The sequence below is a fragment of the Microlunatus phosphovorus NM-1 genome, assembly GCF_000270245.1.
GTDB classification, from domain to species: Bacteria; Actinomycetota; Actinomycetes; order Propionibacteriales; family Propionibacteriaceae; genus Microlunatus; species Microlunatus phosphovorus.
Genome location: NC_015635.1, coordinates 2130370 through 2361055, shown reverse-complemented (window position 1 = coordinate 2361055; position 230686 = coordinate 2130370). Strand labels below are relative to the sequence as shown.

Below are 230686 nucleotides of genomic sequence, written 5' to 3'. Positions count from 1 at the left end.
CCAGGTCCCCGCCGCTGCGGTGTTGCTCCCTGGGCTGGTGGACACCCATGTGCACGTCAACGAGCCGGGACGGACCACCTGGGAGGGCTTTGCCACCGCGACGGCCGCGGCTGCCGCAGGGGGCACGACGACGGTGGTGGACATGCCGCTGAACAGCATCCCGCCGACCATCTCACCCGCCGCACTTGCCAGAAAGCGCGCCGCCACGTCCGGCAAGCTCGCCGTCGATGTCGGCTTCTGGGACGGCGCTACACAGACTTCCTGGCCACGCGGCCAGCAGCCAGCGAGGCCCGGGCAATTGCTCGGGTGATCGCCGGCGTCGAAGCGACCGGCGCTCGCGCGCACGTCGTTCACCTTGCCGATGCCGGCTCGCTCGAGTTGGTCCGGGCAGCACGGTCAGCTGGTCTGCCGGTGACCGCAGAGACCTGCCCGCACTATCTGACTCTGGCTGCTGACGAGGTCCCCGACGGCGCACCGGAGTTCAAGTGCTGCCCACCGATCCGCGACCGGGCGAATCAGGACGGCCTCTGGGCCGGCGTTCTGGACGGGACCATCGACGCCATCGTGAGCGACCACTCCCCCTCGACGGTGGAGCAGAAGCATCGTGCTGACGGGGACTTCGGACTCTCCTGGGGCGGCATCGCGGGCTTGCAGACCGCTTTGGCCGCCACCTGGACGGAGGCCCAAGCTCGCGGCATCGGTCTGGAGCAGCTTCTGCCGCTGTTTACCACCGGCCCGGCCAGGGTCGCCGGACTGGATCGGCTGGGTCGGATCACTGCAGGAGCTCCGGCCCACCTGGTGGTCTTCCATCCGGGCGAGTCATGGACGGTCGACGCCGCCCGGCTACAGCATCGCAACCCGATCTCACCCTGGCACGGTCGACGTCTGATCGGGGTGGTCGAGACGACCTACTTGCGCGGCGAGCCGGTGTGGTCGGCTACGGCGGGTCTGCTGAGCAGGCAGGGCCGACTGCTCAGCGCTCGCTCCCGATAGTGCTTGCCGGTGAGCTCTAGTCATCTGCGGCCATCGAACGGACCCGGTCGATCACCTCGCGGATCTCGAGCAGATGGCTGGCCATGGCCGCCTGGGCAGCGTCGGCGTCGCCCGACTCCAGCGCAGCCAGGATCCGACTGTGCCCGTCGTGGGAGATCCGCCGCCCTTCGCCCTCGAGGTGCGAATAGACCCGCGCCTCGACCGTCCAGGATGCCGTCAGCTCACCCAGCGAGGTCAACAATGGATTCCGCGAGGCCCGCGCCACCGCCCCATGAAAGGCCACATCGAGCCGTACCGATTCGTCGGCCGGGACCTCCTCGGCCGACCTGGCCAGCAGCGCTCGCAGTTCCTCCAGTTCGCCCTCGGTGATGCGAAGGGCAGCCAGCCGCGCGATCTGGGGCTCCACTGCCTCGCGGAACTCGGCAGCGTGTTCGAAGTCGTCGTCGGCGTGCTCCAATCGGGTCGCCAGCGAGGCGCTCAACGGGACCTCACGGGTGACCCTGGTGCCGCTGCCGTGCCGCCGTACCACCAGACCCGCCGTCTCCAGCCGACCGAGCGCCTCCCGCAAGGCAGCCCGGGAGACCCCGAGATCGTTGGCCAGCGTCCGCTCTGCCGGCAGCCGATCGCCACCACCGAAGTCGCCGGTCACGATCAGCCGCTCGATGTGGTGGACGATGTCGTCGGCGACCGAGGCACTGGACCGGGGAAGCGTTCTGACGTGGCTGTCCAGAGCTGCCATGGGGGCTTTGTCCACCTTCCGATGCACCGATGAGGAGAGCGAACGGAGTCGCTCCCCTCATCTTGTCACCTGGCACCATGGTCCTCAGGCCTTGAGCAGTTCCTCCTCGGGCGCGATCTCGTGGGTCGCCGCGTCCTCCTCGAGCGGCGGCACGTCCGCACCGCTCAGCACCAGTGCGGCCCGCTCCTTGTCGAGCTTGCCTTCCCAGGCTGCCACCACGAAGGTGGCGACACAGTTGCCGAGCAGGTTCACCGACACCCGCATCGAGTCCATGATCCGATCGGCACCGAGCAGCAGCGCGACCGCCGCGACCGGGATGGCGCCGTGACCGATGGCGGCTATGGTCGCCGACAGCGCGAGGAACGACGAGCCGGGCACCCCGGCCATGCCCTTCGAGGTCAGCATCAGCACCAGGCAGGCGACGATCTGCTCGCCGAGACTCAGGTCGACCCCGAGGGCCTGGGAGAGGAACAGCACGCAGATCGACAGGTAGAGGGTGGCACCGTCGAGGTTGAAGGAGTAGCCGGTCGGCACCACCAGACCGGTGACCGCCCGGTTGCAGCCGGCATGGGAGAGCTTGGCCATGATCCGGGGCAGGACCACCTCGGTCGACGCGGTGCCGAGTGCCAGGAACAGCTCGTCCTTGATGTAGACCAGCATCTTCCACAGGTTGATCCCGGTGAACCACTTCAGGATCAGCCCGAGAATGACGATGAAGAGCACCGCCGCGAGGTAGCACGCCGCGATCAGCTTGCCGTAGCTCGCGAGTGAACCGATGCCGTACTGGCCGATGATGTAGGCCATCGCACCGAATGCACCCAACGGTGCCAGCTTCATCACCCAGCCGATGATGGTGAAGAACACGTGGCTGGACTGGTCGACGACCTTGTAGAGGGTTTGCGAGTGGGCCGAGAGCTTGGCCAGCGCCAGCCCGAAGAGCACCGCGAAGAAGAGCACCTGGAGCAGCACATTGTCGACGAAGGCCGACAGCACCGAGTGCGGGATGATGCTCAGCAAGAACTCGACCGTGTGTGGCAGTTCGCCGTTCGACGTCTTCTCGGCGAGAGCCTGCTCGCCACCAGCCAGCGTGGCCGGGTCGACGTTGAAACCGGCGCCGGGCCGCACGATGTTGCCCACGAGGAGGCCGAACACCAGCGCAAAGGTGGTGACGAGCTCGAAGTAGATCAAGGCTTTCACCCCGATCCTGCCGACCGCCTTCAAGTCCCCGACGTGGGCGATGCCGATCACCACGGTGCAGAAGATGATCGGCGCGATCAGCATCTTGATCAGCTTGATGAAGCCGTCGGCCAAGGGCTTCAACGCCGACCCGACATCCGGCCACAGCCAGCCGATCATGATGCCGGCGATGATCGCCACGATCAGCTGGAAGAACAGCGACTTCCAGATCGGCTGCTTGACCCGCAGCTTCTGGTTCGAATCGATCTCGTAGAGGCCCTCGCTCGTCTTCGCGGATGCCATGGGGGTACTCCTTACGTGGGGATGCCAGGTGTCGTCCTCACTCCATCTCCCGCGCATTACGACGGCCGACGCCGTGCGTAACTATCGGATTACGGTCTGACCACTTCGGTCGGACCACTTTCTAGCTGGCATGTCGCCGGGTATGACCGATGGCCGTGGTGCTCAACACGATGGCGCCGGCAACCAGTAAGCCGAACGCGATGTCGATGTGCAGCAGCAACGCACCTACCGCGGCGCCGACCAGCATCAACAGCACGGCGAGCAGCCGTCGACCCCAGTTCTCGCTCGACCCACCGGCGAACCAGGCGTCGGCCGCGAGTCCCGTGATCGTCGAGGTGATCACGACCGTGGTGACGTCCTTGACTCCCAGCTTTCGGGCACAGGCGGCCTGCACCCCCATCGCCAGGCCGAGGGTGCCGGTGACCACATCACCCCAGGGAGTGCCTGGTACGGGATGCCAGGCGAGGCAGGCCACCCCGACGAGCAGCACGGTCCCGCCGGTGAGGGTGAAGGAGGTCGTGGTCAGCCCGCTCCATCCCGGGCGGGCGGCGCGCAGCAGCCGCCCGGCGAGGCCTGCGCCAGCCACGAAGGTCAGCAGCGCGATCAGCGGGCCGATCACCGGCAGACTCGCGGTCCCGGTGAGCGCCATGCCGAGGATCACGATGTTGCCGGTCATGTTGGCGGTGAACACCCGGTCGAGACCGAGATAGCCGACGGCGTCGATCATGCCGGTGGAGAAGGTGAGGACCAGCATCAGGATGAGCGGATGCGACGGTCGATTCGTGGTGGTATCGGTCACGAGTGAAGCCTCTCGGGAGTGCAGGAGCGATTCAGTGCGACACGTTCGTCGTCGCACTGAAATCGCGACGAACGAGCGAGATTCGCGAAACTCGATGACCGCGGAGCGCGCGGCGCGACCATCGAGCACAGTTCATGCGGACAATCTTGGTGGTCCGACCACTTCCCGTGCACAATCGTCCGCAGTGCGTTCACGCCGACCGAGAGGACCCCGATGGCGATGTACTGCCCCGGCTTCCCGATCCTGCAGCCTGGGATCGGTGCGATCCAGGGCGACGTCTACCTGCCTGCCGAGGTCCAGCACGTGCTCTGGGGCCGGCTGCCGTGCGCGGCCGATGCCCCGGTGCTGACGGTGGCGCCAGGCGCCACGGTGACCATCGACACCATCAGTCATGAGGGCGTGCTGGAAGATCAGGGCAAGGACCCGCTGGGCTACTTCGGCGGGCATGGCGTCCCGGCGGAGGCGGTGCTGAGCGATGCGATCGCGGTCGCCCGCGATCTCGCCCGTGACGTGAAGCGGGACGGTCCGCATGTGGTGACCGGACCGATCCTGGTCGAGGGAGCCGAGGTCGGTGACCTGCTGGCGCTGACCGTGCTGGAGACCACACCGCGGGTGCCGTACGGCGTGATCTCCAACCGGCATGGCCGTGGTGCCCTGCCCGGGGAGCTGCCGCGTACCCCGGAGACGGTCAGCGTCTTCGCTTCGATCTACGAACGCGACGGTCACCTGGTGGGCCGGCTGCCGCTGGTGGCGGACGGTGAGCCGGTCGTCGAGTTCCCGCTGTACCCGTTCCTGGGGATCATGGGCGTCGCTGCCGCCGGCGACGACCGGCCGCACTCGGTGCCGCCGGGTCCGCACGGCGGCAATATCGACATCAACCTGCTCGGGCCTGGTTCGACCCTGTATCTGCCCGTGCAGGTGCCCGGCGCGTTGGCGTACGTGGGCGACCCACACTTCGCCCAAGGGGACGGCGAGGTGGCGCTGACCGCACTGGAGGCGTCGCTGCGGGTGACCCTGCGCTTCGACCTGGTGAAACGGGCCGACGCGCTGGCCGAGTTCGGCGAGGTCCTCGGACCCCTGGGCCGAGCCGACGGGTATCTGGTGCCGACCGGGATGGACCCCGACCTGGACGAAGCGGTACGCGCCTGCGTCCGACAGGCGTTGTCGCTGATCCAGGCTCGCTGGGGCATGGCTGAGCACCTTGCCTACGCCTATCTCAGCGCCGCCACCGATTTCCGCATCTCCCAGGTGGTCGACCTGGTCACCGGGGTCCACGCCCGGATCCGCGAGGCCGATTTCGAGAGGATCGAACGATGACCGATGCACCTGCGACGGTGCCGTCGCCCGAACTGCTCGCCGCCTTCGAGGCCTACGAGCGGGCGATCCTGGCCAATGACCTCGAAGCCTTGGACGCCGCCTTCGCCCGCCGCGCGACGACCATGCGCGCCGACGCCGCCGGGCTGCTGGTCGGCCACGAGGCGATCAGCGACTTCCGCGGACTCCGCGGCGGTGTACCGCCGCGCGAGATCGTCCGGCTCGAGACCCGCGTCCTCGGGCCGGACGTCGTCTTGCTGGTGTCGGTGTCCCGCTACCGCGACGGCGGTCAGGGCGTACAGACCCAGATCTGGGAGCAGGTCGACGGCCAGTGGCTGATCACGGCCGCGCACGTCACCGGACGCGCCCAGGCCTTCGACCGCTCGGTCTGGCGGACGGTCGGCGATCCCCTGTCTCAGGGAGCCTGGGAGGGCCCGCTGGCTGGCCTGACCGTGGCGGTCAAGGACCTGTTCGCCATCCGCGGCTACCGGATCGGCGCCGGCAATCCGACCTGGCTACGGGAACGCCGGCGCGAACAGGCCACTGCACCCGCGGTCAGCGATCTGCTGCGCGGCGGCGCCTCGCTGCGCGGAATCGCCCGCACCGACGAGTTCGCGTACAGCATTGCCGGCGCCAACGTCCACTACGGAACCCCACCGAACGGCGCACTGCCGGGCGCCCTGCCGGGGGGTTCGTCCAATGGACCGGCGGCTGCGGTCGCCCTGGGGCAGGCTGATGTCGGGCTGGCCAGCGACACCGCCGGGTCCATCCGCGTGCCTGCCTCCTACCAAGGACTCTGGGGTCTGCGTACCACCCACGGGATCGTGCCACGGCAGGGCATGCTGCCGCTGTCCCAGACCTTCGACACCGTCGGCTGGTTGGCCCGGGATGCGGAGACCCTGGATCGGGTGGCGACCTGGGTGCTGATCACCGACAGCTCCGCCGACGACCCGGAGGCCGATCTCACTCCGGACGCGCAGCTGCCGCGGCGGATCGCGGTGCCCGCCGAGGCACTGGCCTGCACCGAGGCAGACACCCGTGATGCCTTTCAGGCCTGGCTGGACCGGGCCGCGGCGACCGATCAGGTGGACGGTGTCGACATCGTCGAGGTCGGCGATCTCTCGGCCTATCTGGAGGTGTTCCGCACCGTCCAGTCCGCGGAGGCCTGGCGCAACAACGGCGCCTGGGTGGAGGCGCATCCCGGGGCTCTGGGACCGGATATCGCCGCCCGCTTGGAGATGGCCTCGCGGGTCACCACCGAACAGGAACGTGCGGCCCAGAACGAGCTGAGCCGGATGCGTCAGCGGATCCGCGCGTTGACCGACGAGGCGATCCTGGTGCTGCCCACCGCACCTGGCCCGGCTCCAGCCCGGACGGCTGACGGCCCGACCATCGAGACGGTCCGAGCAGCGACACTGAGGATGACCAGCCTCGCCGGCATCGGCGGCCTGCCGGCCTTGTCGGCCCCGCTCCTCACCGTGCCGTCGTTGCTCGGCCCCGCGCCGGTCGGTGTCTGTTTCGTCGGCCCGGCCGAACGAGACCTCGACCTGCTGCGCTGGGTTCGAGCGATCGAGGCCGCGACTCAGGACGCGAGCGGGAACTAGAGCGTCAGTTGGTCGTCGGTGAGGTGCGGCGTCCAGTCGATCCGGTGGGCGATGGTGATGCCGCCGACAGACTCGTCGGCGACCAGCGTCATGGCCGTGTTGTGCTTGACGATCCAACCGCTCATGGTGTCGATGCCGAGCAAGGCTCGGAACAGGTACTGGAAGAAGGCGCCGTGCATCACCAGCGCCACCACGTCATCGTCGTCGTGCCGAGCCCGCAGATCGGCGACCACCCGGCGCGCCCGGTCCATGATCAGCGCATCGCCGTCCTCGTACGGGCCGGGGAACCAGCCGTCGGCACGCGCGCTGTCCGGCAGGATCAGTCGCCGCGACAGCAACTGCAGGTCGGCGGCCGTCGCTCCCCGATGCGGGATCCTTACGCCGGCGACCTCCTCCACGTACAGACCGCCGGTCTCGTACGCCTCCGGATGCCCGATCAGCGGTAGATCGAGTGCGTCGGCCAGTGGTGCTGCGGTCTGCACCGCACGGGTCATCAGACTGGAGTGCAGCTGTGTGATCCGCCATGGCAGCACTCCGTCGGCCAGAACATCACCGAGCAACTGGGCCTGCTGGTGCCCCAACGGCGAGAGCACGGGGTCGTGGTGACGGCCGATCGAGTCGCCGGTCTCGGCCCACAGCAGGTTGTTGATCGACTGTCCGTGCCGGATGAGAACGAAGCGCATCAGGCCATCCTGCCGTGGCGGAGTGTCGGTGAGTTGTCGCGTCCGTTCGCGAAGGTGGCACGCGTTCACCGGCTACGTCGTCGCTCTTCGCGAAGGGGGAAAGCGTGCCTTCGCTCATCGTTCCTCCGCACGCCGGGCGCGCCGTCTTCCCGCTCGCGTCTGATGTAACAGGACTGAAACGAGTGTTTCGTATCATTCAGTCTGAAACATTCGATTCTTGCCGAAGGTGGCCTCGTGTCCAGTCTGCCGATCAACCCTCCTCCGCGGCTCCTGATGGGGCCCGGGCCGATCAACGCGGACCCGCGGGTGTTGCGTGCGATGTCGGCGCAGCTCATCGGCCAGTACGACCCGGCGATGACCGACTACATGACCGAGACCCAGGCTCTGTACCGCCAGGTCTGGGCCACCACGAACGAGGCGACACTGCTGGTGGACGGCACCTCGCGGGCCGGCATCGAGGCGGCGATCGTGTCGCTGGTCAAGCCCGGCGACCGCGTGCTGGTGCCGGTTTTCGGCCGGTTCGGCCATCTGCTCGTCGAGATCGCCGAGCGGGCCGGCGCCGACGTACACACGATCGAGACCGAGTGGGGCCAGGTGTTCCCGGTCTCGGTCATCGCCAACGCAATCGCCAGGGTGAAGCCACGGCTGCTCGCGGTCGTCTACGGCGACACCGCGACCACCATGAACCAGCCGCTGGACGAGTTGGGCGAGATCTGCGCGCGGCACGGAGCTCTCTTCTACACCGACGCGACCGCCTCGCTCGGCGGCAACGACTTCGCGATGGACGCCTGGGGCCTGGACGCAGCCACCGCCGGCCTGCAGAAGTGCCTGTCCGGACCCTCCGGCTCGGCACCGATCAGCCTGTCCGAGCGGGCCGTGGCGGTGATCCGCGGACGGACGAAGGTCGAAGCAGGCATCGCCCTGGAGACCGACGAGGCTTCGCCGGACGTCATCCGGTCGAACTACTTCGATCTGGGGCAGATCCTCGACTATTGGGGTCCGCGGCGGTTGAACCATCACACCGAGGCGACCAGCATGCTCTACGGCGCCCGCGAATGCGCCAGGATCATCCTGGCCGAAGGCCGACAGGCAGTGATCGATCGGCACGCCCTGGCCGGCCTGGCGATGCTGGCCGGCGTCCAGGGCCTCGGCTTGCAGGTGTTCGGCGACGTGACCCACAAGATGAACAACGTGGTCGCGGTCGAGATCCCCGCGGGCATCGATGGCGACCGGGCCCGAGCCGCGCTGCTCGCCGATTTCGGCGTCGAGATCGGCACCTCGTTCGGCCCATTGGCCGGCCGAGTCTGGCGGATCGGCACGATGGGCTACAACGCCCGCAAGGATGCGGTGCTGACGACGCTGGCGGCGTTGGAGAATGTGCTGCGTCGAGGCGGTGTCCGGGCCGGCACCAGCGGTGCCGGGGTGGACGCGGCGCTCGAGGTGTATGAGGGCTGAGGATGACGATCCCGCTCCTCGAGCTCACCGCCGACGGTCTGGCCAATTCGGCCCGCCGGATCATGGCGCGCTGCAACGAGCTCGCCCGGATCTCCTCGCTCCGCGGCGGAGTGGAACGGGTGTATCTCTCGCCCGAGCACGCTCGGGCCAACCGGCTGGCCGCGGAGTGGATGCGTGATGTCGGTCTGACCACCCACCAGGATGCGGCAGGCAATCAGGTGGGGCGGATCTCCGGACGTGATCCGGAGGCGCCAGCGCTGATGCTCGGCTCGCACCTCGACACGGTCCCGGACGCCGGCCGGTTCGACGGGATCCTCGGAGTGCTGATGGCCATCGAGGTGGTCCGGCTGCTGCGGTCGCGGATCCCGACGTTCCCGTTCTGCCTGGAGGTGGTCGCCTTCTCCGACGAGGAGGGCACCCGATTCGGCAAGGCGCTGCTGGGCAGTGCCGCGGTCGCCGGCTCCTGGGACCCGGCCTGGTGGGAGCTCACCGACGCGTACGGGATCACCGTGCGCCAGGCGTTCTTGGAGTTCGGCCTCGACCCCAGCCGAGTCGGCGAGGCGGCCCGGCGGCCCGACGAGCTGGTCGGCTATCTGGAGGCTCATATCGAGCAGGGCCCGCAGTTGGACCGGGCCGGCCAGCCCCTGGCGGTGGTCTCCTCGATCGCCAGTGCCCGAAGATTCCAGATCACCATCCGCGGCGAGGCCCGGCACGCCGGCGGCACGCCCTACGACATGCGGCACGACGCGCTGCTCGGAGCCAGTGAGATCGCCATCGCGGTGGAACGGCTGTGCCTTGCCGAGCATCATCTGATCGGCACTGTCGGCCAGTTGAACGCGTACCCGGGCGCGGTCAATGTCGTCCCGGGTGAGGCGCGACTCAGCCTCGATCTGCGCGGCGAGCTCGAGGGCACTCGGGACCGGGTCTGGGCCGCGCTCACCCGGGAGCTGGACCAGATCGCGGGGCGGCGCGGCCTGCGATGGGAGGCCCGGGAGGTGCACACCGCCAGTGCCATGGTTTGTGAACCGCTGCTGATGGACGTGATGCGTGCCGGGATCGAGGGCAGCGGACAGACCGATCCGATCAGTCTGTTCAGCCCGGCCGGGCACGACGGGATGGCCATCGGTCGGATCGCCGACATCGGCATGCTCTTCCTGCGCAACCCGGACGGGATCAGTCACCACCCCGACGAGTACGTCAGCACCGAGGACATCGCCGTGGGACTGCGTGCCTTCGCCGAGGCGATCGTCCACCTCGCCCGGGAACACGCCCGCTAGCCTCCGCTAGCCTGTGGCGGGAGGCAGGATGAGCGACCTACAGACCCGGATCGACCAGGCCGTCGACCGACTGAGCCCGGCGGAGCGTGTGGTCGCCGAGCATCTGAGACAGCGTCCGGACGATGTCGTGCTGTTCAGCTCGACCGAGCTCGCCCGGCGTACCGGAGTCTCGAAGGCGACCGTCAGCCGACTGTTGCGCAGCCTCGGTTGGAATGGTGCTCAGCACGCCCGGACCGAGGTGCTGGCCGAGCGGGCCCGGGGAGTGCCGGTCGGCTACCCGGCGCCCCTCGCGGCGCCGGACAACCTGCGCGCGGCCGCCGATGCACTGACGGAAGTGGGGCAGGCCCGGATCGTCGCAGCGATCGTGGCCGCGCGGCGGATCGTGGTGGTGGGTTTCCGCAACAGCTTCCCGGTTGCCTTGCATCTCCGCCAGCAGCTGGCGCAGGCTCGGCCGGGGGTGGCGTTGGCACCGCTGCCCGGGCAGACGCTGGCCGAGGAGCTTGTCGATCTCGAGGCCACGGATCTGGTGATCGCGATCGGCTTCCGGCGCCGACCGGCCTTCTTCGGCACGCTGATGGACCAGCTGCGAGCGGCGCCGGTCAAGGTGCTGGCCATCGTCGATCCCTCAGGCGCGGAACACCTGGTCGGACACGCTTTCGGGCTGAGCTGCCCGATCGCTGGGACGGGCGCCTTCGACTCCTACGAGGGTGCGATGGCCCTGGTTGCCCAGGTCGCGTCAGCGGTGCAGGACGCCTTGGGCGAGCGAGGCCGTGCTCGCGCCGTGGCGATCGCCGAGCTGTACCGCGAACTGGGCGAGGTCGAGGACGGCTGACCGGCCGAACGCGTGACATGCCCGTGCCTCAACCGCCGATCCCCGGCGTGTCGCGGCCATATCAGGGATTGAGGACCGCGTTTGTCACCGCTGGAGCATCTCTACAGCTGCGGCGATCCGGCGCGCCCTGGTCTCGGGACGTTTGGCGTCGGTGATCGCTCGCACATGTTCCTTGCGATGGGTGTAGGGCAGCTTGTCGAAGGCCGCGCGCAGCTGTGGATCGGCGTCGAGAGCCGCCGCCAGATCCTCAGGCACCTCGACTGTTCGCTCGGCTGTGTCCAGCGCGATCGAAGCCGTCACCTCGTCCCCGATCGCCACACCGAGGTCGGCTCGGGCCGCCTTCGACAGCCCGATCAGGTTCTTGCCGCCCATCACGGCCAGTCGCAACCGGCCGGTCCGGTCACCGATGGTGACCAGGACCGCGGCCCGTTTGCCGCCGCCGAGCTCGACCACCTGCTCATCAGTCAGCTCGATCGCGGTGGCGGGGCCCATGGGCTCCAGGACGGTGTGGATCTGCAGCGCCATCGGGTGATGGTGCCTCGGCGTCACCCCGGCCCGCAAGCCCACCCGCCGCATCGAGAAGGAGTTTTGGCACCCAATCCGGCGGGAAACCGGTGCCAAATCTCCTTCTCGGCACACCAAACTTGACGCATGCCCGGCCGGCGAGCTCAGGCCGTGAGCGGGATCGGACGTCTCCCAGACATCAAAGCCGGCCTGGGCGCCTCCGACGCCGCTTGGTGAGCGCCAACTCGCTGGGGACCCTGGGCGCGCTGAGCGGGTTTGTCTCGGGGAGATCCCGGCGTACGTGCTGCTGCCCGCGATCGTCGGATCGCTGTCGTCGCATCACGGCGTCGGTCCCACCATCGGAATCACGATCACGTCTGCCGTGCTCGGCTGCGCTGTCTTGGGGCGCGCCATCCAGCCCAGCCGCTGGCTACCTCGCTGACCTCGCGAACACTCCGATCGACCGAGGTCATGGGCTGTCTCGGCGCGGGCTGAGCGTGTCGCAAGGTGGCACGGGGCAGAATCCTCTTCGTGGCCCGCCGTAACCAGCCCCCGGTCGAGGATGACTTCACCGAGCACATCGTCGACATCGACGTGTCCTCAGAGATGCAGACCAGCTATCTCGAGTACGCGTACTCCGTGATCTACTCCCGTGCGCTGCCGGATGCCCGCGACGGGTTGAAACCGGTGCAGCGCCGGATCCTCTACTCGATGCAGGAGATGGGTGTCCGACCAGACCGAGGGCACGTCAAATGCGCCCGGGTGGTCGGCGAGGTGATGGGCAAGTACCACCCGCACGGCGACGGCGCGATCTACGACGCGCTGGTCCGCACCGCGCAGCCGTGGACCATGCGGCTCACCCTGGTCGACGGGCACGGCAACTTCGGCTCTCCCGACGCCGGGCCGGCGGCGATGCGCTACACCGAGTGCCGGATGGCCCCGGCGGCCCTCGCGATGACCGACGGGCTGGACTCCGACACCGTCGACTTCAAGCCCAACTATGACGGCAAGGACACCGAGCCGACGGTGCTGCCGGCCGCGTTTCCCAATCTGCTGGTCAACGGCGCATCCGGGATCGCGGTCGGCATGGCGACCAACTGCGCGCCACACAACCTGATCGAGGTCGTCCAGGCACTACGGCACCTGATCAAGCACCCGGACGCCGACGTCGATGCCCTGATGCGCTTCATCCCGGGGCCGGATCTGCCCGGTGGTGGCAAGATCATCGGCCTGGACGGGATCCGCGACGCGTACACGACCGGCAAGGGGTCGTTCCGGGTCCGGGCGACCACCCGGATCGAGCAGGTGCACCCGCGTCGCAAGGGCATCGTGGTCACCGAGCTACCGCACATGGTCGGACCGGAGAAGGTGATCGAGCAGATCAAGAACCTGGTCACCTCACGCAAGCTGCAGGGCATCGCCGACGTCAAGGACCTCACCGACCTGACCAACGGCACCCGGCTCGTGATCGAGATCAAGAATGGCTATCACCCCGAGGCGATCCTCGAGCAGCTCTACAAGGGCACCAAACTGGAGGACTCGTTCGCGATCAACGCGGTCGCGCTGGTCGACGGCCAGCCGCGTACGTTGACGCTGAAGGAACTGCTCACGGTCTATCTCGAGCATCGCTACGAGGTCACCAGGCGACGCACCGAGTTCGACCGGACCAAGGCCGCCGATCGGCTGCACCTGGTCGAGGGCCTGTTGATCGCGATCCTGGACATCGACGACGTGATCGCCATCATCCGCTCCAGCGACGACACGGCCCACGCCCGGACCAGGTTGATCGAGGCCTTCGAGCTGACCGAGACCCAGGCCAACTACATCCTCGAGATGCCGCTGCGCCGGCTGACCAAGTACTCCACGATCGAGCTGGAGTCCGAGCGCGACGAGCTGCAGGCCAAGATCGCCGAGCTGACCGAGATCCTGGAGAACCCCGAGCAGCTGCGTACGTTGGTCGGGAACGAGCTGGCGGCGATCGCCAAACAGCACGGCACCCCGCGCCGGACCATCCTGCTCGCCTCCAGCGGGGTCACGACGACCGCGGCCAGCACACCGCTGGAGATCGCCGACGACCCTTGCTGGGTACTGCTGTCCTCGGCCGGGTTGCTGGCGCGGACTGCGTCCGGCGACCCGCTGTCATCCGGTGGTGGCCGGGCCAACCACGATGTGATCGTCTCCGCCGTCCGCGGCACCGCCCGCGGAGAGCTGGGCGTGATCACCTCGGCCGGTCGGCTGATCAAGATCAGCGCACTCGACCTGCCGACCGTGCCGGCTACGGCGAACGCCCCCAATCTCCAAGGGGGTACGCACGTCTCGGAGCTAGTCACGCTGGAAAAGGGCGAGCAGGTGCTGTGCCTGACCACGCTGGCCGAGACTTCCCTCGGGCTGGCGCTGGGCACGGCGCGCGGGGTGGTCAAGCGGGTCAATCCCGAGGTGCTGGGACGCGACTCCTGGGACGTGATCCGGTTGGATCCGGGCGACTCCGTGGTCGGGGCCGTCGAGGTGCAGAGCGAGCAGGAGGAGCTGACCTTCATCAGCTCCGATGCCCAGCTGCTGCACTTCCCAGCGTCGGTGGTACGGGCTCAGGGACGCTCCGGCGGCGGGGTAGCCGGCATCAAGCTGACCGCTGGCGCGCAGGTGGTGTTCTTCGGCTCCGTGCCTGCCGAAGACGCTGTGGTGGTCTCGATCAGTGGCTCGTCAACCGCGCTGCCTGGCACCGATGCCGGCTCGGTCAAGGTGAGCCCGTACGACGAATATCCCGGCAAGGGTCGCGCCACCGGTGGGGTCCGCTGTCACCGCTTCCTGAAGGGCGAGGACACCTTGCTGCTCGCCTGGGCCGGGCCCGCCCCGGCCTGGGCCGCCGCAGCCAGCGGCGCTCCAGTCGAGTTGCCGGATGCGGACGGCCGGCGGGATGGCTCCGGGGTGCCCGCGGGGCAACCGATCGCCGCGGTTTCCTCGCCGAGCCGCTGAGTACGTGACCCACCTTGCGAACGTCGTTGATATCATCGGCTTTGGAGGCGATATCGAATGACCGACGTGCTCATTCGCAATGTGGATGACGAGGATCTGGAACGCATTGACGCGCTGGCCGCAGGCCAAGGGCTGTCCCGCAACGAATTGCTGCGCCGCGAAACCCACGAGATCGCGAGACGGCACGCGCTGAGTCAAGTGACCCTCGATGATCTGCAGCAGGTCGCCGAACTCGCCAAGGGCGTCCTCGACGAGGACCTCATGCGACGAGCCTGGGAGTAGTCCGGTGACGGCGACCAGGGCGTGGCTGATCGACAAGTCTGCGCTCGTCCGGCTGCCCGCCTCGCCCGATCAGGCCACCTGGCTGAACAGGATCCAGCGTGGTTTGGTGACGGTGACGCCACTGACTATGGCTGAGCTCGGCTTCTCCACGATGAGCGCCGACGACTGGACGCGGCTGCAGCACGGTCCACCGCTCGCGCTGATGCCGTTGATAGGCATCAGCCCTCGCGCCGAGTCCCGCGCGCTGGAGGTTCAAGGTCTCTTGGCCGGTCGAGGTCGTCACCGTGCGGTCGGTGTCGCAGACCTGTTCATTGCCGCCGTTGCAGAGGATTCAGGGCTGACCCTCCTACACGTCGACAAGGACTTCGATCTCATCTCCGAGGTCACCAACCAGCCCGTCGAGCGCCTGAGCGGAGACTTCTAGACCAACACCGGTCAGCGCAGCTGGCCGAGGATCGGGCAGCGGAAGGTGTCCTTGGCGGCGAGCCCGACCTCGTTGAGGTAGCGGATCACGATCCCCCAGGCCGCAATGAGATTCGTCTCGGCGTACGGCACATCGGCCACCCGGCAGTGCTCGCGGACCAGTCGTCGGGCTGCGGCCAGGTGCGGCCGCGGCATGCTCGGGAACAGGTGGTGTTCGATCTGGTAGTTGAGTCCACCCATCAACACGGTGGCCCACCAGCCGCCTGACACGTTCCGCGAGGTGCGCACCTGCTTGCTGAGGAAGTCGAGCTTCACGTCCCGCGGCACGATCGGCATCCCGATGTGGTTGGGCGCGAACGAGGCGCCCATGTACAGCCCGAAGACGGCGAGCTGGATGCCGAGAAAGGCAAAAGCCATTCCCAGTGGCAGGAACCAGAAGACTGCGGCGAGATAGATCACGAATCGAAGGGTGAGCACGGTCAGTTCGAGCCGCTGGCCTTTGGTCTGGCGGTTCGTCCAGAGGCTACGGACCGACTTCACGTGCAGGTTCACACCCTCCAGCAGCAACAACGGGAAGAAGAACACGCCCTGATGGCGGGTGAACCAGGCCATCAACCCACGTCGACCTGCGGCGTCCTCGGTCACGAACGAGAACGTGTCGACCTCGATGTCGGGATCCTTGCCCAGCTTGTTCGGGTTGCCGTGGTGGCGGGTGTGCTTGTTCATCCACCACGAGTAGCTGATGCCGACGAGGACCGTCGCCAACACCCAGCCGACTCGATCGTTCGCGGGGCCCGACGCCAACACCTGGCGATGCGACGCCTCGTGCCCGACGAACGCGACCTGCGTCAGCAGCACCCCGAGAGCGCCGGCCATCAACAGTTGCAGCCATGTGTGGCCGAGCAGGATGACCCCCGTCGCGATGCCGGCTAGGCCGAGCAGCAACCCGGCACACAGCAACCCGTAGAACCACCGCGTACGACTGTTCAGGCCCGCCGTCCGCACGTGCTGAGCGAGCGCGGTATAAGACTGCGTCACTCGATTTGCTGCCCGCACGGGGAGCACTGAGTCGGGAGTCATCACGAGATCCGATCATTAGGCCCCGCAGGGCCGTCCGCCGACTTCCCAGTCGCTGAACAGGCAGCGGATCGCGGTTCTCAGATGCGGATGCCTATGAAGATGTGTCAAGCCTACCTCCTTGGGCAGCAAGACGCGGGCGCCTGGCCTCAGGCGTCGATGGCGGAGGCGTCCAGCCGGTAGGCACCGTCGACGATGAACTCCTTGCGCGGCGCCACCTCATTGCCCATCAGCATCTCGAAGGTGGTCTCGGCGATCAGCCCGTCGTCCACGGTCATCCGACGCAGCGTCCGATGCCGCGGGCTCATCGTCGTGTCAGCCAACTGGTCGGCATCCATCTCCCCCAGGCCCTTATAGCGCTGCGGCTCCTTGAAGTTCAGGTTCCGCTTGGTCAGCTCGGCGGCCTTGCGCTGATATTCGGCGTCGGAATAGGTGTAGATGAACTTCTCCATGCCCTTGCGCGGGTTGGTCAGCTCGAACCGGTGCAGCGGCGGCACCGCGGTGAACACCCGGCCGGCATCGACCAGTGGCCGCATATAGCGGAAGAACAAGGTGGCCAGCAGGCAGCGGATATGGGCGCCGTCGGAGTCGGCGTCGGCCATGAAGATGATCTTGCCGTAGCGCGCCGCATCCAGGTCGAACGTGCGACCGGAGCCGGCCCCCACCACCTGGATGATCGAAGCGCACTCGGCGTTCTTGAGCATGTCGCCGACCGAGGCGCGCTGCACATTGAGGATCTTCCCCCGGATGGGCAGCAGCGCCTGGAACTCTGAGTTGCGGGCCAGCTTGGCGGTCCCCATCGCCGAGTCGCCCTCCACGATGAACAGCTCGGTCCGGTCGACATCGGTGCTGCGGCAGTCGGCCAGCTTCGTCGGCAGCGAGGACGACTCCAGGGCATTCTTCCGCCGCTGCGCCTCGCGGTGCTGCCGGGCTGCCACCCGGGCCCGAGAGGCGCCGACCACCTTCTCCATCGCCGCCCGGGCCTGCGCCTTGGTCGCCCCCTTGGTCGAGGTCAGGAAGGCGGTCAGCTCCCGGTTGACGGCCTTGGCGACCAACCCGGCCACCGGCGGCGTGCCGAGCACTTCCTTGGTCTGGCCCTCGAACTGCGGCTCGGCGAGCCGTACGGTGACGACCGAGGTCATCCCCTCCAGCACATCGTCCTTGACGATCTCCTCCCCCGACTTCAGCAGCCGGGTGCCCTCCAGGGCGTTGCTGAACGACCTCGTCAGCGCGCGCTCGAAGCCAGCGACATGGGTGCCGCCCTTGGGGGTGGCGATGATGTTCACGTACGAGCGCGTGGTCGTCTCGTAGCCGGTCCCCCAGCGCACCGCGATGTCGATGTCGAGGTCGCGCTCGACATCGGTCGGGGTCATGTGCCCCGCGTCGTCGAGCATCGGCACGGTCTCGGTGAACCGGTCCTGACCCTGTAGCCGAACGACCTCGGTGACGGCCTCGTCAGGAGCCAGGAACTCGCAGAACTCCGCGATCCCGCCCTCGTGCAGGAAGCGTTCGGTGGTCACTTCGGCGCTGCGTTCGTCGTCGACCTGCAAGGCCAGCCCGGGCACCAGGAAGCTGGTCTGGCGGGCCCGGTTGTAGAGGTCGTCCAGGGAGAGCTGAGCGTCCTTGAGGAAGATCTGCCGATCCGGCCAATAGCGGACTCGGGTGCCGGTCACCCCCCTCTTGGTGCGACCGACCTTGCGCAGTCCACTGCCGGGGGTGAACTTCGCCGTCGGGCCATCGCCGTCGAAGATGCCCGGCGTACCGCGCCGAAACGACATCCCCCAGGTCGTGCCGCCCCGGTCCACTTCGACGTCGAGCCGGCTGGACAACGCGTTGACCACCGACGAGCCGACGCCGTGCAGACCGCCGGTCGCGTTGTAGGAGCCACCACCGAACTTCCCGCCGGCGTGCAGCTTGGTGAAGACGACCTCGACGCCGGACAGTCCCGTCCGGGGCTCGACGTCGACCGGGATGCCCCGGGCCTGGTCATGCACCGAGATGCTGCCGTCGCGGGCGAGGGTGATCTTGATCTCACGGCCGAACCCGCCGAGGGCCTCGTCGACGGCATTGTCGATGATCTCCCACAGGCAGTGCATCAGGCCGCGGGTGTCGGTCGAGCCGATGTACATCGCTGGGCGTTTGCGTACGGCCTCCAAGCCCTCGAGGACGAGGAGATGGCGGGCCTCGTAGTCTCGACTCTCCCGGCCCGGTTGGTCCGATGGGGCAGGCTTGGTGTTGGGCACGGTGCGAGGGTACCGTCGAGCCCTCTCGGGACCGAGTCGTTACACAAGAGTCATGGACCTGAGATGAGAAAAAGGAACATCAGAGCCTGGTTGGATGTTCACTGGGTGTACTGGTTCGATCGAGTCAACGGCCTGCCGGACGGCGTCTGATAGACAAGTCGGCAGCACGATGTATCGCCGGGCCAGTACGAGCACTCCGAACATGCAACAGCATGGCTGAGGAAGAGAGGCCACTATGACCACCACCGTCGTCGAAGAGACCGCTTTGAATGCGGCCGACCGCTGCGATCGCTGCGGAGCGCAGGCCTACGTTCGAGTCATCATGGCAAGCGGATTCGAGCTTCTCTTCTGTGCACACCACAGCAAGGAGCACGCGGACAAGCTCAAGCAGGTCGCCCTGCGCATCCATGACGAGACCGAGCGCATCAAGTAGCACTTCTCGAGAACGACTCGGCCCCTCGTACCACTGGTACGAGGGGCCGATCTGTTCTCCGGGCCCGCTGCTCGGGCAAGCCTCGCCGATTCCTGCAACGTTGCCACGGCCCTCGGCAGGCGCGTTTCAGTCCAGGTAGTCCCGCAGAACCTGGGAGCGGGACGGGTGCCGGAGCTTCGACATCGTCTTGGACTCGATCTGGCGGATCCGCTCGCGGGTGACGCCGTAGACCTTGCCGATCTCGTCCAGCGTCTTGGGCTGGCCGTCGGTCAGGCCGAAGCGCATCGACACCACACCTGCTTCGCGCTCGGACAAGGTGTCCAAGACATCGTGCAGCTGCTCCTGCAGCAGCGTGAAGCTGACCGCGTCGGCCGGCACCACAGCCTCGGAGTCCTCGATCAGGTCACCGAACTCGGAGTCGCCGTCCTCGCCCAGCGGGGTGTGCAGCGAGATCGGCTCGCGACCGTACTTCTGGACCTCGACGACCTTCTCCGGGGTCATGTCGAGCTCCTTGGCGAGCTCCTCCGGGGTGGGTTCGCGACCGAGGTCCTGCAGCATCTGCCGCTGCACCCGAGCGAGCTTGTTGATGACCTCGACCATGTGCACCGGGATGCGGATGGTGCGGGCCTGATCGGCCATGGCGCGGGTGATGGCCTGCCGGATCCACCAGGTCGCGTACGTGGAGAACTTGTAGCCCTTGGTGTAGTCGAACTTCTCCACCGCACGGATCAGACCGAGGTTGCCCTCCTGGATGAGGTCCAAGAACAGCATGCCGCGGCCGGTGTAGCGCTTGGCCAGCGACACGACCAGGCGGAGGTTGGCCTCCAGCAGGTGGTTCTTGGCCCGCCGACCGTCCTCGGCGATCCACTCGTAGTCATCGAGGTCGGAACGCTCCACCGTGACGGCGTCGTCGTTCAACATCTCGTCGGCGAACAGGCCGGCCTCGATCCGCTTGGCGAGCTCGACCTCCTGCTCGGCGTTCAGCAGCGCGACCTTGCCGATCTGCTTCAGATAGTCCTTGACCGGATCCGCCGTGGCGCCGGCCGCCATCACCTGCTGCTCGGGCTCGTCGGCATCGTCGGCCTCGGACAGCGTGAAGCCCTGATCCTCGGTGAGCTCGCCCTCCAGCTTGGCCTCCGTGGCCGGCTCGAAGGTGGACTCGTCGACGTCGTCCAAAGTCCGCTTCTTGCCGACCTTCACCACGACCTCGTCGCCGTCCACGGCGACCTCGACACTGGTGGCGCCGTTTCCGTCGTCGTCGGTGTCCAACTCGATGTCCTCGACCACCAGGTCGACGGCATCCGGCTTCAGCTCGGGGACCTCGGCGCCATCGCCCTTGGCGGCCGTCGCCTTCGCCTGTGGCGCCGCGGCCTTCTTGGCCGGCGCCTTCTTGGCGGGCCTCTTCTTCGCGGCAGCCTTCGTGGTCGCCGACGCATCCGCGTCCACAGCCTGCAGCCGAGCGGGCGCCTTCTTGGCGCTCGCCTTCTTCGCCACGGGAGCGCTGACCTGTTGCGCTCTGCCGGTCGCGGCCTCCACGGCCGGAGCTGACAGATGGACTTCGGAGGGGGGTGTCACAAAGAACCTCTCGGACGTACGAGTCGGGCGGTGCAGTCTGCTCGGCAAGCATGCTCACCGGGCTGGTCTGGTTTCAGGGCAGGCAGCGGCCCATTGGATGTCAATAGGTGCTCCAACGGACATTCTGACACGAAGTTCAAAGACTTCACGGATTGACCGGTTTTCGGCCCTTCAGTCGTCGCGGATCACCCCGTGACCGCGCTCACGATCGAGCGCCCTGGGACGGCGCGTCCTCGACGACGCGCCCTTCGACTACTCAGCCTTGACGGCAAGCACCGGGCAGCTGGCATCCAGCAGCACCCGCTGTGCATTGCTCCCCAGCAGCAGCTTGCCCACCGGCGAGCGTCGCCGCAGACCGATGACGATGAACTCGGCGTCGGTGCGGTTGGCTGTGCTGATCAGTTCCTCGGCCGGATCGAGGCCGTCGACGGTCGACGCCACCTCGTACGCCACGCCGGCCGCATCCAGCTCAGCGGTGAGCTCGGCCACCTCCGGCTCCGGCGAGGTGTGGACCACGATCAGCCGCGATCCGCGCAACCGGGCTTCGGACACGGAACGCTCCAGCGCCGCCCGGCCCTCCGGCTTGGGCGAATAGCCGACCACGATGACCGATTCAGCCGCCGCCGACCCACGCTCGGTCTCATCGGTCACGGCTTCTGACGGTGCCTGGGTCAGGGCCTCACTCACGGCGCGATCTCCCACAGGTGAACGGGTACGTTGGTGTGCATCAGCTCCAAGTAGGTCCGGAGCATGCCGCTCAAGGCCTCAGGCCGGGACTCCCCCGCCTGCTCCCGGCGCGACACCACGGCAGTCTGCCACGTGGCCCCGTTTGCTGCACGAAGGCAACGCTGCTCGATCACGTCCAGCAATCGACCGGACTCCGCATCTGAGACGCCCCACTCGGCCAGACCCTCGGCCGCCATCGGCAGCAGCCGGCGGACCACCAGCTCGGCTACCTTGACCTGGCCGATCCGCGGCCAGTAGACGTCGGCGTTGATGCCGTGCCGGATACCGGAGATGAAGTTCTCGTTCGCCGCCTGGAAGGACATCTGGGTCCAGATCGGCCGGTCCTGGGCAGCCAGCGCGCGCACCAGTCCGGCGAAGAAGGCGGCGTTGGCCAGGGTGTCGACCACCGTGGGGCCGGCCGGCAGCACCCGGTTTTCCACCCGCAGATGGGGCGAACCACCGCTGATGTCGTACACGGGTCGGTTCCAGCGATACACGGTGCCGTTGTGCAGCCGCAGCTCGTCCAACGTCGGCACGCCGCCGTCATCCAGCACGGCGATCGGATCCTCGTCGGTGCTGATCGGGAGCAGTGCCGGGAAGTAGTTGGAGTTCTCCTCGAACAGATCGAAGATCGAGGTGATCCACCGTTCCCCGAACCAGACCCGGGGCCGGACACCCTGGATCTTCAGTTCCTCGGCCCGGGTGTCGGTGCTCTGCTCGAACAGCGGGATCCGCGATTCAGCGACCAGCTCGCGCCCGAACAGGAACGGAGAGTTCGCCCCGACGGCCACCTGAACACCGGCCACCGCCTGCGCGGCATTCCAGTAGCCGGCGAACTCGTCCGGGCTGACCTGCAGATGCACCTGGGTGGAGGTGCAGTCCGCCTCCGGCATGATCGTGTCGGAGATCATCCGCAGCCGCTCCACGCCGTCGATGACGATCTCCAGGTCCTCCCCGCGGGCCGCGAAGACCTGCTGGTCGAGCAGCGAGTAACGCGGATTCTCGCTGACGTTCTCCAGCGTCGCGTGCTCCGGCATCAGCGTCGGCAGGATGCCCACCATCGCCAAGTGGATGCCGACCGCCTCGACCTTGTCCTCGGCAGCATTGAGCGCCCGCCGGATGGAGGTCTCGAACGACGCGAAGCCGCCCTCAGCCAACTGTCGGGGCGCGACATTGATCTCGATGTTGAAGCGCCCCAGCTCCGTCTGGAACGCCGGGTCGGCGATGGCTTCCAGCACCTCGGCGTTGCGCATCGCCGGTTGCATGTCGTCATCGACGAGGTTGAGCTCGATCTCCAACCCGGTCATCGGCCGATCGGCGTCGAAGTGTGACGCGGTCAGCATCCGCGCCAGTGCGTCGAGCCCGCGGCGGACCTTTTCTCGATGCCGTGTCCGATCCTCGCGAGAGAACTGCCTGGCTTCGACCTCTGCGCCCATGTGCCCATCCTGGCGCAACAACCTTGCAGAGTGCTACTGCCCTCGGTCGGCAAGATTCCCCTCACCCAACTACGCTCACGGTCGTGTCCGAGTCCCAGCTGATCGACCCTGCCCTCGTTGTCCCCGTCGCCGACCTGCGTCCGGTGCGTCGGGAGCATCACGGTGACCTCTTCGAGGACCCGTACGAGTGGCTGCGGGACAAGAACGACCCGGCGGTGATCGCCTATCTGGAGGCGGAGAATGCCTACACCGAAGCGCGGACCGCCCACCTGAAGGACCTCACCGAGGCCATCTTCACCGAGATCAAGACCCGGACCCAGGAGACCGATCTGTCGGTGCCGACCTACACGGTGCACACCGATCCCTCGACCGGTGCCGCCCTGGCGTACTGGTACTACACCCGCACGGTCGAAGGCCTGGAGTACGCCATCTACTGCCGGACGCCGGCACTGGCCGGCCCCGACTCACCCCCGCAGACCGACGGCCCGATCGGCGGTGAGGAGATCCTGCTGGATGGGAACGTCGAAGCCGACGGCGAGGAGTTCTTCTCCCTCGGTGCCTTCACCGTGTCCGGCTCCGGCCAGTTGCTGGCGTACGCGACCGACACCGCCGGTGATGAGCGCTTCCGACTCCGCGTCAAGGACCTCAGCACGGGCGAGTTGCTGGCAGACGAGATCGACGACATCGCGTACGGGGTCGCCTGGGCAGGCGAGGAGCACCTGTTCTACACCCGAGCTGACGCGGCCTGGCGCCCTCACCTGGTGCTCCGACACCGGCTCGGCACCGACCCCGCCGCCGACGCGGAGGTGCTCAGCGAGCCCGACGAACGATTCTGGGTCGGCGTCAGCGCCAGCCGGGACCGGCAGTGGATCGTGCTCGGCGCGGGAAGCAAGCTGACCAGTGAGTACCGACTACTGTCGGCCAACGATCCCGAGGGCGAGCCACGGCTGGTCGCCCCGCGACGCCAGGGGGTCGAGTACGACGTGGAGCCGGCCGGCGATCGGCTGCTGATCGTGCACAACGACGGTGCCACCGACTTCGAACTCGCGCAGGCCCCGTTGGACGCGACCAGCCACGAACAATGGACGCCGGTGCTGCCCCACACCCTCGGCATACGCATCCTGGACGTCGCTGCCTATTCCGACTATGCGGTGGTGTCGCTGCGGCGCGACGGGCTGACCGCGGTGCACGTACTCCCCCGCGACACCGACGGATCACTGCTCCCCGGCGCCGACATCGCCTTCGACGAGCCGCTGTTCGACGTCTACGCGGTGGGCGGTCCGAACTACGTCACTCAGACCATCCGGATCGGCTTCGACTCGCTGGTCACCCCGCCGACCGTGTACGACTACGATCTCGCCGCCCGCGAGTTGACCTTGCGTAAGCAGACCCCGGTGCTGCCCGGCCCGGACGGACGTGCCTACGACCCGAGCCGGTACGTCCAGGAGCGCGGCTGGGCGACCGCGACCGACGGCACCTCGATTCCCCTCTCGATCGTGCGCCGCGCCGATGTGCCCCTGGACGGGACGGCCCCCGCGCTGCTCTACGGCTACGGCTCGTACGAGATCTCGATCGAGCCCAGCTTCTCGATCCCCCGGCTGTCACTGCTGGATCGCGGCTTCGTGTACGCGATCGCGCACATCCGCGGCGGTGGCGAGCTCGGCCGATCCTGGTACGAACAAGGCAAGACCCTGACCAAGAAGAACACCTTCACCGACTTCATCACCGCCGCGGACTTCCTGGTCGAGCACGGTTACACCAGTCGGGATCGGCTCGCGGCGGCCGGCGGCAGCGCCGGTGGGATGCTGATGGGCGCGGTCGCCAACCTGGCTCCGGAGCGATTCCGGGCGATCCATGCCGCGGTGCCGTTCGTGGACTCGCTGACCACGATCCTCGACCCTGAGCTGCCGCTCACGGTGATCGAGTGGGAAGAGTGGGGCGACCCGCTGCACGACCCCGAGGTCTACGCCTATATGAAGTCCTACACACCGTACGAGAACGTCCGACCGATGGCCTATCCGGCGATCCTGGCGACGACGAGCCTCAACGACACCCGGGTCTACTACGTCGAGCCGGCCAAGTGGGTGGCCGCGTTGCGTCGGCAGGCGACCAACGGCGAGGAACGACCGATCCTGCTCAAAACCGAGATGGTCGCCGGACACGGCGGAGTCAGCGGGCGCTATCAGGCCTGGCGGGAGAAGGCGTTCGAGTACGCCTGGCTGATCGACCAGGTGGACTAACACTCCACGGCGAGAATCCGGCCGGCCGGGCCGGCGCCTGGGGCGCTGCTGTCCTCGCCGTCCCCGAAGTCGTTGACCGCGACATAGAGCGTCGGACCGGTGCCCAGATCGCCTGCCACGCAGTCGAACGCCGGCTGTGGCAACTCGACCCGATCGAGGATCTCACCGCCCTCGGCGATCCGGGTGCAGCTGCAGGTGCCCACGTCGGCCAGCCACACCGTGTGGTCGCCCGGGTCCAGGCTGATGCCGTCGGGATGCAGACCAGGGGTCTCGGCCCAGACCCGTCGATCGCTCAGTTGCCCGTCCACTCCCACCGCGTACGCCGTGATCCGGCTCCCCCAGGACTCCGCGACCAGCAAGGTCCGGTCGTTGTCGTCGAGCGCCATCCCGTTCGGGAAACGGAGGCCGTCGGCTACCCGCTCGGCGCTGCCGTCCGGTCGGACCAGAGCGACGAAACCCACTGGACCAGCCTGGTCGGCATCCACCTCGCCGTAGGCGAATCCGATGTTGTTGACGTACACGGAGCCGTCAGCTGCCAGCAGCACCTCGTTCCAGGGGTACTCGCCGAGCCCGGCAAGGGCCGGATGATCCGCGGCCAGCACTGGACGTGGCCCATCCGGGGTCGCCAGCAGATCGAAGCAGAGCGGGAAGCCACCGCCGCGAGCCACCTCCTTCGGCACCAGGTCAGGGCCGAGCCGATAGATGGCCCCAGCGGCCCAGTCGGCGTACCACAAGGCATCGTCGGACCAGCGAAGAGACTCAGGGAAGCCGATCCCGCCGCAGAGAACCTGGTGTGTTTGGAACGTCGTCATGACGGATATGACCCTCGGTGTGAGTATTTTTCATCGGTCTGGAACCTCAACATTTCCTGCATCGTTAGGGCAGGTCGGCAACGACTTCACTGCTGCACCCCGGTGTAGCGACGAATCGTTCCGGAACGACCCAGGGTGCATCTCAGGGTACTTTCAGGGCTCGAGTGGAATCCTGCACCGCACCCCGGACGTTAGATCTATTGCATAGGCAACGAAAGGGGCCGACGTGGTAGCACCAAGCACACGCAATCGAGTTTCTGACGGTATAGATGGCAAGGACGCGGTGGGCCTCTACCTGGAGGGCATCGCGAAGACTCCGCTGCTGACCGCAGCGGAGGAGGTCGAGCTCGCCAAGACGATCGAGGTCGGCCTGTACGCGGAGAAGATCCGCTCCGGCATGGTGACATCGGCTGAGCGCGGCGACAACCCCAGCCAGCCCACCGAGGAAGAGCTGGATTTCTTGATCGAGGACGGCCGCCGGGCGCTGCAACGGTTCGTGACGGCCAACCTACGGCTGGTCGTCTCGGTGGCCCGCAAGTACGGGCGCTCCCAGATGCCGCTGCTCGACCTGGTCCAGGAGGGCAACACCGGTCTGATCCGGGCGGTGGAGAAGTTCGACTACACCAAGGGTTTCAAGTTCTCCACCTACGGCACCTGGTGGGTCCGGCAGTCGATCAGCCGCGGCATCGCACAGCAGGGCCGGATCGTCCGACTCCCGGTGCATGTCGCCGAACAGGTCAACCAGGTCGGTGCGGTGCGTCGGACCCTCGAGCGTCGACTCGGTCGCGATCCGGAGCTGGAGGAGATCGCCGACGAGATGGGCATCGACACCGAGCGTGTGATGGACCTGATCCGATACGGCCGCGAGCATGTCAGCCTGGATGCCCCGGTCGAAGAGGGTGGCGACACCGCACTCGGTGACCTGATCGCCCGTGAGCCGATGCCCGGCCCGGACGAGGTCTACATGGACGCCGAGGAGCACCAGCGACTGGAGTCGATGCTGGACGAGCTGGATGAGCGGTCCGCCGATGTCGTGCGTCGTCGCTATGGTCTCGTCGACGGCCGGCAGGCCAAGCTCGCCGACATCGGCGCGGTCTGGGGCATCACTGCGGAGCGGGTCCGCCAGATCGAGCGGCATGCCATCGCCAAGCTGCGGAGCAAGACGGTGCTCGCCGCCTGAGATCCGAGCTGACATCTGTTGAAGCCCGTCCCCACCTCGGTGGGGGCGGGCTTCGTCGTGTTCCTGGCTCGAGCACCAGTACGTGTGGCCCCACTCGATCGTTCGTGGCCCGGGGGCGGTGGATGACCGTGTGCCGCTGCTATCTGCGGACGTCTGTGGCCCGTGGGCGCTGAAGGTCTCCGTTTCCGGCAGGGGTTGCGGTCGTTCTTGACCGTGCGGCGCGAAACGCTCCCCGGGCGACAGGTGGCACACCGCGGTCACCGGCGCTGCACCTCACCGCGCCGCCGGCGATCAACCCCGGCGCAGCGGACGGATCAGGCCTTCCTGAGCCACGGTGCAGACCAGTTGGCCGTCCTGGAAGAGCCGTCCGGTCGAGAGTCCCAGCGCTGAGGATGCTGAGGGCGACACCTGGTCATAGAGCAGCCAGCGGTCGGCCCGGAACGGACGGTGGAACCACATCACGTGGTCGAGCGAGGCGCCTTGGACGTTGAAGCCAAGGAACACCTCGTGCGGCGTCGTCGACGCCGACAGCAGGGTCAGGTCGCTCCCGTACGCCAGCGCGCTCTGGTGCAACCGAGGGTCGTCGGGTATGTCGCCGGCGGTTCGGATCCATACCCGGCTGCGTGCCGGATGCTCCGGATCGGTCAAGGTGCCGCCCCGACGTGAGTCACCGATGTAGCGGACCTCCAGCGCACCCCATTCGCTCTCCCAGAGCGATCGCGGGCGCCCGGTGACACTCGACATGACATCGCTGAGGATCGGGCACTCCTCCGGCGCAGGTACGTCGGACGGCATCGCGTCCTGGTGCTCGAACCCGTCCTCGGGACGATGGAACGACGACGCGGCGAAGAAGATCACCGAGCCGCCCTGCCGAGCCACCACGCGTCGGGAGGAGAAGGATCCACCGTCTCGCAGATTCTCCACGCCGAACACGATCGGCACGTCGGTCCGTCCCGGGCGGATGAAATAGGCGTGCATCGAATGCAGCCGACGGTCCGCCGGCACAGTGTCCGACGACGCCATCAGCGCCTGCGCCAATACCTGTCCGCCGAAGACCCGCTGCAGCGCAGTCTTCGGCTGCTTGCCTCGGTAGAGCCCGACCTCGATCTCCTCGAGCTCCAGCAGATCAAGCAGCTCACCTACGGACTGGGGCATGGGCGGAGCCTCTCGGGAGTGCAGGAGTGATGCGGGCGACGCGCTTTTTGTCGTCCGGATCGCGACGAACGAGCGAGACTTGGGCGGAGCTCATGCCCCACGGAGCGCGCAGCGCGACCGAAACACTGGGGCATGGGCGGAGTCTCTCACTCCTCGGTGCGGTCACGCTCGGCCAGGAATCGCTCGAACTCAGCGGCGATCTCGTCGGCGCTGGGCACCTGCTGGCTCTCGTCGGCGGCCATGGTGTCGTACTGCTGCTCCAAGGTCGCGACCAACTCCTGCACCTCGGTCGACTGGGCCATCTCGGCGTTGATGTCGGCCATGTTCGTGGCCGATGCCTCCCCCAGTGATTCCACAGGGACCGCCAGACCGGTCGCGCTGTTGAGCAGCCGAGTCAGTGCCAGCCCGGCCTCGGGGAAGGCGGCCTGGGCCAGATAGTGCGGCACATGTGCGGCGAAGCCCATCGCTTTGCGGTCCAGCTGTCCCAGTCGGTACTCCAGCAGCCCGGTGAAGCTGGCGGGCACCTCAACCCGGTCGATCCAGCTCCGATAGCCCTTGACCAGCTCAGTGTCGGTAGCGTGGGCGGTCGCCATCACCGGGCGGGTATGCGGCACCGCCATCGGGATGCCGTGCAAGGTCACCGTCAGCCGCACGTCCAGCACCTCGATCAACCCGATCACCGCGGCGGCGAGTCGTTCCCACTGCACATCAGGCTCCGGCCCGCTCAGCAGCAGGAACACCTCGCCGTGCTCATCGGTCACCTTGTGCAGCCGCAACTGCAGATCGGCGTACGAGCGCCACTGGTTGGTGTCGTAGATCATCGCGGGCCGCCGGCTGCGGTAGTCGTGCAGCTGGTCATGGTCGAACTCCGCGACCACCTCCGACTCGAGTTGCTCGATCAGGTTGGCGGTCAGGATCCGGCCCGCCTGGCCAGCATCAATGAACCCGTCCAGCTGATGCAGGAGCACCGGACGATGGCCAGCGAGGCCAGCCAGCACATCCTCGTGCACCGTGTAAAGCAGTCGTGGGTCCATCATGAGACCAAACCTACTTGGACGCCGACGTTGCCCCATCCGCACCAGGCGCGTTGTCGCGGTCCGCCGCTGGGCCAGGTGCTAGTGGATCGACGGCTGCCGCTGTCAGGCAGTCGTCGCCGACCTGAATCGTCCGGGCCGGAATCCTGCCGTCAGCGGCGAGACAAAACCGGTGGCGATCTCCTCGGCGAGCAGTTCACCGGTGAGGAGGCCCTGGGTCGCCCCGCTGTGGCTGAAGGCGACGTACAGGCCGGGAATCTCCTCGATCTGGCCGTAGACGGGCTCGCCGTCGGCGGGGACGGGCTTGTAGCCTGATCCGATGTGGTCCAGTTCGAGCCTCGGATGCCCGTCGAGCACCCGGCTGCCCTCTTCCAGCAGTCGCCGGACGACGTCGTCCGGGATCTCGAGAGAGCCGTCGTCGGCGACGATGATCGAGCGCTCGGACCATCCGGAGTCCATGGCGAGGGCACCGTCGACGGTGCGCCTGATGGCGACGTGCGGGGTGTTGAGTGTCGCGGCGAGCGGGGTGTCGAGCGGCTTGGTGAAGGCGACGAACGCGGCCGGGCTGGAGGTGCCGAGGTGAATTCCGAGTTCGTCGAGTTGGCCGGGCACCGACGGTCCGGTGGCCAGCAGCACCGCGTCGGCGCGGAGGTCCGGTCCGGACGCGGTCCGCACGCCTACGGCGCAGCCGCCCTCGACGATCGGGCTGCACCTGCCGGCATCCTCGATCACCACCCCACCTCGCTGGACCACCTCGGCGGCGAGAATCGCGATCACCGACGGCAGGTCCACCCAGCCCTCGCCGGGATTGAAGATCGCCCCCTCGGCGGCGATGGCGGCCGGGTCCACGCCGGGCGCGACCGCGGGGATCTCTTCGGCGCCGACCCAGCGAGTCGGATAGCCGCGCTCGCGCTGCAGGGCGAACAGCTCGCGCAGCGACTCGCCGCCGGCCTCGTCGGCCCACATCAGCCCGCCGGTGAAGCGCAGATAGCGTGCGGATTCGGCATGCTGCGCCGCCCAGGTACGCCAGCGTTCGATGCCGGTGACCCGGATCGAGTAGTACGGCAGCGGCCAGTTCGACGCCGCGTTCAGCCAGGCGAGGGAGCGTCCGGAGGCACCGCTGGCCAGCCGCTGCTCCGTCACCAACGTCACCCGCACACCTCTTCGGGCGAGCTGGGCGGCGGTCGAGGCGCCGAAGATCCCGCCGCCGAGAACCGCGACGTGCCGATACTGCAGAGTGCTCATCCTGGTTTCCTTCGGTTCACGCGATCGAGTGGTCAGCGCCGGGCGGCGCCGGCATGCACACGCTCGATCAGCTCGAGCACGGCAATGGCATCGGCCGGATCGACGGGTACAGGTCCGCCGCGCCGAATCGCGTCAGCGAGCTGGCGGTAGAACGCGCCGTAGTCGCCGCGCTCGGTCGGGACCGCAGTGAGCGTGGGCTCCGCCCCGGCGACACCCCAACGGCTGGGCTCAGCGACCCCGAAGTCAGGGCTGCTCGGCGAGACACCCGCAGCGAGGGCCGCTTCCTGGCCATCGAGACCCCAGACCGTGTAGCCGCCGGCCGCGCCGAGGACCCGGAATCGTGGTCCGAACTGCGGGGTCAGCGAGCTCATCCACAGATGTGAGATCGTCCCCGAGGCATGCTGGAGGGCGAGGAACGCGTCGTCCTCGGCCACTCCGCCCGGACGGCGCACCGCCAGCTCGGCGTACACGTCGGCAACTGGGCCGAACAGACCCAATGCCTGGTCGATCACATGCGTACCGAGGTCATAGAGGATGCCGCCGCCGGTCGCCACGGACGCCTCGATCTTCCACGACTGGCGAGGCGTCGGCTTCCACCACTCGAACCGCGACTCGAACCGGCCGATCGTGCCTAGGACGCCTTCGTCGACGAGTCTGCGCACGGTGAGGTAGTCGCCGTCCCAGCGCCGGTTCTGGAACACGGTCAGCCGGCGCCCCGCCTGGGCGGCGTGCGCGACCAGGGCACGCCCTTCCGCACCGGTCACGGTGAACGGCTTGTCGACCACGACGTCGGTTCCCGCGTCGATCGCGGCCGTGGCCAGTTCCGCATGGGACGCCGGCGGTGAACCGATCACCACCAGATCGAGCTCGCTTGCGCGGGCGAGCAGCTCGTCGATCGTCGAGACGACGGCTGCTCCTGGATGCAGCCGGGCGGCCTCGGCGGCACGGTCGGCATTGCCCGTCACGATCACGTCGAGCGAGTACTCGGGCGACGAGGCGAGGAACGGGCTGTGGAACACCCGCCCCGAGGTGCCGAATCCGACGACAGCGGTGCGGATCACGCCGTCGTGGTGTGGAGTGGGGTCGCTCGTCATCAAATGTCTCCCAGGTCGATGGTTGAGACCGGTGTCACTGCATCCGCACACTATCCCCAAGACCTGGGAGCGTCAACGCGCTCCGCTTGCCGCGACTGTGGACATCGTTGCCGGGATGTGCCACGATGACGGTGGTGATACCGGTATCACCACCCAGCCACCGGATCCATGAAGGGAATCCCAGCCTTGCTCAAGTTCAACGAGGAAGAATTCACAGCTCAGCTCGCGAGCGCCGCAGCGCTCCGGCCCGGGATCGAGGCTTTGGCCGCTCAGCTCGGGGACGGCGTGAAGAACGTCTACTTCCTCGGTGCCGGCGGCTCGTACGCCGAGATGATGCCGTACGCCCTCCTCCTTCAGACGAAGTCGACCCTGCCGGGTGTCGCCGCCGTCGCGCAGGAGTTCATGCTCGTCCCCGACACCGCCTTCGGCGAGGGCTCTGTTGCGGTGTTCGTATCGGCGACCGGCTCCACGCCCGACGTCAACAAGGCCATCGACTGGGCCAAGGCGAAAGGAGCGGTCACCGTCGGCTTCACGGGAGACGCCGACAGCCCGTTCGCCCAGGCACTCGACCACGTCTTCCTCTCCAGCGCCCACTCCTACGACATCCAGCTGCTGCTGCTGGTGACCGGCCTGCTTCAGCGCCGCGGAGAGTTCGCGGACTACGAGAGGTTCGCCGATCAACTCGCGCTGCTGCCGTCGCTGCTGGTCGATGTCGCGAAGCAGGCCGACTCCAAGGCATCGGTCTTCGCCAACAAGCACCGAGACGTCGAGTACCTGTTCGTGGTCGGCTCGGGCAACGTGTGGGGATACGCCTACCTGTACTCGATGTGCGTCCTCGAGGAGTGTCAGTGGCTGCACACCACCCGGGTGCATGCCGCCGAGTTCTTCCACGGCTCACTTGAGCTGATCGAGAAGGACACCACGACGCTGCTCTTCTACGGTGAGGACGAGACCCGCCCGCTGATGGATCGGGTACGCAGCTTCGTCGACCTCTACTGCGACGACGTCACCGTGTTCGACACGGCGGACTACCCACTGGAGGGCATCGACCCGAGCTTCCGCGCGTTGCTCTCGCCGCTGGTGATCGGCACGGCCGCGAGTCGCCTCAGCACCCACCTCGAGCTCGTCCGCAACCACCGGCTGGATGTGCGCCGCTACTACCGCGTCGTCGAATACTGAGATACTGCACGCCGTGAAGGTCCTCGGCTTCGGCGACAACGTCATCGATCGGTTCATCGACCGGAAGATCGACTACCCAGGAGGCAACTGCGTCAACTTCGCCGTGTTCGCCCGAGAACTGGGGGCCGACGCGGCATATATGGGCGTGTTCGGATCGGATGATTCAGGAGCGTTCCTCCGGTCCGAACTCGCCACCCTCGGCCTGGACACCTCGCGTTCGATCGTCCGCGAGGGTGAGACGGGGATCGCGATGGTCGAGGTCGTCGACGGCGAGCGGGAGTTCCGCGGCGGCAACGACGGCGGTGTGACCGTCCGCGAGCCGATCATCCTCGACGAGGCGGACTTGGCGTACGTGGCCGGTTTCGATCTGGTGCACTCCAGCGTCTACTCCACGACCGAGAGTCAGCTGCCGCGGCTGGCCGAGACCGGCGCGCTGGTTGTCTACGACCTGTCCAGTGAGGAGCAGTTCCGCTCGCCTGACTACCTCTCCCCGCTGGCGCCGCACCTCGACCTCGTCCTGCTGTCCTGTTCCGATCTCAGCGAGCAGCAGACGGCGGAGACGCTTCGATCCGTCCTTGCTGCCGGTGCCGGCATGGCGCTCGGCACCCGTGGCGCCGCTGGGGCCCTGCTCCTCCACCGGTCACAGCTCTACCGTGCCGCTGCCGCGCCGCTTGCCGATACCCGGCCCGTCGCCGACACGATGGGCTGTGGCGACGCACTGCTGGCTGCGTTCGTGTGCTCGCTGCTCGAATCCGGCTGGCGCAAGGGCGTGCCGCCGACGCCCAGCGCGATCGAGGCCGCCCTCGCCGCAGGATCGGCTTTCGCGGCCGAGCAGTGCTATGTCTACGGTGCGTTCGGCCACGGGCGCCCGACCCCGCAAACCCGCTAGGATTCGGAGGCATCGCAGCTCGTCACGGTGAAAGGGGAGCGATGTCGTCTCGCCGACCCAGGTCGGTGGCTTCTCCGACCGTGGCCGCGGTGGCCGCGGAGGCGGGGGTTGCCAAGGCGACGGCGGCGCGCACCCTCGGCAACTACGGCGCGGTGAGCCCCGAGGCGCGAGCCCGGGTGCTCGAGGCCGCGGCGCGACTGCGCTACCGGCCGAACAGCCTCGCGCGGAGCATGACGACCGGGGTCACCCACACGATCGGCGTGGTCGTCGCCGATATCGGCAACCCGTTCTTCGCCGGTGTGCTGCGTGGCATCGCCGATGCCTGTGACGCGACGGACTACACCGTGATCGTGATGAGCGCCGACGAGAGCATCGCCAAGGAGAGCTCTGCGATCGGCGTGCTGATGGACAAGCAGGTCGACGGAATAGTCCTCGCCTCTGCCGCGTGGCGGCCGGACCAGACGGCACACATCCAGGAGGCGATGAGCCGCGAGATCCCGATCGTGCTGGTCGACCGCATCGTTCCCGGGCTGGAGCTCGACGCAGTGGTGATCGACAACCGGCAGTCAGCCCGCGATGCCGTCCGGCGCTTCGTCGCGGTCGGTCACCGCAGGATCGCGTTCGTCTGGGGGCCTTCGGCTCCCGAGCGGCCGCTGGAGCGGGAGCGACTGCTGTCGGTGACCGATACGTGGCTGTGGAGTTCAGCTGAGCGGCTGCGCGGATACTTCGACGCGCTCGACGAGGCCGGCATCGTGTTCGATCCGCTGCTGGTGAGCAACTGCCGGCTCAATGAGGCGGCCACGGTCGATTCTGTCCGCGCCATGCTCGCCCTCCCCGACCCTCCGACTGCTGTGCTGACCACCGAGACCACAGCCACGGTCGGCGTGCTGCGCGCGACTCGGGACTCCCGCTTCGCTTATCCCGGCGACATCTCGGTGATCGGATTCGACGACAGTTCCTGGGCCAGTGTGATGGAGCCGCCGCTGACGATGATCGCCCAGCCGATGCGCGAGCTCGGCCGGGTGGCCGCCGAGCTTGCGTTCGCGCGGATCGGCGGCGATCGCGGAGACGCCGCGGTCGAGACGCTGCCGGCGACATTCAACTCCCGTGCCTCGGTCACGGCTCCGAGACCGCAGGTGAGTCTCAGCGACGACGACGGACGTTGAACCCGAGCATTGCGCCGCGGTGGTAGTCCTCGGCGAGCAGCACCCGGCGGCCGGTACGGGTCAGGCAGGTCTCGGTGACCAGCAGCCACGGACCCAGGCCGGTCAGCCGATGCCGGTCGGCGATCTCGGCGGGTAGTTCGACAGCGCTGATCCGTGCCACCGAGGTGGTGACCTCCCGGCCGTGGGCCGCGAGAGCTCCGGTCAGGGATGTCGACCAGTCCCGGTGGCCGAGCGGTCCGGGCAGCGCGTCCCGCAGCAGATGGTCGATGCTGAACACCAGTGGCTGGTCGTCGCCGTAGCGCAGCCGCTCCAGACGGATCAGCGGCGTACCGAGTTCGACCGCCAGGCTCTGCGCCTGCTGCTGGTCGGCAGCCACCTCTGCCACCGAGAACACCGACGTCGTCACCCGGTAGCCGAGTCTGGTCAGCATCTCGGCAACTCCCTCGTAGCGGGTGATCGGCCGTTCCACGATGTCGGCGGCCAGCGCGGAGACGAACCGGCCCTTGCCTTGCACGGCGTCGACCAGGCCCTCCTCCTCCAGCCGCTTGAGTGCCTCCCGGACCGTTGAGCGAGCAACCTCGAACCGCTCGGCCAGCCGGGTCTCGGTGGGCAGGCGGTCGCCCGGGCCCAACCCGTCATCGGCGATCAGTCGGGCGATCGCCTCGCGCAGCGAGAGCGCCGTCATTGCGGGAACCCACCCAGGTGCCCGCAGGTGCTGGCTGCGGCCCGCGTACCAGCTTCCAACGCGTCCGGCACGGGCGCCAGGTCGAGCCGGGCGGCGATGAACCCGGCGATGAAGCTGTCCCCCGCACCAGTGGTATCGACCACCTCGGCCGGCGTCGCCGCGCATCGCCAGCTCTGACCTCCAGTGCAAGCCAGGACTCCTAAGGCGCCCATGGTGACCACGGCCAGCGCGGCACCACCGGTGAGCGCCTCCTCAGCGGCATGCTGCGCACCGGGCTCGTCCTCACCGACCGAACAGAAGGCCACATCCAGGTTCGCGAACCCCGACGACACGGCACAGTCCTGGCTGATCGTGACGCGCGGGTTCAGCGTTCGCAGCCGAGCCACCAGCGCAGCCGCCTGCGGCACCATCCCGAGGTGCACCCAGTCGTGGCCGGCGATCAGGTCGAGGTCTGCAGCCGAGGGACAGTAGCCGGCTGTGACGCCGAAGTCCTCGCGCTCGAACACGCGATCGCCATCGGTGGTCAGCCGGATCTCGGTGAGGGCGGTCGAGCCCTCCGCGACGACGAGTCCCGCGGTCCCCACCCCGTGGCCATCGAGCGCATCGGCGATCAACCGGCCATCCTCATCCGCCCCGACCGCCCCGAAGTAGCTGACCGGCGAGCCGAGCAGCCGAAGCTGCACGGCCACGTTCACGGCGTTGCCCCCGATCAGGAGCGGCCCGCCCAGGTAGCGGTCGATGGTGTTGTCGCCGACCGCGGCGACCCGTCGCACCTCAGTAGTCCAGCCGGCGATAGTAGCGACGCGTGGTGAGCGGATGGTCACGCAGCACCTCCAGGTGAGCGCTGACCCGTTCGAGCACGGTCGCGATCAGCACGTGCGGGATCAGGGCGCGAACCTGCGGGGAGACCCCGGGGAGTGCGAACTCGGCCGTGTCGATGACGGTCATCCGGTCCGTGACCGACGGTAGCCAGCGCTCGACGCGCTCGACCAGCGGGCGCGATGCGTCGTCGCCCTTGAACACCAAGACGCTGACACCTGCCTCCACCAGCTCGAGCGTGCCATGGAAGAAGTCCGACGCGTGTACGGGGCGGGTCCGGATCCACTGCATCTCTTCCAGGATGCAGGTGCCGTAGTACCAGGCCTCGGTCCACGCCGGTCCGGCAGCGGTCAGGATGTGGTAGTCGTCGTGCTGGATCGTCTGGGCGATGGCGGCAGCCCTCGGCTCGAAAGCCTTCTTGATCTCGACCAGCAGACCCGGAAGCCGAGTCAGTTCCGCCAGCGTGGCCTCGAGCTCCTCGTACCGGCCAAGACCGTTCAGCAGCGTCAGCGCGATCACCAGGGACTGCAGATAGAAGGACTCCGAGGAGGTGTCGTCCTCGGCGAACGCGGTGAAGGTGTAGTCCGCCTGGGTGGCGACCGGTGAGTCCTGGTGCGCGGTGAGGCTGATCACCCGGGCACCTCGCTGCTGCGCGTAGTCCAGCACGGCCACGGCTTCCCGGGTCGTGCCCGACAGCGACGGGATGACCACGATGGACCGCGAACCGAGGTTGGCCGACCCCACGGCAACGAGTTCGGCCGCGTTCTCCAGATACACCGGGAAGTCGCAGCGGCGGGCGATCAGCTGCGCCGCGGGCTCCATCAGCTTGCCGGCACCGCCGGCACCGAGGAAGAAGAGATTCTCCGCTCCCTCGGCCCGCAAGGTTTCGACCACCTGCTGCAGCGGACGGCTGAGGGCGAGGGCTCCGTTCTGGATCCGTAGGAATCGGTCGGCGTCGAAGTTGAGCAACTGAGTGGTCCTCCGTGGTGTCTGATAGCGGACCGGGTCCGGGCCGCAGAAGTTGTCCGACAACAAGTATGAATAGTCGGATGATAGAGGTCAACCACGCCATCCACCGATCCCTGGGCATTCAGACTCTTGCCAGGATCAGCTGATGTGGTTAGGCTCACGCCCACACAGATACCGGTCTCAACGCGGGTCCTGAAGCCTGGCGCCGCGGCGAATGGCCACCAGCTACGGAAGGGTTCGGTCTGAACATGAGGACAACACGTTGGAAGGCCGTCGTCGCTGCGGCGGCCAGTGTCGTGCTACTGGCGGCCGGCTGCGGGGCGCCAGCACCGGGAGGCGGATCATCGGATCCGGTGGACCTGAGTCAGGTCGACTACAGCGGCACCATCTCCATGGTCAACAAGTTCTCCGACCCGAATGTCTCGAAGTACTTCCCGGCGATGGCGGAGGAGTTCGAGAAGGCGCATCCTGGGGTCACGGTCGAGGTCCAGCAGGAGTCCGACCAGGGTTACAAGGACAAGATCAAGGTGCTCGCGTCCTCCAACAGCATCCCCGACATCTACTTCGCCTGGCCCGGCTCGTATGCCAAGCAGTTCGTCGACGCAGGGCTGGCGATCGATCTCACCTCCGTGCTGGGCGAAGGCACCGAGTGGAATCAGACCCTGGTGCCGAGCGCGGTCGGCGCCGGTGTGTTCGACGGCAAGAACTACGGCGTGCCGGTCGATCTCGACGCGAAGTTCATGTTCTACAACAAGAAGATCTTCGCCGACAACGGCTTGTCGGTGCCGACCACGTTCGAGGAACTGCTCAGCACCTGCCAGGCCTTGAAGTCGAAGGACATCACACCGGTGAGCTTCGGGAACAAGAACGGGTGGCCGGCTCTGCACTACGTGACGCAGCTGAATGCGTACAACGTGCCACCCGAGACGCTGGCGAACGACTACACCGCGGAGAAGGGGTCCTTCACCGACCCAGGCTACGTCACCGCGCTGGCGCAGTTCAGGCAGCTGGTCGACGAGTGCACGACCGTGAGCAAGACCGGCAACGGCATCGATCACAACGACGCGAATGTCGCGTTCGCCAGCGGCAAGTCGGCGATGATGTACCTGGAGTCCCTGGAGATCGGGGATCTGAAGGACACCAAGCTCGACAAGGACGGCTACGGACTCTTCCAGCTGCCGGCCGCCAGCGACGCCAAGGGCGATCCCACCTCGCTGGTGGGCGCGCCTGACCTCTTCATGGTCAACCCCAGCTCGAAGAACCCCGGCCTTGCGGTCGAGTTCTTGAAGTTCGTCGTGTCGAAGGAAGGTGCGGCGAAGATGCCCGAGCTGATGCACGGGTACCCGAGCCCGGTCAAGGACTCGCTCGACCCCAAGACCACCGATCCACATGTCATCGAAGCAATGGACAAGCTGGGTAAGGCATCGAGTCTCGCGATCTGGCTCGACACCGTGACCTCTCCTCAGGTGGCCCAGACGTATCTCGCCGGCGGTGAAGCACTGGTGGGCGGCAGCGGTACGCCGGAGAGCGTGATGAAGTCGGTGCAGCAGACGGCTGCCGGTTCATAGCATGAGCAGTGTCACCGACACCGAAGCGCCGCTCGCTCCCGAGAGCCGTCGATCGGACAAGTCCGCGAAGCGCCGGAGGATCCTCGGCTGGCGCTCGTTCATCTGGGTCGTCCCTGGCCTGCTGCTGATCGGCGTCTTCGTCTACTACCCGCTGGTGCAGAACATCTACCTGAGCTTCTTCCAGTGGTCGGTGTTCAAGCCGACGCCGGCCTTCGTCGGCGCCGCGAACTACATCAAGGCGGTGGGCGATCCGATCTTCTGGCGGTCGATCTTCAACAACACCGCGTACGCAGTCGTGTCGCTGGTCTTCCAGGTGGTCGGTGCCCTCATCATCGCCGCGCTGGTGGAAGGCTTCGTCCGCAAGCGCGGCGGCCTGCTCCGGGCGATCTACTTCATCCCGTCCGCGATCTCGCTCACCGTGGCCGGCCTGCTGTTCTACTTCATCTACCAGCCGGACAGCGGGCTGCTGAACGAGTTCCTCCGCATCGTCGGGCTCGGAAACTTCGCGCAGGCCTGGCTCGGTCAGGAGTCGACGGCGATCTGGGCGATCATCGTGATGAGCCAGTGGCAGAGCTTCGGCTACACCACGCTGCTCTACTCGGTCGCGATCCAGCGGATTCCGAAGGAGCTCTACGAGGCCGCCGACCTCGACGGAGTCGGCGCGCTCGGCCGGATCTGGCACATCACGACCCCACTGGTCCGGGAGATGAGCACACTGCTGATCATCGTCACCATGACCGGGGCATTCCAGGTGTTCAACGAGGTGATGGTGATGACGGCCGGCGGGCCGAACAACAGCAGCCAGGTGCTGGGCACCCGGCTGTACGACGCGGGCTTCATCAACAACGACTTCGGCTATGCGGCGGCCATCGCCACCGTGCTGTTCCTGATCACGACGATGCTCGCCGTCGTGCAGCTGTGGATCTCTCGGAGGAGGCGAGTGGAATGGTGACCGCGACCATCAATCGAAGGGTGACCAGGCTCGGCTTCGCCGGAATCGTGCTGCGGTTGCTGATCTGGGGCATCCTGGCGATGGCGGTGCTGATCGTGGTCATCCCGTTGCTGTGGATGCTGATGAGCAGCCTGAAGGTCAACCAGGAGTTCCTCGCCGACCCCTTCGGGCTGCCGACCACGATGTTCTGGCAGAACTATGTGGATGCCTGGAATCTCGGCGTCGGCCAGTACATGTGGAACAGCGTGGTCGTCACCATCGTTTCCATCACCGCCACCACGCTGATCAGTGCCTGGGCGGCGTTCGGCCTGACCAAGCTGACGATCCCGTTCTCGCAGCCGGTGCTCTTCCTGATCGTCGGTGGCATGATGCTCTCCCCTACCGTGGCGCTGATCCCGTTGCTGCGCATCCTTCAGTCGCTGGGGATCTACGACTCCCTGCTGGGTCTGACCGTGCTCTACACCGCGTTCCGGATCCCCTTCACCACGTTCCTGATCCGCTCCTACATGGTGGATCTGCCATTCGAGGTCGACGAGGCCGCCCGGCTGGACGGCTGCTCCCGGGCGCAGCAGTTCTGGCGCGTCGTGCTGCCGATGTCGATGCCGATCATCGTGTCCGCGATCATCCTGAACTGCCTGTTCGCCTGGAACGAATACCTGTTCGCCTTCATCTTCGTCAGCAGCACCGACACCATGACCCTGCCGGTCGGGCTGGCGAGCCTGGCCGGAAAACTGTCCACGAACTACCCGATGATCTTCGCCGGCATGACCCTGGCGTCGGCCCCGATGATCGTGGCCTTCTTCGCCGCCCAGCGGTTCTTCGTCCGCGGTCTGGCCGAGGGCATCGGGAAGTAGCACGGGCAGGTTCGGCTCAGTCCCAGAGCCGGCCGCGCGCCGCGGCGATCGCCGTCATGACTCGCTTCTCCGATACCGATACCCTGGTTCGCAGATTCTGCGCGAACAGGCTGACCCGGAGCTCTTCCAGCAGCCAGCCGATCTGGTCCAAGTCATCGGGCAACGGTCCGGCTGGTGCCAGGTCACAGACGGCGGCATACGCGTCCTCGCAGCGTCCGATCACCTCGGCTCCTCGCTGGTCACGCGCCGGGGACGACAACAACGCGGTGATCCGCTGCTCGGCGGCCGTCAGATAGCGCGGCAGGTCGGCCAGGTGCTCGTACGGGGTCGCGGCCACGAATCCGGCGAAGACGAGGTTGCCGACCTGCTCGGAGATGTCCTCGGCCGCCGCCGGGCTGACGGCCGCTGCCCGCGGCAGCGAACGGAGCACCTGCTGGCGAAGCGCGAGGGTTCGGGCGACCACGCTGACGATCGAGCGCATCTGGTCGGCGTTGTCGACCCGGACCGTGTCGCACAGCCGCCGGAAGGCCTGCTCGTCACGGGTCTCCTCACCCTCGGCTCTCCGAATCAGCTCCCCGACCGAGGCGAGCCGGGCGTCGGCCAGCAGCGCCGGCACCGAGTCGTACGGGCCGGTGCCCAGCGACAGCTTGTCGGCGTTGCCGAGATGGGAGATCACCCACTTGGTCGGGTCCGGGGTCTGCAGTTGGACCAGTCGACGCAGGCCGCGCCGGTGGCTGCTGCGCTGTCGATCCGAACTCTCGGCCACCAGCAGCCCGACGGTGGATCCTTCGTCGACCAGCGCTGGGTAACCGATCACCTGGTGCCCGGCTCTTCTCAGCTCGACAGTCGGCGCGATCGTGCCGAACACCCAGTCGGTCGCACCTCGGTGAGTATGCTCGGCGGCCGCCCGGCTCAGTGTCTGCTGCACCTTCGGCGCCAGCTGTTCGGCCAACGCGCCGAGATCCTTGCCGACCGCCACCTCACCCCCCGTGCCAGACGACGAGTCGCTGACGATCACGAAGGTGATCCGCAGGTGCGCCGGCACCCGGTCCAGGTCGATGTCGGCAGGTTCGACCCGCTCGCCGGTCAGACCACGGACGGCCCGGGCCAGGGCCTGCGGGAGCGACTCCCGGACACCACCGGGCGCCGGGTGCTCGGCCAGCCAACGCAACGCGCGGGATGCGTACTCCGGCGCTGGGACGAGGGACTTGCGGATGGTCTTCGGCAGAGCGCGGATCAACTCGGTGACCAGCTCAATCCGCATCCCCGGTACCTGCCAGGAGAACGGCACGTCGTCGACCTGGTTAAGGATCGCCAGCGGAATGGTGACGCTCACCCCGTCGCGAGGATCGCCCGGCGAGAACCGGTAGCCGACCGCCAGCTCGTGCTCGGCGCCCGGACTCGACACCCCAGTCCCGGGAGACCAGGTCCAGTGATCGGGAAACGCCGCCCCGCCACCGGTCGGATCGGCGATCACCAGGTCATCGATGGTCATGGTGAGCAGGTCTGGTTGCTGCTGTCGGACGTCGCGCCACCACCGGTCGAAGTGGGCGCCCGAGGTCACCTCAGCCGGCACGCGAGCGTCGTAGAAGTCGTAGATGACCTGGTCGTCGACCACCAGGTCCCGGCGCCGGGTGCGCTCCTCCAGCTCGGCCGCTTCGCGGCGGAGCCGTTGGTTGGCTTCGAAGAATCGGTGCCGGGTCCGCCACTGGCCCTCGACCAAGGCCGAGCGCAGGAAGATCTCCCGGGCTTCGATCGGGTTCACCTTGGCGTAGGCGACCCGGCGACCGGCGACGATCGGCACCCCGAACAGACTGACCGTCTCGTACGCTAGCACGGCCGCCTGCCTGCTCGACCAGTGCGGCTCGGCGTAGCTGCGCTTGAGCAGGTGCCGACCGACCTCCTCGACCTGGCCGGCGGTGATCGGGGCGACCGTGCGGGCCCACAGCCGGGTGGTCTCGACGATCTCGGCGGCCATCACCAGGGGTGGCTGGGTCTTGGCCAGCGACGAGCCGGGGTTGATCGCGAACCGGGTGCCGCGCGCACCCAGATATTCCCGCAGCGGTGCCCTGCCGCGGCGCCGTTGGCCCTGGGCCGGCTTCTCCTCGCGCAGGTCGGCCAGTCCGATCTGGGACAGCAGCCCGGTCAGGATGGCGGTGTGCACGCGTTCGATCGGAGCCGGTGCGTGGTTGCGCTGCAGCTTCAGGTCCCGGGCGATGTCCCGCAGTTGGCCGTGCAGGTCCTGCCACTCCCGGATCCGGAGGAAGTGCAGGTACTCGTCCCGGCACATCCGCCGGAAGGCGTTGCCGGACAGGGTCTTCTGCTGGCTGCGCAGGTAGTCCCAAAGTCGCAGATAGGCCTGGAAGTCGCTGCCGTCCGGATCGGGAGCTGCCGCTTTCGCATCACCGGTCTTGTTGTCGTCGGCGCCCGCGTCACCCGAAGGCAGCGGCGCCCAGAAGCGCCGGTGCAGTGCTTCGGCCTTGTCCCGGTCCTCTGCCGGCCGTTCTCGCGGATCCTGGATCGACAGGCCGGCCACGATGATCATCACCTCGGCCAGGCATCCCAGTCGTTCGCCGGCCAGCAGCATCCGGCCCATCCGCGGGTCCACCGGGATCTGTGCCAGCCGGCGACCGATCCCGGTCAGTCGGGGCCGCTCCCCCAAGCCGGAGGACAGGGCACCCAGCTCGATCAGCAACCGCAGGCCGTCGTTGATCTGGCTGGCGTCCGGTGCCTCGACGAACGGAAAAGTCGCGATCGCACCCAGATCGGCGGCAGTCATCTGCAAGATCACCGAGGCCAGGTTGGTGCGCAAGATCTCCGGCTCGGTGAACTCCGGCCGGCCCGCGAAGTCCTCCTCGTCGTAGAGCCGGATGCAGACACCCGGCGCCACTCGGCCGCAGCGACCGGCCCTCTGGTTGGCCGAGGCCTGCGAGACCGGCTCGATCGGCAGCCGCTGCACCTTGGTTCGCGCCGAATAGCGGGAGATCCGGGCCATCCCGGGATCGACCACGTACCGGATGCCGGGCACCGTCAAGGAGGTCTCGGCCACATTAGTGGCCAGCACGATCCGGCGGCCGGTGTGGGAGGTGAACACCCGATGCTGCTCGGCGGCGGACAGCCGGGCATACAGCGGCAGTACCTCGGTCCGCGGCAGGCTCATCGCCGTGATCGCCTCCGCAGCGTCGCGGATCTCCCGCTCGCCGGAGCAGAACACCAGGATGTCGCCGTCGCCGAGGGAGCTGAGCTCGGTGATCGCCGCACAGATGCCGCCGACTTGATCGGCCTCACCATCGCTGAGCAGCGGCCGGTAGCGGATCTCGACCGGATAGGTACGGCCGGACACCTCGATGATCGGCGCGCTTGTCCCGTCGGGGCCAGCGAAGTGCGCCGCGAATCGGTCGGTGTCGATGGTCGCCGAAGTGATGATGAGCTTGAGATCCGGCCGTCTGGGCAGCAGGACCTTCAGATAACCCAGCAGGAAGTCGATGTTGAGGCTGCGCTCGTGCGCCTCGTCGATGATGATCGTGTCGTAGCGGCGCAGATCCCGATCGTGGCTGATCTCGGCCAGCAGCACGCCGTCGGTCATGATCTTGAGCCGGGTCTCGGCGGAGGCTTTACGGGTGAACCTGACCTGATAGCCGACGATGTCGCCCAGCGGAGTGTGCAGTTCCTCCGCAACTCGCTCCGCGACACTGCGGGCCGCGATCCGGCGGGGTTGGGTATGGCCGATGGACCTCCGACCCAGCTCCAGGCAGACCTTGGGCAGCTGGGTGGTCTTGCCGGATCCGGTCTCGCCGGCGATCACCACCACCTGGTTCTCGGCGATGGTCCGGGCGATCTCGTCGTGCCACAGACTGATCGGCAACACCGGATCGTACGTGATCGGCTTCGTCAGACCCGGAACGACGACACTGAGCACCTCCGGACCGGACACTTAGCCGATCCTAGACGGGGCCACCGCAGAATCTGCTCGGGTTTATCGGTTCTGCTCGGGCTATAGATCGAGCAAGACCGACAAGACCGAGCAGATCCCCGCTTGGGAGCGCCGAGCGAGCGTTAGCGAGTGACGACGACCAGCGCGTGACGACTAGCGCGGCACCAGTTGGCGGCCGGAGACCTGGTCCATGGGGATGGCGATGAACAGGGTACGGGGGCCCTCGGCCCACGGCTCGGGGGCGTGCTCCCGCAGCTGGTTCAGCTCTTCCTCGGTGAGCAGCTCAGCGGTGCCGTTGACCACCACGCTCCAGCCCGCTTCCAGGAAGTCGTCGATGTCGTCGACCTCGAAGGCGACCGGGTTGTCCACCGCTCTCGCGCCCGATCCGTGCGCCAACGTACGGAACACGATCCGGTCGCCGGCGAGGGTGAAGTTCATCGGCATGACTGTCGGAGCGCCGTCGTGCACAAAAGCCAGTCGCCCAACCTTCTTGGCCGCCAGCAGCCGCAGCGACTCGGCCCGATCCAGCTCCACGATCTTGGCCCCTCGCGACATGGCCAGCCAGTAGTCGTGTGCGGTCATCTGTGGGCTCCTATCCCTGCGCCTGTGAGGTCAGTCTGTCGAACCGGTCCAAACCTTGCCAGGATCCCATGGGCCACCGACAGTGACCTTGGTCCCCTTGCCCCGTGGGCACATCATGCCAACGGCACCTGCCAGACGAACCGGGTGCCCCCCTCGGGACGGCGGGTGGCATCGGCATGACCACCAGCGGACCTGGCCCGGACCGCTGCGTTGCGCAGTCCGTTGCCGTTCCCCCGGTCGTCGCCGATCCCGATCCCGTTGTCGTCGACCTGGACTCGCAGCACCTGGTCCCTGGTATCGGCCGTGACGGTCATCGACACTCGGGAGGCATGCGCGTGCTTGGCCACGTTGGTCAACGACTCCCTGACCACCGCCAGAACATCGGGCCGGAGCCGATCCGACACAGCGCTGTCCAGCGGTCCGACAAACGTCACCCGGGGATCGGAGCCCAGCATCTCGGAGGTGTCGGCCACCACACCGAACAACTCGGTACGCAGACTCCGCTTGTCGCCGCTCTCCTGATGCTGGAGCGAGAAGATGGTGGAACGGATGTCCACGATGGTGGCATCGAGGTCGTTGATGTAGCCGACCATCCGGTCTTCCAGTTCCTTGTCCCCGAGCCGGCGCAAGCTGCTCTGCAGCCCTAGGCCGACGGCGAAGATGCGCTGGATGACGTGGTCATGGAGGTCGCGAGCGATCCGATCCCGGTCGCTGTAGACCGCCAGCCGACGCCTGGTGTGCTCATTGCGGGCGTGGTCGATCGCCAGCGACACATGGCTGGCGAACGCGGTCACCATCTCCGCTTCGTCGGCCCGGAACCCGTGCTCGCGGTGCAAGGCCAAGACGCCGAGTGGCTGGTCGTGGACCTGGAAGGTGACCAGCAGCAGATGCCCCTGGGACAGTCCGTACGGTTCGAGTTCCGCGCCGCTGAGCTGCTGCGGTGCCGGGCCCACCGGCAGCGTGGCGCCGAGCAGCTCGCTGGCTTCCACGGCGCTGACCAGCTCCGTGGCGGCCAGCTCGGGCGAGGCACCCACCACCACGTCGACCTCGAAGCCGGCAGTCGGGTCGATCTGGTCGACGACATCGATGTCCGCGCCACCGCGGGGCAGTGCGACCGCAACCGACCAGCAGCGGCCCGCATCCCGGGCTGCCTCCCCCACCAGTTGAGCTGCACGTCGCAGGTCCGTACTCAGCCTGGGAGCCAGGGCCGCCGCAGCAGCCAGCCACCGCTGCCGAGTGCGAGCCTCATCGAACAGCCGGGCGTTCTCGATCGCCACGCCGGCTGCTGCGGCCAATGCCTGCACCAGCCGTTCGTCCCGATCGGTGAACCCGCCCGGCTTCTCGGTCAGGTAGAGGTTGCCGAAGACCTCGCCACGGACCCGCACCGGCAGCCCGAGCAGGGTGTGCATGACCGGATGGTGCGGCGGGAAGCCGACGGATGCCGGATGAGTGGTGAGGTCGGTGAGTCGCAGGATACTTGGATCCTCCACGAGCAGCCCGATCATGCCGTGGCCCTCGGGCGGCGGTCCGATCAGCGCTGCCTGCTCGGGGCCGACGCCCACCTGATGAAAGCTGCTCAATCGAGGTCCTGGGGTGAAGGCCCATTCCGCCCGCATCACACCGAGTGCCGCATAACCGGCACCGGTCAGATCCCGGGCGGTGCCGACGATCCGTTCCAAGAGGTCCCGCAACTCCAGGTCACCGGCCAAGGCGACCACCGCGTCCAGCAGGGCCTGCGAAACCTGATCCTCGACCGCCTCGGTCGTCGGTCCACGCTCGCTCATTCGACCCCTCAGGTGTGGCGGACAGATCTTGCACTGCCCGATTCCTACCGTGCTTCTTACCGTGCTTCGCGACTTCTCGCCGTGCTTCCTGCCACATTTGATCTCGTGCCGGACTCAATTCCAGCAGATCGGCCCTGAATCGCCCAGACGTCCGGAACGGGTCGCCGCCCGGACTCCGGGCAGCAACCCGCGGGTTCACTCCGATCACTCCGTCTGGACGATCGGACTCGATCAGATCAGCCAGCGGTTGCTCTGCACCACGGGCTGCTTTGCCCACCAGGTCCCGAGACCCCAGGTGGTGCCAGCGGCGGTCAGGGCGAGGACGATCAGCGTCATCGCACCGGTCAGGTGGTCGTCGATGATGGGGTTGGTGGTCATCGGCAGGGCCGCGGTCCACATCAGGACGTAGAGCAGCGCGCCAGTGACAGCGGCAATCCGCATGCCGATGCCGAGGGTCAGCGCCAGCCCGATGCCGAGCAGGCCGACCATGAAGAGGATGTTGACGAAGGCGTTGCCAGCGATCGCGTTGTAGAAGCCGGCGAACGGTCCCTCGACACCGCTCAGGAAGCCCTTGGTCGGGTTGCCCCCGCTGATCCAAGCCCGTTCGGCCGGGGTGGCGAAGCCCAGCCCGAACGTCTTGTCCAAGAACGCCCAGAGGAAGTAGAAGCCGAACATGATCCGTAGGACCGCCAGCGCTCGCCGCGCTGCGGCACTGCGTACAACGGGTCCGTCATTGGCAGCCGGAGCCGTTGTGACGGGCTCCTGAAGAGTCTTGTTCATGGTGCACTCCTGTTGGATGAAGTCGGCGATTTGCCGACGTCTTCATCCAACTCGACCCGCTCGCAACGCAGCAGTGCCGCTGGTCAGGAATAAGTGGGGACGATAGTCCCCGAGTCGCAGGCCCATGAGCGGAAAGATGACGTGCCCGGCGCGCGGAGGAGCGATGAGTGAAGGGGGTGTCTTTCGCCTTCACGAAGAGGGACGACGTAGCCGGTGAACGCGCGTCATCGTCGCGAGCGGGCCCAGAAAGCGCGTTCAACGCAGCAGCTTGGCGGCCAACACCGCAGCCTGGGTACGCCGCTCCAGGCCGAGCTTGGCTAACAGGCTCGACACGTAGTTCTTCACGGTCTTCTCGGCCAGATACAGCCGCTGCCCGATTTGCCGGTTGGTCAGGCCCTCGGCGATCAACTCGAGGATCTCGCGCTCCCGCTCGGTCAGCTGGGCCAGCTCGGTGGGCTCGTCCTCGTCGGCGTGCCGAAGGCGTTCCAGCACCCGTGTCGTGACGGCGGGGTCCAACAGCGATTGGCCGGCCGCGACGCGGCGCACGGCGTCGACCAGGTCGTTACTGCGGATCTGTTTGAGCACATAGCCGGACGCGCCGGCCATGATGGCGGCGAACAGCGCCTCGTCGTCGTCGTACGAGGTCAAGATCACCCCCCGGATGGAGGGATCCCGGGAGCGGATGGAACGACACACGTCGATCCCGCTGCCGTCCGGTAGCCGGGCGTCCAGCACCGCGACATGGGGACGCAGGGCCGGGATGATCCGCTCGGCCTCCTTCGCCGACCCGCTCTCGCCGACCACGACCAGGTCGTCCTCGGACTCGAACAGGTCGCGGAGCCCATGCCGGACGATCTCGTGGTCGTCGAGCAGGAAGATCCTGGTGCGGCCGACCTCACCGGGGGACGCGCTCATCACGGCTGCCTTTCTCCACTCTGTCCGGATATCGGTTCTGGACTGGGAGTGTACGCAGCGCGACGCCCGATGAGGTCGCCTGGTCACCTGACGGCGTCCAGGCGCATCCACCGCAGGGCACTATTCAGCCGACGTGCCCGGCGGCGGCTATCAGCCGACGATCTCTCGACCCGACACCTGCTCCGGACTGATGATGATGAACAGCGGCCGGTTCCCGGCCGCCCACGGCACCGGATCCGGCTCGTTCCACAGGGCTACCAATTCGTCGGGTTTCACCGCCGCCTTGGCCCAGCCGCGGGCCATCACACTCCAGCCGGTGCGGCTCACCACGTCGAAGTCATCGATCTCAAAGGCCACCTGACGGACGTTCCGCAGCTCGGAGAGCACCCCGTACGGTGAGGTCCGGAAGATGATCTGACCGTCCCGGTACACGTAGGTGACCGGCAGGACCAAGGGTCCATCGGTGGTATTCCATCCGACTCGTCCGACCTTGCCTAACTGCAGCCGAGCGGTGCACTCGGTTGCCGGCAAGGCGTTGAACCGACGGGGTCGAGGTGCTGAGGCATCCATGGCTCAGACCGTCCTTTCTGTTCGCTGCCAGGTCCACTCGCGGACCTCGGGCATGTCTTCCAGATGCTCGATGATGTAGCTCTGGTGCTTGTCCAGCTGTGCCTGCGCCCAAGCCTTCACCGCGCTCGCGCCCGGCGGCGTCCGCCTGGCATTGTTGATCGCATCGATCACCAGGTGATAGCGCGACGCCCGGTTGCGCACCACCATGTCGAACGGTGTCGTCGTGGTGCCCTGCTCGATGAACCCGCGGACGTGGAACCGATCGGCGTCGGGACGCCCGTGCACCAGCTGGTGAATGGCCCCGGGGAAGCCGTGGAAGGAGAACACCACGTCCACGCTGTCGGTGAACAGCTCCCGGAAGAAGGTGTTGTCCATGCCGTGCGGATGGTCCTGCGGCCGCGGCAACGTCATTAGATCGACCACGTTGACGACCCGGACCTTCAGATCCGGCAGCTTCTCCTGGAGCAGCTCGGCGGCGGCGACCGTCTCCATCGTGACCACGTCACCGGCACAGGCCAGCACGATGTCCGGATCCCGGCTGCCGTCGTCGTTGCCGGCCCAGGTCCAGATGCCGGCACCCTCAGCGCAGTGTGCGACGGCCTCGTCGATGGTCAGCCACTGCTGCTGCGGCTGCTTGTCGATGACGATCAGGTTGATGTAGCTCTTCGAGCGCAGGCAGTGATCCCAGACCGACAGCAACGAGTTGGCGTCCGGCGGCAGATAGACCCGGGACACGTCACCCCGCTGGGTGATGACGTTCTGGATCAGTCCCGGACCCTGGTGGGAGAAGCCGTTGTGGTCGTTGCGCCAGGTGGTCGAGGTGAGCAGGATGTTGAGACTCGGTACTTTCGCCCGCCACGAGAGGTGATTGGCCTCCTCCAGCCACTTGCCGTGCTGGATGGTCTGGGAGGCGCTCACCATCGCGAATGCCTCATAGGTGGCGAACAGCCCGTGCCGGCCGGTGAGGTTGTAGCCCTCCAGCCAGCCATGGCAGTTGTGCTCGCTGAGCACCTCCATCACCCGGCCGTCGGCGGAGAGCTTGACATCCTCGGGGGTGACGCGCTCCATGAAGGCCCGATCAGAGACTCCGAACACCGCGCCCAGCCGGTTGGAGTTGGTCTCGTCGGGGCAGAACAGCCGGAAGCTGTCCGGATTGCGACGATAGATCTCCGCGGTCATCTCCCCCATCCGGCGGGTCGACTCGACCGCCGTGCCCGGGTTGGTCAGCGTCACCGCGAAGTCCCGGAAGTCCGGGAGGTCGAGATCTCGAGTCAGCAGACCACCGTTGGCATGCGGGCTCGCGCTCATCCGCAACTCACCCTGGGGATTCGCGGCCAGCACCAGCTCGGTCGGGCGGCCGTTGTCGTCGAACAGTTCCTCCGGCCGATAGGACTTCAGCCACTGCTCCAGCAGCTGGAGATGCTCCGGGTTCTCCCGGACTCCGGACAGCGGGACCTGGTGACTGCGCCAGGTGCCGGTCACCTTCACCCCGTCGACCTGCTCGGGACCGGTCCAGCCCTTGGGCGAGCGCAGGATGATCATCGGCCAGTGCGGCCGGTGCTCGATCCGGCCGGTCGCACGCGCCTCAGCCTGAATGGTCCTGATCTTCTCGTACGCGGTCGCCAGGGCCTCGGCGAACCGGTGGTGCATGCCGGGCAGATCGTCGCCGCTGACCTCGAGCACCTCGTAGCCGTGGCCCTCCAGCAGGCTACGGACCTCGGCCGCGGGCTTGCGGCTCAGCACGGTCGGGCCGGCGATCTTGGCGCCGTTGAGGTGCAGGATCGGCAGCACCGCGCCGTCCCGGGTCGGGTTGATGAAGGAGATGCCCTTCCATGAGCCCTCCAACGGCCCGGTCTCGGCCTCGCCGTCGCCGACGATGGTGACTGCCAGCAGGTCGGGGTTGTCCATCACCGCACCGAAGGCGTGCACCAGGGCGTAGCCGAGCTCACCACCTTCGTGGATCGAGCCGGGAGTGGTCACTGAGACGTGGCTCGGGATGCCACCCGGGGCGGAGAACTGACGGAACAGCCTGGTCAGCCCGGCAGAGTCCTGGGAGATCGCCGGGTAGGTCTCGGTATAGCTGCCCTCCAGGTAGCCGGCGGCGACCAGCGCCGGGCCGCCGTGGCCTGGCCCGGTCAAGTAGATGCACTCCTGGCCGGTGTGCCGGATCAGCCGGTTGACGTGGGCGTACACGAAGGACAGGCCAGGGCTGGTGCCCCAGTGGCCCAACAGGCGTGGCTTGATGTCATCGGCACTCAACGGCTCCGCGAGCAGCGGATTCGACTTGAGATAGATCTGGCCGATGGTGAGGTAGTTGTTGGCCCGCCACCAGGCATCGATCGACGCCAATTCGGCCTCGCTCATCGGCTGCAGGACGCCTGCCGAGGTAGGCCCAGAGGTGGTGGGGTCATATGTGGTGGTGCTCATGGGGCAGCTCCTGGTCATCGCGGCAGATCGGTGGGATCTGCTCACTCTCGATACTGGTGCTGCCGACCCGGTGCCGGGAGGGGCCGTTGGTCCTTGGCAGACCAGTCAGTTGTCGCCACCGAACGTAGTCCGCCCGTGCAGCTTGGCGGCAAGCTCCTCGTCCACCCCGTCGGCGACGTCCGACATCACCCGCACCGCCTGATGCAGGTGCGCAGGCACGAATGGGCGGGCCGACACGGAGGCCGTGACAAAGACCCGATCTCGGACGAGCTGGAATTTGACCCAGCGCGCCTCGACATTGAGGTCGTTGATCACCTCGGCAGCCCGGGAACGGCCATCGACATCGTGCACGACGGCGGAGAACAAGACGACATCCTGCGCGTCGTCGGCGGCTCTCAGGAACAGCAACGTCGAGCCCACCCGGATGACGATGTCACCCTCCTCGTCGCGGACGGGCGCATAACCGAGCGTGGCCGCCAACTCCGCCTCCACTAGGGCGTCCAAATGGTCCCGGTCGGCCGGGAGGACGGCGCCGAACGATGTGCCGCGGGGACCGCTCGATGGCTCGAATGCCCCGGCTACCGGGGTGGTGAGGGTGGTCCTCCCGTCGGAACCCTCGATCGCCGCCGGCCCCGGCGTGAGGATCTCCGCCAGCTGATCAGGGTCGAGGAAGACCGGGTGCGGCACTCCGTACACATCGCGGAGCGCGCCGACGACGGCCTGCGCGATGTCGTCAGCGGCATCCTGCGAACCCTCGATGGCAAAGCTGCCGCCGTCTGCCGGCTCCCGCCAGCCGCCGGCCGTCAACGCCGAGAGCTGTTCGGCAGAAAGCTGATAACCAGGACCGAGCACTGCATTGGCAGCCGCCTCGGCCCGCACCCTCAGCCGGGCCGGGCTGGACAGCCGGACGAACGGTGCCCCGTTGTCACTCGCGGAAGCGGACCGAATGGTCAGGTCGGCGGAGTCGTCGATCATCGAGATCACCTCGGCGAGGCGCCCGGTGAACTCCGACCAGGCCTGGGCCATGCTCCGATCGAGATCGAAGTCGTCGATCTCCGCCATTGCTCTACCCTCCGTCGGCTGCTCGCGCCCTTGGCCTCTGCTGCTGAATGGCCTCTGATGGTGAACCTACAGCGCGCCTGGCTCGGTTCGGCACCTGGCAAGGACACCGGCCCGAATCCTCCGGCTCGACCAGGGGCTAACCGCTACGGTTCGTGGCCGCCCGATGGGCGACCCGGGCGATCTGCAACAGCTCCAGGGAGTTGTCCACCGGTGGCCGTTGCGGGCTCCACACCGCCCGCAGTTGGCGATCCAGCCGTACGTCGGCGACGGGCACCGACCGCAGCTCGCCGCTGTCGATCGCCGCCTCCACCGCCAGCACACTGAGCACGGCAGGCGCGATCCCGGCCACGACGCTGATCCGGACCGCCGCGTTGCTGCCGAGCTCCAGGGCGGGCGGGGCCATCTCGTGTCCGGTCAGCAGTCGCTCCAGAGTGGTACGCGTGCCCGAGCCGGGCTCACGCACGATCAGCGGGGTCGCGGCCAGCTCCGCGGCGAGCAACGGGCGGCGCCGGCGCGCCCAGGGATGCCCCGGTGCGACGACCACCACCAGCCGATCACGTCCGACCACGGCCGACCGCAGGCCCCGCGCCACGCTGGGGGACTCGATGAACCCGAGGGCGACTCGATCGTCACGGAGCTGCGCCATCACGTCATAGGAGTTCTGCACCCGGAGATCGACGCGGACCTGGGGTCGGCGCCGCCGGAACTCGGCGAGCCACCGAGGCATCAGATACTCGGCGACGGTCATGCTGGCGCCGACGTCGAGCTCGGATCGCAGTTCCGAACGGAGCGCGTCCACGCCGAATGTCAGATGATCCACCGCGTCGATCACCTCGCGTGCCCACTGGACCACGACCGCGCCTTCGGTGGTCAACTGCGACCCGGCCGGCGAGCGGCGTACCAGGGTGAGCCCGAGGCGCCGCTCCAGATCGGTGAGCGCCCGGCTGGCATTCGGCTGCGCCATCCCGAGCTCCCGTGCCGCCGCGCCGAGACTCAAGTGCTGCGAGACACCGATCAGCAGTCGCAACTGCTGGAGATCCGGTTGCTCGATCATGGGCGGAGCCTCTCGGGAGTGCAGGAGCGATTCTGCGCGACAGCCTGCGAGTCAAGCGAGCAGAGAGGCAGAGTCGTCGCGCAGAATCGTGACGAACGAGCGAGATCTCGCGTAGCCCATGATCGCGGAGCGCGGAGCGCGACAGTTGGCACCGGGCATCATGCAGTCACGATAAGGCTGAGAGTCGATGTGGGCCGGCGAAGAAGCTGCGTCAGCTGACCAGCAGTACGCCGGTGAGACCAGTGGTCACGACGATGACGGTGGATGCCGCGGCCAGCACCATCGGACGGATGCCCATCGAGCGCACCTGCGCCAGACGGACTCCGCAGCCCAGCGCGAACATCGCCATGGCCAGCAAGACGGTCTGCACGACCTTGGCGCCGCCGACGACCTCCGCCGGCACGACCCCGGTGGTACGCACCAGCACCAGCGCGATGAAGCCCAACACGAAGATCGGGACGAGCGGCGGCCGCTTGATGTCGGCGGCGTCACCGAGCATGCGCCGCTTGCGTACCGAGAGCACGGCGAGCACCGGGGCGAGCATCAGCACCCGGCCCAGCTTGACCACGACCGCGGCACCGAGTGCCGTCGCGCCGATGACGCCGCCCGCCGCCACCACCTGCGCGACCTCGTGGATCGAGGCGCCGGCCCACAGCCCGGTCTGCAGCTCGGTGAGGCCCAGCACCCTGCCCAGCAGCGGGATGGTCGGGATCATCAGCGTACCGAAGACCACGACCAGGCCGACCGCGGTGGCTACCTCGGTCTCGTCGGCATCTTCCACACCCTCAACCGCTGCGACAGCCGCCGCGCCGCAGATCGAGAAGCCGCAGGCGATCAGCAGGCGCTGGGTCCGACCGATCTTCAGCAGCTTGCCCAAGGCCATCGTGGCGGTGATCCCGATGGTCACCACCGCCACGATCACCACGAGCATGCCCGGACCCAGGGCCGCGACGTCGGTGAGCGCCAGCTGCAGACCGAGCAACGCGACACCGACCCGCAGCAGCGGTCGGCTGGCGAAGGCCAGCCCCGGCCGCAGGTGGTCACGCAGCAGTCCGAGATGACCGGGGCGGGATGGCGGGAGGAAATGGAGATTGGCGGCCAAGACCCCCAGAATGATCGCCACCAGCAGCGGGCTGGCCGCAGGAACGAGCTTGGTCACCCCGAGCCCGACGACAGCGGCGATCGCGCACAGCACAAGCCCGGGCAACCGAGAAGCGACCGAGGAGGGCGCTGCTGGTTGGGCTACGGGCTTCGGTTCGCTGAGCTGGGCGGTCATAGTGACTACTCTCCGGGTCTTCGGCGCCGCGGACTAGACGGCAACTTCGCATCAACCCATATCGCTTTGATATGAGTAGAGGGGTCAGGCAGGGGCCGCGGCACCGAGCCCGAGCACGACCGCGAGGTCGTCGGAAACACTGATTTGCTCGTCCCCGACCAGCTGCAGGTGCTCAGCCCGACGAGCGCCGGGCAACCGACCGCCGCTGCCTGCGACCCGGCCGGCCAGATCGGCGGCCCGCCGGCCGGCGGCGGCCTCGTCACCGGCGTGATCGAGCGCTTCGGCGTTCAGCGTGACGATCAGATGCGACAGTCCCTGTCGCCGGGTGTCGTCGGCGATGGCGAACATGTCGGCCACATCCCCCGACAGCCGGGGCCCGATCAGCACCCCGGTCAGCGACTCGACGGCCATCGCCAGCGCGAAGCCCTTGGCTCCACCGAGCGGAGCCAACATGCCCATCAGGGCCGCCTGCGCGTCGGTCGTCGGCGCTCCGTCGCAATCCAGCGCCCAGCCGTCGGGAACGGTGGAGCCGGCAGCCGCCGCAGCCGCGATCTTGCCGCGGGCGACAGCCGTGGAGGCCATGTCAACGATCACGGGCGGGTCCCCCGCCAGTCCGAAGGCCAAGGGCGAGGTCGACAGCAGCGGGGTGGCTCCGCCCCAGGCCGGCATGATCGCCGGCCCGTTGGAGACGACCAGGGCGGCCATGCCGGCATCGAGAGCCGGCACGGTGAACAGCCCCAGCGCGCCGCAGTGACCCGAATCGCCGACCGCGACGGCGCTGACACCATGCTGCCGAGCACGGTCGACGCCAAGCTCGGCAGCATGCCTCAGCTGCCAGTGACCCAGGCCACCGTCCCCGTCGAGAACCACCAGCGCACCGAGGTCGCTGACCGTACGCAGCATCGCCGCAGGGTTGTAGCCGCTGGCCGCGAGGCGACGAAGGTAGTGCGGTAGCCGGATCAGACCATGGGAGCCCACGCCCCAGACTTCGGCCAGCACCAGCGCGTCCGCCGTCGTCTTCGCAGCGCCTTTCGGCATCCCGTGATCGGCCAAGGTTGCGGCGACCGCGTCACGGACGTCAGCACCTGGATAGCTCGCCATCAGGCCGCCACCCGATACGCGCCGACCGCGTGATCGGCGGCCGCGCCGGCCAGGACGTTGGCGACATCGGAGGCCATCGCAGCCATGATCCGCTGCTGCGCCTGCTTGGTGATCCCTGCGACGTGCGGGCTGTAGACGACGTCGGGCAACTCGTCGAGCTCGCTGGGTCCGGGCGGTTCGGCCACCCGGACATCCAGCCCGGCACCCAGCACCTGGCCGGACCGCAGCGCCCGCTGCAAGGCCGCCTCGTCGACGACCTCCCCGCGGCCGACGTTCACCAGGATCAACCCGGGCGTGGTCTGCGTGAAGAAGTCGTCGCCGATCAATCCGATGGTGTCCGGTGTCGCCGGCAGATGCACCGAGACCACCGTGCTCGCCGCGGCCAGTTGCTCCAACGTCACCGCGGTCAGCCCGTGAGTCGCGAGCACCTCAGGATCGGCGTACGGGTCGTAGGCGATGGTGGTCATCCCCAGCCCCTGCGCCAGCTTGGCCGTCGCCAATCCGGTCGCGCCGGCACCCACGACTCCCCAGGTGCCGCCGCTCAGCTCGGTGACCGGACGCCGATCCCAGTTGCCGAGCCGCACCGAGGCATCGTTGCCGACCAGTCGCTTGCTGACCGCCAGCGCCAGCGCGACCGCGTGCTCCCCCACCGAGATGGCGTTGGCCCCGCGCGGCGACATCACCACAACCTGGCGCGCATCACACGCGGCCAGGTCGATGTTGTCCAGGCCGACCCCGGCCCGCGCGACGATCTTGAGCGCCGGCAGTTCATCCAGCAGCGCCTGGTCGACCTGGGTCCGGTTCCGAACGACGATCGCCTCGACCGCTGCGGTCGGCACCTCTGGCGGCAGCGCCGTGCCCGCGGTCCGGATCACCGTGTGCTGCTCGGTCAGAGCGGCCAACGGGTCACCCCAGATATCCTCGAACAAGACGATCATGCTCACGCGCTGCGGTAGAGCTTGGTGATGGTGAACTCGCGGTGACCGAGCACCTCGGCGCGGGTGAGCCGGCCGTTGATGGTCCGGGTCAAGACCTCCAACAACTCCTCACCGGCCTCCTCCAGCGGCTGCCCGTCGGTCAGCAGACCCGAGCAGTCGGAGTCGATGTGGTCACGCATCAGATCGACGGTGCGCGGGTTCGCCGACACCTTGATCACCGGGATGATGGGTTGCCGATGACATTGCCCTGGCCCGTGGGGAAGATGTTCACCACCGCACCTCCGGCCGCCATCAAGGTCACGCACTCGGCCGCCGCCGAGGAGGTGTCCATGAAGTACAGCCCGGGGCCGTTCATCGGCGCCTCGGCCGGTCCGCACGCGCCGACGATGGGCGCGGTGCCGGTCTTGACGATGTTGCCGAGCGCCTTCTCCTCGATGGTCGACAGACCGCCGGCGATGTTGCCCTGGGTCGGCTGGCTGCCGAGCAGGTTGGCACCGGTGTCCTCGATCATCTGGATGTAGTCGTCGTAGTACCCCATGAAGGTCTTGCGGACGGTCTCGTCGGCGCACCGATCGGCGATCAGATGCTCGCCACCGGTCAGCTCGGAGGTCTCACCGAACATGAAGGTGCCGGCGTTGGCGACCCAGTGGTCGGAGACGTACGCCGTGGTGCGGCAGGAGCCCAGGCCGGTGGTGGTGTCGGACTCGCCGTCCTTGGTGCAGACGAAGACCTCCGCGATGCTGACCTCGTCGCGCTGCAGCTCGCTGGCCTGCTGCAGATAGTCGGCAGCCACGCGAGAGGCCTGCTCGACGATCCGCAGGTCGCCGTTGCCCTCGATCGAGAAGCTGGACACCGGCTTGCCGGTCTCGGCGATGCCGGAGGCGACCCGGTTGGCCCAGTTCGGCTCGATGCCGATCACGATGACCGAAGCGACGTTGGGGTTGGAGCCGATCCCGATCAGGGTCCGGAAGGTCAGGTCGAGGTCGGCGCCGAACTGCAGCCGGCCGAAGGCGTGCGGCAGCGCGAGCACGCCCTTCACCTGGTTGGCCACGCTCTCCGCGGCCGCGTTGGACAGATCGTCGACCGGCAGCACCACCACATGGTTGCGGACTCCGACCGTGCCGTTCTCCCGCCGGTATCCGGTCAGGCGACGCTGTTCTGCCACTTGATGCTCCTCACGTTGTGGGTGTGGACGTAGTCGCCCGTACGGATGGATTTGCTGGCGCGGCCGATCGGCAGCTGGTACTCGATCACCGCATCGCCGGCGGCGACATCAGTGAGAGCGACCTTGTGGCCGAGCGGCACGGCCTCGAGGACCTCGAGGGTGATCGCATCCGTGCCATCGAGGTAGCCGATCGGGGCACGCCCCGGCTCGACGTCGTGCACGGCAACAGCGACGTGGTCGCCGTCGTCGTGGGCCAGGAAGTCTGGCTTGTCCGACATGGCCATCCTTTCGTTGCTAGAGTAGGTTGGTAAGTGGTCTGACCTCTGAACACCTTAGATTCCTTGGTCTGATTTGTCAAAGCGCAACGGTCCCCGACGCGGTCGTCCGACCGCAGACACCGGATGGACGAGAATGGCGAGTCGTCGAAGTGTTCTGCCGGCGCAGCAGCAGGAAAGAGAGCTACCGATGACAGCAAGCGACACCCCCGCAGGGTCAGCCGCGCCCGACATCCCTGTGCCCGACATCTCCGGGAGCGCGGTATGGCGCAGCGTCGGCGAACGAAGCGTCACTGCGCGGGTCCGGGGGGAGATCCTGCGCGTGATGCAGGAGCGCCGACTGCGTCCCGGTGACCGGCTGCCCGCGGAGCGCGAGCTCGCTTCCCTGCTACAGGTCTCCCGCCCTTCGGTACGTGAGTCGGTCCGGAGTCTGGAGGCCGAGGGTCGCCTCGAGGTACGCCACGGCGCCGGGGTCTTCGTGGCCGAGCCATCCGACCAGCGGCGGCTCCGGGCCGGGATCGAGCCGACAACCAAGATCACTCAGCTCTACGACATGCGCGAGGTGCTCGAGGTGCCGGCCGCCCGCTGGGCGGCCGAGCGCCGTGCTCCCGAGGCCCTGGCGCGGATCAGAGAGGCACTCGAAGCGCTGGACTCCTACGTCCAGGAGTCGGGCGAGGACGCCGATCTCCGGGAGCTCCAGACGCGCGACTTGGAGTTCCATGCCCGGATCACCGAGGCGGCCGGCAACGATCTGCTGATCCAGACTCAGTCGGTGATCTACGACATCGTGCTCGAAGGGATGCGCTCCACGCTGTTGATGCCCGGTCGCCTCGAAGGCGCCCATCGCGAGCATGCAGCGATCCTGGACGCCATCGAGCGGGGCGCCGCCGAGTCCGCCTCCGAGGCCGCCCGCAGTCACATCCAGAGCGCTCGGACGGCGGCGCTGGGCAGACTCGCCGAACAGTTGGGTAGCTGACTGAAGACGCCCGGAGTCCGATCCCCGAGTCTGCCTTGCAGGTGGATTTCGATAATCTGCCAGACAGCCTCAGCCTCACGCGTGACAGGGCGCAGAACAGGCCGTCTTGTGGCAGATTATCGAAAATTCTCGCCTACCAGGACCTACTAGGGTCGCCAGGCCAGGTACGTCGTCTCCTGGTACTCCCGGAGCCCCTCTGCCCCACCCTCACGGCCGAGGCCGGACTGCTTGGTGCCGCCCATCGGGGTGAAGCTGACCGTGGGCAGCGCGTCGTTGATCCCGACGATGCCGGCGTCGAGCCGCTCAGCAAACCGGAAGGCCCGACCGGCGTCCCGGGTGACCACGTACGCGGCCAGCCCCATCTCGGTGTCGTTGGCCAGCCGCACAGCTTCCTCCTCGGTGTCGAAGGCGATGATCGCGGCGGCCGGACCGAACACTTCCTCCCTCGCCAGCCGCGAGGTGAGCGGGACGTCGGCGACGAGTGCGGGCGCCACCCAGAAGCCCTCGGCGGGCAGCTCGCGGCGGGCCGTCAACAGCCGCCCACCGTCCGCCACGGCCTCCTCGACCAGATCGGTGACCGCAGTCACCCGATTCGCGTCGATCACCGGACCGACATCCGGCACCGGATCGGCTGTCCCCGGACCGATGGTCAACGCGTCGAACCGGGCCGCGAGTCGGGCGCCGAACTCCTCGGCCAGGGAGCGGTGCACCAGGAACCGGTTCGCTCCGATGCAGGACTGGCCGGTGTTGCGGAGCTTGCCCAGCTCCGCCTGCGTCAGGGCCACCTCCAGATCTGCGTCCTCGAGCACCACGAACGGCGCGTTGCCACCGAGCTCCAACATCGGCCGGACGATCCGGCGGGCCGCCTGGGCCATGATCTGGGACCCGACCCCGGTGCTGCCGGTGAACGACACGCCGCGCACCGCCGGATGGTCGAGCCAGGTCGAGGTGATGGTGCGCGAGCTGCCGTGCACCACATTGAGCACGCCGGGCGGCAGCCCGGCCTCCTGGAGGGTGCCGAGCCAGCGGGTGACGGCGAGCGGTGCCTTCTCCGACACGCGGGCCAGCACGGTGCAGCCGGCGGCGAGCGCCGGCGCCACTTTGCGGGCCTGGATGGAGATCGGGAAGTTCCACGGGGTGAGGCTGGCCACCACGCCCAGCGGACGATGGATGCTCAGCTGTCGCCGAGCCCGGTCCTCGGAGGTGAAGAACTCACCGTGCGGCCGGCGCAACTCCTCAGCGAACCAACGCAGGTACTCGCTGGAGAAGCGGACCTCGCCCTCTGCCTCCGGCAGCCGTTTCCCTGCCTCGACGGCGAGGATCCGGGCGATCTCGGGGATGCGGTCGGCCAGGAGGTCCACGGCCCGCAGCAGGATGTCGGCGCGCTGGCGCGCCGACAGGTCGGCCCAGCCCGGCAATGCCCGGGCCGCGGCATCCGCGGCGCGACCGGCCCGTTCGGCGGCATCGGCGCCATGACTGACCTCTCCGCACGGGTGGCCGGTGGCCGGATCGAGGACGTCGATCGGATCGGTGAGGTCGGCGCTGACCCCGTCGACCAAGTCGGTCGCGGTCCAGCTGGAGGTAGCACTGGTGGGGGTCATGGATGCCCTGTCTCCTTGGTCAATGTGGCTCTCCTTTGGTGTTGGGCTTCAGCGGCCCGGACCCGGCTGCCAGTCGATCGAGCGTCCGTCGAAGCCGACGAAGGTCCGCGGCTCGGTGACCCCGCCGTAGACGTCGAAGATCCAGGGCTCGTGCAGCAGGTCGTCGGTGTTGCGGTGCTCGGCAGTCACCGCGAGCCGCGGCAGTACGCAGCCGTGGCGGACCAGCACGGGCATGTGCGGCAGGTCGCAGGTCCGGGTGACGAAGCCGGGACCGGCGTAGGTCTCTCGGGTCAGCAGGTCGGTCCAGCCCCCGGCAGGGACCCAGAAGGTGCGCTGCACCGCCTCCGGGCTGTCGCTGAAGATGGGCACCACCAGCAGGTCCGAGCCGAGCAGGAACGCATCATCAACACCCCGCGCCACCCGGTCGCTCGGATCGGTGAAATCCAGCGGCCGCAGCATCGGCCAGCCGTTCGCGGCGCTCTCCACCGCGGTCTGCCACAGATACGGCAGCAGGCTGTAACGCAGCCTGATCCAGTCCCGGGCCAGCTCGAGCGCCTCGTTGCCGAAGGCCCAAGGTTCTCGCGGCCGCAGTCCGTGTGCGCGCATCAGCGGAGACAGGGCACCGAACTGGGTCCAGCGGACGTACAGGGCCGGCGTCAGCTCGGGACCGAAGAAGCCGCCGATGTCGTGACTCCAGAAGCCCGGCGCACTGACCGCGTACGAGAGACCGCCGCGGACCGTGGCCTGCATCCCGGCGACCGTGGACTCCGCGTCGCCGCCCCACTGCCCCGGATAGCGCTGCGAGCCGGCCCAGCCGGAGCGTCCCCAGATCAGTGGCTCCCGGCCCAGATAGGCACCCAGCCCGTCGCTCACCGCGCCGTTGTAGCGCAGTGGGAAGAGGTTGTGCGCGTGATTGGGCGGTGTGCCGTCCGCCAGCGCCGCATCATCCGGCAATCCCTCACCGAAGTCGGTCTTGAACACCGCGACACCGCTGTCCAGGAACTCATGGTGCAACTGCTGCCACCAGGCGCGGGCCGCTGGGTTGGTCAGGTCGATGATCCCCCGGTGCCGACCGTCGGGTGTCGGCGTGCCCCGCAGGTGCGCGATCCTGCCATCCACCGTGCGCACCAGATAGCCGCGCTCGGCAGCCTCGGCATAGCGGGGTGAGGTCGGATCAAGGTACGGCAGCTCCCACACCGACAGCCGCAGCCCCCGGTCGGCGAGATCACTCAGGAACTCGGTCAGGTCGCCGAACCGATCGTTGTTCCAGATGAAGTCGGTGTTCAGCCGGTCGACGATCAGCCAGTCCGGGTCCAGGTGCAGCACATCGCAGGGCACCCGCTCGGCACGCATCCGGTCGGCGACCGCGAGCACCTCGGTCGAGCTGCGGTAGCGGCAACGCCCTTACCACGCACCGAACGACCAGACCGGCGGACAGGGGCCGCGCCCGGTCAACGCCGTGTAGCCGGCCAGCCGCTCGGCGATCGTCGCGCCGAGAACGAGGTACAAGTCGATGGCCGGGTCGTCGTTGGTCAACGACAGCACACTCGGCATCGAGTGCCCGACATCACAGCTGACCCGAGCACCGGTGTTGAGGAAGCCGAGATAGCCCCTGCTGGAGTGCCAGACCGGTACCGGCTTGTAGGTCAGTCCAGTGCCGGTGCCCAGCGCGTCCTCGACCCGCAGATCGAGGAGTTGGCCGTTCTTGATCAACCGGCCGAACTGCTCGCCGAAACCGGTGATGTCCTCGTCCACTTCGAGCTCGAAGCTCATCGTCTGAGTGGACTCGGTGCAGATCAGCGACGGCGCCGTGGGCAGGCCTGCCACCTGCCGCAGTCGCTCCGAGGTCCGCAGCACCACCCGACCGCCGACGGTGACCAGCAGCCGGAACGGATAGCGACCGACCCTGATCCGCAGGTCACCGACGGTGATCTCGATCCGCTCCGGATCCTCGATCACCTGCATCTGGAAAGCTGCAGTAGGTGGCTTCGGGTCGGTCACGATCCCCGTCGGCCGGCGGCGCGCTGCGAATCCGGAGCAACTGCGGACCGAGCACGTCGATCCGGACCCGATGCGGGTGCGGACTCGCCGCCGGTGGATGGAGATCCGGCAGATTCGGCATGGACAGCTCCACTCCGAGCGCCAGCGGATCCTCCCCGGTCAGCCAGCCCGGCGCTCCGTCGAGATGGACACCGGCGAAGCCGTCGACGGCGAGCTCGACGTACTCCGGCCCGACCTCGACATCACTGACGCGGCGTACCAGCACGGGGAGGTCGGACACGATGGTGGGTCAGCCCTTCGTCGCACCGGCGGTGATGCCGGCCACGAAGTAGCGCTGCAGGAACACGTACGCCACCACGATGGGCAGCGAGGACACGATCACACCGGTGAACAGCAACGGATAGTTCGTGAGGAACTCACCCTGGAAGCCGAGCAGAGCCAACGGGAGTGTCTTCTTCTCCGGCGACTGGATGAACAGCAGCGGATAGAGCAGATCGTTCCACTGGATCACGAAGAGGAAGATCGTCGTCGCCGCGATCGACGGAGCCGAGAGCGGCACCGCGATCGAGACGAATGCCCGCATCGGGCCGGCACCGTCGATCTCCCCCGCCTCGAACAACGCCGGCGGCAGCGTCTTCATGAAGCCGCCGAGGATGAAGGTCGCCACCGGCAGGGTGACGGTGATGTTGATGACCACCAGACCGAGCAGGCTGTCGAGCAGCCCCAGACTCTCGAAGAGCACCCGCTGCGGGATCATGTTCGCCTGCGCCGGGATCGCCATCCCCAAGATCAAGAACGCGAAGATCAGGTGGCCTTTCCAGCCGGGGATGCGAGCCACCGCGTACGCCGCCAGACTGGCGATGACCAGGGTCAAGATCACCGAGGTGACCGTCACCAGGATGCTGTTGACGAGCGCCCGGCCGATGCCCTGACTGAAGATCGCCGCCGAGTAGTTGCCCAGCTCCGGCGAGAAGGTCGGCAGGAACGGGTTGGCGAAGAGCTGCTGCTGAGTCTTGAAGCTGCCGAACACGACCACCAGGACGGGTACGGCGATGATCAACGTATAGACGACCACCAGGGCGCGTCGACCGAGATTGAACAGCATGTCAGCTCTCCTCGCTGCGCTGGATGACCTTCAGGCCACGACGTTGGAGCCAGGTCACGACGGCGATCAGCGCCATGAAGATGATCGACTCGGCGGCTGCGTAGCCGTACTGGGAGTTGGCGAAAGTGGTGTAGATACGGGTGGACATGATGTCCATCGAGGCCTTGGGCGGGATGCCCGACAGACCCAGGATCAAGTCGAAGGCCTTGAACGACTGCACGGTCGTGTAGGCGGTGACGATCGCTGTCGCCGGGGCGACCTGTGGCCAGGTGACGTGCACGAAGCGCTGCCAGCGGGTGGCGCCGTCGACCTCGGCGGCCTCGTACAGCTCGCCCGGAATGGACTGCAGACCGGCCACGTAGATCACCATCATCTGACCGATATGCGCCCAGCACTGGGCCAGAGCGACCCAGAAGATGGCGGCCTGGTCATTGCCGAGGAACGCGAGCTGAACCGGTTCGACGGGGATCCCGATCGCCTGCGGAATCTTCGCCAGACCGGCGAGGATGCTGTTGCCGAGACCGAAGGTCGGGTCGTAGATGAACTTCCAGATGAAGGCCACCGAGACCGACGACAGGATCGTCGGGAAGAAGAAGAGCGCCCGCAAACCGATGTTCATGCGTGTGTTCTTCAACACGGCGAGGCCCAGCACCAGGGAGAACAGGGTCTGGACGATCACCACGACGAGCAGGAACTTGAGATTGTTGACGATCGAGTTGGCGAACAGGTCGTCAGCAGTGATCGCCCTGACGAAGTTGTCGACGCCGACCCAGTTGAAGTCTGCGCTGTAGCCGTCCCAGTCGGTCAACGCGAACTGGAACGCCTGCAGTGTCGGGATGGCGAAGAAGATCGTGAAGATCACCAGCGCGGGGAGCGGAAAGAGAAAGAGGGTGGGCCGCGCCTCGGTCGCCGACCGGCGCCTTCGCTTGGACGTCTGCGCGGGGGCGGGCGGGGGTGTCAGTTCTTGCGTGGTCATCGGGCCTCCAGTGAGCGACATCGGTGGCGGTTTGTGGGAGGGGCCGGACCCGGCACCATCCGGCGCCGGGTCGCCTTGGTAGGTCAGATCCGCTGGTCGATGACCTTCTGGGCCTTCGCAGCAGCTTCGGCGGGGTCGGTGCCGCCGACCACCGCGATGCAGCTGCCCTCGACCGCACTGCGGATGTCGAGGTCGTTGAACTGGAATCGCGGTGCCAGCATGAGCGTCTTCTCCAGCCACGGCGCGAGTGCCTTCAGGTCCGGGTTGGTGTACTCGACTCCGGCCACGGACACGTTCTGCACCGTGGCGTTGGCGTACTCGCCCGCGTACTGCTTGTCGGAGAGGAACCGGAGCCACTCGACCGCGGCCGGCTGGACCTTGGAGGCGGCGTTGATGCCGAGGATGAAGGTGGCGTTGTAGCTGCCGAGATACTTGGGATTGCTGTTCACGGTGATCGGCGGCACCAGCTCGAGATCGAACTTGGCACCCAGGGATCGGACCGCCGAGATGTGGTAGCTGCCCGTGCACAGCAGCGCCGCCTTCTCGCTCACGAACAGCTGCTGCAGCGGCTCGACGACCGTCCCCACGGCATTCGGCTGGAAGTAGGGCCGCAACTCCGCGTACTTCTTCAGCATGCCGACGAACCACTCATCGGTGGTCTTCATGGTGCCGGCCTCGATCTGAGCGCACGCATCGTCACTGGGCTGCTCGTTCATCACCATGGTGTTGAACAGCTGGCCGGCATCGCCGGGAGCGTTGCCGGGCCAGGCCAACGGCACCACGCCCTTGGACTTGAGCTTGTCGCACATGTCCAGGAACCCGTCCCAGGTCTCCGGCGGCGCATCGACCCCGGCCGAGGAGAGCAGACTCTTGTTGGCGATCGGCATCGGCAGCACCACCTGGTAGGGCAGGCCGTACTGCTTGCCGTCGGACTTGCCGGCCTCCAACATGGCCGGGTTGTAGTTGGCGACGAAGTCCTCGTTGCTGAGGTCGGTGTAGACCCCGGCCTTGACGAACTGCTGGAACTGTGCGCCGCGGAACGTCGGGAAGACATCTCCCGCAGAGCCGCCCTTGAGCCGGTTGAGCGCCTGGGTCTGGTAGTCGTTCGACGGGCTGATGTCCTGCTCCACCGTGATATCGGGGAACTTGGCTTGGAACTCTTCGATCAGCTTGTCGAATGCGGCCTTGTCCTCGGCGCGCCAGTGGGCGAAGGACACCTCGCCCTTGGCGTCGCCGGTCGCTGGGGCGGCACCCTCGCCGCCCTTGGGAGCGGTCGAACCGGGGCCGGCGCACGCACCGAGCGTGGCAGCGGCGCCGGCCCCGCCCATCAGGGCGAGAAGCGTGCGACGAGAGATGGAGCGGGTCAACCTCCATTGGTGACGGTCTGGTCGAGGTGGCAGGTCACCACTCGACGACGGGGATGCCGAGCAGGTCGGCGGTGGTAGGCAGGTGGGGCGGGACGGCTGTGGTCATGTGCGCGCCGCCATCTGTTCGTCGACGATCGCGGCCAGGTTCTGCAGGCGCTGCACCGCGGCCTCCCGCAGTTGCTGCTCGACGTCGGCCGCCCCGATGCAGCTGGCCCACACGGCGCGACCGGCCAGGAAACCGTTCGCACCTTCACTCATCGCAGTGCGGACTGCTTCGGGGAACAGATCTTGTGGGACACCGGAGCTCAGCACCACCCAGGGGCTGTCGACCGCAGCGGTGATCTCCGCGCAGCGGCGTCGGATCTCCGCCTGGTCGCCCTGGCCTTTCAGCGGCACCTCGGCCTTGTACAGGTCCGCACCGAGTCGACCCAGCTCGCGAGCCGCCGCCAGTACGCCGGCCTCCGTGTCACTCGGGCGGCGGTCGGCCCGGCCACGGGAGACCGGTTCGATGATCGAGATCAGGCCCGTGTTGCGGCAGAGATCGACGAACTGCTCCACCATCGAGACTCGCGGGCCGGCGGGCTCGTCTTCCCGCCACAGCACGAGCAGCTTCAGCGCGACGGCGCCTTGCTCCTTCACCCGCGCCGGAACGACCTGTGGGTCGATGGTGACCCGACCGACCAGTTCACCGTTGGCGGACTCGAAATGATCAGCTGCGGCGATCAGCCCACAGCCGTCCGCGACCGCGTGCTGGTCGACGACGGCGTCGAACGCGAACTGCTTGTCGACCAAGACCGCCGAGGCGTACGGCGTGAGGATCCGGGCGGCAGCGACCTTGAAGTCCTGCAGATCCTGATCGGTGACCGGCTCTGCGGTGTGCTCGGCGAACATGTTCCGCATTGCCTCACGCTGGTCCACGGCCAGCATGGCGAATCCGCCTCCGGATCGCTGTAGCGGAGACAGGTCGGTACCGGCACGGACATGCGCCATTGAGGTCACTCCTAGGTGAGATCGGACGAAGCAGCCGATGGATCCGGCTGGCTGGCCAGGAAGGTGTTGAGCTCGGACAAGGTGGGGATCGCCCCTCGACCGTCGAGCACTCGGCAAGACAGCGCCGCCGTGGCGTTCGCGCGGCATACGGCATCGGGAAGTGGATGATCGTCGGCCAGCGCGGCGACCAGCGCACCGTGGAAGACATCGCCCGCCCCGAGGGTGCTGACGACCTCGACAGAGAAGGTTGGCACCTGGGTCAACGCCCCGGTCCACTCCGAAAGCCTGGGCCATGTCGGTAACGTAACACAGCCTGGTGTTAAGTCAACATCGATTCGTGTCGCATTTCGAACGTGTAATATCCTCCCCATGAGGGGCCAGACTTGGTGACCGAGACGCAAGCCCCACGGATGACGGTCGAGGAGCGCGCAGCGGCGATCCTGGCCGAGTTGCAACGCTCAGGGTTTGCCTCGATCAGCGCGCTCCGCGCTCCACCGCCGCGGCGCTGGAGCTCTCGGTGGATGTGTGTTTTCTCGGTGCCAACAGCATCGACGCCACCGGCACGTACCTGCGTGGTGACCGCGAGTCCCCCATCAAATCCGCACTCATTCAACGGGCGTCGCGCGTCGTGCTGCTTGTCGACGGTGCCAAGCTGACCCACACCGCTCCGGTGAAGCTGGTCGACCTCGACGCGCTGTCGAGCATCGTCACGAACGGCCCCGTTCCCGCAGAGCTGCGGGAACGGGGCGATGCCCTTGATGTCGACCTGGTCCTTGTGTCGAAGATCAAACACTAAGCCGTCGATCGAGTCCACCCCTGCGACCGATTCACCACAATACGTTGTATCTCTAACATTTGATGTTGAGTTATTATCAGATCGAGGCTGGATCTCTAGCGGAACGAGGGTCACATGGCATGGCTGTCATCTCCGGCGCACGCACGCTGGTTGGAGACGGAAGCAGATCGAACATTCGAGTTCGGACGGAACGCCGTGGTGCCCACCGGTTTCGGCTGGCTCAGCAACCAAGGCGTCGTTCGTGGCGACATGCCGACTCAGTTGTGGATCACGGCGAGGATGATCCATGTCTACTCCCTGGCGTCCCTGCTCGGTCGTCCGGGTGCCGGGGTGCTTGCCGATCACGGCATCGAGGCGCTGACCAGGCACTTCTGGGATCAGACCAACGACGGTTGGTATTCCTCAGTCAACGAGGACGGACCGGTGGAGCGAGACAAGCCCGGGTACGCCCACTTCTTCGTGCTTCTCGGCGCGGCCAGCGCGAGTGCTGCCGGGCGGCCTGAGGCGCACAAGCTTCTCGACCGAGCGATCGAGGTGATCGAGCGCTACTACTGGAGTGAGAGCGAGCAGATGTGCCGCGAGCTCTGGAACGAGACCTTCACTGAGACCGAGGCCTACCGCGGCGGCAACGTGAACATGCATGCCGTCGAAGCGTTCCTGGTGGTCGCCGATGTCACTGGCGACCACAAGTGGCTGGATCGGGCACTCACCATCGCGCAGCGGATCATTCACGGTGTGGCGCGGAACAACAGCTATCGCGTGGTCGAGCACTTCGACGAATCGTGGACGCCGCTGTTCGACTACAACTCCGAGAATCGGGCCCACCGATTTCGCGCCTACGGCGGAACTCCGGGGCACTGGACCGAATGGTCTCGGCTGCTGATCTCGCTGAAGGACAGCCTCCGAGCGCGTGGCATGGAGGCGCCGGACTGGCTCGTCGAAGACGCGGCTGGCCTGTTCGACGCGGCGGTCCGGGATGCCTGGGAGCCGGACGGCAAGCGCGGCTTCGTCTACACCGTCGGCTGGGACGGGCAGCCGATTGTCCGAGAGCGCATCCGGTGGGTCGTCGTGGAGGCGATGGGTGGCGCTGCGGCGCTCTACCGCGAGACTGGCGATCAGAAATACGACCAGTGGTACGAGCGCTTCTGGGACTATGCGCGCACGTACCTGATGGACATGGAGGGCGGCTCCTGGCATCAGGAACTCGACCCGGACAATCGACCGACCCAGGAAGTCTGGGATGGCAAGCCGGACATCTATCACCTGATGCACTGCCTGCTCGTGCCCCGGCTCCCCCTGGCCCCGGCGATGGCTCCGGCCCTCGCCGCAGGTCTTCTCGACTCCGTACTCTGACGGAGCCAGCGAGGTGCCGTGTCAGGTCAGGTTCCTGACCTGACACGGCACAGTGACGTCAGACACTGCTCGTCGACTTCAGACGCTGCTCGTGGCCCTCGCTACCCAGCTGTCCAGATCCACCAGGAACACGTCCGCGTGGGCGCCAGCCGTGGGGTCCGCGGCAAGAGCGCCGAACTCCACCGGGTCGTACTCGAGCCGGAAGACGCCCACCCGCCAGCCAGCCGCAGATGCCACGTCTGCACCCACCATCGCCGCCAACGGGATCATGAAGGCTGCCTCCCACCCCTCGACCTTGCCATCCTCGTCGCGATGGATCCACGCGGCGGTCGCGAGACCCTCGCAGGACCAGGAATCGTCGAAGACCTGAGCGGGGGTTCCCGGGTCGTGGACCAGGAGGTCGCGCGTCGTGCCGAGCGGGCTCAGTTGAAACTCGTAGAGGCGCGGATCGCCGGGCGGACGCAGATAGACCTGGACGGCCCCCTCCTGCCAGACCTTGTCCTTGTAGTGCGTCATCGTGGCTCGAATGCTCCGCGCCGCGCAGACGAACCTGGCCACCAGTCTGTCGTCCGCGCGGACGAGCTGGACAGCGGTTGACATCCACAGCGCGGAGCCCGATCGCGCATTGATGAGCTGACGGGTGGGGACACCGACCCACCCGCTGGGAACGATCAGCTCCGACGCAGCGAATGTCACAGGTCAGGCCTCGATCAGCTGCGCGGCCGAGCTGGTCTCCTGGCCGAACTTGACTCGCCAATCGAGGTCGGCAAGAGACTCGCGGGTGACCATCGTGTTGCCCGCCACGGCGACCTGTGCCGCATGGCAGGTGAGCATGTTCTCCAGCCCGGTCCGCCAGTTCGTGTAAGGCTCGATCCCGTCGAGAACAGCTGCCGCGAAGGCATCGGCCATCTCGTAGTAGCCGTTGTGGTACTGCGCGGGCAGCGGACTCGTGGTCGGCACAATCGTCCGGGTGCCGGCGTCGGTCTCGACGGCGAACTGCTCGAACGTGCCGCGGATCGTTCCCTTGTCACCGATCAGCAGGAAGTCCTCGGAACGGGTCAGAGGCTGCCGGAAGTAGCTGAAGGTGTGCGCGGCACGGAAGCCCGGGTAGTCGATGATCAGCACGCCGCTGTCCTCGAACTCGAAGTCGTCCGGGAAGGTCTCCTGGCCGCCGAATCCGGCGATCGCCCGCCAGGGCAGCTCACCGCTCAGCCGGTAGATCATGTCGAGCCAGTGGACGCCCTCCTTGATCATCGAGCCGTCCACCTCGGCGTACTTCTTGCGATGAACCGGGCGCCACGGACCGCGGTCGAAGTCGAAGCGAAGCTGACGCGGAGTGCCGATCTCGCCGGTCGCAATGACCTCACGCACCGCCGTCGCGAAACCGCTGTAGCTCACCTGGAAACCGAGCATGAAGTGGTTCGGATGCTGACGCGCGCTATCGGCGATGGCGAACGCCTCGTCCAGCGTGCGGGCCATCGGCTTGGTCGACAGCACGTCCTTGCCGGCCTCCAGCGCCTTGATCGCATACTCGGCATGCAAGAGGTCTGGCAGCACGAGAATCACGGCGTCGATGTCGTCGCGCGCGAGCACGTCGTCGAAGTCAGGGAGGTACTCGACGTCTGCAAAGCCCGCCGCCTTGCGAGACTCGCGTACCCACTCCTTGTGATGCGGGAACAGCGCCGCGCTCTCGTCGACCTTGTCGACATCCTCCTCGCCAGTCAGCCAACGCCAGCGCTGTGGGTTCTGGTCGCACACGGCAACCAGCGTGTACCGCGGGTGGTGAAGAGTCGTGTAGACGTCTTCGAGTCCCTGCACCAGGCCGACAACGGCGCAGCGGACGGTTTCGCAAGGCATGAGTTTCCTTCGTTGATAGGGGCTTGTGTAGAGGCTCTCGCGCATGGCCGAACGGTGACAGTGGAAAGAGGTCCGACCACTGTCCATTTTATCACTCCTCCTCTGCGCTCGGCCAGGGTCAGGCGAGCAAGGCGGCGATCACGATCAGCGCCGGTACGGCCAGAATCGTGGTGAGAATGATCGCGTCCCTGGCCAGGATGACCGCACGCTGGTATCGAACGGCATGGGTGAACACGTTCTGCGCGGTCGGCAGTCCGGCCACCACGGCCACGGCGAAGACGTCCTGCCCCTCGAGGCCCAGGGCAAACTTGGCGATCAGGATGGCGACCAACGGCTGGACGACGAGTTTCAGAGCGACGATCGTCGCAACTTGGCTGCTCTGCTCCCCCGACCCCGGCCGCGGACCCATCCGCAGGGACACCCCGTACGCGAGCAGCATCCCGGGAATGGCCATTCCGGCAATCAACTCGAGCGGATCGGCGACGAGCCGTGGTAACTCGAAGCCGGTGATCGAGAGGAGCAGACCGGCCAGCGCGCCGACCGTCAGCGGATTGCGAAACGGCCGGGTCAGCATCGAGACGAGCCAGTCTCGCCGGGAGATGTCGCGGCCGGCACCCGAGGCCAGGTCGAGCAACATCAGGCCGATCGGCTGCAGGACCAGCATCTGGGTCAGCAGCATCGGCACGATGTAGCCGACGTTGCCCAGCGCGTACGCGGTGATGGGCAGACCCAGGTTGCCGGCGTTGACGTAGCAGGAGGCGAAGGTGCCGATGACGGTATCGCCCAGATTCCGGCGCCACACCAGGCGCGCCAACCCGATCCAGACAACGGCCGAGACGAGCACGCTGCCGATGGAGGCGACGAGGTTGGCAGAGAACACGTGGCTGACGTCGGTGTCACCGAGGACTGTGACCATCAGACACGGACTGGCCACGAAGAAGGAGAGTTGGATCAGCGTCCGCTGGCCGCCTTCGTCCAGGATCCGCCATTGAGCCAGGGCGGCGCCGACTCCGATGACCGCGGCGATGGTCACGAACCCGGCGAGCACTCCGAGCACGTGCTTGCTCTCCTCCTTCTCGACCAGGTCAGGTGCGACCCATCATCGTCGTGCCCGGCACTTGCCACCGAACCAGTCTCAACAACCTCGGGTCTCTAGAGTTGTCGACGGCAGCAGCGGTGGGTGGTAGCCGCCCACCACGTTTCGGCATCCACCCGACAGGAGGCGTCCGTTGTCCGGTCCGGTCGTTCCCTGGGCGTACGACGCCAATGCCATGGCCGTGCTGCAGTCTCGCGGACCGCGGTCCAAGCTGACCGTACTGTCGATTGCCATCCTCGGGCTGGCACTGGTGCTGGTGGTCATCTTGCTGCTGATGGTCGGCGGGCCCCGTCCGGTGCTGATCTCCGCTCTGGCGGCCGCCGCCTCGTTTCCACTGCTGATCTGGTTCTTCTTCTGGTTGGACCGTTGGGAACCCGAGCCGGCCCGCTATCGCTGGGCGGCGTTGGCCTGGGGCGGCAGCGCCGCGGTGCTGATCGGCGCCGGGGCGCAGTTCCTGCTGTCGGCCTTCAGCCGATCAGAGTTCCTGGGCGCCGTGGTGTTCGCCCCGGTGACCGAGGAGTTCGCCAAGGGTCTGTTCCTGGTGCTGGTGTTCTGGCTACGTCCGGCTCAGCTGCACGGCGTCGTCGACAGCATCGTCTACGCGTGCCTGGCCGGTATCGGCTTCGCCTACACCGAGGACGTCTTGTACTACTCCAGCGCGTTGACCGACGGTGGGCCGAACGAACTGGCGGCAACCGTGGTCATCCGCGGGCTGTTCAGTCCGTTCGCGCATCCGCTGTTCACGTCCGCGATCGGTATCGGCGTCGGCGTTGCGGTGACCGCCAGGACCCTCCAGGTCAAGGTGCTCGCTCCCCTGCTCGGCTATCTGGTCGCCGTGCTGCTGCACGCGACCTGGAACGGCAGCACGATGGTGGCCGAGGGTCGCGGCTTCCTGATCGCGTATGTGCTGATCATGCTGCCGGCGCTGGCCGTCCTCATCGTGCTGGCGGCCCGAGCCCGGCGAAACGAGGGGCGACTCGTCCAGCGAGCGCTCACCGACGCTCAGCAGCGCGGCTGGATCACGCCAGCCGATATCGCCCTCGCAGGCAGCCTGCAGGCACGAAGGGCCGCTTGCCGGTCGGCCAAGCTGCACGGCGGCGCCCCCGCCAAACAGCTGATGGAGACCTACACCAACGACCTGACTCTGTTGGCCTTCCTGCACGACGCGGTGATGACTTCGCCGCTGCCGCCGGATCCCAAGGTTGCCCTGCAGGTCGGTGATCTGCTCGTGCGTACGCAGATCCTGCGTCCGTATGTGTTTCCAGGCCCCTAATAGCAGCACTCCGCGAGGGCTCGAACCCTCGCGGAGTCGTGCTGCTCCCGTCAGAGGCCGATCACACGCACGTCGTGCCCCTCGGTCAGCAGGTGCAGATCGTCGCCAATGCTTCCGAATCCAGGATGACGACGCGGAGTGTCGGGTCAGTCACCGCATCTCGTCCGCGTAACGACGAACAAGGGCATCATCAAGTGGACCGGACTCATCGACGAGTTCGGCCAGTTCGTCGCGTTCGAGTTGACGCCGGAGAGCGTCGGCGACGTACGCCGACACCTTTCCGCGCGGCGCATGCCTACGCACAGCCTCCAGGACGTCCGACGGGATGGTCCAAGAGGCCCTCTCATAGCTGGGCTCGGCCGACATAACGTCGATCCTACTGCCAATCTGATTGGCTACCGGGCAGGGCCTGTGTTTCCGAGCCTTTCCTAGCCTTCCCGTCCTCGGATGGACCCGTTCGTTGCCTAGAGTTCGCGGATGCCCATCCAGTCACGCATATTCGTCAGATCAGCTGTCTCGGTCCTGACCTCGATCGCCGCGATGGCGGCTCTCACCAGTTGCTCGGGCTCGGCCGAGCCCGAGCAGTCCGGCACGCCGGCCCCGACGAGTGCGGCTCCCTCGAGCCCAGGTCCCTCGAGCGCTGCCACCGAGTCGGCACCGGCCTCTCCGACGCCCGGCTCTGGCACCGTCAGCGCCGCGCCGCCCTCCGCCGGCACCACCCCGGTCACCGCGGCGGATGGGGCGATCAGTTGGACCCTGCCCTGTGCCAAGCCGCGAACACAGACGATGGATCTCAACAAGCGGGCTAAGAAGGTCATCAAGAGCATGACCGGCTGGGCCTGTGGTCAAGGCGCCGGCACGACCGCCGGCGTCTTCGTGGTCGAACTGCAGAAGACCCCGGCCACCGACGACGATGCCCACCGCGAACTCCGCGGCCTGGTTGAGCAGGCCTTGTCCGGTGCCGAAAAGCCGAAGCACGGCACCTTCCAGGGCCATCCGGGCATCAGCGGCCAGGTCAAGATCAGATCCGACAGCGCGACCGGCTACCAGGCCGTTGCTGTCGGTCCTTGGCTCGCGGTCTTCGCCATGACTCCCCCGGACGATCTGTCCGAGCTGGTCGACACCGTACGCGTCAACTGACCGACGTGGCCCGCCCCGCCCGACCCGGAGGTCTTTGGTCAGAAGACCCTCTCTCCTGCGGCTTCTGACCAAAGCTCCGGGTGAGAACCTGCTCCGCGTCTCGTCGGCGGAACCCGGGACCGGACGCACGAGGGCCGGGACGTTCCCGCGGGAACGTCCCGGCCCTCTCGCTTACCGTCAGCTCTGCCGAGTCAGCTCTGCCGACCGGCCTTGCCGGTCAGCTGCAGCCGCTGGTGCTGCCGCAGCCCTCGCACACGTAGCAGCTGCCGCTGGGCCGCATCTTCGTACCGCAGGTCAGGCAGAGCGGTGCGTCGACACTGGTGCCGGTGATCGCCTCGAACAGCTCCGAGGTGGTCCGGGCACCGGCCGGAGCGGCGGTCGCGACCGCGTGCCCCGCGTCGGTGTCGACGTCGTCGCCGGCGTCGTTCTTCAGCGACTCCGACTCGATCTCCTCGACGGCTTCCTCCGGCAGGTATGACCCGGTCTCCAGCTGCCGAGCGCGCTCGGCCGCGGTGTAGATGCCGAGCTCGGCCCGCTCGTCGAAGGTCAGGTAGTCCAGCGCCAGTCGGCGGAAGATGTAGTCCATGATCGACTGCGCCATCCGGATGTCCGGGTCGTCGGTCAGGCCGGCCGGCTCGAACTTCAGGTTGCTGAACTTCTGCACATAGGTCTCCAGCGGGACGCCGTACTGCAGACCGATCGAGACCGCGATCGAGAAGGCGTCCATCACACCGGCCAGGGTCGAGCCCTGCTTGCCCAGCTTCAGGAACACCTCGCCCAGACCGTCATCGGGATAGGAGCCGGAGGTCATGTAGCCCTCCGCACCGCCGACAGAGAACGACGTCGTCCGGCTCGGCCGCGACTTCGGCAGCCGCTTGCGCGTCGGCCGGTAGACGACCTTCTCGACCACCTGGGGCTCGGCTACGGCCGCAGGAGCCTCGTCGGACTTCTTGTCCGCCTTGCCGTCGCTGAGCGGCTGACCCACCTTGCAATTGTCCCGGTAGACCGCGAGCGCCTTCAAGCCGAGCTTCCAACCCTGCAGGTAGACCTCGGCGATCTCCTCGACGGTCGCCGACTCCGGCAGGTTGACGGTCTTGGAGATGGCGCCGGACAGGAACGGTTGAGCGGCCGCCATCATCCGCACGTGTCCCATCGGCTTGATCGCCCGCTGACCCATCGCGGTGTCGAAGACCTCGTAGTGCTCCGGCCGCAGCCCGGGCGCGTCGACGACATGGCCGTGCTCGGCGATGTACTCCACGATCGCCTCGGCCGTCTCGGTGGTGTAGCCGAGCTTCTTCAGCGCCCTCGGGATGGTCTGGTTGACGATCTGCATCGAGCCGCCGCCGACCAGCTTCTTGAACTTCACCAGGGAGAAGTCGGGCTCCACACCGGTGGTGTCGCAGTCCATCATGAAACCGATGGTGCCGGTCGGCGCGAGCACGCTGGCCTGCGCGTTGCGGAAGCCGTTGGTCTCACCGAGCTTGATCACGCCGCCCCAGGCCGCCGTCGCCCGCTTGTGGATGTCGGTGTCCATCGAGCCGAGGGTGCGCAGCGAGTCGTTGGCCGCCTGATGCTTGCGCATCACCCGCTTGTGCGCATCGGCGTTGCGGGCATAGCCGGCGTACGGGCCGACGATGCCGGCGAGTTCGGCCGACCGGCGGTAGGAGACACCGGTCATCAGCGACGTAATCGCCCCGGCCACCGCCCGACCGCCGTCGGAGTCGTACCCGTGACCGGTGGCCATCAGCAGGGCACCCAGGTTGGCGTACCCGATGCCGAGCTGACGGTAGTCGCGGGTGGTCTGGCCGATGGATTCGGTCGGGAAGTCGGCGAAGCAGATCGAGATGTCCATCGCGGTGATGATCAGCTCGACGGCCTGCTCGAACCGCTCGGCGTCGAAGGTGTCGTCGTCGGTCAAGAACTTCAACAGGTTGAGGCTGGCCAGGTTGCAGGAGCTGTTGTCCAGACTCATGTACTCCGAGCAGGGATTGGACGCGGTGATCCGGCCGGTCTCGGGGTTGGTGTGCCAGTCGTTGATGGTGTCGTCGTACTGGATGCCGGGATCGGCGCACTCCCAGGCCGCCTTGGCGATCTTGTCGAACAGGGTCTTGGCGTCGACGGTCTCGATCACCCTGTTGTCGGTACGGGCGCGCAGATCGAAGCTCTTGCCCTCCTCGACCGCATGCATGAACGTGTCGGAGACCCGGACCGAGTTGTTGGCGTTCTGGTACTGCACCGAGGTGATGTCGCGGCCGCCCAGGTCCATGTCGAAGCCGGCGTCCCGCAGCGCGCGGATCTTGTTCTCTTCGCGTGCCTTGGTCTCGACGAACTCCTCGATGTCGGGGTGATCGACGTCCAGCACCACCATCTTGGCCGCCCGCCGGGTAGCGCCACCGGACTTGATGGTGCCCGCGCTGGCGTCGGCGCCACGCATGAAGGACACCGGGCCGGAGGCGGTGCCACCGGAGCTGAGCAGTTCCTTGCTGGACCGGATCCGGGACAGGTTCAGACCGGCACCGGAGCCACCCTTGAAGATGAACCCCTCCTCCTTGTACCAGTTCAGGATCGAGTCCATCGAGTCGTCGACGCTGAGAATGAAGCAGGCGCTCACCTGCTGCGGCGACTTGGTCCCGACGTTGAACCAGACGGGTGAGTTGAACGAGAAGTACTGGTGCAGCAGCATCCAGGTCAACTCGTGCTCGAAGACGTCCGCGGACTCGGTGTCGGCGAAGTAGCCGAAGTCCTCGCCGGCCTTGCGGTAGGTCTTCACCACCCGGTCGATCAGCTGCTTGAGGCCGGTCTCCCGAGCATCGGTGCCGAGGGCGCCACGGAAGTACTTCGTGGTGACGATGGTGGAGGCGTTCACGCTCCAGAAGTCCGGAAACTCCGTACCCTTCTGCTCGAAAACGACCTCGCCGGTCTTCCAGTTGGTCTGGACGACGTCGCGCCGCTCCCAAGTGACCTCGTCGTACGGATGCACCCCCGGGGTGCTGAACACCGGGGTGATCCGCAGCGCGCTGTTGCGGCCACGGCCCATCCGCTTGTCGGCGCGCCCGTTGGTGGCTCGGGTGGTCTCGGTCATTGCCTGCCTCTCTGGTCCTGCTGCTGGAGCCGGGACGAGGTTCGCGCGAGCCTTCCCCTGCTGCGCGATCCCCGTCCCGGGGTCTGTGGGGATGTGTTGTTCGTCAAGGCGATGTCGGGGCTGCCCGGCCCGGACTCCGCTTGTGCGGCACGAAGGTGCTGACCTTCGAGTCGGCCACCTTGCTGGGGATCAAGGGTTCGATGCCGAGCGGCTCAGACTCCGCGCGCAGCAGGGCGATCTCAGCCTCGAAATCGTCGACCGACTGGTATTGCCGGTAGACACTGGCAAATCGCAGGTAAGCGACCTGGTCGAGGTCACGCAGCGGGCCGAGGATCGCCACACCGACCTCGTCGGCCGGGATCTCCGGCTGACCTGAGGCGCGGATCGCATCCTCGACGAGTTGACCCAACCGGGCGAGCTGATCCTCGGTCACCGGACGGCCCTTGCATGCCTTCCGGACCCCGGAGACCACCTTGTCCCGGTTGAACGGCTCCACCACGCCGCTGCGCTTCACCACCACCAACTGCATCTGCTCAGTCGTGGTGAATCGCCGCCCGCACGCGGGGCACTGCCGCCGTCGACGGATCGTGGCGCCTTCGTCAGCCACCCGTGAATCCAGGACCTTGGAGTCGGTGTGCCGACAGTAAGGACAGTGCATCTCGACTCCTCTCTGGGGATAGCCCTGGGGACATCTTGGGGATGACCTGTGGGCCGGCCTGTGGATCATTGTGGATCATCAACCACAACTTGTGGATGAAGAACACGCGTGTAACTACTAGATATAGGTACCGTACGTCCTAGGGACATTATGCGCAAGACCACTGACAGTGCTAGTCGCCGACTCACTGCGAGGCTGCGCTCCCAAGACTCCGTCGCCCATCGAAAAGGAGACGCGCTCATCGAGAAGGAGCAGATACATCCCAAACCGCAATCTTGAGGTGTAAGTGCTCCTTCTCGGCGTGGGTCGCTCCTTCTCGATGCGTCCAGTTGCGGCTAGGTCGACTAGGTCAGGTTTCGGAGTACGACGTAGAGGGCGGTGAGTACGCCGGCGAGGGTCCACCAGATGGCCGGGCGGATCCGGTGGGTGGCACGTTGCCAGCGGGCCGGAGGCCGGACTCGGGGACCGCCTAGTGCCTCGACGATCCACAGCGTGCCGACGACGGCACCGAGCACGAGACTGACGAACACCACCGGGTTGTAGGCGAACGCCGACGCAATGTCGCCGTGAAGCAGCGCGGAGCCGAGCCGCGTTCCACCGCAGAAGGGACACTGCCAGCCAGTCAGCATCAGGAACGGGCATGGAAACCCGATTCCCGTCGTCGCATAGAGCGTGGTCACCCCGAGGCCGAACGCGGCGTAGCCGGCGAGCCACTTCAAGCCACCGACGGCCTGGAATGGCCGCCCGACCTGTTGCCGCGCATCGCTCACCCCGCCATTCTGCCTGCGGACCGGTGCAACCTGCCTTAATGCGGTCGCCCCCGCCGTCCCCATGCCAACCTGGGGATCCGCTGGTCAATGCTGCCCGGCTGCGCGATGCCCACACACGCACCTCGCGGCGTTCTCGCCGGGTCGCGATCAGGTCGCGACACGCGCCGTGAACGGTGCTCTCGTGGCACGCACGCACCTCGCGGCGTTCTCGCCGGTCGCGATACAACCCCGGCATCGCTCCCTCCTCGTCCTGGCGATCGGTCCGCTGAATGCCTTCCTGCGGGACCTCCTGCACATCCTGGATGGTGCCGTCTACATCGGCTATCTCTGGCCGCTGTGGCACCCGAGACGACAGACCTTCACGGTGCATGCGGGGCCAACGCGGCCCGTGCCCTGCTCGTCGCAGCTCGCCGACCAGATCGCGAAGACGGTCGCGATCGATCTGCGCGTCGATGACCCCTCGACCCTCACAGCGGCAACGTCTGGGAGACCGTCGCCTGGTAGCCGTCACTGGTGACTCGCAGGGCGGTGAGCCCGACCACCGTCAGCGCGGCAACCATGATCATCAGGCCGGTCACGATGACGACAGCGACACCCCGATCGGTCAGCCGCCAGCCAGCCGGCCTCGCACTCGGCACGGCGACGATCGGCGCTGGCGTCGGCATCACACAAGCACGAGCAGCCGAGTTCACCGGACGGCTCAAGGACTGCGTCGAAACCGGCTGGGCAGGGCGCAGCCGCGGCCCCGCTTCCCTGCCCGAGCCTTGCGCGGGCCGAGTGCGGCGCCGCGGACGGACAACCGAACGGGCGGCGGTCGGACGGTCAACCACGAGCTGAGTCATTGCTTCCTCCTGCGTCGAACGAGCATTCGATAGAATGCCTGTTTGAATTCTTACCGCACACTTAGGTGATTGGCAAGACCTTTCGATAAAGAACTTCGTGCGACCTACTCTGAACCGGACCACTGACAGTCCCTGCCGACAGCCTTCGACAAGCACCTTCACGGTCCGAGGATCAGTGGACCAGCAGCCACTGACACTCGCCCGATCCACAAGCTCCGCGTCAGTTCTGTAGCGGTTCGTCGACCTGGATCAGATGGGCGGCGTCTGACTGGCCGAGGCAGCCTGCATCTCTGTGATCAGCTGCAGCCGGGCGCCGCAAGAGGTACGGACGATCCGTGGCACGAATGGTCGTTCGTGGCCCGCGGGCGCTACACGCACGTGCGTTCCGCGGCACCGACGGTCGGCTGTGGCCCGGCGGCGCGAGAGATCTACTCGTCGACTCCGCGAGGTGACCGCGACCCAATAGAGTGGCGAACCACTCCCGATGCAGACCGGACCCAGCCGCCACCGGGCTCCCGATTCGGCTGGATCCGAGCCAATCGAAGAAGTTCGCGACACGCTCGAACAGATGTTTGATTGGTCGGCGAAGTCATTCTAGAGTGCAGTCATGGCGAAGAAGACGGATCAGCCCGCACCGCAGCCGCAGCGCAAGCGCGGCCGGCCTCGGGCCAGCGAAGTGGCAGCACAACTGGGCGAGACAGGGTCGATCTCGGCCCTTCCCGACGCACCGGCGGGGGTTGACGGTCTGACCCTGCGGCAGCGACGGATCCTCGAGATGATCAAGGACACGGTCGAGACCAGGGGCTACCCGCCGAGCATCCGCGAGATGGGCGACGCCGTCGGGCTGGCCTCCTCTTCGAGCGTCGCCCATCAGCTCAAGGTGTTGGAGGCCAAGGGCTTCCTTCGTCGCGACCCGAACCGGCCACGGGCCCTCGAGGTGTTGCTGCCGGGCGCGCACGAGGCAGCCAAGGTACGCCCGCTGCACCCCGCACCTGCTGAGCTGGAGTTCGATCAGACCGGGGTCAACGACGCCTATCCTAAGCCGGTCCACGTGCCGATGGTCGGCCGGATCGCCGCCGGCGGTCCGATCCTCGCTGAGGAGCGGGTGGAAGACGTCTTCGCGCTCCCCCGTCAGCTGATCGGCGAGGGGACGATGTTCATGCTCGAGGTGAAGGGCGACTCGATGGTCGACGCCGCGATCTGCGACGGCGACTGGGTGGTCGTCCGGCAGCAGCCCACGGCGATCAACGGAGACATCGTCGCGGCGCTGCTGGACAACGAGGCCACGGTCAAGACCTTCAAGAAGGTGGCCAACCAGGTCTGGCTGATGCCTCACAACCCGGCATACGATCCGATCGACGGCAACCACGCCAGCATCCTCGGCAAGGTCGTCGCCGTCCTCCGGAGACTCTAGTCGCGAAGGCGGAGTCTTGGGAGCGCAGCCGAACAGCGAGTGACGACCCCGTCGCGAGCGACCGTGAGGCGTAGCGACGGCTCCGTCTGGAACGACGAGAGAGCAAACACGTTCTTCCGTTTGCGAACGAGGAGCGAAGACGGAGTCTTGGGAGCGCAGCCGAACAGCGAGTGACGACTGACGCAACCCTTACAGCAGGCTGGGCTCGCTGGTCAGCATCTGGTTGGTGATGCGGGCGACGGCGCGCAGCTTGTTCGCCACGTCGAGAGCCGCGACCTTGTAGGCCTCGGACAAGGTCGGATAGTTGAAGACGGTGTTCACCAGGTAGTCGACGGTGCCGCCACAGCCCATCACCGCCTGCCCGATGTGCACCAGCTCAGTGGCGTTGGTGCCGAAGACGTGCACGCCGAGGATCTCGTGGGTGTCGGAGTGCACGATCAGCTTCAACATGCCGTAGGAATCGCCGATGATCTGGCCCCGAGCAAGCTCCCGATAGCGCGAGATGCCGACCTCGAACGGCACCGCATCCTTGGTCAGCTCGACCTCGCTACGACCGCAGTAGGAGATCTCCGGGATGGTGTAGATGCCGATCGGCTGCAGGTGGTGCAGTTCGTTGGCGGTCTCGCCGAAGGCGTACGCCGCAGCCAGCCGCCCCTGGTCCATCGAGGTGGCAGCCAAGGCCGGGAAGCCGATCACGTCTCCGACTGCGTAGATGTTGGGCACCGCGGTGGTGTAGAACTCGTCGACGACCAGCCGGCCACGCTTGTCGGCCTCCAGGCCCGCGAGATCCAGGTTCAGCTGGCCCGTGTTTCCCTGCCGACCGGCCGAATACATGACCACCTCGGCCGCGATCCGCTTCCCCGACGCGAGGGTCGTGATCGTCCCGTGTCCGGAGCTCTCGACCGACTGCACCTCCTCACCGAACCGGAACGACATCGACAGATCGCGCAAATGGAACTTCAGCGACTCCACGATCTCGGGGTCGCAGAAGTCGAGCATCTGAGCCCGCTTCTCCACCAGAGTCACCCGCGTGCCGAGCGCGGCAAAGATCGAGGCGTACTCCACCCCGATCACACCCGCGCCCACAACGACCAACGAATCCGGCACCTTCTCCAAGGTGAGGATCTGGTCGCTGTCGAGCACCCGCACGCCGTCGAACTCGATGCTGGGCGGCCGGGCCGGAGTGGTGCCGGTGGCGACCACGATCTTGTCGGCCGTCAGCGTGCGCATCATGCCGTGACTCTCGTCGTCGATCGACAGCGTGTGCGGGTCGAGGAAGCTCGCCGTGCCGGCCATCAGCTCGATGTGATTACGCAGCAGCTGGTTGCGAATCACCTCGATCTCGCGGCCGATCACGTGCTGCAGCCGGCTCAGCAGATCGGAGATGGTGATCTCGTTCTTGACCCGATAGCTGGCGCCGTACATATCGCGCTGCTGCATTCCCGTCAGATAGAGGACTGCCTCACGAAGCGTCTTCGAGGGGATGGTGCCTGTGTTCACGCAGACACCACCGACCATCTGCTTGCTGTCGATGACACAGACCCGCTTGCCGAGCTTGGCGGCCTGCACGGCTGCCTTCTGACCACCTGGTCCAGATCCGATGACGGCGAGGTCGAAGTCGTACGTGTGCTCCATGCGTGCAGCCTCACACAAGTGCGCAGCGATTCGCCACCATGCGATCGCCGATCTGGACCCTCACGCTAGCGATCTTGGGTCGCTGGGTTCAGTTCGCGCCCACCTGCAGCTTCTCCCGCAACCACGTCGGATCGTACTGATCTCCGGGCGGGCGCTGCGCGCTCCGCCATTCGGGCGGATGGATGAAGAAGTTCGATTGCTTGCCCAGAATCCTCATTCCGAGATTGACGGTGCACTCCCAGCCTCCATTGCGCTCCTGAGCCCCGATGTTGTCCCCGCGCAAGCTGACATCGCTCATGATCCGGGCCACCCTGAGGTTTTTCCCGACCATCTGACCCGGACCGCTGTCAAACCCACCCGACCCACCGTCGATAGGGGTGAGATCGTCGTCGTACACGACTTGGTGCTCGAGATCGGACCACGCTCTGGCCGCTTCCACCACCGTCTCCGGCGGATAGTCCCTGTCCATGTACGTCGTCTGGCCACCGAGCCCTTGACAGTTCGAGACGATGGCTGATCTGAGCACCTCGGTGATGTCGGTGCTGGCGCCCAGGCTCTCGACCCCAGCAAGCAGCCAGGCTCTGTCCAGTTGCAGCTCATCCAGCTTCTGCCCAGCGGCGGCGTCCCGAGCGCGCATGGCGGCCTTCCACTTCGCGGTCCGGGCATCGTCCCCCGGCTGGGGGTCGTAGATGCTCCTTCCGGAACGAGCGCCGGGTCCTCCCTGTCGCACGCGCTGAACCGCGGTCTGGATGGCCTGGTTTCCCGCCGAACGTTGGAGGTCGAGCAAGGCGGGCACGGGCCCGTGTGGCGAGTGGCGCCCGAACTCGGTCTCAGGTTCACGTTGCCGCGGCAGCGTTCTCGTAACACGCTCTCGATCCACTGGATCCCCCGATCACAGGTGCGGCCCGGGACCGCATGCCTCTTTCGGTCATCGTAGTGATGAGCCCAATCGCGATCTCGCCCGGGCCGCCCCGGACACCTGAAGTCAGCCAGTCGCCAACCGGCGCAGGGCTCCGATGGCGGTCTCGCGATCCGAAGTCGTCCACATCGGTGGCATCGACGCTCGCAGATAGGAGCCGTACCGCGCGGTCACCAGGCGCGGGTCAAGGACCGCGACCACGCCACGGTCGCTGATCCGGCGAATCAGCCGGCCAGAGCCCTGGGCCAACAGCAGGGCTGCGTGGTTGGCGGCCACACTCATGAACCCGTTGCCGCCGGCTTCGGTGACCGCTCGCTGGCGTGCCACGGTCAGCGGCTCGTCCGGCCGGGGAAAGGGAATCCGGTCGATGATCACCAGCCGGCAGGTGTCCCCGGGCACGTCGATCCCCTGCCACAGCGACAAGGTGCCGAACAGCGACGTCTCCTCCTCGGCCACGAATCGGCGGGTCAGCTCGGACAGCTGGGCATCGCCCTGGCAGAGGATCTTCTGCTTCGGCAGCTGCTTGCGTACCCACACCGCCGCGGCTTCGGCAGCCCGCCGAGAGGAGAACAACCCGAGCGTACGGCCGCCCGCGGCCCAGACCAGCTCGGCCACCTCCTCCAGCACCGCCTCACTGATCCCGTCCCGTCCCGGCTGCGGCATCCGCCGAGCGAGATAGAGGATGCCCTGCTTCTGGTACGCGAACGGCGAGCCGACATCGACCGCTCGCCATGGTCGGCGCTCATCGGCCTCACTGAGCTCGGGGACCGGATCGTCGTCCCGGAGCCGCTCGTCGTCGCGTAGCCCCACCGAGCCGGCGACTCCGGTGAAGTCGCCGCCGAGCTTCAGCGTCGCCGAGGTGAGGATCGTGGTGTGCTCGCCGAAGACTCGGGATCGCATCAGACCTGCCACCGTGAGCGGCGCGACCCGGGCCTCCCGTCCGCTGCGCTCTCGATCGGCGACCCACACGACGTCTCGCTCGCTCAGCGCGGCCATCCGTTCGGCGATGTCGAAAATCTCCTTCACCGCCGCCGCAGCCTGCCGGCACTCCGGTTCGCTCTTGTCGGTGCCGCTGGTCAGCGCACTGACCACCTGGCGGGTGACCGAGCGCACCGCATCGCAAGCAGCCACGAACGCGCTTCCCGGGTCCTCGACCCGCTCGAGTGGCATCGAGTCCAGCGCATCGCGCAGCCGGTCGGCCGAGCCGAGCAGCTCGACGCCGAGATCGTCGTCGTCCAGCCAGGTCAGCGCCCGGTTGCCGACTCGCTCGACCATGCCTGGGCTGAGCTCCGCCGAATCAGCACTGGTCACCCGGGCGGTCAGCTCATGTGCCTCATCGATCACCACGGCCTGGTGTTCGGGCAGTGCCGTGCCGCCATGCATCGCGTCGATGGCGAGCAGTGCGTGGTTGGTCACCACCAACTCGGCCTCGCGTGCTGTCTCACGCGACTTCTCCACGAAACACAGGCCACCCTGTGGACACCGCTGGGTCCCCAGGCACTCCCGAACCGGGATGGAGACCTGCTGCCAGCCGCGGTCGGTGTGCGACGGTGCATCGTCGCGGTCGGCCAGCCCGCCGTCCTGCAACTGATCCTCGGCCCACTCGCGCAGCGCGAGCACCTCGGCCCCGAGCGCCGATTCCGGCGCTGTCCGCGGCGAATCCTGCACGGTGGCCAGCAGGTCCGCGGCCGAAATGAGGGTGGCCTGCTCATCGGCACCATCGCGCACCTTCAGCAGGCACGCGTAGTTGGTGCGGCCCTTGAGGATGGCGTGCTCGGGCCGGCGGCCGGTCACTTGCTCGACCGCATCCAGTGCGTGCGGGATGTCCTTGCTGGCGAGCTGGCTCTGCAGGGCCAGGGTCGCGGTGGTCACCACGACCCGATCCAGCTCGCCGCGAGCAAGCCGGACCAGGGTCGGCGCCAGGTAGCCCAGCGACTTGCCGGTTCCCGTGCCGGCCTGGGCCAGCAGATGTACGCCCGTGTCCAACGACTCGCCCACGGCCGCGGCCAGTTCCAGCTGGCCGGGCCGCTCGTGGCCTCCGATCTCGGCAACCGCGGCTGCCAGCACGGCCGCCGTCTGCTCCCCGGCGCTCTGCCTACCCGTTTTGGGCTCACGCGAGTGGGATCGGGCCTTCTTTGGATCTGTCACAGCAAGGTACGACGATATGCGGGCTCAGCTCGAGGCCGCGAGCGTGTACGGTCCCAGCTCGCCCGCCAGATCCGGATGCACCCGGGCAGTGACCAGCGATCCGTGCTCGGTGTGCTCGACGCTCAGCAGCTCCCCGCTGGTGTGGATCCGATCCACCAGGTCGCCACGCTCGTACGGCAGCAGCACCCGCAGCTCACGCTCCGGCCGTGGCAGCCCGCTCTCGACCGCTGCCCGCAATTCGTCGATCCCTTCGCCGGTGCGGGCGGAGGTGACCACCGCGCCAGGAGCCGCGGTACGCAGTGTGGTGATGGCTTCCCGGCTGGCCTTGTCGGCCTTGTTCAACACGATCAGCTCCGGCACATCGCCCGCGCCGATGTCGGCCAGCACGCTGCGGACTGCCTTGATCTGGCCCACCGGGTCGGGGTCAGAGGCATCGACCACATGCACCAGCAGGTCGGCCTGAGCGGACTCCTCCAACGTCGAGGCGAACGCCTCGACCAGATCGTGCGGCAGATGCCGGACGAAGCCGACCGTGTCGGTCAGCGTGTAGACGCGTCCGTCGCTGGTCTGGGCGCGCCGGGTCGTCGGATCGAGGGTCGCGAACAGCGCGTCCTCGACCAGCACCCCGGCACCGGTCAGCCGATTCAGCACACTGGACTTCCCGGCGTTGGTGTAACCGACGATGGCAACAGACGGCACCTGATGTCGCTGCCGCTCGGCCCGCTTCAGCTGCCGGTTCGCGTCCAGCTCGCGCAGGGTGGCGCGCAGCTTCGCGATCCGGCTGTGGATCCGCCGGCGATCGGTCTCCAGCTTGGTCTCGCCGGGACCACGGCCGCCGATCCCGGCGCCGCCGCTGGCCCGACCGCCGGCCTGCCGGGACAGATTGCCACCCCAGCCACGCAGCCGCTGCTTCAGGTACTGCAGCTGGGCCAGCTCCACCTGGGCCTGGCCCTCGGCGCTCTTGGCGTGCTGGGCGAAGATGTCGAGGATCAGCGCGGTCCGGTCGATCACTTTGACCTTGACCCGGTCCTCCAGGTTGCGCAGCTGCGCGGGCGCCAGTTCGCCATCACAGATCACCGTGTCGGCGCCGGTGGCAACGACGATCTCACGCAGTTCGGCGACCTTGCCGCGGCCGATGTAGGTCGCGGGATCGGGCCGCAGCCGGCGCTGCACCAGCCCTTCCAGCACTTCCGAGCCGGCAGTCTCGGCCAGCAGCTTCAGCTCCGCCATGGCGTTTTCGGCGTCGACCTCGCTGCCGGTCGTCCAGACGCTGACCAGCACCACCCGCTCCAGCCGAAGCTGGCGATACTCGACCTCGGTGACGTCGGTGAGCTCGGTCGACATGCCCGCGACGCGGCGTAGGGAGTGGCGCTCCTGCAGATCCAGCTGCTCGCCGTCGTAGTCGGGTGCGTACTCAGATTCAGGAACACTCATCGTGGATCAAGAATCGCACGTACCACCAACACTCGGCCAACGACTTGCGTCAGCGGTGCAAATCTCTTGCCGGCCGCGCCGGCAATGACCTGTACGAGGGCACGATTCGGGAGCTACCTTCCTCCTGGTGGGGACACGGACACGCGTCGAGCTCGGTCGACGAGAGGATCTCGGCGCCGACTGCGCGAACTGCTTCGGTCTGTGTTGTGTGGCGTTGGCCTTCACCACATCTGCGGACTTCCCGTTCGACAAGCCTGCCGGCGAGCCCTGCCCGAATCTCGACGACCACGATGGCTGCCGAGTCCATGCGCAGCTCCGGCCCCACGGGTTCAAGGGATGCACCGTGTTCGACTGCTTCGGCGCCGGGCAGAAGACCTCCCGACACACCTTCGCAGGTCGGTCCTGGCGGGACGACAACCAGATCCGTACGGCGATGTTCGCTGCGTTCCCCATCATCCGCCGGTTGCACGAACTGCTCTGGTATCTGGATCAGGCCAGCGCACTCGTCGAAGCTGCGGATCGCGACGCGACGCCCTGGCTGCAGCGGTTCGAACGCGTTCGCGAGCTGAGCGATCTGCCCGGCGAGCGGCTCCTGGATCTCGATGTCGACGCCGAGTACGACGCCGCCCGCCCGTTGCTGATCCAGGCCAGCGAGATCGCCCGACGAGGCGAGATCGCCCGACAGGGGGTCCGGAGCGACCGGTCTCGGCGCCGTACGCGCACGCTCGGACCGCAGTCCGACCTGATGGGCGCTCGTCTCACCCGGGCAGACCTGCAGGGAATCTGCCTGCGGGGTTCGACGCTGATCGCGGCGGACCTGAGTGGTGCCCGGCTGGCGCACTGCGATCTGCTCGGCGTCGACCTTCGCGATGCCGACCTATCCGGTGCCGACCTCGAGGACGCGATCTATCTCACCCAGATGCAGGTCAACAGCGCCCGGGGTGATGCGGCGACCCGGCTCCCGCCCGGTTTCCAGCGGCCGCCGCACTGGGTCTAGGAGGGCGGTGTCGAACGGCGGCCGTAGCGAGCAGGTGCCCGAGTGCGTGCCGTGCAAGGCGGAGGAGGAGTCGGATAGCGGGGTTCTATCCGCGACGACGACAACGCAGCACGGCGCGCGCTCGGGTGCCGCGCAGTAGATCGGCGTTTGACACCGCCCTCCTAGGTAGGCGGCGACAGCTCTCCGCGCGCCACGATCACGGCGGGCCCGGTCAGGTATGCCTGCTCGCCGAGTTCGACCTCGACGGATCCGCCCGGCACGTCGACCTGATAGCGAACCGGCGTCGTGTGTGCGGCCAGGTCCGGCGTCGCGACGACTCCGTGTCTGGCATGCCAGGCGGCGGCCGCGGCGACCGTGCCCGTGCCACAGGACCGGGTCTCCCCCGACCCTCGTTCGAACACCCGCATGGCCAGCCGATGCGGCCCCCGCTCGGCGACGAACTCGGCGTTCACCCCGTGGGGAAAGACCGCGGCCGGCTCCCAGGTCGGCGCGCTCCGGAGATCCAACCCATCAGGATCGGCGCAGAAGCTCACCGCATGCGGATTGCCGACATCGACACCGACCGCGTCGAATGCCTGCTGATCGGCGGTCGACACCCGAACCTGCTCGCTCAGCACCCGAGCCGGACCCATGGCAACCCGGATTCGCCCGTCGGACAACACCTCGGTCTCCCGCAACCCGGCCCGGGTGCCGACCGGCACCAGGGGACCCTCGGTCAGTCCCTCGTCGACCAGATAACGCACGAACACACGAATGCCGTTGCCGCACATCTCGGCGATCGAGCCGTCGGCGTTGCGGTAGTCCATGAACCAGATCTCCGGATCACCGTCCCACTCGGGAATGTGCCGGCCCCGGACCGCCCGCAGGATGCCGTCGCCACCGATCCCGGCCCGACGATTGCAGATCCAGCGGACCTGCTCCGCCGTCACCGGGTTGGCCCCGTCCCGGTCGACGAGGATGACGAAGTCGTTCTCGGTCCCGTGGCCTTTCGCGAACGCCCACCTACCCACGACGTTCAGTCTCCCACGAGGGCGGCGAAGCCAGCCGCGCTCAGGGCAGCGGTGACCAGGTCGTCCCGGTCGTAGGCCAGCCAGGTGATCCGCGGATCCTGCTTGAACCAGGAGAACTGCCGGCGGGCGAACTTGCGAGTCCCGACCACGGTACGGCGGTGTGCCTCGAGTTCGTCGGTCTCACCGGCCAGGAACTCCAACACCTGGCGATAGCCCAGCGCCCGGGAGGCAGTCAGCCCGTCCCGCAGTCCGAGGGCGGTCAGCCGGGTGACCTCGGCGACCAGCTCGGCCGCCCACATGGCATCGACCCGTTGTTCGATCCGAGCGTCAAGGGTCGGACGATCGATGGTCAACCCGACCTGGACGACACCGGGCAGGTGATAGCGCCGTTCCGGCAGCCGAGCGGCAAAAGGCGCGCCGGTGAGCTGGATGACCTCGAGGGCGCGGACGATCCGGCGCCCGTTCTGCGGCAGGATCGCCGCAGCCGCCGCGGGATCCAGCGCCGCCAACCGATGATGCAGGGCAACTGGGCCGATCGCGGCCAACTCCTGCTCGAGCGCGACTCGTACCTGCGGGTCGGTGCCAGGAAAGGAGAACTCGTCGACGATCGCCCTGATGTAGAGGGCGGAGCCACCGACCACGACCGGCACCACGCCACGCGCATGGCAGTCGGCGATCGCCGCCCGAGCTCGAGACTGGAATTCCGCGACGGTTGCGGTCTCGGTGACATCAAGGATGTCGACCAGGTGATGCACGACCCGAGACCGCTCATCCACGGTGGGCTTCGCGGTGCCGATGTCCATGCCGCGGTAGACCAGCATCGAGTCGGCGTTCACGACCTCAGCGGGCTGGCTGCTCGCGATCAGTCGCTCCGCCAGTGCGATCGACAGTCCAGACTTGCCCGATGCCGTCGGACCCACCAGCACGACTGTGCTGGGTCGCTCGGGGGACGCATCGGAAGGCACGGGGTATGAACCTACCTGTCGACGTGGCAGCATCTGAGACCTACGACGGAAGCGAAAGGAACAGCGATGGGCATCTTCGACAAGGCCAAGGACCTGCTCAACGAGCACAACGAGGTGGTGGACCAGGGCATCGACAAGGCTGCCGACATCGTCGACGAGAGGACCGGTCATCAGCACAGCGAGCAGATCGACCAAGGCGCACAGCAGGTCAAGGACACCATCGATGACGTCAGCGGACATCCGCGCGGCTGATTTCTCGGCAGTGTGGTGAGGTAAGCCTCACCACACTGCTATCGTCACCGGGTGGCCGTTCGACCGAAGAAGAAGTGCTGCCAGGACAAGCCCCGGTGCAAGCGCTGCCCCATCCGTCTGCTCGCCGAGGGCAAGCTTTCCCCGCAGGACGCACGTACGTTGTTCGCCAATGCCCGCAACAAGAAGGCGCTCAAGAAGGCCAAGCTGCAGAAGGACGCCGCCAAGCTGGAGTGCGCAGCCTGAATCAGGCGTCGCGTGTCGCGTGCACCTCAGGGCCGCCGCCCGCTGTCTGACCTCGCCAGACGACCTCGACCGTTGTCGCCGCTGCTTCGTCCGCGGGTGTCGCGCTCAGCAGGTCGTCGGTTGCCAGGATCGCCACGCCATGCACGGCCGCGAATGCCGCGGTGGCCGGTCCGGATCGCCCGACACGATGAGGCCGGCCTGCTGAGCGTCCGCGATCATCGCCAGCGAAATATCGCGCCGACGCCCCATGACTGACCCCGACCTGCCGAGCGTAGCCGCTGTCTACATTTGCTTCATGATGCCGTTTGATCTCCACCACACCACCGCCGTGATCACCGGTGCCAGCTCCGGCTTGGGCGCCGAATTCGCGACCCAGCTCGCTCACCGTGGCGCCGACGTCGTGCTGGTCGCGCGGCGCGAGGACCGACTGCGCGAGCTGGCCGACCGCATCCATGCCGAGCACGGTGTCACCGCTACGCCGGTAGCCCTCGACCTGACCGAACCACATGCCGCCACCGAGCTCAGACGCGTCCTCGAGGCCCGTGGAATCTCGATCCAGACCCTGGTCAACAACGCCGGCTTCGGCATGAAAGGCAACTTCGCCGAGGCGGATCCGGCGCGGCTGGCGTCGATGCTGCAGCTGAATGTAGCTGCTGTCGTCGCCCTGACGCGCGAGTTCCTGCCCGATCTTCAGCGAGACGGGCGGGGTGCCCTGATCAACGTGGCCAGCACCGCCGCGTACCAGCCGTGCCCGAACATGGCCCTCTACGGCGCGACGAAGGCCTTCGTGTTGAGCTTCACCGAGGCCATCGCGTACGAAACTCGGCACAGTGACCTGCGGGTGCTGTGCGTCAGCCCGGGAGCCACGCGGACCGAGTTCTTCGATGTCGTGGGAACCGAAGACGCCGCGGTCGGACGCTTCCAGTCCCCGGAGCAGGTCGTCAGTCTCGCTTTCAACGCGCTGGACCGCCGGACCGTGCCGGTCAGTGTGGTGGCCGGTCGGCTCAATGCGTTCACCGCCAAGGTCGCCGGACTCGCCCCACGACGTGCCACCCTGGCGCTCACCGGCCGACTGCTGGCCTGAGGGCGGGTCGTTCGCCGGGTCAGCCGCTCACGGCGCAGGCCGGAGCCGGTGGCAGTGGAGCGGGCACCCCAATGGCGGGCATTCCCAATCCCACCGAACGGGTCGGCTCCGGCGCGGTTCCGTCGCGCCGGGCCTGCCAGGCGTCACCACCCCGGGTACGCCGCAGCGACAGCAGCCCGTTGTCGGCATTCAGGTGGTGCGGTGCGGCGTAGGTGATCTCGACCTCCGCCAGATCACCGGGCCGTGGACGCTCCGCCGGATCCTCCGGTACGGCGACGTGGACCAGCCGGTTGTCTTGAGCCCGACCCGACATCCGCGACGTCGCGGCGTCCTTGCGACCCTCGCCGTCGGCGAACATGACCTCCACGATGCGTCCGACCTGGGTCAGGTTCTCGGCCCAGGAGATCTCTCCCACCACTTCGACCAACCGCTCGTAGCGTTCCTGGACGACGGCCTTGGGCACCTGGTCGGGCATGGTGGCCGCGGGAGTGCCGGGACGAATCGAGTACTGGAAGGTGAACGCGCTCGCGAACCGCGACCGGCGTACCACCTCGAGCGTGTCGGCGAAGTCGGCCTCGGTCTCGCCGGGGAAGCCGACGATGATGTCGGTGGTGATGGCAGCGTGCGGCATGGCCGCCCGCACCTTTTCGATGATCGACAGATAGCGCGTGCTGCGATACGAGCGACGCATCGCTTTGAGCACCCGGTCGGAGCCGGACTGCAGCGGCATGTGCAGCTGCGGCATCACATTCGGCGTCTCGGCCATCGCCGCGATCACATCGTCGGTGAAGTCCTTCGGATGCGGTGAGGTGAAGCGGACCCGCTCCAGCCCCTCGATCTCCCCACAGGAGCGGAGTAGCTTGGCGAATGCCTGCCGGTCGCCGAACTCGACCCCGTACGCGTTCACGTTCTGGCCGAGCAGCGTGATCTCCTGGACCCCCTCCGCGACCAGCGCCTGGATCTCGGCCAGGATGTCGCCCGGCCGGCGGTCGGTCTCCTTGCCACGCAGGCTCGGCACGATGCAGAAGGTGCAGGTGTTGTTGCAGCCGACGCTGATCGACACCCAGGCCGCGTAGGCGGAGTCGCGGCGGGTCGGCAGCGTGGAGGGGAATCGCTCGAGGGACTCCTTGATCTCGACCTGCGCCTCGTCGGCGATCCGGGCCCGTTCCAGCAGGGTCGGCAGCGAGCCGATGTTGTGCGTGCCGAAGACCACGTCGACCCACGGCGCCCGGTCGAGGATGACGCCCTTGTCCTTCTGCGCCATGCAGCCGCCAACCGCGATCTGCATACCAGGTTTGGCCTTCTTCACTGGGTACAACTGCCCGAGATTGCCGTACAGCCGGTTGTCGGCGTTCTCCCGGACCGCGCAGGTGTTGAACACGACCACGTCGGCCTGGTCGCCGTCATCGGCCTTGGCGTAGCCGGCATCCTCCAGCAACCCGGCCAACCGCTCGGAGTCGTGCACGTTCATCTGGCACCCGTGAGTGCGGATCTGGTACGTGCGGTTCGACCCGGTCATGTGCGGAGCCTCTCGGGAGTGCAGGAGCGATCTGGAGCGACACGCTCTTCGTCGTTCCAGATCGCGACGAACGAGCGAGACTCGCGGAGCTTCATGACCGCGGAGCGCGGAGGGCGACAATTCAACACAGTCATGGCGCCGAACAGGATAGTCGGGCCGGCCACTAGAGTTCGACCATGACGAGCGAGGCAGCCGTGAATCCGACCGGAGAGCAGTACGAGATCGCCGCCGGCAACCGCCGGGCGGTGGTCACCGAGGTGGGTGCGACGCTGCGCTCGTACACGGTGGACGGGCGCGATGTGGTTGCCGGTTTCGCCGCCGACCAGGTGATCAGCGGTGGACGCGGGATGCAGCTGCTGCCCTGGCCCAATCGGATCCGCGACGGTCGCTACACCTTCAACGGCAAGACCCAGCAACTGGTGCTGTCGGAGCCGGCTCGGCACAACGCCATCCACGGGCTGGTCCGGCATCAGCCCTGGCGGCTCATCTCGCACACCGCGGACCGGGTCGAGCAACGAATCCGGGTCTACCCGCAACCAGGATGGCCGGGCATCATCGAGGCCACGATTGTCCATACGGTCGGCGACGACGGCGTGGTCACGAATGTGAGCGTGACCAATATCGGCACGGTGGCAGTGCCGTACGGATACGCCGCCCACCCCTATCTGACCGTCGGTGAGGACACCGTCGATGATGTGGTGATCTCGATCCCGGCAGAGCGCTATCTGGCTGTCGACGATCGCCTGCTGCCCGTCGATCTCCTTCTGGTGGAAGGCCGCGACGAGGACATGCGAACGGCCGCGCCGCTGGGTCAGCGCAGCTTCGACACCGCGCTGAGCGGGCTGGCACGTGGTGCCGACGGACGGTGGCGGGCTCGGCTGGAGCGCGGCGACCGGTGGGCGGAGCTCTGGGCCGGCGAGGGGCTCGACTGGGTCCAGGTGTTCACCGGCAACGAGCGTCGTGACCTGTCGATTGCGGTGGAGCCGATGACCTGTGGCCCGAATGCCTTCAATCCCGGGCCGACACACGACGGCGTGATCGTGCTCGAGCCCGGCGAGACCGCGGCACACGAGTGGGGAATCGACGGCGTCTGAACGACCGTTCAGGGAGCCGCGAGAACACCGCGGAAATGATTGAATCGTCACGAGAAAATCGTGCTTCCCTGCGCGGCGTAACGAAATCTCAACATCCAGATCCCCCCACTGCCGAGTGATCTCGTCTAGGGTCCACATATGGTGGAAGCTGCTGAGCCGATAGATTTGAGCGACCCCACCCAAGGGCCGTCGATCGCCCCCGACCAGATCGGGGAGCCACTGGTCGTGCTGACCGGAGTCGACAAGTACTTTGGCGATCTCCATGTCCTGCAGCACATCGACCTGACCGTGCACAAGGGCGAGGTCGTCGTGGTGCTGGGCCCGTCCGGCTCGGGCAAGTCGACACTGTGTCGGGCGATCAATCGGCTCGAGACGATCCAGTCCGGCACGATCACCATCGACGGCAGCGAACTGCCGTCCGAAGGCAAGGCACTGGCCAACCTGCGCGCGGACGTGGGCATGGTGTTCCAGTCGTTCAATCTGTTCGCCCACAAGACGATCCTGGAGAACGTCACGCTCGGACCGATCAAGGTCCGCAAGAAGTCGACAGCCGAGGCCAAGCAGCGCGGCATGGAACTGCTGAAACGCGTCGGGGTGGACAGCCAGGCCTCGAAGTATCCGGCCCAGCTCTCCGGCGGCCAGCAGCAGCGGGTCGCCATCGCCCGAGCACTGGCGATGGACCCCAAGGTGATCCTCTTCGACGAGCCCACCTCCGCCCTGGATCCGGAGATGGTCAACGAGGTGCTCGACGTGATGGTCAGCCTCGCCAAGCAGGGCATGACCATGATCGTCGTCACCCACGAGATGGGGTTCGCCCGCAAGGCCGCCAACCGGGTCGTGTTCATGGCCGACGGTCAAATCGTCGAAGAGGCCGACCCGGAGACCTTCTTCACCGCAGCCAAGAGCCACCGCGCCAAGGACTTCCTGAGCAAGATCCTCACCCACTGACCCATCTCTACTCATGAACCCCACCCACCGACCCCAAAGACCGACGGAAATCAGAGCTCAACGACGAGCCCAAACCAACGGAGGACAAGCATGAAACTGACCAGACGGATCCTTGCTATCGGAGCCGGATTGGCCATGGTGATCCCCCTCGTCGCCTGCGGCGGGACAAGCGACTCCGGCAGCACTGAGTCGGGCGGCGGCAAGGTCGTCATCGGCATCAAGTTCGACCAGCCGGGCCTCGGCCTGAAGGAAGGCGACAACTACACCGGTTTCGATGTCGAGGTCGCGAAGTACGTCGCCAAGGACCTCGGCTACACCGACGTCCAGTTCATGGAGTCGCCGTCGGCCCAGCGCGAGACGCTGCTGCAGAGCGGCCAGGTGAAGATGATCTTCGCGACGTACTCGATCACCGACGACCGGAAGCAGAAGGTCTCCTTCGGCGGTCCGTACTTCATCGCCGGCCAGGATCTCCTGGTTCGCAATGACAACACCGACATCACCGGTCCGGACAGCCTCAACGGCAAGAAGCTGTGCTCGGTCACCGGCTCCACCTCGGCCAAGAAGATCAAGGACAACTACTCGTCCGGGGTCCAGTTGCAGGAGTTCGACACCTATTCCAAGTGCGTCGAGGCACTGAACTCCGGGCAGATCGACGCGGTGACCACCGACAACGTGATCCTGGCCGGTTTCGCTGCGCAGTCGCAGTACCAGGGCAAGCTCAAGGTCGTCGGCAAGCCGTTCTCCGAGGAGCGGTACGGCGTCGGCATCGCCAAGGGCGACACCGAGCTGTGCGGCAAGATCAACACCGCGATCGAGAAGATGGAATCCGACGGCTCCTGGCAGAAGGCGCTGGACGCCACAGTCGGCGCCTCCGGCTTCAAGCCGGATCCTGCCACCAACCCGCCCAAGCCGGACGCCTGCTCCTAGTCCCGAAACGGTGGACCCGTCGGGTCGGGGAGGGCGGATCGTCCTCCCCGACCTGGGGCCATTGACCAGCATCCTGCGTACGAGTCGAAGGAGGTGACGGCTGATGGATGGTCTACAGACCCTGTTCCAGGAATACAGCGTCTTCGCGGCGTTCTGGATGACGATCAAACTCACGGTTCTGGGAGCGATCGGTGCGATGATCATAGGCACCGTCGTGGCGATCATGCGGGTCTCGCCGGTCCGGGTCTTCCAACTCGCCGGCACCGCGTACGTGACGCTGGTCCGCAACACGCCGCTGACGCTGCTCGTCTTCGCGTTCGCGTTCGGGCTGTTCTACACGCTCCAGATCAGCCTGGCTGACCCGAACTCCCCCACCTCGCTGGCCGACAACGCCTTCCGCTGGGGCGTGGTGGCGCTCTCGGTCTACCATGCGGCCTTCATCGCCGAGGCCATCCGCAGCGGCATCAACACCGTGCCGCAAGGCCAGGCGGAGGCGGCGCGGGCGATCGGGTTGTCGTTCGTGCCGACCATCACCACGATCGTGCTCCCGCAGGCGTTCCGTGGCGCGATCGCCCCACTCGGGAACACGTTGATCGCGCTGACCAAGAACACCACGGTGCTGGCCACCATCGGCGTCGCGGAGCCCGCGCTGATGATGCGCAACATGCTGGAGTTCAACAGCTCGCTACTGTTCGCGATCTTCTTCATCATGGCCGCCGGATTCGTGATCCTGACGTTGCCCATGGGGATCTTCTTCACCTGGTGGTCGCGCAAGCTGGCGGTGCAGCGATGAGCGCCGGGGCGAGCGTCCTGTTCGACGCGCCGGGGCCGAAGGCGATCGTCCGGTACCGGATCATCGCGGTCGTCGGCACCCTCCTGCTGCTGGCCGGGCTGGCCTTGGTGCTCAAGGGCCTGGCCAACCCGGACAACAACCAGCTCACTGCCGAAAAGTGGTCACCCTTCCTGGAGTGGTCGTCCTGGAAGAGCTACCTGATCCCGGGGCTGATCGGCACCTTGAAGGCCGCCGTCATCAGTGTCGTCCTCGCCATCATCGCGGGCATCCTGCTGGGGATGGGACGACTGTCCGAGATTCTCGTGCTCCGCGTCGTCTGCGGGGCGTTCGTGGAGTTCTTCCGCGCCATCCCGGTGCTGATGATGATGTTCTTCGCCTACTTCTTCGGCATCTTCGTGCTGCACATCAGCGGCACCGCGCTGCCGCTGTTCGGCGCTGTCGTCGGCCTGACGTTCTACAACTCCTGCGTCATCGCCGAGTTGGTCCGCTCCGGCGTGCACAGCCTGCCTCGTGGCCAGCGCGAAGCGGGCTACGCGATCGGCATGACCGGCAGCCAGACGCTGCGGACGATCCTGCTGCCCCAGGCCGTCACCGCCATGCTGCCGTCCATCGTCAGCCAGCTGGTGGTGATCTTGAAGGACTCCGCGTTGGCCTACAACATCACCTATCTGGAGCTGCTGCGACAGGGGCAGAACCTGGCGACCTACAAGGGCAATCTGATCCCGACGTTGATCGTGCTGGCCGCCATCTACATCATCATCAACTGGGCGCTGACCAGGGTGGCCCAGGCCGTCGAGGCACGGCTGCGCAGCGGCCGCCGGGGAATCCGGCCGGGTCCGCTCAACGTCGGTGCGAATCCGGCGCTGGCGGCCGAGGAGCAGGAGCAGGCTGCCGCCACCGAGACTCTTCGCTGACGGGGTTCGGGTTGCCTGAGTTCGGGTTGCCTGAAGTGAGCACCGGGGTCAGCGGGCGGTCTCCGTGGCGCGGGACTCGCGTACGACCACGACCTTGATCTGACCGGGATAGGTGAGCTCCTCCTCGATCTGCTTAGCCAGATCACGTGCCAGCACCTGAGCCTCGATGTCGTCGATCTGCTCCGGCGCGACCATCACCCGGATCTCCCGACCCGCCTGCATCGCGAACACCTTGTCAACGCCGGTGTGGGCAGCGGCCAGGCTCTCCAGCTTCTCCAGCCGCTGGACGTAGGCCTCGATGCTCTCCCGCCGAGCGCCGGGCCGACTGCCGCTGATCGCGTCGGCCGCCTGCACCAAGACCGCTTCGACGGTGCGCACCTCGACCTCGTTGTGGTGTGCTTCGATCGCATGCACGACATCGGGATTCTCACCGTACTTGCGAGCAAGATCGGCGCCGACGATGGCGTGCGAGCCCTCAACCTCATGCGTGAGCGCCTTGCCGATGTCGTGCAGGAACGCGGCACGACGACACTGGGCCACGTCCAAGCCGAGTTCGGCGGCCATCAACGCCGCAATATGACCCGACTCGACCAGATGCTTGAGCACGTTCTGCCCGTACGAGGTCCGATACTGCAGGCTGCCCAAAATCGGGACCAACGCCGGATGCAGGTCGGAGATCCCGACATCGGCAAGAGCGTCCTCGGCAGCACGCAGACACTGCTGCTCGATCTGGCTCTTGCTCCGCTCGTGCACCTCTTCGATCCGGGCCGGATGGATGCGGCCGTCCTTGACCAGCTCGGTGAGGGTCATCCGGGCCGTCTCACGGCGTACCGGGTCGAAGCAGGACAACAGCACCGACTCCGGTGTGTCGTCGATCATGACATTGACGCCGGTGACCTGCTCGAAGGCGCGAATGTTTCGGCCCTCGCGTCCGATGATGCGACCCTTCATGTCGTCGCCCGGGAGGTGCACGGCGGAGACAACCGACTCTGCCGTCTGATCCGAGGCAAGCCGCTGGATGGCTCCCACGATGATCATCTGCGCTCGCGACTCGGCCTGCTTGGTGGCCTCGCGCTCGATGTCGCGAGCGACGATCACCGCCTGCCGCTTGGCATCGTGCGCCACCGCAGCCACCAGCTCCGCCTTCGCCTGCTCCGCGGTCAAGCCGGCGATCCGCTCCAAGGCTTGCTGCGACTCGGCTTCCGCCTCCTGCAACGTACGCCGTTGCGCCTTCAGCTCGGCCTTCGTGGTGTCGAGATACCGGGCCTTCTCCTCGAGCGCTCGGGAGTCGGCGTGCAACCGTTCCTCACGCTCTGCCAGTCGTTGCTCGCGACGTTCGACCTCCAGCCGCTGGGTGCGCAGCTCGCTGCGGCGTAACCGAGTCTCCTCGTCAGCCTCACGTCGAGAGTCCTCGACCGCCTGAACCTGCGCTTCAGCTTTGGCCATCACCTGAGCTGCCTGAGCCTCGGCGTCGGCCCGGATCCGGTGAGCGAGTTCCTCGGCTTCGAGCACCTGCGAGTTGCGGGCGGCAGTGACGGCGGGCGAGGCGGCGGCGGATGCCGATGCCTTGGCGGCGTACCGCTGGTAAATCAGATATCCGATCGCCGCGACGACGATCACCAGCAGGAATAGACCAGCCAGAACCAAGATCTCGAATAGCCCCAAATTCAACATGGTGTTCAGCACTCCTGTCTGCGTGCTATGCACGCCTTCAGGAGGCTCTACGGCAATACCGAAACAGCGCATCCCCTGGTCAGACGGGTTTGACCAGTCGGTGGCGCTGCATATGCGATTGTGGGTCGACCTTTGATAACAATTACGTAAGGATCATTCGTGCTCAGTTTGGGTAGACCTTGCACGTTCAACCATTTGTACAACATTTGCCGTAAAACCTCGTGAATGCAGGGTAGGGCTGACCCTCGGCCTGGTCAAGACCTGGTCAGGACATAGCCCAGGTCCCCATCGCCTCTGACCTGTCACGCGTGAAGCCATCGTTGCCCAAGGCCCAGTCCGAGCCGCCCAGTCTGGCAATCCGACCAGGGACAACCCGGGCTGAGCCGCCCAGCTTGAGCCACCCAGCCCGGGGACAACCCAGCCCGGGGACAACCCAGCCCGGGGACAACCCAGCCTGAGCCACCCAGCCCGGAGTCGCGCTCAACGCTCGTCCTGGCGCAACTCATCCAGCACCGTGCTGATGATTCCCGAGCCGAAGCCTCTGCGAGCAAGTGCCCCGGCCAGCCGCCGATCGCGGACCATCGGCTCCAAGCTCCGCATCGTCGCTGCCTTCTTGCTCGCCAGTGCCCGTGCGGCATCGAGCTCGTCGTCACTGTCGACCGCGGCGAGCGCCTCGTCCAGGTGTTCACGATCGATCCCCTTGGCCTGAAGCTCGCGCCGCAAGGCCGACCTGGACAGGTGCCGGCGCTGCTGTCGCGACGACACCCAGTCCTGGGCGAAGGCCCGGTCGTCGACCAGACCGACCTCCTCCAGCCGGTCGAGCACCGCGGCCACGGCTTCCTCGGGCACATTCTTCTTCCGCAGAGCCTGGTCGAGTTCCTGCCTGGTCCTTGCCTGAGCCGCCAGTTTGCGAAGCGCGATCGTGCGCGCGACGCTCTCCGGATCGGCATCCTCGCCCGGATCAGCAGGCCCGGGCCGGATCGGGCGAGCAGGTCCAGACGGGCCTGACTGAGCAGAGCCTGGTTGATTCGGACCGACAGAAACTCGTCGAGTCGAGCGGACCGGCCTAGCCGAGTCCGCCGGCGCGACACCGGGCTGGCCAGTCTGTGCCGCCAACCAGGCCCGCGCCTGATCGACGGGATCAGCCGCGCTCATCAGGATCAGAACTCGACCTCGCCAGTCACCGGGTCCACCCCGGCAGGCACATCGACCCGCGGGCCGATGTTCATCCGCTCCTTGATCTTCTTCTCCAGTTCGTTGGCCAGGTCGGGATTGGCCAGCAGGTAGTTCCGGGCATTTTCCCGGCCCTGACCCAGCTGGTCGGTGTCATAGGTGAACCAGGCCCCGGCCTTACGAATGATGCCTGCCTCGACGCCGAGATCGAGCAGACTGCCCTCCCGGCTGATGCCCCGCCCGTACAAGATGTCGAACTCGGCCTGCTTGAACGGCGGCGCCACCTTGTTCTTGACGACCTTGACCCGGGTTCGGTTGCCGACCATCTCCTGGCCGTCCTTCAACGTCTCGATCCGCCGGACGTCCAGCCGCACCGAGGAGTAGAACTTCAGCGCCCGGCCACCCGTGGTGGTCTCCGGTGAGCCGAACATGACGCCGATCTTCTCGCGCAGCTGGTTGATGAAGATGGCGGTCGTGCCGGCACCGCTCAGCGCGCCGGTCATCTTGCGCAACGCCTGGCTCATCAGCCGTGCCTGGAGGCCGACGTGGCTGTCGCCCATCTCTCCCTCGATCTCAGCACGAGGGGTCAACGCAGCCACCGAGTCGATGACGATCAGCGCCAGCGCACCGGAACGGACCAGCATGTCGGCGATCTCGAGCGCCTGCTCACCGTTGTCAGGCTGGCTGACCAGCAACGAGTCGGTGTCCACGCCCAGCTTCGCCGCATAGTCGGGATCAAGAGCATGCTCAGCATCGATGAAGGCACAGATGCCTCCGGCCGCCTGCGCGTTCGCGATGGCGTGCAGCGCAACCGTGGTCTTGCCGCTGGACTCCGGACCATAGATCTCGACGACCCGGCCGCGTGGCAGCCCGCCGATCCCCAGCGCCACATCCAGCGCGATCGAACCCGTCGGGATCACCTCGATCGGTGTGCGCACCTCCTCACCGAGGCGCATCACCGAGCCCTTCCCGTACTGCTTGTCGATCTGGGCGAGCGCTGTCTCGAGCGCCTTCTCCCGGTCTGCTGTCGCCATCGTCATTCCTTCCGTTCACCCTGCCGGGTGGCTTCCTGACTGCCTGAATAGTCGATCGCTAGTGACCATAAGGATGACCACTGACATCCGACCGGTGGTTGATCGAATCTGTGGACAACGCTCGAGGTCGCGTGTGGCCTGTGGATATCTCCAGACACAACCTAGGCGAACACGTGTTCGAACTCTAGTCCGACACGCCGAGCCGTTCGAAAAGGCCGACAGAGGAGCCGATCAGCGCTCGGAAGCGGGGAGTTCGAGGGCACCCCAGACCGCACGCCAGATGACCTTGAAGGAGATGCCGTCGTCGATCGCCTGATCGACCGTCCGTCCACCCAGCTCGGCCAGACTGTGCTCGGCGGACCACACCCGGCTGTAGCCACGCCCCAGCTGGGTATCCAGCCGCGCCCACAGCTCGGTCTCCTTCATGCCTGCTCTGCCTCATCTCTCGGTCGCAACCCTCGCTCACATCGGAGGACCACCGTACGCCGGTTGTGAGCCATAGGCGTGTCGGCCAATGGGCCCATCGGCCGACCTAGATCCGACTTCGCACCAGCTGCTGCGACTTCGCATGGGGTCTACCTGGTGCGCAGATGACGCAGTTGGTGCGAAGTCGGCATGGGCCGCGGACCTGACGACTGAAGCAGCATCGGTGCCGAGGACCCGGATCCCACCCTCAAGGCGTACCCGCTGACGCCACCGGGCCAATGACGTCCGCGATTCGGGCGGCACACCCGTACGTCTCGCACCGCCGGGCCACGAACGACCGCGGACCAGGCGGGAGGCACGTACGTCTCGCGCCCCCGGGCCACGAACGACCACCAGCCCCGCAGGAGGCACGTACGTCTCACGCCCGCGGGCCACGAACGACCGCGGACCAGGCGGGAGGCACGTACGTCCCGCACCCCCGGGCCAATGACGTCCGCGATACGGGCGGAACACCCGTACGTCTCGCGCCGCCGGGCCACATACGACCGCGGACCAGGCGGGAGGCACGTCCGTCTCACGCCCGCGGGCCACGAACGACCACCAGCCCCGCAGAACACCCGTACGTCTCGCACCCCCGGGCCACGAACGACCACCGTCGCTCCGCCGCACAGCGAGTCGACGACCAGCGCTGTCAGTGGCAGCGGGCAGGATGTGAGGGTGCCTGTTCAGACCCCTGCCGCAGCCCAGGCGCTGCGCGCGTTCAGCCCGGCGACCGCCACCTGGTTCGCCGAGGTGTTCGCCGCGCCCACGGCGGCCCAGATCGGTGCCTGGCAGGCGATCTCGTCGGGTGAGAACGCGTTGGTGATCGCGCCGACCGGCTCGGGCAAGACGTTGGCTGCATTCCTCGCCGCGTTGGACTCCCTGATCCAGGATCCGAAGCCGCCGGCCAAGCAGCGCTGTCGGGTGCTCTATGTGTCGCCGCTCAAGGCGCTGGCGGTTGACGTGGAGCGAAACCTGCGGGCACCGCTGGCGGGCATCACCCAGACCGCACTTCGGCTTGGTCAGACTCCCCCATCGTTGAGCGTCGGAGTGCGCTCCGGCGATACGTCGGCGGGTGACCGGCGCAAGATCGTCACGCATCCACCGGACATCTTGATCACCACGCCTGAGTCGCTGTTCTTGATGCTGACCTCGGCGGCCCGCGACGTGCTGCGCTACGTGCACACCGTGATCATCGACGAGGTCCACGCCCTGGCGGGCACCAAGCGCGGCGCGCACCTGGCGCTGTCGCTGGAGCGGCTGGATGCTCTGGTCGCCGACAGCAACAAGTCAAACCAAACCGCCCGCCCGGTCCAGCGCATCGGCCTGTCGGCAACCGTGCGTCCACCGGAGCGGGTGGCCCGCTATCTGGGTGGCAGCCACCAGGTGACCGTGGTGGCCCCACCGGCCGCGAAAGCCTGGGATCTCTCGGTCGTGGTGCCGGTCGAGGACATGGGCGACCTGGCCAGCACGGCTTCGACACCCACCTTGGATCTCGACGTTGACGGTGCTCCGCCGCCCCGGCCCTCGATCTGGCCGCATGTGGAGAACCAGATCCTGGACCTGATCAACGCCCATCGGTCGACGATCGTGTTCGCCAACTCCCGGCGACTCGCCGAGCGACTGACCGCGCATCTGAACGAGCTCCAGGCCGAACGCACGGCAGCAGCCCATTCGGCCGAATCGGACGAACCAGACGAGTTCCCTGCTCTCCTCGCCGAGTTCCCACCGCCGGCGGAGATCATGGCCCAGTCCGGCGCCAGTGCCGGCCACGACGGGAGCACCGGCTATCCCGTGGTCGCCCGTGCCCATCACGGCTCGGTCAGCAAGGAGCAGCGTGCTCAGATCGAAGGCGATCTGAAGTCTGGGCAATTGCCGTGCGTGGTGGCGACATCGTCGTTGGAGCTCGGCATCGACATGGGTGCGGTCGACATCGTCGTCCAGGTCGAGGCACCGCCGTCGGTGGCCAGCGGCCTGCAACGCGTCGGGCGAGCCGGCCATCAGGTCGGGGCGACCTCCCGCGGCGTCTTCTTCCCCAATCACCGGGGAGATCTGATCGAGTCGGCCGTGGTCGTCGAGCGGATGCGAGCCGGCGCGATCGAGGAAGTGACAACCCTGCGCAACCCGCTCGACGTGCTCGCGCAGCAGATCGTCGCCATCGTGGCCAGTGCCGCAATCGGCAGCAACGTGGACAGCCAGAATCAGCAACCGACCGAGATCACCGCCGACGAGGTCTATGCCCTAGTCCGGCGAGCCGACGGTTACCGAGATCTGCCGCACAGCGCCTTCGAGGCGACGCTCGACATGCTCAGTGGGCGTTATCCGTCCGAGGACTTCGCCGAGCTGCGACCACGGCTGGTCTGGCACCGGGACACCGGCGTGCTGAGCGCTCGCCCGGGAGCGCAGCGACTCGCGGTGACCTCCGGCGGCACGATCCCGGACCGCGGTCTGTTCGGAGTCTTCCTGATCGGCGAGGGCTCAGCGTCAGGCAAGCACAACCCGGGCCGTCGGGTCGGCGAGCTCGACGAGGAGATGGTCTACGAAACCCGGGTCGGCGACGTGTTCACCCTCGGCACGACGAGCTGGCGGGTCGAGCAGATCACCCACGACCAGGTGTTGGTCTCCCCCGCCCCCGGCACTCCGGGCCGGCTGCCGTTCTGGAAGGGCGACTCACCACCGCGACCTCTCGAACTCGGCCGGGCGTTCGGCGCCTTCGTTCGCGAGCTAGCCGGTCTCGAGTCAGATCAGGCGTACGTACGGCTCCGCGAGGCCGGTCTGGACGAGCTGGCGGCGCGCAACCTACAGAGCTACCTGACCGAACAGCACCAAGCCACCAACGCACTGCCGACCGACACCACCGTCGTCGTCGAGCGCTTCCGCGACGAGCTGGGCGACTGGCGGGTCTGCGTGCACTCCCCGCTGGGCTCCGGAGTGCTGACCCCATGGGCCCTGGCGATCGAGCGAGCGGCCCGTGAGCGGTACGGGATCGAAGTCCAGGCCACCGCCACCAACGACGGCATCGTGCTTCGTGTGCCCGACACCTCGGCGGAGCCACCCGGCGCCGAGCTGGTGATCGTCGACCCCGATCAGCTGGAGAGCATCGTCACCGACGAGGTCGGCGGGTCCGCGCTGTTCGCCGCCCGGTTCCGCGAGTGCGCCGCGCGGGCGCTGCTGCTCCCTCGCCGCGACCCGCGGTCCCGCTCTCCGTTGTGGCAGCAGCGGATGCGGTCGGCCCAGCTGCTCACGGTCGCCGCCCAGTATCCGGAGTTCCCGATCGTGCTGGAGACCATGCGGGAGTGTCTCAACGATGTGTTCGATCTCGACGGCCTGCTCGAGGTGCAGCGGGAGCTGGCGGCACGCACCATCCGGCTGGTCGAGGTCGAGACCCGAGAGGCCTCGCCGTTCGCCAAATCGCTGCTGTTCGGGTACGTCGGTGCCTTCGTCTACGAGGGCGACGTCCCCCTGGCGGAGAAGAAGGTTGCGGCGCTGTCGTTGGATGCCAGCCTGCTGGCCGAGCTGCTCGGCCGGGACGGACTGCGGCAGCTGCTCGACCCGGCCGTCATCGCCGCGACCGAAGCAGACCTGCAGGGTCTCAGTGAGCAACGCCGGGCCACCTCGGCCGAGCAGCTTTTCGACCTGATCCGCACCGCCGGACCGTTCACCCCCGCCGAACTCGCCGACCGGGTCGCCGAGGGCCTCGACCTCCACGCGGCACTGACCGAGCTCACCCTCGCGCGACGGCTGGTACAGCTGCGGATCGCCGGCCAGGAGATGGTCGCCGTCGTCGAGGATGTCCCCCGGCTCAGAGACGGCCTGGGCGTGCCCGTGCCGCCGGGCGTGGCCGCCGGCTTCGAGGAGGTCAGCAACCAGCCGATCCATGATCTGGTGCTCCGCTGGGCACGGACGCACGGACCCTTCACCGTCCTGACGGTGGCTCGGCGCTATGGGCTGGGCCGAGTGGTGATTGCAGACGCCTGCTCAGATCTGGTCCGCTCAGGTCAGCTGGTCCGCGGCTCGTTCGTCGATCCCGACCCGGCCGCCGGCGACGAGGAGCAGCTGTGCCACACCCAGGTCCTGGCGCTGATCAAACGCCGTTCGCTGGCTGCGCTGCGCCGCGAGGTGGAGCCGGTCGAGCAGGTTGTCTTTGCCCGCTTCCTCGCGGAGTGGCAAGGTGTCGGCTCCCACGCCCGAGGCACCGACGCCGTGCTCTCCACCCTGGAGCAGCTGGCCGGATATGCGATGCCGGCCAGTGCCGTCGAGTCGATGATCCTGCCGGCCCGGGTCGAGGACTACCGGCCCGCGATGCTGGACGAGCTGACCAGCGCCGGTGAGGTCTTCTGGGTCGGCGACGGGGCGATCGGCGACCGGGACGGCTGGGTTCGCTTCCAGTTGGCGGGCAGCGATTCACCGCTTGACCCGGCGCTGGCCCGGAGCGGGGTGGAGTCCGCCCAAGCCCGCCAGCTGCTGGAGAGGTTCGCGCCCGGCGGCGCCTACTTCTTCGACGCTTTGCTCTCACCCGATGCCGAGCCGGACCGGAGCAGCTGGGTCGCCGCGCTGTGGCAGCTCGTCTGGGCGGGCCTGGTCAGCAGCGACACCTTCACCGCCGTCCGCAATCTGACCATGGCGGGAGCGCACAAGCCCGCTCGTCGTCCCCCGCCGCGCAACTATCGCGGGCGACCACGCATCCCGCGCCCCGGTCGCGGGGACCGGCCGACTCGACTGAGCTCACCGACCACCGTCGGACGCTGGTCCCTGGTCGCGCCGGCCACTCAGCCGCCCTCAGCCCGGCTGGCAGAAGCCATGTTCACCCAGCTCGACCGCTATGGCGTGGTCACTCGGGGCAGCGTGCTGACCGAATCCGTCGAGGGTGGCTTCGGCACCGCCTACCGGGCGCTCAGCGCCTTGGAGGAGTCCGGACAATGTCGCCGCGGCTATCTGATCGAGGGGCTCGGTGCAGCGCAGTTCGCCTCGACCGGCGCAGTGGATCGGCTGCGCTCGGAGCAGACCGAGTCCAGCGAGCGACGCGGACTCGTGCTGGCCGCCTGTGATCCAGCCAACCCGTACGGGGCCGCGCTGCCCTGGCCCGAACGGGAGGGACATCGTCCCGGCCGCAAGCCAGGTGCGCTGGTCACCTTGGTCGACGGGCACCTGGTGTTCTATGTCGAGCGCGGTGGCAAGACTCTGCTGTCGTTCACCGACGACCCGGTCATGCTGGCCCCGGCGGCGGCTGCCTTGGCGAGATCCGTACGGCTCGGACAGCTGGGCCGGCTGACCGTGGAGCGCGCCGACGGCCAGCACGTGTTCGGCTCGGCGCCGGTCAGCAGGAGCTTGCAGGACGCCGGCTTCGTGATGACTCCGTCGGGACTGCGGCTGAGGCCGAGTCCGGCAGAAGCGCTCAGCCGATGACCGTCGCACTCGGCGGGCCGGAGCCGATCGGCCGCCAGCCGTCCGCAAGCAACCGGCGGACCCGAGGTGTCGCGCCGTCGAGGATGTCGGGCCCGGCAAGCAGCGCGAGGTACGGGCCGACGAGGGACATCAGCGTGGGATCGACGGCCGCGGCGGAGCATACGACGTCGGCGGTGACGGGTTGGGCAAGATCCAGCTCCCCGCCGGTGAGACGGCGGAGGATCGACTCATCCTGTCGGACATGGTCGAGATACCACGGATAGATGTGTTGTTCCGCCCACTCGTCCAGTTCCGCGGAGATCTGGCCGAAGTCCGATCCAGGATCGGCGAGACGAGCCATCAGGTGCACCGCGTGGGGGAAGGCCAGTGACAGATAGAGGCCGTACGCCGGATTCAGGGTCGTCACAGCGTCACCGATGAAGAACAACCCACTCGCCGGCGCCACGCCACGGGCGGGACCTTGGTGCCGGTAGGTGTTCGTGAGGTTGCCGGCAACCACCGGATCCGAGACAGGCTCGTACCGTGCCGGGTCACGCCACGGCGAGAGGTTCGGCACCGCCGCGGCTGCCCGGTCGAACGCCAGGCCGTCCCGCAATCGGCGGAAGTCTCGGTTCGACGCCGGATAGGTGAACAGCAGCGAGTGGTGTCCGCTGTCGGACGGCATCACCATGCTGAGGTAGTCCGGTCCCTCCACCACCGACGGCACGGGCAGATCACAGCCGTCCCCCGGGTTGCGGCTGCGATAGGACCTGGATACGGAAGAGAAGCCGCATAGTCCGCCCTCGGCGGGACCGCGAAGCGCGTCCCCGAGGTGGCTGTTCTTGCCGGTCGCCACGACGACCACGTCCGCGAGCTGCCCGACACCGTCCACGACCAGACCGCCCGCGATGCCACCATCGATGATCACATCGTCGACATGTCCTGTCCGCCAGTCCACCCCTTCCTGCCGGCGCGCCGCCTCGCGCAGTGTCGACTCGAACACCGAGCGGCGGCAGAAGATGTTGGCGGATTCATCCGGCGCCTGCGGAAGCCGCCCGATCCGCGATCCTGCGGTCAACAGCGCCTGGTACACATCGGGTAGCTGGTGGATCAGACTAAGCCGCGCCCCGCTCCGAAAACCGTGTGGCTGATTGAACTGCATGACCCCCACTCGGGTCCAGTCTCCCGAGCGCGGAGGTCCCGGATCGCGGTCGATGACGAGGACCGAGTGGCCGCGACGGGCCAGGCCGATCGCGAGAAACGCTCCGACCGGCCCACCGCCAGCGATGGCAATCCGCATCACCAGACCTCCTCGTGGAGCTGACTCGGGACGTGTGCTCGGAGCCCTGTCGGCCGGGCCCCCGTCCATCCTGGCGACCGCTCGATCGTGCGGAAGAGTAGCCGGTTACTCCATTCGTTCGCCGCGGTTCAAAGCGGCGGCGAGTTCGGCCCGCGTGCCGAGACCGAGCTTCTGGTAGATGCGATACAGATGCCCTTCGACGGTGCGTGCGGACAGCACCAACCGAGTGGCGATCTGGCGGCTGGTCGCCCCGTGGGCCGCCAGTTCCGCGATCTCCCACTCCCGCCCGGTCAGTGGCAGGGCCAGCACGCACCGGGCCATGGCTGCGGTCCGTGCACCGCCGGCCGACTCGATGAGCCGCCGTACCCGAACCCGAGACTCCTGTGCCGCCACACCGGCGCCGCTGCGCTGGAAGGCTTCGCAGGCCAGCACGGCCGCGTCCCCGGCGGCCATCAGATCGCCCATCCGCTCGAGTCCGGCCGAGGCCTCCCGCAACACGGCACCGTCGCCTTGCTCTGCGGCCGTCGCGAGCAGCCGGACGAGCTCTGCCCGAGGTCCGTCGACGACCGTCGCCAGAGCCCCTACCCTGGCAGCGAGACCGGGAGCACCCAGCAGGACCGCCCGCTGCAACGACAGCAGCTCGTACGCGGCATGGGATCGGGCACCTGCGAGGTCTGCGGCGGTCAGGGCGAGGTCGATCGCCTCCTGGGTGGCGCCCTCCGCGGAGGCAACGCCGGAACCGGCGAGCATCAAGTCGACGTCCAGCAACGCAAACGACGGCTGTCGCCTGGCTTGTGCTTCGACGTACCACTCGCGCGCGGCATCGACATCGCCCAGCAGAGCAGTGGCCGAGCACATCCCGACCGCGCAGACGAACCGCCAGGGGCCCAGATCGCCGTACGGCGCGAATCCGGCCCAAGCCTCGCGGAACAGGCGAAGGGCCGAATGCACGGCTCCGCCGGACAACTCCGCATCCCCTGCCATGCACGCCACGAACTGGGCGTACGGCTCCTTGCCGAGTGCCTCGCGATGACGGTCCCCGGCGATCCGGCGAGCCACGTCGAGGGCACCGGCAAGGCAGTAGCCGTGCACAGCCATTGGGGTCACCGACACCCCGAAGCTTGCCGGCGCGCCGGCCAGTGCGACTGCGGCGAGTCCCTGCTCGGTGGCTGTGACGAAGGTAGCGAACCGGCCGCATGCCGCAGCCTGCGCCGCCACGGCCGTGGCGGCGAGCGCCGTCGCCTCGGGCGGCAGGTTCGGATCGAGCAACAGACCGGCCGCATCCCGCAGCTCGCCCGCCCAATAGACCTCGATCAGCGACCGACCGGCGAGGAGGATCGGCGAATCCGGCCACTGGACTCGGCCGGCATCGAGCACGCCGACCGCGGCCTCGGGCTGTGCGCACCCCCAGGCCAGGTGGAGCGCCCGATGCAGAACAGCGTGCACGGCCTCATCCGGCGTGCGTGCGAGCTCGGCCAATCGGATCAACTCACGGTCAGCTGCCCCCGGGTCTCGACCCGCCCAGGAGCGAACGAAGGCACGTACGTTCTGCGCAGCGAAGCCCTCGCCGGCAGCGAGCGCCGCACCGGCCAGCCGATCCGCCAGATCCGAGTCGCCGGCGGTCACCGCCAGGGCGGCGCCACGGGTGAGGAGTCCCGCCGGCGGCGTGGCATCGGCGTCGAGCGACAGGACCGCCCGACGCAAGGTGAGCACCGGATCAGGTGCCGCGTCATGTGCAAGCGCCTCCGCGATCCGTCCCCGAAGTCGCCGTGCCCGCAGCCGCGGCAGCGCTGTGACCGCGACCTCGCCGAACAACGGATGTGCAGCGCGGGCGACCAGCCTGCCATTCGCTTCATCGATGAGGATCACGCCGTGCCGTTCGGCGCGCTCCGCCGCCTCGGCCGAGGTCAGGCGAATCAGGGCCGCCAGCTCCAGTGGCTCCGCCAGCGCCACGAGATCGAGCACCTCGCCGACGGCCTGCGGAAGATCAGCGAGCCGATCGGTGATCAACTCCGACAGCCCGGGAGGAACCCCTGGCGTCACATCCCACCGCCAGATCTCGCCGACCCGCATCAGATGACCAGCCTCGCGTTGACCCTCGACGAGCTGGCGGAAATACATGACGTTGCCGCCGCTGAGACTCGTCAGGCGGGCAGCGGCGAAGGAGTCGAGGGCACCGCCGAGGCTCGCCTCCGCCGCAGCGATCAGCTCCGTCTCGTCGAGGTGTCCGACATCGAGGCGCCGCAAGTGCCCGTCGCGCCACAGAGCCGTGATGTCCTGGGGGACCGGTTCCCCCGAACGGATGGTGAGGATGAGCGTCACGGCACGATCCACGACCAGCCGGCGAACCAGCGACGCCGACCGCTCGTCGAGCAACTGCGCATCATCGATCAGGCACGCCGTGGCCCCGGCGCGGGACCGCGCGCCGAGAATCGCGCAGACCGCAGTGACCAGATCGCCGGTGGGATCGACCGGGAGCGAGTAGGCGCCGAAGGCCCCGAACGGCACCGATGAGGTCGAACCCGTCGCCATCACGATCCGGGCCTCACGTCCCCGTTGTCGGAGTCGCCGGATCGCGACCTCCGCGATCCGCGTCTTGCCCACCCCGGCCGGACCGACGAGCACGATTCCCGCGGTGCCCGGTCCACAGGCCGCCACCACCGCGTCCACCTCGCGACGTCGCCCGACGAACGGCCACCGCGATGGCATGCGAGGAGTGTAGCGTCGCAGTGTCCGCACCTGTCTTCGCGGCGGCGCGACGCGGGGAGCGAGTCCGCGACCGCTAGGCAGCAGCCTGAGCCACGGTGTCGTGGATGGTCGGCAGCGCCGCCACCCGCTGGGTCAGCTGCTCGTGAGCCGCCATCTTCTCGCTGACCAGATTCAAGATCACCGACAGCGGCACGTCGAGGGCCGCGCAGATGGCCGCGAGCAGCTCGCTCGAGGCCTCCTTCTGACCACGCTCGACCTCGGACAGGTAGCCCAGACTGACTCTGGCGCCCTGCGAGACCTCGCGGAGGGTCTTGCCCTGGGACATCCTCTCCTCACGCAGCGACTCGCCGATGAGCTCTCGGACGAGCACCTGCTTCAGCGGAGGAGAAAGACGCATGTAGAGACTGTACCCAGCCACACCGACACTGCCTCGGCTGACCGGGCACTGAGCATCCGTGTCGGGGTGCCGAGACTGCCCTCGGGCCCACTCAGGACCACTCAGAGCCCTCAGAACCCGTCAACGACTCCAGCAGTAAGGCCAGCACGGCGATCACCGTCTGGGTACGAATCGCATCACGGTGCCCGGTCAGCCTGAGTTCGCGGACCCGAACCCCACCAGCCACGGGATACCCGGCCACGGCGATGAAGACCTGCCCGACCGGATGCCCGTCCTGAGAGTCCGGGCCGGCCACCCCGGTCGTCGCCAAGCCCCAGTCCGCGCCGCAGGCACCAGCCGCACCCGAGGCCAGTTGCGCAGCGGTGCTCTCAGCCACCGGTCCGTCTTCGGCCAGCGTGTCCGCCGAGACACCTGCCAGTGTGGCCTTCAGTTCGGTCGCGTACGCGATCAGCCCGCCGCGGTAGACCACCGACGCCCCCGGCACTCCGGTGATGGTCGCTCCGAGCAGTCCGCCGGTCAGCGACTCGGCAGTCGCCAGGGTCTCGCGCCGCGCCCGCAGCGCGGTCACGACCTCTGCCGCGAGCTGCGGCAGACTCACGGTCTCGAAGCCTGCCGCCGCAGCTTGATCGCCTCGCGGACGTAGTCGATGCCGGTGACCACGGTGAACAGGAATGCCGCCGCCATCACGACCACCGCGAACCAGTGCAGCGGCCCACTGGCCGGCAACGGCAGCAGATACAGGATCAGGGCCACCGCTTGCAGCACGGTCTTGATCTTGCCGCCACGGTTGGCCGCCATCACCCCGTACCGGAGCATGAAGAACCGCATCACCGTGATCCCCCACTCCCGGACCAGGATGATGATGGTCACCCACCAGGGCAGCTCGCCGATGATCGACAGACCGATGAACGCCATGCCAGTGAGGGCCTTGTCGGCGATCGGGTCAGCGAGCTTGCCGAATTTGGTGATGATGTCGTACTTGCGGGCGAGGTGGCCGTCGATACTGTCGGTCAGGATCGCCACCGCGAACAACACGGTGGACGCGATCCGCCAGCTGGTCTCGTACGGGTGACTCAGCAGCATCCAGGCGAACACCGGCACCAGTACGCAGCGGAACGCGGTCAGCGCGTTCGGCACATTCCAAGGTGAGGCCTCCGGCCGATCGGCCGGAGAACCGGTGTCGCTGGGTCCGGTTGGGGTGCTGCCCATGGTCATCAGCCTGCCACCACCGCAGGATGCCTCTGCGCCGTGGCGCGCAGATCGACACCATCGGTGTCGACCACGGTCACCTCGACCAGGTCGCCGATGGTCAGCCCGGCGGCATCCAGCAGTGTCACACCGTCCACCTCGGGTCCTTGATGTTCGGCTCGGCCGGCGGCGACCCGGCTACCTGCTTCGTTCTCGATCTCGTCCACCAGCCCAACCTCATCCACCAGCACGGTGAGCACGCTACCGATCCGCTCCTCCGCACGCTGCGCGACCAGCTCGTCGGCGAGGTCGGCAAGAGCGGCACGACGCTCCTCGATCTCCTCCGGCGGCAGATGACCATCAAGTCCGACAGCCTCCGTGCCCTCCTCGTCGGAGTAGCCGAACACGCCGATCGCATCGAGCCTGGCTCGGGTCAAGAAGTCCGCCAGCACCTCGACGTCATCGTCGGTCTCACCCGGGAAGCCGACGATGACGTTGCTGCGAATGCCCGCGTTCGGCACCTGAGTGCGGACCTGATCGATCAGACCGAGGAACGACTCCCGGTCGCCGAAGCGTCGCATCCGGCGCAGCACCGAACCGGAAGCGTGCTGGAAGGAGAGGTCGAAGTACGGCACCACGCCCGGGGTCTGGGCGATCACCTCGATCAGCCCGGGTCGAGTCTCCGCCGGTTGCAGGTAGGTCACTCGGACCCGTTCCAGCCCGTCGACAGCGGCCAACTCGGGCAGCAGCTTCTCCAGCAACCGCAGATCACCGAGGTCCTTGCCGTAGGACGAGGAGTTCTCGCTGACCAGCAGCACCTCCTTCACCCCACTGTCGGCGAGCCAGCGGGCCTCGGCCAGCACCTCGGCCGGCGGCCGGGACAGGTACGCACCGCGGAAGGCGGGAATCGCACAGAAGCTGCACCGGCGATCGCAGCCCGACGCGAGCTTGAGCGGCGCCCACGGGCTGGTGTTCAGCCGGCGGCGCAGCACCCGCGGACCGCTAGCCGGAGCGATCCCGCTCGGCAGGTCGGCGACACCGCCGGTAGGCGTGATCATGGCGTGCCCCGGCGTGACCACAGAACCCGCCGAGGCTGCTCGCTCGCGGGGAGCCAGCGGCAGCAGGGACCGCCGATCGCGCGGGATGTGCGAGATGTGCTTTCCGCCGGCCACGATCGTCTGCAGCCGGTCGGCCACGTCCACGTAATCGTCGAAGCCCAGCACCGCGTCGGCCTCGGGCAGCGCGTCGGCCAGCTCGGTGCCGTACCGTTCCGCCAGGCAGCCGACCGCGACCACCGCCTGCGTACGCCCCTCGCCCTTCAGATCGGCAGCCGCGAGCAGGGTGTCGATGCTGTCCTTCTTCGCCGACTCGACGAAACCACAGGTGTTGACCATCACCGCATCGGCGTCAGCCGGATCAGCTACCAGTTCGAAGCCGCCCAGCTCGAGCCGGGCGGCGAGTTCCTCGGAGTCGACGTCGTTGCGGGCGCAGCCCAAGGAGACAAGGTGGACGGTGGTCGGCCTGTTCAGCACAGTCATGGCCGCACCAGTATGCCGGACCGGCGCAGTTCCTCAGCCTGCCCGCAGGTTGTCCACCACGGCATCGAGCTCGTCGGGCTTGACCAGCACCTCACGTGGCTTGGAGCCCTCCGACGGACCGACCACGCCACGCGTCTCCAAGATGTCCATCAGCCGGCCGGCCTTGGCGAAGCCCACCCGCAGCTTGCGCTGCAGCATCGAGGTGGAGCCGAGCTGCAAGGTGACCACGAGCTCGACCGCCTGCAGCACCAGGTCCAGGTCGTCGCCGATGTCCTCGGCCACCTTGTTCGCCGACTCCGCGGGGGCACTGATGTCCTCGCGATAGACCGGCTTGAGCTGCTCGGTGACGTGCCCGACGACAGTCCTGACCTCGGCTTCGGTGACCCAGGCACCCTGGATGCGGATCGGCTTGCTCGACCCCATCGGCAGGAACAGTCCGTCGCCTTGACCGACCAGCTTCTCCGCGCCCGGCTGGTCGAGGATGACCCGGGAGTCGGTCATCGAGGACGTCGCAAACGCGAGCCGGCTGGGCACGTTGGCCTTGATCAGACCGGTGACCACGTCGGTCGACGGCCGCTGGGTGGCCAGCACCAGGTGGATGCCGGCCGCGCGGGCCAGCTGGGTGATCCGGACGATCGAGTCCTCGACGTCGCGCGGGGCGACCATCATCAGGTCGGCGAGCTCGTCGATGATCACCAGCAGGTACGGGTAGGGCGCGAGCACCCGCTCCGAGCCTTCCAGCGGCTTCACCGACCCGGCCCGGACCGCCTTGTTGAAGTCATCGACGTGCCGGAAGTTGAACGCCGCGAGGTCGTCGTAGCGCATGTCCATCTCGCGCACCACCCACTGCAGCGCCTCGGCCGCCTTCTTCGGGTTGGTGATGATCGGCGTGACCAGGTGCGGGATGCCCTCGTACGCGGTCAGCTCGACGCGCTTGGGGTCGACCAGCAACATCCGGACCTCGTCCGGCGTCGCCCGCATCATCACCGAGGTGATCATCGAGTTGACGAAGCTCGACTTGCCGGAGCCGGTGGCGCCGGCCACCAGCAGGTGCGGCATCTTGGCCAGATTGGCGACCACGAAACCGCCCTCGACGTCCTTGCCCAACCCGACGGTCATCGGGTGATGGTCGTTGCGCGCCTTCCCCGACCGGAGCACGTCACCGAGGGAGACGACTTCCTTGTCGGTGTTGGGGATCTCGATGCCGATCGCCGACTTGCCGGGGATCGGCGACAGGATCCGCACATCCGCGCTGGCTACCGCGTACGCGATGTTCTTGCTGAGTGCGGTGACCTTCTCGACCTTGACCGCAGGCCCGAGCTCGACCTCGTAGCGGGTGACGGTCGGTCCCCGGGTGTAGCCGGTGACCGCTGCGTCGATCTCGAACTGCTCCAGCACACCGGTGAGCGCGCCGACGACCCCGTCGCTGGCCTCGGTGCGAGAGCGGTGCACGCTGCCCTGGCGCAGCTGCTCGGAGTCCGGCAGCAGATACTGCACGTCGCCGGACAGCTGCAACTGCTCGACTCGTTGTGGGATCGGGGTGTGTGCCGGGGCCTCGAGCTCGGGGCTCTCGTGCACCTTGACACCCGGCGGCAGGCCGGCGGTCACCTTCTTGGGCTTTTCCGACGTCGGCGCCACGGCCTCCTCGCCGAAGACGGCGGAGGCGTCGAGATCGGGCTCCAGGGCGATGCCCTCAGCCGGATCGAAGTCCAGCTCCGCCTCGGCGGTCAGCGCGGCCTGCTTGCGCTTGCCCCGCTTCGGACGCTCCTCGATCACCGGCGTCTCGTACGCCTCGTCGCCGTGATAGTCCTCGACCTCGCCGCGGATCACCAGCGGACGACGGAAGGGCTCCATCCGGTCCCGCACCCGACCGGGGATCTGATGCAGCGGGATGCCGACCACGACGAGCACACCGAAGCCCAGCAGCAGCACCAGCAGCGGCACGGCCACGTAGGGCGTGAGCAGGTCGGCCAGCAGACTCGAGGACAGATAACCGGCGATGCCACCCGCCTCGCGCAGCGCCTCGGGATTGTTGGTGCGCGGCAGTCCGTCGGCGATGTTGATCAGGCCGAGCAGCCCGAAGGTGATCGCCGACCAGCCGACGAACTGGCGGCCGCCGGGGCCGTTGCGCTCGGGGTGACGAATCGTGCGCCAGGCCATCACGATCAGCAGCAGCGGCGCCGCGTACGCCAGGGTGCCGATCAAGGTGGAGACGCCGAGGTGGACGGCCGTGCCGACGCTGCCGGGCAGCCCGAACCAGAACTCGGCACCAATGATGATGGCGGTGCCGATCAGGAAGAGGCCGACGCCATCGCGCCGCAGCGCCGGGTCGAGGTCACGCGCGCTGGTGCCAATGGCCCGGATCGCCGAGCCGACCAGATGGGCCAGACCGAGCCAGATCGCGACCAGTCCGGCGCCGATGCTCGCCAGGATCGAGCGCCGCGACTGGCGCGACCGGGAACCCGACCGCGAGGCCGGGCGGTGATTGGGCTTCTTGGCGGGACCGCGACTGGGCGTACGGCTGCCGCTCCGGGAACTCCCAGAGCGCGCGGAGGTAGTGGACTTGGTCTTGCTTCCTGACGACCGCGGCGGCGAGCCGGCACCGGATGAGGTGCTGGCTTTTGCTCGCGACCGCGGTGGGGAAGGCACGCGGGTCGCCATAGTCCAGCAGCCTACGCGATCACCACTTCAGTCACAGCAGTCCCACGCGGATTGCTGAGTATCGACTGAGTGACGCTCGCCTCGCCCACCCCCACTTCGCACCAGCTGCGTCTTCTGCGCACCAGGTCTGCCGGGGGCAGTAGCCATAGTTGGTGCGAAGTCGGACCTAGCGGATCCGACACCCCGCCGTCGGTAGCGATCGAGAATCCACGAGCCCATCTCGATCTGCCCTCCGGGAGCCTCCTAGAGATGGCGTCGGAGCCGCCAGAGGTGGTCGGTGGGACCAATCCCGGCCCCGAGGGGAAAGCCGGCTGCCACCGCGCCGGTGATGTATTCCTTGGCCGCCGCGACCGCGCTGACCACATCGTCGCCCCACCCCAGCCGGCTCGCGATTGCCGACGCCAACGTGCAGCCGGTGCCGTGGCTGTGCCGGTTGTTCGACCGCGCCGCAGCGAACGCCTTGGCGGTGCCGTCGGCGCCGTACAGCTGGTCGATCGGATCGCCCTCGGCATGTCCACCCTTGATAAGCACCCAGGCCGGTCCGAATCCCAGCAGCACCTCGGCCAATTCGCGCGGCGACCCGTCCCGCCCGGCGAGCAGGCTGGCCTCGGGCAGATTGGGCGTGATCACCGTGGCCACCGGCAGCAGCTCATCCCGCAGGGCCGCCACCGCGTCATCGGCGATCAGCGCGTCGCCGTGCTTGCTCGCGCACACCGGATCCACCACCACCGGCACCTCGTCGGGCAGCTCCGCCAACAGCTCAGCGACCAGCCGCGTGGTGGACGCCGTCCCGAGCATCCCCGTCTTCACGGCGTCCACGCCGATGTCGTCCACCACACTGCGTACCTGCGCGCGGACGGCTTCGTCCGGCAGTGGCCACCAGCCCTGGACGCCGACCGAATTCTGCGCGGTGATCGCGGTCAGCGCACTCATCCCGTGCACACCGAAGGCCAGCAGGGTCTTCAGATCGGCCTGGATCCCGGCACCGCCGCCGGAATCGGATCCGGCGATGGTCAACACCCGTGCCGTCGGCAGCCGCCGCTCCCCCACGTTCATCTCCCGCCTCCGAAGTGATCCCAGCCTGCGGCACCTTTCCAGGGCGCACCGTCCACCAGCACCCCGGGCTCCTCATCCTCGCCGATCTGCCGGGTCCGGCCGACCACTCGCCAGCCGTCGGGCACCTGGTCCGCGCTGGAAAAGCACGCGGCCAGCGCATGGTCCTCACCACCGGTCAGCAGCAGCGCGTACGGGTCCTTGCCGGTCGCTGCCGCCACGGCCCGCAAGACATCGGGCACCGGGAAGGCTGACAGGTCCAACTCGACCATCACTCCCGAGGCGCGCGCCACGTGCCCCAGGTCGGCCAGCAGACCGTCGGAGACGTCGATCATCGCCGTCGCGCCCGCCTCGGCGGCCACCCGGCCCTGCCCATACGGCACCTCGGGCACCCGCTGAGCCTCGACGACGGCTCGCGGGGACCGGAAGCCGCGCTGCAGCACCGCCATACCGGCGGCAGCCCAGCCGGTCCGCCCGGTCAGCGCGACGACCTGGTCAGACCCGGCGCCGGAGCGCCTGATCAGCGGCCCGCCGTCCAGTCCACCGAGCACCGTGACCGAGATCGTGACGTCCCTGGCGCCGGTGACGTCGCCGCCCACCAGGGTGACCCCGGCGCGCTCACCCTCGGACCGGATGCCGTCGGCCAGCTCCAGCGCCCAGGCCAAGGGCAGATCCGCAGGTGCCGACAGGCCGACGACGACCGCCACCGCCCGGCCTCCCATCGCCTCGATGTCGGCGACGTTCACCGCCACAGCCTTGCGGCCGACGTCGGCGGCCGAAGACCAGTCGCGGCGGAAGTGGACACCTTCGACCAGGACATCCACCGAGGTGAGCACCGGTGGTTCGATGGCCAGCGCTGCGGCATCGTCCCCCGGCCCGAGCACCACTTCCGCCGAGGGCGGCAGGTCGGCGACGATCCGGGCGATGAGGGCGAACTCACCGGACTCGCCCAGGGTGGGTCCCGAGCGACCCGTGCCGGAGCGAGCAGGCCCGGTGGGAAGGGAGCCGGCGGAATTGGGGCCGATGGGCAAGATCTCAACTCTCTCTTGGTCAGCAGGTCTTATGCCGTTTCAGTTCACACGGTAGGTTGACGGCGTCTCCCAGTGCGGCACGAGCGGCAGGGCGACGTGACAGCGTGGCTCGAATCGGAGGAACAGCATGGTCGTTCAGGCATACATCTTGGTGCAGACCACCGTCGGCAAGTCAGCCGATGTCGCCCGCGCCATCGGCGCGCTCCAGGGTGTCACGCTCGCCGAGGACGTGACCGGCCCGTACGACGTGATCGTGCGCGCCGAGGCAGCCAGCGTCGATGAGCTCGGCGCACTGGTGGTGGCTCAAGTCCAGAACGTGCCCGGCATCACCCGGACGGTCACCTGCCCGGTCGTCCACATCTGAGGCCCTCGATCCTGCGCCGCCTCCCTCACTACGGCGCAGCCGTAGTCCTCGGCGCCAGCCTGGTGCTGGCCTCGGCGATCGGCTGCTCGCGGACGGTCACGATGGCCGACGCCAACCCGTCGGCAGCGGTCCGGGCTCAGTGCGCGGCGTTGATGGGCGCGCTGCCGGAGATCGTGCTGGACCAACACCGCCGGACCGTCGATCCCGGCCAGTTGTCGGCCGCCTGGGGCGATCCGACCATCACGCTGAAGTGCGGTGTCGACAAGCCACCAGGTCTGGGGGCGGAGAGCGAGTGCTTCGAGGTGAACGGCGTCGGCTGGTTCGCCGAAGAGGCTGAGGGCGGCTACCTGTTCACCACGATCGGCCGCCCGGCTTATGTCCAGGTCGGAGTTCCCTCGAAGTACGCACCAGAGGCGCATGCCCTGGTCGACCTGGCTGAGGCGGTCAAGACGATCCCAGTCAAGCAACCCTGCCTATGAGCCGTTTCCGCGACCTCAGTTCGGGTGCTCCACGAAGTTGAGCACATTGCCGTCGGGTGCCCGGACCAGGAATCGGTGTACGCCCCACTCCTCGGTCGTCAGCGGACGTACGATCTCGTAGCCCAGCCGCAGCGCTTCGGCGTACGCGCTCTCGACGTCATCGACCAGCACTGAGGCGACCGAGTCCTCAGGAGACGTTGCGTCGGCGGTGACGAGCTGGACACATCCGCCGGCCTCGGCGGACGTGAAGCGGGCTACCCAGCCCAAACTGAACTCCTCGCCCAGGCCGAGGAAGCCCTCGTAGAAGCTCCTGGCCGCCTCTATATCGGGGACGGAGAGATTGGCGATGATGCGATGTACGCGCATGACGCCATCATGCTCCGCGTTTGATGACGCTCGCCTCCGTGCCCGGAGATCGAGGGCCCGGAGATCAATGCTTAGCGCAAACCGACCGGACGCTCCATCGCGAGTTGCAGCAGCCGATCCACCAACTCGGGGTAGGCCATGCCGCTGGCGGCCCACATCCGCGGAAACATCGAGAGCGCGGTGAACCCGGGCATGGTGTTGATCTCGTTGACGTAGACCTTCCGGTCCCGGGTGACGAACACATCGACTCGAGCCAGCCCTTCGCAGCCGATGGCTTCGAAGGTCCGCACCGCCAGCCGGCGTACCTCCTCGGCGATGTCGGCATCGACGTCGGCGGGAACGTCGAGATCGACCTGCTCCTCGGGCAGGTATTTGGCATCGAAGTCATAGAACCCGGAGTCGGTGTGCACCCGGATCTCGGCCACCTGGCTGGCTTCCGGATCGGCCCCGGCGAGTCCGCCCAGGACGCCGCACTCCAGCTCACGAGCGTCGACGAAGCCCTCCTCGACGATCACCTTCGGATCGAACTGCTGGGCATGCTCGACGGCAGCGACCAGATCGTCGCCCTCACCGACTCGAGTAATGCCGAGACTGGATCCGCCACGGGCTGGCTTGACGTAGAGCGGGCGATGCAGTGCGGCCACGGCCTCCAGGCAAGCGCTCCGGTCTCGAGACCACTCCCGTGGCAGGATCGACACGAACGGCCCGACAGGCAGTCCGGCAGCGGCCAGCACGACCTTCATGTAGGTCTTGTCCATCCCGACCGCACTGGCGAGCACCCCGGCTCCGACATAGCGGGTGCCCATCATCTCGAACATGCCCTGGATGGTGCCGTCCTCACCGAACGGGCCGTGCAGCAGCGCGAAGGCCACGTCGACCGAGCCCAGCCTGGACAGCGCCGACTCGCCGGTCGAGGCGTCGTCGGCCGTCAGCAACGTGCCGCTCTCGTCGGAGTCCATGCTCCCCCGGGGATCCGCGGCAATCGCCAGGTCGCTGCCCCCGGCCGTCCGCAGCCAGATCGCGTCGAGCAGTTCCTCGCTGAGGGAGGGCAACACCCCGTCGATGACCTGCATCTGGCCGGCCAAGTCGTCGGGCACCACGACCCAGCGACCGCTCGGAGCGATGCCGATCGCGACCACCTCGTAGCGATCCCGATCGATGGCGTTCAGCACACTGCCTGCGGTCAGGCAGGAGATCGCATGCTCACTGCTCGTACCGCCGAAGACAACGGCGACGCGAGGGCGAACGTTGCGGGGACGGATGGTGGGGCTGTCGGTCATCGCATGCTCTCCGGCTCAGTCATCACATGCTCTCCGGCAAGGGACGGCATTCATCGCGTGCGACCCTACCCGCCAGCTGACCTCGGCCCGGCCAGGCGCGCGAGTGTTGGCAGACTTGCGCTCATGACCACCCCTGAGCCCGGCCTGCACCCTGCGACGATCGCCGTCCATGCTGGTCGGCCACCGGCCGTGGTCGACGCGCCACTCAATCCCCCAGTCGTCTTCGCCTCCACGTACGTGGGCGCCGATCCGGCCGGTCAAGGTGAGGTGGGCTACGGCCGGTACGGCAACCCGACCTGGTCGGCCTTGGAGCAGGCCGTTGGCGAACTGGAGGGTGGGTCGGCGCTCGCGTACGCCAGCGGCATGGCAGCCGCGCACGCCGCCTTGCAGCTCGTGCCGGCCCGCGGGGTCCTGGTGCTGCCGCGCCACTGCTATTTGGGGGTCTCCTCGGCAGCCGAAGAGCGCGCCGCCCGGGACGGTCTGCAGATCCGTCGCGTCGACGTCGCAAACGCCGAGGAGGTCATCGCGGCGGCTTCCGGCGCTGACCTGGTGTGGCTGGAGTCGCCGACCAACCCGTTGATGGAAGTCGCCGATCTGCCGACGATCTGCGGCGCGCTGGCCGGGGTGACGACCACGCTCGTCGACAGCACCTTCGCGACCCCGCTGCTGCAACGGCCCCTGGATCTGGGCGCCGATCTGGTGCTGCATTCGGGCACCAAATTCCTCTCCGGCCACTCCGACGCTCTGCTGGGCGTGTTGGTCGGCCGGGACTCGGAGCTGCTGGCCCGTCTGAAGGGAACCCGCAGTCTGCACGGTGCGGCACCTGGGGCGATGGAGACCTATCTGGTGCTGCGCGGGCTGCGTACTCTGCCGTTGCGGCTGACCGCTGCCCAAGCGAACGCTCAGCTGCTGGCGGAGCGGCTGGCCGCTCATCCGGGCGTGACCCGGGTGCGCTATCCGGGGCTGCCGGGGGATCCCGGACATGCTGTGGCGAAGCGCACCATGGCCGGATTCGGGTCCCTGCTGTCAATCGAACTGGCCGACGGTCCGACTGCCGTGGCGTTCATCCAGTCGGTGAAGCTCTGGGTCCACGCCACCAGCCTCGGCGGCGTCGAGTCGATGCTGGAACGCCGTCGGCGCTGGGCAGCGGAGCTGCCGACCGTGCCGGAAGGACTCGTCCGACTTTCCGTCGGCGTCGAGCACGTCGAAGACCTCTGGACCGACCTGGCTCAAGCGCTTGAGCGGGCGACACCGCGGGACTTGTGAAAGTCATGGTGCGAGGTCGCATCAAACCTTTCACAATCCCGAGGTCGGGCAGCCGGTTGGGCAGTGAGACCATGCGACGATGCCGGCTGTTTCCGATCGCGTCCGCCTGGCCGCACGTGATTGGCAGCTGACGCTTGGTCCGTTGCTCGCCGGCGGCACCAGATCCGCGGTCTACGAGGCCTGGGATGAAGCTGGCCGCGACGTGGTACTGAAGGTCCCCGCCACTCGCGCCGATCACCGCGATGCCGCCACAGACGAAGCCGCCGCGCTGGCCGCGTGGGCGACGAGCGGCGCCGCGGTCGCGATGCTCGACGCGACTCCGGACGCGTTGCTCCTCGTACGCGTGCGCCCTGGCGCATTGATGCCCTGGCGGACGGATGCATCTCTCGACGACACCATCGGAGCCGCAGCAGAGCTCCTCCATCGACTCTGGTCTGCCCGCCCCGAGTCGTACGCCTATCCGACATTGGCACAGGTGTATCCCGAGGACGATCGAGTCGCGCGAGAGGACGCGAAGCACGAGCAGCTCGTCCACGGCAACCCGGAGCGCGGCATGCCCGGGGTGACTCGGTTGCCGGCAGCGGCCGTCGTCGCTGAAGAGCTGATCCGAACCACCGCCGATCCGGCTTTGCTGCACGGTGACTTCATCACCAAGAATCTGCTCAGCGACCACACCAGCCCGGTGGGCTGGGTCGCGATCGATCCGCTGCCGATGACCGGCGATCCGGCCGCGGAGGTCGCCTCCTTTGCCGCCTATCAGCCTGCCGAGCTGATCCTGCCCATCGCGGAAGCCCTGGCCGTTCGTACCAGCACCGATCCCCGACGTGTGCTGCGCTGGACCGCCGTCTGGACGGTGCACCAGGCAGCGCAAGCTTGGCGCGATGACCAGCAGGAGCTCGAGCGGCTGGTCGAGTCCCCTGCGATCACGACATTGCTGCGGCGGTAGCCGGCGGCAAGACGTTCCCGCGGGAACGTCTTATCCTAACGGGCAGACTGGCCAGCCCTCGGATCAAGCTGCCGGCACGACGCCGGCCAGGACCGTCGATCGTCAGATCGGGGAAGCGGGCGATCAGTTCCCGTACGGCGATCGTCGCCTCCAGCTTGGCCAGCGGTGCGCCGACGCAGTAGTGCAGTCCGGCGGAGAACGCCAGGTGATCACGATGCGAGCGGTCCAGGTCGAACTCATCCGGCCGGTCGACCACCTGGGGATCACGCCCCGTGCCACCGATCATCGTGATGATCACGTCGCCGGCCGCGACCCGCAGCCCTCCGAGTTCGACGTCCTCGCGCGCCACGCGGGCGGTCCGTTGCACCGGCGGGTCGAAGCGCAGGGTCTCCTCCACCGCGGCGTCGACCAGTGACGGATCCTCGGCCACCCGCCGCCACGCCTCGGGCCGTTCCAGCAGCGCCAGCACGGTATTGCCGATCAGATTCACCGTCGTCTCGAAGCCGGCGATCAGCAACAGCGTGCAAAGCGGCACCAAGTCGTCCGGGCCGACCTGCGTGTCGGGCGCCGCCACCATCCGGCTGATCACATCGTCGCCGGGCTCGGTACGCCGCAGCTCGCACAAGTCGATGAAGATCCGTCGCAGCTGACGCTGTGCCTCGAACAGCTCCCGGGCGTGCTTCAGCGACTGCAAACCGCCGAGCGCGCTGCCGAAGGTGGCACCGTACCGCTGGAACTCTGCGCTGTTCGCGTCCGGGATGCCGAGCAGCCGGGTGATCACCGCGATCGGCATTGGCGCGGCATAGCCGGCGACCAGGTCGAAGCGGCCCTCAGCCGGGACGGCGTCGAGTAGCCCGGTGACGATCTCGGTGATCTGTCCGTCGAAACTGGCCACGGCCTTGGGAGAGAAGGTCGGCATCACGAATCGGCGCAACCGGGTGTGCTCCGGCGGATCCATCTCCAGGAACGACAGCTGAGGCGAGCCGGAGCGCTGGTCCTCGGCGCGCATCTGGACACCGAACCGGCGGTCACGCAGCACCTGTCCGCAGATGTCATGGCTAGCCGAAACCCATAGCTTGGCGGTGGAACGGCTCAGTGGTCCACGGGCGCGTACCTCCTCGTAGATGGGATAGGGGTCCCGTCTGCCCTCGCTCAGGTGCAATCGGCACAGCGGATCGCGGCGGAGGTGAGCCCCGTAGCGCAGCGCCAACCGCTCCTTGGCGAAACCCGCAACGAACCGCAGTTGCTCTCCTCGCGCCATGTTGGTCCTCCGCTCCCTCGACGATGTCGGTACGCCGTCCAGTGTGTCTCGCGATCAAGCTGTTATCGATGACTGTCGTCACCGATCGGCGCGGGCGAAGTGAGGGCTCCTCAGACCCGTGAGGCAAGCCTTCTCTGGCTATCGCGAGCCACCGAACAGGGCTACGGTGAGGGGAAACGGCGCCTTCTCCGACGCTGTGTCAGCTTCGATTCGGAGGTCATGATGTCCGCCACTTTGATGGACCTGCCGCCCGTTGCCGAATGCTCGGTGGATGGCTGTTCCTACAACCACGATCACGCCTGCAATGCCGCTGCTGTCACCATCGGCGCTGCCGGAAGCGACGCCAACTGTGCCACCTTCATCCCACTGGACATGAAGGGCGGCCTCGACCGCGTCGTCTCCCACGTCGGCGCCTGCCAGCGCGCCGACTGCACCCATAACTCCGCCCTGGAGTGCACCGCCGAAGCGGTCCGGATCGGCCATGGCGCCGACGCCGCCGACTGCCTCACCTACGTCCACGCCTAACTGGCACGAATCCCTCGGCACGAGGCCCAACGGCCAGCCCGACCGGCGATCGGGTGACCGGGCATCGGTGGTGAGGCCGTACGCCGGTTGACGGCTGCCGTCGCGATCGAGAGGTGCGTGGATGTCGTTTCGATCGAGGTGAAACTACATCTGCGCACCTCTCGATCAGCAGATCTCAATGAGTAGCTGCTGCATCGGGATGGATCCATCCCACCGACTCGATCGAGGGTGCAACACCACTCCACAGTGCTTGCAATCGGCGTCGACTACACGAGGATCGTGCCCACCTCGCCGAAACAAGGTGCCCTGCCCCACTGGAACAACTCATAGCTTCGGCGAAGTCCGTGGATGAAGAACGGGTCGGACTCACAGCACTCGACTGCATCCATGCGACATCTCGCCGAGATGATCCAGACTCCACCGACCCACGGAGCATCGCTGTCAGATCGAAGCGCGCCCGCGAGTCGAATGGTCTTCTTCCTCGCGTGAAGATACTCCACATGTGCATCGAACAGGTCAGTGCGGAGCCGTAGTCGGTCTGGGTGATCCTCAAATATCGCGATCCACTGCATCAATGTCGTGCCTTCGCCAGTCGGATCGACAAATGCATCGGCCATCGCCCTCCCTTCCGTGACCACTCCCGATCAACCTACTGGGGAAACTCGGAGGTTCTTGGAGACGCCGTGCCGTACCTCCTCCACCACCTGGAGCACATCGGCCAATAGGTAGGTCGATCGTCTCGGTCAGGTGGAAGCTCAGGTCAGCCGCGAGCGCGCCATCAAGTCCTTGCTGTGCGACATCCGCCGAAAGCCATTGCTCAGTCTGATCCGGGTTCCTCCCCCACGGCACCATCTATCGACTCGCGAAGAAGATCGGCATGGCCGAGATGGCGGGCGTACTCCTCGATCATGTGACAGACGATCCATCGCAGGTTGGGAGATCCAATTCCTTCGTTCCAGGGTGGTCGGCTTGCCGCATCGAGCCCATCACTGGCCACCTGCCGCGCAATCGTCGAACGAGAGCGAGCGACGGAATCCTGCCAAAGTCCGCGCAATTGGTCGGGAGATTCGTTGGTTGCGGGCTGCCAGTCTTCTCCCCACGACTCCGGCGCCTCCCACGGCGGCTGCGGTTCGTCTCCGGTCAGATAGGTCGAGAACCAGTGATACTCAGAGTGAGCCAGGTGCTTGAGTAGCCCGCCGAGGGTGATGGCTGAGGCCCCGACAGTGGCTTGCATGCCTGCGGCGTCGAGGCCATCTGTCTTCCACTCGAAGAGCGCTCGTTGACGCTCCAGGAAGCCGAGTAGGACGGTCGCCTCATCGGCAGTCCCTGGGGGCCACTTCCAAGGCTGGCTCTCCTCAATCACGAAGAGGATGCTCTCCCACCCGCTGGTTCGGCGCAAGGCGCCGCCAATAGGCAGATCACGTCGCGTGTCAGCAAGACGTCGGCCTTCGAAACAGTCGTCGGAGGCGTCAGGCATCTGGCCGGACCCGGCGCAGGACCGGTCGGCACCCTTGGGAGCTTCACTCCCGAAGCACCGAAGGGGGGATACTCACCCGCGCTGCACCGCTCATCGGCCCTCCGGCGCAAGTGAGTGCGTACTCACTGGTGCGCCGTGGTTGCTTCGATCGAATTCAAGCACCACAGCGCACCAGTCGATGAGACCTCAGTAGCGCTCGGCCTTCGCGGATCGCGACATCAGTGAGGTGATCATCTGCGGCGGCGTCTGGGTGCCGTCGATGACCGTCTTCACCGCCTCGACAATCGGCATCTCCACTCCGGCGCGCTGAGCCAGGGCCAGGATCGAGGCGCACGACTTCACACCCTCGGCGACCTGGCGGGTGGAGGCCGCGATCTCGGCCACCGAGTGGCCCCGGCCCAACTGCTCGCCGAAGGTTCGGTTGCGAGACAACGGGGAGTTGCAGGTCGCCACCAGGTCACCCAGCCCCGCCAAGCCCGAGAAGGTGTACGGATCCGCACCGAGCGCGAGCCCGAGGCGGCTCGACTCGGCCAGCCCACGCGTGATCACGGTCGCCGTCGCATTGGCGCCGAGACCGAGCCCGACCGCCATGCCGACCGCGAGCGCGATCACGTTCTTGGTCGCACCGCCGAGCTCACAGCCGATCACGTCGGTGTTGGTGTATGCCCGGAACCGTCTGGTGTGGCAGACCGCCTGCAGCCGCTCCGCAGTCTCCAGCGAGGTGCTGGCCACCACACTGCCGGACGGCTGGCGCTCGGCGATCTCGCGCGCCAGGTTGGGTCCGGTGACCACCGCGACCCGATCCGGCTCGATGCCGGCGACCTGCTCGATGATCTGGCTCGCCCGCAGTCCGGTGCCCAGCTCGATGCCCTTGGCCAGACTGACCACCACAGCATCACCAGGAATCGTCCAGGTCTCCAGGTTGGCTCGCAAGGTCTGGGACGGCACCGCCATCACCACGAACTCGGCACCTTCCATCGCAGCCCGGGGATCCGTGGAGGCGATCACGGTAGGCGCCAGGTCGATGTCGGCGAAGTAGTCGGGATTGCGGTGTTCGGAGTTGATCCCCGCCACCACGGAGTCCCGCCGGGCCCACATCGAGACCTCCTGCCCGGCGTCACTGAGCACCATCGAGAAAGCGGTGCCCCACGACCCGGAACCCATCACTGCCACACGACTCACGTCGGCTCTTCCTTCTCTCTATCTGCCTCCGGCTCCAGCGGTACGGCATCAACCTTTGTCTCAGCAGCCTCGGCGCGACCCTTGGGCTTGCGCGGGTCGTATCGCTGCGCGGGCGGCGGCGCCTGCCGGAGCTCGGCGACCAACGAAGAGATGGCGTCCATGATGCGGTCCGTCGCCTGCACCAGGTTCTGCGACGTCATCGGCTGCCCGCGCAGATCGTCCAGCGGCACCGGCGGCCCGGCGAGCAGCCGTACGGTCTTTCGCGGCAACAGCTTCGGAAAGTGGACCTTCTTGCCCCACATGATCTCCTCCGCACCCCACTGGCCGACCGGGATGACGGGGCAACCCGTGTCGAGGGCGATCCGCGCCGCCCCCGTCCGGCCCTCCATGGGCCACAACTCCGGGTCGTACGTGATCGTCGCCTCCGGATAGATCACCACGGCTCGTCCTTGCTCGAGCGCCTCCCGAGCAGCCCGGATCGCCTGGCTTGCCTGCCGTGAGTTGCGCTGCACCGGTATCTGACCAGCCGAGCGCAGCGCCCAGCCCAACACCGGGATCTTGAACAACGACCCCTTGGCCAGGAACCGTGGCCAGCGGCCGGAATAGGCCAGATAGAGCCCGGCCATGATCGGATCGACATTGGAGATGTGGTTGACGGCGACGATCAGCCCGCCGGTCTGGGGAATGTGTTCCTGACCGCGCCAGTCCTTGTGAATGAAGGGTGAGAACAGCAGGTTGAGCGTCCAGACCGCGCCAATCATCACCGGATCGCCGGGTTCTCGATTCACTTGGCGCAGCCCACGACGAGACCGTGGTCGACGCGCGGGCTTGTCTCCACCCTGCGGCGTCCGAAGCGACTCGGCCACCTGAACCTCCATCTCCGGACGACGTGGCCCCACGCTAGCCGATCGTGACAGCATCAGACGATCATGGACACACCCAGGCCGGAGCGTCGCGTTGCTGCCCTGGTTGCCCTGAAGCCCTTGCCCGCAGCGAAATCCCGGCTCGCGGGTCTGCCGGACGGGCTGCGCCGGCAGCTGGCCAGATGCATGGCGCTCGACACCGTCGCCGCGCTGGCTTCCGCGACGGACGAGGTGCTGGTGATCACCGAGCAACCGGACCTCTCCCCTGCTCTGCTGGCGTGTGGCATCTCGGCGACAGTCATGCCGGATCCGACCCCGCAACCGCAGCCCGAGCGGTCAGCGGCTCATCAGTCAGCAACCGAAGGTGAGGCCTCCCTCAATGCCGCTTTGGCGCACGGGGATCAACTGCTGCGTGCTCAGGGCATCTCGGTCGTGCTGGCCTGCGTCGGAGATCTGCCGGCGTTGCGGACCGAATCGGTACGCCGGATCCTAACGAGCGCGGCGGAGCTGGCGGCCGGAGGGCATCCGCGGTCCTATGTCGCCGACCACTCGGGTCGCGGTACGACGATCCTGGTCGCCCACGGCGTCCCATTGGACCCGAGATTCGGCAGCGGTCAAGCGATGGGTTCGGCCGAGCGTCATCGACGCTCAGGAGCAGCCCCGGTGACGACGACAAGCGTCGACGACGCCCGCTGGGACGTGGACACTCTCGACGATCTCCGCACCGCACTCGGTCTCGGCATCGGACGCGTCACAGCGTCCCTGCTCGATCCGTCGCCACTCGCTCCCGCAACCGGCGCTCTCGGCCGCTATCTCGAGCTCAGCCGCTGATCAGCCCTGCTTCGGCACCTTCTTGGCGCCGGAGACGTACGCCTTCAGATTGGTGCCCGGCCGGAACCGCGCGAGGTACATTGCCTTGGCCTTCTTGCGCTCGCCCGTACGCGGATTGCGCACCACGCGCGCAGGACGATGGATCTTCTCGAAGACACCGAAGCCGGTGATCGTCACCTTCCCGCCGGTCGCGGTCTCATAGGTGATCGTCTCCGTGACGGCGTTCAGCGCGCGAGCTGCCTCGGCCTTGTTGCCGTCGAAATGGTTGGTGGCCAGCACCTCGATGAACTCAGCCTTGTTCACGGGTTTCCTTCCGTGGTGAGGATGTCACAGCCGCATTGCACGCCTGCACCGCCCACGCTAGAGAAAACCGTCCCGGCAGACAATCACCACCGGCACGTGTTCACGCCCAATCGGAGCGGGCCTTGGTCACTGCCGACCCCGCGCTGAACAGCCGCTTCCCACTTCGCACCATTTGCATCCACTGCGCACCAGGTAGGCCCAAGCTGCCAGGATGAACGTGAGACAGGTTGTTCGTCGGAGTGCAGTGAGGAGGGCGGGGATATTGGAGTAGCTGAATCATGATCAGTATCGAGCCCGGGACGACCGCGACGGGCCGGCGAACGTTCCCGATCGCGTACCGGCTGGAGTTCTTGCGTCAGTGGGACCAGTGTCGGGAGCGGGGCGCGAAGACCCGGTTGTTACGGGAGAACAAGCTGACCTCGGCGACGGTGCGTCGTTGGATCGAGGCGCGTCGGCGAGGCGAGTGGGAGGAATCGATGTCCCGAGCGGCCAAGCCCGGCCGAGACGCCGCGGCGGCGAGTGTGGACCGGGCCGAGTTGGCCCGGCTCCGGGTGGAGAACGAGCAGCTGCGTCGGAAAGTGAGTCAGGCCGAGGCCGCCCAGGAGATCTTGGGAAAAGCATTCGAGCTCTTGCAGGGGATCAACCAGAGCTCGTCACCGGACCCGCAGATCCCGCCGGCGTTGATGAGCGCGACCGAGTACGCCGACTGGCTGAAACGGCTCAGACTGTGATGACGGTGACCATCGACGCGTTGACCACCACGGCGGCGGTCACGGTCAGCCGGGCCTGCGCCCTGCTGGGGATGGCCCGGTCCACCTACTATCGGCTCAGCCGCGGCTACCGGCATTACCAGCCGGTGACCGACCCGATCCGACAGGCCGACCGGGTCCAGCCGGCCGCGCTGTCCCAGGCCGAACGCGAGCAGATCATCACGGTGCTGGACCAGCCCGAATACGCCGACCTGTCGGTGGTGCAAACCTATTGGCGGGCCTTCGACACCGGCCTCCTCGCCTGTTCCCAACGGACCTTCTACCGGGTCGCCGCCACGTTGCAGCTCACCGGCGACCGGCGCCGCACCCGGCACGGCGGATCCTCCAGGAAAGCCCCGGCCGTGGCCGCGTCCCGGCCCGACCAGCTGTGGTCCTGGGACGCCACCGAGCTGAAAGGACCCGGCCAACAACGCTACAAACTGATGCTGGTCCTCGATGTCTACTCCCGCTACCCGATCGGCTGGAAGATCGAGACCACCGAGTCCTACCCGCACGCCATCGCCCTGTTCACCACCGCGATCGGCCAGCACCATGTCCCCGAGGTCGTCCACGCCGACAACGGCAGCGTGATGCGCAGCCACGAACTGATCGACACCCTCCACGACCACGGCATCCTCACCTCCCACTCCCGGCCCCGGATCAGCAACGACAACCCGTTCTCCGAATCCATGTTCAAAACCATCAAATACGACCTGAACTGTCCCGACCGGTTCGACGACATCGACCACGCCCGCACCTGGACCGCCGCGTTCCTCCACCGCTACGCCACCGAGCACCGCCACAGCGGCCTGGGCTACTACACCCCGACCGCGGTCTACCACCACACCGCCACCACCGACCAGGACCGACGCCAAGCCCACCTCGACCAGTACTGGCGCCACCACCCCGAACGGTTCCACCACCACCCACAAGCCACCACCATCACACCCACAGGAATCAACACCCACCTGCTGTCTCAGACAGGTTGACAAATTCCGTAGGCGTGGTGCGCGGTAGCACGAAATGGTGCGAAGTCGGGCTTGGGTGGGTCGCAGGGATGTTTGGGCGCCGCTCATCACCCGGGACCGGCGCTACCGGTGACCGTCAGGAACTGCTGGCGACCTTGGCCGGCAGCGTCTTCGGCTTGAAGGACGGCCGAGCCGCCTCGTAGGCGTCGATCGCGTCGACCTGCCGCAGGGTCAGGCCGATGTCATCGAGACCCTCGAGCAGCCGCCACTTGGTGTAGCCGTCGATCTCGAAGTCGGCCGAGAAGCCTTCGGCGGTGATCGTCTGCTCCGCCAGGTCGACGGTCAGCGGACGGTCCGGATGATCCTCGATGAAGTTCCACAGCTCCTCGATGATCTTCTGATCGACCAGGGCGACCAGCAGACCAGCCTTGCCGGAGTTGCTGCGGAAGATATCGCCGAAGCGGGAGCCGATGACAACCCGGAACCCGTAGTTCTGCAGTGCCCAGACGGCATGCTCGCGGGACGAGCCGGTGCCGAAGTCGGGGCCGGGCACCAGGATGGTGGCGTCGGCGTACTGCGGCTGGTTGAGGACGAACTCGGGATCTTTCCGCCAAGCGGCGAACAGGCCGTCCTCGAAGCCGGTCTTGGTCACCCGCTTGAGGTAGACGGCGGGGATGATCTGGTCGGTGTCGACATTGCTGCGCCGCAGCGGCAGCGCGGTGCCGGTGTGGCTGCTGAACTTCTCCATGCTGGGTGGCTCCTGGAATTCTCGGAGAGCGGGGGTGGGAGGCGGGGCAAAGAAAGCGTGGGGTGGGAGGCGGGCAATAAGACCGTGGGTCGTGAGGCGGCGGGCTCAGAGATCGGCGGGCGAGCTCAGCGTGCCGCGTACGGCGGTGGCAGCCGCTACCAGCGGCGACACCAGGTGGGTCCGCCCACCCTTGCCCTGCCGGCCTTCGAAGTTGCGGTTGGAGGTCGACGCCGACCGCTCACCGGGAGCGAGCTGGTCGGGGTTCATGCCCAGGCACATCGAGCAGCCAGCCGCGCGCCACTCGGCCCCGGCCTCCTTGAAGACGATGTCCAGCCCCTCGTCCTCGGCCTGCAGCCGGACCCGGGCCGAACCCGGCACCACCAGCATCCGAACGCTGTCGGCGATCTTGTGGCCCTTGATCACCGCGGCCGCGGCCCGCAGGTCCTCGATCCGGCCGTTGGTGCAGGAGCCCAGGAAGATCGTGTCCACGGCGATCTCGCGCATCGGCGTACCGGCCTTCAGGGCCATGTACTCCAACGCCTTCGTGGCAGCGACCCGGTCGGTCGCGTCCGGGAACTCCTCCGGGTCGGGCACCCGCGCGCTCAGCGGCACGCCTTGGCCGGGATTGGTGCCCCAGGTGACGAACGGCGACAGCTGGGTGGCGTCGATGTCCACCTCGACGTCGAACTCGGCGCCCGCGTCGGTGTGCAGCGTCTTCCAGTATTCGACAGCGGCGTCCCAGTCCGCACCCTCGGGAGCGTGCGGGCGGCCCTGCACGTACGCGAAGGTGGTCTCATCCGGCGCCATCAGACCGGCCTTGGCACCCCACTCGATGCTCATATTGCAGATCGTCATCCGGCCCTCCATGGAGAGCGCCCGAATGGCCGAGCCGCGGTATTCCACGATGTGGCCCTGGCCACCGCCGGTGCCGACCTTGGCGATCAGCGCGAGCACGATGTCCTTGGCGGTGACGCCCGGCGGTAGTTCGCCCTCGACGTTGACCGCCATGGTCTTCGGCTTGGCCTGCGGCAGGGTCTGGGTGGCCAGCACGTGCTCGACCTCGGAGGTGCCGATGCCGAACGCGATCGAGCCGAATGCGCCGTGGGTGGAGGTGTGCGAGTCGCCGCAGACCACGGTCATGCCTGGCTGGGTCAGCCCCAACTGCGGGCCGATGATGTGCACGATGCCCTGGTCGAGATCACCCAGGCTGTGGATCCGGACGCCGAACTCCTTGGCGTTCTTGCGCAGCGTGTCGACCTGGGTACGAGAGACCGGATCGGCGATCGGCGCGTTGATGTTGAGGGTCGGGGTGTTGTGATCCTCGGTCGCCATCGTCAGGTCGGGGCGGCGGACCGGGCGGCCGGCCTGGCGCAGTCCGTCGAAGGCCTGCGGGCTGGTCACCTCGTGCACCAGGTGCAGGTCGATGTAGAGGAGATCAGGCTCTCCGGCGGCCGAGCGCACGACGTGTGCGTCCCAGATCTTCTCGCTCAGTGTCCTTGGCGTCGCCATCGTGGCGTCATCTCCTCAGTACTGTCTAGTTTCGGGCTGGTCTTGCCCTGGTCTGTTGTTTCCTGTCCGCGAGAGACAGGCGGGGGTCAATGCACATGTTTCGACCGCTGGGAAGCCTTCCGATTTGCGTTCCAGCATCCGAGACGGCAGTATCAAGGCATGGACAACTCTAGCGGTGTCGGCGTCCTGGACAAAGCCGCCCTTGTGCTCAGCGCACTCGAGACCGGACCGACCACCTTGGCCGGCCTGGTCTCCTCGACCGGACTCGCCCGGCCGACCGCCCACCGGCTGGCCGTGGCGCTAGAGCACCACCGGCTGGTCAGCCGCGATCTGCAGGGTCGGTTCATCCTCGGACCGCGGCTTGGTGAGCTTGCCTCCGCCGCCGGCGAGGACCGGTTGCTGGCCACGGCCGGCCCCGTGCTGGCCCGGTTGCGCGACATCACCGGAGAGTCCGCCCAGATGTTCCGCCGACAAGGCGACGTACGCGTCTGCGTGGCTACCGCTGAGCGGATGTCCGGTCTGCGCGACACCGTCCCGGTCGGCACCCAGCTCACCATGAACGCCGGCTCCGCCGCCCAGGTGCTGCTGGCCTGGGAGGAGCCCGAGCGACTCCAGCGTGGCCTGCGAGGCAGCCGCTATTCCGCGGTGGCCTTGGCTGCGGTACGCCGTCGCGGCTGGGCACACTCGGTCGGCGAGCGGGAGCCCGGCGTCGCCTCGGTGTCCGCGCCGGTTCGGTCCCCATCCGGCAAGGTGATCGCCGCCGTCAGCGTCTCGGGGCCGATCGAGCGCCTGTCGCGGCAACCCGGCCGGCTGCACGCCCCCGCCGTGATCGCTGCGGCCGAACGGCTCAGTGAGGTGCTTCGCCGCAACGGCGGCGAGTGAGGGTGTAGTCGGCAACTCGCCACTCCGCTGCGAGCTGCGGGGTGCCAGTGAAAGACTGGGCTGCGATGAGCACCGTCGACGAGATGCACCGCCCGGCCAGGATCGATCTGGCGATCATGCGCTGGCGCGCCGCCCGAGCGGTCCGCCAGGGAGATCGTCCGGCCGTCCTCGCGTACAACTGCTACGGCTCCCCTCGCTGGGTACGGCTCCTGTGCCGGGTGGTCTACTCCAAGGAGGGCATGATCTTCGGTGATCCGACCGGATCACGCGGCTGGCGCTCCTTCACCGCTGTGCCGGTGGAGAACGGCGAGGTCGAGATCAAGCTCGACGGGATCACCCACACCGTGGTGGCCGACCACAGCGGCGTCGTCGACGTGGTGATCGAGCAGGACATCGCCCCCGGGCGGCATACCGTCACGATGACCGCGCCAGGCTCGCTCCCGGCAGCGGCCGACGTCTTCATCATCGGTGACGACGAGCGGTTCGGCATCATCTCCGACATCGACGACACCGTGATGGTGACCGCCCTGCCCCGGCCGTTGCTGGCCGCCTGGCACACCTTCGTAGTGAACGAGCACGCCCGGGCCGCCACGCCGGGGATGCCGGTGCTGTACGAGCGACTTTCCACCAGTCACGATGCGCCGCCGGTGTTCTATCTGTCCACCGGCGCCTGGAACGCGGCGCCCACCCTGACCCGCTTCCTGTCCAGCAACCTCTATCCGCCTGGTCCGCTGCTGCTCACCGACTGGGGCCCGACCAAGGATCGCTGGTTCCGCAGCGGCAAGGAGCACAAGCGGGCCAACCTGAGCCGCTGGGTCACCGAGTTCCCGCAGATCAGGTGGCTGCTGTTCGGCGACGATGGGCAGCACGACGAGATGCTCTATCGCGAGTTCGCCGATGCCCACCCAGACCACGTGGTCGCGATCTGCATCCGTCAGCTGACCCCTGGCGAGGCCGTACTGGCCGGCAGTTCCCGCCGCGACTCGCCGAGCCACGTCGGCAGTCAGGTGCCCTGGCTCTATGCGTACGACGGTGCCGGCCTGGGGCGTCAACTGGAGCAGCTGGGACTCCTGAGGGACGTCTAGGAGCCTGCTGCCGCGGCACGCCGCCCACGTACGTCTCGCGCCGGCGGGCCAAAAGACGACCGCTGACCGAGCGGGGATCGTGTACGTCTTGTGCCGCCGGGCCGCAGATGACCGCGGGCATGGCCCGGCCGCCGCCTAGCCCGCTCGCGAAGGAGAATTCGGGCGCGCCCTCGATCTGCGATATGAGACACCAGCATCAGGCGCCTTCCGTACTCCCAGATCGTGCCGTTTGGCACTACCGTGTTACGTAGCGTTCACCCATAGTTCATCTTCCCAACTGTGGCGCCTCCCGGCGTAGTGAACCGGACTGAAAGAGGTGGCGCGTGCTGCGGTATTTCTTGGATCAACGGCGGGAGCGCTGGGGCGGTTCACTGTGGCTCATGCCGCTGATCACAACGCTCGCTGCCCTGGCTCTGGGCCTGGCACTCGACAACGAGTCGGAGCGTGTCGACGAACTGCTCAGCCCGGTGCTGTTCCACGGAGGTGCGGAGGAGGCCCGTCGCGTCCTGATCACGGTCGCCACGGCCACGATCGGTGTGTTCGCGGTGGTCGTCGGACTCACCCTGGTAGCGCTCCAGATCGCCGCGAATCGCTATTCCCCTCGACTGGTCCGCACGATCCTGCGGGACAAGCCCACCCAGTTCGTGCTCGGTCTGTTCATCGCCACGTTCGCCTACAACGCCGCCGGTCTCTACACAGTCGGCACCTCCGGCAACGACCAGGACTATCCACGGCTGGCGGTCACCGTCGGGTTGGTGCTGTTGTTCATCTGTATCGCGGCCCTGGTGTACTACGTGGACCGTGTCGCCCACACGATCCAGATCCACTCGATCCTGAAGCGGGTGAGCGCCGACGCCCGGAAGGCCGTGCAGCGGCGGCCCGCCGGCATCGGCCGCGAAGCCGGGCAGATTCCGGTCGGTGACCCCCGATACGAACCGCCACCCAACGCCATCAGGATCGTGGCCGAGCAGTCAGGGCACATCCAACGGCTTCGAACGGCCGACCTGGTCCATACTGCGGATGCACAGAAGGTGACCATCAAGATGGTCCCGGGCATCGGCAGTCATGTGGTGTGCGGAAGCACGCTGGCGTGGGCCTGGTCCCCGACCGATGGTGCAACTCCGGCCCAGGTCCAAACCCCGGCCCAGATCAACTCGCTGGGCAAGGCCATCAACCGCGCGGCAACGATCGGACGCGCTCGCAGCGGCTACGGCGATGTCGCCCTCAGCGCCAGCGAGATGGTCGACATCGCGCTGGTGTCGTTGCATATCTTCGACTATCACACCGTCGAGCAGTCCGCGGCCGAGCTGACTATCCTGCTCAGCCGAATCGCCGGTCTCCCGTTGGGTGACGAGGTCTTCTCCTCCGGCTCCGGCACCGGACACGTGGTAGTGCCCGCGCCGTACTTCAGCGACTACCTCGAGCTTGCCTGCGGCGAGATCCGTCGCAAGGGGTCATCGGAGCCGGTGGTGCTCTTGGCGCTGGTTCGACTGCTGCGCATGGTGGGCGTCATCGCCGGATCGGAACGACTCGACGCGGTGTATCAGCAGTTCGATCTCGTCCGTTCCAGCGCGGAGCGCTCGATCTCCGAGAAGCACGACCTCCAGCGGGTGCTCGACGGAATCGACGAAGCACGGCGCGCGATCCAGCGGGCCAAGCATGCCGCGTACACCACCGATCCGGATCAGGTCCTGCTGCACGTCTGATCGACGATCGGCACTCGATCAGATCTGATCAGACTCAGCATTCGATCACTTCTGGTCGCAGATCAGCACTCGATGACATTGACGGCGAGGCCGCCGCGTGAGGTCTCCTTGTATTTGATCTTCATGTCGGCGCCGGTCTCGCGCATCGTCTTGATCGCCTTGTCCAGCGAGACCTTGTGACTGCCGTCGCCATACAGGGCGATCCGGGCGGCGTTGATGGCCTTGTTGCTGGCGATCGCATTCCGCTCGATGCACGGAATCTGCACCAAGCCGCCGACCGGGTCGCAGGTCAGGCCGAGGTTGTGCTCGATGCCGATCTCGGCGGCGTTCTCCACCTGCGCCGGACTGCCGCCGAAGATCTCGCACAGACCGCCGGCAGCCATCGCGCAGGCTGATCCGACCTCGCCCTGGCAGCCGACCTCGGCGCCGGAGATCGAGGCATTCTCCTTGAACAGAATCCCGATCGCGGCGGCGGTCAACAAGAACCGGACGACGCCGTCCTCGTTGGCTCCGGGTACGAACATGTCGTAGTAGTGCAGCACTGCGGGCACGATGCCGGCCGCCCCGTTGGTCGGTGCGGTGACGACTCGGCCACCAGAGGCGTTCTCCTCGTTGACCGCCAGCGCGAACAGGTTCACCCAGTCCATCGCTCGGATGGGATCGGTCTGATCTCCCGCGCTCTCCAGGCTGCGGAGCAGCCTCGGCGCACGCCGAGGCACACGCAGACCGCCCGGCAGCACTGGGTCGGTTCGGGTGCAGCCGTTGTGGACGCACTCCTTCATCACTGCCCAGATGTGCAGCAACTCGGTACGCAACTGCTCCTCGGTCCGCCAGGACAGCTCGTTGGCCAGCATCACATCGCTGATCCGCAGCCCCTCCCGGTGGCAGATCTCCAGCAGCTCCACGCCCGAGTTGAACGGATAGCGAACCGGGGTGGCGTCCTCGACGATCTTGTCGACACCGACCGCATGCTCGTCGACGACGAAGCCACCGCCGACCGAGTAGTAGGTGCTCTCGCGCAGCGGGTCTCCGTCGCCCGAGAACGCCCGGAACATCATTCCGTTGGGATGGGCAGGCAGACTCCGGCGCCGGTGCATGATCACGTCGTCGGCCCGAGAGAAAGCGACGGCGTGCCCGCCGGCTAACACGAGCCGACCAGTCTCGGATGCCTCTACCACCCGCTGATCGGCGGTGTCCGTATCGATCGTTTCGGGTCGGTTGCCCTGCAGCCCGAGGATCACGGCCTTGTCCGAGCCGTGACCGTGACCGGTGGCGCCGAGCGAGCCGAACAGCTCGGCCTGGACCCGCTGGACCTGGTCCAGCAGACCGTCGTGGGCCAGCCCCTCGGCGAACAGCGCAGCGGCTCGCATCGGGCCGACCGTGTGTGACGACGACGGCCCGATGCCGACCGAGAACATGTCCAAAGCGCTGAGGGCCATCAGACCTCCAATGCCTCAGAGCCCCGACAGCGCGGAGATCATCAGGTCAGCTCCGGCGCCCTGAACTCCGCCATCGCATCCAGCAGCCGGCGGCCGAGGAAGTCCGCGAACGAGGATCGCGGCAGAACTCGATACGACTCCGCGCCGGTCTGCCAGAGGATGATCGGGACCGACCAAAGCGCGGTCACGTACGCCGAGCCGACCGCGAACGCCCGTGGATGGAGGTCGAGCGGGCAGCCCTTCTCCAGCACCCCGCGCGCCGACGGACCGGTCAGCTCGAAGGTGGTCCGGTTGGCGGACAGGTCCGTCGCCGAGCCGGGTCCTTCGGCAACCGCCTCGACGAGCGCACTGGTCAGCGTCGCGGGGTCGGTGTCGGAGACGACCAGGAACTCATCCGGTGACAACCACAGCACCGCGGTGCCCTCCGCCACACTTACCGAACCGCAGGAGGCCGGCAATGCCGTGCCCAGTTGGGCCTCGACTCGTCCGGCGACCTCCGAGCCCGGCACCGTACGGACACCGACCATGGTCTGGAACGGCACCTCGCGGAGGCCGACGCCCCGTGGACCGGTCACCTCAGCGGCAGCGAACTGCTCCGCCAGGTGAGCGGCCGGACTGACCCGACGATCTCCTGGCTCGAGGTTCACTGACTCGAGCACTGCTGACTCAGCCATCGCGGCGATTCCCTTCGGGGTCGTAGAGGACGGTCTCACCCACGGTGACCTCGATCAGCTGGTCACCGACGACCGTGGTCAGGGTCTGACCGATGCGATTGCGACCGTCCTTGATCAACGCTAGCGCGAAGGATCGGCCGAGCGCGGCACTGTGATAGCTGGAGGTGACGTGGCCCAGCATCGGCACCGGTCCCGCGCTGAGGTCCAGCGAGGTCGTGTGCTCGATCAGCTGAGCACCCTCCGGGAGCCGGAACCCGGTATCGGTCGGCAGCACCGAGACCAGGTGCTTGCGATCGGTCCGAGCGGTGTCGACGCGGCTGAAGGACCGCTTGCCGATGAACTCCTTGACCTTGGAGACCACCCAGCCCATCCCCAGGTCCTGTGGCGTGACGCTGCCATCGGTGTCCTGACCGACGATCGGGAAGCCCTTCTCGGCCCGCAGCACGTGCATGGTCTCGGTGCCGTACGGGGTGATGTCGAACTCCTGGCCGGCGGCGAAGACGTCCTCCCACACGGCTTGTCCGTACCAGCCCGAGACGTTGATCTCGAACGCCAGCTCGCCGGAGAAGGAGATCCGGCAGATCCGGGCGGGGATGCCGGAGGCCAGCGTGGTCTCCCGGAACTTCATGAACCCGAAGGCGTCATTGGACACGTCGACATCGGGCGCGACCTTGGCGATCACCGCGCGGGAGTTCGGGCCGACGACCGCGATCGTGGTCCACTGCTCGGTGACCGAGGTCATGGCCACGTCGAGACTCGGCCACTCCGTCTGGTGCCACTCCTCCAGCCAGTCCAGCACCCGCGCGGCTCCACCGGTGGTGGTGGTCATGAAATAGCCGCGCTCGTCCAACCGCAGCGTCACGCCGTCGTCGAAGGTCATCCCGTCCGGCGTGCACATCACGCCGTAGCGAGCCGATCCCGGCGCCAGCTTCTTGAACGCGTTGGTGTAGATGCGGTTGAGGAACTCGCCCGCGTCGGTGCCCCAGATCTCGATCTTGCCCAGCGTGGTGGCGTCCATCATGCCGACCGAGGTCCGCACCGCGGCGCACTCCCGAAGCACGGCCTCGTCCATCGACTCACCGTTGCGCGGGTAGTACCAGGGCCGCAGCCACTGCCCGACCAGTTCGAACTCCGCGCCGTTGCCGACGTGCCAGGGGTGGACGGAGGTGAGCCGGGCCGGGTCGAACAGCTCGCCCCGATCACGGCCCGCCATCGCGGCGAAGGCCACCGGAGCGTACGGCGCCCGGAAGGTGGTGGTGCCGATCTGACCAGGCGATGCGTCGCCCCCCGAACTGCTGCTTGATCCCCCGCCCGCCGGCCCCCGGCCATTGAGGGCGGCGGCGATCACGCCGATGGCATTGACGGCCGAGGTCTTGCCCTGGTCGTTGGCCGTGCTGATCGAGGTGTAGCGCTTGATGTGCTCCACACTGCGCATCCCGGCCCCGGTGGCCCGGAGCACGTCGGCGACCGTCTGGTCCCGCTGCAGGTCGACGAAGTGGGTGCTGAACGTGCCGAGGTCACTGGCGGCATCGCGCACCAGCCACAGTGCCTTGGTGACACCCGCCGAGTCGACGCCGTCACGCGCGGCACCGATGACCTGCTGGCCGGCCACCTCGCTGTCCGGTACGAAGGCGACGAGGTCGTCGTCCCAGCGCAGCTTGCCCTGTCGCTGGCTGTGCAGGTGCACGACCGGGCTCCAGCCGCCCGACACTGCGACCAGGTCGCACTCGACACTGCTCGGAGAGCCGGTGTAAGCACCGTCGTCGTTGATCTGGGCAACCAGGGCCGAGGTCACCCGCGGGTCCCCGGTCGTGCCGACGACGGTCGCACCGAGCTGCACCGCCGCGCCGGCGGCTGCCGCCTCGGCCGCCGCGGCCGACAACTCGGCCCTGGCATCGACGACCAACGGCACGGCCACGCCAGCCGCCAGCAGCTCACCGACCAGCGGATAGACGCTGTCGTTGGTGGTGGCGATCACGACTCGGGAGCCGACTGCGACGCCATACCGGTTGAGATAGGTGCGGACCGCGGAGGCCAGCATGACACCGGGGCGATCGTTGTCGGCGAACACCAGCGGACGCTCGTGCGCGCCGGTGGCGACGATGACCTGCTGAGCACGGATGTGCCACAGCCGCTGCCGGGAAACACCCGCGAGCGCTGGATCGGCCGCGGCCGCACCCAGGCGGTCGGTCCGATCTTCCAGCGCTACGACATAGTTGGCGTCGTAGTTGCCGAAGGCGTTGGTCCGGGTGAGCACGGTGACCTCGGCAGCGGAATGCAGTTCCGCCTCGACTCCGGCCAGCCACTCGGCGGCCGGCTGTCCTTCCACCACGGCGTTCGGCTCCGACAACAACGATCCACCCAGCTCGGGCTGGTCGTCGATCAGGATCACTCGGGCGTCTGTACGAGCGGCATCGCGCGCGGCCGCCAGACCGGCCGGGCCGGCACCGATGACGAGTACGTCGGTGTGGACGTACTTCTTGTCATAGACGCTGGTGTCATCGGCGGGATCCAGGGTGCCGATGCCGGCGAGATAGGTCGCCTCGAGGCCATCGACCAGCTCGACGATGGTGGTCGGCACCATCGGCTCCAGCACACTCTGGCCGGGGCGGCGCAGGTTGACCAGCGCATTCGGCTCCTCGACTCCGGCGGACAGGATGCCGCGTGGTCGGGACAGATAGATCGACGGTCCGGTCTCGATCACCCCGTTGGCGAGCAACGCTGAAGCCAGCGTGTCGCCGGGGTGTCCGACATAGCTCGTGCCGTCGACGGTGAAGGTCAGCTCGGTCGAGCGGTCGATCCGACCGCCGGTAGCGAGCCGACGAGATGGCGTGGCGGAGGTCATGCGCTCTCTCCCGACAGATTCGGTCGCGGGTCATCGAGGCCGTAGACCGCCTCGATGCGGTAGGTGACGGTGTCGCGGACGACGTTGAACCACTTCCGGCAGCCGCCGGAGTGCACCCAGCGCTCGGCAAACAGGCCCTTGGGGTTGGCCCGATAGAACAGGAAGCGGGCCCATTCCTCGTCCGAGAGCGCATTCGGGTCCTCGGGGTAGGCCACATGCGCCTGGCCGCCGTAGTGGTATTCGACCTCGTCGCGCGGTCCGCAGTTCGGGCAGTCGATCAGGATCACAGAACTTGTCCTCTCTCTTGTCCGGACTCAGTGCGCGACGCCGGCGGCGCCGTGCTCGTCGATCAGGGCTCCGCTGACGAACCGGTCCAGCGAGAACGCGGCGTTGAGCGGATGTGGCTCGCCGGTGGCGATGGTGTGCGCGAAGGTCCAGCCGGATCCAGGAGTGCCCTTGAACCCGCCGGTCCCCCAGCCACAGTTGACATACAGGTCGTCCACCGGGGCCTTGCCCACGATCGGCGAGGCGTCCAGGGTGACGTCGACGATGCCGCCCCAGGTACGCAGCAGGTGCGCGCGGGCGAAGATCGGGAACAGCTCGACCGCCGCGGCCATCTGGTGCTCGATCACGTGGAAGCCGCCGCGCTGGCCGTAGCCGTTGTAGGCGTCGATGCCGGCGCCCATCACCAGCTCGCCCTTGTGCGCCTGGGAGACGTAGACATGCACGTGGTTCGACATCACGACGGTCGGATGGACCGGCTGATGCAACTCCGAGACCAACGCCTGCAACGGATGCGACTGGATCGGCAGGTCGAACCCGGCCAGCTTGGCCAGCACGCTCGAGTGCCCGGCCGCGGCCAGGCCGACGCGACCGGCCGCGATCCGGCCGCGGCTGGTCTCGACCCCGACGACCCGGTTGCCGTCCTTGACGAAACCGGTGACCTCGCAGTTCTGGATCAGATCCACGCCCAGGGCATCGGCCTGCCGGGCGAACGCCCAGGCGACGTGGTCGTGCTTGGCGATGCCGCCGCGTGGCTGGTAGGTCGCGCCCAGCACCGGATAGCGGATGTTGCCGCTGATGTTGATGATCGGGCAGAGGTCTTTGACCTGCTGCGGATCCAGCCACTCGGCGTCGATCCCGTTCAACTGGTTGGCGCTCACCCGACGAACCGAGTCGCGGACGTCCTGCAGCGTGTGCGCGAGGTTCATCACCCCGCGCTGACTGAACAAGAAGTCGTAGTCGAGCTCGGTCGGCAGGCCCTCCCACAGCTTCATCGAGTGCTCGTAGATCGCCGAGGTCTCGTCCCACAGATAGTTGGAACGGATGATCGCGGTGTTCCGGGCCATGTTGCCGCCGGCCAGCCAGCCCCGCTCCAGCACCGCGACATTGGTGATGCCGTGGTTCTTCGCCAGGTAGTACGCCGTGGCCAGCCCGTGGCCACCGGCCCCGACGATGACGACGTCGTACGCCGGCTTGGGGTCAGGATTGCGCCACAGGAAATCCGGATGCTCCGGCAGTGCGTCCGCCATTACTGGTCTCCATCGCTGGGGTCGGTCGTCTCGCTGGCGCTGGCATCGAGGTTCGGATAGAGCGGGAACTGCTCCGCGAGCGCTGTCACACGCTCCCGCAGCCGCGCCTGCACCTCGTCATCGAAGCCCGGCTTCAGGGCCGTGGCGATGATATCGGCCACCTCGGCGAACTCGGCGTCACCGAAGCCACGGGTCGCCAGCGCCGGCGTACCGATCCGCAGACCGGAGGACACCATCGGAGGGCGCGGGTCGAAGGGCACCGCATTGCGGTTGACGGTGATGCCGATCGAGTGCAGCCGATCCTCACCCTGCTGACCGTCCAGGTCGGAGTCACGCAGGTCGACCAGCACCAGGTGCACGTCGGTGCCACCGCTGACCACCGAGACGCCGGAGTCGGCCAGGTCCTCGGCGAGCAGCCGGTCGGCCAGGATCTTGGCGCCGCGCAGCGTACGCTCCTGCCGCTCCCGGAAGCTCGGCTCGGCGGCAAGCTTGAAGGCGACCGCCTTGGCGGCGATCACATGCTCCAGCGGACCACCCTGCTGGCCGGGGAAGACCGAAGAGTTGACCTTCTTCGCGATCGCCGCATCGTTGGTCAAGATCACGCCACCGCGCGGTCCACCGAGGGTCTTGTGCGTCGTGGTGGTGACCACATGGGCGTGCGGCACCGGGTTGGGATGCAGACCGGCCGCCACGAGTCCGGCGAAGTGGGCCATATCGACCATCAGATACGCGTCCACCAGGTCCGCGATGCGCCGGAACTCGGCGAAATCCAGCTGTCGGGCGTACGCCGACCAGCCGGCGATGATCAGCTTCGGGCGGTGCTCCAGCGCCAGTCGCTCGACCTCGGCCATGTCGACGAGGAAGTCTTCCTTGCTCACCTCGTACGGCACGACCCGATAGAGCTTGCCGGAGAAGTTGATCCGCATGCCGTGGGTGAGGTGACCGCCATGGGCCAGGGAAAGACCCAGGATGGTGTCACCGGGCTGCAGCAGGGCGAACATCGCGCCCGCATTGGCCTGCGCGCCGGAGTGCGGCTGCACGTTGGCGAACTCGGCGCCGAACAGGCTCTTGATCCGATCGATGGCGAGCCGCTCGATGACGTCGACGTGCTCACAGCCGCCGTAGTAGCGCCGACCCGGGTAGCCCTCCGCGTACTTGTTGGTCAGCACCGAACCTTGGGCCTCCATCACCGCGGTCGGTGCGAAGTTCTCTGAGGCGATCATCTCCAGGGTCTGCTGCTGACGCTTCAACTCGGCGTCGATCGCTTCCCGTACCTCAATGTCGGTCTCCGCGAGCGAACGCGTAAGCACCTCGACCACATGCTCTCCTCGGGTGTACCCGGACATCCGAATGGACCAGCCATCTGGTATGTCACTAGTATATCAATTGGCGAAGACAAGTATGCTGCCGCATCGATCGACTGTCAACCATCGACGAACCACCAGCCTCGCGTTGTCCCGCACCCTCCGGCAAGTCGGTGATATATCAAAAGGTGACAAACGGTATCCTTGCCATGAGCGACGTCAATCCAGCCGCTGAGGAGTAGCCACATGATCGTCGACCTGCATGTTGAGGAGCGCAGTCCGGCGATCTCTCTCGCCGGCCTCGCCTATCAGCAGATCAAGGATCGGCTGATCATGCTCGATATCCGCCCGGGCGATCCGATCAACGACGTGGCGCTGGCCGCGGAGCTGGGTGTCGGTCGTACGCCGGTGCGCGAGGCCCTGAAACGTCTCGAGACCGACCACCTCGTGGTCTCCTATCCACGGCGGGGCACCTTCGCCACAGTCGTGGATGTCACCGAGCTGGGCTCCATCTCCGATATCCGGCAACTGCTGGAGCCCCATGCGGCGCGCCGGGCCGCGGAGAACGCCACGCCGGCACAGCGGCTGGAGATGCGCGAGACCGCGAATCTGGTCCGCGACCTGCAGGTCGTCGACGGCGATCGGACCGCCTTCATCACCGAGGACCGGGCGATCCACCAACTGATCTACCGTGCCACCGGCAACTCGCATCTGGAAGATGTGCTGACCCGCTACGACAATCTCGCGACCCGGATTTGGTGCCTGGTCATCGACAAGCTCCCTGATCTGGCCGAGCACATCCGCGATCACGCCGGCCTGCTCGAAGCCATCGCCGCCGGCGACGGAGACCTTGCCGCTTCGTTGACCCTGGGGCACGTCACGGGCTTCGAGCGAGCCATTCGCAGCGTGCTCTGACGCGACGAGTCAAGATCACGGTAGACAGCAGCCGCCGAGTTTGTGACGGTGGAGCCATGGCAAGTCGCGCGTCCAACTTCTGTATCGATGCTCACGACCCGTACGCCCAGACCATGTGGTGGGCGAAGGTGCTCGAGGACTTCACCGTCGACGAGACGTGGGAGATGAAACCCGAGGACGACGAATGCGGACTCGTGGGACCAGACGACCGGTTCCTGCTCTTCCTCCGCGTCCCAGAGCCCAAGACGGTCAAGAACCGGATGCACCTCTGTCTGCGACCCACCGATCGCAGCCGAGACGAAGAAATCGAGCGAATCCTCGCCCTCGGCGCCACCCAGGTCAACGACCTACGCAACGGCGAGCGGGGCTGGATGGTGCTGGCCGACCCGGAGGGCAACGAGTTCTGCGTCCTCACCCCCTACCGTCCCGGTGGTGACCCGGACGACGGCCAGGACGGCTGAGGCGCCGAGAGCAGGCCGCATGGCCCACGGGTCGGCATCCGCCCAGGGCGGCGGTTGCGCGCACAGCGTCTGATATGTACGTTCGCCCACACAAGGTGAGGCCACCATCCGTGGCCCTTTCGGGCAGAAGGACGAGCATGAGGACACGCCGACACGACCCCACTCGTCGCGATCGGATCATCGAGGCGACGATCGACTCGATAGCCGAGCACGGCGTCGCGGGAACGTCCCAGCGCCGGGTTGCGGCCGATGCCGGCGTCCAGGTCGGCTCGTTGAGCTATCACTTCGAGAACAGCGACCATCTCCTGAAGGAGGCCTTCACACGTTGCGTGCAGGTGATCAGAGACCAGATCGAGAATCGGTTCGCGACGGTCGAGGACGCCTCAGGCGCCGTGGAGGCCGCCGTCCAGCTCATTCACGAGGACTTCCAGAGCTCGCGACGAGAGCTGATCCTCTACTACGAGCTCTATGCCATCACCTTGCGGTCACCTGACTACCAGTCACTCACGGCCGGCATGATCGACATCGGGCAGCAGATGCTGGAGAAGTTCTTCGACCAGGCGACGGCGCGCGCGATCAACACCTACATCGAAGGAGCCTGTTGCTACGTCGCTCTTTCCGCAGTGCCCGAGACGCCGGCCGCAACCCGCGAAATGCTGCGTCGGCTGGCGCACGTACCCGCTTGACTCGACGGCCGACGCCGTCCTCCCGGATAGGCGTCCGGCGCTCGGATCGTCCACACGGTGCCGAATCCGTCCTCAGCCGAGAATGCCGGCCAGGAGTGCCAGGCGTCCGACGCTTTGGTGCCGGGTGCGTGCCGAGCAGAGTTCGAGGCGAGCACCCGGCCGCCGCCGCCGACCAGGGCAAAGACGGGATCGACGGCCGCAATCGCCTGGACGAACAGCGATTCCAGGTGGGCCAGCGACAAGTCGCAGCCCAGGACGTGGATGCCGGAGGCGGTGGGCACCGGCATCGCCAGCCGGACCGTGTTGACGAAGGTCTCGCCGGCGTCGACATAGGGTCCGATGGCCACCGGCAGCCCTGACTCCCGGGGCGCTTGAAACCACTCCCTGGACGCATAGTCGTAGAAACTCACCGATTGTGGATCGAGGTCATACCAGACGTGCCCGAATCGACCCAGGTCCCGGCGCGACCACCAGTCCAGCCAACTGACCTGGTCGACGAGTGAGCCGGGAGAATAGGCGACACCCGCCCCGACGATGAGTGGCCCCTGCCGTTCGAGCAACGGCACCACCAACTCGGCCATGAAATCGAAGGCGCATCGCGGCGGAGCGACGAGCCCGGCGGCTCTGTTCCGCTGCAGCGCAGCGGAGATCACTCGTAGCTCACTCAGCAACGGCTGGATCGCGGAGCGGATCGCGAGCACAGCTCGCTCCACGGTGATCGTCATAGCGATGTCGATCTCGACCATGTAAGCAACTCCTGCGTCAACTATGGGCGTCTGCCCACAGTACTGTGGGCAGACGCCCATAGTCAACGCTTGACTTGTTGCCGAATCAGCCGGAATCAGCCGTCGGTCTCGAGCAACAGCTGCAGACGGCAGTTGATCAACGCCTGAATCTCGGCATCGCACTGCTGCGCGGCCGCCTCCCTCGCAGCTCGCTCGTCGCCGTCACGAATCGACTCGACGATCCGGCTGTGCGGGAACCCGGCCGCCAACGACTCTCGATCGATAGCGTTCGAGCGCAGGCCGGCCAGGTCGATCTGAACCCGCAGAATCGCCGCGGTGAGTCGACCTGATTGGGCCGCCATGCCGGTCTTCACCTGGAATCGGCTCGCGAGGCGCCAGAACTCACCCGCCGTCGTAGCCGTCGAAAGCAGGGTCGCCAACTCCTCCAGACCCAGGATGTCGTTTTCGTCGGCCCGGCCGGCCGCCAGCCCGGCGGCCGCCGCAGTGACAGCGGAGTAGAGGTCTCCGAGGTCACGCAACTCGTCCGCGCCGGTGGTCAACAGCCGCCCACGAATGGCGGACTCGAGCGGCTCGGCGCGACCTCTCACCACGCTGCCGCCACCTCGGCCACGGACGGTGGCAATCAGACCCCTGGTACGCAGAGTGGCCAGCGCCGAGCGAAGAGTCATCTGTGAGACTCCCAGCGCCGCCGCCAACTCGGGCTCGCTGGGCAGCCGAGTCCCCTTGGCGAGAATCCCCATGGCGATCGCTGCGTCGAGCTGCGAGGCCACTTGACTTGCCAGCGTGGATCCCGCGATCTCACCGGGTCGCAGCATGGCAAGCAAGCCGATCGACGACGAGTCGATCGAATCCTCGGCGGGCATGGAAGACACGCGCCAAATTAGCACGACGGCATCGACCACGAGCCAACAATCCTTTGACTTAATAGGTTATTGCTTTCCTATCGAGGTTCTGCTTGACTCCGTGGCGGAGAGAGGAAGTCCGATGACGGCTTTGTTCGTTGATGGTCAATGGAGGCAAGCCTCGGACAACGCGACCCGCGAGATCCGATGTCCGGCGGACGGTTCTCTGGTCGCGACAGTGCCCGAGGCCACCGCGGACGACGCCATCGCCGCCGTACGCGCGGCACGTCGCGCCTTCGACCACGGTCCATGGCCGGGCACCGCCACACCTGACCGCGCGGCCCTGCTCACGGCAGTCGCAGCCCGGCTTGCGGCGGAGAAGGAGCAGGTCGCCCGGCTGGAGGCACTCGACACCGGCAAGCGCATGGTCGAGGCACGGACCGACATGGACGACGTGGTCTCGGTGTTCCGGCATTTCGCCGCACTCGCTGGTGCCGAGGCCGGCCGAGTCGTCGATCCCGGCCCGACCCACGTGTCCAGCCGTGTCGTGCACGAGCCGGTCGGCGTCTGCACGCTGATCACACCGTGGAACTTCCCACTGCTGCAGACGTCGTGGAAGGTCGCGCCGGCACTTGCGGCAGGCAATACCTTCGTCCTGAAGCCGAGCGAGCTGACTCCGTCCACGGCGATCTGGCTGGTGCGCACCCTCGACGAGCTCGGGCTGCCCAAGGGTGTCGCCAACCTCATCCTGGGCGCGGGCGGCCGGGTCGGCCCAGCCCTGACCAGCGACGAGGACGTCGATCTGGTCTCGTTCACCGGCGGGCTCGTGACCGGACGCACGATCATGGCGGCCGCGGCACCGACCGTGAAGCGGATCGCCCTGGAGCTCGGCGGCAAGAACCCCAACATCGTGTTCGCCGACGCCGACCGTGAGGCGGCCCTCGACAATGCCCTCACGGCGGTGTTCCTGGATTCCGGGCAGGTCTGCTCGGCGGGCACCCGGCTCATCGTGGAGGAGTCGATTCGCGACGACTTCGTCGACGAGCTCGTGCGGCGGGCCGCCCGGATCCGACTCGGCGGTCCGGACGACCCGGCCGCCGAGACCGGCCCACTGATCAGCGCAGCCCATCGCGACAAGGTCGAGGCGTACGTCGCCGCGGGCATCGCCGACGGCGCGGTGCTGCGAGTCGGCGGCATGCGTCCCCAGGAGCCACGACTGCAAGACGGCTACTACTACCTGCCGACCGTCCTCGACCGTTGCACCAAGGACATGTCCTGCGTGCAGGACGAGTCCTTCGGCCCGGTGATGACCGTCGAGACCTTCGCCGGCGCGAGTCGGGACGAGGCCGAGGACCGAGCCGTCGAACTCGCGAACGACACCATCTACGGACTGGCCGGCGCCGTGTGGAGCGAGAACGCCGGACGCGCCGAGCGGGTCGCCGCCCGATTGCGGCACGGCACCGTGTGGATCAACGACTACCACCCCTACGTGCCGCAGGCGGAATGGGGTGGCTTCAAGCAGAGCGGCATCGGCCGCGAGCTAGGGCTCGCCGGGCTGGCGGAGTACCGCGAGACCAAGCACATCTGGCACAACCACAGACCGGCGCCGTCGGGCTGGTTCGGGACCGAGCCTGCCGGGACCGAGCCTGCCGAGACCGAGGAGTGTCAACGATGACCCAGAGCTACGACTACGTGATCGTGGGCGGCGGCTCCGCCGGCTCGGCCGTGGCCAACCGACTCAGTGTCGACCCGGGAACGTCCGTCCTCGTCCTCGAGGCGGGCCGTAGCGACTTCCGGATCGATCCCCTCGTCCACATGCCGGCGGCACTGCCGTTCCCGATCGGCAGCCGGTTCTACGACTGGAAGTACGAATCGGAGCCGGAGCCGCATATGGGCGGCAGGCGGGTCTACCACGCCCGAGGCAAGGTGCTGGGCGGCTCGAGCTCGATCAACGGCATGATCTTCCAGCGCGGCAACCCCTTGGACTACGAGCGCTGGGCCGCCGAGCCGGGCATGCAGACCTGGGACTATGCGCACGTCCTGCCGTACTTCAAGCGGATGGAGAACTGCCTGGCCGGCGCCGATGCCTGGCGCGGCGGCTCGGGGCCGCTGACCCTCACTCGCGGGCCGGCCACCTCCCCGCTCTTCGGTGCCTTCCTGGAAGCCACCCAACAAGCCGGCTATCCACCCACCGATGACGTCAACGGCTATCGACAGGAGGGCTTCGCTCCGTTCGATCGCAACGTCTACCGCGGTCGACGGCTGAGTGCCGCCCGGGCGTACCTGCACCCGGTCCGCAGCCGGAAGAACCTGACGATCCACACGCTCTCCCAGGTCACCGGCCTCCGGCTGCAGGGCAACCGCGCGGTCGGCGTGGACTACCTCCGTGCGGGCAAGCTGAAACGCTCGGTCGGTGCCGGCGAGGTGATCCTGTGCGGGGGCGCATTCAACTCGCCCCAGTTGCTCCAGCTCGCCGGCATCGGCAACGCCGAGGAGTTGCGCGCACTCGGCATTCGGCCGACGGTCGACCTGCCCGGGGTCGGCGAGAACCTGCAGGACCATCTCGAGGTCTACCTCCAGCACGAGTGCAAGCAGCCCGTGTCGATCGGGCCCTGGTTCAACTACTGGAAGGCACCGCGGATCGGCGCCGAATGGCTTTTCCTGCGGTCAGGCGTCGGCGCCTCCAACCACTTCGAGGCCGGCGGCTTCATCCGCAGCAACGATCAGGTCAGCTACCCCAACCTGATGTTCCACTTCCTTCCGATCGCGGTTCGCTACGACGGATCGAAGTCGGCGGCCGAACATGGCTATCAGGTGCACATCGGCCCCATGTACTCCGATGTCCGCGGTCACCTCAAGATCCGCTCGACCGACCCGCTGGAACACCCCGCGCTGCAGTTCAACTACCTGTCGACCGAGAGCGATCGCCGCGAGTGGATCGAGATGATCCGCGCGGCGCGCGACATCCTCGGTCAGCCGGCACTGGCGGCGTTCGATGCCGGTGAGATCTCGCCCGGGCCGAGCGTGGAAACCGATCAGGAGATCCTCGACTGGGTCGCCAAGGACGCCGAGACCGCCTTGCACCCGTCCTGCACCGCGAAGATGGGCACCGATGACCTGAGTGTCGTCGACCCCGAGACGATGCGCGTGCACGGCACCGAGGGGCTGCGTGTCGTCGACGCCTCGGTCTTCCCCTACGTCACCAACGGCAATATCTATGCGCCGACGATGATGGTGGCCGAGAAGGCGTCGGACCTGATCGCCGGCAACACGCCTCTCGCCCCGCTGACCGAGGTGCCGTTCTATCGCCACGGCGAGGGCATGCCGCTGTATCCGTCCGGGGATCCGCGCAACGAGGCGGCGCCGGGGACGGTCAAGGGGCCGAGGGCGACGTCGGCATGAGCGCGACGTCGTCGGTAGAGCCGTGAAAGGGGCCAGGAATGTCCGAGACTGACGGACGGCACCGTACGGATGCCGACTCGCTTCTGGGAGCGGTAGCCGATGACCTCGAACCCGGCCGGCTGAAGCCCTCAGGGATCAACTGGTTCGTGTTCGCGGGCTCGGCCGGTGCTGTCGTGCTGATCACGGTCTTCACACTGATCGCGCCGGATCTGATGAGCAGTGGTCTCGACCGGCTGGTCTCCTTGATCACCGCGGCATTCGGCTGGTGGTACTTCCTGCTCGCTGCCGCACTGGTCTTCTTCGTGCTCTACATCTGTATGTCCAGATACGGCCGATACCGGCTCGGACCGGAGGAGTCGCGGCCGGAATACAACATGTTCACCTGGACGGCGATGCTGTTCGCCGCGGGGATCGGTGCGGACCTGATGTTCTACTCGGTCGCCGAGCCGGTGGCCCAGTATCTCGCACCACCGACCGGTGAGGCGGAAACCATCGCAGCCGCGCGGGAGGCCGTCACCTGGACGCTCTTCCACTACGGCGTGAGCGGCTGGGCGATGTATGCCGTGATGGGCATGGCGCTCGGCTACTTCTCCTTCCGGCACGGGCTACCGCTGTCGATCCGGTCCGCGCTCTACCCGATCTTCGGCAAACGACTCAGGGGCAGGGTCGGCGACTCGATCGACCTGGCCGCCGTGCTGGGCACGATCTTCGGGATCGCGACCTCACTGGGGATCAGCATCGCGCTGCTCAACGTCGGACTGAGCAAGATCTTCGGCATCGAGGAGGGTCGCGCCGCGCAGGTGGGACTGGTCGTCGTGTCCGTCACACTGGGCACGATCTCGGCGGTCTCCGGGGTTGACAAGGGGATCCGGCGGCTGTCCGAGCTGAACGTCCTGCTCTCGCTGGCGTTGATGTTCTATGTGCTGTTGTTCGACAAGACCGGCTTCCTGCTCAACTCCTTGGTGATGAACGTCGGCGACTTCCTCACCGGGTTCCCCGGACTGGCCTTGGACACCATGGCGTACGACGAGTTGGCCAGCGGCGATGTCACTGCGTGGAAGAGTCTGTGGACCTTGTTCTTCTGGGCCTGGTGGGTCGCCTGGGCACCCTTCGTCGGGCTGTTCCTCGCCCGGATCTCCCGGGGCCGCACCATCCGCCAGTTCGTGGTGGGGGTGCTGGTGATCCCGTTCAGCTTCATCCTGCTGTGGGTCTCGATCTTCGGCAACAGCGCGATCGCCCGGATCCGGGGTGGCGACGCCGCCTTCGGCGAGACGACCGCGAACCAGTTCGAACACGGCTTCTACGCGTTCCTGGAAGGCTTTCCGGCGGCCGGTCCGGTGATCGTGGTGGCCACCCTGACCGGCTTCCTCTACTACGTGACCTCGGCCGACTCCGGCGCGCTGGTGCTCGGGAACTTCACCTCCCGGCTGTCACACCCGATGGCCGACTGTTCGATCCCGCTGCGGATCTTCTGGTCGGTCGCGATCGGCGCCTTGACCATCGCGATGATGTTCGCCGGCGGTGAGAACTGGCTGGGCATCCTGACCGGCGCGACCATCGTGATGGGCCTGCCGTTCTCGATCGTGATCGCGCTCGTCGCTGTCGGCCTGTACAGATCGCTGCGCCGAGAGGCCTACAAGCTCGACAGCATGCAGTACTCCCTGCCGTCGGCGATCTCCGCGGCCCGCGGTAGCGACTCGAGCCGGCTGAGCCTGTCTCAGCGACTGCGGCGTAGCGTCACCTACCCCAGCCGGAGCGACGCCGAGACGTTCCTGGCCGACGTCGGGCGGCCGGCGCTGGAGGAGGTGGCCGCCGTGCTGAACGAGAACGGCCTACCCACCGTCGTCCGGGACAGCAGGCCCGCACACGGGTTGCCGGGCATCGAACTCGAGACCGACCTCGGCGAGGAGCCCGCGTTCATCTACCGGCTCGAGCCACGCGCCAGCCGAGCGCCGACCTTCGCCCTGCACCGGCTGACGTCCGAGTACTACTACCGGACCGAGGTGCACCTGGCCGAGGGCACCCAGGGCTACTCGATCAACGGCTACACCCAGGACCAGATCCTCGGTGACGTACTCGACCAGTACGAACGGCACATGTCATACCTGCACCTGGTCCGCTCCGGCGACCGGCTCATTCATGCCGACGACGACTCGGCCACCTGATGATCTCGAGACGAATTGGCCGCACCTGATCTGCTCGATCTTGTCGGTCCTGCTCGGGCTATAGGTAGAGCAGAACCGACAAGATCGAGCAACCCCGCGTTGGACTTGGACAGCAGCCATCGGGTTTGTGACGGTGGAGTCAGGATGGCTGAGTTTCTAGTCGTCAGATTCTGGAAATCTGCCACACAACTGGTCTAGCCGGCTTCCTAACGCGCGGGAGGCAAATCCGTGTGGCAGATTTTCGAAAAGCTCTCGTCTGGAGCGATGCCCAACCTGGCTACCAGCACCAGGAATGCCTCCACGAACGGCCGGCCGTCAGCCGCCGCGCCGAGAGTTTCCCAGTCGAGCTGTTCCCGGACTGCCCGCACCACCGCGAGCAGACCTTCCAGGTCGCAGTTCCGCTCCGACAAAGCCTCCAGTTTGGCCAGCACGATCTCGCTCGCTGGGAGCACCGGTATCCGCAGTCCCAGCACCTCATGCTCGGGTGCGGTAGCCAGCAGCCTCTCGTCCACTGGCTCGCCGCGCAGTCGGTGGAGCACATCCACCATGGCGTCGCCGGCGTACGCCTTGAACAGCCAGTCCTCCGGCGGCCGTTCGACCCGCAGACCTGCCTGGGCGAGTGCGACGGCCGCCGCTTCGACATCGCGGTCCGCCACGGCGACGTCGACATCGTGTACGGGCTCAGGCGCACCGTGCACCCACAGGCCGTAGCCGCCGGCGAGTGCGAAGCCGATCTGCTCGGCCTTCAAGGTCGACGCCACTGTGCGCAGCGCCTCCCGTAGCAACGGGCTCGGGCCCTTGTCCGGCACCAACCCCTTGTCCGGCACTGACTCAGACGGGGTCATGATGGGTAACGATTCACCATGCGACTGGCCACCTTCAACATCCTGCACGGCCGCTCTCCTTCCGACGGGACGGTCGACCTCGATCGACTGCGGGCAGCCGTACGCGAGCTCGACCCCGACATCCTGGCGCTGCAGGAGGTGGACCGGGACCAACCGCGATCGCACCTGGCCGATCTGACCGCCGTTGCCGGGGAAGCTATGGGTGCGGTCAGCCAGCGGTTCGCCGCCGCCTTGTCCGGCACCCCAGGGGCGACCTGGATCGCGGCTGCCGAACGTGATCTGCCCGGCGAGGCGTCGTACGGGGTCGCGTTGCTGTCGCGGTATCCGGCCCGCAGCTGGCAGGTGCTCAGACTGCCTCGGATCAGGCCGACCTTTCCGATGTGGCTGCGTGGTCGCCGTCGGATGATCATGGTCCGGGAGGAGCCGCGCGCCGTCGTGATCGGGCTGCTGGACACCCCGGTCGGCCCGGTGACCGTGGCCAACACCCACCTCTCGTTCGTGCCCGGCTGGGGGCGACACCAGCTGCGGCGAATTGTCCGCGACCTGGAGCCGGTGACCGCACCGGTGGTGCTGATGGGCGACCTCAACATGACTGAACCATTACCCGCCCACCGAGCCGGCTACACCCGGCTCGCGGAGCAACTCACCTTCCCGGCCGACGATCCGACCGAGCAGCTGGACCACATTCTGCTCCGAGGAGAACTGGGGCGGGTCCGAGTCAGCCAGGCACGCGAGTTCGATCTTTCCGATCACCGGGCGCTGGTGGTCGAACTCGAGACCGCCAACTGATCTCCCTTCCAGCCTGCGGTGTTTCGTCGTGCTGCTCCGGGGTAATTGAACAGGCGAATCATCACGAGCAGTCGATGAGGAGGAGGACGGTTATGGCCCAGCACGCCGCGAGTTCGCGTGAGCCCAGCCGGCAGGACCGGCCGGGATATCACGACCCACTGGCCGGGATCGGCGGCGCAGCACCAGCGCAGAGCGCCCTGACCCTGCGGCTGGTGCTGGCCGTCGTCGGACTCGTGTTCGCCACCTGCGGCGTCATCGCTTTCATCCTCATCCAGGCGCCGACCTGGGTCATCGTGCTGTTCGTCCTGGTCGGACTCACAGCGGTTGTCGACATCATCGTGGTGACCCGGCGCAAGCTTCGCGGCGAATCTGGCTGATCAGCTGGACTGTCGGGAGCGGGCGGAGCTGTTGTCATTGGCCCGTTCGATGGCCTTCACCAGTTGCCTCTTCGTCATTGTCGAGCGACCCCGAACGTCCAGCCGCTTGGCGACCGCGTACAGGTGCTTCTTCGACGCATTGGCGTTCACGCCACCGGCGGTCTCACGATGAGTGTCCCGCCCGCCTTCGGCCTGCTTGTCGGACGGGCCGTTGGAGTCCTTCGGCTCCCAATGGTCCCCGACCTTCTCGTGGGTGTGCTTGAGCGCGCTGTACGCCACTCGGTGTGCCCGCTCCCCCTCGCCGTACTCCTCCACCGCGGAGTCATGGGCCTTGGCGAACGTCCGCTGCGCCTTCTTCCCGGACCGCTGCAACGTGCTCGGCAACTCTGACTTTCGTGGCTGGCCCTTCTTGGTGGTCTTCGGCACTTCGATCTCCTCTCACGCCTCCGCTGTCGCCAGGGTCGATACCCGGTTCAGTCGCGGTCAAACGCGAGGTCGGTGACGTGCCAGTCAGCGGCGCCCGCAGCCAATCCCTCAACTGATCGGCGAGTGCTGGTGGAGGCTCTGGTGATCGACATAGATCACGTGCCGACCGGAACGCCGCCGGTTGGCCGTCCGCCGAGCCTGACAGGGACACTGCTCGGACCCGAGCACATGACCCTCCTCGTCCAGCGGCACGAAGTGGATCTGATCGCCGCAGTCGACGATTTCGAAGTCGGGCCAGTCCCCTGCTGCTCGCACCTCGCGCGCCTTCCGAAGGCGCTGAAGAATAGCGATCACAACAATGATCGCGCCCCCGAGCACGATGACGACGCAGCAGATCAGCCAAACCAGAGTCGGTGATGTGCTCATCGCAGTTCCTCCTTGTGACAAGGATGTACCCGCGATTCAGACCCCTCAAGCAGTGCTGGCGATCCCTATTGCCCTCTCAGGAAATGAGGACCAAGGGCCCGGTTCCGCCCACGACCAACTCGATGCCGCGCTGGGAGTGTGCTGAACAATGCTGTTCCGTGCGAGGACGTGCCGGGCGGGATGAGCTGCAAGGCCACATCTAGGGTCTGTAGTGGACCTACCGGCCCAAGATGTGGCCGCAGCAGATCGCCCGATCCGGTGCGCCGCAGCCGGGACATGATTGTTCAGCAGGCTCCTAGGTGAGGGAGCCGAGGACTGCCTGCCCCCGATGGGTGAGATAGGGATGGCTGGACATCAACGGATTGAACGCGATGAGTCCGCGCAGCACCAGCATCATGACGGTCCAGCACACCGATTGGCCTTCGACCGTGCAGACACCTCCATAGGAGGGGTCGCGGTTGACCCGGTCGCCGCGGACGGCGAGCAGCACCCACAACTGGCGCGTGCTCAACTGTTGCTGGGCTTGGGCGACAGCGATCATCGGCCGGCCACCCTTCGTTCGGGCCGGTCGATTCTGATGCACCCGATGGCTGCAAACATCGTCGACATGCTCCTTGTTCTATCCCACACTCGCGTCTTCAATCAGCTTCTCGGCGCGTCTCCGGCGCGCCGTTGACCCCAGATCCGCCCCGTCGGCGGCCTCGTGCGCAAGCCCGCCTCGGTAAAGATTACAAGACGAACGGAGAAACTGCAGGTAAACGGAAGATGAACGGCACGTCGTCCTGACTGATCGATGCCGATTCAGCAGGCTGCTGATCCGCCCTGCATCGCTGCGCGAGCCATGGCATGGTACGCCCGGCGTCCACGATCAAGGGGGTGTTCCAACGATCATCCGATCATGGAACGGCCGGCCTTGGACCGCCGATCCAGACTGTGGTGATCAAAGTAGAGCACCCGACTACCCGAGCGTCGACGGTTGGTGGTTCTCCAAGGTTGGCAAGGGCAACGGCCGGCTCCGAGCACATGGTCGTCCTCGGGCAGCGGGACGAAGTGAATCTGCTCGCCGCAGTCGATCACGGCGAAGTCGGGCAGCACCGGAGTAGGCACAGTCGGTACGCGATGCCGTCGGGCACGTCGCATTACGACGATCACCACGAGGGCGACCAGGCCGATGACGATCAACATGCAGCAGACGAGCCAGAGCAAGGTGGTAGAGGCACTCATCTCGGATCTCCTTCACCCGGCACGTACCCGCTGGCGGCCACGTTTATGCAGACCCGGCGCGGGCGGCACCAGCGATCCTTGGTCTTAAAGACGTCCGAGGCGAGCTGCGACGAGCAGGGCACGGGCCGCGTTGGCCCCGCATGCACCGTGTACGCCGCCACCCGGATGAGCTGCGGCGGAGGCGAGGAACAGGCCACCGATCGGGGTCTCTGCACGGCCCAGACCAGGGATCGGGCGGAAGATCAGCTGCTGGTGCAGGTTGGCGGTGCCCCCGTTCAGCGCGCCGTTGATCAGGTTTTCGTTCCGTTCCTGCAGCTGCCGCGGGCCCAGAACTCGACGGGCGATCACCCGCGAGCCGAAGCCTGGCGCGTACTTCTCCACCCGGGCCTGCATCCGGTCCGCGAACCGCTCGATCTCGCTCTCGTCCCAGGTGCCTCGGACTTCATCGCCTTCGTCGGCATGCACGGTCTGGGGAACACGGGCATAGGCCCACACCGACTCCGTGCCCGCCGGTGATCGGGTGGAGTCCGCAGTCGTCATCTGCCCCATCAGCAGGAACGGCTTGGCCGGCACGACATGCGCGCCGACCAGGTCCATGCTCGACTGGAGGTCGTCGACGGAGTCGGCGAGGTGGATCGTGCCAGGTGAGAGCGCGGGAGCGTTCGTCCACGGGATGCTGCTCGACAAGGCCCAGTCCACTTTGACGGTCGCCGGATCGAGCTCGAACCTCGCCATGCGTGTGGCCACCTTGGCCGGGAGCTCTGACCAGGGCACCAATCCCCCGTAGAGCGCCGGCGCGGCCACATCGGCAACGACCGCCCGGACTCGACGATGCTCTCCGTCACTGGCGACCACGCCGGTCACGTGCCCGCCCTCGGTGAGGATCCGTTCCACGCGCACGCCGAGGCGGATGACACCGCCGCGGCTGCTCAGCCGGTCCGTCAACGCGGTAGCCAGCCGACCGGCACCACCCTCGGGCACCGGGAACCCGACCGTCTGCCCCAGCATCGCCAGCAGCACACCGAACAGTCCCGAGCCAGGCGCGGTCATCGCGATGTCGACGTGCATGGCGTTGCCGGCCAGCAGCAGGCGAGCTGCCTCCGACCGGAACCGCGACTCGACCAGACTCCGGGCAGGCTCGATGAGCATCCGGACGAAGTCGAGTCCGCCGACCTTCGGGAGCCGGGCCAGCACACCGATGCCGGCGCGCACCGGAGGAAAAGGCGCGAGCAGTGCACGAGTCAGCGATGGCCCGACAATGCCCCACTGCCGGCACAACTCGAGCCACGCCTGACCATCTCCAGGCTGGTGGCGGTCCAGATCGGCGGCGGTCTTCTCGGCGTCACGATGCAGCAGTGCCCACTCCCCCGATGGCAGCGGATGACCCAGGACCGCCGGGGCGTGCCGCCACCGCAGCCCGAACTCCTCCAAGCCGAGCCGGGAGATCGCCGGCGATGCCGCGGCGAAGGGATAGAAGCTGCTGAAGGTGTCGTGGACGAATCCCTCGGCCACGTCCTCGGCGCTGGCCACGGCGCCGCCGGGTCTGTCCTGACTCTCGAGAACCTCGACCTGCCACCCTGCGTCGGCCAACAGATTGGCCGCCACCAGACCGTTGGGTCCGGAGCCGATCACCACCACGGTTCGGCCCTCGGCAGTCCGTGTCATCCGGTCCTCCGACCTTTCGTCGTACCCGTCTGCTGCTCCGCTTCGGCGTTGATCTCAGCACCGAGCAGGACGGCGTACGACGTGATCCACAACCACAGCAACAAGACGATCACTGCGGCGAAGACACCATAGGTCTTGGCGTAGTTGCCGAAGGTGGAGACGTAGACAGAGAACCCGATCGAGGCGAGCAGCCACAGCAAAGTGGCGATCGCAGCACCAACGGATACCCAGCGCAGCTTCGGTGAACTCCGGTCGGGCGCCACCCGATAGAGGACGGCCAGCGCCGCTGCCACCAGTACGACCACCAGCACCCACCGTGCCGCTGAAAGAGCCACCCGGATCGCGGGGCTGTCGCCGAAGACCTGTCTGAGCAGCGGTGGAACAGCTGCGACCAGCCCGAGCATCACGACGATGAAGACGATGGAGCCCAGGGTCAGCCCCAGGGCGATGAGACGGCGCTGGATCGCGCTGCGCCTCGACTCCCCGTCATAGGCCACGTTGACCGCGATCATGAGTTGGTTCACCCCACCCGATGCGCTGAACAGCGCGATGGCGACAGAGATCACGGCGCTCCAGCCGAGCGCTGCTCGGTTCTGATTGTTGATCTGGTCCACGACGAGCTGACGGACCTCCGCCGGCAGCGCCGACAGTGAGTTCACCTGGTCGGCGATCACGCCCGGGTCGGCGAACAACCCGTACATGGTGACCAGCGCAATCAGCGCCGGAAACAGCGCGAGGAAAGCAAAGAAGGCCACACCCGCCCCGAGCAGTGGCACTTGATCGGCCTGGGCTCCGGCCCAGCCGCGCTGCACCACCTGACGCCAGCCCCGAAGCGAGATCTGTGAGGGCTGCTCCGCATCCTTGTCAGGAACGGCGGTGTCGTGTCGGTCTGACTGATGGATCGGCTTCTCGGCGGCCATTGACAACTCCTTGTCTGCCCGGACCGGGGTGCTCGAAGTATGGACTGAATTGACCCGGTGGTTGGTCCGTACCCCGCACGACAAGTAGTCACGCGATCCCAGTCCGACAAGACTGCCTGGTCAGCTGTCAGGGACCGGGAGCCCGAGAGACTCATTGAGCGCCCGCGACGCGCCCTGACCGTCGGCGGCCGGCGGGATCCCGCCCGCGCGTACGAGATTCTCCGCGAGCTGCCTGAGCTTGACGTTGTAAGTCTGCGAATAGCGCCGCAGCAGCTCGAATGCCTGGTCCAGATCGAGACCGAACCGTTGCATCAAGATGCCTTGCGCCGCTCCGATCAACTGTCGCGACTGGATCGCTGCGGTCAGGTTGTTGTGCTGCCGCGCACCGTAGATCGCTACGCCTGCGTGCCGGGCGAAGATCGTCGCGAGGGCCAGATCGGTGTCATCGAAGGCCTTCGGTTGCAGCGCATAGAGATTGAGGCTGGCCAACGCATCGTCTGCCGGACCTTGAATCCGCACACTGAGCACGGACCGGATACCCGACTCTGCAACAAATCGCGCCCACTGCGGCCAGCGGGCCTCCGCTGTCAGGTCGTCGATGAGGCAGGCATCGGAGCTCCAGATCGCTTCAAGGGAAGGACCTTCGCCCAGCCTGTACTGCAACTCGTCAGCCTGCCGCCCGACCTCGGCAGTGGTAGCCGGGGTCTCGACCTGGTTGCCGGTGCGAACCGAGATGCTGCAGTAGTCACTGGACTCGATCGTCTCGACAGCGAGAGCGACCACCCGATCGAGAGTGGGCTGCTCATGCCGTTCACGCAACAGTTGCGTGCTCAGATCCGCAAACTCCTCGGCATAGGCCAGCTCATCTGCCATCGACCATGTCCCTTCGCTGCCGCGACCCAGTCCCCGGGACCATGATCACCAGGTTAGACGCTCCTGCCCCGCGACGTCTGCTGCTGTCGCCAGTGCTGACCGTACAAGGTCACGTTCCCTGCCTGGTTTGACTGGGCCCTCCGGCGGGTACCGGCCTACGAGGATCGGGCTCGGCAGGCAACCGGCCGGTCCTCATCGGAGCAGGGTTGAGCACGTCGGCGCCCTGCACCACTGAATGGAGGCGAGATGAGCAGAGATCAGAAGTCAGCAACCGAGGATCAGGGCACCCGGCTGGGGGCTCCTGACGATCAGGACGAGTCCGGTGAAGAGGTCGAGGGGCATGCGGCCGACCTGCGCGAGCGTGGCGCCGTGGCTCGACCCCAGGCCGAGGATCCGGCGGCAGTCGAGCCGAGCAGAACACCGAAGGAGTAATCGGTGTATGGCTGGCTCTCAGTTGGGTACAGACCCTCCAACGGATGCGTCCTCCTAGGGTGACACATCGGCCAGGTCCCATCGGTCCAGCTCCACGTGCCGATGGGACCGATCTCTGCACGTCGGGGGTGTGATCGCCGCAGGACTGGGCCTTCAGTCGTGCCCGACTGTGTCGCCTGCCCCGACCTCCGAGTCATGGTCGATCATCCGCGGCACTGCTGCCGCAACCACGATCAGGACCAACACGAGGCCTGCGCCGAGCACCCCGGCCCATCGGCCGACAGCGACATCCAAGACGAGCAGCACGGTGCCGATCACGATGAGTGAGACGCCGACCAGCTGAGCACGCAGCGCACGATGCGCGAACGCGACGATCGAGGGCTTGAGACGGTGCCTGAACAGGGCCCGGTGCAGGTTGACCGGGGCCAGGCCGAGCACGATGGTCACCGCCGCAAGCATCACGAGAACGACATAGACCCCGTGCTCGAACTCATCCAGGGCCACGAAGCGAGCTTGAAAAGGCAGGGTCAACATGAAGCCACTGAGGATCTGCGTCCCGGTCTGAGTGACCCGGAGCTCCTGCAGCAGCTCATTCCAGTTGCGGTCCATCCGCTGGTTCTCGGTCTCGTCGCGGCCGTCATTCGCCACCGCGTTGGCATCGGGCAACTCCGAGGGTTCCACAGCCATGCCCTTCTCACAGGATCGGCCGTCCGCCGGTCACTGCGACCCGCGCACCGGAGATGTAGCTGCCGGCATCGCTGGCCAGCAGTACGTAGACCGGCGCCAGCTCAGCCGGCTGACCGGCACGCCCCAGCGGCGTGTCACTGCCGAAGTTCGCCACCTTCTCCGGTGGCATCGTGCTGGGGATCAGCGGCGTCCAGATCGGTCCAGGAGCCACACTGTTCACCCGGATGCCCTGCTCTCCGAGCAGCTGCGCGAGACTCGCACAGAAGTTGGCGATTGCGGCCTTGGTCGCCGCGTACGGAGCCAGCGTCGGAGAGGGCATGTCGGAGTTCACCGACGAACTGCCGATGATCGATGAGCCCGATTTCATGTGCGGCACAGCTGCCTTGCAGAGATGGAACATCGCCCGAACGTTCGTGTCGAAGGTCCGATCCCATTCGTCATCGGGTATGTCTGCCAGCGACGTGCGTGTCATCTGGTAGGCAGCGTTGCTCACCAAGATGTCGATCCCGCCCAGCTGATCGACCGCTGTCGCGATGACATCGCGGCAATGCTGCGCATCGGCGATATCGCCCTTGATCAACACAGCACGCCGCCCCGCGTCCACGACGTAGCGCTCGACCTCGGCTGCGTCGGAGTCCTCACTCAGATAGCTGATCACCACATCGGCGCCTTCGCGGGCGTACGCGATCGCTACCGCCCGGCCGATGCCGGAGTCCGCGCCGGTGATCACCGCGATCTTGCCGGTCAGCTGGCCGGTGCCCACGTAGCTCTCTTCACCGCAGTCGGGCATCGGCGTCATCTCCGACTGGATCCCGGGAACCGCTTGCTGCTGCTCGGGCTGACCCATGGCACATGCCTCTCTTCGCTTGCGTCCAATGGCAGAGACGGCCTGCCGAGCGGGCAGCTCCGACAGGCCAAAGGCGCCTCTTCTCGACACCTTGAAGAAGCGGATACCCGGACTTCGGGTCGCCCAAACAAACCGACGAAGAGATTTCTCGGCAGCACAGAATGCGCTGGAACTTCTTTCCGCTTTCCCAGGCGCAGGCCTTGTCTCCTCGCTGCAACGCCCGTACGTTGTCAATAACGTGAGTCCTCGAAGACTCCTTCAGGGTGGGTCGAACAGCGCGCCACACCCCTCCAGCACCACTTTATTGCGGAGGTCAGACGCGCATGTCTGCTCCAAGCATTCCTATCCGAAGCCTTGATTCCCAAGGCGCTACCCGACCGGCCGGGGAGAGCCACCAACGAGACAACTCTCAGCAAGACAACTCCCAGCAGGACAGGGACGAACTCGTGTTGCAGCACCTGTGGCTGTCCGACACGATCGCGCGTCGCTTCCGCGGCCGTGGCGAGGATGACGACGATCTCCAGCAGGTGGCCCGGTGCGCCTTGCTGGAGGCAGCCAATCGCTACGAGCCGGACAAGGGCGCGTTCCCCCCGTTCGCCGGACCAACCATCAGCGGCGTCTTGAAGCGCCACTTCCGAGATCACGGATGGGTGGTCCGCCCACCGCGCCAGACCCAGCAGTTGGCTGTCCGGATCACCCAACAGTGGTCGGAGATCGCGCAGGCACATGGTTGCGTACCCACCGACCAGGAGCTGGCTGACAGCCTCAACGAGTCGGTGAGTGACATCCGCGAGGCACGGCGCGCATCCCAGGGCTATCGGACCGTGCCGCTCGACAGTCCCACCTCACCTGTCGCGCACGCTGGTGTCGACGATCCGGGATTTGATGACTGCGATGCCCGGCTGCTGGTTCAGCAGACCTGGGCCCTGCTCAGCCCCGAGGAGCGCAAGCTGCTCCGGATGCGCTTCTGGGAACAGCGATCGCAGTCCGATATCGCCGAACGCATCGGGACCAGCCAGATGCAGGTGTCCCGGCTCCTCTCCCGCCTGCTGAGTCGGCTGCGTCGGCAGCTCGCCGACGACTCGGCCGCCACACGTCAGGCGATGGAGCAGCGCGCCGCCTGACAACGACCCAGGCCCCGGCTGGTGTCCCCCGCCACCCAGCCGGGGTCTGCGCACCGGAGTGCTCTCCACAGCAGACGCTGAAGGCCGCATCCGAGCATGGTGCTCGGATGCGGCCCGCTGTACGGGCTGGATCAGAAGGCGGCGGCCAAGGGCCAGGCCGGACCGGATCCCAGGTCGATCTCAGGTCAGCGTCGATCTCAGGTCAGCTGCATGATGACGATCACCAAGATGATGATCACCAGAATGCCGATGATCGTGCCGATGATGCCGCGGTTCATGATGTCTCCTCGTTGTCGGGGTATGCGGAGGAGATACCCGGCTCACGGCAACGGCAAACGAGCCGGCCCCGACGTAGCGCGGGACAAGGCCCCTGGTCCACGCCTGACCAGGACAGGAAACGAAGCTCAGATCGGGTCGAGAATGCGGTGCAGGAAGGTCCGAGTCCGGGGCTGCTGCGGATTCTCCAGCACCGCCTCAGGCGGACCGCTCTCCACGACCACGCCACCGTCCATGAACAACACCTGGTCGGCGACCGACTGCGCAAAACGGATCTCGTGGGTGACCACCACCATGGTCCAGCCCTCGCCTGCCAGGTCCTTCATCACAGCCAAGACCTCGCCGACCAGCTCCGGATCCAGCGCGGACGTCGGCTCGTCGAACAGCATCAGCTGCGGCCGCAAGGCCAGGGCTCGGGCTATGCCCACCCGCTGCTGCTGTCCCCCGGAGAGTTGGAAGGGATACTGCTCGGCCTTGCTGGCCAGACCGACCCGATCCAACAAAGCCAACGCCTCGGTACGCACCTCGCCCGCCGGTCGGCGCTGCACCAGCAGCGGGCCCTCGGTGACGTTCTGCAGCACCGTGAGATGGGGAAACAGGTTGTGTCCCTGGAAGACCATCGCGCTTTGAGCACGCAGCCGGGCGACGTCCTTCTTGGTCGGCTGCGCACCGTAGTCCACCGAGACATCACCGATCCGGACGGTGCCCGAGTCCGGCAACTCCAGTCCGTTCAAGGATCGAAGCACGGTGGTCTTGCCGGAGCCGGAGGGGCCGATCAGCACCGACACCGATCCCGCCGGTACGTCGAAGTCGATGCCTTTCAGCACCTCGTTGTCGCCGAACCGCTTGTGCAACTGGGTCGCGCTGAGCAGCACACGTCCGCCCTCCAGACCTACCTCCGACACTGCAAAGCCGCTCATCGGGCCACATGCCTTTCCAGTCTGATCTCGACTCGACTCTGAACGAAGGACATCACCAGGCAGATCACCCAGTAGATGAGCGCCGCGACCCCGTACAGGGCGAAGAACTGGAAGGTCGGCGCCGCCACGATCTGTGCCACCCGGAGCAGCTCGGTGACCAGCACCACCGACGCCAACGAGGTGTCCTTGACCAGGGAGATCAACGTGTTGGACAGCGGCGGCACCGCTGTTCGGGCGGCCTGCGGCAGGATGATCCGTCGCAGGGTCGTGGTGTAACCCATGCCGATGGTCAGGGCTGCCTCCCATTGCCCCTTGGGTACGGACAGGATCGCGGAGCGGATCACCTCGGCCGCATAGCCACCCACGTTCAGGCTGAACGCGATGACCGCGGCGGTGAACGAGTTGAAGGTCAGACCGAGCGCAGGCAACCCGAAGAAGATGAGGTAGAGCTGGACCAGCAGCGGCGTTCCTCGGATCACCGAGATGTAGAAGCGCGCAAGCTGGCTCAGTCCCGGGATCGAGGACAACCGCATCAGGGCGACGACCAGCGCGATCGCCAGCCCGAACGTGAAGCTGATCAGGGTCAGCGGGATCGTGGCCTTGATCGTGGCCAGCAGCATCGGACCGATCGACGCCTTGACCAGCTCCCACGTGCTCTGATTCCCTGCTTGGTCCTTGTTCTCCTCGGTGGCCTTGCCGGTGGAGACATCAGTGTCGAAGTACTTCTTCGAGATCTCGGCCAGTGTGCCGTCGGCGCGCAGTCCGTCGAGCGTGGTGTTGATCTTGTCGCGGAGCGCAGTGTCCTCCGGTCGGAGCGCAAACACCTGCTCACTGATGTCGCCGGTCTCGCCCGCGATCTTCACGTCCTTGTCGCCGGTCGACTTGAAGTACTCCAGGGCTGCCAAGTTGTCGTTGACAGTTGCGTCCACGCGCTTCTGCTTGACCAGCGCGACCGCCTGGGCGAAGCCTTCGACCGCCTCGACCTTGGCGCCCGCGTCGGCCGCCACCTTGGCCCAACTGCTGGTGGAGCTCTGCGCCGTGGTCAGCCCCTTCAGGTCCGCCAGCGAGCTGATCCTGGTGTCGTCGGTCCGGGTGATGATGACGCCCGCGGAGAAGGTGTAGGGGTTGCTCAGCGCATATTTCGCCTCGCGCTCGGCGTTCTTGGTGACCTGGTTCGCGACCACATCGAACCGGTCTGCCATCAAGCTGGCGAACAGCGCGTCCCAGGGCGCCTCGACGAACTCGGCACGCACACCCATCTTGTCGGCGACGGCGGTGATGATCTCGATGTCGTAGCCGGTCAGCTTGTTCGTCGCCGGGTCGTGGAAGGTGAAGGGCGAATACGTACCCTCAGTGCCGACCCGTAGAACACCGGTCTGCTGCACTCGGTCCAAGCTGCTCTCCGGCTGCCCGCTCGAGCAGGCACCGGCCACCACTGCGAGCAGCAGACTCACCGTGAGCAGGACTGCCCGCGTCATCCGGCGCGTGACGTGGCGCGGCATTCGCACCCCTTGGTTCCTCAGTGCCCGGCCAGCCCGGGACGACTGGCCGCAGGATATCCCTGGTGTACCACTAGTGAATACCGTCTTACTCTCTGGTGGCCAACTTCCCCTCCCATCCGAATCTTGTTTGCTCGAATGTATTGACATATAGGCAGCAGGATTCGTACGGTGTGACGCACCCAACTAGAGCCCTCTAGACAGACCACCCGGAGGGGTGACATCTGTGGAGCCGAGAAAGGAATGGTCGATGTCGACCTCCCCCCACCCAGGAGTCCGAGTTCGTCCGGAGTACCCGCGCGTGGCATCACCCGTCGGGGTGATCGCGTGAGCGGCCACGGCGCCTCTGCTGCCGAGACCGCCCTCCCACCGCTGGGCACCGGCCCGCATCGGAAACGGATCGGGCTGATCTCCATCGTCGCCTGCTTCGGCGGCCTGCTGTTCGGCTACGACACCGGCGTCTCCAGCGGTGCTGAGGGGCCGATGTCGGAAGAGCTCGGCCTGTCTCTGATCCAAACCGGCATCGTGATCAGCTCGCTAGTCTTCGCCGCCGCCGTCGGCGCCCTCGTCGGCGGCAGACTCTCCGACGCCATCGGCCGCCGGAAGACCATCCTGGTGCTGTCGATCATGTTCTTCGTCGGCGTCGTGTTCGTCGTCTTCGCCCCCGGCTTCGAAGTCGTGGTCGTCGGCCGCACCATCCTCGGCCTCGCTGTCGGCGGTGCCTCCACAGTCGTCCCGGTCTACCTGGCCGAGCGGCACCGTTCGAGATCCGCGGCTCCATCACCGGCCGCAACGAGATGGCCATCGTCGCCGGCCAGTTCGCCGCCTTCACTGTCAACGCCATCCTCAACGCCACCCTCGGCCACGTCGAAGGCCTGTGGCGGATCATGTTCGCCATCTGCGCCCTGCCCGCCATCGCCTTGTTCGTCGGCATGCTGCGGATGCCCGAATCCCCGCGCTGGCTGATCGACAAGGGCCGGCTCTACGAAGCCCTGGTCATCCTCAAGACCATCCGCTCCGAAGAACGGGCCCTGGCCGAGTTCGCCCAGGTCGAACGGGTGGCTGAGGAAGAGAAGGAAGCGGGCAACGACAAGCTCGGCTTCGGCGAGGTCCTGGCGAACCGGTGGCTGCGTCGGATTCTGTTCGTCGGCATCGGCGTCTCGGTCACCCAGCAGCTCACCGGCATCAACACGATCATGTATTACGGCCCGCGGGTGTTGGAGCAGTCCGGCTTCACCGAGTCCAGGGCGTTGGCCGCTGCCACGTTGTTCGGCCTGGCCGCGGTCGTCGGCGGCGTCATCGCGCTGCGGAACATGGACCGGCTCGACCGCCGTACGACCTTCTTCATCGGCCTGTTCCTCACGACGACCTGCCACTGCCTGGTCGGTCTGTCCGGCATTCTGATCCCCGACGAATCCCCGGCCAAGCCGTACGTCGTCGCGATCTTGGTCACCCTGTTCGTGTTGTCGATGCAGTCCTTCCTCAACATAGCCGTCTGGGTCTGGCTGGCCGAGATCTTCCCGCTGTCGATCCGCGGCCTGGCCATCGGCATCTCGGTGTTCTTCGGCTGGACCGTCAACGGCGTCCTCGCCCTGTTCGTCCCCACCCTGTTGGGCGCGCTCGGCACCAACACGTTCTTCCTGTTCGCTGTCATCGGTGTCATCATGCTCGGCTTCCTCTGGCACGAAGTCCCCGAGACCCGCGGCCGCTCCCTGGAGGCCCTCGAAGAAGAGCTCACCTCCGGTGAGATCTACCAGTCCCTGCCTCGCCGCCTGCCCTTCGCCGGCTTCCTCTGGGACCGCAAGTGAACCGGCCCGTCATTCCGACCACACCTCCCGAGAGGCTCAGCCCATGACCATCCTCGCTGCCGTCACCGGCGACCGTGAAGGTCGCCTCGCACTAGCCGAAGGCATTGCCGAGGCTCGCCGGCTCGGCACCGACCTCGTCGCCATCAACCTCAGCTCCGCCACCGTGGATCTGACCGGCATCGACACTGACGGCGTCGCCGCCACCGTCATCGACCACCGGGCCGCGGCCAAGGATGACCCCGCCGACGTCATCCTCGACGAGATCGCCGCCCGCGGGGCCACCCGCCTGGTGATCGGCGTCAAACGTCGCACGCCGGTCGGCAAGGCCATCCTGGGCAGCATGAGCCAGACCCTGCTGCTCAACGCCCCCATCCCGGTTCTCGCGGTCAAGCTCCCCGAGGACGAGATCCCGTCCAGCTTCTTCGACAACCTGCCGGGCGGAATGCACAACGTCACCAGCTGACCACCGTCGGGTCCGACGGCCCGATGGAAGGTCATGCCTGCCGGCCGAGCGTGCTTGCCAGCGCTCGGCCGGCCTCGTGCAGCCAGGTCTGGGGCGAACTCATGGCGGCTGTCGCCGAGCCAGCCAACTCGGTCAGCGACATCGTCGCGGCAAATCGGCCGAGTTCGGCGGTACGGTCGATCCGACCGGCCACCAGACCCACCCGAACGTTCGCCGCCGCTGCGATCCGGGTGACGAGATCCGGAGCCTTGCCGGCCGCCGACTGCCCGTCAAAGCTGCCCTCGCCCGTGATCACCAGATCGGCATCGCGGATAGCCGCCGGCAGGCCGATCAGGTCGCCGACCGCTACGGCTCCAGGTACGAGTGGCGCACCCCAGGCCAGAAGCGCGAAGCCGGCGCCGCCGGCCGCCCCCGCCCCGGTATCGCTGGGGTTGGCGGGAAGCAGCCGCGCCAAGCGTACGAGTGCCGCGTCAACCTCGACGATGTCGTCGGCGGTCAGTCCCTTCTGCGGACCGAACACCGGGGCCGCCCCGACAGGGCCGGTGAGCGGGTTCGTGACATCACAGAGGACCACCACACCGGCCTCGGGAAGTGAGCGGAGCCCGGACAGATCTGCCGCCAGCACACCCGACATACCCTCGGCGCCGTCCGGCACCGGCGCGCCACCGGCCCCGGTGAACCGTGCCCCCAGCTCAGTCAGCATGCCGATTCCCCCATCGGTCGACGCACTGGAGCCGATGCCGAGGACCAGCCGCGACACGCCATGATCGAGCGCAGCGACGATCGCCCGCCCGAATCCGCGGGTATGCGCTGTCCACGGTCGGCGATCGGATCCGAGCAGTTCGATCCCCGACGTGCTGGCGAGTTCCACCACCCCGGTGCCGTCAGGCGCGTCCTCGGTCGGCGGAAGCAACAGCCAGCTCGACTCGATATCGACCCCGGCCGGCCCCGGCACGGTGACTGGCATCCAACAGGCTCCGGGAACCGCTGCCTCGAACGCGTTCAGCGTGCCCTCGCCTCCGTCCGCCATCGGCTTGAGGATCAGGCCGTCACCGGCTCGGACACTCCCCCAGCCGGCGGCGAGCACACGCGCCACCTCGTCCGCGGGAATGCTGCCCTTGAAACTGTCGGGGGCGAAGACCACCGACCATGGTCGGCTGCCGGTTGCTGAGGTAGTCACGACCGGGAGTCTAGAAAGAACGACGCCGGTTGCGAGGATGTGGGGGTGAACCGACTGCAGGCCGTCATCGCGAGTGGCTCCGGCCGTTACCGCGACCCGTGGCATCCGTTCGCGAGAACGAGCGCCCTCCTCTCGGGGCTGCTGGCCGCGGGAGGCTTCACCGTGACGATCGAGGACGATCTCGATCAGGCGATGACCCGGCTCGACGGTGTGTCACTGCTGGTGGTGAACGCCGGCGACCCCTGGCGCAGCGGGCCTCCGGGGCCCGTACCCGCCGAAGCGCTCGCCGGATTCCGCCATGCCGTGCAGCGCGGCATCGGAATCCTGGCCATGCACACTGCACCAGCCACGATGCGCGGCTATCCGGAATGGGCCCCGACCATCGGGGCCATCTGGCTGCCCGGCATCTCCGGGCACCCACCGGCCGCTGAGATCACCGTCACGATCGACGACCCCCGGTTCTCGGACTCGGGGCTTGCCTCCAGTGGCAGCGTCGAGGTCTTCGATGAGCGCTACTGCCACCTCCAGCAACTCGGACCGTCCGAGGTCGTGGGCACGCACACCGTCGACGGCACGACACACCCCGCGGTCTGGCTGCGCAGGGTCGGCCGATCACGCGTAGCGGTGGATCTGCTCGGTCACGATGAACGCTCCTACGAGAGCGAGACCCATCGGGCGCTGATCCTCGGCCTCGTCCGCTGGGTCGTTGATCGAGCTACGGAAGCGCCATAGCGCCGAGCCGGTGACGTCGACGCCAAAAGGTCGAATCAGGCCACCGACGCTCTGTGGCATAGCGGTCGTGGCAGGCAATCAGATACTGCGCGAAGGTGTGGTCGATCAGTTCCGCGTACCCCGACAAGGCGTCCGGCCGTCCGCCGAGCTGCTCACTGATCGCGGCACCGGCGTAGAAGCCGGCGCCCAGCGCGGCCTCCACACCGTACGAGGACAGCGGGTCGAAGCACACGGCAGCCTCACCGACGGCCAGCCAGTCCGGACCGGCCACCGACCCCAATCGACCGACGTAGGCCGGTCGGATGCGCGGTGCCGGCCACGGCTGCGGACAGCCGGTGGCGCGGAGCCGCTCCGAGGTCGTCGGAGCGTAGGCCAGCGGCAGCTCTGCGAACCGCCAGGGACGACGCAGCGTCTCGGCAAGCAGATCGGCGTCGGTCAAGAACGCCACGACCAGCTGCCGGCTCGGCAGCCCCAACGAATACCACCAGCCGCCAGGAACAGCCTCGACCACCGTGGCCGACCCCGGATCCGCGGCCGGCAAGGACCGGGCTGAGACGGTCTGGGCTGGGAGGGTCTGGGCCGGAGGACTCGGAAGATAGCTGAGCGAGCCCAGCAACCGGTCGTAACGGAGCCTGCGTGCTCCCAGCAATCGGGCCACTCGCGCTGCCCGCCCGGAAGCGTCGACGACCACCCGGGCCGTCCAGCGACGTAGGCCCCCGGCGGTGCTGGCGTGCAGCGCCCAGCCGTGTGAACCCACCCGGACGCAGTCCGCCACACGAGTGCCCCAGTGCCATTCGACGCCGGTCTGCCGGGCCGCGTTGGCAAGTTCCGATTCAAACGCGAGACGGTCGATCCGCCAGCCGACGCCGCCGACCCCGAAGAGGAAGTCGCGTTCGATCAGCTCCGGCGAGCCCCAGCGGGAGCTGACCCCGTACGACGGCAGCGCCGCCCGGCGCACCGCCGCGTTCAGACCCAACCTGGTCAGGATGGGGTTGATGCTCGGCGGCAGGCTCTCGCCAGGCTTCCAGCGCGGTCCGGGCGCCGCTTCGAGCAGGACGGTGCGTACGCCGAGTCCGACCAGGGTGATCGCGGTAGCCACGCCGGCCGGTCCGCCACCGACTACGACGACGCCGTCGGGTGCGGGATCGCTGATCGCAGGTCCTACAACTCGCCGCGACCGAGGAGAAGCCGCTGAACGTCGGGCGGCGTCGCGTCTCGCTCATCGACCAGTCTCTGCTCAGCCAGCTCCACCGCCTCGAGCGCCCCTTCGGCGGAGACCTGGTCGGTGGCGAGAGCGGTGTCTACCGCAGGGACATCACCGGCCGGCAGACCGAGGATGCGTTCGGCCAGCTTGACCTGCTCCCAGGTCGCGTCGGCAGCGGTGAGGCCTGGGTCGAGAGCCGTCTCCACCCACAGGGTGTCCGGGATGCCTTCAGCGGCCAGATCCGCGGGCCCGGGCCGCGGCGCGACGATGCCGAGTTGGTGCCACCGAGCGATGTTGTCGTTGAGCCGCTTGGAGTTGGCGGGTCCGAAGAAGCGCAGCCAGTCGAGCCGCCGGAACAGGTGTTTGAGCCGCTGAGTCGTGGGCAGACCGGTGTCCAGGGCGCGCTCGTACGAGCGCTCGCTGAGCACCTGGTTGGGGACCCGCGCCGCCCAGAACGACGGCAGCGGCAGATAAGTGCCGATCTCGTAGCCCGCCAGGCAGCTCGCCTCGTCGGTCTGCCAGGGCACCCCGAGCCACCAGGTGAGGGTCCCCGGCGCGGTCGAGGAGACGACGCCGGCGGCGCCGAGGGCCTCCGCGGGTGTCAGGGTGACGCCGTAGTCCATGGTGGGCTCCTTGCCCTCGGCCAGCAGCTTCAGCCGAAAGGGGGCGTTCCACATCGAGGCGACTCGCAGCGGCCAGGTCAGCTCGATTCCCGGGTGGAACGGACCACCCAGGCAGCTCTCCAGGTTCGCCTCGTCGAGCGCTCGCGGCTGGTTGGCCACCGGATAGCCGGCCAACGTCGCTGGACGGGTACGACTCGCGGGATCGGGGTCGAAGTCGCCGGCCGCCCAGCGTTTGAGCCAGCCGTATTGAGTCGGCGTCACCGCGAGGTCGTCGGCCCCGAGGTTGCGGTAGTTGCCGAAGGCATCGCCGTAGAACGGCGGCAGCTTGACCGGCTGCTGTTTGCCCCAGGCTCCGGCCGGGTCGCGGAACCACCCTGCGTACGCCGTCCGTAGCGCCTTTGAGGCTGACCCTGGGTCGGCCAGCTTGGCCAGCAGGTCGGGCGTTGTCAGATGACTGGGGCTACCGGGCCCGAACAGCATGTCGGCGCCGCCATTCACCCAACCACTGCCGACCAGGCGTTCGAGCATCGGGTAGATGTGTCGCCAGAACGACGGCTTGGCCGGCGGCTTGAACCCGAAGGCCGGCGTCCGGCAGAAGAGGTCGTAGACGACGTCGTACATCGTCACCACGCCGTAAAGCCCTTGGCCGTAGTTGGGCGGAGTGACCACGACCACAGCCGGCTCGGCCTCGAACGTCTTGGTCCCGATCTTCACAGTGGCGCGCACGGTCCCGTCGGAGGTGTCGTCGTGCCAGCCGTCATTGTTGGCGAACGTGGTCGCCGGCTGGTCGAGGTACGACGCCGAGGCGCCGAAGCCGCCGAGCACCAACAGCCTGCCCAGGTTGTCGGTCCGCACCTCGCCGAGCCGCACCTTCGTGCCCATGAACTGACCTGAGTCGAACCGGTACGCGGTGCCCTTGATGCTGCGCCCGGTGATCGACCGCGAGCCGGGATCGATGATCAGCTTCTTCCTGGCCGCTCCGGTGATGCCTGCGTTGCGTCGAGGCGCCACGAGCGCGTACTTCGAGCCCAGGTCCATCGCGTTGAGAAACTGATACCAGGCCGCCTTGCGGTTGGCCAGATGCACCCGCCAGGCCACCTCGCCGACGTCGGCGGTGACCTCGCGCACCACAGCACCGTCTTTGTCGAGGCCGTAGACCCGGAACCGGGCCGCCTGTCGCTTGATCCGTCCGGCGGCGTCCTTGAACCCGCCGGTCGGAGCAGGCACCTGACCGGGTGCCTCGGGGCCGACGTAGTACTCCGTCGGCGCGTTGCCGACTCGCGCGATCCCGATTCCGGGGTGAATGACACAGCGAACGATCTCGGTCATACATCCGCCTCACACGAAAGTACGCGATCAGAAACAAAGTCTTTTCGGGAAGGGTAGCTGACCGGCTTCGTCGTCGCGCATCGGCCGGTCTCGAGCCACAATCATCCGCCGAACGGCCTTTACGCGACAAAAGCTGTTGGGTATCGTCGATAGATCAACCACCCACCGGGGGCGTGTGACGAGACCGGAGGAGGAACGATGCTGAACCGTGAGCAGGTTGATCAACTGTTCGATCACGAGGTGTACAGCTCGCAGGGTGAGCGAATCGGCAGGGTCCGACGGGTGTACGCCGATGACATCTCAGGCGTACCGGATTGGATGACGGTATCGACCGGCCTGTTCGGGACCAAAGAGACCTACGTGCTGCTGACGGACGCCGAGATCGAGGGCAAGCGGGTGACCGTGCCCTACACGAAGGAGTCCGTCAAGCACGCTCCGAACGTGCCACCGGAGGAGCATCTGTCGCCAGAGGAGGAGCGGGAGCTGTGCGGCTACTACAGCCACCCCGACCACACCCCCTGACACGAGGCATCGGGAGCCCCGGCGAGCCCGCGCAGCGCAGCCGGCGCGGCCGGGAGTGCAGGAGCGATCTGGAACGACACGTCTCTCCGTCGTTCCAGATCGCGACGAACGAGCGGCCTTATGGCGCCGGTGAGCAGCGCAATCTATCCCGCGCAGCGCAGCCGGCGCGGCCGGGAGTGCAGGAGCGATCTGGAACGACACGTCTCTCCGTCGTTCCAGATCGCGACGAACGAGCGGCCTTATGGCGCCGGTGAGCAGCGCAATCTATCCCGCGCAGCTCGCTGCCTCGGCGATCGGCTTGACCCAGACCGGAAGACCCTCGTCGAGTTGCTTGGCCGCAGCCTCGGCGCGGGTCAGCGTGACCAGCACCGGAGCAGATTGGGCAGCGCCGTCCCGCCCCGCCTCGGTGAGCGCGACCTCGAGCCGGACCTCGAAGCCGACTCGGCTGGACCGCGCGATCCGCCCGGCGTACGCACCTGGGAACGGCACCGTGACCACCTCGATGTCGTGCGGCCGAACAAGGCTGCCGTCGAGCACCGTCACCGGCCCGAGGAAGCCCATCACGAACTCCGAGGCCGGCACGTCGTAGAGCTGATCGGGGGTGCCGATCTGCTCGATCCGCCCGTTGTTGATCACCACGATCTGGTCGGCGACCTCGAGCGCCTCCTCCTGGTCGTGGGTGACGAACACCGTGGTGACGTGGACCTCGTCGTGCAGTCGCCGCAGCCAGGCCCGCAGTTCCTTGCGCACCTTGGCATCCAGGGCGCCGAACGGCTCGTCGAGCAACAGCACCGAGGGCTCGATGGCCAGCGCCCGAGCCAGCGCCATCCGCTGCCGCTGACCACCGGACAGTTGCGAGGGCAGCCGGTCGGCGAACTGCGACAGATGCACCAGGGCCAGCAGTTCCTCGACCTTCGCCGCGATCTCCCGTTTGGGCCGCTTCCGGATCTTGAGGCCGTAGCCGACGTTCTGCGCCACCGTCATATGCCGGAACGCGGCATAGTGCTGGAACACGAAGCCGACGTTGCGTTTCTGAGCCGGCAGCGCGGTCGCGTCCTTCCCCTCGATCTCGACCGAGCCGGTGTCGGACAGCTCCAGTCCGGCGATGATCCGCAACAGGGTCGACTTTCCCCCACCGCTGGGCCCGAGCAGCGCGGTCAGCTCACCGGAGGGTATCTCCAGATTGATGTCGTCCAGCGCGACGAAGTCGCCGAAGCGCTTGCCGACACCGTGGATCTTGATGCTCATCAGTGGTCCTCCCTGGGACGCAAGCTGGTGACGACGACCAGCGCAAGCACCGCGATCAGGGCCAGGATGAAGGCCGCCGTGTACGCGGTGATGGTGTTGTCGGGGCCGAACTGCTGGTAGCGCTGCTCGACGAGCAACGTGGCCGACTGGGTACGCATCGCGACGCCGCCGGAGACGATCTTGACCGCGCCGAACTCGCCCAGCGAGCGAGCCAGGCTGAGCACCACGCCGTAGAGCAAGGCCCATTTGATGGCCGGCACGGTGATCTGCAGGAACGACTGCAGCGGCGAGGCGCCGAGACTGCGCGCCGCCTGCTCCGCATCGGTGCCGATCTCGGTCAGCACCGGGACCAGTTCGCGGATCATCAACGGCAGGCTGACGAACGCGGTGGCGAGGATCATCCCCGGCGGCGCATAGATGATCTGCAGCCCGGCCGACTCGAGCGTCTGACCAAGCCAGCCCGTACGCCCGCTGTAGACGAGCAGCAGAGCCAGGCCGACGACGATCGGCGAGACAGACAACGGCAGATCGATGAGCGCGGACAGCGCCCGGCGGCCCGGGAAGGTGTAGCGGGTCAGCAGCAGGGAGATCACGATCCCGAAGACGGTGTTGATCAGCACCGCCCAGAACGCGATCGACAAGGTCAGCTGAAAGGCGAAGACGACATCGGGCTGTCGCAAAGCCGCCAGCACGGGCTCGATTCCGCGCGAAAAGGTCTGCTTGGCTACCAGCGCCACGGGCCAGACCACCAGGAAGAACAGATAGCCGATCACCAGCACGCGCAGCACCCACCGCCATGGAGACCGGGCCCGGACGGTGACCACCTTGCCGCGGCCCGTTGGCGCCGCTCCCGGCGCTGGGACCGACGAGGCGGTGTCGGGGATCGCAGTGTCAGCCATGTCGGGCCACCCGCCGAGAGATGATGTCCAACGCGACGATGACCACGAGAGCCACCACCAACAGGATCGAGGCCACCGCCGCAGCCTCGGTGAGCTTGTCGCCTTCGACGTAGGACAGGATGCGGACCGAGGCGACCTCGGTCGCGTACGGCAGATTGCCGGAGAGCAACACCAGGGAGCCGTACTCACTGATCCCCCGGGCAAAGCTGAGTGCCGCGCCCGAGGTGATCGCCGGTGCCAGCGCCGGCAGGATCACGGTCCGGAAGGCCGTCAGCCGCGAAGCACCCAGCGAGGCAGCCGCTTCCTCGACGTCCGGTTCCAGCTCGAGCAGCACCGGCTGCACGGTGCGGACCACGAACGGCAACGTGACGAACAGGAAGGCCAGGAAGACGGCGACCCGAGTGTTCGCCCAGTCGACACCCAGCGGGCTGGACGGGCCGTACAGGCTGAGCAGCACCAGCCCAGCGACGATGGTCGGCAGGGCGAACGGGATGTCGATCACCACCTCGAGGATCCGCTGTCCCCAGAACCGGTCGCGGACCAGCACCCAGGCGATCGCCGTCCCCATCACGATGTTTACCAGGGTGACCAGCAGCGACTCGCCGACGGTCAGCCGCAACGCGGCCACGGTCTGCGGGCTGGTCAGCGCGTTCCAGTACGCCGGCCAGCCACCTTCGGATGCCTGCACCAGGATCGCCAGCAACGGAATCAGCACCAGCAGGCTGAACCACAGCATCGTCACGCCGAGGCCGACTCCCGCCAGTGGGGTCAGCGAGGTCGATGTCCGTCGGCGACGGCGCCGGCCGACCGGCGGAGGGGTCGCCTCCGGCCGGTCGACCAGCCGGGTGAGGGCCGTCGCGGTCATTGCTGCTTGCCTGTGTCCTTCTGGATCTGCGGCACGATGCCGGACTCCTCGTCGAAGAACTTGGCATTGACCGCGTCCCAACCGCCCAGCTCCGCGATGGTGAAGAGCTTCGCCGGCACCGGGAACGGCTGCGCCGGATCGTTGGCACCCTCGACGGTGCCGACCGGGGTGTCGGCGAGCACCGACCGGAAGCCCTTCTTGACGTATTCCTCCTGACCGGCCGTGGTCAGCACGAAGTCAAGGTAGGCCTTTGCCTTCGGATCGGCGTCCTTGAGCACCGCGCCCGGATTCTCGATCTTCAAGGTGGCGTCGGGCACGATGTAGTCGAAGTCCTCCCCCGACTGACGCGCCAGGATCGCCTCGTTCTCGTACGAGATCAGCACGTTACCGGCGCCCTGCAAGAAGGCGTTGGTGGCGTCCCGGCCGCTGCCTGGCAGCGCGGCCACGTGATTGAAGAACTTGGTCAGGTACGCCTTCGCGTCAGCCTCGCTGCCGCCATCGGCGATCACCTGCTGGTAGGCGGCCAGGATGTTCCAGCGGGCCGCACCCGACGATGCCGGATTCGGGGTGATGATCTTGACCCCGTCCTTGGTCAGATCGTCCCAGCCCTTGATGCCCTGGGGATTGCCCTTGGGCACCACGATGACCACCACCGAGTCCGACACGATGCCCTTGGTCGGGCCGGCGTTCCAGTCCTCGGCCACCAGTCCGGCCTTGACGAGCCGGGTGACGTCTCCCTCGAGCGAGAAGTTCACGTAGTCGGCCTCGAGCCCGTTGACCACCGCGCGGCTCTGGTCGCCGGAGGCACCGTACGACTCCTCCCAGACCACGCCCTTACCCTCAGGCGTCTCGGCGAACTTCTTCTGGATGGCGTTGTTCGCCTCCTTCGGCACGGCGAAGCCGACGAGATGCAGCGTGGTCGTGGCCGCTGAGGTGTCCGTGGACGGTGCCGCGGAGCCACCTACACAACCACCGAGTGTCGATACGACCCCGACTGCCAGCAGACCAGCCGCAGCGCGCAGCGCTGTGCGGCGCGAGAACGGAGTGGACATGAAGCTTCCCCCAATTGTTTCGGGACCGTAGTCCCTATTTCCTAGTAGTTCTGTAGTGATTGAGGACAATACCCGATGTGTGGCGGCAGCTCTCGGATTTCAAGACGGCCTTCCAGGCGAGCCTTGTGCGGCACTGCACTTGGACGACTGCCGGGTCGGGGCAGAATCCCGAAAGACAGTCCGAAGGCTCGGCGGCGCTCTGTATACAAATGTGCGGTGGCTGTGACAGAATCGGCACGATGGAGCACTTCCGCTTCAGGTTCTGCATACACAAGGACCCGAGCGCCAGAGTGCAGACCGGACCGAGCATGGACGGAGAGACGTGGCAGTCGAACGCGCGAGTGACCGCGCCTACGCGACGCTCAAGGCCGAGATCCTCGACTGGGACCTGCCACCGGGGACCGTGCTCGGTGAGGTCGAGCAGGCTGCCCGATTGGGTGTCTCCCGGACACCGCTTCGGGAGGCGATGGCACGCCTGGTCGCCGACGGCTTGGTCGGCCCACAGGCAGGCCGCGGCCTGGTAGTCACTCCGGTCTCGATCGACGACGTCGTGCTGCTCTATGAGCTGCGCACCGCCCTGGAGACTCATGCGGCCCGATTGGCCGCCGCCCGGCGCAATCCGGCAGCCTTCAGCGAACTGGAGCTGGCGCTTTCCCGGATCACCGACCTGCTCGCCTCCGACGACGATGCGCATCACGGCTACTACGACCTGGTGGCGCGATTCGATCTGGCCATCGACGAGGCCGTCGGAAACTCCTATCTGGTGGCGAGTCTGCGGAGCCTTCGCTCGCACGTCGCCCGGGCTCGCCGACTCGCCCGCCGCTCGGAGGCGCGCCTGACGTTGGCCGCTGCCGAGCACCTCGCCATCGTGCGCGCCATCATCGACGGTGACGGTGAGCTGGCCGCCCATGCGACCCATGTCCATCTGAGCAATGCACTGCGGGGCATCCGCGACGCCGCGCTAGCCGATCCCCCGCCGGGCAACGCATCGGCCTGGGCCTCCTGATCGAGTCACCCGAGCACCTGAGTCACCCGAGCACCTGAGTCAATGAGAACAGAGTCACCGAGAACTTGAGTCACCGAGAACTGAGTCAATGAATACAGAGTCAATGAATACGAAGGAATCAATGAGCACTCCGACCAGCAACGTACCGAGCGCACGCCACCGCGTACGCACCTACCGCAGCAATGAGGATCTGCCCCGGGAGGAGCAGCTGGCCTGGAAGATCGCCGAGGTGGCGACCGATCCGGTCGAGGTGCAGCCCGACGTCACCGACATGATCATCAATCGGGTGATCGACAACGCTGCGGTCGCTGCGGCGTCGCTCACCCGGACGCCACCGAGTGCCGCGCGTGCCCAGGCGCTGTCGCATCCCGTGTCGGTCAACGGTGCCGGCGCCGCGATCGTCGGCACCGACCGGCGTACCAGCCCTGAGTGGGCAGCCTGGGCGCACGGAGTCGCCGTACGCGAGCTGGACTATCACGACACCTTCCTCGCTGCCGAGTATTCCCATCCCGGCGACAACATCCCGCCGATCCTGGCAGTCGCCCAGCACGTCGGCGCCGACGGTGCGGCACTGCTGCGCGGTCTCGCCACCGGGTACGAAATCCAGGTCGACCTGGTGCGCGCGATCAGCCTGCACAGGCACAAGATCGATCACGTCGCACACCTCGGCCCGTCGGCCGCGGCCGGCATCGGCACCCTGCTCGGTCTCGATACAGCGGTGATCTACCAGGCCATCGGCCAGGCGCTGCACACCACCACCGCAACCCGCCAGTCGCGCAAGGGGGCGATCTCGTCGTGGAAGGCGTACGCCCCTGCATTCGCCGGCAAACTGGCGATCGAAGCCGTCGATCGGGCACTGCGCGGCGAAACCTCGCCCAACCCGATCTATGAGGGCGAGGACGGCGTGATCGCCTGGCTGCTCGACGGACCCGAGGGCTCGTACGAGGTGCCTCTTCCCGCGCCGGGTGAGCCGAAGCGCGGCATCCTGGACACCTATACCAAGGAGCATTCGGCCGAATATCAGGCGCAGGCCTGGATCGACCTCGCCCGGCGCCTCGGCAACGAGCGCCCGGAACTGCGTGATCCGGCGAATATCGCCGCGATCGTGCTGCACACCTCGCACCACACGCACTATGTGATCGGCTCGGGTGCCGGCGATCCGCAGAAGTACGACCCGACCGCATCGCGGGAGACCCTCGACCACTCGATCGCCTACATCTTCACCGTGGCCCTACAGGACGGCGGCTGGCACCACGTCGACTCCTACGCTCCCGAACGGGCCGGCCGACCCGACACGGTTGCGCTCTGGCACAAGATCACCACTGCCGAGGATCCGGAGTGGACTCGCCGCTATCACTCGGAGGATCCCGACGAGAAGGCGTTCGGCGGCCGGGTCGAGATCACCCTGACGGACGGATCGACGGTCGTCGAGGAGATCGCCATTGCCGATGCGCATCCGCTGGGTGCCCGGCCGTTCGCCCGGCCGGACTATGTGCGAAAGTTCCGGCTGCTCGCCGAGCCGGCTCTTGCGCCGGCGGAGATCGAGCGCTTCCTGGCGCTGGCCGAGCGACTGCCGGAGCTCACTCCCGTGGAGGTGCAAGCCCTCAGCATCGTCGCCAAACCGGGGCTGCTCGCGTCGGCCCCCAGCCCGACCGGCCTGTTCTGATGCTGTACGCACGCACCTCCCCAGCGGAGAAGCGCCTGCTGTTCCGCGAGCAGCTCAGATCAGGTGAGCTGCTCCGGTTCCCGGGCGCGTTCAACCCGCTGAGCGCCAAGCTGATCGAGCGCAAGGGTTTCGACGGGGTCTACATCTCCGGCGCCGTGCTGAGTGCCGATCTCGGTCTGCCCGACATCGGGCTCACCACCCTCACCGAGGTGGCTGGCCGTGGCCAGCAGATCGCGCGGGCGACCGAGCTGCCCGCCATCATCGACGCCGACACCGGTTTCGGCGAGCCGATGAACGTCGCGCGTACGATCCAGACCCTCGAGGACGCTGGGCTCGGCGGCACCCACATCGAGGATCAGATCAACCCCAAGCGCTGCGGACATCTCGACGGGAAGGCCGTGGTCGACACCGACACGGCGATCAAGCGAATCCGGGCCGCGGTCGACGCCCGTCGAGACCCCAACTTCCTGATCATGGCGCGAACCGACATCCGGGCTGTCGACGGGCTTCCGTCCGCGATCGACCGGGCCAAGGTGCTCGTCGATGCCGGCGCCGATGCGATCTTCCCGGAGGCGATGGCCTCGCTCGAGGAGTTCGCGGCCATGCGGGCGGCGGTCGACGTACCGATCCTGGCCAACATGACCGAGTTCGGGAAATCCGAGCTGTTCTCGGTCGACCAGCTGCGCGACGTCGGGATCAACATCGTGATCTGGCCGGTGTCGCTGCTGCGGATGGCCATGGGAGCGGCCGATCGGGCCCTCGATACGCTCCTCGTCGAGGGGCACCTGACCAGCCGGCTCGGCGAGATGCAGCACCGCGCCGAGCTGTACGACCTGATCGACTACGCGAGCTACAACCACTTCGACGCATCCGTCTTCAACTTCCACCTCGAGCACTGAGCAAGCAAGCACTAGGAGAGTCATCGATGACCGACATCAAGAAGGGCCTCGCCGGGGTCTACGTCGACTACACCGCGATCTCGAAGGTCAACCCCGAGACGAACTCGCTGCTGTATCGCGGCTATCCGGTGCAGGAGCTTGCCGCGACCCAGCCGTTCGAGGCGGTCGCCTATCTGCTGTGGCACGGCGGCCTGCCGACCGACGACGAGCTCGCCGCACTGCGCGCCACCGAGCGCGCTCATCGGGGGTTGGCCCCGGAGGTGAAGGCGGCGATCGATCTGCTGCCCACCGGCGCGCATCCGATGGACGAGATCCGTACCGCGGTGAGCGTGATCGGCGCGACCGAGACCGCCGGCATCACCAACGTGCTCGACGCCGTCGGCACCCCGGCCGAGAACCTCGAGCGTTCGGTCCGGTTGTTCGCCGCGCTGCCGGCGATCGTCGCGTACGGGCAGCGCCGCCGCCGTGGTCTCGATCCGGTCGAGCCGCGCGACGATCTCGACTATTCGGCCAACCTGCTGTGGCTCACCTTCGGCGAGGAGCCGGATCCGGTGGTCGTCGATGCGGTGAACCGGTCGATGATCCTCTATGCCGAGCACTCCTTCAATGCGTCGACCTTCACCGCCCGGGTCGTCACGTCCACGTTGAGCGACCTGTATTCGGCGGTCGTGGCCGCGATCGGCGCGCTCAAGGGTCCGCTGCACGGCGGTGCCAACGAGGCCGTGCTGCACATCCTGAACGAGATCGGCGACGCCGCCAACGTGGTGCCGTGGCTGGACGAGGCCCTGGGCCAGAAGCGCAAGATCATGGGCTTCGGACACCGCGTCTACAAGCGGGGCGATTCGCGCGTACCGACCATGAAGGCCGCACTCGACATGCTCATCGCACACTACGACCGGCCGGATGTCGCCGAGCTGTACGAGACGCTCGAGCGCGAGTTCGTCTCCCGGAAGGGGATCTATCCCAACCTGGACTACCCCTCCGGCCCGGCCTACAACCTGATCGGCTTCGACGTGCTCACCTTCACGCCCTTGTTCGTCGCGTCGAGGATCACCGGCTGGACCGCCCACATCATCGAGCAGCAGTCCGCCAATGCGCTGATCCGGCCCTTGTCGGAATACAACGGTCCCGACGAGCGGCATGTCCCCGGCTATGTCGCCGACGCCGCCGCCCTGGCCGTCGCCGACCGGCCGGAGGAGTCCGCCGGCTGATCGCTGAGTGAATCGGTCCTGCGTCAGTGCCGAGCGTTCGGGCCGGGGAGTCCGCACACGATCGTTCGTGGCCCGTGGGCGTCCGACGTACGCAGTTCCTGCGGGGCACGCGACCGTTCGTGGCCCGCGGGCGTCAGACGTACGCAGTTCCTGCCGGGCACGCGACCGTTCGTGGCCCGCGGGCGTCAGACGTACGCAGTTCCTGCCGGGCACGCGACCGTTCGCGGCCCGCGGGCGTCAGACGTACGCAGTTCCTGCCGGGCACACGATCGTTCGTGGCCCGTGGGCGTCAGACGTACGCAGTTCCTGCAAGGCACACGATCGTTCGCGGCCCACGGGCGTCAGACGTACCCGGTTCCCGCGAGGCACGCGATCATCCGTGGCCCGGCGGCGCAAGACGGCATTTAGGGTGTGAGCCGTGACCCCGCCCGAAGAGCAGATCCCGTGACCCCGCCCGAAGGGGAAGAACAAGACAACGGGGTGCAACCTGTCCGGTCGCTTGACCGAGCGATCTCCATCCTGGAGGTTCTGGCACGACGCGGCTCAGCGGGTGTCACGGAGATCGCCGCTGAGGTGTCGCTGCACAAGTCGACAGTGTTTCGCCTGTTGGCCACGATGGAGGCGCGCGGCCTGGTCGAGCAGGACTCGAATCGGGGTCGATACTCTTTGGCAGACGGCATCGTGCGGCTCGCCGAGGGAGCCCACAAACGACACGACCTGGCACTGATCGGCCGCGACATCTGCGTGGCGCTCGCCCAGGAGGTCGGCGAGTCCGTCTACATCGCGATCCGAGACGGCCGAGACGTCGTCAGCATCGACCAGGTGATCGGGCCGTCGAGCCTCACGACCCTCAGCGAGGTGGGCCGGCGCGACCCACTGCATGCCAGCTCGTGCGGCAAGGTGTTCCTGGCCGACCTCCCGGCTCCGGAACTCCAGTCCTACATCGATGGCGGGCTGCCGCGCCTCACCGGCTACACACTCGTCGACGCCGCTGCTCTGAAGGCCGACCTCGCGCTGGTGTTGAGTCGCGGGTATGCGACCACCTGGGAGGAGCAGGAGCCTGGGCTGACCGCCGTCGCCGCGCCGATCCGAGTCGCCGACGGCCATCTGGTTGCGGCCATCTCGGTGTCGGGACCGTCGTTCCGGCTGGTGCCGCCGATGATCCCCGGCATCGCGGCCCGTCTCATTCGAGCGGCAGAGCAGATCTCGGATCGCATCCGCTAATCGGCGAGCCAAGCGGAAAGAGCGATATATCAGCCTCGACCAGGGTCCTGACTGGTGTGAGGCCACCGTTGGCGGGACGGTCGGGGCGGGTTCATATCAGCAACTGAAGCAGTCAATCCTCGGCGTTCGATGGCGGGCAGCAGATCGAGTGGCGATTTGTGGCTGCTTCGATGCGGGCGAGGACTCGCGGCCCCATGCTGGAGCGGAACGGGGGCACGTCTTGCGCCCCCGGGCCAAAGACGATCGGCAGTCAGGCGTGCCCGACGTACGATTCGCGCCCGCGGGCCACACACGACCGCGGATCAGACGGAAGGCCCCGTACGTCTTGCGCCCCCGGGCCCAAGACGATCGGCAGCTGGGCGTGCCCGACGTACGATTCGCGCCCCCGGGCCACACACGACCGCGGATCAGACGGAAAGCCCCTACGTCTTGCGCCCACGGGCCAAAGACGACCAACACGACCACGATCTGCCCTGGCCATTCGTGGCTCCTGCAGCCGATACTCGCCACTCGATGGTGGAGTGTGGTCGGCCACGGCATCGCGAGTGGCGACTTCTGGTTGCTTCGCGTGAAGCAGCAGATTCTCGCCTTTCAGTGAAGGGCACGAGATCGAGTGGCGACTTTGGGTTGCTTCGGCACAGGCGAGGACGGTCGAAATCAACTCTCAATGCCCTGTCCTTGTTTCATACTCTGAAACAGACTGGGCCGACTTGGCCCAGGGAGATTCTTAGTCGAGCCTCTATTGACGGCCCGCGGCGAGGCTTCTACGCTCTAGTCTTGAGCGGGTGTTCTGCGAGATGGAACATCCTGACCCCCAGCGCCGATCACCGTGAGTGAGACTCTCACCGCATCCGAGAGTCAGCGGTGAGAAGCGACCTCAGCAGCACCGAACGTAGGAGACGCCACGACATGAGCCGTCAGCCCAGACCCGCCGTCCCGTCCATCGACATCGAGGAGCTGGTCGCTCGTCGCGAACCCGGCTTCAGCCTCGAGGCGCCCTTCTACACCCACCCGGACGTCTACGACCTCGACCTTGATGCCATCTTCCGCAAGCACTGGCTCTTCTGTGCTGCGGAGGCCGAGATCCCCGATCCCGGTGACTACGTGACGATAGAGATCGGCGCCACCTCGGTGATCATCGTTCGGGACGACGACGAGTCGGTGTACGCGCTGCACAACGTATGTCGGCATCGTGGCTCACGGATCATCGAGGATGCCTGCGGCTCGGTCGGCAACCTGGTCTGCCCCTACCACCAGTGGACCTACCGAACCGACGGTTCGCTGATCCACGCCGAAGCCACGCAGGAGGGATTCAACCGTTCGCAGTTCGGGCTCAAGCGAATCAACGTACGCACGGTGGCCGGCCTGATCTTCGTCTGCCTGTCCGATGACCCACCGGCCGACTTCGACGAGGTCGCCAGCAAGATCGAGCCGTACCTGACCCCGTTCCAGCTGGGCGGGCTGAAGGTTGCCCACCAGACCGACCTGGTGGAAGAGGGCAACTGGAAGCTGGTCATGGAGAACAACCGGGAGTGCCTGCACTGCGATGCCGGCCACCCCGAGCTGACCAGCGCCTACTTCCCGTTCCTGCAGTCCGACGTGACCGAGGTGCCCCCGCGGCAGCAGCAGCTGTACGAGCGGTATCTGAAGGCTTTGGATCGCCTCGCGATCACTGGGGCCGCAGCCGGCATCCCACAGCGGACCTACCGCGAGCTCGACAACCGGGCCACCGGGTTCAGGATCACCCACTTCCCACTCGACGGCGACGGCGCCTCCTTCGGCTGGGACGGCAAGCAGATCTGCAAGAAGCTGATCGGCGACATCGTCGACCCGGCTTTCGGTGACATGTCGTTGCACTACCAGCCCAACTCGTGGTTCCACTTCTGCAGCGACCACGCGGTGGTGTTCCGGGCACTCCCGGTGGCGCCGGACAAGACGATCGTGCGCACCACCTGGCTCGTCCACCCCGATGCCGTCGAGGGTGTCGACTATGACATCCCGACCCTCACCGAGGTGTGGGAGGCGACCAACACCGAGGACCGCCGTTTCGTGGAGTTGGCGCAACGCGGCGCAACCGATCCGGCCTACGTGCCCGGGCCGTACGCGACGATCGAGGACGACGTCAACGATTTCGTCAGCTGGTACATCAAGCGTCTGGCCAACCACTTCGGCGGCGGACGCGACCACCTCGGTCTGGTTGCCCAAGCTGCCGTCGGAAACTGACGACCTGCCGCCACTCCGCGAGGGTTCAGACCCTTGCGGAGTGGCGGTTGTGTCGCTCGATCGAAGTTAGATCTCCAGGGCGTCGACGAAGGGCTCGGAGGACATCAACTCGGCGCCGGTCGCGGTGATCCGCACCTGCTGCTCGAGCTTGACGCCTTCCTTGCCGCCCACCTCGCCGATGTAGCTCTCGACGCTCAGCACCATGTTCTCCTCGAAGATGCCGTCGTAGCCCTTCGCCTCCCAGTCGACGACGTGAGCGAGGTTCGGATACTCATCGACCATCCCCGAACCGTGGAGCGTCATGGCGTAGCGGTTGGGAATGAACTCCTCCGGGATGTGCCAGCAACGGTCGGCGAACTCCTGGAAGGACAGTCCGGGCTTGAGCAGGTCCATGTTGAACAGCACCTGCTCCTGGGCGATCTCGTAGAGCCGACGCTGCTCCGCGGTGGGCTTGCGGCCGGGACACACCCAGCTTCGGGACAGGTCGGCGAGATACCCGTACGGACCCACCATGTCGGTGTCAAACGCCACGATGTCGCCGGGTTGGATGACGCGGTTGCTGCACTCCTGGAACCACGGGTTGGTCCGCTCCCCGGAGGTGAGCAGCTTGCACTCGACCCACTCCCCGTCGTGCGCGACGTTGGTCTCGTGCAGGATCGCGTACAGCTGGTTCTCGGTGATCCCCGGCCGCAGCGCCCGACGCATCCGGCTGATGCCGATGTCGGCGACATCCACCGAGAGCTGCAGGCACTTCAGCTCCTCGGACGTCTTGACGGCACGCCCCAGCTCCATCGGTGCCTGGGCGTCGAACAGCCGGAACCCGGCATCGATGAGCAACTGCGCGCCCCAGGGTTCGCAGCGGTCCACGGCGAGCCGGTTGTTGCCACCGCTGTGCTGGCGCATCAAGGAGATGACCTCGGTGGCCCACCACTGCACCTTCTCCGCGACCCGAGGACCGGAGTCGAAGAAGAACCAGGGCCTCGCTGGGCGTACCTCGTCGACCGTCGCCAGGTTGAAGACGCCCTGCGCCTCCATCTGCACCGGCGTGCCGTACTCGAAGAGCACCACCGGTCCATCGACCGGGACGAAGACATACCGCCCGGGGGCGTGCATCGTCCAGACCGCCATGTTCCGCGAGCCCGTCGCGTACCTGATATTGATCGGATCCGACAGCAGAGCGGCGGCGTAGTCGAACTTCGCCAACTCGGCGCGCAGCTTGGCCAGCCGGTCCAGACCGAGCTTTCGCTCGTCGATCTCTGCCCGGCGCGCCTCGATGTCCAAGCCCAACGGCATCGGCTCCAACGGTGCTGTGCTGTCTTCCTCGACAGGACCGCGGTCTCGAGCCGTGTCCAAGATGCGCGCCATCACACACTCCTTCTCACCGGGGGGTCGGTGAGCCCGACACTAGGAGCGCCTACAGCGCCGGTCAAGAGATTCGTGTGTGAAATTCTGGATACGTGACTTTAGGCCTGAGTGGTCAACGCTGGGCGTCCTCCAAGGTCTTGCGCAGCAGATCCCGGATCTGCTGATCGCGGTCAGGGGTCTGTTGCCGCACCCGCGCATCGGCCGTCGGATCGGGCTGCGGCACCGGCGGGCACTGCAGGTCGGAGCGGTTCCCCGGGCGGCGGGTCGGCACCGTCCCGTCCTCGAGGTAGGCGCCGATCGCGTTGTCGGTGCACTCGACGCCGCTCAGCGAACCCGAATGGGTCGTGCCGCCCACCCCTTCGATCAGCGAAGCCGACGGGAAGAGCCGCCGGACCTCCAGGCTGCCGGCGTACGGGGTGGCTGGATCGAGGGTCTCACTGATCAGCAGGATCTTGCTCGACACCTTCCGACCATCGACCTTGATCGGCTTGCCCGACTTGGCCGGCCAGCTCAGACACGGCGCGTTGAACCAGGTGTTGTTCCACGTCAGGAACGGGGCGGTGGCGAACGACCGCCAGCTGTCCAGCCGGAACTGCGACCACCGTTGCGGCCATGCCGCGTCGGTGCACTGAACGCCCAGGTACACCGCGTATCCGTTGTCGCTGCCCTCGGTCTGCGGGTTGGCATCGTCGTAGTACGCCTTGATCAGCGTCGGGTCATTCTCGTTCACAAGCGCTGCGTACGCCTCGCCGAGACCGACCCAGTCGTAGACGTAATAGCCGGCGCCGACCAGCACGTCATTGAGCTCGGACGGCCCGATGACGCCCAGTGCCGGTGACTTGTCCAACTCCGCCAACTGCCGGTAGTAACCGGCAGCGACGACGTCGGCGTTGTCGCCCAGACCGAACACGTCGTTGTGCTTGGCCAGCCAGCCGAACCAGACGTTGATCGTCGTCTCGAACGCATGATTCTGGCCCAGATTGTCCTCGTACCAAACGCCCCGCGGGTCGACGTTACCGTCCATCACGAACCGACGCACCTGGTTGGGGTGCAATGACGCGTAGGTCTGAGCGAGATAGGTCCCGTACGAGAATCCGTAGAAGTTGATCTGCTTCTGGCCGAGCGCCCGCCGAAGGCTGTCCATGTCGGCGACGGTGTCCCGCGTCGTCATATGCCCCAGCAGGCGGCGCGCTTCGCTGCGCCGACAGTCCGCCGCATAACGGGCCGACTTGGTCAGCCACGCACGTTCGATCTTGCCCGTCGTCGGCACATAGTTGGGTCGGTTGTAGCCGAAGTAGCCGCTGTCGCAGCTCAGCGCGGGCTCGCTGTCTCCCACGCCCCGCGGATCGAACCCGATCCAGTCGTAATCGTCGTCGCCGTTGCCGGGGATGATGCTGCCGATGCCCAGCACGGCGAGGCTGAGACCCGAGCCGCCCGGCCCACCCGGGTTTACCAGCATGATGCCCTGATAGTCCTTCGCCGATGAGCGATGGGGCAGCTTGGACACGGCGAGCCGGATCTTGGCGCCACGAGGTTTGCTGTAGTCCAGCGGGACCGTCAAGGTGCCGCAGGCCATCCCCCACTGGGTGAACCGTTCGTCGTCGCAGGCGCGCCACGTGATCGGCGGCGGTTGATATCCGGCCTCCGTCTGCTGTCGTTTGTCCACGGTGGGCGATGCCTCACTCGCCCCCACTCCCGCTGTCGCCAACAGGAGCGCCGCCGCCACCATCATCGCCGCGATTCGCCGCATCAGAACCCCCCGTGACCTAGTGACTTGCCGAGGATGTGACTCCACACTCACCCCGAACGGCACCCGTTGTCCATGCCATCAGGCAGGTCAATTTCCAACATCATCGTTCGCCGCCAGCCACGGTCCCGCCTTGGTCCTTCTCAACTCCCTACTCACCCGCAGCGCAAGCGGGGTCAGTCCTCGTCGGTGCCCTGGTGGAAGCGTGCCTGCCAGTCCCCACCGTGACGCACCCACAGGGTGCTGCGCAGCGTGGTCCGCCGATCGGTGCTGGCTCGCCAGACGAGCAGGATCACATCCTGGGCGACACGCGTCACTGTGATCACGTCGAGGGTGATCTGCTCGGCGAGCGGGCCGATCGCCGCAAGCATCTCGTCCCGCGACCACAGCCGGCCGGATCGTCCGATCTCGGCCCAGTCCGGGTGCAACAGGGCCGCAACGGCAGCAGGATCGGACCGCACCTCATCGGTCAGCAGGTCCCGTTCGAGGGCGACCACCCGCTCCTCGTCACTCGGGCCGACATCCTCGGTCAGCAGAGAGAAGAGATCCGCCTCCAGTTCCGGTGCCGCCGTCGGCGTGTATGCCGCATGCGGGTCCGCCCCGGCTGCGGCCGCTCCGATACCTGGTCCCGGGTCGGGCCGCTTCCCCTGGCTGTACGCGACGGCGGCACCGTTGGCCAGCCGGTCGGCCTCCTCGTTGAGCTCGTGCCCGGCGTGACCCTTGACCCATTCGAAACGCACCCGGCGCCCTTGCATGGCGGCGTCGAGCGCCTTCATGATCTCGACGTTCTGGACCGGCTTGCCATCGCCCTTGCGCCAGTTCTTGCGCTTCCAGCCGGGCATCCACTTGGTGATCGAATTGATCACGTACGTCGAGTCGCAGTAGACCAGCAGCTCATCGTCCAGGTCGGCGGTCTGCTGCAGCAGATCCAGCACCGCGGTCAGCTCACCCATGTTGTTGGTGCCGTGCGGCCAGCCGCCGCAGGCCCAGCGGTCGGCGTCGACGTACCAGCCCCATCCTGCCGGGCCAGGGTTGCCGAGTGCGGATCCGTCGGCGGCAGCGATCAGTGTCACCGCTGCATGGTGCCACAGCCCGGCCGGCAGAGATCCTCAACAAGGTGATGGCTCATCCCCCGATGTCGGGGATGAGCCATCACCTTGTCGTCGGCGCCGATCAGGATTCCGGGGATCCCTGCCCAGCAGCCAGGGCATCCAATGCCCGATCGGTCTCCTCCGCCACGGCCAGCACCTCCGCAGCCGCAGCCGCGTACGCCGCCTGGCTGATCAACTCGGCCTCGACCAGCGATTCCAGCGCCATGGTGGCCGCGGTGTCGGCGACGATCTCTGCCGCGATCAAGGCTCTGATCGCGTCCACCGCAGCCGCCGCCTTGACGTCCTCGGCGGCGGCCACCACGGCCGCCGCGTCGAGCATCGCCGCACCCGAGACCGCTGCAGCGAGTTCGATCGTCGCCTCTGCCTCGGCGATCGCCGCCACCTCCGCTCCGATCATCACCGCTGCTTCCGGTGTCAGCAGTCCCTGGGCGATCATCCGACCACCCACGCCGCGGATGGCCGCCTTCAGCTCCGTCGCCCAGGTGTGCTCGAACAGCAGGATGCCGAGCGACTGCCCGGGCTGCAGCTCGGCGATGAGCGCTTCGAGCTGAGCCGGTCCAAGCCCCGCCGTACCCCCGTCGACCGCACCACCAGGCTGGCCGGCGAGTCCGCGCAACGCATCGATCACCTGTCCGAACCCGGCCCGTTCGTCCTCGCTCAGCGCGTCGAGCTCGATCTCGACAACCGTCCCGTCATCGACGCAGGTGACGAAACGAAGATCGATCACCCGGATGGTGCCGCGGGTGATCAGCCGCTCCAACTCCTCCAGGATGAGGCCGTCGAAGCGGGCGTCGGCGTCGAAGCCGACCACCAGGACCTGCAACGGTCCGACATCACTGAACTGCATGGCCGCCCTCACCGCCCCTCGTGCGCCATCATGTCGATCACCACGGTGATCGCCAGCAGCAACGCGTCGTCCTGGCCGGGTGCCGTCTCCACTCCGTACGTATCCCGGATCCGGAACCACCGCTTGGATACGGTCGCCACGACGGCGCCGCCCTGTTCGATCCGATATTCGTGGTTGACGATGTTGCCCTTGGTGGACATGCCCGCCCCGCCCGGTATGTCGATCGTCCAGCGATCCCGCAACGGCGTGATCAGGGCGTTGTGCACCTTGGCGGCCGCGGACCCGTCGGGCCGCTCGATCGTCATCGAGTCGCGCACCCGCAGCATCCGTTCCTGGATCTTGTAGAGCTGGTTGCCGCCGGCGTCCTCGAAGAACAGCGTCGAGCGGACGCGCAGCAGCTTGCCGTCCACCTTGAAGGCGGTCTGCCCCTGCGCATCGGTGATGAAGAAGTCGTTCCCGATCGAGAACATCCGCTGCCGCATCTGATAGCGCGATCCGCCGGCCACTGCCCGATGTGCGGAAGCGGATCTGGCTCCCGCGGCACCCACCACCGCACCCGTCGCCACGGCCGCGGCCAATGGCCGGCCCGAACCCTCGGCTCCGCCACGTCGTCCCAGCAATCCCACCTTCTTCTCCCTTCGTCGGGGTCTCCCTTTCGCCGGGAGCCAGCACCTTCGTCAAAGCCAGGCTGCGCCACGGGAGGTCGGCGGTCATCATCCTGACCGGGTGAAGTCTCAATGGATCGTCGGGCGCTCCGGAACGAGCCTGGGCGGCAAGCCGGTGACAGACCGCATCGGTACAGTTCATGGCAGCCGTCCGACGATCATGAAGGAGCCCCCGTGGCGCAATTGACCCTGCTGGAGGAGCAGCTGCAGCAGTGGGCCGTGCCCAGCGACGTTCGTGAGGCGATCCGGCGAGCCGTCGACGTCGTCACACGTGAGGGTGCACCGTTGGTCGAAGCCATGGTCGGTGACCAGGTCGTGCTCGCCGTCCGGGGTCAGCCGGCCGCGGTCTATGTCTCCGATGCCCGGGTCCGGATCGCCTTGACGCCACCGGACGCGGAACGCGCCTACCGCGCCGACTCCGCGATCGGCCTGGAGAAGGAGAGCGAAGCCACCTGGGTCGTGCACTGCCGATACGGGCGGTTGGATTCCTCCCGGCTGAGCTCAGTGACGGCGCTGATGGTCCGCGCACTTCGTCGGTACGCACCCGCACCGGCGGCTCGTCAGGTGCCATCGCGGGGTCGGCGTTCGGCAGACTCGCCGGCCGCCTCTCCGCGGCGCCAGGCAGAGCGTGCGACGACTCCGCGGACGAGCCCTCGGCGAACCGAGGAGGAGCGGCAGCGTGCCGTCGAGGCGGCGATCCCCCGCTGCCCCGTGCCCGGCTGCAACCTGCCGATGGTCGGCGGATCCTGTGGATTCCACGATTGAGCCAGTGACACCCCAACTAGGTCAGTGGCCGCGCTGACCGCTCCGCCGATAGCCGAGTCGCTCGTCGATCTCACGGGCGGAGTCGACCACATTGCGGGCCAGCGGGTCGAGCAGCTGCTGCTGGACCCGGAACCGAGGAGCCGACAACAGGACCACACCGACGGTCTCGCCCCGGTGGTCGTGGATCGGTGCGGCGATACCGACCTCCTCGGCCGACGTCCGCCCATCATTGATGGCGAAACCCTTGCCGTGCACGTCCTCGATCGCTGCTCGATAGCTCTTCCACGCGTCCGGGTCTGATGCACCGGACGCGAGCATCAGACGGTCGAACAGGGCCCGCCGCTCGGCCGCCGGCTGAGCGGCGAGGAACACCTGCACCGACGCGTTGGCCGGCGACTCGTAGCGGGTGCCGATCGCGGCCGTGTGCTTGACGTTGTGTGTGCTGGCCACCTGCTCGACGACGACCGCGCCCAGACCGTTCCACACCATGAGCGCCGACGTCTCGCCGGTGCAACGGCTGAGCCTCTCCAACGCGGGATGAGCGGCCCGGCGTACGTCCAAATCGGCCAGCAGTGGGCCCGCGAGACCGATCACCCCGAGGCCGAGTTGGAAGCGTCCGCTGCTGCTGTCCCGCTCGACGTAGTGCCCCTGCTCGAGCAGTGCCAGGATGCGGGAGACGCTGGACTTGTGCATGCCGACGCGGCCCGCGATCTCGGTCACGCCGAGCAGCGGCTCCTCGATCGTGAACGTCTCCAACACTTTCAGGCCGTTCAACAGCACTGAGGTCCCGGCCCGGCCGTCGGGGGCCCTGCTGTCGGTATCAGGGCCGTCGAGGTCGGGGCCGTCGGTGTTGTCGCTGTCGGTGCTGGCGGAAATGGTCGTTCTCCTGATCAGATCGTCCGGCGCGTACCCAGGGTCTCACCCAGGGATCCGCGCCGGACGTCAGTCTCAGGCCACTTTGTGACCTTGCCGACCCGACCGGCTCAGCGACCGAGGATGTTGTGCTCGGCACCGAACGGGAACTTCGTGATGTTCTCCGCCCCGTCGGTGCCGACCACCAGAATGTCGTGCTCGCGATAGCCGCCGGCACCGGGCATCCCCTCCGGGATGGTGATCATGGGCTCCATCGAGACGACCATCCCAGGCTCCAGCACCGTGTGGATGTCCTCGCGCAGCTCCAGCCCGGCCTCGCGTCCGTAGTAGTGGCAGAGCACCCCGAAGGAGTGCCCGTACCCGAAGGTCCGATAGGACAGCAGACCCTCGGCTGCGTAGATCTCGTTCAGCTCGGCGGCGATCTCGCTGCACACGGCACCGGGCCGGATCAGTTGCAGACCACGCTCGTGTACGCGGACGTTGACGTCCCAGTAGTGCAGCGCCTCAGGGCTCGGCTCGCCGTAGAACAGGGTCCGCTCCAGCGCCACGTAGTAGCCGGCGATCATCGGGAAGCAGTTCAACGACAAGATGTCGCCTTGCTGGACCTTCCTGCTGGTGGCCCAGTTGTGCGCACCGTCGGTGTTCACCCCGGACTGGAACCACACCCACGTGTCACGCAGCTCCGCGGCCGGGTAGCTCCGAGCGATCTCCCGCACCATCGCCTGGGTGCCGGCCAGCGCCACCTCGTACTCGGGAATCCCCTCGGTGACCGCGGCCGCCACGGCCTCACCGCCCAGATCGGCGATCCGAGCGCCCTCGCGGATCAGCGCGATCTCCTCCGGTGACTTGATCATCCGCTGTCGCATCACGGCCTGCGAGATGTCGACCAGCTCCAGGCCGGGCACCGCGCCGGCCACCCGATCCCGAAGCAGGCCCGGGATCTGATCGTCCTCGACACCCAGCCGACCGGTGGTCACCCCGGCCTCGGCAAGCAGGCTGGCCACCGTGAACTCGTAGTTGTCCCGCTGCCAGTCGGTGTAAACCACGTTCTCACTGAAGCTGCGCCGCCAGGGCTGGCCGGCGTCGATGCCTGCGGAGATCGTCGTGTGGGTGTCGGCGGTGATCACCAGCCCGTAGGGGCGGCCGAACGCCGTGTAGAGGAAATCGCTGTAGTAGTTGATGTTCTGATAGCTGGTGAACAGCACGGCATCGATGCCGGTGCTCCTCATCAGTTGGCGCAGGGTCGCGATTCGGCGGCCCATCTCGCCGGCGGAGAAGGTCTGGGCGGCCTTGTCTCCGTTGTGGAAGGTCTTGAACCGTCCCATGTCCATCGTGTGTGTTGCTCCTTCGGTGAGGACCCGCGCTTTGCGGGTCAGGGTGGTGGACTCCCTGCGAGCTGGATTCGCAGGGTTGGTCAGAGAGGCGTGGATCAGAAATCTCGTAGCGGCTTGCGGAAGGTCTCACTGGAGGCCAGCACCGCGCAGAGCGAGACGAAAGCGGCGGCCACCAGATACCACGCGGGCGCGACCTGGCTGCCGGTCTTGGCGATCAGCAGGGTGCAGATGAAGGGTGCGGTGCCGCCGAACAGCGCATTGGCCAAGTTGAAGCTGAAGGCGAAGCCGGTGTAGCGGACCCGGGTCGGGAACAGCTCGGACAAGAACGACGGCAGGGTGCCGTCGTTGAGGGTGAGCACGCCGCCCATCACCACCTGGATGAGCACCACGAGCAGGAAGCCGGCGCCGTCGAGCAGCAGGAAGGACGGCACGCTCAGCACGATGAACAGCACCGAGGCGGTGATCAGCATCCGCTTGCGGCCGAATCGATCGGAGGCGATGCCGGTGAAGAAGATGCAGCCGATGTAGGTGACCAGCGCGACCGTGGTCGCCAGGAAGGACTCCGAGGCACCGAAGCCCAGTTCCTCGGACAGGTACGTGGGCATGTAGCTGAGCAGCACGTAGAACGCGACGGCGTTCAAGATGGCCGCACCGAGGGCGATCAGCAGGGGTCGCAGGTTCTCCTTGAACAGCTGTCCCAGCGGGGCCGGCGGGAGCTCCTTGTCCTCGAGCGCCCGGAAGACCGGGGTGTCCTCGAGCTTGACCCGGATGTAGCGGCCGATCAGGCCCATTGGCGCGGCGAGTAGGAAGGGCAGCCGCCAGCCCCAGGAGTGCATCTGGGCGTCGGAGAGGACACCGGTCAGCAGCGCGGCCAGCAGTGAGCCGAGCAACAGGCCGCTGGCCGTGCTGGCGGGGACGACCGAGGCGTAGAGACCCCGGCGGTTCGGCGGCGCGTACTCGACCAGGAAGGACGACGCACCGGCGTATTCACCGGAGGCGGAGAAGCCCTGGACGACGCGGACCAGCAGCAACAGCACCGGGGCGAACAGCCCGATCGACGCGTAGCCCGGCAGCAGCGCGATGCAGACGGTGGCGCCGGACATGATCAGGATCGACCAGGACAGCGCGGTCCGGCGACCGACGCGGTCGCCGATCCGGCCCCAGATGATCCCGCCGAGCGGCCGGATCAAGAAGGAGATGGCGAACACCGCGAAGGTGGCCAGCAGTGCGGTGGTCGGATCCGACTCCGGGAAGAACACCTTGGAGATCGTCGCGGCGAGGTAGCCGTACGCGGCGTAGTCGAACCACTCGACGAAGTTCCCGATGAAGCTGGCGGTGATGACCTTGCGGCGATCCTGGGCGGTGGGTGGAGCGATCGTCGCCGTCGGCGCTGCCGGCATCGTGTTGGGATCTGAGTTCAGCGGTTCGGTCACAATCAGGCTGTCCTGTCGTCAGACGTTGCGTTGAATGCAACGGTGTTGATCGAGAGTCTCTCAATCGAGTCGCCTCGTCAATACCCTCACAACCTCTACGACGGACCTTAACGACCGTGTAACCGGGGCGCAACACGGATGCTAGCGAATCGGTGACAGCACTCGCCGAGGAACCAGACTTGATTTCTTGTTGCAAGCGTTGCGACAAGAGATCCTTCAGCGCAACATCATCGGCACGGATAAACGATCGCCTTGAGGCTGTCGGGGTCGAGGTCGGCTTCCAGGGCCTCGGCGGCGTGGTCGAGATCGAACCGGCCGGTCACCAACGAATCGAGGTCGACCTGGCCGCTGGCGACCAGATGGATGGCGGCCGGCCAGGTGTCGGTGTAGCGGAAGATCCCGGTCACCGTGATCTCCAGATTCTGGATGTGCTCGATCGGCAGGTTCATCTCCGAGGAGCCGAGTCCCACCAGGACCGCGACACCCGCCGGCCGGACCGCCTTGATCCCGTCGAAGACCGCACGCGGCGCACCGGAGGCGTCGACGAACGCGTTGACGTCCAGCCCCGCGCTGGCGATATCGACCTCCCGCGGATCGATCACTCGGGTGGCGCCGTACGTCAGCGCCCGCTCGCGACGCTCCGCGACCAGATCGGTGACGATGATCTCCGCGGCCCCGAATGCCCGCGCCGTCTGCGCACAGATGATCCCGATCGGCCCCGCGCCCGCGATCAGGATGCTGGAGCCGGGCACGATACTGGCCTTGCGCATCGTGGTGATCGCCACCGACAGCGGCTCCAACAACGCCGCTGCCTCGTCGGAGAGGGAGTCCGGAATCGGATGCGCGAACTCGGTCCGGATGACGCAGAAGCGGGCGAACGCACCGTCGATCGGCGGGGTCGCGAAGAACTCCATGTTCCGGCACAGGTTGTAGCGGCCCGCCCGACACTCGCGGCACCGCCGGCAGTTCTTCTGCGGCTCGATCGCGACCCGCTCCCCGATCCGCGACTCAGGCACGTCGGCGCCGACCGCAACGATCCGGCCGGACAACTCGTGACCGAGGATCAGCGGGCCGTCGACGACGAACTCACCGATCCGTCCGTGCCGGAAGTAGTGGGTGTCGGACCCGCACACGCCCACGGCAGCCACTTCGACCAGCACCTCGTCGCTGGCGTACGACGGGGTGGGCACCTCGGAGGTGGCAAGCTGTCGCTGCCCGGTGAGCACACTGGCTCGCATGGTGGCTGGGATGGTGTCGGTCATGATCACAGACTTTCATCGAACGTCACCGACGGCACCGTTGGGGTTGGTGGTCGCTGACGTCGAAGTAGGCGCGAGGTCCGTTTGAGAAGCGAGCCGCGCTACCATTGACGCCATTGACGCCATTCGATCGGAGGGAGGGCATCCATGACCGCAATGAGAGTGCGCGGGCTCATGCGTTCGAAGACCACCCGCCGACTTGCTGGCGGCAACGGTGTGAGCTCGACGCACATCCGCCGCCCGAGGAAGATCGTCGAAGCCCGACTGAGTCGCTGGAACATCTCGTACGCCGACTTCACGCTCGGATTGACGAGGTCTGGAATCAAGGTCGAACCGGCTTCGCTCGCCAACCTCGCTCAGAACCAGGACCGCACCTTCCGGAGCTTGGTTCGCATTGCGAAGTCGCAGATCGAGCCGACTGAACACGCAAGACCTCGTTTCGACATCAATCACCGCCCGCCACCTGCGGAGGTGGCGCAGCGGGTGCGGGAGCACATGATGCCGCTCATCAAGGATGGCACGCTGACCCAGCCCGAGGCTGAGGCCGCACTTCAGGCGATCACCGAACGGCTACCGGATCACGACGATCCGACCGAGATGTTGGGACCCTACTACGACACTAGCGGCCTCAGAAGGCGACTCGGCGTGACCCGACAAGCTCTGGCCGGCCGTGTTCAGCGGAACACCCTGCTGGGAGTGGAAGCGGACGACGGCTCGATCCTCTATCCAGTCTGGCAGTTTGATCGGGACATGAAGGTGCTCGTCGGTCTCTCGGCAGTCCTGCAGGAACTGCACCGCGTTGCCCTCGATGGCTTCTCTAAGGCGGTGTGGCTCGCCACGCCGCAAGAGGAGCTGAGCAACAAGTCGAGCGCCGAGTGGCTCGCCGGCGCTGGGGATATCGAGCACGTACGGCGGCTGGCCGAAGCCGACGTCAGACGCATGCTCGCATGAACCGCGATCAGATCCAGCTCGGCGAGCCGGAAGACCCAGCTGTACTGGCTGCCGAGTTTCCTCGACTCGGCAGCCTCGGCACAGCTCCGTGGTATCGCGCCCACTCCGCTGACTACCCCGATCAGCCGGATCGCGGTTGCTGGTGGTTTTCTTCGGTCAGCCCGCCGAAGCCGGTGGAGGGCCGCTTCGACCTGCCCTATCCCAAGGGCACCTGCTACTTTGCCGACGACATCGAAACGGCAGTTCGCGAGCGACTTGGCAGCGTCTGGGGACGTCACCATTTCCTGCCACCCATTTCCCTGACCGGCACCACCGTCTCGATGATCGACCCAACGTCCTACGTCGAAGCAAGCGACATCGCCCACACGGATCATGCAGACGCGGCAGGCTTCGTTACTCGAGAGATCGCGGGCGGCGCGCCATACGAGCTGACCCACCGCCACGCGGTCGCGTTCTCCGGGGCCGGCTTCGGCGGGATTGCGTACCGTCCTCGTTTCACACCCGGGGACGTTCTTGCACTCGCGCTCTTCGGTGATGCCGGGCGACCTGTGCCGAGACGTTTGGCATCCGACGTGCTGGGGTGGCAGATGCACCTTCGGTCGCCCATCAGGTCGACAATCAGTCGCCGTCGAGCGAGTATCCTCGAGCCACCAGCGATGTGACCCGCATGTCACGGTGATCGACCTGTGACTCGGCCTCATCGGGAGGTGCCAGCTCCGCGAACACCGCGCCGGGCCTGCCACCCTGGGATCTGGCACCCAGGATCCTTCACGCAGGATCATCGCCGGGTGCGACGACCGATCTGCCAGATCGGCCCACCACGACATCCGCCAGGCGTGCCGGACGTGGGCGCCTCGATGCGCTCGACCGTCGCCGGCTCCAGCAACCGATCAGTCACCCCGCGAACTCAGACAGAGGACGGACCGAATCAGGGCATGTCGAAATGCATCATGTCCTTGTGGACCTCCCAGTCGCCGCCCCAGCGGAACCCTGCCTTGGTCATGGCTTCGACGACATCCTTCGGCAGATTGAGGATGCCCTCCCGCTGGTACTTGCGCAGGGTGTAGTCATCGCGCTTCTTGGTGCTGGTCTTCAGTGACTTCTGGTGCTTGAGCAGGGCCGCCTTCGCCTTCGAGACCGCCGCGATCTGTTTGGCCAGCTCCTTGCGCAGGGTGGCGATCTCGGCCTTGGGCTTCTTGTCCTTCCGCGCCTGCGCCAACAGTTGCTCGGCGGCCGCCTTGGCAGCGGCGAGCGTGACGAGATCGGTCGAACCGGTGACAACAGCCGTCTGAGCAGCACCGACGGCGGCAACGGTCGTGTCGAACGCCTTCTGCTCCCGGGTGAATTTGCGCAGTTCGGCAGCGATCCGATCGGCACGCTTGCCCATCGCCTTCACCTCCTTCTCCTTGGCGGCGAGCTGTCGCTTCAACGCGGCCTGCTGGGCGGCGATATCGTCGAGGGCGGTCTTGGCCTGTTGCCGCGCCGTGGTCTTGTCCGCGGCCGTCGCCCCCTTGCGGCGGAGGGCGGCGTCGCGCTCCTTCGTTGCGTCCTTGGCCCGCTTCACAAGGTCAGCTCGGGTGACCTTCATCGCGTCGCGCTCGGCGACCAGCGAAGCCCGATCGGCGGTGAGCTCGCCGGACCGCTTGGTGAGTCCGGCCTGGTTGTAGTTCGCGGAAAAGAGATCGCTGATCAGCTTCACCGAGTCGTAGCTGTCCGGAGCAAACAGAGGTGGCAACGGCAGCCCGGCGCCTGGGTTGCGTGCCTCGATGTCCATCCCGGTCAGCTCGTTGATGATCGCCCGGTGCTCCGCGTTGTCCAGGTGCGGATTGGTGCCCGGATCGAGGTCGATCGCGCGGCCGTCCGCGTGGTTGCTCCACTTGTTCGAACTGGTGGTGCGGACGGTGAGCGCCCACGGTCGCTGCTTCAGCGGTGTCGTGGGATAGCGCGGATTGCCCTTGTCGTCCTTCAGATCGCGCAGCGTCTTCTCTGCCGCGGCGAGCATCGGCTGCATCCCGGTGTGCGCCGGTGTGGTGTCGCCGAAGAACGACGTGCTGCCGTTGATCGAGTCCTTCAGATACACCAGGGGACGGGCGATGCCATGATTCCGATAGAGCGGGCACAAGATCTTGTATCGGGTCTCCGGTGTGCCGGACGGTCGGCTGGTCTCGTTGAAGTAGCGACGGGCTGCCGCGAACTGAGAATCGTTCCAGTCCGCTGTCCACTGGGCGAGGTCGGGATCAGGGGTCGGATCTCGCTGCACGACCTCGGGCGTCCGCTGCAGTACCTCCCGGATGGCGGCCGACGGCTGCGGCCTGCTGATCTTCGCCGGTGCCGGCGCTGGCGAGTCCTGCGTACGGGCGTCGTGCGTACCGGCGTCGTGCGTACGGAGTGGTTGAACGGGCAACGCGCCCAAAGCTTCTTGCACCTTGCCCTGACCCATGATCTTCTCGTGGCCGGTCGCCACGCCCTGGATGCTGTTGACGTAGTTGTCGGTCATCGCCTGCTTCTGAGCGGCGGTCAGCTTCCAGCCGGCAACGGCCGGTCGTCCCCTGCTGGCTCGGCGACCCGCTTCGGCCTTCGCTATCTCGGCCTTCAGCGCGGCGGCGACGTTCTCCTTCAGGTGCTTGTAGCGCGTCTCGTACGCTGAGCCCTGGCTGAAGTAGCCACGGAACCGCACCATCTGAGTCTTCAGGTACGCGTCGCGGTCGGTGGTCGGCTTTGCCAGCTCGCGCAGGTCCTTGCGGATCTGCGCGATCAGCCACCGCTCCACCTGATCCCGCTGACCGCTGAAGAACCCCTCCGAGTTCAGCGCGTCGAACAAGACGACCTCGGCCAGGTTCTTCGGCAGCCCACCAGCCTCCTGCTCGTCAGCCGCCTTCAGCTCACCCTTGGCATCCACCGCTCGGCCGAGCATCGGCGCCAGCGTGCCCCCCGCGCCGCTGTGCCCGGCCAACACGGCGCGGCCGCGAGCCACACTTTTCAGCGCCGGGATCATGCCCCAAACCTCGTTCAGGTATGCCTCGCTGAGGAAGGTCTCGCCGAACTGCGGCCGGTCCCTTCCCAGGGTGTAGGTGCCCTGCGGCATCACCGCGATCATGGGCCGGCCATTGGCCTTGGCCGCAGCAGCATTCACCGCCTCCAGCTGCGCCTCCATGTGGTCGACCTCGATGTCGCGGACCGTCCCCTGCTCCATTCCCTCCTCGTTGACCAGCTTCTTGCGATCCTTCACCTTGATCGTCTTCTGGCGGCTGTGGATGCGTTGCCGGTAGCCGATCCCGAAGCCGTGCAGATAGACCATCACGTCCACGGTCTTGATGCCGGCACCGAGCGGTTCGGGGAGCAGCACGATCGCCTTGCCGGCGGCCTTCTCGGCGGTGATCGTGTCGACCTTGCCCTCGCCGCCCCACTCCGCACCCAGCTTCTCGTCGCCGCGGACGTTGCCGCTGGTCAGGCCCTCGATCGGCTTGCGCCGGATGGCCCCGATGACCAGATCTTGGGCGTTCCAGTTGCCGCTCTTGGGCACCGGCACCGAGGTCTTCGTCGTGGCGCCACCGGACGTCGCATCGGAGTGATCGCGTTGCACGGTGCCTGCCGCAACCCGGTGCACCAGTATGCTCGCGGCCCGGTTTCCAGCCGACTGCTGCACCTGGAGGAGTGTCGCTGCCTGCAGCGGGGCGCGGTCGTCGCCGAGGACAACCGGCGGGCGACGTGAGGACGAACGGCGGCTGGGACGCGCTGCGCGGTTGCCCGGCCCCGGCACGTCAACTCCCCGCTGGACGCCACCGGCCACGGCACCCAAGCGTAGTCACGCCCGGAGTCGAAAGCTCCGGATCGCTGCGAGGATCTGCCCCTTCGGGCAGTCTGTCCTTGGTTTGTCCGAGCCTGGTTTGTCCGAGCCGGGTTTTGTCCGAGCAGGGTTTTTGTCCGAGCCGGGTGTCCCGGCGGCGCAAAACGGGCCCAAATCACGCCCAGCCGCCGACCATCTATGCCCGCGGGCGCAAAACGTACCGACCCTCCGCTCGACTCCCGGTCGTTCTTGGCCCGCGGGCGCAAAACGTACCGACCCTCCGCTCGACTCCCGGTCGTTCTTGGCCCGCGGGCGCAAAACGTACCGACCTTCCCCTCGACTCCCGGTCGTTCTTGGCCCGCGGGCGCAAAACGTACCGACCTTCCCCTCGACTCCCGGTCGTTCTTGGCCCGCGGGCGCAAGACGTACGGGCCTTCCACTCGACTCCCGGTCGTTCTTGGCCCGCCGTCGCGAAGCGTACGCGGGGGTGTTGCGGCACCGCGCATCGTCGCCCAGGGTGGCACCGAACGGACCGCCTCGAAAAGGAGCAGCTTGCGCCGAGAAGGCGCAGACACACCTCAAATCGGCGATTTCGCCTGTTGCTGCTCCTTCTCGATGCGAGACCGAGCCGTCATACCCCGCCACCGGGGCGCCTACGCCGGCGCCAGCACGCCGAAACCCGGCTGCACCTGACACCATCGCAATGTGCAGAGCCAGCTGGAATATCGAGTCGGATTCTCCGTCGACGATCGGGTCCTCTCCGAGTTGCACGCCAGGGCATTCGCCTACCCTGCAGATCCACCGCCTGTCACGGTGCAGCCGTGGGCATCCCGTCTGCAAAGGCACAGTGTGGCCTGGGTGGGCGCCTTCGCCGCCGACGACCTGATCGGATTCGTCCATGCTTGCTGGGACGGCGGTCTCCACGCATTCCTGCTGGACACGGTGGTTGACCCGCGTCATCGCGGCCAGCGTGTCGGGAGCGAGCTTGTGTCCAGACTCGCTGATCAGGTCAAGGGGGCAGGTTGCGAATGGCTCCACGTCGACTACCTGCCGCACCTCGACTCGTTCTACCGTGCCTGCGGCTTCCGGCCCACCCACGCAGGCCTGATTCAGCTTGTCTAGTCCGACCCGGCCCGATGAGCCAAGCCAGCCACCTCAGGACGAGCTCCTGCAGCAGGCGTACGTTCCGACGACCGGGCACTCCGCGGCACCCGGCTATGGTTTCGGACTGAGCACTCTCCACGTCGCGAAGGGTTCTGCCACCATGCCAGCCACCACTCCCCTGCCGCACAGCGCCGCCCACCTCGGTTGGCTGGCTGCCCAGGAACGCCAGCTCCTCACCTTCGGCCGTCGCGTGGTGCGCGAGCCGAGTGGGCTGGCGCATTGGCTCGGCGATGATGGCGCCCCCGACCTCAACCAGCCCTCCCACACCTTCATCACCGCCCGGATGGCGCATGTCTACTTCCTCGCCACGATGCGCGGCATTCCCGGTGGCGCTTTGCTGGCCGACCGGCTCCTCACCGCGCTGGACACCGCGGCCCGCGACCAACACCACACCGGCTGGCTGGACCGCCAGCCTGACGCCGTGAGCGCCGCCGACCTCGCGCCAGAGCCCGAGCCCCAGCCCGACAAGCAGACGTACAGTCATGCCTTCGTCATCCTGGCCGCCGCCACGGGCACTCAGGCCGGCCATCCGGTGGCGCCGCGACTGCTCGAGGAAGCGCTGCAGCTCACGGTCGACCGATTCGGCGAGCACGGCGGCCCCCTGTTCGCCGACAGCCTCAGCGCGGATCTCGCCACGGTTCGGCCTTACCGCGGCATCAATGCCAACATGCACATGGTCGAGGCGTTGTTGGCCGCAGCCGATGCCACCGGTGAGCAGGGCTGGGCCGAACGGGCGAGCGCCATCTGCGACTTCGTGATCGAGCAAGCCGCCGGCAACCAGTGGCGCATCCCCGAGCACTACACCAGTGATTGGCAGCCCGAGCTGGAATACAACGCCGACCAGCCGGCCGACCAGTTCCGGCCCTACGGCGCCACCGTCGGCCACGCCTTCGAGTGGGCCCGACTGCTCGTCCAGGCCGCACCGGCCGAGCATCGCGACCACTACCTCAGCGCCGCGATCAGTCTGACTGATCAGGCCGTCGCCGACGGCTGGGCCCGGTCCGGGCATCCCGGATTCGCCTACACCACCGACTGGAGCGGTCAGCCGGTCATCGACGACCGCCTCCACTGGGTGGCCGCCGAGGCGATCGCCACCGCCGCGACCCTGTGGCAGGCCACCGGTGACACCCGCTACCAGTCCTGGTACGACGCCTGGTGGGACTACACCGCCACCTATCTCATCGACCACACCCACGGCTCCTGGCATCACCAGCTCGACCCGCAGAACCAGCCCAGCAGCACCATCTGGGCCGGCAAACCAGATCTATACCACGCCTACCAGGCGGTCCTGATCTCCCAGCTCCCGATCCGCCGCAGCATCGCCGCCGCGGTCCTCGCGGGCGAGTCAAGCGACGGCTAGAGTTCCGCTGTCGCCGCGCCGCGGCGACTGACTACGAAGGAGCATCATGGCTGATCTTGATGACAACCGGCCCTACACGGTTGTGGTCGGTGTGAGCGCGACATCCAAGTCGCAGGCCGCGCTGACCTGGGCACAGCATGAGGTCGAACGATGTGGCGGTCGGTTGATCGCCGTACGTGCCTGGCGAATGCCTACTCCGCCGGCCAGTCCCGCCGGCGCGCCCGCCGTGGACGTCCCGCAGCCCGGCGACGTCGAGGCCCACGCTCACCAAACGCTGGAGGAAGATGTTGCCGGCGTGCTCGGTGACGATCACACCGCCGAGATCCGCCTGGTCCGCGGCGGCAAGATGAAGGCCCTGATCCGGGCCGCTGCCGAGGCAGATCTGCTGGTGGTCGACGCGCCACGGCAGCTGCATGCCGGACCCATGTTCGCCCATCGGCTGGTCTATTCCGCGACCTGCCCGGTAGTCATCATGCCGCCGGCGGTCACCGGCGAGCAGTCGACGGTTGCCCGGGTTGCCAAGAGTGTGGCCGGCGGTCTCGTCCCGCTGGGCGGCTCTGCCGAATACCCCGCGTACCGTCCGCCGATGCGCTTCTAGCTCACTGGGAGGGTGGTGTTGAACGGCGGCCGGTAGCGAGCAGGCGCCCGGGTGCGTGCCGGACAAGGCGTCGGAGGAGTCGGATGGCGGGGTTCTAGCCGCGACGACGACAACGCACTCCGGTGCGTGCTCGGGTTCCGCGCAGTAGGTCGTCGTTCGACACCACCTCCCAGGACTGCGCAGCACGATCACGACATGCTCAGACGCCGAGCCTGACCACCGACGCCGTGTGACAACAGACGCCTGTCGCCCATCGGGGCGGCAGGCGTCTGTCACATCGGTGCGGAACGTCAGCGTACGGAGGTCGATCGAAGCGCCCTCAGTTTCAACGTATAACGCACCTGGGGGCTTGCCGCAAGACCCCGGTCACGAGGGAGAATCACGGCCGCACACGATCTCGTACGTTTCGGAGCTGATGACGTGACCCTCGCCCCCACCCACGTGTTCGCACTGCCGGACAACCTCGCCGCCAAGACCGATGCTCGGCTGATCGCCGGTGATGAGCAGCACTTCGCCGCGGTCGTCGCCACCCTGGACCAACAGATCGCCGCATTGGACGAACAGCTGAGCCGCCTCCGCAAGACCACGGCCGGCACCGGCCGGCGCGCGTCCGATCGTGATCTGGAGATCCATCGGATATCGGCGCAGTTGCGGCTGCTTCGTCGCTTCGGCATCGACGTCTGTCTTGGCCGGATGGTATTCGCCGATGGCTCCGATCCGGTCTACGTCGGCCGGATCGGGCTGGCCGACAGCACCGGTCGGCGGCTGCTCGTCGACTGGCGTACGCCGGCGGCCGAGCCCTTTTTCGCCGCGACCCACGCCCACACCCTGGGGCTGGCCAGCCGTCGCCGCTATCGCTGGAGCAACGGCCGGATCACCGACTACTGGGACGAGGTCTTCATCGCTGACGGCCTCCAGACCCATACGGCCCCGGACGAGGACTCCGCCTTCATCGCGAGCCTCGCGGCCAGCCGGTCACCCCGGATGCAGTCGGTGCTCGGCACCATCCAGGCCGACCAGGATGCGATCATCCGCGCCGACTCCCACGGAGCGCTGGTCGTCGACGGCGGACCCGGCACCGGGAAGACCGTGGTGGCGCTGCACCGGGCGGCCTACCTGCTGTACGCGGATCCACGGGTGAGTGACCATCGCGGCGGCGTGCTGTTCATCGGCCCGCACCGGCCCTACCTCGCCTACGTCGCCGATGTCTTGCCGAGCCTGGGCGAAGAAGGCGTGCAGATCTGCACCTTGCGCGATCTGGTCGCCGAAGGTGCGACCGCGACGGAGGAGATCGACCCGGAGGTGGCCCGGCTGAAGTCATCGGCCCGGATGGTGACGGCGATCGAGCCTGCCGTGGGCCTGTACGAAGAGCCGCCGACCGCGGATCTGCTGGTCGAGACCTACCTGGCCGACATCGAGCTGAGTGCCGCCGACTGGGCGGAGGCCTTCGAGGCGCCTGAGCCCGGCACCCCGCACAACGAGGCACGCGACCAGGTGTGGGAGGCGCTGCTGGAGATCTTGATCGACAACTCAGACGACCCCGACGTCCCGCCGGATCAGCTGCGCAGACTGCTGCGGCAACACGATGAGCTGACAACTGCGTTCACCCGGGCCTGGACCTTGATCGAGGCCGCCGACCTGGTCGGTGACCTGTGGTCGGTGCCCGCGTACCTGCGTCGCTGCGCACCCTGGCTGTCTCGCGAGGAGGTACGGGCGCTGCAGCGCGACGACCCGCAGGCCTGGACCGTCTCCGATCTGCCGCTGCTGGATGCGGCCCGACTACGGCTCGGGGATCCAGAGTCGGTGGCCCGCAAGCGTCGCCGCGAGGCAGCCGTGGCCGCGGAACGGGAGGTCCGAAACCGGGTCACCGAGAGCATCATGGAGAACCTGGAGGGCTACGCCGAGGACGTGATCATGCTCAAGGGCAGGGATCTCCAGGAGGCCCTGATCGACGAGGCTGGGCTGCCGAGCACCGAGCCGGATCTGCTCGCGGGACCGTTCTCCCACGTGATCGTCGACGAGGCACAAGAGCTGACCGACGCCGAGTGGCAGATGCTGTTGCGCCGGTGCCCGTCGCGCAGTTTCACGATCGTCGGCGACCGGGCTCAGGCGCGCCACGGGTTCACCGAGTCCTGGCCGGAGCGACTGGCTCGGGTCGGCCTCGATCAGGTTGAGCTCGCCACCTTGACCGTGAACTACCGGACCCCGGCGGAGGTGATGGCCGCCGCCGAGCCGGTCATCCGGACCGTCATCCCCGATGCGAACGTGCCGACCTCGATCCGGCGTGCCGGGGCCCCGGTCGCGTACGGATCGCGCGCCGACCTGGGCAGGATCATCGACGACTGGCTCGCCACCCATGCCGAGGGCACGGTCTGTGTGATCGGCGACCCGACGGTCACCGACACCGTCCGGGTGCGTTCACTGTCACCGCAGGATGTGAAGGGACTCGAGTTCGATCTGGTCGTGCTGGTCGACCCCGACCTGTTCGGGACCGGGGTCGAGGGCATCGTCGATCGCTATGTCGCCATGACCCGCGCCACTCAGCAACTGGTCATCCTCACCAGTCCCTGAACTCGCGGATCGGTGGCAGGCTGACAGCCTCACTGGATCCGAGGATTGCCCTGCCATCTCCTGCCATCTGACGCTCGCTGTATCTGAAAACGCATCCGCCGGTCCTTCAGTCACCATTCCCTGTCACCGGGAGCGCCAGCATGTCTGTCAAAGCACGTCCCACTCTCGTCTTTGCGACGAACGCCTGGAAATCGCCCAGCAGCGTGACCAATATCCAGGGGATGGTTCGCGATCCTGAGACCGGGGACTACTTCATCACTCAGGCCCGCAATGTCCGCGGCCAGAGCATGCAGAATGTCGTGATCCGGCGGCACCACGCCAACCTCAAATACGTCGACCGACGCATCATCACCAAAGGTGGACACGCATCCTCGATCGGCGTCGAACAAGACGGTCGGACCATGATCTGGCTCGGACACAAAGCCAAGGGGACGGGCCGCTTCTCCTACGATTCCGGCCAGAACAGCTTCCAAGTGATCGGGTCGCTGCCGAAAGAGGGCGACATCTCCGTCCATGGTGACGTCGCTTGTATCCGCAATGGCCACCGCTACCGCGGCTACCGGCTGTCCGATGCCAAATCCGGCCGCACCACCAAACTGTTCGACTTCCGCATCCCCCGATGGGCCAAGACGAAGGACAAGAAGGAGCGTTTCCAAGGCCACGTGGTGGTATCCCAGGGACCCGACGAAGGCCTGGTCCTGGTCCACCGCGACGTGGGCACCAAGAAGGAGTCGCGGGCGATGGCGTTCACGTTCACCGGGGACAAGGTGGCCGAGATCGACACGACGGACATGGGTGACGAGGCCGAGGGCTTCCTCGTCGAGGAGAAGAACGGCAGCTGCCGGGTGTGGGTGGTGAAACGCACCGGGCGCGCCGACAAGAAGCGGACGGTGGTCGCGACCTTGTGGCTGGATGCCCTGACTCTGGCGCCCATCGATCCTGTGATCACCGACCTGGAGCTCAAGCCCACCGCCCTCGCCACGGAGATCGCGGCTGTGTTCAGGCGGCTTGGCGTGCCGAAAGCGCTCAAGGCGGCGTCGACGATCAAGGCGGCGCGCGGTGGGTACGTGTCCCGCTACACCTACTACGTACAGCGGTGGCTGATCGCGCTCGACTACTACCATTCCGCGCACGACGGCAAGTGGGGCACGCTGACCCAAAAGGCCTACGACGAGTTCCGCAGCAACATCCGACCGGAGTGGCCCCCGCAAGACCTGGTCGGTCTCCCCGGCATCACCTCACTCACCCTGCTGCGCAACGCCGCCGTCAAGGCGACCCTCCAGGACCAGCTGCCGGTCCTCCCCTGAGGCCGCTCTCAGCCCGTCACGATGCCGGCGACCAGATTGATGGTGGCGGCCAGGATGACCGTGCCGAACACGTACGAGAGCAGGCAGTGCCGCAGGATCACCGACCGGTAGGCACTGGTCGAGACGTTGTTGTCGGAGACCTGGAAGGTCATGCCCAGGTTGTAGCTGAAGTAGAAGAAGTCCCGATATGCCGGAGCCTCGTCGCTGTTGAAGTCGATCCCGCCCACCGGTGCGGAGTAGTACAGATGTGCGTAGCGGGCCGCGTACATCAGGTGCAGCATGCCCCAGGTCATGAAGACCCCGAACAGCCCGAGAGCTGCCGCCACCTGCCGGCTCGCGGACTGGCCGAGCAGCAGCAGCACGATGATTCCCACGATGCTCGCCAACGCGGCCGCCACGATCACCACTTCGTCGACGAACGGGCGGAAGTCCTCCCGTTGGCAATGAGCCCGGGTGGCCCCGCTGGACATCGGCCAGAGCACGATGGCCCCGAGGACGACGAAGGTGGCCGCCATCGCCCCGATGCCGCAGAGCACTCCCAGCGGCACGCTCGCCAGCAGTCCGACGATCGTCCCGGCGCCCAGTCCCAGCACGGCCGCGGCCGCCAGGCGTGCGGCGGCCGACCACGATGCGAACCCACTCGACATGTCGACAGCATGCCCTATGCCGCCGCTGCTCCGGCAGGTCCGGGGTGCTCGTCTGGGCGACTCGCCCGACAGCGGGCCTGAGTTCTTTCGAGAGTCCTCTTAGATAAGGTGCCTAGCCAGCAGGGTCGACCTGAACCGGCGACACCGCGGCGGCGGGACAGACAACGAAGGAGTTGTGAATGAGCAGCCCGGGCATCGACCAGGGAGCCCCGGCTCCGCCGTCGCGACAGACGATGCGTCGGGTGGCCTTCGCGAGCTTCGTCGGCACCGCCATCGAGTACTACGACTTCTACATCTACGGCACCGCCGCGGCGCTGGTGTTTCCCAAAGTGTTCTTCCCGGAGCAGACCCCGGTCATCGCGGCGCTGCTGTCGTTCGCGACCTTCGGTGTCGCCTTCTTCTCTCGCCCGGTCGGTGCCGCCATCTTCGGCCATTTCGGCGATCGCATCGGACGTAAGCGCACCCTGGTCGCCACCCTGCTGATCATGGGCTTCTCCACCATCGCGGTCGGGCTGATCCCGCCCGCCGCGATGATCGGCGTCCTCGCCCCGATCCTGCTGGTGTTCTTCCGCTTCACGCAGGGCTTCGCCGTCGGCGGCGAGTGGGCGGGTTCGGCGTTGCTCAGTGCTGAGTACGCCGCTCCGGAGAAGCGCGGCTTCTACGGCATGTTCACCCAGCTGGGCGTCGAGGCGGGTCTGCTGCTCACCAACCTGATCTTCCTCGTGGTCAGCACCACCATCGGCGAGGCCAGTGACGCCTTCCTCAGCTGGGGCTGGCGGCTGCCGTTCCTCTTCAGCGCCGTCCTGGTCGCCGTCGCGCTCTATGTGCGACTGAACATCGAGGAGACGCCGGTGTTCAAGAAGGAGAAGGACAGCCACTCGGTGTCCAAGGTCCCGCTGGGCGACCTGTTCCGCAACCAGCCCAAGCAGGTGCTGTTCGGTGCGGGCTGCATGGTCGGTGTCTTCACCTTCAGCTTCATGGGCGGCACCTATCTGACTGGTTATGCAAGCCGGGTGTTGGAGCATCCCCGCTGGTTGGTGCTGCTCGCCGGTGCGCTCGGCGCCGTCGCGATGCTGATCATGACCGCGATCTCGGCGGCCATGTGCGACAAGCGCGGGCGGCGGCCGATCATCCTGCTCGGCTTCGCGCTGGCCGTGCCGTGGTCGTTCGTCGTGATGCCGCTGCTCGACACCGGGTCGCCTGCGTTGCTGATCCTCGGCATCATGGGCACCTTCGGCATTCTCGGCATCACCTACGGCCCGATGGCCTCCTTCATCCCCGAGCAGTTCCACACCCGCTACCGCTACACCGGCGCCGGCCTGGCGTTCAACCTCGCCGGCATCCTCGGCGGTGCCGTGCCACCGCTGGTCGCGACCGCGCTGCTGACCACATACGGCAGTTGGGCGATCGGCGCGATGCTGGCTCTCCTGGTGGGCGTGAGCCTGGTGAGCACCTACGCCTTGAAGGAGACCCAAGGGGTGAGCATCCAGGGCTGATCTCCTCGGGAGGCGACCCCCGGCTTCGGGAGCCATCAGCGGTCCTGGGGCTCGCGTCCCGGGGCATTGTGGCTTTGACCTGACCTGTTGGCGCCCGGGTCCGGTCACGTGTAGGTCGTGTCCCGGACCCGGAAACCGGCCGGGAATCCATCCAACGCCGCAGATTCCGGAGCCCTGGTGTGAGCCCTGCGGTCGTCCGTGGCCCGGCGGCGTCAGGTGTACGCGGCTGACGCGCACCTGCCGGTCGTCCGTGGCCCGGGGGCGCCAAACCTCCGCGGTTCACGCCCGAGCCGCCCACTTCTGTGGCCCGGCGGCGCCAGACGCCCACGCGCACCTGCGGTCGTCCGTAGCCCGGGGCGGTGACCACCGCCGACCCACTCCGTGCCGAAGGCGAAGCACGCGGACGCGATGAAGGGCGTGTCGAAGGCCGAGCCGAGACCTTGCTGGACCTGCTCGGCATCAAGTTCGCAGGTTCCGACATCGAGGAGTTGATCCGCACCTCCTCCGCCAGCCAGTTGGAGACCTGGACCCGGCGTATCCCCACCGCCACGACCCTGGATGACATCTTCGCCTGATCCGCGACACCACGGGATGCGCGACAGTCAGCGAAGCACCATCAGAGATTCACCAGAAGCACGAAGGTCAGGGTGCCGAGGCCGACGCTGAGCAGAGTGCGACGCCCGAACAGCAAGTGTGTGGCCGCGGTGACGCCTACGGCCACGACCGCCGCGGGCAAGTGGCCGTTGCCGGCAAAGGCGGAACTGCGGAAGGTGGCCACAGCCAAGATCGACAAGATCCCGACCGGCATCCACTGAGCCATGGTCTGCACGAACACCGACTCCCGCAGCGGGTTCAAGATCGCGAACGGCAGAGCCCGCAACGCCACGGTGATGACGAACACGATCACCATCACCGCCGCCAGATAGCTGGTGTCAGGCATGCACACCACCCCGATCCCGGCGGGCCGTGACGGCGTACCGGATGATCAAGGCGGCCACAAACAGCAGCAATCCGACGAACAGCGTGGAACCCGGCGCCACCACCAGAGCCGCGGCAAAGGTCATTCCGGCGAGCAGCAACGACGGCACTTGCCGGCGCGTCCGGCAGGCGTCGAGGGTCAGGGTCACGAACAGCGCGCACAGCGCGAAGTCCAGGCCCGCCACCTGCGCCGGCAGCAAGGAGCCGATCACCACGCCGGTCAACCCACCACCGACCCAGTAGAGCTGAAAGGCGACCTGCATCGACAGCAATCGCCACGATGACCACACCCCGGGGTTCGCGACGGTGACCGCGTACGCCTCGTCGATCAACGCATACACCGAGTAGCTGCGGGCGAGCGGATGGCGGACCACCCGCAGCGGGAACGAGAAGGCATAGAAGACGTGCCGGAAGTTCACCAGGAACGTGGTCAACGCGATCGTGGCCAACGGGGTCGCGGTCACCATCAGTCCGACCAACAACAGCTCCAACGACCCGGCAAACGCAGCGATCGACAGCGCCGGCGCCACCCACCACGGCAGCCCGGCCTGCAACACCAAGAGGCCATAGGCGATGCCAAGCGGATACATCCCCAGCCCGGCCGACAACGACATATGGACACCCGCTGCAGCCTCCGCTCGGCGCAAAGACAGGACCTGATCTGACACGACGGCAACGATGACAGACTCAGCCCGCCATTCGATTGCCAATACTTCTGACGCAAGACCCTGCGATGCAATGATTCAGCATGGATAAGACTGACCAAGCAATCATCGCTCTTCTCCAGCAGGATGCCCGGATGCCGAACACCGTGCTTGCCGATCGGGTGAACCTCACCCCGGGTCCCTGTCTGCGCCGGGTGCAACGCCTCGAATCCGACGGCGTCATCGTTGGTTACCGCGCCCAGCTCGACCCCGTCGCCATCGGCCAGGGCTTCGAGGTCATCCTCGACATCGAGCTGACTCGCTTCGACAAGACCAGCGTGGAGCACTTCGAGACAACCATGGCCGCCTTCGACGAGGTGCTTGAGCTCTATCGGATGTTCGGCTCGCCCGACTACTACGCCCGGATCGCCGTCGCCGATCTCCCGACCTACGAGACCTTCCTCACCGACCACGTCCTCACCATCCCCGATGTCCGGCGCGTGTCCTCACGATTCCCGATGAAGACCGTCAAGTCGCTTCGGCCCAGCGCGAGATAGCAGCAGCCCGTCCGAGCACTTGAGTTCCGTCGCTCACGTTTTCGATAATCCGCCACGCCATGGCACGCTGAGCGCTCCTAACGCGCGGGAGGCGAATCGGTGTGGCAGATTATCGAAATCGCGGGGCCGCTCGACCCGCGATGAGAGCTTGTGCCGTCTGCCGCGCGACCTGCATCGGCTCTGCAAAGGAACGGGTACCAAGCGTGACGAGCGCACCCTCGAGCAGCAACAGGAGCTGACGGGCCAATAGCTCGGGATCAGCCAGCCCTGCCTCGGTGCAAAGCTGGCAGAACCGTCGCAGCATCCACGTCTTCTGGGCAGTCACCTCGACCGGAATGGACTGCCCGGCGTCCTCCGGGCCGGCTTCAGCTCGCGCATTGACAGCACTGCAGCCCTTGGTGGATCGACCCGTGTACCAGAGGTCTGCGGCATCGAAGACCGCAAGCACCCGGTCCGCACCTGCCTCCGGGTGCTCTTCGAGGCAATGCTCGAGATGGTTGCGCCATTGATCCTCACGTCGCTTCAGGTAGGCGAGAACAAGCCCGTCCTTCGACCCGAAGCGTTCGTACAGGGTCTTCTTCGTCACTCCCGACTCCTCAGCGATCCGGTCGACACCCACCGCATGCAGCCCGTGAGCGTAGAAGAGCGCTGATGCGGTCGCCAGGACCCTCTCGGCCGCCGGCGTGAGATGGCCGAGAGAGTCGTATTCGAGGGCCATCCGGATGTTGTACCACGACGGGCTGCAGGTTCAGGACAAGGTAAACAGATCTGTATAGTCATCGCGACAACGGGTCGCCGTTGACGCCACGCCTGGTGGCGCACCCGAGAGGAGATATCCGATGACAGAGCAGGTACGGACGCTGGTCGTCCCCACGTTCGGCGACCCCGAGGTCTACTCCGAGCAGTGGGCCGACCAGTTCACCCCGGGACCGGGCCAGGTGCTGGTGAGACTGACTGTCTCCGGGGTGAACTTCCTCGACGTCGCACAGCGCACTGGCGCGACCCCGGTCCTGGCGCCGTTCGCGGCGGGTGTGGAGGGTGTCGGCGTTGTCACGACACTCGGCCAAGACGTCACCGGCTTCACCACCGGTCAGCGGGTCGGCTGGCTGGCCGGTGGCCAGGGCAGCTTCTCCGAGTACGTCGCCGTCGCCGCCGACAAGCTCGTCGCCATCCCTGACCACATCGATGACGAGACTGCCGTCGGGGCGCTCATGCAGGGCGTGACTGCGCACTACCTGACCACCGACACGTTCCCCGTCGGCCAAGGCGACGTCGTCGTCGTGCATGCCGCGGCGGGCGGGGTCGGCCAGCTGCTCACCCAGATCGCCAAGCTCAAGGGCGCAACCGTCATCGGCACCACCTCGACCGCCGAGAAGGCCGAGATCGCCAGGGTCAACGGCGCCGACCACGTCTTCGGCTACGACGACTTCGCCGACCGCACCCGCGAGGTCAGCGACGGGACCGGCGCATCGGTGGTGTACGACGGCGTCGGTGCCACCACCTTTGCCGACAGTCTCCGCTCCCTACGCATCCGCGGCACGCTCGTCGCCATCGGCAGCGCCAGCGGTCCCGTCCCACCCATCAATGTCAACGCCCTGAACTCTGGCGGATCCCTCTACCTCACCCGCCCCACGGTGATGCACCACATCAGCACATCTGCGGAGCTGAACGGTCGCGCCGCCCAGGTCTTCGACTGGATCACCTCAGGGAAGCTCGGCGTCTCCATTGGCGCACGCTATCCGATCGCCGAGGTCGCGGAGGCTTTCCGCGCCCTCGAGTCACGCCGTACGGTCGGCAAAGTCGTGCTCCGTCACTGACCCACACCACGAACGGACGCACGAGAAGGAGGTACGGCACCTGATTCGGCCGTAAACAGGTGCCGTACCTCCTTCTCGTCGGTCAGTCGAGAGCGAAGAGTCCCATCGAACTGTCGGGCCGATGCTGGTGCTTGACCGCACGAGGGCTGACGAACCGGATCAGATTCCAGATCGTGCCGGCCTTGTCGTTGGTGCCTGAAGCCCGGGCGCCACCGAACGGCTGCTGGCCGACGGTCGCGCCGGTCGGCTTGTCGTTGACGTAATAGTTGCCTGCCGTGTAGCGCAGCGCCTGATCGGACTCGGCGATCGCCGCCTCGTCGGTGGCGAAGACGGCACCGGTCAAGCCGTACTCGCTCGTGGTGTCCACCAAGTCAAGAACCGAGTGCCAGTCGGCATCATCGTAGACGTGGACGGCCATGATCGGACCGAAGTACTCCTCCACCAGATAAGGGCTTCGGGGGTCACTGACCTCGAGCAGGGTCGGCTCCACGAACCATCCGCGTGACCCGTCGGTGTGCCCTCCGACGAGCACCACACCCTCGCGACGGGCTTGGGCAAGCACCGCCTCTTGCTTGGCGTGCTGGCGTGAATTGATCACCGCTCCCAGGTGGATCCCCGGCCGCGTCGGGTCGCCAACCTTCAACACGGCGATCTGGTCGATCAGCTGCTCCTTCAAAGCGGGCCAGAGACTGCGTGGGGCATAGACCCGGGAGACCGCGGCGCACTTCTGTCCCTGATATTCGTAAGCGCCGCGTACGCAGGCGACGGCGGCCGCGGCGACATCGGCCGAGGGGTGGATCAGCACATAGTCCTTGCCACCGGTCTCCCCACGATCCGCGGATAGTCCCGATAGCGAGCGATGTTCGCGCCGACCTCGCCCCAGATGTGCCGGAAGGTCTGCGTCGACCCGGTGAAGTGGACCGCGGACAGGTGCGGGTGCGGTAGCGCCACGCCGCCGATCGCCGGACCGGATCCGGTGATCAGGTTGACCACACCATCGGGGAGTCCCGCTTCCCGCAGCAACTGCAGCGACAGGTGGGCGACCAGCGTGGCGCTTTCGGCCGGTTTCCAGACGACCGTGTTGCCCAGCAACGCCGGTCCGAAGGCGAGGTTGTTCATCGAAGCGAAGTTGAAGGGCGATACCGCGAACACGAAGCCCTCGAGCGGCCGGTAGTCCACCCGGTTGTCGACTCCCGGAGTGTCGATCGGCTGCACACCTTCCGGAGCCTTGGCATTGGCGGCGTTGGCGACCAGGAAGTCGGCCACCTCGGCGACATCGCCGTCGGCCTGCGCCGCCGTCTTCGACAACTCCAGCATCGTGGCCGCGATCAAGCGATCGCGCCATGACCCGGACGAGATCATCTCCGCAGCTCGCAGGAACGGCTCGACGCGGGCTTGACTGCTGCGACGCTTCCAGTCGACGGCGGCGCTCTCGGCCGCGCCGATCGCGGACTCGACATCGGCCGGCGAGGCAACGTGAAAACGACCGAGGGTCGCCGCGTGGTCGTGCGGGGGACGGATCGATGAGGTGACGTGGCTGCGTACCTCACGACCGCCGATGATGAGTGGCAGGTCGAACCTGGCTCGGCGCAGTTCGTCCAGGGCTGCCTCAAGCCCTCGTCGTTCGGCGGTCCCGACTCCGTAGGTGCGGGCCGGGGCAGGTGTGGCTTCATCGATCAGGTCGGCAGTCACGAGACTCTCATCTTTCGTGTTCGGGAGTGCCTCGACCTTAGGGTCGTGCCTTGGCCAGGCACCGCTGCCGGATGCGGAAAGATCGGCGCCGGTTTCGACTTCTGTAAGGTCCGCGCCGACGATATCCACAATGAGGAGGGCGGCATTCGGCCCGACAGCGCTGAGGTTCAGGTGGCCGTCGACCGGCTGGCAGCGACCCTGGATCTGTCGGTGCTGATCGAGGATCGACGGCAACGACCCGTGTGGTGGAGCACCCGTGGCCCGGTCGATCAGACCCGCACCTCGACCATCCTGGATCGTCATGTGGACCGGCAGGCTGCCGATGTCGTCCGTGAGCTGCGGTTGGATCGCGCTGACGGCCCAGTCCGTACGCCGGCCATGCCTGAGCGCGGCATGTGTGCCCGCTGGTGCGTACCGGCCCGCCACGACGAGCACCTGGTCGGCTTCTTGTGGGTGCTGGACCCCGACAGCCTGATCACCGACGAGCACCTGGCGCTGCTGCAGGAGTGCGCTGACCCTGGCGGCGGAGGTGCTGGCTGCGTCATCAGCAGCGGCGGCGGATCAGCGACGGCGTCGCGAGGAGCTGATCGGCATCCTGCTGTCGCGCTCCGACAGCGACGCAGCCGCCGAACTCGCCCGTCTGGAGCACCTTCCTCACGACGTACGCGTCCAGGTCGAAGCACCGGCCAAAGCCGGAGGCTGGGTGCTGCCGGAGGGGATAAGCGCGCAGGTCGTCACCCGCCGACCACGGCGGCGACGTTGCCGCTGCTGCCCAGTCCCTGCATGTGCATCGGACAACCCTGTACTACCGGATGGAACGGATCCAACAGCTGACCGGAGTCGACATCCGGCGCGGTGACGACAGCGTCCACCTGCAATTGGCGCTCTGGCTCGACGCCTACCGCTCAGTCACCATCGGCGTTGGTTCTTGAACCAATGCCGGTCCCAGACGGGCTTTTGCTCTCCCCACCGTCGTCCTCCCAGTGCGACAGCCGTCCGGCAAGGTCGAGGTCGCGTGACTCCTCCAAGATCGCCCGTCCGGTGGCAGCCTTGCTCGGACTGGCCGCGACGAGCATCGCGTGACGGGCAGTCCTTTCGTCCCACTCAGGCGGCACCACCAGCAGCAGGAGAACGCGACTCACTCGGGGTGACGTGCTTCTCAGCATGACCAGGTGAGTGTCGTCCTTCGGGAACGAGCCGAGGCTGACGAAGACCCGGTCGGCCTGAATCCGACGACGAACGTTCCGGTCCCAGTCCGGGGTGGAGTAGATGACACGGCAGATGCGTCCGAACGCCGACGGGAAGTGGTTCACGAGATCGAGGACCTCGGGCACCAGGTCGCGGCTGTAGGGCCACCACGCCCCGTCCACCGCACCGGACCCCGTCGATGGCTTGAGCCGGAGCCGGAGCGGGCGCTCCCCCGGCAACGCCGTGGTGGTCGGGGGCGCGGCGACAGTCCGTCTTGATGGCGTCGAGTGGGCGCGGTGCACGAGACTGGGCATGACGTCCTCAGTTCCACCTGGTCCTCGGATGGGTCCGGCGGAAGCACTGGGATCAAGTGGCTGAAGCCTACTCTCCGAGTGGAAACCGGCTACGACGACCGGTTCACCGGCCGAACGGACCGAGGAGAACGCAGTGAGGTGCGTGCCTGGGCGTCGGACACGGCGACGTAACTTCCGGTCGCGACCACCAACCCGCATCGACCGTCCACTACACGGTGGCGAGCAGCTCCTCGACAAGGGTCTGCAGTGCCGCGATCTTGTCCGCGGGCAGCGGGCTGAACGGCCGGCGCGGGGTGCCCACCGAGAAGCCCGCGATCTCGGCAGCGGCGTAGACCGACTGGACATAGTCGCCCTGATCGAGGTGGGACATCAACGGCTCCAGCGGTCGCCAGAGCTCGCGCGCCTGAGCCCACTCTCCGCGCATGGCGGCTTCGACGAAAGCGGCGCATGCCGTCGGAGCGATATTCGCGCCACCCCAGATGACGCCCGCAGCACCTGCGTAGAGTGCGTAGGCCGCGAGGGTGTCGCTCCCGTTCAGCACCGGCAGACCGGTGCGGATCAGCTCTGCCTCCGCACCCAGGTCGCCCCTGCTGTCCTTGACAGTCACGAAGTTCGGGATCTCGGCGACGAGCCTGCGGAACAGCTCGGGCGAGATGGTCGGAACGGCACCCCCGGGAACGTTGTAACCGATGATCGGCAACCCGCCATCGCCGACGGTCTCGTAGAACGCGAACACATCGTCATCGCTCCGCGGGCCCTCGAAGAAGGGCGGCATCACCATCACGCCGTCCACACCATTGTCGGCAGCGTGTCGGGTGCGAGCCACCACGTCTTCGACCAGAAGCGCGGAGGTCTGCGCCATCACCTTCGCCCGGCCGTTGATGATCTTCGCGCCGCGGGCCACCAGCTCCGCTGACTCTTCTGGCGTGAGGTAGACGTGAATGCCGGTGCCAGAACTGAGCAGGAAACCCTGGATTCCTGCCTCGATGTAGCGCTCGATGTTCTCCTCGAGCCGGCCGAAGGCGATCTTGCCATTCGTGTCGAAAGGGGTGGCCAGGGCGATGTTCAGGCCAGGAAACTGAAAGTCCGACACACGTGCTCCTCATCTGGGCATGGATTGATCTCAGGCGAGATTGTCCCCCACAGCTCGCGCACGTCGATCAGCGGACCCCCTCTTCGGCGTACGGCTGGTCGTCGAGGATGCGCTGATAGCCCATCCGGGACAGGTCGAGGGTCTGGTAGGAGCCTCGGGTGATGAGCTCGGCGAGCCCGCGCCCGATCGCGAGCGCATGCATGAAGCCGTGGCCGGAGAAGCCGCACGCCACGTAGAAGTTGTCCAGCTGACCGGGCCAGTTGCCGAGGATCATGTTGCCGTCGAACCGGTTCTGGTCATACAGTCCGGTCCAGGACTCGCGCAGCGTGAGCCGACCCAGACCGGCGAACCGGTCCGCCATCGCGGGTACGACGCGATCGGTGTAGTCGCTGGCGTCGATGGTGAAGTCCTCGCCACCGGGGTGGTCGAAGTCGACCTTGCCGACCGAGACACCGTCCCGATAGGCATGCACCGCCAAGCCGTCGACATCCTTGACGAACGGCAGGTGGTTGGCGTCGTGCTCTGTCTCGATGTAGTGCTCGTGCCGACGCATCGGTTCCACCGGGATCGACATGCCGAGCTGCCCGGCCAGCTCGGGCGCGTGTACGCCAGCAGCGTTGACCACCGAGTCGACCGCGATCACCCGGCCAGAGGCCAGCTGGACCGCGCGTACGACCGCGCCGGTCTGATCGAACCCGACGACGCGGTCGGTGAGGAATTCGACCCCCGCCGCCTCGGCTTTGGCCTTGAGCACGGAGAAGAAGACCTTTGGGTTGAGCCAGCCGTCCCGGGGCGACAAGACGCCGGCTGCGAGGTCGGTGCTGACCAGCCCGGGATAGCGGGCGATGAGCTCGGCCTGCTCCAGCCACTCAGCCTGGACTCCGCAGGCCAGGTGGGTCTCGTAGTTGCCGGCCAGGGTCTCCAGGTCGGCGGGTCCGACGATGAACAGATAGCCGTTGGGCCGCCAGCTCAGCTCCGGCGGCGGGGTGCCGTCGATGGTCCCCCAGGCCTGCCAGTCCTCGATCACATCAAGGGTGTACTGCGACATGAGGATGTTCTCGGGGCGCGTGAAGAGCTGGCGTACGCCACCGGAGCCCTTGCCGGTCGCCGCCTTGGCATAGCTGTAGTCGGGCTCGACGACGATCACGTCGAGACTGGGTTCGGCGGTCTTCAGGTGCAATGCGGCGGCACAGCCGACCGCTCCGGCGCCGATGACGACGACCGTGGTCATGTTCAATATCCTTTGCTAGTAACGAAAATGGTGGAGGATCGCGGCACTCGTGGACCTCTGTGCAGTCAGCTGCGACGGGTCCGGTAGAAGCTGGCAGCGGATGGCGGGAGTGGCGTACGGCCGCGTACGTGGTCGGCGATCTTCTCCGCCATCATCATCACCGGCGCGTTGATATTGCCCGTGATCACCTTCGGCATGATCGACGCATCGGCAACCCGGATACCGCCGACCGCTCGCAGCCTGCCGTGCTCATCGACCACAGAGCCCACCTCAGAACCCATCCGGCAGGTGCCCGACGCGTGGTACGACGTGCCGACCGCACGGCGTACGAACGCCTCCAGGTCGGCGTCGCTTGAGCAGTCCGGCCCGGGCGTGAGCTGGACCGGGTGGTACTTCTGCCACGCCGGCTGTTGGACGAGCTCGCGGGCAAGCTTGACCCCGTCAACCAGGTCACGCAGATCCTGGTGTTCCTGCAGGTGGTTGAACACCACCGACGGTTGGTCGGCCGGATTGGCCGAACGCAGCGTGACGGCACCGCGGCTCAAGGGTCGGGCCAGGTCCATCCAGAACTGGAACCCGGGCACCGGCACCAGCTTGCCGCGCCGCAACTGCCGGGTGAGTGGCAAGAACTCGTACTGCATGTTCGGATGAGTCACGTCTTCGCGGGTGCGGAGGAAGGCACCGGTCTCGAAGAAGTTGGTCGTGGCCAGACCCTGCTTCTTGATCACGTACTCCAGGCCCATCCGCGGTCGCTTCAGCAGCCCGATCTGGCTGGTCAGCGAGTCCTCGTACGCGGAGCCGAACTGGATGTCCACCCCGGGATGGTTCTGCAGATTCGCGCCCACGCCGTCGTCGGCGGCCACCACCGTGATGCCGTGCCGCCGCAGCTCGTCGGCCGGCCCGATCCCGGACAGCATCAGCAGCTTCGGTGTCTGCATCGCACCGGCGCACATGACCACCTCGCGGTCGCACCGGATGGTACGCGTCTTGCCCTTCTCGACCAGGGTGACTCCCCCGGCGCGACCGTCCCGGACGATGATCGAGGTGACCAACCGACGGGTCAGCACGGTGAGGTTCGCGCGCTTCGCCGCGGGCCGCAGGTAGGCCTTCGACGAGCTCCAACGCACGCCCTGATCGATGAACGACTGAGCAATGTGCAGACCTTCTTGCCGATAGGCATTGTGGTCGGCGGCGACGTGGAAGCCGGCCTGTTCACCGGCCCGCAGGAAAGCGTCGTAGAACTGATGCGCGGCTCTCGCGCGAGTCACGTGCACCGGGCCCTCGCTCCCCCGCCACTCGTTCCCACCCTCGGCAAAGGTCTCCATCGTGCGGAAGTACGGCAGGACGTGCGCGTAGTCCCAGTCGGTGAGGCCGTCTTCGGCCCATTGCTCGAAGTCCATCGGGTTGCCGCGGTTGAAGATCATCGCGTTGATCGACGACGAGCCACCGATCACCCGACCGGCCTTCTCATCGATCGTCTTGTCGCCGGCGTGAGGTTCCGGACCGGACTGGATCCCCCAGCCGATCCGCTTGTTCTGGTAGACGAACGGCAGCCCGCCCGGCATCGTGATCATCGGATTCCGGTCCTGCCCGCCGGCCTCGACCAGCAGCACCCGGACCGAGGGATCCTCGCTCAGCCGGGATGCCATGACGCAGCCCGCCGTACCCGCGCCAACCACGATGTAGTCGTACGAGTCTGTCATCAACATCTCCTCATGGTTGCTCACGCCGAGCCCGTCCCGAGTGCACTGGCGAACTGCGTACTCACGGTACGAGGACACGTGGCGTCACGGCTGCTACGTCAAGGGGAAGCTCGCGACCAGATTTCGACTCTGGTCGAAGCCCTCATCCAGGCGGGTCAAGTACGGGCTCACGCATCCCGAAGCGTCTGTCGCCGTTCCCATGCCACCAGGCCTCAGCTTGTGCGGGCGCGGTGCCGTCGACCAGGTCTATTGGTCGCCAACCATGCAAGAGGATTGCATGATTCACTGCAAATTCGTGCGATTGTGTTTCGCGCTTGCAGCCTCAAGAATCGTGGACAGCACACTACGGCCGACCGCACAGCCGCTCAGCAAAAGCGCCGGCCGCACCTAAACCCCATCCGCCCTAACCGCACACAACGACTGGGAGAGTTCACGTGAGCAGCAGCACCCCCGACATCCGTCTCGCCAGCAAGCAGACAGCATTCAGCGAAATCCCGATTGTTGACGTCTCGACTCTGGTCGACGGTAGCGACCCCGAAGGCGTCGCCAAGAAGATCGGTGAAATCTGCGAGCAGGTTGGCTTCTTCTATGTCAAGAACCATGGTGTCGCCGAGGACCTGATCAAGCGCATGTACACGATCTCCGAACGCTTCTTCGACCTGCCGTTCGCAGCCAAGGATCGGCTGAGTGTCGCAAATTCGGGTCCAACACTGCGAGGCTACATTCCGACATACGGCGAAAACGTTGACCCTGAACACACGCGCGACTTCAAGGAGTGCTTCGACTTCGGCGCGGACGAGGAGGCGGTCTCCCCGTTCTTCGGTCCGAACCAGATGCCGGCGGAGCTGCCCGAGTTCGAGGCTATCTGCGCCGCCTACCACAGCGCGATGATGACGCTGGCGCGCAAGTTGATCAGTGCTATTGCGCTCAGCCTGGATCTACCGGCTGACTACTTCGAGAAGATGCAGCGCAAGCCGATCACCATTCAGCGTCTCTTGCACTACCCGCCGCAACAGGGCGAGGTCACCCAGGAGGAGATCGGTATCGGCGCACATACTGACTATGGATTCCTGACGATTCTCTCCCAAGACAGCGTCGGCGGCCTGCAGGTCCGCAACCGCGATGGCGATTGGGTCAGCGCCCCTCCTGTCGACGGCACGTTCATCATCAACATCGGCGATCTTGTCCAGACCCTGACCAACGATCGCTACAGCTCAACCGTGCATCGAGTCGTCAACACCACCGGCCGCGAACGGTATTCGATCCCATTCTTCATGGACCTGGATTTCGACGCCGTTGTGGAACCGCTGCCATCATGCGTGAGCTCGGAGAATCCTGCGAAGTACACTTCGTACAAGTGCGGAGAACACAAGTACACCCGTTTCGCAAAGAGCTACGCCCATCTGCGGGAGACCGTGGGTGCCTGATCCGATCAGACCGTCGAGGGTAAGAGTCTGGCGCACACTGGGGACATGATCGATCGCCGCCTCCTGGTGCTCCGGACACTGGCAGAGCACCACACTGTGACTGAGACTGCGGACGTGCTGAACTACACGCCGTCCGCAGTCTCAGCTCAGTTGCGGGGCCTCGCCGAACAGCTCGGGGTCGAACTGCTCAAGCCCGACGGTCGCCGGGTTCAGCTGACTCCGGCCGGGCGTCTCCTCGTAGCACGCTCCGCAGATCTGAGTCGAGTCTGGGAAGAGATCCGCGCCGAACTCGCGGGGCATGCGGACGTCGAGCACTCGGCGCTCCGCCTATGTGGGTTCTCGACTCCGATGGCCGCGATCATGCCCAACCTGGCGATGCGCCTTCAGCTTCGCTGGCCGCACCTGCTGGTCCGGATCGAGGAAGCCAACCCAGCCGCGTGCTTCGAGATGCTCAGCACTGACGCCGCGGATCTCGCCGTCCTCGTGGCGACCCAAGACGTGCCCGCGACCGGAGACCCACGCTTCGAACAGCGCCCGCTGCTCGATGACCCTCTGGATCTGCTTGTCCGAGAAGATCATCCGATGTCATCCCGGACCTCGTTGGAACTTGCCGATCTGGCCACCGAGGCATGGATTACCGACCGTGCGGGGAGCGCCTACCACCAGCTGTTCCTGACTGCATGTCTGGCGGCCGGCTTCATGCCCAACGTCGCCCACCACGCCAGCGAATGGGACGCCGCAGCGGCGCTCGTGGCGGTCGGTCTCGGCATCGCCCTGATTCCACGGCTAGCCAAACTGCCAGCGGGGTATCCAGTCCGGCGGGTCCGGCTACGAGGCACCTCGGCCCCTGTTCGGTCGATCATCGTCGCTGTACGAGCTGGTAGCGGCAAGCACCCCCTGATCGCCGAGGCACTCGAAGAACTCGAGGCACTCGCCCGCGAGGCGCGGATCATGATGGGCTGAACCCCATTTCCGATACCTTGCCAAGGCAAGGCAGGAGGGCCGAAGGCAATCAAAGACCCTCGTTGCAGATTCCTGGCGTAGCGAGGTCGGTCCTGCCGTTCGACCTCGTCACCTGTCTGGTCATGACCGCTCGCTTCTCCTGGCTCCACGAGCCGGGCGGCTGGTGGGTGTGACGATCACCGGGCACTCGGCATGGCGCAACGCGCGACGAGCGACGCTGCCGAGACCGATCGAGCCGACAGCATGTCCGGCGTGCCGCCCGACGACGAGCAGGTCGGCGGATCGGCTGACAGAGATCAGTGTCGCGGCGGCGGGACCACGGATCACGCGCTGAGTGACCGCCACCTCCGGATGCTCGGCGCCATGGCCGACCATCGCTCGAGCGAGCCGGTCCTTCGCCTTGTCGCGCAGCAGCACCAACTCCTCCTCGTCAGGCGAGATGTAGCCGGTCGCCTCCGGTGGACCGGGCGCTTGCCACGCATGGACGGCGGTCAATCCCTCACCCCGCAGGGCGGCCTCGCTGAACGCCGTCTCGATCGCAACGGCACTGTGACCGTGGCCATCGACGCCGACGAACACGCCACCGACGTCGGCATCGGTCCGGTGGAGACCCGACTTGACGACCACCACTGGTGCATGCGACTGAGCACAGACGCGGCCGGTGGTGGATCCGGTGTGCCAGCGGCGTGCGGCTGATACCGCCCGGCGTCCGCACACGACGAGCGACGCGACATGCGACACGCCCACCATCGCCCCCGCACCGGTGTCCTCGGTCACCTCGGTAGCGATCTTGCGCGCGGGATCGAGCCGGCCGGCGGCGTAGTCGCTCATCACCTCGACGATCTCCTGTCCGGCGAGGTGTCGCTCACTCACGGTCGTCGCCGGAGACAGCGCAGTGAGGGTCACCAACGGCTCGCTGCCGTGTACCAGCCAGAGGTCGGATCCGCGTCGATTGGCTTCCGCCACGGCGTAGTCCAGGGCATCGCGCTGCTCGGCCAGCGGCGCGTCGCTGACGCCGACCACGACCGGAGCGTCGATGGGTGTCTTCTCCCGGGTCGACGGAGTGGCCCGGGCGCTCTCTGGAGTCATCTGATTCATCGGACTTTCCCTTCCTCCCGGCTCTTCCTACCGACCCTTCTTACCGACAGAGTTCTGACAACTTCAGTCTGATCGGCGGCGGACCGATCCGACAGCGTCGTTCGGCTCGGATCTGGAGGACCATCGACTGCTCGATGTCGGTATGCCGCAGAGTCTTGCCAGACGCGTCGGCGACCGGCCGGGCGCCCGCCGTCAGGCGTCCAGCGTCGCCGACCAGCGCAGCGTGCTGCCATCTTCGTCGTGGCTGAAGGTGAGGGCACCGCCGCGCCGTCTGGCGCGTCGTTCCAGATAGGCCAGTCCATTGTCGCGAATCTCGGTCGGAGAGACCGATCCGTTGTCGACGATCTGGATGACCATGTGTCGGACCGAGACCTCGACCGTGACACTGACCCGATCGGCATCGGTGTGCTTCGCGATGCTGGTCAGGCCTTCCCGAAGCACCGCCTCGGCGTCGCCGAGGACCTCTGCCTGGACCAGGGTGTCGAGCGGGCCGATGAAGACGAGATCAGGTGCGAAGCCCAACACCGGCTCGACCTCGGCGACGACCTTGATCAGGAGGGACCGCGGCGAGGCGCTCTCGGCTCTGGAGTCCTGCAACTCGAAGATCGTGGTGCGGATCTGTCGGATGGTGGCGTCCAGACTCTCGACCGCGGACTGCAGCGATTCGCGGACTGCCGGGTCACCGGCCCTGACCGCCCCAGCCTGCACGGTGAGCCCGGCAGCCCAAAGTCGCTGGATCGTGTGATCGTGGAGGTCGCGGGCGATCCGAGCCCGGTCCTCCAACACCTCGAGACGGCGCTGACTCTCTCGTCGATCGGCCAGTTCCAACACCACCGCCGCTTGGTTGGCAAAGGCCTCGGCCACCTGCAGGTCGATGTCGGTGAACGCCGGCGACCCCAGTCGGCGACCGACCACCACCGCGGCCTGCGTCTGACCGTCACGAAACAGCGGGCAGGCGAGCACCGGCCCGACGTCGAATGCCTCCTGCAGGTGGATGTAGTAGTCACCGCGGCCGGGCTCCAGGCGCAGGGCTCGGCCCTCGGCGAATGCCTCCCCGACCAGCGAGCCCGCGACCGG

209 protein-coding genes and 3 pseudogenes (1 of these 212 cut by a window edge) are annotated in these 230686 nt (G+C 67.0%); 83 read left to right on the top strand and 129 right to left on the bottom strand.

The window, feature by feature from the left end; genetic code table 11:
- The first annotated feature begins 37 nt into the window (after positions 1–37).
- Positions 38–310 carry an amidohydrolase family protein gene (locus MLP_RS28560; protein WP_197536542.1) on the top strand — a complete coding sequence of 91 codons (273 nt, stop codon included), beginning with the start codon at positions 38–40 and terminating at the stop codon, positions 308–310.
- Positions 307–993 (top strand): dihydroorotase, encoded by a 687-nt coding sequence (locus tag MLP_RS28555; protein WP_013863096.1) that lies wholly within the window; start codon positions 307–309, stop codon positions 991–993. The genes MLP_RS28560 and MLP_RS28555 overlap by 4 nt, the downstream gene beginning before the upstream one ends.
- A gap of 16 nt (positions 994–1009) precedes the next feature.
- Here MLP_RS28555 and MLP_RS10685 read toward each other — a convergent pair whose 3' ends face one another.
- From MLP_RS10685 to MLP_RS10675, 3 genes are all read right to left on the bottom strand, one after another.
- Complete coding sequence (locus MLP_RS10685; RefSeq protein ID WP_049804521.1) at positions 1010–1732, bottom strand: FadR/GntR family transcriptional regulator; 723 nt, start codon at positions 1730–1732, stop codon at positions 1010–1012.
- 84 nt (positions 1733–1816) lie between these two features.
- Complete coding sequence (gene dctA / locus MLP_RS10680) at positions 1817–3211, bottom strand: C4-dicarboxylate transporter DctA (RefSeq protein ID WP_013863094.1); 1395 nt, start codon at positions 3209–3211, stop codon at positions 1817–1819.
- 121 nt (positions 3212–3332) lie between these two features.
- Positions 3333–4010 (bottom strand): YoaK family protein, encoded by a 678-nt coding sequence (locus tag MLP_RS10675; protein ID WP_013863093.1) that lies wholly within the window; start codon positions 4008–4010, stop codon positions 3333–3335.
- A 213-nt stretch (positions 4011–4223) separates the two neighbouring features.
- Between MLP_RS10675 and MLP_RS10670 the strand changes: the two genes are divergently transcribed.
- Together MLP_RS10670 and MLP_RS10665 are read left to right on the top strand one after the other, a co-directional pair.
- A complete protein-coding gene (locus MLP_RS10670; RefSeq protein ID WP_013863092.1) occupies positions 4224–5327 on the top strand; it encodes an acetamidase/formamidase family protein in 1104 nt (367 codons plus the stop codon).
- The gene (locus tag MLP_RS10665; protein ID WP_013863091.1) at positions 5324–6928 is read left to right on the top strand and encodes an AtzH-like domain-containing protein; all 1605 of its coding nucleotides are present in this window, start codon (positions 5324–5326) and stop codon (positions 6926–6928) included. The genes MLP_RS10670 and MLP_RS10665 overlap by 4 nt, the downstream gene beginning before the upstream one ends.
- Here the strand turns inward: MLP_RS10665 and MLP_RS10660 are convergent.
- A complete protein-coding gene (locus MLP_RS10660; protein ID WP_013863090.1) occupies positions 6925–7611 on the bottom strand; it encodes a histidine phosphatase family protein in 687 nt (228 codons plus the stop codon). The genes MLP_RS10665 and MLP_RS10660 overlap by 4 nt on opposite strands.
- A gap of 234 nt (positions 7612–7845) precedes the next feature.
- Here MLP_RS10660 and MLP_RS10655 point away from each other — a divergent pair, with 234 nt between their 5' ends.
- From MLP_RS10655 to MLP_RS10645, 3 genes are read left to right on the top strand one after another with little or no spacing between them, the layout of a single operon-like run.
- Positions 7846–9066, top strand: a complete 1221-nt coding sequence (locus MLP_RS10655) for a pyridoxal-phosphate-dependent aminotransferase family protein (protein ID WP_013863089.1) — start codon at positions 7846–7848, stop codon at positions 9064–9066.
- A 2-nt stretch (positions 9067–9068) separates the two neighbouring features.
- Entirely contained in the window at positions 9069–10343 is a 1275-nt protein-coding gene (locus MLP_RS10650; RefSeq protein ID WP_013863088.1) for an allantoate amidohydrolase, read from the top strand.
- A 28-nt stretch (positions 10344–10371) separates the two neighbouring features.
- Positions 10372–11175 carry a MurR/RpiR family transcriptional regulator gene (locus MLP_RS10645; RefSeq protein ID WP_013863087.1) on the top strand — a complete coding sequence of 268 codons (804 nt, stop codon included), beginning with the start codon at positions 10372–10374 and terminating at the stop codon, positions 11173–11175.
- Positions 11176–11259: 84 nt separating this feature from the next.
- Here MLP_RS10645 and MLP_RS10640 read toward each other — a convergent pair whose 3' ends face one another.
- Positions 11260–11700, bottom strand: coding sequence for a YdeI/OmpD-associated family protein (locus MLP_RS10640; protein ID WP_041789951.1), 441 nt, complete (start codon positions 11698–11700; stop codon positions 11260–11262).
- 510 nt (positions 11701–12210) lie between these two features.
- Between MLP_RS10640 and MLP_RS10635 the strand changes: the two genes are divergently transcribed.
- Genes MLP_RS10635 through MLP_RS10625 form a run of 3 tightly spaced genes read left to right on the top strand, consistent with a single transcriptional unit; the run spans position 12211 to position 15358 of the window.
- Entirely contained in the window at positions 12211–14652 is a 2442-nt protein-coding gene (locus MLP_RS10635; protein WP_041791999.1) for a DNA gyrase/topoisomerase IV subunit A, read from the top strand.
- A gap of 57 nt (positions 14653–14709) precedes the next feature.
- A complete protein-coding gene (gene vapB / locus MLP_RS10630) occupies positions 14710–14934 on the top strand; it encodes a type II toxin-antitoxin system VapB family antitoxin (RefSeq protein ID WP_013863084.1) in 225 nt (74 codons plus the stop codon).
- A 4-nt stretch (positions 14935–14938) separates the two neighbouring features.
- The gene (locus MLP_RS10625; protein ID WP_013863083.1) at positions 14939–15358 is read left to right on the top strand and encodes a PIN domain nuclease; all 420 of its coding nucleotides are present in this window, start codon (positions 14939–14941) and stop codon (positions 15356–15358) included.
- 11 nt (positions 15359–15369) lie between these two features.
- On the opposite strand, the gene MLP_RS10620 is transcribed toward MLP_RS10625, so the two are convergent.
- Positions 15370–16395, bottom strand: a complete 1026-nt coding sequence (locus MLP_RS10620; protein ID WP_231851448.1) for a fatty acid desaturase family protein — start codon at positions 16393–16395, stop codon at positions 15370–15372.
- Between the two features lie 188 nt (positions 16396–16583).
- On the bottom strand, positions 16584–18677 hold the full coding sequence (locus MLP_RS10615; protein ID WP_013863081.1) for a DNA gyrase/topoisomerase IV subunit B: 2094 nt from the start codon (positions 18675–18677) through the stop codon (positions 16584–16586).
- A gap of 235 nt (positions 18678–18912) precedes the next feature.
- Here MLP_RS10615 and MLP_RS10610 point away from each other — a divergent pair, with 235 nt between their 5' ends.
- The gene (locus MLP_RS10610; RefSeq protein ID WP_013863080.1) at positions 18913–19110 is read left to right on the top strand and encodes a DUF7455 domain-containing protein; all 198 of its coding nucleotides are present in this window, start codon (positions 18913–18915) and stop codon (positions 19108–19110) included.
- 126 nt (positions 19111–19236) lie between these two features.
- Here the strand turns inward: MLP_RS10610 and MLP_RS10605 are convergent, their stop codons facing one another.
- The 3 genes from MLP_RS10605 to MLP_RS10595 all read right to left on the bottom strand — a co-directional run bounded on the left by MLP_RS10605 (position 19237) and on the right by MLP_RS10595 (position 22847).
- Entirely contained in the window at positions 19237–20685 is a 1449-nt protein-coding gene (locus MLP_RS10605; RefSeq protein ID WP_083843780.1) for an RNA polymerase sigma factor, read from the bottom strand.
- A 252-nt stretch (positions 20686–20937) separates the two neighbouring features.
- Entirely contained in the window at positions 20938–21336 is a 399-nt protein-coding gene (locus MLP_RS10600; RefSeq protein WP_013863078.1) for a universal stress protein, read from the bottom strand.
- Positions 21337–21368: 32 nt separating this feature from the next.
- A complete protein-coding gene (locus MLP_RS10595; protein WP_013863077.1) occupies positions 21369–22847 on the bottom strand; it encodes a hypothetical protein in 1479 nt (492 codons plus the stop codon).
- Between the two features lie 83 nt (positions 22848–22930).
- Between MLP_RS10595 and MLP_RS10590 the strand changes: the two genes are divergently transcribed.
- Positions 22931–25087: a S9 family peptidase gene (locus MLP_RS10590; RefSeq protein ID WP_013863076.1), complete on the top strand. Its 2157-nt coding sequence runs from the start codon at positions 22931–22933 to the stop codon at positions 25085–25087.
- Here MLP_RS10590 and MLP_RS10585 read toward each other — a convergent pair.
- Positions 25084–25899 carry an SMP-30/gluconolactonase/LRE family protein gene (locus tag MLP_RS10585; RefSeq protein ID WP_013863075.1) on the bottom strand — a complete coding sequence of 272 codons (816 nt, stop codon included), beginning with the start codon at positions 25897–25899 and terminating at the stop codon, positions 25084–25086. The genes MLP_RS10590 and MLP_RS10585 overlap by 4 nt on opposite strands.
- Before the next feature lie 226 nt (positions 25900–26125).
- On the opposite strand from MLP_RS10585, the gene MLP_RS10580 reads away from it, so the two are divergent.
- Positions 26126–27079, top strand: a complete 954-nt coding sequence (locus MLP_RS10580) for a sigma-70 family RNA polymerase sigma factor (RefSeq protein ID WP_013863074.1) — start codon at positions 26126–26128, stop codon at positions 27077–27079.
- Positions 27080–27370: 291 nt separating this feature from the next.
- Here MLP_RS10580 and MLP_RS10575 read toward each other — a convergent pair whose 3' ends face one another.
- The 4 genes from MLP_RS10575 to MLP_RS10560 all read right to left on the bottom strand — a co-directional run bounded on the left by MLP_RS10575 (position 27371) and on the right by MLP_RS10560 (position 31607).
- Positions 27371–28234: an acyl-CoA thioesterase gene (locus tag MLP_RS10575; RefSeq protein WP_013863073.1), complete on the bottom strand. Its 864-nt coding sequence runs from the start codon at positions 28232–28234 to the stop codon at positions 27371–27373.
- Positions 28235–28380: 146 nt separating this feature from the next.
- Positions 28381–29271 (bottom strand): proteasome assembly chaperone family protein, encoded by an 891-nt coding sequence (locus MLP_RS10570; RefSeq protein WP_013863072.1) that lies wholly within the window; start codon positions 29269–29271, stop codon positions 28381–28383.
- Between the two features lie 102 nt (positions 29272–29373).
- On the bottom strand, positions 29374–30513 hold the full coding sequence (locus MLP_RS10565) for an NAD(P)/FAD-dependent oxidoreductase (protein ID WP_013863071.1): 1140 nt from the start codon (positions 30511–30513) through the stop codon (positions 29374–29376).
- A 32-nt stretch (positions 30514–30545) separates the two neighbouring features.
- A complete protein-coding gene (locus MLP_RS10560) occupies positions 30546–31607 on the bottom strand; it encodes a Gfo/Idh/MocA family protein (protein WP_013863070.1) in 1062 nt (353 codons plus the stop codon).
- Positions 31608–31775: 168 nt separating this feature from the next.
- Here MLP_RS10560 and MLP_RS10555 point away from each other — a divergent pair, with 168 nt between their 5' ends.
- The 3 genes from MLP_RS10555 to MLP_RS10545 all read left to right on the top strand — a co-directional run bounded on the left by MLP_RS10555 (position 31776) and on the right by MLP_RS10545 (position 34841).
- Entirely contained in the window at positions 31776–32786 is a 1011-nt protein-coding gene (locus MLP_RS10555) for an SIS domain-containing protein (RefSeq protein WP_013863069.1), read from the top strand.
- 13 nt (positions 32787–32799) lie between these two features.
- Entirely contained in the window at positions 32800–33675 is an 876-nt protein-coding gene (locus MLP_RS10550; RefSeq protein ID WP_013863068.1) for a PfkB family carbohydrate kinase, read from the top strand.
- Positions 33676–33740: 65 nt separating this feature from the next.
- The gene (locus MLP_RS10545) at positions 33741–34841 is read left to right on the top strand and encodes a LacI family DNA-binding transcriptional regulator (RefSeq protein ID WP_172641561.1); all 1101 of its coding nucleotides are present in this window, start codon (positions 33741–33743) and stop codon (positions 34839–34841) included.
- On the opposite strand, the gene MLP_RS10540 is transcribed toward MLP_RS10545, so the two are convergent.
- Genes MLP_RS10540 through MLP_RS10530 form a run of 3 tightly spaced genes read right to left on the bottom strand, consistent with a single transcriptional unit; the run spans position 34819 to position 37380 of the window.
- On the bottom strand, positions 34819–35526 hold the full coding sequence (locus MLP_RS10540; protein WP_013863066.1) for a GntR family transcriptional regulator: 708 nt from the start codon (positions 35524–35526) through the stop codon (positions 34819–34821). The two genes, MLP_RS10545 and MLP_RS10540, sit on opposite strands and share 23 nt — an antisense overlap.
- The gene (locus tag MLP_RS10535) at positions 35523–36299 is read right to left on the bottom strand and encodes a PfkB family carbohydrate kinase (protein WP_013863065.1); all 777 of its coding nucleotides are present in this window, start codon (positions 36297–36299) and stop codon (positions 35523–35525) included. Before MLP_RS10535 ends, MLP_RS10540 begins: the two co-directional genes overlap by 4 nt.
- A 1-nt stretch (position 36300) precedes the next feature.
- On the bottom strand, positions 36301–37380 hold the full coding sequence (locus tag MLP_RS10530) for an SIS domain-containing protein (protein ID WP_197536541.1): 1080 nt from the start codon (positions 37378–37380) through the stop codon (positions 36301–36303).
- Between the two features lie 182 nt (positions 37381–37562).
- On the opposite strand from MLP_RS10530, the gene MLP_RS10525 reads away from it, so the two are divergent.
- Genes MLP_RS10525 through MLP_RS10515 form a run of 3 tightly spaced genes read left to right on the top strand, consistent with a single transcriptional unit; the run spans position 37563 to position 40688 of the window.
- Positions 37563–38882, top strand: coding sequence for an ABC transporter substrate-binding protein (locus MLP_RS10525; protein ID WP_041789949.1), 1320 nt, complete (start codon positions 37563–37565; stop codon positions 38880–38882).
- Between the two features lies 1 nt (position 38883).
- Positions 38884–39834, top strand: a complete 951-nt coding sequence (locus MLP_RS10520) for a carbohydrate ABC transporter permease (RefSeq protein ID WP_013863062.1) — start codon at positions 38884–38886, stop codon at positions 39832–39834.
- Complete coding sequence (locus MLP_RS10515) at positions 39828–40688, top strand: carbohydrate ABC transporter permease (RefSeq protein ID WP_013863061.1); 861 nt, start codon at positions 39828–39830, stop codon at positions 40686–40688. The genes MLP_RS10520 and MLP_RS10515 overlap by 7 nt, the downstream gene beginning before the upstream one ends.
- 16 nt (positions 40689–40704) lie before the next feature.
- Here MLP_RS10515 and hrpA read toward each other — a convergent pair whose 3' ends face one another.
- From hrpA to MLP_RS10445, 14 genes and pseudogenes are all read right to left on the bottom strand, one after another.
- Complete coding sequence (gene hrpA / locus MLP_RS10510) at positions 40705–44622, bottom strand: ATP-dependent RNA helicase HrpA (RefSeq protein WP_013863060.1); 3918 nt, start codon at positions 44620–44622, stop codon at positions 40705–40707.
- Positions 44623–44775: 153 nt separating this feature from the next.
- A complete protein-coding gene (locus MLP_RS10505; RefSeq protein ID WP_013863059.1) occupies positions 44776–45204 on the bottom strand; it encodes a pyridoxamine 5'-phosphate oxidase family protein in 429 nt (142 codons plus the stop codon).
- Positions 45205–45317: 113 nt separating this feature from the next.
- A complete protein-coding gene (locus MLP_RS10500) occupies positions 45318–46988 on the bottom strand; it encodes a sensor histidine kinase (RefSeq protein WP_013863058.1) in 1671 nt (556 codons plus the stop codon).
- 231 nt (positions 46989–47219) lie between these two features.
- Positions 47220–47768, bottom strand: coding sequence for a hypothetical protein (locus MLP_RS10495; RefSeq protein WP_013863057.1), 549 nt, complete (start codon positions 47766–47768; stop codon positions 47220–47222).
- A 255-nt stretch (positions 47769–48023) separates the two neighbouring features.
- Positions 48024–48683 carry a response regulator gene (locus MLP_RS10490; protein ID WP_041789948.1) on the bottom strand — a complete coding sequence of 220 codons (660 nt, stop codon included), beginning with the start codon at positions 48681–48683 and terminating at the stop codon, positions 48024–48026.
- Positions 48684–48833: 150 nt separating this feature from the next.
- The gene (locus tag MLP_RS10485; protein ID WP_013863055.1) at positions 48834–49253 is read right to left on the bottom strand and encodes a pyridoxamine 5'-phosphate oxidase family protein; all 420 of its coding nucleotides are present in this window, start codon (positions 49251–49253) and stop codon (positions 48834–48836) included.
- 3 nt (positions 49254–49256) lie between these two features.
- Positions 49257–51680 carry a phosphoketolase family protein gene (locus MLP_RS10480; RefSeq protein ID WP_013863054.1) on the bottom strand — a complete coding sequence of 808 codons (2424 nt, stop codon included), beginning with the start codon at positions 51678–51680 and terminating at the stop codon, positions 49257–49259.
- Positions 51681–51785: 105 nt separating this feature from the next.
- Positions 51786–52742: a T3SS (YopN, CesT) and YbjN peptide-binding chaperone 1 gene (locus tag MLP_RS10475; RefSeq protein WP_013863053.1), complete on the bottom strand. Its 957-nt coding sequence runs from the start codon at positions 52740–52742 to the stop codon at positions 51786–51788.
- 136 nt (positions 52743–52878) lie between these two features.
- Complete coding sequence (locus tag MLP_RS10470) at positions 52879–53796, bottom strand: LysR family transcriptional regulator (RefSeq protein WP_013863052.1); 918 nt, start codon at positions 53794–53796, stop codon at positions 52879–52881.
- 211 nt (positions 53797–54007) lie between these two features.
- Positions 54008–55072: a YeiH family protein gene (locus tag MLP_RS10465; RefSeq protein WP_013863051.1), complete on the bottom strand. Its 1065-nt coding sequence runs from the start codon at positions 55070–55072 to the stop codon at positions 54008–54010.
- Positions 55073–55156: 84 nt separating this feature from the next.
- Complete coding sequence (locus MLP_RS10460) at positions 55157–56173, bottom strand: Ldh family oxidoreductase (protein WP_013863050.1); 1017 nt, start codon at positions 56171–56173, stop codon at positions 55157–55159.
- Positions 56173–57111, bottom strand: coding sequence for an NAD(P)-dependent oxidoreductase (locus MLP_RS10455; RefSeq protein ID WP_049804517.1), 939 nt, complete (start codon positions 57109–57111; stop codon positions 56173–56175). The genes MLP_RS10460 and MLP_RS10455 overlap by 1 nt, the downstream gene beginning before the upstream one ends.
- A gap of 2 nt (positions 57112–57113) precedes the next feature.
- Positions 57114–58276, bottom strand: a pseudogene (locus MLP_RS10450) (UxaA family hydrolase).
- Positions 58255–58554: a UxaA family hydrolase gene (locus MLP_RS10445; RefSeq protein WP_172641559.1), complete on the bottom strand. Its 300-nt coding sequence runs from the start codon at positions 58552–58554 to the stop codon at positions 58255–58257. The pseudogene MLP_RS10450 and the gene MLP_RS10445 overlap by 22 nt, the downstream one beginning before the upstream one ends.
- A 187-nt stretch (positions 58555–58741) precedes the next feature.
- Between MLP_RS10445 and MLP_RS10440 the strand changes: the two genes are divergently transcribed.
- Positions 58742–59527 (top strand): FadR/GntR family transcriptional regulator, encoded by a 786-nt coding sequence (locus MLP_RS10440; RefSeq protein WP_172641558.1) that lies wholly within the window; start codon positions 58742–58744, stop codon positions 59525–59527.
- Between the two features lie 146 nt (positions 59528–59673).
- Here MLP_RS10440 and MLP_RS10435 read toward each other — a convergent pair whose 3' ends face one another.
- The 10 genes and pseudogenes from MLP_RS10435 to MLP_RS10400 all read right to left on the bottom strand — a co-directional run bounded on the left by MLP_RS10435 (position 59674) and on the right by MLP_RS10400 (position 67821).
- The gene (locus MLP_RS10435; RefSeq protein ID WP_013863044.1) at positions 59674–61128 is read right to left on the bottom strand and encodes an NAD-dependent succinate-semialdehyde dehydrogenase; all 1455 of its coding nucleotides are present in this window, start codon (positions 61126–61128) and stop codon (positions 59674–59676) included.
- A gap of 48 nt (positions 61129–61176) precedes the next feature.
- The gene (locus MLP_RS29340; RefSeq protein ID WP_331442786.1) at positions 61177–61587 is read right to left on the bottom strand and encodes a hypothetical protein; all 411 of its coding nucleotides are present in this window, start codon (positions 61585–61587) and stop codon (positions 61177–61179) included.
- Between the two features lie 45 nt (positions 61588–61632).
- Positions 61633–62514, bottom strand: a pseudogene (locus MLP_RS10430) (TIM-barrel domain-containing protein); the annotation flags it as partial.
- Positions 62515–62532: 18 nt separating this feature from the next.
- Positions 62533–63093 (bottom strand): glycoside hydrolase, encoded by a 561-nt coding sequence (locus tag MLP_RS26265; RefSeq protein WP_013863042.1) that lies wholly within the window; start codon positions 63091–63093, stop codon positions 62533–62535.
- Positions 63047–63409, bottom strand: coding sequence for a hypothetical protein (locus tag MLP_RS10425; RefSeq protein ID WP_013863041.1), 363 nt, complete (start codon positions 63407–63409; stop codon positions 63047–63049). Before MLP_RS10425 ends, MLP_RS26265 begins: the two co-directional genes overlap by 47 nt.
- Positions 63410–63418: 9 nt before the next feature.
- Positions 63419–64234 (bottom strand): carbohydrate ABC transporter permease, encoded by an 816-nt coding sequence (locus MLP_RS10420; protein WP_013863040.1) that lies wholly within the window; start codon positions 64232–64234, stop codon positions 63419–63421.
- 1 nt (position 64235) lies between these two features.
- Positions 64236–65210, bottom strand: a complete 975-nt coding sequence (locus MLP_RS10415) for a carbohydrate ABC transporter permease (protein ID WP_013863039.1) — start codon at positions 65208–65210, stop codon at positions 64236–64238.
- An 83-nt stretch (positions 65211–65293) separates the two neighbouring features.
- Positions 65294–66577 (bottom strand): ABC transporter substrate-binding protein, encoded by a 1284-nt coding sequence (locus tag MLP_RS10410; protein WP_197536540.1) that lies wholly within the window; start codon positions 66575–66577, stop codon positions 65294–65296.
- A 102-nt stretch (positions 66578–66679) separates the two neighbouring features.
- Positions 66680–67567, bottom strand: a complete 888-nt coding sequence (locus MLP_RS10405) for an aldolase (protein ID WP_013863037.1) — start codon at positions 67565–67567, stop codon at positions 66680–66682.
- Positions 67568–67578: 11 nt separating this feature from the next.
- Positions 67579–67821 carry a PfkB family carbohydrate kinase gene (locus MLP_RS10400; protein ID WP_013863036.1) on the bottom strand — a complete coding sequence of 81 codons (243 nt, stop codon included), beginning with the start codon at positions 67819–67821 and terminating at the stop codon, positions 67579–67581.
- 263 nt (positions 67822–68084) lie between these two features.
- Between MLP_RS10400 and MLP_RS10395 the strand changes: the two genes are divergently transcribed.
- Together MLP_RS10395 and MLP_RS10390 are read left to right on the top strand one after the other, a co-directional pair.
- The gene (locus MLP_RS10395; protein WP_013863035.1) at positions 68085–68363 is read left to right on the top strand and encodes a DeoR/GlpR family DNA-binding transcription regulator; all 279 of its coding nucleotides are present in this window, start codon (positions 68085–68087) and stop codon (positions 68361–68363) included.
- A gap of 198 nt (positions 68364–68561) precedes the next feature.
- On the top strand, positions 68562–69716 hold the full coding sequence (locus MLP_RS10390) for an AGE family epimerase/isomerase (protein ID WP_269453384.1): 1155 nt from the start codon (positions 68562–68564) through the stop codon (positions 69714–69716).
- A gap of 78 nt (positions 69717–69794) precedes the next feature.
- On the opposite strand, the gene MLP_RS10385 is transcribed toward MLP_RS10390, so the two are convergent.
- The 3 genes from MLP_RS10385 to MLP_RS10375 all read right to left on the bottom strand — a co-directional run bounded on the left by MLP_RS10385 (position 69795) and on the right by MLP_RS10375 (position 72630).
- On the bottom strand, positions 69795–70316 hold the full coding sequence (locus tag MLP_RS10385) for a carbohydrate-binding family 9-like protein (RefSeq protein ID WP_156821113.1): 522 nt from the start codon (positions 70314–70316) through the stop codon (positions 69795–69797).
- Between the two features lie 99 nt (positions 70317–70415).
- On the bottom strand, positions 70416–71573 hold the full coding sequence (locus MLP_RS10380) for a Gfo/Idh/MocA family protein (protein WP_013863032.1): 1158 nt from the start codon (positions 71571–71573) through the stop codon (positions 70416–70418).
- A 118-nt stretch (positions 71574–71691) separates the two neighbouring features.
- Positions 71692–72630 (bottom strand): AEC family transporter, encoded by a 939-nt coding sequence (locus MLP_RS10375; RefSeq protein WP_013863031.1) that lies wholly within the window; start codon positions 72628–72630, stop codon positions 71692–71694.
- A gap of 172 nt (positions 72631–72802) precedes the next feature.
- Here MLP_RS10375 and MLP_RS10370 point away from each other — a divergent pair, with 172 nt between their 5' ends.
- The gene (locus tag MLP_RS10370; protein ID WP_013863030.1) at positions 72803–73942 is read left to right on the top strand and encodes a PrsW family intramembrane metalloprotease; all 1140 of its coding nucleotides are present in this window, start codon (positions 72803–72805) and stop codon (positions 73940–73942) included.
- 150 nt (positions 73943–74092) lie between these two features.
- Here the strand turns inward: MLP_RS10370 and MLP_RS10365 are convergent, their stop codons facing one another.
- A complete protein-coding gene (locus MLP_RS10365) occupies positions 74093–74308 on the bottom strand; it encodes a hypothetical protein (protein ID WP_049804516.1) in 216 nt (71 codons plus the stop codon).
- 98 nt (positions 74309–74406) lie between these two features.
- Positions 74407–74712 carry a hypothetical protein gene (locus MLP_RS10360; protein ID WP_041789946.1) on the bottom strand — a complete coding sequence of 102 codons (306 nt, stop codon included), beginning with the start codon at positions 74710–74712 and terminating at the stop codon, positions 74407–74409.
- Between the two features lie 16 nt (positions 74713–74728).
- On the opposite strand from MLP_RS10360, the gene MLP_RS10355 reads away from it, so the two are divergent.
- Positions 74729–75082, top strand: coding sequence for a hypothetical protein (locus tag MLP_RS10355; protein WP_041789945.1), 354 nt, complete (start codon positions 74729–74731; stop codon positions 75080–75082).
- 217 nt (positions 75083–75299) lie between these two features.
- Here the strand turns inward: MLP_RS10355 and MLP_RS10350 are convergent, their stop codons facing one another.
- From MLP_RS10350 to MLP_RS10335, 4 genes are all read right to left on the bottom strand, one after another.
- On the bottom strand, positions 75300–78164 hold the full coding sequence (locus MLP_RS10350) for a vitamin B12-dependent ribonucleotide reductase (RefSeq protein ID WP_013863026.1): 2865 nt from the start codon (positions 78162–78164) through the stop codon (positions 75300–75302).
- 103 nt (positions 78165–78267) lie between these two features.
- Positions 78268–78822, bottom strand: coding sequence for a transcriptional regulator NrdR (gene nrdR, locus MLP_RS10345; protein ID WP_013863025.1), 555 nt, complete (start codon positions 78820–78822; stop codon positions 78268–78270).
- A 344-nt stretch (positions 78823–79166) separates the two neighbouring features.
- Positions 79167–79592 carry a DUF2752 domain-containing protein gene (locus MLP_RS10340; RefSeq protein WP_049804515.1) on the bottom strand — a complete coding sequence of 142 codons (426 nt, stop codon included), beginning with the start codon at positions 79590–79592 and terminating at the stop codon, positions 79167–79169.
- Positions 79593–80059: 467 nt separating this feature from the next.
- The gene (locus MLP_RS10335; RefSeq protein ID WP_041789943.1) at positions 80060–80257 is read right to left on the bottom strand and encodes a hypothetical protein; all 198 of its coding nucleotides are present in this window, start codon (positions 80255–80257) and stop codon (positions 80060–80062) included.
- Positions 80258–81041: 784 nt separating this feature from the next.
- On the opposite strand from MLP_RS10335, the gene lexA reads away from it, so the two are divergent.
- The gene (gene lexA, locus MLP_RS10330; protein ID WP_013863021.1) at positions 81042–81848 is read left to right on the top strand and encodes a transcriptional repressor LexA; all 807 of its coding nucleotides are present in this window, start codon (positions 81042–81044) and stop codon (positions 81846–81848) included.
- Positions 81849–82037: 189 nt separating this feature from the next.
- Here the strand turns inward: lexA and sthA are convergent, their stop codons facing one another.
- From sthA to hflX, 4 genes are all read right to left on the bottom strand, one after another.
- Positions 82038–83483 (bottom strand): Si-specific NAD(P)(+) transhydrogenase, encoded by a 1446-nt coding sequence (gene sthA, locus MLP_RS10325; protein WP_013863020.1) that lies wholly within the window; start codon positions 83481–83483, stop codon positions 82038–82040.
- Positions 83484–83571: 88 nt separating this feature from the next.
- On the bottom strand, positions 83572–84213 hold the full coding sequence (locus tag MLP_RS10320; RefSeq protein WP_156821112.1) for a hypothetical protein: 642 nt from the start codon (positions 84211–84213) through the stop codon (positions 83572–83574).
- A gap of 255 nt (positions 84214–84468) precedes the next feature.
- A complete protein-coding gene (locus tag MLP_RS10315) occupies positions 84469–86469 on the bottom strand; it encodes an ATP-dependent DNA helicase (RefSeq protein WP_013863018.1) in 2001 nt (666 codons plus the stop codon).
- 105 nt (positions 86470–86574) lie between these two features.
- On the bottom strand, positions 86575–87984 hold the full coding sequence (gene hflX / locus MLP_RS10310) for a GTPase HflX (protein WP_013863017.1): 1410 nt from the start codon (positions 87982–87984) through the stop codon (positions 86575–86577).
- Positions 87985–88111: 127 nt separating this feature from the next.
- Between hflX and MLP_RS10305 the strand changes: the two genes are divergently transcribed.
- Positions 88112–88981, top strand: a complete 870-nt coding sequence (locus MLP_RS10305) for a pentapeptide repeat-containing protein (RefSeq protein ID WP_013863016.1) — start codon at positions 88112–88114, stop codon at positions 88979–88981.
- Positions 88982–89142: 161 nt separating this feature from the next.
- Here the strand turns inward: MLP_RS10305 and dapF are convergent, their stop codons facing one another.
- Both dapF and miaA read right to left on the bottom strand, forming a co-directional pair.
- Positions 89143–89991, bottom strand: coding sequence for a diaminopimelate epimerase (dapF, locus tag MLP_RS10300; protein ID WP_013863015.1), 849 nt, complete (start codon positions 89989–89991; stop codon positions 89143–89145).
- A 5-nt stretch (positions 89992–89996) separates the two neighbouring features.
- Positions 89997–90917 (bottom strand): tRNA (adenosine(37)-N6)-dimethylallyltransferase MiaA, encoded by a 921-nt coding sequence (gene miaA / locus MLP_RS10295; protein ID WP_013863014.1) that lies wholly within the window; start codon positions 90915–90917, stop codon positions 89997–89999.
- Between the two features lie 105 nt (positions 90918–91022).
- On the opposite strand from miaA, the gene MLP_RS28300 reads away from it, so the two are divergent.
- The 3 genes from MLP_RS28300 (at position 91023) to MLP_RS10275 (ending at position 92535) form a co-directional block, all read left to right on the top strand.
- Complete coding sequence (locus tag MLP_RS28300; protein ID WP_013863013.1) at positions 91023–91208, top strand: antitoxin; 186 nt, start codon at positions 91023–91025, stop codon at positions 91206–91208.
- A gap of 51 nt (positions 91209–91259) precedes the next feature.
- Positions 91260–91451, top strand: coding sequence for a hypothetical protein (locus MLP_RS10285; protein WP_013863012.1), 192 nt, complete (start codon positions 91260–91262; stop codon positions 91449–91451).
- Positions 91452–91746: 295 nt separating this feature from the next.
- On the top strand, positions 91747–92535 hold the full coding sequence (locus MLP_RS10275) for an SDR family NAD(P)-dependent oxidoreductase (protein WP_197536539.1): 789 nt from the start codon (positions 91747–91749) through the stop codon (positions 92533–92535).
- A gap of 19 nt (positions 92536–92554) precedes the next feature.
- On the opposite strand, the gene miaB is transcribed toward MLP_RS10275, so the two are convergent.
- On the bottom strand, positions 92555–94054 hold the full coding sequence (gene miaB / locus MLP_RS10270; RefSeq protein ID WP_013863010.1) for a tRNA (N6-isopentenyl adenosine(37)-C2)-methylthiotransferase MiaB: 1500 nt from the start codon (positions 94052–94054) through the stop codon (positions 92555–92557).
- A 176-nt stretch (positions 94055–94230) separates the two neighbouring features.
- On the opposite strand from miaB, the gene MLP_RS10265 reads away from it, so the two are divergent.
- The 5 genes from MLP_RS10265 to MLP_RS10245 all read left to right on the top strand — a co-directional run bounded on the left by MLP_RS10265 (position 94231) and on the right by MLP_RS10245 (position 98730).
- Positions 94231–95148 carry an aldose 1-epimerase family protein gene (locus tag MLP_RS10265; protein WP_013863008.1) on the top strand — a complete coding sequence of 306 codons (918 nt, stop codon included), beginning with the start codon at positions 94231–94233 and terminating at the stop codon, positions 95146–95148.
- A 219-nt stretch (positions 95149–95367) separates the two neighbouring features.
- Entirely contained in the window at positions 95368–96096 is a 729-nt protein-coding gene (locus MLP_RS10260) for an amino acid ABC transporter ATP-binding protein (RefSeq protein WP_231851474.1), read from the top strand.
- A 90-nt stretch (positions 96097–96186) separates the two neighbouring features.
- A complete protein-coding gene (locus tag MLP_RS10255; protein ID WP_013863006.1) occupies positions 96187–97023 on the top strand; it encodes a glutamate ABC transporter substrate-binding protein in 837 nt (278 codons plus the stop codon).
- Positions 97024–97126: 103 nt separating this feature from the next.
- Complete coding sequence (locus MLP_RS10250) at positions 97127–97816, top strand: amino acid ABC transporter permease (RefSeq protein WP_013863005.1); 690 nt, start codon at positions 97127–97129, stop codon at positions 97814–97816.
- The gene (locus MLP_RS10245) at positions 97813–98730 is read left to right on the top strand and encodes an amino acid ABC transporter permease (protein WP_041791947.1); all 918 of its coding nucleotides are present in this window, start codon (positions 97813–97815) and stop codon (positions 98728–98730) included. The genes MLP_RS10250 and MLP_RS10245 overlap by 4 nt, the downstream gene beginning before the upstream one ends.
- A 48-nt stretch (positions 98731–98778) precedes the next feature.
- Here the strand turns inward: MLP_RS10245 and rny are convergent, their stop codons facing one another.
- From rny to MLP_RS10225, 4 genes are all read right to left on the bottom strand, one after another.
- On the bottom strand, positions 98779–100404 hold the full coding sequence (gene rny / locus MLP_RS10240; protein WP_013863003.1) for a ribonuclease Y: 1626 nt from the start codon (positions 100402–100404) through the stop codon (positions 98779–98781).
- Between the two features lie 480 nt (positions 100405–100884).
- On the bottom strand, positions 100885–101559 hold the full coding sequence (locus tag MLP_RS29220) for a regulatory protein RecX (protein ID WP_013863002.1): 675 nt from the start codon (positions 101557–101559) through the stop codon (positions 100885–100887).
- 5 nt (positions 101560–101564) lie between these two features.
- Positions 101565–102611: a recombinase RecA gene (gene recA / locus MLP_RS10230; protein WP_172641554.1), complete on the bottom strand. Its 1047-nt coding sequence runs from the start codon at positions 102609–102611 to the stop codon at positions 101565–101567.
- 231 nt (positions 102612–102842) lie between these two features.
- The gene (locus MLP_RS10225) at positions 102843–103037 is read right to left on the bottom strand and encodes a DUF3046 domain-containing protein (protein WP_013863000.1); all 195 of its coding nucleotides are present in this window, start codon (positions 103035–103037) and stop codon (positions 102843–102845) included.
- Between the two features lie 717 nt (positions 103038–103754).
- Here MLP_RS10225 and MLP_RS10220 point away from each other — a divergent pair.
- Complete coding sequence (locus MLP_RS10220; protein WP_013862999.1) at positions 103755–108482, top strand: ATP-dependent helicase; 4728 nt, start codon at positions 103755–103757, stop codon at positions 108480–108482.
- Here the strand turns inward: MLP_RS10220 and MLP_RS10215 are convergent.
- From MLP_RS10215 to MLP_RS10175, 9 genes are all read right to left on the bottom strand, one after another.
- Positions 108472–109761, bottom strand: coding sequence for an FAD-dependent oxidoreductase (locus MLP_RS10215; protein WP_013862998.1), 1290 nt, complete (start codon positions 109759–109761; stop codon positions 108472–108474). The two genes, MLP_RS10220 and MLP_RS10215, sit on opposite strands and share 11 nt — an antisense overlap.
- Positions 109762–109866: 105 nt before the next feature.
- Positions 109867–112470: a LuxR C-terminal-related transcriptional regulator gene (locus tag MLP_RS10210; protein WP_013862997.1), complete on the bottom strand. Its 2604-nt coding sequence runs from the start codon at positions 112468–112470 to the stop codon at positions 109867–109869.
- 73 nt (positions 112471–112543) lie between these two features.
- Complete coding sequence (locus MLP_RS10205; protein ID WP_083844004.1) at positions 112544–112849, bottom strand: helix-turn-helix domain-containing protein; 306 nt, start codon at positions 112847–112849, stop codon at positions 112544–112546.
- Positions 112850–112958: 109 nt separating this feature from the next.
- A complete protein-coding gene (locus MLP_RS10200; protein ID WP_013862995.1) occupies positions 112959–113465 on the bottom strand; it encodes a CinA family protein in 507 nt (168 codons plus the stop codon).
- Positions 113462–114082, bottom strand: coding sequence for a CDP-diacylglycerol--glycerol-3-phosphate 3-phosphatidyltransferase (pgsA, locus tag MLP_RS10195; RefSeq protein WP_013862994.1), 621 nt, complete (start codon positions 114080–114082; stop codon positions 113462–113464). The genes MLP_RS10200 and pgsA overlap by 4 nt, the downstream gene beginning before the upstream one ends.
- Positions 114082–115593, bottom strand: a complete 1512-nt coding sequence (gene rimO, locus MLP_RS10190) for a 30S ribosomal protein S12 methylthiotransferase RimO (protein ID WP_013862993.1) — start codon at positions 115591–115593, stop codon at positions 114082–114084. The genes pgsA and rimO overlap by 1 nt, the downstream gene beginning before the upstream one ends.
- A gap of 33 nt (positions 115594–115626) precedes the next feature.
- A complete protein-coding gene (locus MLP_RS10185; protein ID WP_013862992.1) occupies positions 115627–118254 on the bottom strand; it encodes a DNA translocase FtsK in 2628 nt (875 codons plus the stop codon).
- Positions 118255–118497: 243 nt separating this feature from the next.
- Positions 118498–119310 (bottom strand): bifunctional hydroxymethylpyrimidine kinase/phosphomethylpyrimidine kinase, encoded by an 813-nt coding sequence (gene thiD, locus MLP_RS10180; RefSeq protein ID WP_013862991.1) that lies wholly within the window; start codon positions 119308–119310, stop codon positions 118498–118500.
- The gene (locus MLP_RS10175) at positions 119307–120338 is read right to left on the bottom strand and encodes a thiamine-phosphate kinase (RefSeq protein ID WP_013862990.1); all 1032 of its coding nucleotides are present in this window, start codon (positions 120336–120338) and stop codon (positions 119307–119309) included. Before MLP_RS10175 ends, thiD begins: the two co-directional genes overlap by 4 nt.
- Before the next feature lie 127 nt (positions 120339–120465).
- On the opposite strand from MLP_RS10175, the gene MLP_RS10170 reads away from it, so the two are divergent.
- Together MLP_RS10170 and MLP_RS10165 are read left to right on the top strand one after the other, a co-directional pair.
- Positions 120466–120702: an Lrp/AsnC family transcriptional regulator gene (locus tag MLP_RS10170; RefSeq protein WP_013862989.1), complete on the top strand. Its 237-nt coding sequence runs from the start codon at positions 120466–120468 to the stop codon at positions 120700–120702.
- Positions 120681–121181 (top strand): DUF3515 domain-containing protein, encoded by a 501-nt coding sequence (locus tag MLP_RS10165; protein ID WP_407939012.1) that lies wholly within the window; start codon positions 120681–120683, stop codon positions 121179–121181. The genes MLP_RS10170 and MLP_RS10165 overlap by 22 nt, the downstream gene beginning before the upstream one ends.
- Positions 121182–121196: 15 nt before the next feature.
- Here the strand turns inward: MLP_RS10165 and MLP_RS10160 are convergent, their stop codons facing one another.
- Together MLP_RS10160 and MLP_RS10155 are read right to left on the bottom strand one after the other, a co-directional pair.
- Complete coding sequence (locus MLP_RS10160; RefSeq protein ID WP_013862987.1) at positions 121197–121547, bottom strand: VOC family protein; 351 nt, start codon at positions 121545–121547, stop codon at positions 121197–121199.
- 71 nt (positions 121548–121618) lie between these two features.
- A complete protein-coding gene (locus MLP_RS10155; protein ID WP_013862986.1) occupies positions 121619–122827 on the bottom strand; it encodes a D-alanine--D-alanine ligase family protein in 1209 nt (402 codons plus the stop codon).
- A 123-nt stretch (positions 122828–122950) separates the two neighbouring features.
- Between MLP_RS10155 and MLP_RS10150 the strand changes: the two genes are divergently transcribed.
- Positions 122951–124093 (top strand): trans-sulfuration enzyme family protein, encoded by a 1143-nt coding sequence (locus MLP_RS10150; RefSeq protein ID WP_013862985.1) that lies wholly within the window; start codon positions 122951–122953, stop codon positions 124091–124093.
- A gap of 79 nt (positions 124094–124172) precedes the next feature.
- Complete coding sequence (locus MLP_RS10145; RefSeq protein WP_013862984.1) at positions 124173–125039, top strand: aminoglycoside phosphotransferase family protein; 867 nt, start codon at positions 124173–124175, stop codon at positions 125037–125039.
- Here MLP_RS10145 and MLP_RS10140 read toward each other — a convergent pair.
- Entirely contained in the window at positions 125017–126300 is a 1284-nt protein-coding gene (locus tag MLP_RS10140; RefSeq protein WP_013862983.1) for a cytochrome P450, read from the bottom strand. The genes MLP_RS10145 and MLP_RS10140 overlap by 23 nt on opposite strands.
- Positions 126301–126522: 222 nt before the next feature.
- On the opposite strand from MLP_RS10140, the gene MLP_RS10135 reads away from it, so the two are divergent.
- Entirely contained in the window at positions 126523–126825 is a 303-nt protein-coding gene (locus tag MLP_RS10135) for a DUF1540 domain-containing protein (protein ID WP_013862982.1), read from the top strand.
- A 266-nt stretch (positions 126826–127091) separates the two neighbouring features.
- Here the strand turns inward: MLP_RS10135 and MLP_RS10130 are convergent, their stop codons facing one another.
- The 4 genes from MLP_RS10130 to MLP_RS10115 all read right to left on the bottom strand — a co-directional run bounded on the left by MLP_RS10130 (position 127092) and on the right by MLP_RS10115 (position 130272).
- The gene (locus MLP_RS10130) at positions 127092–127442 is read right to left on the bottom strand and encodes a YciI family protein (RefSeq protein ID WP_013862980.1); all 351 of its coding nucleotides are present in this window, start codon (positions 127440–127442) and stop codon (positions 127092–127094) included.
- 200 nt (positions 127443–127642) lie between these two features.
- A complete protein-coding gene (locus tag MLP_RS10125; RefSeq protein WP_156821110.1) occupies positions 127643–128302 on the bottom strand; it encodes a DinB family protein in 660 nt (219 codons plus the stop codon).
- A gap of 186 nt (positions 128303–128488) precedes the next feature.
- Positions 128489–129484: an NAD(P)H-dependent glycerol-3-phosphate dehydrogenase gene (locus MLP_RS10120; protein ID WP_013862977.1), complete on the bottom strand. Its 996-nt coding sequence runs from the start codon at positions 129482–129484 to the stop codon at positions 128489–128491.
- Positions 129481–130272 carry a lysophospholipid acyltransferase family protein gene (locus MLP_RS10115; protein WP_049804512.1) on the bottom strand — a complete coding sequence of 264 codons (792 nt, stop codon included), beginning with the start codon at positions 130270–130272 and terminating at the stop codon, positions 129481–129483. Before MLP_RS10115 ends, MLP_RS10120 begins: the two co-directional genes overlap by 4 nt.
- A gap of 141 nt (positions 130273–130413) precedes the next feature.
- Between MLP_RS10115 and cofC the strand changes: the two genes are divergently transcribed.
- Positions 130414–131178 (top strand): 2-phospho-L-lactate guanylyltransferase, encoded by a 765-nt coding sequence (gene cofC / locus MLP_RS10110; RefSeq protein WP_013862975.1) that lies wholly within the window; start codon positions 130414–130416, stop codon positions 131176–131178.
- Here cofC and MLP_RS10105 read toward each other — a convergent pair whose 3' ends face one another.
- On the bottom strand, positions 131179–131481 hold the full coding sequence (locus MLP_RS10105; protein ID WP_013862974.1) for an HU family DNA-binding protein: 303 nt from the start codon (positions 131479–131481) through the stop codon (positions 131179–131181). It abuts the gene before it with no gap.
- A gap of 278 nt (positions 131482–131759) precedes the next feature.
- On the opposite strand from MLP_RS10105, the gene MLP_RS10100 reads away from it, so the two are divergent.
- Positions 131760–132212: a hypothetical protein gene (locus tag MLP_RS10100; RefSeq protein ID WP_013862973.1), complete on the top strand. Its 453-nt coding sequence runs from the start codon at positions 131760–131762 to the stop codon at positions 132210–132212.
- Positions 132212–133219 (top strand): IS3 family transposase, encoded by a 1008-nt coding sequence (locus tag MLP_RS10095; protein ID WP_041789938.1) that lies wholly within the window; start codon positions 132212–132214, stop codon positions 133217–133219. The genes MLP_RS10100 and MLP_RS10095 overlap by 1 nt, the downstream gene beginning before the upstream one ends.
- A 115-nt stretch (positions 133220–133334) precedes the next feature.
- Here MLP_RS10095 and leuD read toward each other — a convergent pair whose 3' ends face one another.
- Together leuD and leuC are read right to left on the bottom strand one after the other, a co-directional pair.
- On the bottom strand, positions 133335–133946 hold the full coding sequence (leuD, locus tag MLP_RS10090; RefSeq protein WP_013862971.1) for a 3-isopropylmalate dehydratase small subunit: 612 nt from the start codon (positions 133944–133946) through the stop codon (positions 133335–133337).
- 105 nt (positions 133947–134051) lie between these two features.
- Positions 134052–135455 (bottom strand): 3-isopropylmalate dehydratase large subunit, encoded by a 1404-nt coding sequence (gene leuC / locus MLP_RS10085; protein WP_013862970.1) that lies wholly within the window; start codon positions 135453–135455, stop codon positions 134052–134054.
- A gap of 159 nt (positions 135456–135614) precedes the next feature.
- On the opposite strand from leuC, the gene MLP_RS10080 reads away from it, so the two are divergent.
- The 3 genes from MLP_RS10080 to MLP_RS10070 all read left to right on the top strand — a co-directional run bounded on the left by MLP_RS10080 (position 135615) and on the right by MLP_RS10070 (position 139128).
- Complete coding sequence (locus tag MLP_RS10080) at positions 135615–136337, top strand: IclR family transcriptional regulator (protein ID WP_013862969.1); 723 nt, start codon at positions 135615–135617, stop codon at positions 136335–136337.
- A gap of 65 nt (positions 136338–136402) precedes the next feature.
- The gene (locus MLP_RS10075; protein ID WP_041789937.1) at positions 136403–137422 is read left to right on the top strand and encodes an App1 family protein; all 1020 of its coding nucleotides are present in this window, start codon (positions 136403–136405) and stop codon (positions 137420–137422) included.
- A gap of 380 nt (positions 137423–137802) precedes the next feature.
- A complete protein-coding gene (locus MLP_RS10070) occupies positions 137803–139128 on the top strand; it encodes a DUF2254 domain-containing protein (RefSeq protein ID WP_156821109.1) in 1326 nt (441 codons plus the stop codon).
- Between the two features lie 62 nt (positions 139129–139190).
- On the opposite strand, the gene MLP_RS10065 is transcribed toward MLP_RS10070, so the two are convergent.
- The 6 genes from MLP_RS10065 to glyA are packed head-to-tail and all read right to left on the bottom strand — an operon-like array spanning position 139191 to position 146937.
- A complete protein-coding gene (locus MLP_RS10065; RefSeq protein ID WP_013862966.1) occupies positions 139191–140567 on the bottom strand; it encodes an L-serine ammonia-lyase in 1377 nt (458 codons plus the stop codon).
- A gap of 41 nt (positions 140568–140608) precedes the next feature.
- Positions 140609–141241 carry a sarcosine oxidase subunit gamma gene (locus MLP_RS10060; RefSeq protein ID WP_013862965.1) on the bottom strand — a complete coding sequence of 211 codons (633 nt, stop codon included), beginning with the start codon at positions 141239–141241 and terminating at the stop codon, positions 140609–140611.
- A complete protein-coding gene (locus MLP_RS10055; protein ID WP_013862964.1) occupies positions 141234–144086 on the bottom strand; it encodes a 2Fe-2S iron-sulfur cluster-binding protein in 2853 nt (950 codons plus the stop codon). Before MLP_RS10055 ends, MLP_RS10060 begins: the two co-directional genes overlap by 8 nt.
- Positions 144083–144373 carry a sarcosine oxidase subunit delta gene (locus MLP_RS10050; RefSeq protein WP_013862963.1) on the bottom strand — a complete coding sequence of 97 codons (291 nt, stop codon included), beginning with the start codon at positions 144371–144373 and terminating at the stop codon, positions 144083–144085. Before MLP_RS10050 ends, MLP_RS10055 begins: the two co-directional genes overlap by 4 nt.
- A 27-nt stretch (positions 144374–144400) precedes the next feature.
- Positions 144401–145618, bottom strand: a complete 1218-nt coding sequence (locus MLP_RS10045) for a sarcosine oxidase subunit beta family protein (RefSeq protein ID WP_013862962.1) — start codon at positions 145616–145618, stop codon at positions 144401–144403.
- Positions 145618–146937: a serine hydroxymethyltransferase gene (gene glyA, locus MLP_RS10040; RefSeq protein ID WP_041791918.1), complete on the bottom strand. Its 1320-nt coding sequence runs from the start codon at positions 146935–146937 to the stop codon at positions 145618–145620. The genes MLP_RS10045 and glyA overlap by 1 nt, the downstream gene beginning before the upstream one ends.
- A 231-nt stretch (positions 146938–147168) precedes the next feature.
- On the opposite strand from glyA, the gene MLP_RS10035 reads away from it, so the two are divergent.
- The 3 genes from MLP_RS10035 to MLP_RS10025 all read left to right on the top strand — a co-directional run bounded on the left by MLP_RS10035 (position 147169) and on the right by MLP_RS10025 (position 148984).
- A complete protein-coding gene (locus MLP_RS10035; RefSeq protein ID WP_013862960.1) occupies positions 147169–147837 on the top strand; it encodes a GntR family transcriptional regulator in 669 nt (222 codons plus the stop codon).
- A gap of 56 nt (positions 147838–147893) precedes the next feature.
- The gene (locus tag MLP_RS10030) at positions 147894–148298 is read left to right on the top strand and encodes a VOC family protein (protein ID WP_013862959.1); all 405 of its coding nucleotides are present in this window, start codon (positions 147894–147896) and stop codon (positions 148296–148298) included.
- Positions 148299–148435: 137 nt separating this feature from the next.
- Entirely contained in the window at positions 148436–148984 is a 549-nt protein-coding gene (locus tag MLP_RS10025) for a TetR/AcrR family transcriptional regulator (protein ID WP_041789936.1), read from the top strand.
- Here the strand turns inward: MLP_RS10025 and MLP_RS10020 are convergent.
- Positions 148903–149730, bottom strand: coding sequence for a cache domain-containing protein (locus tag MLP_RS10020; protein ID WP_013862957.1), 828 nt, complete (start codon positions 149728–149730; stop codon positions 148903–148905). The two genes, MLP_RS10025 and MLP_RS10020, sit on opposite strands and share 82 nt — an antisense overlap.
- A gap of 95 nt (positions 149731–149825) precedes the next feature.
- Positions 149826–150632 (bottom strand): GntR family transcriptional regulator, encoded by an 807-nt coding sequence (locus tag MLP_RS10015; protein ID WP_013862956.1) that lies wholly within the window; start codon positions 150630–150632, stop codon positions 149826–149828.
- 82 nt (positions 150633–150714) lie between these two features.
- Between MLP_RS10015 and MLP_RS10010 the strand changes: the two genes are divergently transcribed.
- The 3 genes from MLP_RS10010 to betT are packed head-to-tail and all read left to right on the top strand — an operon-like array spanning position 150715 to position 156139.
- Positions 150715–152247, top strand: coding sequence for an aldehyde dehydrogenase family protein (locus MLP_RS10010; RefSeq protein ID WP_013862955.1), 1533 nt, complete (start codon positions 150715–150717; stop codon positions 152245–152247).
- Positions 152244–153974 carry a choline dehydrogenase gene (betA, locus tag MLP_RS10005; protein ID WP_013862954.1) on the top strand — a complete coding sequence of 577 codons (1731 nt, stop codon included), beginning with the start codon at positions 152244–152246 and terminating at the stop codon, positions 153972–153974. Before MLP_RS10010 ends, betA begins: the two co-directional genes overlap by 4 nt.
- A gap of 38 nt (positions 153975–154012) precedes the next feature.
- Positions 154013–156139 carry a choline BCCT transporter BetT gene (gene betT, locus MLP_RS10000; protein ID WP_013862953.1) on the top strand — a complete coding sequence of 709 codons (2127 nt, stop codon included), beginning with the start codon at positions 154013–154015 and terminating at the stop codon, positions 156137–156139.
- A gap of 206 nt (positions 156140–156345) precedes the next feature.
- On the opposite strand, the gene MLP_RS09995 is transcribed toward betT, so the two are convergent.
- The gene (locus tag MLP_RS09995; protein WP_197536537.1) at positions 156346–156984 is read right to left on the bottom strand and encodes a nucleotidyltransferase family protein; all 639 of its coding nucleotides are present in this window, start codon (positions 156982–156984) and stop codon (positions 156346–156348) included.
- Between the two features lie 18 nt (positions 156985–157002).
- Between MLP_RS09995 and MLP_RS09990 the strand changes: the two genes are divergently transcribed.
- Both MLP_RS09990 and MLP_RS09985 read left to right on the top strand, forming a co-directional pair.
- Entirely contained in the window at positions 157003–157773 is a 771-nt protein-coding gene (locus MLP_RS09990; RefSeq protein WP_013862951.1) for an endonuclease/exonuclease/phosphatase family protein, read from the top strand.
- A gap of 92 nt (positions 157774–157865) precedes the next feature.
- Entirely contained in the window at positions 157866–158150 is a 285-nt protein-coding gene (locus MLP_RS09985) for a DUF6343 family protein (protein ID WP_156821108.1), read from the top strand.
- Here MLP_RS09985 and MLP_RS09980 read toward each other — a convergent pair whose 3' ends face one another.
- On the bottom strand, positions 158151–158576 hold the full coding sequence (locus MLP_RS09980; RefSeq protein ID WP_013862949.1) for a ChaB family protein: 426 nt from the start codon (positions 158574–158576) through the stop codon (positions 158151–158153).
- 141 nt (positions 158577–158717) lie between these two features.
- Between MLP_RS09980 and MLP_RS27950 the strand changes: the two genes are divergently transcribed.
- Entirely contained in the window at positions 158718–158993 is a 276-nt protein-coding gene (locus MLP_RS27950; protein ID WP_156821107.1) for a hypothetical protein, read from the top strand.
- 304 nt (positions 158994–159297) lie between these two features.
- Here the strand turns inward: MLP_RS27950 and MLP_RS09970 are convergent, their stop codons facing one another.
- The 5 genes from MLP_RS09970 to MLP_RS09950 form a co-directional block, all read right to left on the bottom strand.
- Entirely contained in the window at positions 159298–159543 is a 246-nt protein-coding gene (locus MLP_RS09970) for a hypothetical protein (RefSeq protein ID WP_013862947.1), read from the bottom strand.
- 347 nt (positions 159544–159890) lie between these two features.
- The gene (locus MLP_RS09965; RefSeq protein WP_013862946.1) at positions 159891–160226 is read right to left on the bottom strand and encodes a hypothetical protein; all 336 of its coding nucleotides are present in this window, start codon (positions 160224–160226) and stop codon (positions 159891–159893) included.
- Between the two features lie 84 nt (positions 160227–160310).
- A complete protein-coding gene (locus MLP_RS09960; protein WP_013862945.1) occupies positions 160311–161891 on the bottom strand; it encodes a phytoene desaturase family protein in 1581 nt (526 codons plus the stop codon).
- Entirely contained in the window at positions 161888–162811 is a 924-nt protein-coding gene (locus MLP_RS09955) for a YihY/virulence factor BrkB family protein (protein WP_013862944.1), read from the bottom strand. The genes MLP_RS09960 and MLP_RS09955 overlap by 4 nt, the downstream gene beginning before the upstream one ends.
- 120 nt (positions 162812–162931) lie before the next feature.
- A complete protein-coding gene (locus MLP_RS09950) occupies positions 162932–163684 on the bottom strand; it encodes a GAF and ANTAR domain-containing protein (RefSeq protein WP_013862943.1) in 753 nt (250 codons plus the stop codon).
- Positions 163685–163930: 246 nt separating this feature from the next.
- Between MLP_RS09950 and MLP_RS09945 the strand changes: the two genes are divergently transcribed.
- Entirely contained in the window at positions 163931–164116 is a 186-nt protein-coding gene (locus MLP_RS09945; protein WP_013862942.1) for a hypothetical protein, read from the top strand.
- A gap of 153 nt (positions 164117–164269) precedes the next feature.
- On the opposite strand, the gene MLP_RS09940 is transcribed toward MLP_RS09945, so the two are convergent.
- The gene (locus MLP_RS09940) at positions 164270–164803 is read right to left on the bottom strand and encodes a DUF6328 family protein (RefSeq protein ID WP_013862941.1); all 534 of its coding nucleotides are present in this window, start codon (positions 164801–164803) and stop codon (positions 164270–164272) included.
- A 7-nt stretch (positions 164804–164810) separates the two neighbouring features.
- Entirely contained in the window at positions 164811–165650 is an 840-nt protein-coding gene (locus MLP_RS09935) for an SDR family oxidoreductase (RefSeq protein ID WP_013862940.1), read from the bottom strand.
- A 323-nt stretch (positions 165651–165973) separates the two neighbouring features.
- Between MLP_RS09935 and MLP_RS09930 the strand changes: the two genes are divergently transcribed.
- Positions 165974–166774 carry a sigma-70 family RNA polymerase sigma factor gene (locus MLP_RS09930; RefSeq protein WP_083843775.1) on the top strand — a complete coding sequence of 267 codons (801 nt, stop codon included), beginning with the start codon at positions 165974–165976 and terminating at the stop codon, positions 166772–166774.
- Positions 166775–167178: 404 nt separating this feature from the next.
- Here MLP_RS09930 and MLP_RS09925 read toward each other — a convergent pair whose 3' ends face one another.
- Positions 167179–167970, bottom strand: a complete 792-nt coding sequence (locus MLP_RS09925; RefSeq protein ID WP_013862938.1) for an amino acid ABC transporter ATP-binding protein — start codon at positions 167968–167970, stop codon at positions 167179–167181.
- Complete coding sequence (locus MLP_RS27385) at positions 167967–169472, bottom strand: ABC transporter permease subunit (protein ID WP_197536536.1); 1506 nt, start codon at positions 169470–169472, stop codon at positions 167967–167969. The genes MLP_RS09925 and MLP_RS27385 overlap by 4 nt, the downstream gene beginning before the upstream one ends.
- 240 nt (positions 169473–169712) lie before the next feature.
- Here MLP_RS27385 and MLP_RS09910 point away from each other — a divergent pair.
- Positions 169713–171277 (top strand): annotated as a pseudogene (locus MLP_RS09910) (sugar porter family MFS transporter).
- 43 nt (positions 171278–171320) lie between these two features.
- A complete protein-coding gene (locus tag MLP_RS09905) occupies positions 171321–171740 on the top strand; it encodes a universal stress protein (protein WP_013862934.1) in 420 nt (139 codons plus the stop codon).
- Between the two features lie 31 nt (positions 171741–171771).
- Here the strand turns inward: MLP_RS09905 and MLP_RS09900 are convergent, their stop codons facing one another.
- Entirely contained in the window at positions 171772–172920 is a 1149-nt protein-coding gene (locus tag MLP_RS09900; protein WP_197536535.1) for a glycerate kinase, read from the bottom strand.
- Positions 172921–172965: 45 nt separating this feature from the next.
- On the opposite strand from MLP_RS09900, the gene MLP_RS09895 reads away from it, so the two are divergent.
- Complete coding sequence (locus tag MLP_RS09895; RefSeq protein ID WP_049804510.1) at positions 172966–173652, top strand: ThuA domain-containing protein; 687 nt, start codon at positions 172966–172968, stop codon at positions 173650–173652.
- Here the strand turns inward: MLP_RS09895 and MLP_RS09890 are convergent.
- Complete coding sequence (locus MLP_RS09890; protein ID WP_156821105.1) at positions 173636–174805, bottom strand: NAD(P)/FAD-dependent oxidoreductase; 1170 nt, start codon at positions 174803–174805, stop codon at positions 173636–173638. The genes MLP_RS09895 and MLP_RS09890 overlap by 17 nt on opposite strands.
- 8 nt (positions 174806–174813) lie before the next feature.
- On the bottom strand, positions 174814–176808 hold the full coding sequence (locus tag MLP_RS09885; protein WP_013862930.1) for a LodA/GoxA family CTQ-dependent oxidase: 1995 nt from the start codon (positions 176806–176808) through the stop codon (positions 174814–174816).
- 198 nt (positions 176809–177006) lie between these two features.
- Between MLP_RS09885 and MLP_RS09880 the strand changes: the two genes are divergently transcribed.
- Positions 177007–177330 (top strand): PRC-barrel domain-containing protein, encoded by a 324-nt coding sequence (locus MLP_RS09880; RefSeq protein ID WP_013862929.1) that lies wholly within the window; start codon positions 177007–177009, stop codon positions 177328–177330.
- A gap of 264 nt (positions 177331–177594) precedes the next feature.
- Here MLP_RS09880 and MLP_RS09875 read toward each other — a convergent pair whose 3' ends face one another.
- The 4 genes from MLP_RS09875 to MLP_RS09860 are packed head-to-tail and all read right to left on the bottom strand — an operon-like array spanning position 177595 to position 181394.
- The gene (locus MLP_RS09875) at positions 177595–178578 is read right to left on the bottom strand and encodes a sulfate/molybdate ABC transporter ATP-binding protein (protein ID WP_013862928.1); all 984 of its coding nucleotides are present in this window, start codon (positions 178576–178578) and stop codon (positions 177595–177597) included.
- Positions 178578–179477 (bottom strand): sulfate ABC transporter permease, encoded by a 900-nt coding sequence (locus MLP_RS09870; RefSeq protein WP_013862927.1) that lies wholly within the window; start codon positions 179475–179477, stop codon positions 178578–178580. Before MLP_RS09870 ends, MLP_RS09875 begins: the two co-directional genes overlap by 1 nt.
- Positions 179470–180342, bottom strand: coding sequence for a sulfate ABC transporter permease subunit CysT (cysT, locus tag MLP_RS09865; protein WP_013862926.1), 873 nt, complete (start codon positions 180340–180342; stop codon positions 179470–179472). The genes MLP_RS09870 and cysT overlap by 8 nt, the downstream gene beginning before the upstream one ends.
- Positions 180339–181394 (bottom strand): sulfate ABC transporter substrate-binding protein, encoded by a 1056-nt coding sequence (locus MLP_RS09860; RefSeq protein WP_013862925.1) that lies wholly within the window; start codon positions 181392–181394, stop codon positions 180339–180341. Before MLP_RS09860 ends, cysT begins: the two co-directional genes overlap by 4 nt.
- A 322-nt stretch (positions 181395–181716) precedes the next feature.
- On the opposite strand from MLP_RS09860, the gene MLP_RS09855 reads away from it, so the two are divergent.
- From MLP_RS09855 to MLP_RS09830, 6 genes are all read left to right on the top strand, one after another.
- A complete protein-coding gene (locus MLP_RS09855) occupies positions 181717–182400 on the top strand; it encodes a GntR family transcriptional regulator (protein WP_013862924.1) in 684 nt (227 codons plus the stop codon).
- Between the two features lie 121 nt (positions 182401–182521).
- Complete coding sequence (locus MLP_RS09850) at positions 182522–184066, top strand: MmgE/PrpD family protein (protein WP_013862923.1); 1545 nt, start codon at positions 182522–182524, stop codon at positions 184064–184066.
- On the top strand, positions 184066–184965 hold the full coding sequence (gene prpB, locus MLP_RS09845; protein ID WP_013862922.1) for a methylisocitrate lyase: 900 nt from the start codon (positions 184066–184068) through the stop codon (positions 184963–184965). The genes MLP_RS09850 and prpB overlap by 1 nt, the downstream gene beginning before the upstream one ends.
- Before the next feature lie 26 nt (positions 184966–184991).
- On the top strand, positions 184992–186176 hold the full coding sequence (locus tag MLP_RS09840) for a bifunctional 2-methylcitrate synthase/citrate synthase (protein WP_013862921.1): 1185 nt from the start codon (positions 184992–184994) through the stop codon (positions 186174–186176).
- A 444-nt stretch (positions 186177–186620) separates the two neighbouring features.
- Positions 186621–187400, top strand: coding sequence for an IclR family transcriptional regulator (locus MLP_RS09835; RefSeq protein ID WP_231851446.1), 780 nt, complete (start codon positions 186621–186623; stop codon positions 187398–187400).
- 909 nt (positions 187401–188309) lie between these two features.
- A complete protein-coding gene (locus MLP_RS09830) occupies positions 188310–189623 on the top strand; it encodes an aromatic ring-hydroxylating oxygenase subunit alpha (protein ID WP_013862919.1) in 1314 nt (437 codons plus the stop codon).
- Between the two features lie 66 nt (positions 189624–189689).
- Here the strand turns inward: MLP_RS09830 and MLP_RS09825 are convergent, their stop codons facing one another.
- From MLP_RS09825 to MLP_RS09805, 5 genes are all read right to left on the bottom strand, one after another.
- Entirely contained in the window at positions 189690–190988 is a 1299-nt protein-coding gene (locus MLP_RS09825; RefSeq protein WP_156821104.1) for a M24 family metallopeptidase, read from the bottom strand.
- Positions 190989–191100: 112 nt separating this feature from the next.
- Entirely contained in the window at positions 191101–192738 is a 1638-nt protein-coding gene (locus MLP_RS09820) for an alpha/beta hydrolase (RefSeq protein WP_013862917.1), read from the bottom strand.
- A gap of 173 nt (positions 192739–192911) precedes the next feature.
- Positions 192912–193808 (bottom strand): ribonuclease HI family protein, encoded by an 897-nt coding sequence (locus tag MLP_RS09815; protein ID WP_013862916.1) that lies wholly within the window; start codon positions 193806–193808, stop codon positions 192912–192914.
- A gap of 100 nt (positions 193809–193908) precedes the next feature.
- Positions 193909–194694: a hypothetical protein gene (locus MLP_RS09810; RefSeq protein ID WP_013862915.1), complete on the bottom strand. Its 786-nt coding sequence runs from the start codon at positions 194692–194694 to the stop codon at positions 193909–193911.
- Between the two features lie 8 nt (positions 194695–194702).
- Positions 194703–195320, bottom strand: coding sequence for an LURP-one-related/scramblase family protein (locus MLP_RS09805; protein WP_197536534.1), 618 nt, complete (start codon positions 195318–195320; stop codon positions 194703–194705).
- Positions 195321–195533: 213 nt separating this feature from the next.
- On the opposite strand from MLP_RS09805, the gene MLP_RS09800 reads away from it, so the two are divergent.
- A complete protein-coding gene (locus MLP_RS09800; RefSeq protein ID WP_013862912.1) occupies positions 195534–196124 on the top strand; it encodes a hypothetical protein in 591 nt (196 codons plus the stop codon).
- Between the two features lie 21 nt (positions 196125–196145).
- On the opposite strand, the gene MLP_RS09795 is transcribed toward MLP_RS09800, so the two are convergent.
- The 4 genes from MLP_RS09795 to MLP_RS09780 all read right to left on the bottom strand — a co-directional run bounded on the left by MLP_RS09795 (position 196146) and on the right by MLP_RS09780 (position 201026).
- Positions 196146–196904, bottom strand: a complete 759-nt coding sequence (locus MLP_RS09795; RefSeq protein ID WP_013862911.1) for an IclR family transcriptional regulator — start codon at positions 196902–196904, stop codon at positions 196146–196148.
- Positions 196905–197107: 203 nt separating this feature from the next.
- Complete coding sequence (locus MLP_RS09790; RefSeq protein ID WP_013862910.1) at positions 197108–198328, bottom strand: aminopeptidase P family protein; 1221 nt, start codon at positions 198326–198328, stop codon at positions 197108–197110.
- 98 nt (positions 198329–198426) lie between these two features.
- Positions 198427–199731, bottom strand: coding sequence for an MFS transporter (locus MLP_RS09785; RefSeq protein WP_049804736.1), 1305 nt, complete (start codon positions 199729–199731; stop codon positions 198427–198429).
- A 260-nt stretch (positions 199732–199991) separates the two neighbouring features.
- Entirely contained in the window at positions 199992–201026 is a 1035-nt protein-coding gene (locus tag MLP_RS09780) for an NAD(P)-dependent alcohol dehydrogenase (RefSeq protein ID WP_041791874.1), read from the bottom strand.
- A gap of 381 nt (positions 201027–201407) precedes the next feature.
- Between MLP_RS09780 and MLP_RS26260 the strand changes: the two genes are divergently transcribed.
- Together MLP_RS26260 and MLP_RS09770 are read left to right on the top strand one after the other, a co-directional pair.
- Complete coding sequence (locus MLP_RS26260; RefSeq protein WP_156821103.1) at positions 201408–201974, top strand: hypothetical protein; 567 nt, start codon at positions 201408–201410, stop codon at positions 201972–201974.
- On the top strand, positions 201971–202636 hold the full coding sequence (locus MLP_RS09770; RefSeq protein WP_013862906.1) for an RES family NAD+ phosphorylase: 666 nt from the start codon (positions 201971–201973) through the stop codon (positions 202634–202636). Before MLP_RS26260 ends, MLP_RS09770 begins: the two co-directional genes overlap by 4 nt.
- A gap of 266 nt (positions 202637–202902) precedes the next feature.
- Here MLP_RS09770 and MLP_RS09765 read toward each other — a convergent pair whose 3' ends face one another.
- Complete coding sequence (locus MLP_RS09765) at positions 202903–205620, bottom strand: M15 family metallopeptidase (protein ID WP_041789934.1); 2718 nt, start codon at positions 205618–205620, stop codon at positions 202903–202905.
- Positions 205621–206466: 846 nt separating this feature from the next.
- On the opposite strand from MLP_RS09765, the gene MLP_RS09760 reads away from it, so the two are divergent.
- The 5 genes from MLP_RS09760 (at position 206467) to MLP_RS09740 (ending at position 212761) form a co-directional block, all read left to right on the top strand.
- Positions 206467–206883, top strand: a complete 417-nt coding sequence (locus tag MLP_RS09760) for a GNAT family N-acetyltransferase (protein WP_013862903.1) — start codon at positions 206467–206469, stop codon at positions 206881–206883.
- Positions 206884–207025: 142 nt separating this feature from the next.
- Entirely contained in the window at positions 207026–208285 is a 1260-nt protein-coding gene (locus tag MLP_RS09755) for an AGE family epimerase/isomerase (protein WP_013862902.1), read from the top strand.
- Positions 208286–208331: 46 nt separating this feature from the next.
- Positions 208332–208883 carry a universal stress protein gene (locus tag MLP_RS26255; protein ID WP_013862901.1) on the top strand — a complete coding sequence of 184 codons (552 nt, stop codon included), beginning with the start codon at positions 208332–208334 and terminating at the stop codon, positions 208881–208883.
- A gap of 420 nt (positions 208884–209303) precedes the next feature.
- On the top strand, positions 209304–211454 hold the full coding sequence (gene helR / locus MLP_RS09745; protein WP_013862900.1) for an RNA polymerase recycling motor ATPase HelR: 2151 nt from the start codon (positions 209304–209306) through the stop codon (positions 211452–211454).
- 140 nt (positions 211455–211594) lie between these two features.
- Positions 211595–212761 carry a hypothetical protein gene (locus MLP_RS09740; protein WP_156821102.1) on the top strand — a complete coding sequence of 389 codons (1167 nt, stop codon included), beginning with the start codon at positions 211595–211597 and terminating at the stop codon, positions 212759–212761.
- An 8-nt stretch (positions 212762–212769) separates the two neighbouring features.
- On the opposite strand, the gene MLP_RS09735 is transcribed toward MLP_RS09740, so the two are convergent.
- Positions 212770–213408, bottom strand: coding sequence for a DUF1345 domain-containing protein (locus MLP_RS09735; protein WP_013862898.1), 639 nt, complete (start codon positions 213406–213408; stop codon positions 212770–212772).
- Positions 213409–213587: 179 nt separating this feature from the next.
- Here MLP_RS09735 and MLP_RS09730 point away from each other — a divergent pair, with 179 nt between their 5' ends.
- Positions 213588–214904 carry an MFS transporter gene (locus MLP_RS09730; RefSeq protein ID WP_013862897.1) on the top strand — a complete coding sequence of 439 codons (1317 nt, stop codon included), beginning with the start codon at positions 213588–213590 and terminating at the stop codon, positions 214902–214904.
- 359 nt (positions 214905–215263) lie between these two features.
- Positions 215264–215479 carry a hypothetical protein gene (locus MLP_RS09725; RefSeq protein ID WP_013862896.1) on the top strand — a complete coding sequence of 72 codons (216 nt, stop codon included), beginning with the start codon at positions 215264–215266 and terminating at the stop codon, positions 215477–215479.
- Positions 215480–215520: 41 nt separating this feature from the next.
- On the opposite strand, the gene MLP_RS09720 is transcribed toward MLP_RS09725, so the two are convergent.
- On the bottom strand, positions 215521–215844 hold the full coding sequence (locus MLP_RS09720; protein ID WP_013862895.1) for a branched-chain amino acid transporter permease: 324 nt from the start codon (positions 215842–215844) through the stop codon (positions 215521–215523).
- Entirely contained in the window at positions 215837–216550 is a 714-nt protein-coding gene (locus MLP_RS09715; protein WP_269453383.1) for an AzlC family ABC transporter permease, read from the bottom strand. Before MLP_RS09715 ends, MLP_RS09720 begins: the two co-directional genes overlap by 8 nt.
- Before the next feature lie 80 nt (positions 216551–216630).
- On the opposite strand from MLP_RS09715, the gene MLP_RS09710 reads away from it, so the two are divergent.
- Positions 216631–217083 (top strand): Lrp/AsnC family transcriptional regulator, encoded by a 453-nt coding sequence (locus tag MLP_RS09710; RefSeq protein ID WP_013862893.1) that lies wholly within the window; start codon positions 216631–216633, stop codon positions 217081–217083.
- A 109-nt stretch (positions 217084–217192) separates the two neighbouring features.
- Here the strand turns inward: MLP_RS09710 and MLP_RS09705 are convergent, their stop codons facing one another.
- A complete protein-coding gene (locus MLP_RS09705; RefSeq protein ID WP_013862892.1) occupies positions 217193–217801 on the bottom strand; it encodes a TetR/AcrR family transcriptional regulator in 609 nt (202 codons plus the stop codon).
- A gap of 121 nt (positions 217802–217922) precedes the next feature.
- Here MLP_RS09705 and MLP_RS09700 point away from each other — a divergent pair, with 121 nt between their 5' ends.
- On the top strand, positions 217923–218900 hold the full coding sequence (locus tag MLP_RS09700; RefSeq protein ID WP_013862891.1) for a quinone oxidoreductase family protein: 978 nt from the start codon (positions 217923–217925) through the stop codon (positions 218898–218900).
- A gap of 82 nt (positions 218901–218982) precedes the next feature.
- Here the strand turns inward: MLP_RS09700 and MLP_RS29215 are convergent, their stop codons facing one another.
- Both MLP_RS29215 and MLP_RS29210 read right to left on the bottom strand, forming a co-directional pair.
- Complete coding sequence (locus tag MLP_RS29215; RefSeq protein WP_013862890.1) at positions 218983–219705, bottom strand: aldehyde dehydrogenase family protein; 723 nt, start codon at positions 219703–219705, stop codon at positions 218983–218985.
- Positions 219699–220592 (bottom strand): aldehyde dehydrogenase family protein, encoded by an 894-nt coding sequence (locus tag MLP_RS29210; RefSeq protein ID WP_013862889.1) that lies wholly within the window; start codon positions 220590–220592, stop codon positions 219699–219701. Before MLP_RS29210 ends, MLP_RS29215 begins: the two co-directional genes overlap by 7 nt.
- 45 nt (positions 220593–220637) lie before the next feature.
- Between MLP_RS29210 and MLP_RS28940 the strand changes: the two genes are divergently transcribed.
- Both MLP_RS28940 and MLP_RS29470 read left to right on the top strand, forming a co-directional pair.
- Positions 220638–221426 carry a GAF domain-containing protein gene (locus tag MLP_RS28940; RefSeq protein WP_013862888.1) on the top strand — a complete coding sequence of 263 codons (789 nt, stop codon included), beginning with the start codon at positions 220638–220640 and terminating at the stop codon, positions 221424–221426.
- Complete coding sequence (locus MLP_RS29470) at positions 221372–221524, top strand: helix-turn-helix domain-containing protein (RefSeq protein ID WP_083843774.1); 153 nt, start codon at positions 221372–221374, stop codon at positions 221522–221524. The genes MLP_RS28940 and MLP_RS29470 overlap by 55 nt, the downstream gene beginning before the upstream one ends.
- On the opposite strand, the gene MLP_RS26250 is transcribed toward MLP_RS29470, so the two are convergent.
- The 4 genes from MLP_RS26250 to MLP_RS09670 form a co-directional block, all read right to left on the bottom strand.
- Positions 221498–222094, bottom strand: coding sequence for a DUF5994 family protein (locus tag MLP_RS26250; RefSeq protein ID WP_156821101.1), 597 nt, complete (start codon positions 222092–222094; stop codon positions 221498–221500). The genes MLP_RS29470 and MLP_RS26250 overlap by 27 nt on opposite strands.
- A gap of 208 nt (positions 222095–222302) precedes the next feature.
- The gene (locus tag MLP_RS09680) at positions 222303–223187 is read right to left on the bottom strand and encodes a dihydrodipicolinate synthase family protein (protein WP_013862885.1); all 885 of its coding nucleotides are present in this window, start codon (positions 223185–223187) and stop codon (positions 222303–222305) included.
- A 67-nt stretch (positions 223188–223254) separates the two neighbouring features.
- Positions 223255–224418, bottom strand: coding sequence for an NAD(P)/FAD-dependent oxidoreductase (locus MLP_RS09675; RefSeq protein ID WP_013862884.1), 1164 nt, complete (start codon positions 224416–224418; stop codon positions 223255–223257).
- Positions 224419–224483: 65 nt separating this feature from the next.
- Complete coding sequence (locus MLP_RS09670; protein WP_041791862.1) at positions 224484–226121, bottom strand: choline dehydrogenase; 1638 nt, start codon at positions 226119–226121, stop codon at positions 224484–224486.
- A gap of 434 nt (positions 226122–226555) precedes the next feature.
- Here MLP_RS09670 and MLP_RS09665 point away from each other — a divergent pair, with 434 nt between their 5' ends.
- Positions 226556–227548: an isopenicillin N synthase family dioxygenase gene (locus tag MLP_RS09665; RefSeq protein ID WP_013862881.1), complete on the top strand. Its 993-nt coding sequence runs from the start codon at positions 226556–226558 to the stop codon at positions 227546–227548.
- A 45-nt stretch (positions 227549–227593) separates the two neighbouring features.
- The gene (locus MLP_RS09660; protein WP_013862880.1) at positions 227594–228511 is read left to right on the top strand and encodes a LysR family transcriptional regulator; all 918 of its coding nucleotides are present in this window, start codon (positions 227594–227596) and stop codon (positions 228509–228511) included.
- Between the two features lie 120 nt (positions 228512–228631).
- Here the strand turns inward: MLP_RS09660 and MLP_RS09655 are convergent, their stop codons facing one another.
- Positions 228632–229600 carry a universal stress protein gene (locus MLP_RS09655; protein WP_172641553.1) on the bottom strand — a complete coding sequence of 323 codons (969 nt, stop codon included), beginning with the start codon at positions 229598–229600 and terminating at the stop codon, positions 228632–228634.
- Between the two features lie 201 nt (positions 229601–229801).
- Positions 229802–230686: the 3' portion of a sensor histidine kinase gene (locus MLP_RS09650; RefSeq protein ID WP_013862878.1), read on the bottom strand. 810 nt of this gene lie beyond the right edge of the window; 885 of the gene's 1695 nt are visible here — the last part of the coding sequence; the start codon falls outside the window, past its right edge; the stop codon is at positions 229802–229804.

Excerpts from the sequence above, each read along its gene's own strand:
- MLP_RS10685 (WP_049804521.1), bottom strand. The coding sequence starts at position 1,732 with ATGGCAGCTCTGGACAGCCACGTCAGAACGCTTCCCCGGTCCAGTGCC.
- dctA (WP_013863094.1), bottom strand. The coding sequence starts at position 3,211 with ATGGCATCCGCGAAGACGAGCGAGGGCCTCTACGAGATCGATTCGAAC.
- MLP_RS10670 (WP_013863092.1), top strand. The coding sequence starts at position 4,224 with ATGGCGATGTACTGCCCCGGCTTCCCGATCCTGCAGCCTGGGATCGGT.
- MLP_RS10665 (WP_013863091.1), top strand. The coding sequence starts at position 5,324 with ATGACCGATGCACCTGCGACGGTGCCGTCGCCCGAACTGCTCGCCGCC.
- MLP_RS10660 (WP_013863090.1), bottom strand. The coding sequence starts at position 7,611 with ATGCGCTTCGTTCTCATCCGGCACGGACAGTCGATCAACAACCTGCTG.
- MLP_RS10650 (WP_013863088.1), top strand. The coding sequence starts at position 9,069 with ATGACGATCCCGCTCCTCGAGCTCACCGCCGACGGTCTGGCCAATTCG.
- MLP_RS10645 (WP_013863087.1), top strand. The coding sequence starts at position 10,372 with ATGAGCGACCTACAGACCCGGATCGACCAGGCCGTCGACCGACTGAGC.
- MLP_RS10640 (WP_041789951.1), bottom strand. The coding sequence starts at position 11,700 with ATGGCGCTGCAGATCCACACCGTCCTGGAGCCCATGGGCCCCGCCACC.
- vapB (WP_013863084.1), top strand. The coding sequence starts at position 14,710 with ATGACCGACGTGCTCATTCGCAATGTGGATGACGAGGATCTGGAACGC.
- MLP_RS10610 (WP_013863080.1), top strand. The coding sequence starts at position 18,913 with ATGACCACCACCGTCGTCGAAGAGACCGCTTTGAATGCGGCCGACCGC.
- MLP_RS10595 (WP_013863077.1), bottom strand. The coding sequence starts at position 22,847 with ATGGGCGCAGAGGTCGAAGCCAGGCAGTTCTCTCGCGAGGATCGGACA.
- MLP_RS10585 (WP_013863075.1), bottom strand. The coding sequence starts at position 25,899 with ATGACGACGTTCCAAACACACCAGGTTCTCTGCGGCGGGATCGGCTTC.
- MLP_RS10575 (WP_013863073.1), bottom strand. The coding sequence starts at position 28,234 with ATGCCCCAGTCCGTAGGTGAGCTGCTTGATCTGCTGGAGCTCGAGGAG.
- MLP_RS10570 (WP_013863072.1), bottom strand. The coding sequence starts at position 29,271 with ATGATGGACCCACGACTGCTTTACACGGTGCACGAGGATGTGCTGGCT.
- MLP_RS10565 (WP_013863071.1), bottom strand. The coding sequence starts at position 30,513 with ATGAGCACTCTGCAGTATCGGCACGTCGCGGTTCTCGGCGGCGGGATC.
- MLP_RS10560 (WP_013863070.1), bottom strand. The coding sequence starts at position 31,607 with ATGACGAGCGACCCCACTCCACACCACGACGGCGTGATCCGCACCGCT.
- MLP_RS10555 (WP_013863069.1), top strand. The coding sequence starts at position 31,776 with ATGAAGGGAATCCCAGCCTTGCTCAAGTTCAACGAGGAAGAATTCACA.
- MLP_RS10540 (WP_013863066.1), bottom strand. The coding sequence starts at position 35,526 with ATGACGGCGCTCTCGCTGCGCGAGGCGATCGCCCGACTGATCGCCGAT.
- MLP_RS10525 (WP_041789949.1), top strand. The coding sequence starts at position 37,563 with ATGAGGACAACACGTTGGAAGGCCGTCGTCGCTGCGGCGGCCAGTGTC.
- MLP_RS10520 (WP_013863062.1), top strand. The coding sequence starts at position 38,884 with ATGAGCAGTGTCACCGACACCGAAGCGCCGCTCGCTCCCGAGAGCCGT.
- MLP_RS10515 (WP_013863061.1), top strand. The coding sequence starts at position 39,828 with ATGGTGACCGCGACCATCAATCGAAGGGTGACCAGGCTCGGCTTCGCC.
- MLP_RS10505 (WP_013863059.1), bottom strand. The coding sequence starts at position 45,204 with ATGACCGCACACGACTACTGGCTGGCCATGTCGCGAGGGGCCAAGATC.
- MLP_RS10500 (WP_013863058.1), bottom strand. The coding sequence starts at position 46,988 with ATGAGCGAGCGTGGACCGACGACCGAGGCGGTCGAGGATCAGGTTTCG.
- MLP_RS10495 (WP_013863057.1), bottom strand. The coding sequence starts at position 47,768 with ATGAACAAGACTCTTCAGGAGCCCGTCACAACGGCTCCGGCTGCCAAT.
- MLP_RS10490 (WP_041789948.1), bottom strand. The coding sequence starts at position 48,683 with ATGAGCGCGTCCCCCGGTGAGGTCGGCCGCACCAGGATCTTCCTGCTC.
- MLP_RS10485 (WP_013863055.1), bottom strand. The coding sequence starts at position 49,253 with ATGGATGCCTCAGCACCTCGACCCCGTCGGTTCAACGCCTTGCCGGCA.
- MLP_RS10480 (WP_013863054.1), bottom strand. The coding sequence starts at position 51,680 with ATGAGCACCACCACATATGACCCCACCACCTCTGGGCCTACCTCGGCA.
- MLP_RS10475 (WP_013863053.1), bottom strand. The coding sequence starts at position 52,742 with ATGGCGGAGATCGACGACTTCGATCTCGATCGGAGCATGGCCCAGGCC.
- MLP_RS10470 (WP_013863052.1), bottom strand. The coding sequence starts at position 53,796 with ATGATCGAGCAACCGGATCTCCAGCAGTTGCGACTGCTGATCGGTGTC.
- MLP_RS10465 (WP_013863051.1), bottom strand. The coding sequence starts at position 55,072 with ATGACCGCCCAGCTCAGCGAACCGAAGCCCGTAGCCCAACCAGCAGCG.
- MLP_RS10460 (WP_013863050.1), bottom strand. The coding sequence starts at position 56,173 with ATGGCGAGCTATCCAGGTGCTGACGTCCGTGACGCGGTCGCCGCAACC.
- MLP_RS10455 (WP_049804517.1), bottom strand. The coding sequence starts at position 57,111 with ATGATCGTCTTGTTCGAGGATATCTGGGGTGACCCGTTGGCCGCTCTG.
- MLP_RS10445 (WP_172641559.1), bottom strand. The coding sequence starts at position 58,554 with ATGTCGGACAAGCCAGACTTCCTGGCCCACGACGACGGCGACCACGTC.
- MLP_RS10440 (WP_172641558.1), top strand. The coding sequence starts at position 58,742 with ATGACAGCAAGCGACACCCCCGCAGGGTCAGCCGCGCCCGACATCCCT.
- MLP_RS10435 (WP_013863044.1), bottom strand. The coding sequence starts at position 61,128 with ATGACCCCCACCAGTGCTACCTCCAGCTGGACCGCGACCGACTTGGTC.
- MLP_RS29340 (WP_331442786.1), bottom strand. The coding sequence starts at position 61,587 with ATGCTGCGGCCGCTGGATTTCACCGATCCGAGCGACCGGGTGGCGCGG.
- MLP_RS26265 (WP_013863042.1), bottom strand. The coding sequence starts at position 63,093 with ATGCAGGTGATCGAGGATCCGGAGCGGATCGAGATCACCGTCGGTGAC.
- MLP_RS10420 (WP_013863040.1), bottom strand. The coding sequence starts at position 64,234 with ATGCTGTTCAATCTCGGTCGACGCGCCCTGGTGGTCGTCTATACGTTG.
- MLP_RS10415 (WP_013863039.1), bottom strand. The coding sequence starts at position 65,210 with ATGACCACGCAAGAACTGACACCCCCGCCCGCCCCCGCGCAGACGTCC.
- MLP_RS10405 (WP_013863037.1), bottom strand. The coding sequence starts at position 67,567 with ATGGCGCATGTCCGTGCCGGTACCGACCTGTCTCCGCTACAGCGATCC.
- MLP_RS10385 (WP_156821113.1), bottom strand. The coding sequence starts at position 70,316 with ATGTCAACCGCTGTCCAGCTCGTCCGCGCGGACGACAGACTGGTGGCC.
- MLP_RS10380 (WP_013863032.1), bottom strand. The coding sequence starts at position 71,573 with ATGCCTTGCGAAACCGTCCGCTGCGCCGTTGTCGGCCTGGTGCAGGGA.
- MLP_RS10365 (WP_049804516.1), bottom strand. The coding sequence starts at position 74,308 with ATGTCGGCCGAGCCCAGCTATGAGAGGGCCTCTTGGACCATCCCGTCG.
- MLP_RS10355 (WP_041789945.1), top strand. The coding sequence starts at position 74,729 with ATGGATCTCAACAAGCGGGCTAAGAAGGTCATCAAGAGCATGACCGGC.
- MLP_RS10350 (WP_013863026.1), bottom strand. The coding sequence starts at position 78,164 with ATGACCGAGACCACCCGAGCCACCAACGGGCGCGCCGACAAGCGGATG.
- nrdR (WP_013863025.1), bottom strand. The coding sequence starts at position 78,822 with ATGCACTGTCCTTACTGTCGGCACACCGACTCCAAGGTCCTGGATTCA.
- MLP_RS10335 (WP_041789943.1), bottom strand. The coding sequence starts at position 80,257 with ATGCCGACGCCAGCGCCGATCGTCGCCGTGCCGAGTGCGAGGCCGGCT.
- lexA (WP_013863021.1), top strand. The coding sequence starts at position 81,042 with ATGGCGAAGAAGACGGATCAGCCCGCACCGCAGCCGCAGCGCAAGCGC.
- sthA (WP_013863020.1), bottom strand. The coding sequence starts at position 83,483 with ATGGAGCACACGTACGACTTCGACCTCGCCGTCATCGGATCTGGACCA.
- hflX (WP_013863017.1), bottom strand. The coding sequence starts at position 87,984 with ATGAGTGTTCCTGAATCTGAGTACGCACCCGACTACGACGGCGAGCAG.
- MLP_RS28300 (WP_013863013.1), top strand. The coding sequence starts at position 91,023 with ATGGGCATCTTCGACAAGGCCAAGGACCTGCTCAACGAGCACAACGAG.
- MLP_RS10275 (WP_197536539.1), top strand. The coding sequence starts at position 91,747 with ATGATGCCGTTTGATCTCCACCACACCACCGCCGTGATCACCGGTGCC.
- miaB (WP_013863010.1), bottom strand. The coding sequence starts at position 94,054 with ATGACCGGGTCGAACCGCACGTACCAGATCCGCACTCACGGGTGCCAG.
- MLP_RS10265 (WP_013863008.1), top strand. The coding sequence starts at position 94,231 with ATGACGAGCGAGGCAGCCGTGAATCCGACCGGAGAGCAGTACGAGATC.
- MLP_RS10255 (WP_013863006.1), top strand. The coding sequence starts at position 96,187 with ATGAAACTGACCAGACGGATCCTTGCTATCGGAGCCGGATTGGCCATG.
- MLP_RS10250 (WP_013863005.1), top strand. The coding sequence starts at position 97,127 with ATGGATGGTCTACAGACCCTGTTCCAGGAATACAGCGTCTTCGCGGCG.
- MLP_RS10245 (WP_041791947.1), top strand. The coding sequence starts at position 97,813 with ATGAGCGCCGGGGCGAGCGTCCTGTTCGACGCGCCGGGGCCGAAGGCG.
- rny (WP_013863003.1), bottom strand. The coding sequence starts at position 100,404 with ATGTTGAATTTGGGGCTATTCGAGATCTTGGTTCTGGCTGGTCTATTC.
- MLP_RS29220 (WP_013863002.1), bottom strand. The coding sequence starts at position 101,559 with ATGAGCGCGGCTGATCCCGTCGATCAGGCGCGGGCCTGGTTGGCGGCA.
- recA (WP_172641554.1), bottom strand. The coding sequence starts at position 102,611 with ATGGCGACAGCAGACCGGGAGAAGGCGCTCGAGACAGCGCTCGCCCAG.
- MLP_RS10225 (WP_013863000.1), bottom strand. The coding sequence starts at position 103,037 with ATGAAGGAGACCGAGCTGTGGGCGCGGCTGGATACCCAGCTGGGGCGT.
- MLP_RS10215 (WP_013862998.1), bottom strand. The coding sequence starts at position 109,761 with ATGCGGATTGCCATCGCTGGCGGTGGGCCGGTCGGAGCGTTTCTCGCG.
- MLP_RS10210 (WP_013862997.1), bottom strand. The coding sequence starts at position 112,470 with ATGCCATCGCGGTGGCCGTTCGTCGGGCGACGTCGCGAGGTGGACGCG.
- pgsA (WP_013862994.1), bottom strand. The coding sequence starts at position 114,082 with ATGACCATGGGCAGCACCCCAACCGGACCCAGCGACACCGGTTCTCCG.
- rimO (WP_013862993.1), bottom strand. The coding sequence starts at position 115,593 with ATGACTGTGCTGAACAGGCCGACCACCGTCCACCTTGTCTCCTTGGGC.
- MLP_RS10185 (WP_013862992.1), bottom strand. The coding sequence starts at position 118,254 with ATGGCGACCCGCGTGCCTTCCCCACCGCGGTCGCGAGCAAAAGCCAGC.
- thiD (WP_013862991.1), bottom strand. The coding sequence starts at position 119,310 with ATGAACGTGGGGGAGCGGCGGCTGCCGACGGCACGGGTGTTGACCATC.
- MLP_RS10170 (WP_013862989.1), top strand. The coding sequence starts at position 120,466 with ATGGTCGTTCAGGCATACATCTTGGTGCAGACCACCGTCGGCAAGTCA.
- MLP_RS10160 (WP_013862987.1), bottom strand. The coding sequence starts at position 121,547 with ATGCGCGTACATCGCATCATCGCCAATCTCTCCGTCCCCGATATAGAG.
- MLP_RS10155 (WP_013862986.1), bottom strand. The coding sequence starts at position 122,827 with ATGACCGACAGCCCCACCATCCGTCCCCGCAACGTTCGCCCTCGCGTC.
- MLP_RS10150 (WP_013862985.1), top strand. The coding sequence starts at position 122,951 with ATGACCACCCCTGAGCCCGGCCTGCACCCTGCGACGATCGCCGTCCAT.
- MLP_RS10145 (WP_013862984.1), top strand. The coding sequence starts at position 124,173 with ATGCCGGCTGTTTCCGATCGCGTCCGCCTGGCCGCACGTGATTGGCAG.
- MLP_RS10140 (WP_013862983.1), bottom strand. The coding sequence starts at position 126,300 with ATGGCGCGAGGAGAGCAACTGCGGTTCGTTGCGGGTTTCGCCAAGGAG.
- MLP_RS10135 (WP_013862982.1), top strand. The coding sequence starts at position 126,523 with ATGTCCGCCACTTTGATGGACCTGCCGCCCGTTGCCGAATGCTCGGTG.
- MLP_RS10130 (WP_013862980.1), bottom strand. The coding sequence starts at position 127,442 with ATGGCCGATGCATTTGTCGATCCGACTGGCGAAGGCACGACATTGATG.
- MLP_RS10125 (WP_156821110.1), bottom strand. The coding sequence starts at position 128,302 with ATGCCTGACGCCTCCGACGACTGTTTCGAAGGCCGACGTCTTGCTGAC.
- cofC (WP_013862975.1), top strand. The coding sequence starts at position 130,414 with ATGGACACACCCAGGCCGGAGCGTCGCGTTGCTGCCCTGGTTGCCCTG.
- MLP_RS10100 (WP_013862973.1), top strand. The coding sequence starts at position 131,760 with ATGATCAGTATCGAGCCCGGGACGACCGCGACGGGCCGGCGAACGTTC.
- MLP_RS10095 (WP_041789938.1), top strand. The coding sequence starts at position 132,212 with ATGACGGTGACCATCGACGCGTTGACCACCACGGCGGCGGTCACGGTC.
- leuD (WP_013862971.1), bottom strand. The coding sequence starts at position 133,946 with ATGGAGAAGTTCAGCAGCCACACCGGCACCGCGCTGCCGCTGCGGCGC.
- leuC (WP_013862970.1), bottom strand. The coding sequence starts at position 135,455 with ATGGCGACGCCAAGGACACTGAGCGAGAAGATCTGGGACGCACACGTC.
- MLP_RS10080 (WP_013862969.1), top strand. The coding sequence starts at position 135,615 with ATGGACAACTCTAGCGGTGTCGGCGTCCTGGACAAAGCCGCCCTTGTG.
- MLP_RS10075 (WP_041789937.1), top strand. The coding sequence starts at position 136,403 with ATGAGCACCGTCGACGAGATGCACCGCCCGGCCAGGATCGATCTGGCG.
- MLP_RS10070 (WP_156821109.1), top strand. The coding sequence starts at position 137,803 with ATGCCGCTGATCACAACGCTCGCTGCCCTGGCTCTGGGCCTGGCACTC.
- MLP_RS10065 (WP_013862966.1), bottom strand. The coding sequence starts at position 140,567 with ATGGCCCTCAGCGCTTTGGACATGTTCTCGGTCGGCATCGGGCCGTCG.
- MLP_RS10060 (WP_013862965.1), bottom strand. The coding sequence starts at position 141,241 with ATGGCTGAGTCAGCAGTGCTCGAGTCAGTGAACCTCGAGCCAGGAGAT.
- MLP_RS10055 (WP_013862964.1), bottom strand. The coding sequence starts at position 144,086 with ATGACCTCCGCCACGCCATCTCGTCGGCTCGCTACCGGCGGTCGGATC.
- MLP_RS10045 (WP_013862962.1), bottom strand. The coding sequence starts at position 145,618 with ATGGCGGACGCACTGCCGGAGCATCCGGATTTCCTGTGGCGCAATCCT.
- MLP_RS10035 (WP_013862960.1), top strand. The coding sequence starts at position 147,169 with ATGATCGTCGACCTGCATGTTGAGGAGCGCAGTCCGGCGATCTCTCTC.
- MLP_RS10030 (WP_013862959.1), top strand. The coding sequence starts at position 147,894 with ATGGCAAGTCGCGCGTCCAACTTCTGTATCGATGCTCACGACCCGTAC.
- MLP_RS10025 (WP_041789936.1), top strand. The coding sequence starts at position 148,436 with ATGAGGACACGCCGACACGACCCCACTCGTCGCGATCGGATCATCGAG.
- MLP_RS10020 (WP_013862957.1), bottom strand. The coding sequence starts at position 149,730 with ATGGTCGAGATCGACATCGCTATGACGATCACCGTGGAGCGAGCTGTG.
- MLP_RS10010 (WP_013862955.1), top strand. The coding sequence starts at position 150,715 with ATGACGGCTTTGTTCGTTGATGGTCAATGGAGGCAAGCCTCGGACAAC.
- betA (WP_013862954.1), top strand. The coding sequence starts at position 152,244 with ATGACCCAGAGCTACGACTACGTGATCGTGGGCGGCGGCTCCGCCGGC.
- betT (WP_013862953.1), top strand. The coding sequence starts at position 154,013 with ATGTCCGAGACTGACGGACGGCACCGTACGGATGCCGACTCGCTTCTG.
- MLP_RS09995 (WP_197536537.1), bottom strand. The coding sequence starts at position 156,984 with ATGACCCCGTCTGAGTCAGTGCCGGACAAGGGGTTGGTGCCGGACAAG.
- MLP_RS09990 (WP_013862951.1), top strand. The coding sequence starts at position 157,003 with ATGCGACTGGCCACCTTCAACATCCTGCACGGCCGCTCTCCTTCCGAC.
- MLP_RS09985 (WP_156821108.1), top strand. The coding sequence starts at position 157,866 with ATGGCCCAGCACGCCGCGAGTTCGCGTGAGCCCAGCCGGCAGGACCGG.
- MLP_RS09970 (WP_013862947.1), bottom strand. The coding sequence starts at position 159,543 with ATGATCGCTGTCGCCCAAGCCCAGCAACAGTTGAGCACGCGCCAGTTG.
- MLP_RS09965 (WP_013862946.1), bottom strand. The coding sequence starts at position 160,226 with ATGAGTGCCTCTACCACCTTGCTCTGGCTCGTCTGCTGCATGTTGATC.
- MLP_RS09960 (WP_013862945.1), bottom strand. The coding sequence starts at position 161,891 with ATGACACGGACTGCCGAGGGCCGAACCGTGGTGGTGATCGGCTCCGGA.
- MLP_RS09955 (WP_013862944.1), bottom strand. The coding sequence starts at position 162,811 with ATGGCCGCCGAGAAGCCGATCCATCAGTCAGACCGACACGACACCGCC.
- MLP_RS09950 (WP_013862943.1), bottom strand. The coding sequence starts at position 163,684 with ATGGCAGATGAGCTGGCCTATGCCGAGGAGTTTGCGGATCTGAGCACG.
- MLP_RS09945 (WP_013862942.1), top strand. The coding sequence starts at position 163,931 with ATGAGCAGAGATCAGAAGTCAGCAACCGAGGATCAGGGCACCCGGCTG.
- MLP_RS09940 (WP_013862941.1), bottom strand. The coding sequence starts at position 164,803 with ATGGCTGTGGAACCCTCGGAGTTGCCCGATGCCAACGCGGTGGCGAAT.
- MLP_RS09935 (WP_013862940.1), bottom strand. The coding sequence starts at position 165,650 with ATGGGTCAGCCCGAGCAGCAGCAAGCGGTTCCCGGGATCCAGTCGGAG.
- MLP_RS09930 (WP_083843775.1), top strand. The coding sequence starts at position 165,974 with ATGTCTGCTCCAAGCATTCCTATCCGAAGCCTTGATTCCCAAGGCGCT.
- MLP_RS09925 (WP_013862938.1), bottom strand. The coding sequence starts at position 167,970 with ATGAGCGGCTTTGCAGTGTCGGAGGTAGGTCTGGAGGGCGGACGTGTG.
- MLP_RS27385 (WP_197536536.1), bottom strand. The coding sequence starts at position 169,472 with ATGCCGCGCCACGTCACGCGCCGGATGACGCGGGCAGTCCTGCTCACG.
- MLP_RS09905 (WP_013862934.1), top strand. The coding sequence starts at position 171,321 with ATGACCATCCTCGCTGCCGTCACCGGCGACCGTGAAGGTCGCCTCGCA.
- MLP_RS09885 (WP_013862930.1), bottom strand. The coding sequence starts at position 176,808 with ATGACCGAGATCGTTCGCTGTGTCATTCACCCCGGAATCGGGATCGCG.
- MLP_RS09880 (WP_013862929.1), top strand. The coding sequence starts at position 177,007 with ATGCTGAACCGTGAGCAGGTTGATCAACTGTTCGATCACGAGGTGTAC.
- MLP_RS09875 (WP_013862928.1), bottom strand. The coding sequence starts at position 178,578 with ATGAGCATCAAGATCCACGGTGTCGGCAAGCGCTTCGGCGACTTCGTC.
- MLP_RS09870 (WP_013862927.1), bottom strand. The coding sequence starts at position 179,477 with ATGGCTGACACTGCGATCCCCGACACCGCCTCGTCGGTCCCAGCGCCG.
- cysT (WP_013862926.1), bottom strand. The coding sequence starts at position 180,342 with ATGACCGCGACGGCCCTCACCCGGCTGGTCGACCGGCCGGAGGCGACC.
- MLP_RS09860 (WP_013862925.1), bottom strand. The coding sequence starts at position 181,394 with ATGTCCACTCCGTTCTCGCGCCGCACAGCGCTGCGCGCTGCGGCTGGT.
- MLP_RS09850 (WP_013862923.1), top strand. The coding sequence starts at position 182,522 with ATGAGCACTCCGACCAGCAACGTACCGAGCGCACGCCACCGCGTACGC.
- prpB (WP_013862922.1), top strand. The coding sequence starts at position 184,066 with ATGCTGTACGCACGCACCTCCCCAGCGGAGAAGCGCCTGCTGTTCCGC.
- MLP_RS09840 (WP_013862921.1), top strand. The coding sequence starts at position 184,992 with ATGACCGACATCAAGAAGGGCCTCGCCGGGGTCTACGTCGACTACACC.
- MLP_RS09830 (WP_013862919.1), top strand. The coding sequence starts at position 188,310 with ATGAGCCGTCAGCCCAGACCCGCCGTCCCGTCCATCGACATCGAGGAG.
- MLP_RS09825 (WP_156821104.1), bottom strand. The coding sequence starts at position 190,988 with ATGGCGCGCATCTTGGACACGGCTCGAGACCGCGGTCCTGTCGAGGAA.
- MLP_RS09820 (WP_013862917.1), bottom strand. The coding sequence starts at position 192,738 with ATGCGGCGAATCGCGGCGATGATGGTGGCGGCGGCGCTCCTGTTGGCG.
- MLP_RS09810 (WP_013862915.1), bottom strand. The coding sequence starts at position 194,694 with ATGCAGTTCAGTGATGTCGGACCGTTGCAGGTCCTGGTGGTCGGCTTC.
- MLP_RS09790 (WP_013862910.1), bottom strand. The coding sequence starts at position 198,328 with ATGGACATGGGACGGTTCAAGACCTTCCACAACGGAGACAAGGCCGCC.
- MLP_RS09785 (WP_049804736.1), bottom strand. The coding sequence starts at position 199,731 with ATGCCGGCAGCGCCGACGGCGACGATCGCTCCACCCACCGCCCAGGAT.
- MLP_RS09780 (WP_041791874.1), bottom strand. The coding sequence starts at position 201,026 with ATGACCGACACCATCCCAGCCACCATGCGAGCCAGTGTGCTCACCGGG.
- MLP_RS09770 (WP_013862906.1), top strand. The coding sequence starts at position 201,971 with ATGAACCGCGATCAGATCCAGCTCGGCGAGCCGGAAGACCCAGCTGTA.
- MLP_RS09755 (WP_013862902.1), top strand. The coding sequence starts at position 207,026 with ATGCCAGCCACCACTCCCCTGCCGCACAGCGCCGCCCACCTCGGTTGG.
- MLP_RS26255 (WP_013862901.1), top strand. The coding sequence starts at position 208,332 with ATGGCTGATCTTGATGACAACCGGCCCTACACGGTTGTGGTCGGTGTG.
- MLP_RS09740 (WP_156821102.1), top strand. The coding sequence starts at position 211,595 with ATGTCTGTCAAAGCACGTCCCACTCTCGTCTTTGCGACGAACGCCTGG.
- MLP_RS09735 (WP_013862898.1), bottom strand. The coding sequence starts at position 213,408 with ATGTCGAGTGGGTTCGCATCGTGGTCGGCCGCCGCACGCCTGGCGGCC.
- MLP_RS09730 (WP_013862897.1), top strand. The coding sequence starts at position 213,588 with ATGAGCAGCCCGGGCATCGACCAGGGAGCCCCGGCTCCGCCGTCGCGA.
- MLP_RS09720 (WP_013862895.1), bottom strand. The coding sequence starts at position 215,844 with ATGCCTGACACCAGCTATCTGGCGGCGGTGATGGTGATCGTGTTCGTC.
- MLP_RS09710 (WP_013862893.1), top strand. The coding sequence starts at position 216,631 with ATGGATAAGACTGACCAAGCAATCATCGCTCTTCTCCAGCAGGATGCC.
- MLP_RS09705 (WP_013862892.1), bottom strand. The coding sequence starts at position 217,801 with ATGGCCCTCGAATACGACTCTCTCGGCCATCTCACGCCGGCGGCCGAG.
- MLP_RS09700 (WP_013862891.1), top strand. The coding sequence starts at position 217,923 with ATGACAGAGCAGGTACGGACGCTGGTCGTCCCCACGTTCGGCGACCCC.
- MLP_RS26250 (WP_156821101.1), bottom strand. The coding sequence starts at position 222,094 with ATGCCCAGTCTCGTGCACCGCGCCCACTCGACGCCATCAAGACGGACT.
- MLP_RS09675 (WP_013862884.1), bottom strand. The coding sequence starts at position 224,418 with ATGACCACGGTCGTCGTCATCGGCGCCGGAGCGGTCGGCTGTGCCGCC.
- MLP_RS09670 (WP_041791862.1), bottom strand. The coding sequence starts at position 226,121 with ATGACAGACTCGTACGACTACATCGTGGTTGGCGCGGGTACGGCGGGC.
- MLP_RS09660 (WP_013862880.1), top strand. The coding sequence starts at position 227,594 with ATGATCGATCGCCGCCTCCTGGTGCTCCGGACACTGGCAGAGCACCAC.
- MLP_RS09655 (WP_172641553.1), bottom strand. The coding sequence starts at position 229,600 with ATGACTCCAGAGAGCGCCCGGGCCACTCCGTCGACCCGGGAGAAGACA.